The sequence below is a fragment of the Pseudomonas sp. SJZ131 genome, assembly GCF_007828705.1.
In the GTDB taxonomy this organism is placed as follows: Bacteria; Pseudomonadota; Gammaproteobacteria; order Pseudomonadales; family Pseudomonadaceae; genus Aquipseudomonas; species Aquipseudomonas prosekii.
Map to the genome: position 1 here is coordinate 513,664 of NZ_VIVC01000003.1, position 226,768 is coordinate 740,431.

Consider the following 226,768-nt stretch of genomic DNA (forward strand, 5'->3'; position numbering starts at 1 on the left):
CCACATCAGCATCAATAACTTTTTCAAAGACAACTCCCTTGTTTTGACTAGTCCATACCCTTGCGCCCAGCCAGATCAAGGCTGCCCATAAGTAATCTTTTTTATCTCCGGGCTTTCGCCGCGAAGGTCTTTCGCAGTCACGCCGTAGGCTTCCATCAATGCTTCAGATGAGCCTTTAGAGCCCTTCGCGCCAAACGACTGGTAAGAATCGCCATAGGTAAACATCTCCAATTCGCCGGCCGTTGAGTAATAGCCAAACCATTGCTTGCAAACGTCACAACCAGAATGGCCACCAATGGCGACAAGACTGCCCTTTGTCCCTTTGAGGCAGCCCATCGCACTTACAAGAGTGACCACCATCGGTGTGCTTGCGCCGTCCATGGTCAATTGGGAAACCCGCTTAAGTTTGCGCTTTAGCTCCTTGCCGTTGAAAGTGATGGTCTGGTTGGAGCACACCGGGAGCTGGTGTTCTTGATCGTCCTGCACCCTCACCGACCGGCAAGATGAAATCAATGCCACTTCGTCGCCACCGCATTGCAAGACATCGCGTTGGGTGTAGGCATCCGGTGGGGCGGCAAAAACCGCCAGTGTGAACAACGCCGAAACGCTGCCCACGAATAAACGCTGAATCATCGAACAAATCCTCAAGGTACTAAATCGGCAGTCCTTTCATGTTGTAACTCCTGAATAAATTCACTGTTCCCATTGGCATCCTTTCTCCGCAGAAAAATCGATACTCCAGTTGTGAGAAAAGTCGTACTGCCTACCATTCGATTTCTTCGTGTAAGTCATGGAAAGGACTGTTACGCCCTGACTCACCATTTCGTACTCGCCGGACACCTTACCGTCAGACACCTCGGTCCACGTGGTGGTGGCCAGCCAAGGCATATCCGGGCTCACTTCCTCTGCTTGGTGGTCGGTTAAAACCAGAGGAATCGCCACACCGGAGGATGCGTACTTAACAAACCCACCGTGCCATTTGTTCGTTTCGTCGTAGTAAGTCCGAAGCTCGAATTTCACCGGACTCCCCTCACCCCTTTCAAAACAAAGATTCTCCGACACAACTTCGCAGTGAGCCGCCAACGGCAGCACGCTAATGACCAACAGCAGCAATCTCTTCACTTCAAATCCTTTGAAATAACTCCGGCATTCAAATCGAGAAATCCTGCACTTCGTCCAGTCCCCAACACCCATCAAAACTGAACCGGTAAATAACCTGATAACCCGTATCCGGTTTTTGCAGTTTCACCGTCGCCGACGTCTCGCTCTTGTCCACGACCTCTAGCGTCAGCCCTTGCGTCTCACGCGTCTTCGCCTCAGGGATCAGCGGGAATACCAGTTCGCTGCGATCCAGCAACGTACTGACCTGCTTCTGCTCAGGCTCGGCGTCCACTGTGATCTGCTTCTTCATCGGGACACGGGTAAAAGCTTTTTGAATGGCCGGGCTTTCCATGAAGTCGGCTAAAAACGCCTCGAGATTCTTCGACGGACAGGCCAATGCCTGGGGTTCCTCAGCAGGTTCATGCGCCAGGCACGGCTTGGCCGTGTCGACCGTTATGCCCTGAGCAATCAGTTGTTCCGCATTGGTGCGCGAACCTTCCTCTCCCTTGTTTGCCGCCGCCAGGTAACAGGCCAGCGCCCGTTGCGAATCCTGAATGCCCAGCGTGCCCCGCTGAAAGGCACTGCCAAGGTCGTTGAGCGCATAGGGCGCGCCTTGCGCAGCGGACCTTTTCAACGCCGCCAGGGATTTTGCCGGGTCGGCGCAAGGGCGCGGGTCGCCGTACTCGCCTTCGTCGCAATAAAACCCGGACAGCGCGTGGCTGGCCTGGGCGAGCGTTTGGGAACCTTGAATATAAAGTTCGAGGATTTTGCTGTTGTCCAGGCGCGGCTGTCCCGAAAGGCTGACTGACGCGGCCGCATAGGCAGCCTGGTCGTTACCTTGGGCGGCACCGTCCAGGTAACTGTCCAGGGACGAAACATACAATTGCACATCGGCCGGATACCCCGACTCGTTCGTCAGCGCGTCATACAGCGCGCCTCGCTTGAGGGCACGGGCACCCGGCGCAGCGCGCAGTTCCCCTTGTTGCGCGGACAGCACTTTTTCCAGTGACCAGTCTTCGACCCGCACCAATTTCCAGCAGTCGCCGAACTTGAACGTGAAGACCTTCAGCACTTCGCCTTTGCGGTCGCGGACGAATACATAGTTGGGCAGTTGAACCTGCAAGCTCAGCCCGGATTTGGCGATGTAATCCGCAGACAGTTCAACCAACGATCGCGGGCTCAGCATCGGCACTTGGCGTTGCACCACCCGGGGTTTCGACCCGGTGGAAACCACTGACGACTCCATCACCGGCGAAGCGATAAAGGCTGGCTGAGTGTCAGTATTCGCCGTAAACGCGGTGACGAACTCCGCAAAATTGGCGCTGGGGCACTGCACTGCGCCCGACTCCGCCGCGAACACCGCCGACGACATCACCAGCGCCAACCACGCCAGGCATCCACGCTTCACACCCGCCACAAGAGAATTCCTTTTCATCAAAAACTACTTCACCAACGTCAGTTCACCATCGCGATACAGCACCTCACACCCCAGCCACGCCACATCGACCTGAGGCAGCACCGCCGAAGGTTTGCGCAGTTCACGCAACAACGTCGAGCCATGGGATAAGCGCCCGCCCATGCGCGCAATCACCGCCCGCGCGGCTTGATAGTGCGCGTGGCGTCCGGGGTCCAAGGTGTCTTCGAGCAAAATGTCGTCGCCCAGAATCCCCTGCACCTGCCCCGGATAAATCATAAAACCCGTCGCCTGCTCGGTACCTTCGCGACCGTCCTGCCAGAAGCTGCCGGCGCGGCTGCGGATGTCTGGATGCGGCGCGAACCAATGCGCTCGATCCGCCATCGGCATCGCGTGATGCAGGCGAAAAAACACCCGCATCAGGTTGTCGCGGTACCACTCGCGCACTTGCAGGTAGTAGCCACGCAGGCCCGGCAGGCCGGTGGAATGAGCCACCCGGATAAGCCCCGACCATTGCGGGAAGGCCTGCAACGGCAGATCCGTCGGTGCCGGGCGCGGCGTGGCCGGATCGGTTTCCGACGGCAATCGATGCGGGCTGTTTTCCAGGTCGTCATACGCCGTCGGCGGCCGGCCCAGCAGGTCGCCGCCGCTGCTGGCCAATGATGTGGCGATGCACAGATTGCCTTGCACCACGAACACGTAAAACCGGGTGAACCAGTCGGCCAGTTGTTGGCCGTCGGCACCTTGGCCGATGAGTTCGCAGAGCTCCTGATCGAAGCGTTGCAAACCCCTTTCCAACGTCAGCAAATGCCCACGTGCGATGCGTTGCATGCGAAGAAACAACGGCAACGAACGCAGTATTCGCAGCGGCCGCCACGGCAGATGCGGTGTCGCGCCGCCAACCTCACCGGCATAGCTGCTGGCGGAAATGCCCCAGTCGGCCAGTCGCGCCAGAAACAGATCATTGTTGATGTACGAAGCGCCGCCAAACACTGCGGTAAACGGCTCGTTATCCTGCAACACCCGCGAATCCCACCGCGCCATGATCGCCGGAATACTCGCCGCCGCACGGCGCTGGGCGTACTCCACCAGCACGCTTGGTTGCGGCGGCAGAATCTCGGCGATGTTGGCGGCGGTCAGGTGCCGGCGCCAGCCGTAGTCGCTGATAGGCCGGTATTGCAGCAGCCAGAGTTGCTGGCCGTCCCAGGCCCATTCGACGTCGCCGGGCACGTAATGAAACACCCGCAAGACGCCTTGCAGAAAGCGCCATAACGCGTCCGCCGTCAGGCCATGGGAAGGTTTGAATGTTTCGCTGCTCCACGATTCACCGAGACGGGAAATGATCGCGCGCTCGGGGCTGACGTGCCCGTCGGCCAGCGACTCCAGATGACCTTCAACCCACTCCAGTTCTACCGACAGATGCCGAACAAAAGCGATCCCGGACACCTGCGGTGTGATAAACCGCTGCACCACCACTTCCTCAACGCCCGCCGCGCTCAATTCGCTGATGCGCGCAGCGACATTAGGCGCCGGTTCGCGCAGGAACGTGGTGCTCAACCCGGCATTCGCTGCATCGGCCTGATCTTCGCCGTAACTGGAAGAACGCACGGCCCACGTGGCACCCGGTTGGCTGGTGAGAAATGGCGACAACCGTGAGTCATGACAATCGTTGAGCGACAGCGCTGGCGGCACTGCCTGCCCGGCCAACTCGGCGAGGCGTAAACGGCCACCCTTGGTATGCGCAACGAATCCACGCTCGCCCGACTCCAGCCACGCGGCGAATTCGGCCGGCGCGTCGATCCACGGGTAATGACCCCAACCGGTTTTCAGGCTGATGGTCAGGTCTGCGCGGGCCAGAATCGCCGACCACGCGGCGGCTTGTGCAATGCCGAGCACGTTGTCCTGGTCACCCCAAACCAGCTCGACCGGGTCGGTGATCCACTCCAGCAGCGGCAACGCGGTGTCGGCGCGCACCAGGTCCCAGTGCGGCACAAACGCGCGACATCGCGCATAACCGGCGCCCATGCGCTGATACTGCGCGGGCGTCCAGGTCTGGTTGGAGAACTTGCGGGCGAACACAGCGGGTTTATTCGACAGCAACCAATGAATCGTCTTGCGGATCGGCAGCGGCGACATCAGCGCCGGCAGCCGTCGTTGCCACAGAAACGCGCCGACCGGCGCCAGCAACACACTGCGACAAAAATGCCCCGGCTTGCGTTGCAGCGCATGCAGCACCAACAACGCGTTGACCCCGACCGCCATGATCGCGCTGCCCTCAACCGTCATCGCCAGCAAGGCTCGCGCGTAATCGGCGAGGTCTTCGCACGGCGCCTGCGGATTGTCGCCGAAGCCCGGCAACTCAAGCGGCAGTACCTGGTAGCGCTGAAAATGCGGCAGCGCGTCATCCCACCAATCGGCGGCGCTGCCATTGCCGGCCAGCAGGTACATCAGCGGCTTGCTCATGAACAGTCCTCAGGCCAGATCGCGCAGGGCAGCGTCGAGTGTCGGATAACGAAACGTGTAACCGGCCTCGGTCAATCGGCTCGGCACCACACGCTGCCCGTCGAAAAACAACTGGGCCATTTCACCCGCCAACACTCGCACTGGCGCCGCCGGAATGTGAAACCACACCGGGCGTTTCAGGGCTTTACCGACGCGCTCGGCGAACACACCTTGGCTCACCGCATCCGGCGCGACGAGGTTGTAGGTGCCGCTCAAATGGTTGTCATCGAACGACCGTGCAATCACTTGAATCACGTCGTCGCGATGCACCCAACTCATGATCTGCTGGCCATCGCCCATGCGCCCGCCGAAACCCAAACGGAACGGAATCAGCAATGGCAATAACGCGCCGCCCGGGCCAAACACCACGCCCAAGCGCAACACCACCTGACGCACGCCGAACTCGGTTGCCGGTCGCGCGGCGGCTTCCCAGCGCGCGCACAGCTCGGACATGAAGCCGTCGCCCTTGCTCGCCTGTTCATCCAGGCTTTCGCTGGCATCACGCACGCCGTAATAGCCGATGGCCGAGGCCTGAATCCACAACGCCGGTTTGTGTCTGGCGTTTTTCAGCCAGGCCATCAGCGCCTCGGTGGTGTTGACCCGGCTGGCGATCAATTGCGCCTGTCGCTTGGCACTCCAGCGCGGCCCGGCGACCGGCGCGCCCGCGAGGTTGATCACCACGTCGAAGGTTTCGTCGTAGCCGAGTTTGCTCAGCGAACGCACGCACCGCGCGCGACCATCGAACAGGTAAGCCGCTTTCAATGGATCGCGCGCCAACACGCTGACCGTGTGCCCCGCGTCGAGCAATTGATTGACCAGCACTTCGCCGATAAACCCGGTGCCCCCGGTCACCAGCACACGTTTGTAGGCGCCACCGGCAAACGGGTTCGACGGTTTACCCTCGCGCTGCATGCGCCACGCCGCTAAACCGTCGCGAATGCCCGAAGCCGTGACGCCGGCGGCGAACAGCGTCAGCAACCAGCCACGCCAGCCAAAATCAATCGCGCTCAACCCGGTCGGCAGACTCGCCCACTGCGCCAGTTGCACGCCGTACAACGCGAAAAATGCGCCGCCATTCACCGCCAAAACGGTGTGCATGATTCGCTCGATGGCCGGCAGTTTGCGAGTGCGATCCTCAACCACGAAATCCCACAGCGTCAGGCAAATTTCCAGGGCAAACAGCAGCGCGATCACAATCGCCCATGTGCCTTGGAACGCCAGATGCGCCATGCCGAGAAACAGAATCCCGTAGAAACACGAGCGCATCGCGTGGATCGACAACTCCAGCCGCGCACTGTGCCGATACGGCAGCGCGACCGTCAGCTCGTGGTGATAGATGGTATCCAGCGCACCCAGAATGGCCTGCGCAATCAGTAGCGTGACCGCCCAATCGAGAAGTGAAAAATCAGCCATTTGTGGCGGCCCTCAGTGTGAGGTTTGAAGTGGCGGCGCGGCGGTCGTGGCGATATAGCCAGACCAGCGGCGGCAGCAAAGTGAGCAGCGCGAAACTGTCGACCCAAAGGTGTAACCAGAGCTGCGCGGTCAGGGAAATCAGCATGTCCTGCGGCGCCCAAACGACGATGCCGGCGATCAACCAGCCCCATGCGATGGAGGTTTTGAGGCGATTGCCCAAGTGCACGAGCGCGAACATATAGAGGGAATAGCTTTGCAGCGTGGCGCCGAACAGGGCCAGCCACCAGACTTGTTGCTCGCGGGCGGCGCGCGGCGGCAGGTCAGGCCAGAAGCCGTGTTCGATGGTTTGCAGGTAGCCGTCGAGCAGGCCGGAGTCGCCGGCCCAGGTCAGGATGAGGCTGACGAATAAATGCACCAGCGCGGCGGCATATAGCCACGCGACGAGGGCTTGGCGAGGGCGATTTTGGGGGACTGGCATTCCGTGTCCTGAGGTCTTCCTTGAGGGGGGCAAGTCTAAAGGGTTTATCGGTGAATGGCGGTTGTTGATTGGAAATAAATCGGCGATTTATATGACAGGAAACGTCGTGGTGTAGGACCCGATCCGGGTGGTGTTTTTCCGAGGTGACTGCCCGCAAACCTCTCGGAAATTTCCTTCAAGTCGTGGGGCTATGCGTGAACTAGGCGAGGTTGGGTTTCATCGATAACCTTGTTTTCGTCAGCGCAAAATCGGTGACTCGGACGTGCAAGTCCGGACCAGGTGCATGAATGGTATGGCTATTCGTCGAGTGTTTTCCTATCCTCGCGGATCGTTATGGCAGCTGTGCGTCGGAGATCTGCGGATCTGCCGGGTCCTGGTCCGGTCTTGCACACCAACGCACAGCTGCCACCTCTTTCGAAGTGCAAGCGAAACGGTGTCAGTCTCTTAATTCCAGGAGCTACATCTATGTTCAAACCAACACCTAACCCGCCCGAAGACGTATCGATAACCCCTTACGAATCCCTCGATTCGAAGAAGCTCCACGAAGCCGCCGAGCGCGCCCTCGACTACCATCTCGGGCCGAACCCCGACGCGAAAGCCAAACCCAAACCGCGCAAAGGCGCGCTGTTCACCGCCTCCTCCGACCTCAACACCGAAACACTTTTGGCCAATGCATCCGAAGACCTGCTAGCCATCAGCGCCATCGCTGCAGACCTGGCGGACGACGTGGAAGGCACACGCCGCTCGGTAGCGTTGGCGCTGAGTCGATTGGCCGACGGGGTGCAATTGATGGTGGAACGAGCGCTGGATCAAATTGATTCGCCTGATCCAAAGGGTCGGCACGTGGCTACGGCGTAATAAACGTACGAAGGGGACTTAATGTCCCCTTTTACGGTTACTAGCTGCACCGCGAGATTTACAGAAGCGACTGGCCTTTAAAAACAGCGGTAAAACTTGTCCCTTCTATGTGCCCATATCACTTCAACAACGCTTTCAATCCTGCGTAATCATAGCGTGTAAAAGAATTTTCGATACCTTTTGTAGCGACATCCAAGTATTTAGGCGATTTCAAATCATTCACGTTATAGACAGAAAAAATCGTATCGACTACAAACTGGTGCTGAGTGCTGCCTTTCTTGATCGCGACTGATGGCGCCTCAGACAACAAATTACTTTGCGCTTTATAAGTGCGGACCAGATGAATGTCTTTGTATTGCGCTTCATCCACATTCAATGGTATCGCCGGAGTATTGCTCAGAGAGGTAATCGAGATAGTCCCAGTTGCATCTTTCCACGCATCAGAGAATGCATAAATCGACTCTTCATAATCTTCGGTTAGCGGCCTTTCAAGACCGCAAACTGCTTTACTAATTAGAATTCCGTTTCGATCATTACGTATGTTTGTATATACACAATCGATGACTGCGCGGTCTTTTTGTCTACTCAGAGTAAAATAAGCTTCAAACGGAGTCGCGGATGCTAGATTCTCGTAATGCAAGGCTCTGGCGCCATTGAAGTCAACGAGCTCTCGTGTTACCTCGCCCTTATCGCCAATAACCCCGTCAACTGTCTGGCTTCCGCCCGCCCAGCTGATTTTCAGGCTTTGATTTTCCGCACTAACTTCATAAACATCAGCCGATGAGGAGGGGACTTTTTCAGTAGCGGACACAGTAGCCGAAAGGCTTATGAAGAGAAGTGAGAACAAATTTATGCTTATCATTTTATCGAGTCTCTGGCGCTACGGATGTAGCTTTAAAAATAGCTTCAAATTTAGTGGCGTAGCTGGCAATACGTTAGATAAGCGTGCAGATTTATTTTTTCGATAGACATCATCTCGCTCGCAGGTACACCTGTCCCCTTCATTTTCTCGAAGCCCTTGCGCTGAAGCGATTGTTTATTTGGGTGCACCTACTTGGCGAGTGAGCGCTGCATATATTGATTAATGGATCCCAAAGAACTCAGATCCACGGCGGCGTAAAAGAACGGAAACAAATCCGTTCTATTTACGCCCTTTATGACACAATTGAAAAATTATATGGATGTAGAAACACGCTCAAATACTCGCGGCGGAATCTTTGACTTTTTATTCTTAGCTATCATCAGCCTTTTATATTCCGCATATTGTTTTACAGCGTCACTCTTTTCGCCAATCGCCCAGTTAGAGTCCGCCAAATTCAACCAAGCTGCGGCTCTTTTCGGTTGAGCTACCACGACATCATTCAAAAACGGAATAGATTCCAAATATTTATTATTTTCTTGTAGAAAATAGCCATAATCATTTATCGCGGAAATTACTGCGTCGCCCAACTCTTTATCTGACAGCCATGCTTTTTGATAATTTTCGACAAAAGGAGACAGTTCCATAATTGCTTCTTCTTTCTGTCCTTTCTTAAATAAGTACAGAGCATCCGCATGAGCAAGATCGATCATTTCCGCGAATACATGTTTATGTCGCCTGTCTGCAGGCGTTACTTGCTCGTACCGATTAATCAAACTACTGTCTAATGCACATATACCAATATAATCGGCGTCATTTATAGTGATTGAATTATTACTATTTTCAATCTGTAGCCTTTTTCCTTCCGCCTGGTCATTACCATAACTGGTAAGTGCCGTATTGACCGGAATAAACTCCCCTTTAAAACCTCCTTTTACAGCCGTCAGGCTTGCCGCGATTACGCAACTACCTGAAGTAGCTTCGCCAGCGTCGTTCTCACCTGCAACAACAAGTAGCGAAGCACTTCCTTTATGCTCGGTTATTGCCGCACTTCCTGAGGATGAAGCGTACAGTGACAAACTATCTTGAGCTATTGAAACGCCAACAAAGAATAGAGCAAAAGCAAACATGAAGAATTTAGTAGCCGCTTTCATCTTTTAAACGCCCCTGTGCTTTCGTTTTTTCTGAGTCAAATCGATCTGCCACGCCCTGCTGCACGTCAAAGATAAGGGGACAGATTTATTTTTTCGATAGACAGCATCTCGCTTACAGATAAACCTGTCCCCCTTCATTTTCTCGAATCCCCTTGCGCTGAAGCGATTGTTGAATTTGGTGCACCTACATGGGCAGTGAGCGCTGCATATATTGATTACTTGATCCAGAGGACTCAGGGTCCACGGTGACGAAAAAGAACGAAAATAAATCCGTCCTCTTTACGCTCAAACCCGGCCCCCAAACTTGCGGCACCATCCCACAGCGCACCTCACTGCCGCACCTTGATGCGGCCCACATTCCCTCCCCCCCAGCGCCGTTGAGGCTAAACCAGTTGATCGCCGCGGAGGTGTGGTTAAAACCGGTCACTGATATATCGAGCATTATCGAGCCTTTCTTGCAGGCATCCAATGCCAATACCCCACCATTAACAGGCCAACCTTGGCGCAACCGTGACTCATGAACCAGGACATATCATCGGCTCCTCCATATTCATTGGAAAGTTATATGGATAGTCTGGCTCTCCGCGCTTAATGTTGTCAGCGGATACGCGAACTTGATCACATGGAAGAAAATGCACTTTTAAAGATCCTGCGACTTCATACCTCGGAATGTCGACAGTCACTGTGTGGTGAGTATATTTAGCAGCGTGCTTTTTTAACTCTGCACGAAAGGCGTCCGTACCAAGAGGGGGCCGTTTAGTTGATGAGTTTGAATTAGGATCCGCCTCCCACTCAACAATTGCTCTTAATCCAAGAGTCCATACCCTTGGTATAACACCACAACAAACTTCGCTTCCTCCACCTTGATGCGGGCCTATGTTCGGTCCTACAGTGCCATTGACGGTAAATCTATTAATAGCGGCGGAAGTATGGTTATAGCCTGTAACCGACGTAGGGAGCATTTTTGACTCTGCTTGGCAGGCAATTATGGTTAATACGCCCGCTAGCGACAAGACCACTCGTACAAATCGCTTCCTAATTTCTTTTCCGGCCCGGGATAGAACGTTCATATCTGACCAGCGGAATAATCTGACAAATGAAAATGACTTCCCAAAACACCTGCCGACGCATTTACCTATAAGATTCAACATACCTTCGGCCCTCCATGTTCAACGGGTGATTTTTAAATGCCCGGAGAACCGGGTTGATGCTGTCTGAGAATTTAAATATTTGTTAGCGAGATAAAAATTATATTTTTTTCGCCATCAGGTTCACGAACCTCTCTAAATTGCCGAACATGTCGCCGTCTCCTTTATCCGAAAATAAACATTGTCGGGATAATTCGGGTGCTTCGGTGTAAAGCAAGTCGTGGAGACCCTCACCTGATCACAAGCAAGAAAGTGAACTTGAAGCGCGCAAAACTCACTACCGTATTGTGGAATTTCAACAGTCGCTTTGTGGTGAGAGACATTGACTGCGTGCTTCTTATAGTCTTCCTGATCAATTTGCCCATATTTATCACGCTTAACAAATTTATCGGGATTAGGATCTTTATCCCACTCAACGACCGCCCTAAGCCCCGAACTCCATTGAGCAGGGAGCATGCTGCAGCAAACTTGACTCCCTCCACCTTGAAATGCCGAAATATTGTGTCCCCCGGCACCATTCACGGTGAACTTGATGATACTGGCCGAAGTATGATTAAACCCTGTTACAGGTGTTGACACCATTTCGGGTTGCGTATGGCAACCGCTTAATACCAACAGACTCAGGCAAAGCAATCCACCATAACTCCGAGATCCGAAGTCCCTAAAAAGCCCAATTAAAGAACCGGACATGTCGTCGACTCCTTTACATGGAAATAAGCCTTGTCGGGATAGTTCGGATGCCCGGAGGTATGACAAGTCGTGGACACTCTTACTTGATCGCAAGGAAAAAAGTGAACTTGCAAAGCGCAAACTTCTTCAGCGTACTTAGGAATTTCTACAGTAGCTGAGTGATGAGAATAGCCAACGGTGTGGCGAATAGCCGCCTCTTTGACAATTTGGCCGTACTGATCACGCTCTAGGGATTCGTATGGCTTTGGGTCTTTGTTCCATTCGATAAACGCTCTAAGTTCAGAGGTCCATTGAACAGGAAGTACGCCGCAGCAAACTTCACCTCCAGCCTGATTGGGTGGAATGCTAGGACCGCCAGCGCCATTGATACTGAACCGTATAATTTCTGCGGAGGTATGGTTATAACCAGTGACCGATGCGGACACCATTTCAGGATGAGCATGGCACCCACTCACCCCCACTAACGCCACCAACACCCACCCACGGACTAGCCAGGAACGCACCGCCTGCCCTGCAACCCCCGCCACACCACTCATCAAATCAACTCCCTAACCGGCTCATCAATCACAAACGCCGAGTTCTCCACCAACCATTGATCAATAAACGACTCCCGCTCTTCCGGCTCTTTCAGTCCTTTCTGACTCGCCGCCAATTGGCTGCGGTACAGATGACGAATCAGGCTTTCATTGCGGCTCAGACCGTAGCGCTGCGGGATGGCGCAGTGATCGATGCGGTAGGCATGGGCTTCGCTCCATACGAGCAAATTGGCCACTTGTGGGTGGTCGAACATGACGGGGGCGCTGGGTGGGACGCGGGCGTGGCGGATGTAGTTGCCCGGCAGGCTTTGCGGGTGTTGATCGCGGTCGAGCCAGTGCCAGGAAATGACGGCTGCGTGGAAGGCGTTGCTCTGCACAGGCGTGAGGGTTTCGACGACCGGCAGTAACATGCGCGGGTCGTAATAACGCAGCACGCCCTCCGAACGGCCTTGGTTCCATTGCGCTTGGAGGAAGCCGCGTAGATGGTTGGCCAGTGCTTCGAAATCCCAAGGGCTGAACAGAGCGACGACGTGTTTGTTGCAGTCGACGGCGCTGATGAAGGTTTTCAGCCAGGGCCGTTGGGAGGTTTCCACGCGCAGCAGCAACGGGCCGAAATCGGCGATGGCGACTTCCGGGGTGTTTTCGAACAATTTGGCCAGTTTCGGCGCGTCGGTTTGCTCTGCCAGTTCTTGCAGCAAGGGATAGTCGAGGCTGGTGGCGTCGATCAGCAGGTCGAGGTGCTGGTGCTGCAGTTGCTGGGCGTTGACCCATAACTCGTCGAGCCAGTGCGCGTTAGTTTTATGCATGATGTCGTCCCTTATCGTGCGGCCAAAGCCTGAGCATTACGTTTGGCCCGTGCCAGGCATTCCTTGCACACTGGCGGTGGCGGCATCGGCGCGGGGGTATTGCCGAGAGCCTGAGGCGGTACTTTGCCGGCAATGTCAGAATCCGCAGCCCCCGGCAGCACCGGCGGTTTAATCCAGATCCCCGTGCCCGAACCTGCCGACCCGCCCGCATTAATCTTGATCACCGGCCCAACCACCGTAATCCCACCGGCATCCAGCTTGATGAAACTCCCCCCGGCCTTAACCGTGAGCTCCATCCCCGCCTCAATAACAATCTTGTCCCTAGCCTTCAGATGTATCTCTTTCCCGACACTCGTCAGCTGCGCAGTCCCCAACTTCACATGCTGGTTCTGCCCAATCGTCAGGTGATCATCCATCCGCACTTCACTCTTGCGGTCGGCAAGCCGTTACCCTCGCTTGTAAATAGTCGGCGCGGTGTCTTTCGAGGGCGCGTTGGCTGAGGAACTTGCCGCGCGCGCGGTCGATGAAACGGCCCGGGTAGTCGTAGTCTTCCAGGTCGGGCTCAGCGCTTTCGCCGAAAATTCAATTCCTTCTGATCACATCCATACCTCCAGATATTTCACTAAAATAAATCTAATACTTTTACTCGTATTATTTGCTTCTATTAGTGGCGCGCTCAGGAATTTTTTGTTTCTTGCCTGACACCATCATCAAATCGATGTATTTTTTATAGTTATCTGACGCTCTGTTCTTCTCACCCTTCGACCAATATGCATCCGCAATATTTAAGTAAGCAACCACACGATCGGGACTACCGGAGATAACTTTCTCCAGCAACCAAATTGCATCATCATTAAAGCCCGCCTGCTGCCAGTAGTATGCAATATCATTATACGACTGCTGATCAGATTTAGAATAGCCAAAGTTGCTGACATACAGCGCAACAAACTGCTCCTTAGGGAAATTTTGAAACCTAACCTTTTCCTTATAGAGTCTAGCCGTAGCATTCTTAAACTCAGATAAAGACTCATCTTTCAACTTGGCAAAGTCTCGCATTACCAGATTTTTTTTAGCTTCGCAATCCGACGTAGTGCAAACGTCTGCCGCGATCGATTTTTCGACCGAATAGCAATACGGTTGTGTCGCTCCATCAGGGCCAGGAATCTTTTGTAGATTAATTAATACATCTGAGTTCACTTGAGGATTTTTACAATAAGGTACCAATCCAAACGAATCAGGGACGCTGGCTTTGTTTTTTCCTATATCAATAGAGCTAACTATCTTACTGCTCTCAATAGTCTTCACGGGAGAGTTTCCAGCAGTATCGATCAACCAAAATTTATTTTCCTGAGATGTGCAATCACACTCACAGCTCAAGACATATGTTCCTGAACGTATATCCCATTTTGTCTTTGCAACTTCGCCTGAAGCGCGATAATTATTAGTCACAGCAACAGAACACACGTTACTATCCGGATCACAGACCATATTTTTATTATCTGCCAACACCGGAGCCGCGCAAACCAAAAGAAGAAAAGAAAAAATAATATTAAATTTCACACACGTCGCTCTCAAAATTCTTTTTACAGTGGGCATACATCACCCTTCATATCTATATCTCAATACGCATCTGCCAGATTCAGAATCGCGACTAAATGCTTACTCAGATGCTCCTTCGTATCTCTTAGTTTCCGGATTGAACTTCCAAACATGAGGAGTCACTAATGCATCTCCACCTTTCTGCTGAATACTTCCATCCGGATTTCGCTTATAGGAATATATTTTTATATTTTTAAATTTGGCGCCACTGCTCTTATCAGAATCCAGAACTTCAACTTTGGCAAAATAGTCACTACCTACCAATTTAAGGTAACCGTGGCATTGAAGTAAAAAGCTAAAAACTCTGTCTCCGCTAGACCCTGCCCCTGTAGATGCCTCGTAAATAAAGTCATCATTACTGTCTCCGCTGAGGTCGCCGGTATAAACAATTCTCCCATGATCTGTAATAAACTCGGTAGAACTTATCGTAGCAAGAACCTTGGTTTTGCCATCACCCAACTTCCAGTCTGTTATAAAGCTTTTAGAGTCTGTATCAGCATTGCAAAACTCACCTTCAACTGACCATGCAAGGGTCGAAAACAAGCCAATTAAAACGAAAAGATATTTCATACTTTAAGCATGCATAATGAAAGTATCCCGCCCAGGCCTTGTTGCATCCTGCGGGAAGTTAAACCATAGGTAAGCGCGATGCTGATGAAATACGGGGACAGATTTATTTTTCCACGAGGTGATCTGCATAAATAAATCTTTCCACTTTTGTTTAAATAATGTGCAAAACCGACGATGCATAGACACCGTCGACCTTACAATTTATTTCTTAGTTACTCGCCTTAATTCAATGCCTTAACGGCAGGATCTTGATAGCTAGTATCTATCTCAATGCCTGCATCGACTGCCTTTTTTTCACGAGCGTTTCTAATTTTTTGAAATTCCTTGAGACGCGCCGGCAATAGTTCCTTCCAGCGTGCCTTATCTTTAGTCTCGCTAAACGAAGCGACCCAGTACTCACGCTCTGTCGTGAAGTTCAAACTGACCAAGTACGTTCCGCGCTCTTTTGGCAGATCTTCAGAATCATGTCGCCACGCCTGCAACTTCAGGTGATTGCCATCTTTGAAAAAATGCCAATTATAAAAATCGTTTACCTCCAACCATTGCTCAACATCAATTTGATAGTCTGGATCCAACCATGGATGACTTAAAACATAGTCACCTAAAATTTTATTGGGTGTAGCCACTTTGTCATTTTGCGATCCTGAAATCCTAGGATCTGAAGGAGAATAATAATGCTTCCAACCAGCCGCCTTGATTTCCTTCATCAGTTCATACAAAAAAGCCTGATAGGCTTCATGCTTGCTGTTATCAGGCAAACTCTTTATCGACAATTCGATATTTTCTATATCAGGCCCAACATCTTTATCAACTGCAATGGAGACGCTGGCGACTTGATCAAGCTTCAGATCTTTATCTACAACTACTGAAGGGAGAGTTTCGCTATTAAAAGATGCGCTAATCTTGTACCAGCACATATTCACCTGTGCCATACATTCTTCTTCAAACTTCAAAGGGCTATTTGAAATCAGATCTTGGATGTTCTGATGTAGCTGAATTTGAATCAATGATTGATTACCGGCCATCGTTTTACCCCCAATAGTGTCTGCATCGCCGCAAGCAGCCAATAAAAAGAACAGCACAAAAAAACAATATCTCATTGGGTGTTTTTCCAGGTAGAGATGGTTTCGATTTCTTGTTCCATATAGTCCTTCTTGTCGCCCATTAACTTATCGTACTGATCGGCGATTTTTTTAATGAATTCCATTCGATCCGATTCATTGAATAGATCACCCTTTGTCATTTGAACCCTTAACGCCTCAGCCTTTACGTCGCATGCGGAACTGAAAGAAGCTACACGTAGCGGTACCAACGGGGCGCCCTCAAGTGCCGCTTGAGTTGTTAGCACCTTTTGGTCGCAGTGGATTTCTTCACCCTTGGGCCCGGTGACCAGCGCGGTCCGGCTGCCGAGTACGCGCGGTTTCGGGTGTTGCAGGCGGGGCGGTAGAACATTGCCCACGGGGTGGCGAGGAAGCGGTTGCGATAGCCTTGGTGGAAGTCTTCTATAGATCTATGCACACACGCTGAAAACTTAACCGTTATGCCCTTCATACCCTTCAACCCATAAAAGCAGTCGAACCATAAACCTGTTTTAGCCTGAAAGAATTTTTTCTTAGCAATACTAATTTCCTCGTCAGAGTTCCAAAGCATGAAAGGAGACATCATCACACGGACAGCGGTAGAAACAGAAGCTGATGAATGAGCAAAATCCACCCACTCCGCTTCAGACTCTTGATGCATAACATCGTCAACCGCATATCTGTAAATGTACTTACCCTGACTATTAAAACACCCGGAATCACTCAAGCTCTTCTCGAAGAGGACCGGTTCTATAATAAAAGCGTTCTCTTCAGTCCAAACATCTGAGCTTAATTTAACACGCGAAACCATATCACCATAACAAACACCACTTTCAGCTTTAATGTTCAACTGAAATCCGTGAACCTCCGGAATTATAACGCCACATGCTTTCAGAGTTTCTGACCTGACAATCGCTGAATATTCAAAAAAAGTCAGGGCAATGGCCACTAAAAATATATTTTTTTCATTACACAGCTTTTTAAAGAGAACAAATAAATCCATACCCTTTCACTTTTTATTGTTCTAGATAAATCTCGCAAAAAAAGGGCCGACCATTTTTAATGTGGCTGCATAATGCATTCCGCTCGCATTTCACTACTCGCCCCACTACTTACTTATCATCATAGTCAACATGATAAGTTTCTGAGCCTTTGAGCAATAACAGAATACGCTTCCTCAGAGCTTGATGTCCTCTTCGTCGCCACATGTATCCATCATAAACACATGATCACTACCAGCTTCAAAACTCTGGCCTCAGCATATTGTTTAGCTACGGAGGCTATACGCCCTGCCGCATAATACTTCAGTGTTGTATTACTACTGACTGAAGTATCCGTATTATATAACTCAAGAAAACGCTTACAGCCTATTATTGCTTGAGCTCGATCTGCGGCTTTTCCAGAAGTTCCACCCCCCGGATCACTCCACAGTCCCCAAGCGAATGAAAGCTCGGCGTTTTTATATGCCTTACTGTCGATTAAATTATAAACACCCGATCTATTAAGCTTCGCACAACCTTCAATTTTGAAAGTTTTCAGTGCTAGATTAAAATCTGTAGCCGATCCAATAAATAAATCTTCCCCTTTTCCACCGATTAAGCCAAACATCCATCTCCCCCTCATTGTAAAAAATCTATTTTTTGCTAGGCGTAATGGCCTCAAATGAAGCCTTAATATCAGATAACTTAGGATCACTTTTCAGGTTAGACCTAGGTACACATGCAGAAAATTTGACCGTGTTATCTTTCATACCCTTAAGCCCATAGAAACAATCGAACCACAGACCTGTTTTATCCAACGAAAATTTATTTTTAGCAGCAGCAATGTCTTCGTCAGAGTTCCAAAGCATAAAAGGAGACATTATTACCCGAACAGCGGCAGAACCCCATGCTAATGAATGGACAATATCCACTGAGCCCGCCTCAGACTCTTGATGTAATGCATCGTCAACGGCGTAGCTGTATATATACTTACCGCTACTATCAAAACGCCCAGAAACATTTAAACTCTTATCAAAACCAACTGACTCAACAATAAAAACGTTCTCTTCCGTCAGTATATCTGGGTTTAAATTAACGCTCGAAACCAAGTCGCCATAGCAAACCCCATTCTCGGCTCTCACGCTCAACTTAAAGCCGGTAATCTCCGGAATTGTAACTCCGCACATATCCAGAGGCTCTGATTGAGCAAAAGATGAAAGCGCACTAAAAGATAGACCACTGAGCAACATGAACAAAATTTTCATTACAATAACCTCTTATGAAAAGCGCTCGGAGGGGGAGAAATCGACTCTGAAAGAAAATAGTATGCATGTTTAAAAAAGTGCCTGCGCCTAGCAAGGTGAAGAGACGCCCTATTAATCTGACGGGTTAAACTTAGAACTTTTGTGTCTGCCGCGGTTTCTCCCGCTGCTGTACTTAGCTCTGTTCCACTGAGAGCGTCAGCCTCTCGATGTATATTCTTTACTCCCCTTAGCACCCAAGGTCCTGCAGGAGTCTTATCTCTTAAATCTTCTTTTACCCAATAATACCCCGCACTATCACAAGCGTTATCCGCCACATCCGAAACATTCAAATGAGCCGTCCCAGAGACAAAATCCTTGCCTCGGTAGACACCGTATTTCGAATAGAGGTCACGCCCAGTCATTTGAATAACACCTCGTCCAATATATTTTGGGCCGTCCCCGGGACTGCAATTACCAATAGGAGATAAGTTCAGCATCCCTGGTCCCCACTCGGGAACGGCTCTTTGAATGGTAACGTTACACCGCCCCTCATAGCCGCGGGTGAAATAGTCCGTATTCCCATATTCTCGTGTAGTTCTCAGTAGATCAGTTTCAGTCAATACTTGTGAAAACAACGCTGAAATTCTTTCGGAAGTAGAAAAATTATACTTCCTCATCATTTTGTTGAGGCTCAAATGCATCCCCGCAGGACGATATCCCTGCTGTGAACTCACTCCGTCAACTGTGAGCCTTGTTGTGACAGTTTCATTATCTACCTCACCCGGCGCATCTGCTCTGCGTGTAGGTATTATTTGCATCATTTCGTTCAAACTTAGCCAGCCACATTGTCTGAATAGCGCTATAAACTGTTTTGGCGGAAAATGCCAGTGTTCGGCTTCAATCCCCTCTAAGTTAGCCTCCTCCCAGAACGCCAAAGCTTCATAGTGAACTTTTAGGCGTTCATAAACCTCATTCGAAACAATGGGTGTCTCGCCATCTTTTAACCAGTTAAATCTATCGGAAAAGTTATCTTTCTTCCACTCGGTCGGGAACTTACATACCAATCGACTTATCTTCGTATACATTTCAGGCTGACTTAATATCGCCCGACATCTCTCCCGTTCTTCGGAAGTTACTGGTGCGTTTTCAACACTAAGCAAACTCAAAATTGATTTAGATTGGCAGCGACCATCTCCGTTAGTATCATCATCTATCAACATCCATTATTTAAATGGCGGTCGAATAATGCATTCCGTCCCATTTCAGTATTCGCCCAATTATTTACTCATCACCAGATTCAACATGATAAGTTTTTGAGCCTTTAAGCAACAACAGCATACGCTTTCTCAGAGCTTTGATATCCTCTTCGTTGCCACATTTATCTATCATAAACACATGATCACGACCAGCTTCAAATACTGCATTAAAACAGTATGAGTTAGAATAATATATTCCTTCCCACCCAGACCAATTCGTCCCAGAAATATGACTAGCTTTTGATAGCGGCTGCATCCCTGTACCGATTTTTAATCCGTCAGCCTCCTGCACAAAACCGGTGGCCACTGCGTCTGTAAAACTCATAGCTGCGCAGCTCATTTGTATATTTTGTGATCTACCATCTTTATATTTGTACTTAGCAAATGAAATGCCATCATCGGTCTTGAAAAATGAAATTCCAGGAGAGTCCTTCACTTCCATTACACAGCCTTTGCTTTGCACAACCAGAGTTTCACTGGCGTGCACAAAAAAAAGCGAACTTAACAGATACAAAAAAACCAACCTGATCATTTTTTCTGCCTTTTTACAAAGGATGGAATTGGCAATAGATCTTCTTCAGCATTATCACTTTCATACAATAGATTCATTACAATTGACTGAACATTAGTGAACACGTCTCGCCTCGCGGGAAGTCCATTCATTTTTTTTGTTGATGTAGGACTTCCGGCATTTATATGCAGCCCAACCCGGTCTAACGTAGGATTACTAAATCGGCTTTCAGAGCTGAGTTTACCGTTACACTTTTTTGCTTTCCAGTCATAATCATGGCAAACTTCCAATTGCAATTTCTTATTATCGGTGATTGGATCACTTGTTCTATTAGCTCTATTATCCGCCCACCAAAAACCCGCGCTTTCAGCCCGATCGTAAGACTCAACTTCAACTTTATCTCTCCAAACGATATTCTGAGTTTCGTTACTTATCGCTCGCCCTCTATGCTTGAAGTATTTTATATAGGCATCTCGGTGAGTTATCTGAATAATACCCCTTCCATACCAATCACCATATGGTTTATCTTTTCCTGCCCCATCCTCTGCAAACTTTGAAAAATAACCGGACTCTGCCAACCCGTTCGCCACAAACTGACTTACACGTTGCGCCGTAACAATTAAATATTTTCGCATCACTCTATTAAGTGAAATCTTTATAAGCGAAGCCCTTTCAAAAGCATTCGCATATGCAATATTTGATCGAGCCAGTATTTTACTTTTATGATCCTCTTCAATAAAAGAGCGAGGGATACATTGCACCAACTCATTCTCACTTAACCACAGGCACTTACCGAAAGCCGCTACAAATTCCTTAGGCGGGAAATGCCAGTGCTTTGATTCGATCCCTATCAAGCCCGCCTCTTCCCAGAAAGCCATGGACTCTTGGTGAGCCTTCAGTTTTTCGTAATCCCTGCGAGGCATTGGCGGACCCAATTCCGACTCTTGGAGCAACCATCCATAACGAGTTTCAAAATCATTTTTGCCCCATTCGCTTGGAAACTTAAATATGCACCTCTTAAGCTTTTGCTTGGAACTTTCCTTTTCAATAATCTCTTGATTATGCTTCTTTATACGATAACTCTTACTTAAAACATGCTCCCCCTCAAGTTTAGTAGGCGCGTATTTGAAGTCAGGGGACTTTGAGGCTTCGGCGATACCCTTTTGTGGAGGGAATAAAGGATCCTCATCTAGCTTCAACAAAGTACGTAAATACGGCGACTGACAATGACTGTCTTCATCAGTGTCATCGTCAATTAACTTCCACCCTTGCCATTGAGGGAAATCGGCATCACTAAAACAGGTAACAGTGCTACTATTTAAATTAAACCATCCCGTCCCATCAGGAAATGCAATCTGACGCCAATGCGCCGCGTTTTCCGGCACTAGTTTATCAGGGCCCAGAACACGACCAAAACGAAGTAATTCATAGCCTGCACTTGGGCAACCAGCAAAACGAGCCGTTGCTTTTTTATAAAGGTCGTATTCGAAATCTTTTTCTTCTTTTTGCTCGCCGATGCATTCACCATCAAGTGTGTAAGTTCTCAGCACGCATTGCCCTTGGCTATAACTCATGCGTACAAATAGATCTTCCGCCGGACGACGCACACAACTCGTTGCATTATTCGTATCAGTCCACGAACTAGGTCGATCCGCATACCCTATGACCTCTGGAGGCAAATAAAAATACATGTCGCCCCAGCAGCTATCTTTTCTTCCCGGCTTGGTTTGATAAGACAGTTCCCTGTCAGCGCGGCCTATAAGATTTTTAACTTGGCTATCATCCGCGATAATTTCAAAATGAATTTTATTTCTAGCGCCGTAGATTTGCCCAGCCTCACCAATCGCCTCCTTGCGATATATCTGCATGCCCTTCTTCGGCTCTTTCACCGTTACTTTTGAAAGATGCATATAAATCGAGTAGAAAATCACTTTCGAACTTGCACCCTCCCCAATCTCGGTCTCATGCCGAAGAACAATGCAACCATTGTCCGTCCAACCACTGTAATTCAGAGGTGCATTTTCACTCGTATCCACGGGTGATGGCTCGCGGAAGTAGGCCAGCGTGCCATCCGCAATCGCGCGCACTGGCAGCGCACGCCCCTCCTCTGCAGGGGCTTTAAGATGCGTACCACCATGCCAGTTCAAATCAAAGCTAATCGGGAAAAAACCATCACCCGGCTCCCCACACAGCATTGCTCGATTCAAATACGCTTCGTCAGTCTCTCCGGCCATTGGAGCAGGGAGAAATGGAGGGCTAATCAACATAGGTGTGATCCAAATTTAATAAATTCTTCAAATCCATTGAGCGCTGACATTACAGCGATAACAGGTACTTTGTTTTGGGTTTCGGATCTTCTGGTGCGTTCGCTTTTGCCTGATCCATCAAACTCCCCGCCTTATCCGAATCCGCAGCGCCCGGCAGCACCGGCGGTTTAATCCCGATCCCCGTGCCCGAGCCCGCCGACCCGCCCGCATTAATCTTGATCACCGGCCCAACCACCGTAATCCCACCGGCATCCAGCTTGATAAAGCTCCCCCCGGCCTTAACCGTGAGCTCCATCCCCGCCTCAATAACAATCTTGTCCCCAGCCTTCAGATGTATCTCTTTCCCGACACTAGTCAGTTGCGCAGTCCCCAACTTCACATGCTGGTTCTGCCCAATCGTCAGGTGATCATCCATCCGCACTTCACTCTTGCGATCAGCAATGGTGGTGCGATGTTCTTCAGCCTTCAGCTCGGTGTAAGTGTTCTTCTCCACCGTGTCATGCCGCTCATTGCCCACGCGAATCTTCTGATCGTGCTCAATGTTTTCATCCCAATCGCGCTGGGCATGCAGGTAGATCTGTTCCGCGCCTTTTTTGTCTTCGATGCGCAGTTCGTTGTAGCCACCGCCGCCCGGTGAGCTGAGGGTTTTGAACACGGTGCGGGTTTTGTTCGCGGGCAGTTCGTAGGGGACGAGGTTTTCCTTGTGGTACAGGCAACCGGTCACCAGCGGCTGGTCGGGGTCGCCTTCGAGGAAGGTGACGAGCACTTCCATGCCGATGCGCGGGATGGCGATGGCGCCGTAGCGGTCGCCGGCCCAGCTTGATGAAACGCGCATCCAGCAGCTGGTTTTGTCGTCAGCCTGGCCTTCGCGGTCCCAGTGGAATTGCACTTTGACGCGGCCGTATTGGTCGCAGTGGATTTCTTCGCCCTTGGGGCCGGTGACCAGCGCGGTTTGGCTGCCGAGCACGCGCGGTTTCGGGTGTCGCAGCGCCGGGCGGTAGAACACGGCCCACGGGGTGGCGAGGAAGTGGTTGCGATAGCCCTGGTGGAAGTCGTCTTTGTTGGCGGTGGTGTCGCTGGTCACCGACTCTTCGAGCACTTGCGGCTGCTTGCCTTCGTGGAAGATTTCGGTGAGCAGCCACAGGTCGTTCCACTCCTGGCGCGGGTGGTCGGACAGTTCCAGGAAATGGCCGCTGACCAGTCGTGTCTGGTCGCCGTTACCCTCGGCTTGTTGATAGTCGGCGCGGTGTCTTTCGAGGGCGCGTTGGCTGAGGAATTTGCCGCGCGCGCGGTCGATGAAACGGCCCGGGTAGTCGTAGTCTTCCAGGTCCGGCTCGGTACTTTCGCCGTCAGGTTTGTAGGCGGATTCGAGTTGCAGGCGTGGTTTTTCGAAGTCGTAGTCGCGACGGGTGACGCGGCCGGTGCGGGTCTCCAGACGCAGTTTGAAACCTTTGATCACCGGCTCGTCGGCGACCATGCCGCTGCCCTGCACGTACGCGGTGGGCTGGCCGAGTTTCGGGAACACGGTCTGGTCGTCGCCGAACACCAGCAAGTGGCCCTCGGGCGTGTGCTGGAAGTGGTAGTGAATGCCTTCTTCTTCGCACAGGCGCTGGACGAAGTGCAGGTCAGTTTCGTCGTACTGCACGCAGTAGTCGCGGTCGGGGCAGGTTTCGTTGAGCTGGAAGCTGTAGGTATTGCCCTTGATCCCGTGTTCTTCGAGGATCAGCGCGATGATTTTCGGCGCCGACATCTGCTGGTAGATGCGCTGATTGGTGCGGTGATGCAGGTATTGCAGGTGCGGCACCAGGGAGATTTTGTAGCGTGTGAGGCGTTTGCCAGCATCGCCCTGAGCGACGCGGTAGATCTGGCCGTGGATGCCGGAGCCCTGCGGATCGAAGGCCAGAAAAGCCTGCTTGTGCAGGAGTTTTTCGAGGTCCAGATCAGGGTTTTCGCTGACCAGTTCGAGGTCGAAGCGATACGGCTGGCTGATGCCTTCGGTGCCGCTGAACGACAGCACTTGCAGGTTGCCGATGTTGTCGCTTTCAGCGCCCTCGATGGTCAGGCTGAAATGCGTTTCGTTAGCTGGGTTGAACATTGTGTGCTCCCTGTTCGGATGTCATCCGTTACGCCCGAAGTCGCAGACGTTGCAGCAAAGACGAGGTGACGCCCAGGGCGTCGCGTAATTGAGCGGCGGTGATGGTGCGATCAGCCGCGTTGAAGGTCAGCGCTTTTCGCAGGGCTGGCCAACAGTGTTTCGGTAGGTTTCGCGGTGCGTGCAGTTCGCGCTGCAGGTGTTCATCGCGGGCCTGGTTCGAGGGCAAGCGGCGGAACGGGTGTTTGCCGCCGGCCAGTTCGTAGAGCACGCAGGCCACGCCGTAGACATCGGCGCTGGCGGTCAGCGGCTGGCCTTCAAGCAATTCCGGCGCGGCGTAGCCGGGGGTCCAGGCATTAAAACGGTTGCGGCTCAGGTGCGGCAGGCCGGGCAAGATGCCCTCTTCCGCCTGGCCGAGACCGAAGTCGAACAGGCGCACACCTTCTTCGCTGAGCATGACGTTGCTCGGTTTCATGTCACCGTGCAGCACGCCGCGAGCGTGGGCATAGGCCAGCGCGTCGAGCAGCGGCAGCGCGATGTCGCGCAGTTCTTTCCACGGCATGCCCACGGGCCGCTCGCAGAGTAATTTGTCCAGGGTCAGCCCACGCATGAGTTCCATGGTGATGAAGGCGCGCTGGCAGTCGGTGTCGACTTCAAAAGTGTGAAAGCGCAGCACGTGGTCGTGGCGCAAGCGTCGGGTCAGGGCGAACTCGCTGTAAAGCAAGGCACTGGCGTCCGGCGATTCGGCAAATTCTTCGCTGAGGATTTTCAGCGCGATGTAGGGGTCGGGATCGCCGAACTGTTCGCTCAGCAAGTCCCGTGCGCGGTAAACCGCGCCCATGCCACCGGCACCCAGCAGGCGCTCGATGCGATAACGGCCAGCGAGCACGTCGGGCAGTTGGCCGACGCTGGCCCGTGTCGGCGCCAGCGCAGGTTCAGCCTTGTGCGGCGCTCCTTTCAGAGGCTTGGCGAACGCGAAGTACGTGAGGTTGTTGGCCTCTTCTTCGCTCACCAGCAAGTCGTCGATCGGTGGCATGAGTTCAGTCATTTACGGATTACCACGGCAGTCAGGTTGTCCCGCGCCGAGCCACGCAGGGCGCCGTCGAACAGACGCTCCAGCGCAACGTGCGGCGCGGTCAGGCTCAGGGCGTTACCCAAGGCATCGCTGCTGAGCCCTTGGTACAAACCGTCGCTGCACAACAGAAACGTATCGCCGGGATAAACCTCGAGTTCGAGCACGTCCAGGGTCAGCACCTCGGCCGCCCCGACCGCGCGGGTCAAGGCATGCGCCGAAGGATGCGCCTTGGCTTGCTCGACGCTCATGTTTTGCTCGTCGATCAATTGCTGTTGCAGCGAATGGTCCTTGGACAGCTGATACAAACGCTGGCCGCGCCACAGGTAACAACGGCTGTCGCCGGCCCAGATGCACGCCGCGCGACTACCTTCAACCAGCAGCGCCACCACGGTGCTGCCCATGATGCTGTCGTGGCGCCCGGCCGTGACGGTCAACTCCTGGCCCAAGCGGCGGTTCAACCAGTGCAGGCACTGGCGAATGCCTTTGAGCCGTTCATCGAAGTCGTCCTGCGCCGGCAATTCCGCCAGGCTGGCGACGATCAACTGGCTGGCAATGTCGCCACCCTGATGACCGCCCATGCCATCCGCGACCACCCACAGCCCCTGCTGCGGCGAGTCGAGGAAGGCATCTTCGTTGCGCGCCCGAACCTTGCCGGCGTCGGTACGCGCAGCGCTGCGCCAGGGACTGGCAACCTGCATCAGAGCTGCACCGGCATACGGAAGGTGCGCAGCACGCCCATGTCGAACGGGTTCGGCGTGCGTTGGCTCGACAGCAGATAGTTGGCGCGCAAGCCACCGACGTCTGCTTTGAGGACCAGCACATCACGCCCGGTCAGGTACTCGGTCTGCATCAGATCGAACAGACGGAACAGCGACCATGGGCCGGTGTTCTTCTCGATACCAATCGGGCGGCCGGCCATTTTGTCGAGGACCAGGCTAGTGCGCCCGTCTTCAGCATCGGTCGGCCATTTGAAGGCCATCGGCAGGATCGGGCCGTGGCGGTATTCCATGGTTTTGTCGCCAAACTTGAACTCGGAACGGCTGACGGCCGGGTCGAGGGTGTACGGCTCCAGTTTGAATTGCACCTGCGGCTCGGCCGGGTTTTCGGCGAAGAAGCTCTGGCGAATGGTTTGCGCCGCGGCCATCTGGTCGAGGTAAACCTTGGAGACCGGCAGGCTGTGGCCATCGACGCTGCGCATCCGGTAGTTGCCCGGTTCACCGCTGACAAAGGGGCGCATGTAGCTGTCGAAGAAACGATCGACGATGCCCTGAGCCTTGAAGAACTCGCGGAAGTCGTTGATCGCCACGTCGCTGGTGCTGTGGGCGCTGAACGGATAACGCTTGTTGATCGCCTTGCCGTAGAAGCTGTACAGCTCGCTCTGATAACGCTGGTTCAGGTACTGGTAGGAATCGTTGAGCACCAGACGCCAGGTGTCTTCGGCCAACACGTTAAACCAGACGCTGACCGGACGCGGCAGGCGCCCCGAGGCATTACGCAAGTTGCTCAGCGCATCGCGCTGGCCACTCATGCGCGTCTTGGCCATTTCAAACGCGGCTTGCTCCGGCGCACTGGCACGCGCGAGGCTCGACAGTTGCAGTTGCAGGTCGTTGAGCGCTTGCAGTGCCGGGGTCAGATCAGCGGCCGGGCCGTTGTTGTCATCAAGCAAACGGTGCAGCGGTTCGAAGCGACGTTGCAGGGATTTCTTCGAGGTGTCCGGCAGGTTTTTCGCCAGGGCATCGGATGCCTTGTCTGCTGCGGACGCTGCGAGTTTGCCCAGTTTGCCGCCCTTCTCACCGAGTTTTTCAGCCGCTTCGGCGGCTTCATCGGCGCTGTCGGCGATGACCGGGAAACGGGTGTTTTCGCGCACTTCGACCAGCAGTTGCAGGATCGGCGAGTTCGACGAGGTCAGGCCCGCCAGTTGCTCGGCGCCCTCAGCCGCGTCGTTGATCGGCGGCAATGCGACTTGGCCGACGGCTTCGCTCCAGAAGTTGGCGTAGTCGCGGAAATAAAGTTGCTCCAGTTCGACCATCAAACGACGCAAGTCCATGCCGCTGATACCCGAGCCTTCGCCCAGCACCCAGTTGTCGCGCAGGATATCGGTGACCAGCGCAGAACCCTGGACCGAGAAATACTGCTGATAACCCTGTTGCGTGTAGAAGCCCGGAATCACGTAGTCAGTGCCGATAAACAGCGCAGCCTGCGGACCCATGTGTTGGCTCAAACGGTATTCCGGCAGGTTGCGCGCCTGCTCACGGAGCATGCGGTAAACCACGTTTGCCAGCGACTCGCTGCGCAACACCTGACGTGCCTGCGCGACCAGTTGATCGTTGAGCGGATAGATGAACGGCTGTTTGAGCAAGCGCTCGAAGTGCGTGTTCAAACCGTTCTGCACCGCAGTGTTGCCGGCGTAGCGCAGGGACCAGTCGCTAGCGACCCAATCCTTGAGCCAGCCTGCGTCGCGGCGATCTTTCATGTTCAGCATCAGGTACGCGCGCAGGCTATTGAGCAGACGTTCGCGGTCCTGCATGTTGGCGCGGATCTGCCCTTCCAGCAGCGTCGCGACCCGTGGCAACAGTTGCGCTTCGAGCTCCCGCTCGTAGGCCGCTTTCACCACTGGGTTGGCTTCTTCGCCCTGATACAAACCGCCGCGCTCGTGGTAACTCACATCGCCCTTGTTGGGGAAAACCTGAGTCGCCGCGTAGCTGCTGTCGAGGGTTTTGAGCACGGCCATGGAGTCATCACGCGGGCTCAAAGCCGAGCGCGATTGTGTCCAGTTTTGTGCGAGGGTGCGCAGGTTTTCCAGACGCTCGTAGTTGGCCGAAAAACCGCCCGCCCACAGCAGACCGAACAAGCCCAGCGCCGCCAACGCACCGACGTACAACGCCCGTTGGCCCCAATGAATGCGGCTGCGTTCGCGTTTGTCCAGACCGGCCAGATCGGCCTCGGGGAAAATCACGCGGCTGAGCAGATGGTGAATGAAGCGCGAACGGCCACTGCGCAGCGTCGGCAGAACGCCAGCGTTCATCCCCAGATTGGCGCCGATGCCGGCAGTGGTCTGGTCCATTTCTTCGGTCAGGTGCGGTGCGCTGGTCAGGTAAAAACCGCGCAACTGGCTGACGCGCTGGTAGCGGTTGCCGGTGAACGCCATGTCGACAAACAGGCACAGACGCTCGCCGATCTGCCCCAGTTGATGCGGGAAGTCGAGAATGCGGCCACGGCGCTGGGTGTCGCGCTCCTGGTGCATGCGCATGATCACTTGGCTGTTGAGGCGACGCAGCAGCTCTTCGAATTCGGCGCGCAGCACGGCGACGTCGGTGCCGCTCTGTTCCTTGCGGAAACTGGTGCCAAGCACCTGATCGCTTTCTTCGCGGGTCAGTTGGTCGAAGAACTCATCGAAACCGAGCAACTTGTCAGCCTTGCTCAACACCAGATACACCGGCACATCGACGTGCAGTTTCTGATGCACGTCTTGCAGGCGCGCACGCACGCTACGCGCCAGCGTGTCGAGTTCCTGCTCGGTGTTGCTCAGCAGGGTTTCCACCGGAATGGTCACCAGCACGCCGTTCAACGGACGGTTGCGGCGACGCTTGCGCAGCAGGTCGAGCAAAGTGTTCCAGGCGCTGCCATCTACATCGCCATCCCCCTGGGTCAAGTAGCGGCCAGCGGTGTCGATCAGCACGCCGTGATCGGCGAAATACCAGTCGCAATGACGGGTGCCGAGGGTGTCGCGGGTCAGCTTGCGATCGATCTTGTTGATCGGAAACTCAAGGCCCGAGAAGTCCAGCAGGCTGGTCTTGCCGCTGCTCTGTGGACCGATCAGCAAGTACCAGGGCAAATCACTGCGCCAGCGCTCGCTGCGACCGCGATACAGGCTCGAAGTCTTGAGGGTTTTCAGCGCGTCCTTGAAACGCACTTTCAGCTCTTTCTGCTCTTCGTCGATCAACTCTTCACGGCGGATACGATCCTGGCCGTCTTCGCTGTCTTCGATGGCTTTCTTGCGCACACCGGCGCGCCAGCTGACGAAGACCATCGTCAGGCCCCAGATCAGGAACAGCACACTGATGGTCAGCAAACGGGAGGTCGAACCTTCCCAGAACTTGTAGTCATCGACCGCCAGCAGCGGCCCGACGAACCACACCAGCAGCGCGAGGAACAGCACCACCAGCAAGGTCCAGACCCAGGTCTTGCGCAAGAATGCGCCGATTTTCTTGAAAAACTTTTTCATCACACGTCCCTGTTTACGGCTGCGACTGCGGCTGGACCGCGGCCGGATCAAGCTGCTGATAAGGTTGCAGAACGGTTTCGCGTTGCTCGCTCAATACCCAGGCAAAACCCGAATACATCACGGCCAGGCAAACCACGGTGAACAACACCACCATCCACGCCGGCACGATGCGCACCAGGCTGCGGCGCTGATCGTTCAGGCCTTCCCAGTGCGGCGACAATTCGCGTGGCACGTCGCCGCGCAGTTGACGAATCTGCCGATACAAGGCGTCGCGGATGCCTTCGAGTTCGAGCATGCCGCGGGCCTGCACCCGGTACTTGCCTTCGAAGCCCAGGGACAGGCACAGGTACATCAATTCCAGCATCGGCAGGTGCTTGACCGGGTTTTTCGACAGGCGATCCAGCAGTTGGAAAAACTTCTCGCCGCCGAAGGTTTCGTTGTGGAAGCTGCTGAGCAGGCTCATCTGTGACCACTCGCTTTCGTTGCCCCACGGCGTGGTCACGACGGCTTCGTCGACCACGGTGCAGAGCACGTAACGCGCGGCCATCACTTGGCTGCTTTCGGCGCCGTTGTGCAGCGCGCGCACTTCAAACAGTTTCAGCGCTGAAGTCAGTCGCTCGTTCAGCGCGTACATGTCTTCGCGGGTGTCGCTGTGCTTGAGGCGTACCACTTCCGACAACAGATCGGACGCGGCGGCCACCAGCGAATTGAGGCTGATGTTGAACGCTTCGGCCGGGCGCAGGCGCGCGGCGTAAATCATGCGTTCTTCGAGCTGCTCGAAACGCGGTGGCGCAGCGAAGTCAGTCAACGGACTCGAAGCCGGGCCGTGGCCCTGACGGTCGAGCAGGACGGTTTTATCGTCCTGGTTATGGTCCATGTCCTTGATCATGTCGGTCAGTTCCTGATGGCCCAGAATTTCAGTTCAAGCTCGGCAAATTCGCCCGACACGTGGAACGCGAAGCCGCCGGAGCGCTCCAGTTGTGCCAGGTCTTCGGAACTGAGTTCGAGAATGAAATAGGTTTTGTTGGAGTGGAACGCGATCTGCCGCGGGGCCACCGGCAACGGTTTGACCTTGATGCCGGGCAGATGCAGGTTGACCAGTTGGCGGATGCGCTCCACCGGGCCGACCTTGAGGTGCGCCGGCAAGCGGTGACGCAGTTCTTCGGAGTCACAGTTGGCGCTCGCGGCGAGCACGAACGACGCCGAGCCCAACAGTTTGTGATCGTGCAACGGCGAGACGATGATGCCGTACTGACGTGCTTGCAGAACCAGTTCGATGGCGTGCTGTTCGAGCACCATCGACAGCACCTGACGAATCGCTTCCATCAGTTTGCGGAAGCTCGCGCCCTGGTCGCTGTGCTGGTAACGGCTGTCCAGACGCGGACGTTTGCTGTCGCTGGAGAAAGTCGCCAGATCGCCGAGCATGGTCAGCAACGTGCGGTACAACTCTTCCGGGTGAACCTGTTCCAGGCCAAGGTAATGGCGCAGCAGCAGTTCGGTGCGGTTGATCAGTTGCAGCATCATGAAGTCGCCGACTTCGGCGCCGCCGACCTTGCCGTTCGAGCGAATCCGGTCAGCGATGGTGTCGCCTCGGTGCCCGAGCATGCTGATGACTTCTTTCAGGCACGACAGCAGGTAGCTGGAGGAATGCGCCTGAATGTAGGTCGGCACGAAGTCCGGGTCGAGGCTGATCACGCCGTCGGGCGTGGTGTCGAGGACTTCACAGATTTTCAGTTTGACGTAGGCCTGATCGCTCTGTTGCTCGCCGAGCAGCAGTTTGAAGTCCGGGCGGCCGCAGCTGACCTGGCTCGAAGAATCGTCACCCGCGTTGGAGTCGGCGACTTCGGCTTCATAAGCGGTGTAGCGCGCCAGCACGTCGGATTGCTCCAGACGACGGGCCTCGATGTGGTTGCCGGTAACCAGCGGCAATGCCAGATAGATCGGCGTGTTGCCGGTGTTCGGCGGCACGTCCAGCGCCAGCGGCTCGGTGTTGCCGCCGAGTTCGAACAGGCTGCCGTCCGGCAGAATCCCCGAGGCCTGGCTGATCACCAGTTTGCCCATGTTGAGGAACTGCAAGTCGATGTCGAGGTTCAGGAAACCCCAGGTGTAGCTGCCCAGCAACTGCGTGCGGGTCTTCATCTGGTGGTCGTAATAACGATCGTTGTGCTGGAAGTGCTGCGGCCGCAGCAGCATGCCTTCCTGCCAAATGACTTTGTGCGAATTCATGATCAGTCAACCGCCTTGGCGAGCGTTTCATTGGTGTTGCGGATGCCAGCCTGGTCGAGGGTCAGGTCTGCCTCGGTGAGTTCCACCGGGGTGACTTGCACGGTGTAGCGCCACTTGGTGTCGGTCAGGTCGCGATAGGCTGCGAGGATGCCGACGTAGCGGCTGCCCTCCTCCACGCTGAGCTTGAGCTCGACGGTTTCGCCCGGGCGCAATTCCAGTTCTTCGGTGGCGACCATGTCCGGTGCCAGCGATTCCTTGGCGCGTTCGTAGAGGCTGAAGAAGTCAGCGTTTTCGAAGGCCACCGGGTGCTTGAGTTCGAACAGGCGCACGACAATCGGCGACGGCCGACCGTTGAGGTCCGGGTTCAACTGATCACTGGCGGTCAGCTTCAGGTTGACCTTGGTCACGGTCGAATACGGCGACAGCGACGAGCAGCCGGCCAGCAGCACCAGGGCCGCGAATGCCGTCAGCGTCTTGAAAAAAGCGGTCGAGCAGCGAGACATGCGGATCATCCTTGGTGGTCGGTGTGAAGGGTGGAAATCAGGCGAATCTGTTCTTCGTAAGCCTGGGCGAAGTCGCGCGCCAACAGGCGTTCGCTCCAGTCATCGTCCTGGCGCAGGGCCTGGTGATAACGCCCGTAGGCTCTCCAGCGGCTGCCGGAAGTGGCCATCAGCGGCTTGTTGTCGCGCTCGAAACGCAAGGTCAGTTGCTCGGGCGAGAAGTGCTCCAGCGTGCCGCGAACGGCGGCGCGGCTGGCGGTCAGCAGCGCCACCTGGTGGGCTTGCAGGTCGCGGAACGAACGCGAGATCGCTTGCTCGGCCGGCAACTGGCCCGGTTTGTTCGGCTGCAACAGAATGCCCAGCGCTTCGCCGGCATCGACGGCAAATTTCAGCGGATTCTTGTTGTTGCCCTGAACGATGGTCTGCGCCAGACGCAGTTCGTTTTTCAGCTCGCTGCGGGTGCGCAGGCTCTGCTGCAAACCGCCGACGCTTTGCTTGAGCAGGCGCGCGGCGTTCAGTGCCAGGGCTTCGCGGGCGTCGTGGTCGAGGCCTTTGAGATCGACGCCCAACGCGGCGCCGAAGTGCTCCCAGAAACCTTCGCTCTGGCGCTCGACCGGTTTCGGCGCGGGTGCCGGAACCGGTTCGGCCGGGGCTTCGATCAGCTCCGGAACCATCAGGCTTTCCATGTCAATGCGCGCATAGTCGGCGCGTTGTCGGGTGTCTTCGGGCGCCGCGCGTGGCGAGATCAGCTCGTCGATTTCGGAGTAGACGCGCTCTTGCTGGTCGAGCGCATTCAGCGGATCGAGGTCGAGAAAGGCGTCGTCCGGAATGATGCTGCCCGCCGCTTGCGGGCGGCCGACTTCGACGTCGAACATCGCCGGGTCGCGCACCAGACGCGCGCGTATCTCGAAGTCACCCAGCACGTAAACGCTACCGTGCTCGATCTGCATCGCTTCGCCCTTGCGCAGGCGCGCGCCGCTGCCGCTGTCCTGGATCCCGTTGCTGCTGGTATCGGTCAGGTAAAACGTGCCCTCGCGGTAGCTGATCAGCGCGTGGTGGTTGGACAGGTGACGCTTGCGATCCGGAATTATCCAGTCGCAATCGTCGCCTCGGCCAATCACGCCGCCAGCCTGCTTGAAGGTCTTCTGGCACAAATCCGTGGGCACGAACTGCTTGGTGTTCAGCATTTCGAAAACCAGTTCCATGATGATGCTCCTTGCGGTCACTTGCCGCGATTGACCGCCTGCGGATCACCCAATGGGCGATAGGTGTTGTCGTTGAATTTGTAATTGCCGCTACAGCCGCCGAGGCCGCATAGAACGACGAGGGTCAACAGGACGGCTTGCCAGTGACGAACAGGCATCAGAGGGTCTCCAGAGGTAGATAAAGTACAAAGCGCCGACCCTTGCGGATGGCGCTGTTAGAAGCGAATAAGGTGGGTTTCAAGGCTCTGGTCAGGGACTTTGAGCCGGACGCCTGTGGCGAGGGGGCTTGTCGGAATGCCGCACCACCCCGTTGGGTCGCGAAGCGGCCCCAAAACTGGCTGCCGAGCGTCCTCAGGCAAACCGCGTTGACCGGATTGCGACTGCTGCGCAGCCGAACGGGGGCAAGCCCCCTCGCCACAGAGAACCTGCTCACCACAGGAATCGCGCTCACCTGAAGAATTTGTTTTGGGTTAACCATCGAAATCACCCAGGTTGATATTCAGGCGACCGAGGCGGTACAGCAGTGTCCGGCGTGGCAGGCCCAGTTCGCGGGCGGCGAGGGTCTGGTTGCCGTCGTTTTTGCGCAGGCAATCGAGCAGCAGACTGCGCTCGACCTGCTCCAGACGTTCGCGCAAGTTCAGGCCGCTGTTGTCTTCGGGCATGGCTTCCATGCGCAGCGAAAAGTGTTCGGCGAGCAACTCGCCGCCCTCGCACAACAGCACCGCGCGTTCGACCAGCCCTTTGAGTTCGCGCACGTTGCCGGGGAAGTTGTAGCCGGACAGATGATCCAGCGCCGCATCCGACCAGCGCACCGCATCGCGTTGCAGGAACGAGCAGGCCTTGTCGGCGAAGTGCCGGGCCAGGTCGAGGATGTCGCCCTCGCGCTGACGCAATGCCGGCAACTCGATCGGGAACTGCGCGAGGCGGTAATACAAGTCCTCGCGGAACTTGCCTTCGCTGACCAGCACCGCCAGGTCCCGGTGCGTCGCGGCGATGATGCGCACGTCGATCTTGTGCGTGTCGTTGGAGCCCAGCGGCCGAATCTCGCCTTCCTGCAAAACCCGCAACAACTTGGCTTGCAGCGACAACGGCATGTCGCCGATTTCGTCGAGCAACAAGGTCCCGCCATTGGCCGCATCGAACAGCCCGGCGCGGTCGCGGTCGGCGCCGGTGAAGGCGCCTTTGCGGTAGCCGAACAGTTCGCTTTCCAGCAGGTTTTCCGGAAACGCCGCGCAGTTCTGCACGATGAACGCTTGCGAACGACGCGGCCCGCAATCGTGGATCGCCCGCGCGACGACTTCCTTGCCGGTGCCGGTTTCGCCGCGCAGCAGCACGGTGTAAGGGCTGTGCAGGACTTTGCTGATCAGCGAACAGGTCTGGCGCATCGCCGCGCTTTTGCCGATCAAGCCGTAACCGCTGATGCTCGGCACGCTGCGAGTGACCGGCGTCGCCGCACTGGCGGGTTGCCGCAAACGTTGCAGCAATTGCAATTGGCCGAGCACGAACGAACCGAGTTGCCCGAGCGAATCGGCAAAACCCTGCAAATCGATGTGCCGGCGGCTGGCGCACAGCAGCAAGCCTTCAACGGCCTTCTTCTGCTGATTGAACAGCGGCACGCACAGCAGCGATTGCCATGGCGTCGCCTGACTCGGCAAAAACGTGGTTTCGTGCAGGCTGCCGCTCAATTCGCTGAGGCACACCACGCGGTTCTGGCACAGCGCAAATTGCAGCAGTTGCTCACCGTTGTAATCCGCCGGCAGGCTCGCCGATTCGCGCGGTTGCAGCACGCCGTCGAGGCACTCGGCGTTCATTCCAAGGCACGTGTGCGTGGCGTCCAGCAAGTACAACTGGGTCAGCTCGCAACCGCTGAGTTCGGCCAAACCGCACACGAAGTCACCCAGCAGCGCAGCACCGTCCGCCGCGCGCGACAGGCTGGCGAACTGCGCCAGCAAGGCTTCGGCGTAGGCCAGCGGTTGCGGCACTTGAGTGAACATCACACCCACCTCAGGCGAACTCGCAAATCACGCTGGCGTTGCCGTCGAGCGTCGCGTGCACGCGCTTGAGGCTTTCGCCGGTGGCCATCGCATCGAGCAAGCGGTCGGCCACCAGCGGCAGCACGTGCAGGTCGAGCAAATGGTCGATCAGACGCGCACCGCTGTCGCTTTGGGTGCAACGCTCGGCGAGGTGATCGACGAGGTTCTGGCACCAGCTGAATGCCAGTTGACGGCGATTCAGGCGCTCGCCCAGACGACCGAGTTTGATCTCGATCAGCTCGCGCAACACCGGGCCACCGACCGGGAAGTACGGGATCACGCGCATCCGCGCCAGCAACGCCGGTTTGAAGTGTTTGCTGAGCACCGGGCGAATGGTTTCTTCGAGCACTTCGGCGCTTGGCCGTTCGCCGTTTTCGCAGAGTTCGCTGATCAGGTCGCTGCCCAGGTTCGAGGTCATCAGGATCAACGTGTTGCGGAAGTCGATCTCGCGCCCTTCGCCGTCGTTGGCCACGCCTTTGTCGAAGATTTGGTAGAACAGGTTGAGCACGTCCGGGTCGGCTTTTTCGACTTCATCGAGCAGCACCACCGAGTACGGTTTCTGCCGCACTGCCTCGGTGAGCATGCCGCCCTCGCCGTAACCGACATAGCCCGGCGGCGCACCGATCAGGCGCGAGACGGTGTGCTTCTCCTGGAACTCGGACATGTTGATGGTGGTGATGAAACGATCACCGCCGTACAGCAGGTCCGCGAGAGCCAGCGCGGTTTCGGTTTTGCCGACGCCGCTCGGGCCGACCAGCAGGAACACGCCAACCGGCGCATCAGGCTTGTTCAGGCCGGCAGCGGTGGCGCGCATCGAGCGGTCCAGGGCGTGTACGGCTTGCTCCTGACCACGAATGCGCACGCGCAAATCGGTGGCGAAACTGGCGACTTTGGCGTTGTGCTCGCGGGCCAATTGCGCCAACGGCACGCCGGTCCAGGCGCTGATCACTTCGGCGACCAGACGCGGACACACTTCGAAGCTGACCAGACGGTCTTTGAGCTGCAAGTCGGTCAGGGCTTTGTGCGTTTCATTGAGCGCAGCTTCCAGCGACGCGACGCTTTGCGCTTCGTCGACCGGCACTTCGAGGGTTTCGATCACCGTGCCTTCGGCGTCTTCTTCAACCGTGACAGTCGGCTCGACGGCCGCAGCTTCACGCGCCTTTGCCAGTTGCTGGCGCAGGTCGAGCAGGCGCTCGGCGAGTTCTTTCTGTTCGGTCCACAGCGCTTCCAGCGCAACACTTTCGTCTTCGGCGGCAGCCAGGCGATCTTCCAGCGCTTCGAGCGCTTCGAGATCGATCAGCAAACCAGCCTCGGCATCGCGGCGCAGGGCCTGACGCTGACGGCCACCTTCAGCCAGTTCGCCGCGCAGGCGTTCGAGGCTTTCCGGGGCGGCGGCGAGGCTGATGCGCACGCGCGCGCACGCAGTATCGAGGACGTCGACGGCTTTGTCCGGCAGTTGCCGACCGGCGAGGTAGCGCGCGGACAGTTCGGCGGCGGCGACCACTGCGTCATCGCGCAGGTAGATGCCGTGGCTCTTTTCGTAGACCTGGGCCAAGCCGCGAAGGATGGTCACCGCTTCGCTGACGGTCGGTTCGTGCAACTGCACCGGTTGGAAACGCCGGGCCAGCGCCGGGTCTTTTTCGAAGTATTTCTTGTACTCCGCCCAAGTGGTCGCGGCGATGGTGCGCAATTCGCCACGCGCCAGGGCTGGCTTGAGCAAATTGGCCGCATCGGAGCCGCCGGCATTACCGCCAGCGCCGATCAGCGTGTGCGCTTCGTCGATGAAGATGATGATTGGTTTCGGCGAGGCTTTGACTTCGTCGATCACACCTTTGAGGCGACGTTCGAATTCACCTTTGACGCTGGCGCCGGCCTGCAACAGGCCCATGTCCAGCGACAGCAACTCGACACCTTTCAACACCTGCGGCACTTCACCGGCGGCGATGCGCGAGGCCAGACCTTCAACGATCGCAGTTTTACCGACGCCGGCCTCACCGACCACGATCGGGTTGTTTTTGCGCCGACGGGCGAGGATGTCGATCATCTGCCGAATCGCGCCATCGCGGCACAGCACCGGGTCGAGTTTGCCGTCGCGGGCCTGTTGGGTCAGGTTGTGGGTGAAGCGCTCGAGCAGCGATTCGCCCTGTGCGGCCGGTTTGCCATTGGCCGGTTGTTCTTTCTGCGACAGCGCGAATTCTTTCAGGCGCTCGATGTTCAGTTTCGCCAGCAATGCCTGGTAGCGGCTGCCGGCGTAGCGCATCGGGTTGCGCAGCAGCGCAAGGATCAGCGCGGCTTGCTCGACTTGGGTCTGGCCCAGTTCGAGGTTGGCCACCAGCAAGGCGTCTTGCAGCCATTGCACCAGTTCCGGGGCGAACACCGGGTTGCGCGAGGCGCTGTGCTCGACCCGCGATTGCAGGGCGGCGCTGAGTTCGCCGGCGTCGATTTCGGCATCTTGCAACGCGCGTGCGAGCAAGCCTTGCGGGCGCTCCAGCAGGCCCAGCAGCAAGTCTTCGACGAGGATTTTGCTGCCGCCACGGGCGACGCAGCGTTCGGCCGAGCTTTCGAGGTCACGACGGGTTTCGGCGTCCAGCGCCTGAATCAGTTGTTGCAGGTCTACGTTGCTCATTGGTCATCCGTCCTTAATGAATTTTGCTGCCCAGGGTCACCACGCCGTCCGCTTTTTCGCGGCCGAGCCAACTGGTCCATCCCAGGCGACAGGCGTTCTGCTCACCAATGCGCAGTTCGCGGATTTCTTCCTGGCGCAAGACCAGGCGAATGTCGTAATCGAGCGGGTCACGCAGGGTGAACCGCACCAGCGCGCACAGCGGCTGGTAGCCGAAACCGATCGGCAGGAATTCGTGAAAACGCAACCAGTCGAGCTCGCGGATGTGGATGCGGAATTTGCCGCTGCGATCACGCACGTGTTCGCCCAGCACCAGGTCTTCGCCGAGCATGCTGTTGGCACGTCCCAAACGATTGCGCTGCTCGTCGAGAATTTCCACGCGACGCTCGATGCACTGCTCGATGGTCAGTTCGGCGTGCTTGAAGTAGTAACGCAGCACCGCTTCGATCAGCGCCGCCGAGTGCGCGCGCAAGCTGAGCAGGCCGAGGTACGGCAGCAGGCGTTTCCAGTTGAGTTCCTTGGCTTTGCGGATCTCTTCGCCGCCCAGGCCGATCAGCGCAAACAGTTGCGCGGAGAACGGGTCGAGCGCGCCGCTTTCGAAACTGGCGCGATAGCGATACTTGCGCCAGATCGGCAGCATCAGCCGTTGCAGGCGATGGTGGAACAGGTCGAGAAAGTGTCGCGTCGGGTTGCCGTCCTCGCTGTCGCCCAAGGCTTGTTCGCCGTAGAACGCTGGCAGCGGCGAGCCGGAACCGACCAGGCCGATCAGGTTGAAACGCATGCGCGCGCGCAGTTGCCCGTGCTCGGTGAAAAACTCCACGCGATCGACGTCACTGCCGGGGAAACCGAGGCTCGGATTGGCCTGGAATTCCAGCTGATCGTACAGATCGTCCTGGCTCATGTGCGGGTGCGCGTCGCGCAATCGATCGACCACCAGCAGCACGGCCTGAAACAGCGAGTACTCGCGTATTCCTCGGGTCAGTCCGCTTAAAGCAGCGGCTGAAGGCCCATACGTGGTGTCCATTGGTACACCTCTCCCTGTGTGCTTTTTACGCGCAGCTCGTGGTACGAATTGAGACTGGCGTAAAGCGCGAAAAACTCGTTGAGAACTGAAGCGAAAACGAACAGGTCGCCCTCGCCGATATACCCTTCCGGGTCGATGGTCAGCTCGGTGCGCAACCCGCGTACCGGCAACCCTCGGTGCAATCTGTCGACGTGTTGATGCTTGATCGACTTGAGCCCGCCCAGCAGGCGCTTGCTGACTTTTTCAGCGTGTTGGTCGTAATAGCGCGGCAGGTCGTAGGTTTCGAGAATCACCTTCAACGCGTTGACGTCGGCCAGCGACAAATAGTTAAGCGACATGTTGCTGATCAGCTTCCACAGGAAGTCGCGGTTCAGCGGCGGCGCGTAACTCGGCGTGGCCGGGGTGATGTTGCGGAAACTGAGGAACTCCGGCGTCTCTTCGCACGCCTGGCTGATGTCGCCGAGCTTGAGCTTGCGCGGCAGGTTCTGGTTGGTGCACATCAGCTCGATCGACAGGGTTTCGTGCGCTTCGGTGTGGCGGATGCCGAAGCTCAGGTAGGTGTCGAGGCCGTCATGCAGCGACGACGAACGCTGGCGGATGCTGTAGTGCGGGCGGCTGTTGGGCACGTCGAAACTCGGGTCGTGCTCGAACGATTCGAACGGCACGTATTCCTGATAACCGAGGCCGCCAGGCTTCCATCCCGTGACGGTTTCCACGGAGAACACGCCGCAGTTTTCCAAGTCGTATTCGGCCGGCAGCAACAGGTATTCGTCCTGTTTGCCATCGAGGCGAATCGGCAGCGCATCGTGCTTGAACAGGTTGACGATCGGCGTGCAATAGAGCTTCACGTTGTCCAGCGTCGGGCGCAGGCGCTGGATGCCGCTCTTGCGAATATCGAAGCGCAATTCGAGCCCGCGCACTTGCTTGAGCGTGTCTTCCGGCAAGGCGTTGAGCAGGTCCAGACCGTTGACATCGACGAACAGGAATTTGTCCTGGAAGGCGAAATATTCTTGCAGGTAGCGGTAGCCGCGGAAGGTGTTGAGCGGGTACGGAATCAGCGCTTCTTCTTCGGCAAAACCTACCGGTTGCACACGGTCGCCGGGCATCTTGAACGCCATCGGTACACCGTTGACGCCATTGATCGGCTTGCCGGCGCCATCCAGCGGGATCAGTTCGATGCCTTGCAGATTGCGCAGCAGGCTCAAGTACAACATCTGGCTGATGTAGCGCTCGCCGGCGAAGTGCAGGCGCAAACGGCTCAGGTCGAGCTCGCCGAGGTGGCCGTCGGCGCTCATCTGCAGGCGCAGGCTCAACAGCGAACCATCGCCCTTCACCGAGTAATTCAGCGCGGCCAGATCCAGCGGCAAGACTTCGGTCGGGTAGCACGTGCGAAAGCGGCAACGCACGTCATCGATCGGCACGCTTTCAACCGGCGTGTCACGCTCGACCATCAACGCAGGACCCGAACGTTTCAGCGGATCAAACTGCAAAATGCTGAACGCCGGCAGCGGCCGCATGTAATTGGGCCACAGCAGGTGCATCAGCGAATGGCTGAGTTCCGGCAGCTCGTCATCGAGCTTTTGGCGCAGGCGGCCAGTCAGGAACGCAAAGCCTTCCAGCAACCGCTCCACGTCCGGATCCCGCCCGGCCTGACCGAGGAAAGGCGCCAACGCCGGGCTACGCTCGGCGAATCGACGACCTAACTGGCGAAGTGCGGTGAGTTCGCTTTGGTAGTAGTGGTTAAAGGACACGGGTTACCTGCCTGTTTTGTGAGCGAATTGGCCAACTGCTTTCACGAATACGACTTGTCTTGCCACCGAGCGGCATGTATTTCCCGTTTTCATCAGCCACGGCCCTTAAAATCAATAAGCTCGAATTTTTCTTTCGCTGAACCGCCTCTAAAACAGCTCACGGAATACCCACTTATTAAAACTATAAAGCGCGATGGACACTGCAATAGAAACCAGCAGCGCCGAATAGCCTGCTCGCAAACTTTTCTGTTTCAGAGATAAAGTTATGCCTTTGAGAAAGTAATAAAGAGCCACTCCCATCATGGGGATGAAAGATAGGGTGCAAAACAAAAATAGCCATTCATACCAGTCAGAGGGTAAAGAGAATTCTCCCCAACTTAAGTTGTTCGGTTGTTGCGTGCGCGGATGCGTAAAAGACATCAGCAACAAAAGCGCCGATACGATCAGGTAGAAGTATCGAATCACTTAGCGCAACCCCTTCGCATACAGAAGTTTGGCCAACTCTCGGCGTCTGGCTTTTCCCTGGGCGTTGTCGTCTGAATAATAAAAGTGCCCGCCGCCGTTCAGCATTTGCCTGCCCAACTCGACGGAAGCGCTCATCAGCTCTTCGTCTGAAATCCCCGCGTAAATGGGATCGCCTTTGTCCTTGAGATCGAGGATGGTGGTACTGCCGATATTCGGATGGGTGCTGACTGCGTCCCTAAGACTCTTGTTGATTGGGGCGCCGATCAGCACAAGGTGATCGACCTTGATGCCGGCACGGGCATGATAGATGGCACTGCGTGCTGCGATGACCGCCCCCCAGGAGTAACCCACGATATTGAACTGCCCGATTTTCGGAAGTGGCTTGGTTATCTGCAGTGCACTTAAAGGGAACTCTGTAGCTTTTATTTTTCTGACGTCGCGGCTAATTTTCAGTGCCATCAAATCACTGGTCGGTGTACACACAACATCTTTGTAGCTTCTGACTGTAATCCAACCAAACAAGTATTTCTTCTCAATATACTCGTTGCCGTATTCACACTTCTGCAGTTCTCCATACTCGAGAACAACCGGGTCTTTTTCGTCCTGATTGTAAAGCACTACCGAAGATGCATCGCTGAGCATGTCGGCGAAATCATGAACATATTTATCCAAACCAGTTACAAGAGAAGAATAGTTACCGTAAACCGCATTCAAAATGCCAGCCTCTTTGAATGCAGCAACCATGTCATCGTTATAAGCACCCACCATGCCCGCACCGCCAAGGAACACAGTGAGTCCATGCTCCACCGCAACGGGCTTTGGCCCAGGCTCCTTAGTCGGAGTACTTTGCATAGCGGCAACTTTCACAAAGTTTCCGCTAGCGGTAGTTTTGATATCAGCGCCCATTGATCAGTCTCTCGATGCAATGTAGATATCGATCTTCTCGGCCTGCTTGTGACGAGCCACCCGGTGAGTCAGACCCTGCTCATTGGTCACGCCTTCCTCTTGGGTGCCATCCTCCCGCACCAGCATGTAGCGGGAGTTGGCCATAGGCGCTCCGGACTTGTCGGTTAGCATGAACTGTTCGTCAAAGCCCGGTAACACCAACGGCAACGGCGCCACAAACGGCACCGGCGTATGTGAATTCCCGATAATCACCGTCCCGGATCCAGCGGTGACCTTGTTGCCATGCGCACCCACCGAACCCACGGTAGCGGCCGGTTTGCCGTTGATCAAAACGGTGGTCGCAAGGTCGCCGACCAACGCACCACCACACGCCGAGGCATCGCCTTGGCGGGCGGCCGCGAGGCCGTCGAAGAAGACGTCGCCGGAACCGGCGGCGATCGGGTTGGTGCTGTGACCGGGGAGCGGGCAAGCGGTGGGGTCGGTGACGCGTGCTGCGGGTTTACCAGCCATCGGGGTCTCCTTAGTTGACCTTCACTTGACCGCTGCCATCCAGGCGCGCGGCGAAACTGACCTGACGCTTGAAACCGTCAACTTCCAGCAGGCCTTCGATGCTGAAGGACAGGCGCAGTTGATCGTGGTCACGCGGCAGGGAAATGACACGCACATTGCTCAGGCGTGGCTCGTAGGCTTCGATGAAATTCTCGATCGCCAGACGGGCCTGACTCAGGGAGTCGTGCAGGCTCAGACGCATGTCATTGAGATCGGGCAACCCGTAATCGGACAGCGTTTGCACGCTGCCCGCACGGGTGCTGAGCATCTTGGCCAGATGGGCAGCCACGGACGCCATCGCGGAGACCTCGCGGCTCCAGCCGACGCGTTTCTGCGCGTCGCCACCCAGGCGTTCGAACAGGCTGCCGTATCCAGTCATGAGTTAGCTCCGTTTACTCTTTGTCCAGCTTGCCAACCAGCGACAGGGTGAAATCTGCACCCATGTACTTGAAGTGCGGGCGCACGTTCAGGCTGACGCGGTACCAGCCAGGCTCGCCTTCGACATCGCTGACGATGATCTGGGCAGCGCGCAGTGGACGACGGCCACGAACTTCGGCGCTTGGGTTTTCCTGGTCGGCCACGTACTGGCGGATCCACTTGTTGAGTTCCAGCTCGAGGTCGGTACGTTCTTTCCACGAACCGAGTTGCTCGCGCTGCAGCACTTTCAAGTAGTGAGCCAGGCGGTTGACGATCATCATGTACGGCAGTTGGGTGCCGAGCTTGTAGTTCAGTTCTGCAGCCTTGCCTTCTGCGCTGATGCCGAAGTTTTTCGGCTTCTGCACCGAGCTTGCGGAAAAGAACGCCGCGTTGTCGGAGCCTTTGCGCATGGTCAGGGAAATGAAGCCTTCCTCGGCCAGTTCGTATTCACGACGGTCGCTGACCAGGACTTCCGTAGGAATCTTGGTTTCGATTTCGCCCATGCTTTCGAAGTGGTGCAACGGCAGGTCTTCAACCGCGCCACCGCTCTGCGGGCCGATGATGTTCGGGCACCAGCGGAACTTGGCGAAACTGTCGGTCAGCTTGGTGCCGAACGCGTAGGCAGTGTTGCCCCACAGGTAGTGTTCGTGGCTGTTGGCGACGGTTTCTTTGTAGACGAACGATTTGACCGGGTTTTCTTCCGGATCGTACGGGTTGCGCAGCAGGAAACGCGGCACGGTCAGGCCAACGTAACGGGAGTCTTCCGACTCGCGGAAGCTCTGCCATTTGGCGAATTGCGGGCCTTCGAAGTGATCTTTCAGATCCTTCAGGTCCGGCAGACCGGTGAAGCTTTCCAGGCCGAAGAACTTCGGACCGGCCGCCGCAATGAACGGCGCGTGGGACATGCAGGCTACGCTGGACACGTACTGCATCAGTTTCACGTCCGGCGAGCTTGGGGACATGTAGTAGTTAGCGATGATCGCGCCAACTGGCTGACCACCGAACTGACCGTATTCAGCGGTGTAGATGTGCTTGTACAGACCAGCCTGCATCACTTCCGGCGAATCTTCGAAATCGTCCAGCAGGTCTTCTTTCGAGACGTTGAGGATTTCGATCTTGATGTTTTCGCGGAAGTTGGTGCGATCGACCAGCAACTGCAGGCCACGCCACGACGATTCCAGCGACTGGAAATCCGGGTGGTGGAGGATTTCGTCCATCTGGCGGCTGAGCTTGGCATCGATCTCGGCGATCATGCGGTCGACCATGGCCTTCTTGACCGGCTCGCCGTTGTTCTGCGGCTTGAGCAGCTCTTCGATGAACGCCGACACGCCGCGCTTGGCGATGTCGTAGGCTTCGTCGTCCGGCGTCAGGCGGGTTTCGGCGATGATGCTGTCGAGAATGCTGTATTCGCCATTCTCTTTGCTCTTTTGCTGTGCTGCGCTAGTGCTCATTGTGTTGGCTTCCTTGGCTGATAGGGAATCAGGCGTCCTGGGCTGCGGCGTTCAGACCCAGCTCACCCAGTACACGACCGCGGGATTCGTCGTCGGCGAGAACGCCTTCGATAGCTTTGCGGAACGCAGGCGCATTACCCAGCGGGCCTTTGAGGGCCACCAGCGCATCGCGCAGTTCCATCAGTTTTTTCAGCTCAGGCACTTGCTCGACCAGGCTGGCCGGGTTGAAGTCCTTCATCGAGTTGACGCGCAATTGCACGCCCAGCTCTTCCGTGCTGCCTTCTTCCTGAAGACGGTTCGGCACGCTCAACGACAAGCTCAGCTCTTGCTTGGCGAGCACTTCGTCGAAGGTCGTCTTGTCGATGCTGATCGGCTTGCGATCTTCGACTTTGCGTTCGTCCTTGCGGTGGGTGTAGTCACCGATTGCCAGCAGTTTCAGCGGCAGTTCGATCTCTTCATTAGCACCGCCGGTCGCGGGTTTGAAGGTGACGTTGATGCGTTCCTTGGGGGCTACCGAGCCTTCTTTGGCCATGGCTTTTCTCCTTGCGGTTGTGGCCCTGGGGCCTATTCGAGTACCACTTCGAGATCGAGGTGGCACAGCCTGCGATAAATCTCTTCCTTGCGTTCACGTACGGCATGGTTCTGCGGCAGCAACTCGCAGCAGCTATGCAGCAAATGCAGCACTTCCAGCGCAAGATCGGGCTCCCAGGCACTCAGGCCTGAGTCCTGTAATGTTTGGTCGAGGGTTTCGAGTTGGGTCTTGGCCAGTTCGTATTTCTTGGCCATGAAGCACAGCCGCGCGAGGGCGAACTGCCAGAAGAACCGCACGCGCCCGCCGTGAGCGCTTTGCAGGCCTTGCTTGAGGATTTGCACGGCAGCCTTGAGGCCGTCCTTGCGCAGGATCGGCAAGACTTCTTCGAGCGCCACTTCCCAGGCGGGCTGGCTGTCGGCAACTTCGACTTTGCGCGGCGCACTGTTGGTTTGCAGGTGCGGCATGACGTGCGCGGCGACCCAGGCGCGGGTGGCCGGGTCGGCGAACGGCGCGCCGTCATGGAAACGCAATTCGATGATGCCGGGCAGTCGCTGAATCAAAAGCGCGAAGTGGATTTCCACTTCGCGCATAGCCATCTCGGCGTTCAGCCCCTGAAGGCATTCCCAGACCATTCGCTGGCCATCGAACCAGAACGGCGCCTTCGCAAGGCTGGCCTCCAGTTCCACCAACAGGTCTGCGTACTTGGCTTGATCGAAACGATCCTGATAGGCCTTGAGCTTGTCCGCCGGCAAGCCGCGCAACATGGTGATCTGCTCGGCATTGCGTTCGGGCACCGCGTCGATGGGCAACCACAGCAGCGTGCGGTTGAGGCGCAAGGCGCGCAGGTCGGTGGCCTTCTGCTTGAGCCACCAGGCACACAGCGGACGGGCATTTTCCTGCTGCGCGCGCAGGGCTTTATGCGCTTCTTTTTCGTTGTCGATCGGCGCGCCGGGCGTAAACAGCTGCGTCGCGGCCTGCTTGACCTGGGCCACGGCGGCCCCGACCACGCCGGGCTCCGGCTGGTTGTCAGCGGCGCGTTGCACCATGTTTTTCAGGCGGCGGGAGATCGGCAGCAGCAGCGGCGCGTCATCGCCCAAGTGCTCGGTGCACGCAGCGTCGAGGCCTTCGAGGTGTTCCACCATCCGGCGGAACATCGGCAACTGCTCTTTGATCGCAACGTTTTCGGTCAGCACCTGCTCAAGACGCGGCACCAACCAACTGATGGCCGCGGAGCGAGTGCGAGCCTTGATCGGATGGACTTCAGCCCAGTGGTTTTCCGACAGATGGTGCAGCAAACCGAGGCCGGCGAGCAGTCCCTGGAAGGATTCGCGCTGGTACAACGCCCAGGTCAGCCAGGCGCCGACACGCAAATCCTTGGACTGGGTACGCAGCAGGTTTTCACTGTTTTCGCGGATTTTCAGCCAGTCGATCTGCCCGGCTTCGTGCATCGACTGGGCCTTGGCCAGCTCGCTTTCCAACGCCTCGTATTCGCTTGAAAAGCGAACGTCCTCGCCCGCGAAATTCTCTTTGGAAACAGAGGCTTTAGCGAGTTCAAGATAATGGGCGGAAAGTTTGCTTGAGTAGGACATCCATGGCCTTTAGTTAGGATTACGGTCACACGCCAATTGAATGCAACGGCGGCGGACAGTATCAAAGAGCTGCGAGGTCCTCATCCAATTGAGTTCGCGCTCTTTCAAGTGGGCGCATCGTAATCACAATGATGGCCACTAGCAAGCATCCGATCAAACAACAAGACGAACAGTTCTGTGATTCTTGTAGGAGATAACCCTACATGTGTAAGGGAATCCCTCTGATGGCAATCTAATGCCCTGTTTAGGGGGCTTCAGCACTCTTTTGGCAGCTTTCAGAGCAATCACTCCAAATACTCGAAACCTTTGTCCGCTGAGTTCTCCCGGCGGAAACGGATAATGACAAAAATCACCGAAGATAAATGTAGGATCCGTCCTAAAAGTTATCGCGATCTGACTTCAATTTTATGAAGGACCGTCAGCAAACAAAAAAGTGCCATTAAAATAGTGGCATCTTTCGTTTCGTCATTAATCAATTGCGCCTTGAGCGATTTGATATCTCAGATCACGACCAAACTGCAGCCTGTTATTGGCCAGAATCCCTTCTGTTAAAACCGCCGAATTTAATCCCGGAACACTCTGACCGATGTCTAGGACCCCTCCTACATTTTCTTGTTTGTCGAGTTGATAGCGTGGCCTGAAACTCTCGTGATCGCAGACCAAGGACGGTTTGGGCATCGCGCGCTATCTCATTCCTGCTTAAGGACAAGCGTATGTCTCGACCGGCCAATACGGCGCATTTCACCCTCCACATCCCTACTGTCCACAACGATTTCAAGGTGTTGGCATTCGACGGCACGGAAGCCGTCAGCAGTTTGTACGGCATTCACGTCGAGCTGATCAGCGAAAACCACGATTTCGACTTGGAGAGCCTGCTCGGTCAGCCTGCATTTTTGCAGTTCGGCCTTGAAGGCGAAGGCATCCACGGTCGCATCGAAGAGGTCGTGATGGGGGAAACGGGCAAACGCCTGACGCGCTATCACCTGACGCTGGTGCCCGGGCTGCATTATTTGCAATTCAGCCACCACCAGCGGATTTTCCAGAATCTGACGGTGCCGCAAATCATCGCTCAAGTGCTCGAGAGGCACGGCATTCAAACCGATGCGTTTGCCTTCCATGTCAGTGCCGCTGCCCCGCGCGAATACTGCACGCAGTACGCAGAAAATGATTTCGAGTTCATTCAGCGCCTGTGTGCCGAGGACGGTATCGCCTGGCATCACCAGCATTCGCTCGAGGGTCACCTGCTGGTGTTCACCGATGACCAGACCTACTTCCGCAAATTGGGCGCAACCCCCTATCAGCAGGATTGCGGCATGGTCACGGAGCATCCGGTGGTCAGCGGTTTTTCCATGCGCTTCAGCACGCGCACCAGCACCGTGACGCGCCGCGACTACGACATGCAGCGGCCCAGCCTGTTACTGCAGAGCAGCTTCACTGCCGAGTTCAGCCCAGAGCTGGAGGATTATCGCTACCCGCTGAAGCTCGACAATGAAAAACGCGGCAAGCAACTGGCTCGACAAGCCCTCGAGCGGCATCGTTTCGACTACCAAATCGCCGAGGGCCGCAGCGACCAGCCGTGCCTGCGCAGCGGTCACTTTTTCGACCTGACCGGGCACCCGCGCAAAACCTGCAATGACCTGTGGCTGTTATTAAGCGTTACGCACACTGGCCGCCAGCCCCAGGCACTCGAAGAGACGCTGACCGGCGACGTGAAACCTGAGGACGGTTTCACTCAGGGTTATCGCAACAGCTTCAGCGCGATTCCGTGGGACATGTTTTACCGACCACGGATGTGCAGCCGAAAAACCTTGCTGGTGACCCAGACTGCACGCGTCACCGGACCTGCCGGCGAAGAGATCTACTGCGATGAATTCGGCCGCGTCAAAGTCGAATTTCACTGGGACCGCGCCGAGCTCGACAGCGAGCGCAGCAGTTGCTGGCTACGCGTCGTGTCCAATTGGGCGGGGGAAGGTTTCGGCTCAGTGACAATTCCGCGCGTCGGCATGGAAGTCGTGGTCACCTACCTCGAAGGCGATCCCGACCAACCGCTGATTACCGGTTGTGTGGCCAACAAAGTCACGTCCGTGCCATACACCTTGCCCGAGCATAAGAGCAGAACCGTGCTGCGCAGCAACAGCTCGCCGCATACCGGCGGCTACAACGAGCTGTCGATTGAAGACCGCGCCGGGCAGGAGCAAATCTACCTGCGCGCCGAACGCGATCTCGAACAATTGATCCTCCACGACAGCAACACCCGGATTGGCCACGACCGGCGGCACCAGGTCAGTTGCAATAGCCTCAGCCTGATCGAAGGCGACGAGGTGCACACCACGCGAGGCATGCGTGAAACCGTGATCGGCGGCAATGAGTTGCTGAGCATCACCGGCAACAGCAGCACCTCGGCGGGCGGCACGCTGGTGATTCAGGCGGGTGCGCAGGCCAGCCTCAATGCCGCCAATATCGTGATCGATGCAGGCGCGAGCCTGACGTTGATGGCTGGTGGTCATCACTTGCTGATTACCGCCGCCGGGATTTTCAGCAGCGTCGACATCGTGCAGGGCGGATCGCCCGCGGCGGGTCTGCTGCCGTCCGCCGCGATGGCTGGCGCCGCGCAACCCGTCATCGGCACAGTGCGCTCCATCGTCGCCGCCGCCCGCCAGCATGCTGCGGATTTCTGCCCGCTCTGCGAAGCCTGCCTCGATGGGCAATGCAGCATGGGGGCGACCGTATGATCCTTGCTGAACAGTGGTTGCGTGCGCATTCCGATCAGGGTCATTGCCTTTATCTGATGCTGGACTGCGATGGCCAACTCGATGCGCGCGACGCGTTGCTCAAAGGCCTGACAGCCGATCAATACCGTAGCGTCTACATCGGCACAGCGGCCAGTTCGCAGGCAGCCGACGGGCCGTACATTTTTCGACTCGACAGGGCTGATCATCCGATCCTCAAAACGCTGCTCGAAACGCCTGAACTGCATTGGGGTTGGCTCGCGGCCAGCACCGACGATGACATCGCGACTATAAGCCGGCATTGGAGCGCACGGTTGATCAGTGGTGAGCGACCGAATCAGGCGCTCTATCGCTTTCACGATAACCGCGTGCTCGGACGCGCCCTGGCGCATTTGCAACCCGAGCAATATCCAACATATCTCGGCCCGCTGGACAGCGTGTGCTACTGGCACGATGACCAGTGGATGATCACCAACAACCCCGATCCCGGCGCGCAGCCGCTGCCGGCCGAGCCACCGTGGCTGGCCATTCCCACCCCGCAAGCGACCTACGCGAGCGTGCAATTCGATAACGTTCACCGCTATCTGATGGCCGAGCACACGGACGCTTTTGCCAGGATTGCGCAGCACCAGGACGTCAATGCATGGCTGCGCAACCTGCTGGACCTCGCCCATGCCTGGGGCTGGCGCGAACCTGAACACCTGCACTTCTTGCTGATGCAAACGTTGCACGCGCCGGATTTTTCCCTTCCCACGTCCTGGAGCCCTCAGCCTGAGGAAACTCCGACCACTCACTTCGAGCGCCTGTATCAGGAAGCGCGTTACTGGCAGGGAGATGCCGCCTTATGAAAGACATGATTCAACACATGGTCGTCGGCTGTAGTTTGGCTGTCATCGCAGGCTGCTCGGCTATCGAGAAAACCGACAGCTTCACCCTCACCGCCGACCTGCCGCCCAACTTTGCGTACGTTGCCACGGTTTATTACAAACCGGCTGTTGGGCAGACGTGCACTGTGCCGGCAAAGGAAAACAAGGCTGACGTCTTCAACCGCGAGTGGCGTACCGAGTACCAACCCAATTCGCAGATCAAGCTCTACCAGACAGTCAATGGCTGTCTGCTCGCGTTGAGCAGCATAGGGCTGGACATTAATGCGACCTACGGAAAGGACCGAGGGGATTTTGGCGGGGATTTCGGCGCGATTCTCGTGGGTCAGCGGCCTAATGAGCGATACAGAGGAACCTTCAATGCGTCGGGCGAGAGTGAGTTTTTCGGAGAGTGTCAGTGGTTGTTTCGCACAATCGGCCCTAGGCGATATATCACGAAACTTCTCGACTGCCGCAACACCGATGCACAAGACGTTCCGTTCGGCCCCAAACCCCTTGTTACGTACACCTTGGACGAATTGGCGCACAAAACTGTTCGATTGAAGATCAAGTTGGTCGAAGAAGAGAAACCCTCGATCGGTGACACCTGGGTCAAGGTACCTGGCGGCTGGAAGCGATGCATGGGTGAAAACTTCGAAGATGGGTATGCGTTTTGTTACGGCAACCATAAGAACTTCAGCACCTTCCGCATGCCGGATGGCCGCAGCTGCACCATATATCCCGGCTGCACAGAAAACTTAGAGGCAAAGCCATGACCCTTCAAAGAAACTTATATGGAGGGGAGTACGCCGCCTCTATGAAGCGCCCCATTCAAGCCTTGGTACTCAGCGGTTGTTTAGCAGTCATCGCAGGCTGCTCGGCAATCGAGAAAACCGACAGCTTCACCCTTGCCGCCGACCTGCCGCCCAACTTTGCGTACGTTGCCACGGTGCGTTACAAACCGGCTGTTGGGCAGACGTGCACTGTGCCGGCAAAGGAAAACAAGGCTGACGTCTTCAACCGCGAGTGGCGTACCGAGTACCAACCCAATTCGCAGATCAAGCTCTACCAGACAGTCAATGGCTGTCTGCTCGCGTTGAGCAGCATTAGGGTGGACATCAATGCGACCTACGGAAAAGACCGAGGGGATGTTGGGGGGGATTTCGGCGCGATTCTCGTGGGTCAACAGCCTAATGAGCGATACAGAGGCACCTTCAATGCGTCGGGCGAGAGCGAGTTTTTCGGGAGGTGTCAGTGGACGTTCCGCACCGCCGGCGGGTTGCGGCGAATTGTGAAACTTCTCAACTGCCGCAATACCGACGCACAAGACGTTCCATTTGGCCCCAAACCCCTTGTGACATACAACTGGAGTGAACTGGCAGGCAAAACTGTACGTTTGAAGATCAAATTGGCCAAGGAAGAGAAACCCTCAACCGGCGACACTTGGGTAAAGGTACCAGGTGGCTGGAAGCGCTGCATGGGCGACAACTTTGAAGATCGATACGGCTTTTGCTACGGCAACTATAAGGACTTCAGCACCTTTCGCATGCCGGATGGCCGCATCTGCACCATTTATCCCGGCTGCACAGAAAGCACGGAGGTGAAGCCGTGAAGCCAAACTCGATACCAGAGCACGATAAACCGTTCATGGGTGGCGACATCCATGCGTGTCCAAAGCGTGGCCATTCAACCAGTTTTCAATTGGTGGATGAATTCGGGGACGGCAAACCCTATGCCGGGCTGGCCTATGAAGTCGTCGATTACGAAGACACCCTTCACACCGGCAGGCTCAATTCCACCGGCTCCGGCAAGGTAGATAATCACTATCGAGGTGCGCTGATCCTCAAGATCAATCAAGCGTACAAAGGGGGTGAGAAAAGCTATTCGCTCTTGCAAGAGAGAGAGCACTACCCCCTGCCCATCACCGAACTTCAAGTGCGCGCCGAGAAAACCCGATTCTTCGATAAAAGCGGCGCACGCACGCGAAACAGCCATGCAAAAGAACCCACCGATTTCTACTGCCAAGTGGAAGTCAGCGAGCTGGTTGAACAGGTGGCGCATTTACCGCCCTTATCCAAGCGTAACTTCGAGCCCGCCAACCACGTGCTGTTCATGATGCGCCAGCAATCGATATGTGCGAGGGGCGAGTCGGGCACCGACCAGAAAACAGCCAGACGTTTCGGCGTCGGACTCTTGCCCAACCGACACCATGTGCTCGAAGTACGCCCTCTGCGGTCATTACGTCCAGTGCTCTCTACTGCCAACGAGTTCTGCGCGCTGAACCTTTATCAACTGGCGCTGATGTCGACCCTGAGTTACACACCGTTCGGTCAGGATCCTGACGAGCAGCCGGTAACGGCAATGAAGGTCGCTTTTCCTACAAAGCCCACCAGCGGCAACTGGTTCGGCGACGCACTGGCGACCGGAGAGGAAATTTGGCAGGTGGACGCGGGACAAAATACTGAAAAGCCGTTTTATCCGCTGTATGAAGACGTTCCGTATTCCAAACGTCTGGAGATTATTCCGTTCGATCCTGAGTACTACCCGCGAGCGAATGCCCACGGTTTAGGAGATGAGCAGGAAAATCCCGCCAATGTTCACTTTCTCGACGACAGCAAGGAAAAAGGAGGAACCGATACCCAAGCCTTCATCACCCATCACGACGAGCTGATTTTAATCGCCGTCCGCGGCACCAATGATCATCCATGGGACCTGCTGCGTGATATCGACGCGCATCAAGTACCTTTTGCAGAGGGAGTTGGGCAAGCACATCGAGGTTTCTATGAAGCCGCTAAAGTCGTCTATAGGTTCACCACCAAATACCTCGATAAATTCCATTCCAACCAAAAACTCATCATCACCGGCCACAGCCTCGGCGGTGCCATCGCGTTGCTTCTCGCCGAAATGCTCCGCCGCCGACCAGGTTTCTCTTACGACATCCTCCTCTACACCTACGGCGCCCCCCGCGCCGCGGACCAAACCTTCGTCGATGGCGCCAGCGCCCTCACCCACCACCGCATGGTCAACCACAACGACCCGATCCCCAGCGTGCCCGGCACGCAAATGGATACCAAACCGGCAGTGATGGGCGCCGGCCTTGCGGTCGGCTTCGCCAACGCGCCACTCGGCGTTTCGGTGTTCTTCGCGGGGGTAAGCAATTTGAGCGGTGAGGCGTTCGCCCACCACGGCGAGCTGCATCACTTCATGCCCGTGAGGTTCGAGAATGGCGATCAGGCTGCAATCCTCTGGCAGCCGGGCTGCGAGAGCATTAACCAACGCGCTTGTAATGAACTGCTTCAGCAGAAAAACGGTTTACCGAAACATCGGGCTTTTGAACCGAGCGTTTACATACTCAATCACCTGATGGTCGGCGGTTATATCCCCAGCAGTTGGGCAACGCTGCGCCGCTGGCAGGAATCGCACGAATACAAGCGGCCGATCGTCACCAGTCGCGAGTTCAAATGGGTGAGCGACGCCATTCAGAGCATGATCAACCAGTTGGAAAAATCCTCCCGCGAGGCTCGTCCCGATGCTTATCGGCGTGCCCATCAAGGCGCAATTGACGCCATCATCGCGGAAAAGGGCAACCTGCAGGTCACCCGAGATCGTCTGGCGACGCTGCGCAAGGTCGCCAGTAGCGCCGATGTTTACGGGCTCCTGGCAACAAACCCGCAGTTACTCGCCGATACCTTGAATCGCTGGAAGGAAAATCTCGCGAACACCGCCGCCGAACAACTGGCAAGAACTCCGCCCGCCGTCGAGGACAACGAACAGGTCATTGCTGCCCTGACCGGTGGGCACGCAGTCGGTACGCCATTTCATCTGGATATCGATTCGATCATGTGAAGCCGCCGCGCATAAAAAATGGGCCTGCGACTTGGTCGTCAGGCCCATCTTTCAATACGGTTCTCCCCGTGATTCAGGGAGCTCGCCGCAGTTATGGATTTACGCTGTCTTTCAACGATTTGCCGGGCTTGAACGCGACGGTGTTGCTGGCCTTGATTTTGACTGGCTCACCGGTTTGCGGGTTTTTGCCGGTGCGGGCGCCGCGGTGGCGTTGCAGGAAAGTACCGAAGCCTACCAGCGTGACGCTGTCCTTGCGGTGCAGAGCGCCGGTGATTTCTTCGAGAACGGCGTTGAGAACGCGGTTCGCCTGCTCTTTGGTGAGGTCTGCTTTTTCCGCGATTGCAGCGGCGAGTTCTGGTTTACGCATTAGTGAAGCCCCTTTGACGGTTTTTTGTTGTTATGTCCGTGCTGTTCTCGTTGGAACAGCGCCCAAGGCGCCGCAGGTGCTCTACTCTGCGGCAGACGGGAGTGAGGATGGCACGCAGCGAAGAGCCGCGCCAGTCTCGGCGCGACCTTTGTAGGGGCAAAAGCGGGGTGATTCCGACAGAACGACCAGTATTTACGCCAGCAGGGCCGGAAGCTCTTTGTTCAACGCGAGTTTTTCCGTCACCGCCGCGCCTGTCAGGGCGTATCCGAGCAGTTTGCCCGAGGCATCGCGGCACAACGCCTTGATGTCGGCGCCCTGCCCTTCGACGGTCCAGACGCCTTCGGTACCACGCGGTGGCGGCGAAACCACCAACGGGCAAACCGGCGTTTTCACGGTGATCGGCATGGCGCCATAGCTGACGGCGGTCGGGTTTCCGGCCAACGTCTGCGCCAGCGCTCTCGCACAGCTCATGAGGGGCATCACGTACAACAAATTCAGCCCATCGACCTCGGCGCAATCGCCCAAGGCGTAAATATTGGCGTGGGACGTCTTCAAGTGCCGGTCGACCATCACGCCGCGATTGACTTGAACGCCCGCAGCCGCCGCCAGATCGATGCGCGGGCGCAGGCCGATCGCTGACACCACCACATCGCAGGCAATGACCTGGCCGTCGGACAGATGCGCTTCGAGGCCATCGGCCGAACGCTGCAGACGATTGAGCACCGGCCCGAGATGGAAACGCGCGCCGAGGCTTTCCAGGCCCGCCTGCACCGCAGCGGCCGCCGCCGGGTGCAGCAACGTCGGCATCACTTGTTCGCACGGCGCGACCAGTTGTACCTCGTAACCGCCGAGGATCAAATCGTTGGCGAACTCGCAACCAATCAGGCCGGCGCCCAACACCAGGACCCGGCGCTTGCCGACTGCTGCCGCGCGAAAACGTGCGTAATCTTCCAGATCGTTGATCGGGAACACCGCGTCCGCACCATCACCTTCAATCGGCACACGCACGGTTTCCGCGCCCCAGGCAAGGATAAGGTCCCGGTAGATCACCGATTCCTCGCCGATCCACAGGCGTTTGTGGCCGGGGTCGATGCCGCTGATGCGCGTGTGGGTGCGCACTTCGGCTTTCAACTGTTCAGCCATGGCGCCCGGTTCGGACATGCTCAAACCATCGGCGTCCTTGTTTTTGCCGAAACCGGTGGAGAGCATTGGCTTGGAGTAGGAACGCCCGTCATCGGCAGTAATCAGCAGCAGCGGGGTTTCGCCATCGAGTTTGCGAAACTCCCGAGCCAGGTTGTAGCCAGCCAGGCCGGTACCGATGATCACGACAGGTGCGTTCATTCCCAACTCCATTTTTTGTCTTAGTTGATTTCGATCATTTCGAAATCCATCTTGCCGACGCCGCAGTCCGGGCACAGCCAGTCTTCCGGCACGTCTTGCCACAGAGTACCCGGCGCAATGCCGTCATCCGGCCAGCCGTCGGCTTCGTTATAGATCAGGCCGCAGACAATACATTGCCACTTTTTCATTCAGTCATTTCCTCAGGATTCAGGCTTTGGCTGGCGCGAACGGTCGATGGGTGCAGCGTTGCCGTCCGGCTCAGGGCGTTTTGTACTGATCGGACCCGGCAGATGCAAGCGCGTTCGATGCAACAGCCGGCCGGCTCAATCTAAATCGCCGGCCGACATGGTAAGCTCGCCGCCTCATTTGCTGCCAATAATGACTCACTGTGCCGCACTCAAAATCCCCCTGCCCGACCCCGCCCTGGCTCTCGCAAAGCCAGTTGGCGCCCCGCCCCGACGCCGCTGTGCTGGACTGGTTGTTCGATCAAGGTTCGCTAACGCGACGGTTGACCCGTTTGTCGAATGATCGCTTCAGCGTCACGCCGCTGTTCGAAGGCTGGCAAACCCTGCGCGCCGACGAATGCGCGGCGCTGGAACTTGCCGAAGGCAGCGAAGGCTGGGTGCGCGAGGTGTATTTGCGCGGGCATGGCGAGGCCTGGGTGTTCGCCCGCAGCGTCGCCTCGCGCAGCGCGCTGCAGGGCGACGGCTTGCACATGGATGAACTGGGCAGCCGCTCGTTGGGCGAGTTGCTGTTTTGCGACCAGGCGTTTCAGCGTCAGGCCATCGAGGTTTGTCACTATCCTCAGGAATGGCTGCCGCTGGAGGCGCGGACACCCGAGTTGTGGGGCCGCCGCTCGCGTTTCGACCGGGGCGCGCTGAGCGTGCTGGTGGCCGAGATTTTCCTGCCGACCTTGTGGCTCGCCGCGCGCGCACATCCGGAGAATTGCTGATGTACACCCGCCTGCTCAAATCGCTGAATCGCTTCAATCCGCGGGCCTGGGATTTAATTCAGCTGACCCGAATGGACAAGCCGATCGGCATTTATCTGCTGCTGTGGCCGACGCTGTGGGCGCTGTGGATTGCCGGCAAGGGATCGCCGTCGCTGGCCAACATTGTGATTTTTGTCCTCGGCGTGGTGCTGACCCGCGCCGGCGGCTGCGTGATCAATGACTGGGCCGACCGTAAAGTCGACGGCCATGTGAAACGCACCGAGCAGCGGCCATTGGTCAGCGGCAAAATCAGCTCCAGGGAAGCGCTGGTATTTTTTGCCGTGCTGATGGGCGTGAGTTTTCTGCTGGTGTTGTGCACCAATGCGACGACGATCTGGCTGTCGCTGGGCGGTCTGGCGCTGGCGTTCACTTACCCGTTCATGAAGCGTTACACCTACTACCCGCAAGTGGTGCTGGGCGCGGCGTTTTCCTGGGGCATGCCGATGGCGTTCACCGCCGAAACCGGCGACTTGCCGGCCGCCGCGTGGTTGCTGTACATCGCCAATCTGCTGTGGACGGTGGGCTACGACACGTACTACGCGATGACCGATCGCGACGATGATTTGCGCATCGGGGTGAAATCCACGGCAATTCTGTTTGGCGAGGCTGACCGGGTCATCATTCTGACGTTGCAGGGTCTGGCGTTGGGTTGCCTGTTGCTGGCCGGCTCGAAATTCGAGCTCGGTGGCTGGTTCCACCTCGGGTTACTGGCGGCGGCGGGATGTTTCGTCTGGGAATTCTGGTACACCCGCAGCAAGGAACGGATGCGCTGCTTCAAGGCGTTTTTGCACAACCACTGGGCCGGGTTGGCGATTTTTGTCGGGATCGTGCTGGATTACGCGCTGCGTTAAGCCACAAGACATGTGGGAGCGAGCAAGCCCGCTCCTACATGATCAGCCGTTACTTGGCTTTCGCGACTTTCCACGCACCGTCCGCTTTGCCATCGCCGGTCATTTCACCGGCCTTATCCATCTTGAAGGTATATAGCGGCTTGCCTTGGTAAGCCCATTGCATCTTGCCGTCATCGCGTTTGATCACCGTCCAGTCGCCCATCGATTTATCAGCGGCCGAAGCGGCCAATGGCGGCCAGTTTTCCGCGCATTTATCGTTGCAGGCAGACTTGCCCGCCGAGTCCTTGGCATAGGTATAAAGCGTCATCTCGTTGTGATCGGTCAGCATCCCGTTCTTTTCCATCGCCGGATCAGCGGCGAACGCCATCGATGGCAATGCCACGGCGGCGGCGAGCAGCAGGGCTTTGAAAGAAGCAGTCATTTGAGTCATGGAAACCTTCTCTTGTGGTTGTCAGGATTCGGAATTAGAGCTTAGCCCAGGATCCCCACAATCGCCGTCGGACGAAAATACTGTCACACGACTGCAATAATTCCGTTATCTAATGCGGCGCAAGACAGTTAAATGACAAGAGGATTAAGGCATGGTTGGCAGGAGCATTCTGATCGTCGACGACGAAGCGCCCATTCGCGAAATGATCGCCGTTGCGTTGGAAATGGCCGGCTATGACTGCCTCGAGGCCGAGAACTCGCAGCAGGCCCACGCCATCATCGTCGACCGCAAGCCGGACCTGATTCTGCTCGACTGGATGCTGCCCGGCACGTCCGGCATCGAGTTGGCCCGACGCCTCAAGCGCGATGAGCTGACCGGTGATATCCCGATCATCATGCTCACGGCCAAGGGTGAAGAGGACAACAAGATCCAGGGCCTGGAAGTCGGCGCCGACGATTACATCACCAAGCCGTTTTCCCCGCGTGAGCTGGTCGCGCGCCTCAAAGCCGTGCTGCGCCGCGCCGGCCCGACCGATGGCGAAACCCCGATCGAAGTCGGCGGCTTGCTGCTCGACCCGATCAGCCATCGCGTGACCATCGACGGCAAACCTGCCGAGATGGGCCCGACCGAATACCGTCTGCTGCAATTTTTCATGACCCACCAGGAACGCGCCTACACCCGTGGCCAGTTGCTGGACCAGGTCTGGGGCGGCAATGTCTACGTCGAAGAACGCACCGTGGACGTGCACATCCGGCGCCTGCGCAAAGCCCTCGGCGATGCCTATGAAAATCTGGTACAAACCGTGCGCGGCACGGGTTACCGGTTTTCCACCAAAGCATAAAAAAACAGCTGCAAGTGTTGAGCTACAAGCGGCAAGGAACAGCCGAGCCGCTCTGACTTGAAGCTTGCAGCTTGAAACTTGAAGCTGCGTTAAGGACGCCTCGTGAACCAAAACTGGCATGGCACCCTGATTCGCCACATGCTGCTGCTGGTCACCGCTTGCCTGGTGATCGGGCTGATTTCCGGCTATTACGGCTGGAGCCTGGCGGTCGGCATCGGCCTTTACCTGGCCTGGACCCTCAAGCAATTGCTGCGTCTGCACGAATGGCTGCGCCTGCACAAACCCGATGAACCGCCGCCCGACGGCTATGGCTTGTGGGGCGAAGTGTTCGACAGCATCTATCACCTGCAACGCCGCGACCAACGCGTACGTGGCCGCTTGCAAGCGGTGATCGACCGCGTTCAGGAATCCACCGCCGCGCTGAAAGACGCGGTGATCATGCTCGACAGCGATGGCAACCTCGAATGGTGGAACCGCGCCGCCGAAACCCTGCTCGGCCTCAAGACCCCGCAAGACAGTGGCCAACCGGTGACCAACCTGGTGCGCCATCCGCGCTTCAAGGAATATTTCGAGCAAGACACCTACGCCGAGCCATTGGAAATCCCTTCGCCGATCAATGATCGCCTGCGCATTCAGCTGTACATCACCCGCTACGGCAACAACGAACACCTGATGCTGGTGCGCGACGTCACGCGCATTCATCAACTGGAACAGATGCGCAAAGACTTCATCGCCAACGTTTCCCACGAACTGCGCACGCCGCTGACGGTGATCTGCGGTTATCTGGAAACCCTGCTCGACAACGTCGAGGAAGTGAACCCGCGCTGGACCCGCGCCTTGCAGCAGATGCAACAACAGGGCGGGCGCATGCAAACGCTGCTCAACGACTTGCTGCTGCTGGCGAAACTGGAAGCCACGGATTACCCGTCGGACAACCAGCCGGTGCCGATCGACGGCTTGCTGAAATCGATCAAAAGCGACGCGCAGCAATTGTCCGGGCAACGCAATCAGAAGATCACCCTGGAGGCCGACCCGACGATTCTGCTCAAGGGCAGCGAGGCCGAATTGCGCAGCGCGTTCTCCAATCTGGTGTTCAACGCGGTGAAATACACCCCGGCCGAGGGCAGTATCCGCATTCGCTGGTGGGGTGATGATCAAGGCGCGCACTTGAGCGTGCAGGATTCCGGGATCGGCATCGACAGCAAACACCTGCCGCGCCTGACCGAACGTTTCTACCGTGTCGATTCCAGCCGCAACTCCAACACCGGCGGCACCGGGCTGGGCCTGGCGATCGTCAAACACGTGTTGTTGCGCCACCGTGCGCGCATGGAAATCAGCAGCGTGCCCGGCCATGGCAGCACGTTCACCTGCCATTTTGCCCCGGCGCAAGTGGCCAAATCCCAAGCCATCAGCGCCGCCGATTGATACCGGCCAGCACTCGCCACTAGGCAATCGCCAAGTCAGCCGCTACATTGGCGGACTTGTGCCTGCCCTTCAGGCACCGCATTTCCCCTTTTTCGAATACACGGAACCCGCAAAACTCCATCATGGACCCATCCCCTGGCTTGACCCTCGCGACACTCTTCGCCGATTTCGGCATGATTCTTTTTGCTCTGATCCTGGTTTTGCTCAACGGATTTTTCGTTGCGGCGGAATTCGCCATGGTCAAACTGCGCTCGACCCGCGTCGAGGCCATCGCTGAACAGAACGGCTGGCGCGGACACATTCTGCGCACCGTGCACAGTCAGCTCGATGCCTACCTCTCGGCGTGCCAGTTGGGTATTACCCTTGCCTCGCTGGGCCTGGGCTGGGTCGGTGAACCGGCGTTTGCGCATATTCTCGAACCGCTGCTGGAAGCGCTCGGCGTGCAGTCGGCGGAAGTGATCAAAGGTGTGTCGTTCTTCGCCGCGTTCTTCGTCATTTCGTACCTGCACATCGTTGTCGGCGAGTTGGCACCGAAGTCATGGGCGATCCGCAAACCCGAGCTGCTGTCGTTGTGGACGGCGGTGCCGCTGTACCTGTTCTATTGGGCGATGTATCCGGCGATTTACCTGCTCAACGCCAGCGCCAACGCGATTCTGCGGATCGCCGGCCAGGGCGAACCCGGCCCGCACCACGAACACCATTACAGCCGTGAAGAGCTGAAACTGATTCTGCACTCCAGCCGTGGCCAGGACCCGAGCGACCAAGGCATGCGTGTTTTGGCCTCGGCGGTGGAAATGGGCGAGCTGGAAGTGGTCGACTGGGCCAACTCCCGCGAAGACCTGGTGACGCTGGAGTTCAACGCGCCGCTGAAGGAAATCCTCGCGCTGTTCCGTCGCCACAAATTCAGCCGTTATCCGGTGTACGACAGCGAGCGCCAGGAGTTCGTCGGCCTGCTGCACATCAAGGATCTGCTGCTGGAACTGGCGGCGCTGGATCACATTCCGGAGTCGTTCAACCTCGCCGAGCTGACCCGTCCGCTGGAACGCATTTCGCGGCACATGCCGCTGTCGCAACTGCTGGAACAATTCCGCAAGGGCGGCTCGCACTTCGCCGTGGTTGAAGAGGCCGACGGCAACATCATCGGCTACCTGACCATGGAAGACGTGCTGGAAGTGCTGGTCGGCGATATCCAGGACGAGCACCGCAAGGCTGAACGCGGGATCCTCGCGTACCAGCCGGGCAAGTTGCTGGTGCGTGGCGATACGCCGCTGTTCAAGGTTGAGCGTTTGCTCGGCATCGACCTGGACCACATCGAAGCCGAAACCCTCGCCGGGCTGGTCTACGAAACCCTGAAACGGGTGCCGGAAGAAGAGGAAGTGCTGGAAGTCGAAGGTTTGCGGATCATCATCAAAAAGATGAAAGGGCCGAAGATCATTTTGGCCAAGGTGTTGATGCTGGATTAAGTCGGCCCAGGCTTAAACCGCGTCGATCCTTTCGCGGGCAAGCCTCGCTCCTACAGAGAGTGTGAACCTGTAGGAGCGAAGCTTGCCCGCGAAGGCGTCAGACCAGGCGCCACATCACTGCTTGCCCAACGCAAAGTTGGGCAACGCGCCCACCGGTTGATTGAACTGGTACGGAATCGACACCAGCCCCAGCCCGGTATTGCGCTGCACCACAAAGTGCAGGTGCGGGCCGCTGCTGTTGCCGGTATTGCCGGACAACGCCAACGCGCTGCCAACCATCACCCGCTGCCCTTCGCGCACGCTCACCGAGCCTTTCTGCAAATGCAGGTACACGCCCATGGTCCCGTCGTCGTGCAGCACTCGCACGAAATTGCCTGACGGATCATTGCCGCGTCCGGTCTGGCGGTTCTCGGTCTTCACCACCATCCCCGCGCGCGCCGCGATGATCGGCGTGCCTTCGGGCATGGCGATGTCCATGGCGTAACGGTTCTTCGCGCCGAAGTGGCTGTATTGGCCGTTGGCGCCCTGGCTCAAACGAAACGGTCCGCCACGCCACGGGAACGGGTAACGATAGCCCTGAGCGGCGCCTGAAGGGTCGCCCATCGAATATTGGAAGTTCGGGGTATACACCAGCGGTTTGCCGCGCGAAATCGCCGTGAGCAGCGCCAGGCGCGAGTTACTGCGCGCCGGCAACACGCGGCGAATCGGTTTGCCCGGCGCGCCTTTGACGTTGCTCAACCCGGCGAAACTCAGTTCGACTTCCACCGGCGCGTACAGGTCGTTGCGCACGAACACGGCGTCGGCGCCTTTTTGCTTTTTGATGTCGAGGTACACCTGGCGCTCAAGGTGTTCGACCATGCGATCGCGAAAAACGAACACCTGCGAGCCTTTGGTGGGGCGGTCGCTGTAGGAGACCACGCCATTGGCGTCTTTGGACTTGTAGATGGTCATCGCCATCGCCGAAGTGGCAGCGAGCAACAGACCACAGCAAAACAACAGGCGCGCGAGCATGGGCAAGATTCTGTCGAGTAAGGCCTGGTGAGGAGCCTAGCAGGTGCAATGGACCTGGGTAGTCGGCAGATGTTTCAAGATGGGCGCGTCAGCGCGAGGTGTATTGAATTTGATGGCCCCTTCGCGGGCAAGCCTCGCTCCTACAGGGTTTTGGGTTGGCCACACATTTTGTGGCAACACCAATCAACTGTGGGAGTGAGCTTGCTGGCGATGGCGGACTATCAGGCGACGAAGATCACGCGCCGGGGATGAAGTGCTTCTGCGCCGTACCACGGGCGATCAGGCGCGAGATGTAATCGAGCTTCTGCGCGTCCTTGTCGACAAAGCGGAAGGTCAGTTGCAGCCATTCGCTGTCAGGTTTTTGCTCGTGGGCGACGATGGCGTGCAGGTAGCCGTTGAGGCGCGCGGTTTCGGCGTTGTCGCCCTGCTCCAGGTCGAGCACCGCGCTTTCCAGGACTTGCGGCAGGGTGTCGCTGCGTTTTACCACCAGCAGCGCTTCCTTGAGGCTCAAGGCCTTGATCACGCACGGCTGGTTGCCGCTCGACAAGCGCAATTGGCCCTGGCCGCGACCGGCCGGAGTCGCTGAAGCGGCCGGGGCCTTGGGCGGTGCGTTGTTGAGCAAACCACGCGATGCTGCCGCCGCCGGGACCGGGGCTGACGCCGCAGCCACCGGTTTGGCGAATGGATTGACTGGCGCGGCGCCGAGCACTTCGGTCTTGCCACCGGTCAATGCGCTGAGCGAATCGTTGCCGAACGCCGAGTTCATTTTGGTCGGCGCACTGTTCATCAATTTGTCGAGTTTGCCGACTTTGTTCAGCGCCTGTTTGACCTTGGTCAGCAGTTGTTCGTTGGTGAACGGTTTGCTGACGTAACCGGAAACGCCGGCCTGAATCGCCTGGACCACGTTCTCTTTGTCGCCACGGCTGGTGACCATCACGAATGGCATGCTTTTGAGGTTGTCTTGCTCGCGGCACCAGGTCAGCAGTTCGAGGCCGGACATTTCCGGCATTTCCCAGTCGCACAGCACCAGGTCGAACGCTTCGCGCGCCAGAATCGCCTGAGCCTTTTTGCCGTTGACGGCATCTTCGATGCGAATGCCCGGGAAGTAATTACGCAGGCACTTCTTCACCAGGTCACGAATGAACGACGCATCGTCCACGACCAACACACTGACCTTACTCATCCACAACCCCTTTAAAAAATCCTGGCAAGCATACCGCTTTGCTAGTGGCACATCGCCACAAACCTTCAGTCACGCCGGGACTTTTCGTTCGCGGGTGCTGCTTTCGAATTCGGTCCCACAAGCAAAAACGCCCGGCCGAAAGGCCAGGCGTTTTAGTCAGGGCAATCCTACTTATCGTCAGCTTTGCCCGGAACATTAGCGGTTTCGCCACTTGTGCCTTCAACTTCTTCTTTCATGCGCTTGAGGCCAAGGTGACGCACGTCGGTGCCGCGCACCAGGTAAATCACCAGTTCCGAGATATTGCGCGCGTGGTCGCCGATGCGTTCCAGCGAACGCAGCACCCAAATGATGCTCAAGACCCGCGAGATAGAGCGCGGGTCTTCCATCATGTAGGTCGCCAACTCACGCAGCGCGGTCTTGTATTCGCGGTCGATGATCTTGTCGTACTGCGCCACCGACAACGCCAGGTCGGCGTCGAAACGGGCAAACGCGTCCAGCGCATCGCGGACCATGTTGCGCACCTGGTCGCCGATGTGGCGCACCTCAACGTAACCGCGCGGCGCCTCGCCCTCTTCGCACAACTGGATGGCGCGGCGGGCAATCTTGGTCGCTTCGTCGCCGATGCGTTCGAGGTCGATCACCGATTTGGAGATGCTGATGATCAACCGCAAGTCCGACGCTGCCGGCTGACGACGCGCGAGAATGCGCAGGCATTCTTCGTCGATATTGCGTTCCATCTGATTGATCTGATCGTCGATTTCACGCACCTGCTGGGCCAGGCCGGAGTCGGCCTCGATCAGTGCGGTGACGGCGTCGTTGACCTGCTTTTCCACCAGCCCGCCCATCGCCAGGAGGTGGCTGCGCACTTCCTCAAGCTCGGCGTTGAACTGTGCAGAGATGTGATGGGTTAAACCTTCTTTACTGATCATGCGATTGCTCCGCAAAAGCTGTAAGCCGCAAGCTACAAGCTGCAGGCCAATTTGTGTCGTAACGCCGAACCGCTCTGACTTGCCGCTTGAAGCTCGCGGCTCGCAGCTCTACGGCTAGCCGTAGCGCCCGGTAATGTAGTCTTCGGTCTGTTTCTTCGCAGGATTGGTGAACAGCGTATCTGTGTCGCCAAATTCCACCAGTTTGCCCATGTACATGAACGCCGTGTAATCGGACACCCGCGCGGCTTGTTGCATGTTGTGGGTCACGATCACGATGGTGAACTTGGATTTCAGTTCGTAGATCAGCTCTTCGACTTTCAGCGTCGAAATCGGGTCGAGGGCCGAGCACGGTTCGTCGAGCAACAGCACTTCCGGCTCCACGGCGATGGTGCGCGCGATCACCAGACGTTGCTGCTGACCACCGGACAAACCCAGCGCCGATTCATGCAGACGGTCTTTGACTTCGTCCCAGAGCGCCGCGCCTTTCAACGCCCACTCGACGGCTTCGTCGAGCACGCGTTTTTTGTTGATGCCCTGAATGCGCAAGCCATACACGACGTTTTCGTAGATGGTTTTCGGAAACGGGTTGGGCTTCTGGAACACCATGCCGACGCGACGACGCAGCTCCGCGACGTCTTCGCCCTTGCGATAGATGTTGTGGCCGTAGAGGTTGATCGCGCCGTCGACACGGCAGCCGTCGACCAGATCGTTCATGCGGTTGAAGGTGCGCAGCAGCGTGGATTTGCCGCAACCCGACGGGCCGATGAACGCGGTCACGCGCTGTTTCGGGATGTTCATGCTGACGTCGAACAGCGCTTGTTTGTCGCCGTAGTACAGGCTCAGGCCCGGGACTTCGATGGCAACGGTTTCCTGCGCCAGGCTCAGGCTCTGCTTGTCGCGGCCCAGGGCGGACATGTTGATGCCGTGGGTATGTGTTTCGTGCTGCATGGGAGGCTCCCTGTGCTGACAAATTCGGTTCGGTTGCCCACTGGCCTCACAAAAATGGGCCAGCAGTATTGCCGTTCTGTAGGAGCCAGGCTTGCCGGCGAAGGCGTCCTTGAAATCGCCTTCGCCGGCAAGCCTGGCTCCTACAGGGAGTGGCGTAATTAACTATCCAGCGCTTTGTATTTCTCGCGCAGGTGGTTGCGGATGTACACCGCCGACAAGTTCAGCGTGGCGATCACCAGCACCAGCAGCAGCGCCGTGGCGTACACCAGCGGTCGCGCCGCTTCGACGTTCGGGCTCTGGAAGCCGACGTCATAGATGTGGAAGCCCAGGTGCATGATCTTCTGATCCAAATGCAGGTACGGATAGTTGCCATCCAGTGGCAGCGACGGCGCCAGTTTGACCACGCCCACCAGCATCAGCGGCGCCACTTCACCAGCGGCACGCGCCACCGCGAGGATCATCCCGGTCATCATCGCCGGGCTGGCCATCGGCAGGACAATCTTCCACAGCGTTTCAGCCTTGGTCGCGCCGAGGGCCAACGAGCCCTCGCGCACGGTGCGCGGAATCCGCGCCAGGCCTTCTTCCGTCGCCACAATCACCACCGGCACCGCCAGCAGCGCCAGGGTCAGCGAGGCCCAGAGCAGGCCCGGCGTGCCGAAGGTCGGCGCCGGCAAGGCTTCGGGGAAGAACAAACGGTCAACCGAACCACCCAGCACGTACACAAAGAAGCCGAGGCCGAACACGCCGTAGACAATCGCCGGAACGCCCGCCAGGTTGTTCACGGCGATGCGGATCAGCCGCGTCATGGTGTTCTGTTTTGCGTACTCACGCAGGTAAACCGCTGCCAGCACACCGAACGGCGTCACGATCATCGCCATGATCAGCGTCATCATTACGGTGCCGAAGATGGCCGGGAAAATCCCGCCTTCAGTGTTGGCTTCGCGCGGGTCGTCGCTGAGGAATTCCCAGACCTTGCTGAAGTAGAAACCGATCTTGGTCAGCGTGCCCATCGCGTTCGGCTGGTAGGCGTGAACCACCTTGCCGATGTCGATGACGACTTCTTTGCCGTTGGCATCGCGAGCGGTCAGGCTGTCGCGGTTGAACTGGGCGTGCAGGTCCGCCAGGCGCGCTTCGATGTCCTGATAACGCGCGTTCAGTTCAGCGCGTTCGCCGTCCATGTCGGCCTGCGCAGCGGCGTCGAGTTTGCCCGCCAGTTCCAGTTTGCGGCCGTGCAGACGAATGCGTTCGAGGCCGGCGTTGATCGCGCCAATGTCGGATTTCTCCAGGGTCTTGAGCTGCGCCGCAAGCTGGTTGACGCGATCGACGCGCGCCTGCAACTCAGGCCAGGCCGCCTCGCCTTCAGCGATGACCTTGCCGTCCTGTTTGACGTTGACCAGGTAACCGTAGAAGTTGCCCCACTCGCGACGCTCGATGGCCATCAGCTCCGGCGGGGTCTTCTGGTCGGTCAGCCACTCGCCGACGATCCAGGTGAAATCGTTGCCGTTCAAGTCACGGTTGCCGACCTTGATCAGCTCGCGGGTCATGAACTCCGGGCCGACGTCCGGCACCGGCAGACCAGCGCTTTTCAGGCGCTCGCGCGGCACTTCTTCCTTTTGCACCACTTCGCCGACCACCAGGTGATTGGCCTGGCCGGGCACGTCGTAACTGGCGTGAATCAAGTCCGCCGGCCAGAAGTGACCGAGGCCGCGCACGGCAATCACCGCCAGCAGACCAATGGTCATGATGACCGCGATGGACACCGCGCCACCGCTGATCCAGACACCGGGGGCGCCGCTCTTGAACCATCCTTTCAGGGAGTTCTGTTTCACAGACTTCTACCTTTGCTTAAAGCGACGAGTATTTCTTGCGCAGACGCTGACGAATCAGTTCCGCGAGGGTGTTCATGACGAAGGTGAACAACAGCAGCACCAGCGCCGAGAGGAACAGCACGCGGTAGTGGCTGCCGCCGACTTCCGACTCCGGCATTTCCACCGCGACGTTGGCGGCCAGGGTGCGCAGGCCTTCGAACAGGTTCATTTCCATGACCGGGGTGTTGCCGGTGGCCATCAGCACGATCATGGTTTCCCCGACCGCGCGGCCCATGCCGATCATCAGCGCCGAGAAAATCCCCGGGCTAGCGGTGAGGATCACCACGCGCGTCATGGTCTGCCAAGGCGTGGCGCCGAGTGCCAGCGAACCGAGGGTCAAGCCGCGCGGCACGCTGAACACGGCGTCTTCGGCGATGGAGTAGATGTTCGGGATCACCGCGAAACCCATGGCCAGACCGACTACCAGAGCGTTGCGCTGGTCGTAGGTGATGCCCAGATCGTGGGAAATCCACATACGCATGTCGCCGCCGAAGAACCAGGTTTCCATGTACGGGCTCATGTACAGCGAGAGCCAACCGACGAACAGGATCACCGGAATCAGGATTGCGCTTTCCCAGCCGTCCGGCACTTTCAGGCGCATCGACTCAGGCAAGCGACTGAAGATGAAACCGGCGACCAGAATGCCGATCGGCAACAGCATCAGCAGGCTGAAGATGCCCGGCAAATGCCCTTCCACATACGGCGCGAGGAACAGGCCGGCGAAGAAACCGAGGATCACCGTCGGCATCGCTTCCATCAGCTCGATCACCGGTTTGACCTTGCGGCGCAGGCTCGGCGCCATGAAGTAGGCGGTGTAGATGGCGGCGGCGACAGCCAATGGCGCGGCCAGCAGCATCGCGTAGAACGCAGCCTTGAGCGTGCCGAACGTCAACGGCGCAAGGCTCATCTTCGGTTCGAAATCAGTGTTGGCGGCGGTCGACTGCCAGACGTATTTAGGCTCGTCGTAGTTTTCGTACCAGACCTTGCTCCAAAGCGCGCTCCAGGATACTTCCGGGTGGGAATTGTCCAGCAGCAACGGCTGCAGCTTGCCACCCGCCTCGACGATGATGCGGTTGGCGCGCGGCGACATGCCGAAAATGCCTTGGCCGTCGACCACTTGATCGACCAGCAAGGTGCGGTGCGCGGTGCTGTGGAACACGCCGAGCTTGCCCGAGGCATCGAGGGCGACGAAGCCTTTGCGGCGTTCTTCGGCAGTGATTTCAACGATCGGCGTGGTGCCCATCTGGAACGTGCGAATCTGCTTCAGGCGTTGTTCGCCATCCGGGTCGCGGGCCATGAACCATTGGGCCAGACCGCCGTTGGAATCGCCCAGGATCAGCGAAATGCCGCCGACCAACTGGGTCGATGCGGTGATTTGCGCTTCGCCGTTTTCGAGCAGTTTGTAGCGACCGTTGAGGCTCTTGTCGCGCAGGCTGAAGACGTCGGCCTGAGCGCGCCCGTTGATCACGTACAGCCATTGCTGACGCGGGTCGACGAAGATGTTTTTCACCGGCTCGGTCATCTGCGGCAGATCAATGCGTTTCTGCTCGTTGGTGACTTCGCCGGTCATCATGTTTTCTTCGCTGGTCAGCGACAACACGTTGAGCTGCGAACCGGTCGAGCCGACCAGCAACAGCGTGGCGTCGGTGGCATTCAGGCTGACGTGCTCCAACGCCCCGCCCGCCTCGTTCAGCGCCAGTGGGGCTTCGCCGTACGGGTATTCGATGGCCGGCGAGATGGTCTTCTTGCCGTCCGGGTAGCTGACTTTGTAGGTGTGACGGAACACCAGCGCCTGACCGTTGGACAGACCGACCGCCACCAGAGGCTGACCCGGCTGGTCTTCGCCAATGGACGTCACGGTGGTGCCGGCCGGGATCGGCAGGTCGACGCGCCTGAGTTCGGCGCCGCTGTCGATATCAAAGAACAGCGCCTGGCCCTTGTCGGAAACCCGCATGGCGACCTGGTTCTGTTCTTCGAGGGAGATCATCAGCGGCTTGCCGGCGTCTTGCATCCAGGCCGGGGTGATGGCGTCCCTGGCGGTCAGATCGGCACCCTGGAACAGCGGCGCGACGACGTAGCCGAGGAAGAAGAAGATCAGCGTGATGGCGCCAAGCACAGCGAGACCGCCGACGAGGACGTACCAGCGGGTCAGGCGATCCTTGAGCGCGCGGATGCGGCGCTTGCGTTGCAGCTCAGGCGTATTGAAGTCAATGCGCTTGGGTGGACTGGTGGGATTAGTAGTCATGGTGGAATTGGCCAGATCATTCATGCGCACACCCTAGCGATCCTGTATGACAGAAAGATGACAATGCAGTGACGCAACAAATCCGCCGCCAGCGGTGACTGGCAGAGGATCGAAAATTGGGGAGCCGGTATTCACCGGCATTTGCAGGAGCGAAGCTTGTTCGCGAAGGCGTCGGCACATTCAACATCACTGTTGGCTGACCCACCGCTTTCGCGAGCAAGCTTCGCTCCTACACAGGTCCGGGTTTACCCCGGACCTAGGGTTTTACTTCTTTGCGACTTCAGCGCTGCCTTCTTGCAGACCCAGGTCAGCCAGTGCTTTTGCAGCAACTTTGGCCGGCAGCGGGATGTAGCCGTCTTTCACCACAACTTCCTGGCCCTGCTTGGACAGCACCAGTTTCACGAACTCGGCTTCCAGCGGGGCCAGAGGCTTGTTCGGGGCTTTGTTGACGTAGACGTAGAGGAAACGCGACAGCGGGTATTTGCCGTTCAGGGCGTTTTCTTCGGTGTCTTCGATGAACTCGGTGCTGCCTTTCTTGGCCAGTGCCACGGTCTTCACGCTAGCGGTTTTGTAACCGATGCCCGAGTAACCGATGCCGTTCAGCGAGGAGCTGATCGACTGCACGACCGAAGCCGAACCTGGTTGTTCGTTGACGTTCGGCTTGAAGTCGCCTTTGCACAGGGCTTCTTCCTTGAAGTAGCCGTAGGTGCCCGATACCGAGTTACGACCGAACAGCTGAACCGGCTTGTTCGCCAGGTCACCGGTCACACCCAGGTCGCCCCAGGTTTTAATGTCGGCTTTGCCACCGCACAGACGAGTCGAGGCGAAGACCGCGTCCACTTGTTCCATGGTCATGTGCTGGATCGGGTTGTCCTTGTGCACAAACACCGCCAAGGCATCCACGGCAACCGGGATAGCGGTTGGCTTGTAGCCGTACTTGGTTTCAAAGGCCTGCAGCTCGTTGTCCTTCATCTTGCGGCTCATCGGGCCCAGGTTGGCGGTGCCTTCAGTCAACGCAGGTGGCGCGGTGGAGGAACCGGCGGCCTGAATCTGGATGTTTACGTTCGGGTATTCTTTTTTGTAGTTCTCGGCCCACAAGGTCATGAGGTTGGCCAGGGTATCGGAGCCGACACTGGACAGGTTGCCCGACACACCAGTGGTCTTGGTGTAGCTCGGGATAGCAGGGTCAACAGCGGCGAACGCGTTGGCAGTCGCAACGCCAGCAGCGACAAAAGTCATTGCCGCCATCAAACGCTTCAGTTTCATGCCTTACTCCTAGCAGATAGGGTGTGTTAAGTCGGGGCCAAGTATCAGCAGGCCGTGTGAACACTCTATGGCTGAAATATGACAATTGGATGAAAGGCCAGCATTGGAACAACCGCAATAACATGACACGTGAGTTTGGTTGACAAATAATTATTCAAAGCTAGTCTCGTCAACCACGAGAGGAACCCATGATCAACGACCGAATCCGCCGCGCACGCCTGTTGCGCGGCATGTCCCTGGAGGCGCTGGCCCTCCAGCTTGGCGACATCACCAAACAAGGCCTGAGCAAATACGAGAAAGGGTCAAGCACCCCCAACTCGTCTCGCTTGCTGCAAATGGCCAAAGTGTTGGAGGTGAGTCCCGAGTACTTCTTCCGGGCAGAAGCTGTACCGCTGGCGCCATTGGAATTTCGCAAATTGGCGAAAATGCCCAAATATCGCCAGGTTCAGGTCGAAGAGCAGATGCGTGAACACTTGGAGCGTTACATCGCTCTGGAAGAATGCTTTGATCCCGCCGACATCCAGACCCCAGCCACCCCGGCACAGATGCTCCGGGTTACCTCCCTGGAGGAAGCTGAACTCGCCGCCGAAGTGCTGCGCGAGTATTGGGGAATCGGTAGCGATCCAATTGCCAACCTGACCGAGCAACTGGAAGAGCACAGCATCAAAGTCGCAATGCTCACCGGCCCGGCGGATTTCGACGGTGCCTGCGCCGCCACCACTGACGGCAGTCATGTGTTGATCGCCCTGAATGCCGAACGCCCAGGCGAGCGAATACGCTTCACCGCAGCACATGAACTTGGGCATTGGGTCATGCAATTACCCGACGACATGCCCGAACGCGACAAGGAAAATTGCTGCCATCGCTTTGCCGGCGCCTTCCTCTACCCAGCCAAAGGTGTCACCAGTGATTTCGGCAGCCATCCGCGTTCCCGAGTCCATCCTCGCGAATTGTTGATCGCCAAGCGTCAATACGGGATCTCGATGCACGCCGCACTCCGACGCCTCAAAGACCTGAAACTGCTGAGCGACAGCGGCTATAAATCCCTGACCATTCAATTCAGCGCGAACGGATGGCGCCGGGACGAACCTGAGCCATTGCCCTGCAAACCGCCGCAACGCTTCGAATCGTTGGTGTTCTGGGGGCTAGCGGAAGGCTTGATGACCAAATCCCGGGCAGCCGAACTTTTACGCAAACCAGTGAGCGCGCTCGATCCCAACTTCTTGGGCTCACTGGAGAGTGCATGTCCCTGATCTACATCAGCGATACGAATATCTGGATCGATTTCAGAAATGCCGGTCTGCTGGAAATGCTTTTCAGACTGCCCTTCACCTTGTGCTGCACGGATTTTGTGCTGCACGAACTCGAAGATTTCCCCCATGACGAATTGCTCGCCCACGGGCTGATTGTCGAATCCTTCGATAGTGCGGGGGTTGCTCGGTTGTTCAGCCTGAAAACCGAGCACAACAACAGCTCACTTGCCGATGTGTCCTGCTATTTGCTCGCGCAAGAGTCAGGTCGCCCGTTGCTCACCGGTGATGGCAAGCTCAGGCGCCAGGCGCTGCGCGATGGATTGCAAGTGCATGGAGCGCTGTGGCTGCTGGACCTGATGATCGAGCATGCGGTTATTTTTCCATCGCATGCGGCAGATGCGTTGGACAACATGCTCGACCACGGCGCGCGCCTGCCGTCAGGCGAATGTGATGCGAGGCTTGCGCACTGGCGAAAGCCCTAATATCCGCTGAGCCGGCTTACCGCCCCTTCTTCCACAAATAAGCCCCAACCAAGATCCCCACCCCGCAAATGATCGCGACGTAGTAAGCAGGCCCCATCGGGCTTTGCTTGAGCAGCAACGTCACAACCATTGGCGTCAAGCCGCCGAAGATCGCGTAGGCGAGGTTGTAGGAAAACGACAATCCGCTGAAGCGCACCACGGCCGGGAAGGCTTTGACCATGACGTAAGGCACCGCGCCGATGGTGCCGACCAGCAAGCCGGTCAGGGCGTACATCGGGAACAGCCAGTCCGGGTGGTTGAACAGGCTGTGGTAGAAGGTCCACGAACTGATCAGCAACGCGCCGCTGCCGAACACAAACACGCGGCCGGCGCCGAAACGGTCGGCCAGTGCGCCGGACGCCACGCAGCCGAGGCTGAGGAAGACGATGGCCAGGCTGTTGGCCTGCAGCGCGGTAGTTGGCGAGAAATGGTAGACGGTTTGCAGCACGGTCGGGGTCATGAGGATGACGACGATGATCCCGGCCGACAGCAGCCAGGTCAGCAGCATGGAAATCAGGATCGCCCCGCGATGGTCACGCAGCACCGCGCGCAGCGGCACTTCTTCGGCCAGGGCCTTGCGCAGTTGCAGCTCGGCGAATACTGGAGTCTCGTGCAGCCAGCGGCGCAGGTACACGGAGAACAAACCGAACACGCCGCCGAGTAGGAACGGGATCCGCCAGGCGTAATCCGCGACTTCGATGGGCGTGTAAATGCTGTTGATCGCCGTGGCGACCAGCGAACCCAGGAGAATGCCGGCGGTCAGGCCGCAGGTCAGGGTGCCGCAGGCGTAGCCGATGTGTCTCTGCGGCACGTGTTCGGAAACGAATACCCAGGCGCCCGGCACTTCACCGCCAATCGCCGCGCCCTGAATCACCCGCATCAGCAGCAACAGAATCGGCGCCCACATGCCGATCTGCGCATACGTCGGCAGCAGACCCATGATCAGCGTCGGCACGGCCATCATGAAAATGCTCAAGGTGAACATTTTCTTGCGTCCCAGCAGGTCGCCGAAATGCGCCATGACAATGCCGCCCAGCGGCCGCGCCAGGTAGCCGGCGGCGAAGATGCCGAAGGTCTGCATCAGGCGCAGCCACTCGGGCATGTCGGCCGGGAAAAACAGCTTGCCGACCACGGTGGCGAAGAATACGAAGATGATGAAGTCGTAGAACTCCAGCGCGCCGCCGAGTGCGGACAGCGACAAAGTCTTGTAGTCATTGCGGGTCAAGGGACGTGCGGATTGCGTCGGCTGCGCGATGCTCGAGGGCGCTGTGGTCATGGCAAGGGCTTCTCTTATAGTCGGATCTGCAACCCCAACAACGCTGGCGGAGGCTTGGGCAGGTCCGGCACGATAGCAAATTGTTCGAAAAAGCACATAGAGGCGCGTAATTGACGGTCGAAATGAGAACCCGACGGTCGTCTCGGAGTCTACCGATCGATATACTCGCAAGCCTGTAACAGTTTGAAAGGGTTGCTGTGCGAAAACGCCTCCGGGAGTTCACAGGCGATTTCGCAGAGTTTCCCTTTAGGCGCCTTACGAAAAACGTGACGAACGTAGTATGTTCGGGGCTGAATCGTTTTTTCTGAGACGGCTATCACCTTGAAGTATTAATGAAGAGTCACGGGTCAGAGGCACCCCCGGCATGATAGAGCTCGAACAAGAAGATCCAATCCCGCAAGGCGACCTTGCCCTGCAAATCACCGCACTCCCACGCGAAACCAACGGCTTCGGCGATATTTTCGGCGGCTGGCTGGTGGCGCAGATGGATTTGGCCGGTACCGCAATGGCCAGCAAAGTTGCCGGTGGCCGCGTCGCGACTGTGGCGATCGACCGGATGGCATTCCTGGTGCCGGTGGCGGTGGGCGCGCAGCTTTCCTTTTATACCCAGGCGCTGGAAATCGGCCGCAGCTCGATCCAGATGATGGTCGAAGTCTGGAGCGACGATCCGTTGTCCAGCGAATGGCGCAAAGTGACGGAAGCGGTATTTGTGTTTGTCGCCATCGATGGCAGTGGTCGCACACGTTCGGTGCCGTCGCGCGCTCGTTAAACCTGCTGGTTAAACAAGGCGCTGCTTTTGCGGTCCATTGCAGTCATTGATCCTGATTGAGAGTTGCCCCATGAGCACGCCCAACGTTGAAGCCGTGAAACTCGATGAACTGAACTGCTGGCGCATCCGCCACGGGCAGGCCGAATTGCTGGTGGCCCAGCAAGGCGCGCACATCCTCAGTTATCAATTGGCCGGCCAACCGCCGCTGATCTGGCTCAACGACGAGGCCGTGTTCAAGACCGGCAAAAGCATCCGCGCCGGGGTGCCGGTGTGCTGGCCGTGGTTTGGCGTGTTCGCGCGCAATCCGCAAAGTGTGCAGGCGATGCGCGTCGGCAATGATGCGGCGAATGCCCACGGTCTGGTCCGGGCGATGGACTGGCAATTGGGCGGCATCGAAGCCGAGGGCGAGAGCTTGAACGTCGAGTTCATCCTGCCCCGCCCCGAAGGCGGGTTCGCCGAATGGCCGCATCAGGTGGATTTGAAGTTGCGCATTCGTCTGGATGAACAACTGCACATCAGCCTCACCAGCCATAACCGCGGCACTGAAACCGTGTCCATCAGCCAGGCGCTGCACAGCTACTTCGCGGTCAGCGATGTGCGCAATGTGCACGTCGAAGGGCTGGACGGCTTGAGCTACATCGATACCGCCAAGGACTGGACCACGGCCACTCAGAGCGGTGATCTGGCGTTTGTCGGCGAGACGGACCGGATCTATCTGGACGTCCCGCAGCAACTGAGCATTGTCGACCCAACCTGGGAACGGCGCATCGAGCTGACCAGCAGCGGTTCACGCACAGCGGTGATCTGGAACCCGTGGATCGATCGTGCGGCGGCGTTGAGCGACATGGCTGACGACGGCTGGCAGCGCATGCTGTGCATCGAGACCGCGAATGTGATGGATGACGTGGTGGATCTCGCGGCGGGTGCCAGTCATACGTTGGGCGTAAGCATCGGCAGCAAACCCCTGTAAGCAACACCACAAAACCAATGTAGGAGCGAGCCTGCTCGCGATAGCGGTGTAACAGTCAACACAGAGGTTGAATGTTATGGCCTCATCGCGAGCAGGCTCACTCCCACAGTTTTGAATCCCTACAAATCCGCCTCTTCCACCACCCGCACTTTCGCCGCATCCAGCGCATACGCCGCATCAGCCAGGTCATTACTGACCTTCTCGACCTTCAACTTCCCGGTCACCCACAGCGGTGTGTAGATGTCGTCCAGTTTCAAGCCTTGCGGATAACGCACCAGCACCAATTGGTTGGGCGGCGGTGGCGGCACGTGGATGCAGGCGCCGGGGTACGGCACGAGGAAAAACAGCGTGCTGCGGCCCTTGGCGTCGGACTCCAGCGGCACCGGATAACCGCCGATGCGGATGTCCTTGTCGTTCATCGACGCCACGGTTTTGCTCGAATACATCACCGCCGGCAGGCCTTTGCTCTGCTTCAGGCCACCCTTGGCCGTGAAGGTGCCGTCGCTTTCGGGCGAGTCGTGGTCGATTTCGGGCATGGCTTCGAGGGCTTTCTGGTCCGACTTGGGCATCAACTCGAGCCAGTCGGTTTCCGGAAGTTCGCCGGCATGGGCGAGGCCCGAGCCCAGTAAGAGGAAAGTCAGCAGGAGACGGCGCATGGAGGTGCTCGGCAAAGGAAAGGACGAAACAACGCCGGGCATTCTAGCCCTCTCGGCCTGCGCAGCAGAGAGGGCTTGGTCGGCAGATCAGTTCTTTTTGATCAAACCGTAGATCACCAGCAGCACGACCGCACCGACCAGCGCACCGATGAAGCCCGCGCCTTGACCGGCCTGGTAGATGCCCAGTGCCTGGCCGCCATAAGTGGCCGCCAACGAACCGCCGATACCGAGCAAGATGGTCATGATCCAACCCATGCTGTCATCACCCGGTTTCAGGAAGCGCGCCAGCAGGCCGACGATCAAGCCGATAAAGATGGTTCCAATAATTCCCATGGCACTTTTCCTCTGAATGATTTGGATATGCCAAGCCTAGTCAGACTTTGGCATCCTGCAATCAGAGAACCATTGGCAATTAAGGTTCCGCAGCGCCGAAATGAAACTATTCGGCAATCAGCGCTTCAACCTTGAGAATCTGCGCTGCCAGCGTTTCGCGATCCGCGCAACGCAAGTTGGCGTGACCGACCTTGCGCCCGGCCTTGAACGCTTTGCCGTAGTGATGCAGATGGCAATCGTCAATGGCCAGGACCTTCTCGGTGTCCGGCACTTTGCCGATGAAGTTGAGCATCGCGCTCTCACCGACCTTGGCCGTCGAACCCAGCGGCAAACCGGCAACGGCGCGCAGATGGTTTTCAAACTGGCTGCACTCGGCGCCTTCAGTCGTCCAGTGCCCGGAATTGTGCACGCGCGGGGCGATTTCGTTCGCCTTGAGGCCACCGTCGACTTCAAAGAACTCGAACGCCATCACGCCGACGTAATTCAACTGCTTGAGCACACGGCTGGAATAGTCTTGCGCCAGCGCTTGCAACGGGTGATCGGTGCTGGCCACGGACAGCTTGAGGATGCCGCTGTCGTGGGTGTTGTGAACCAGCGGATAGAAGCGCGTTTCGCCATCGCGGGCGCGCACGGCGATCAGCGACACTTCGCCGGTGAACGGCACGAAGCCTTCCAGCAGGCAGGCCACGCTGCCCAACTCGGCGAACGTGTCGACCACATCTTCAGGCTTGCGCAGGACTTTCTGGCCCTTGCCGTCGTAGCCCAGAGTGCGGGTTTTCAGCACGGCGGGCAGACCGATGGACGCGACAGCGGCGTCCAGATCGGCTTGCGATTGAATATCGGCGAACGCCGGGGTGGGAATCCCCAGGTCCTTGAACATGCTCTTCTCGAACCAGCGATCACGGGCGATGCGCAGCGCTTCGGCGCTCGGGTAGACCGGCACGAACTGCGACAGAAACGCCACGGTTTCGGCCGGGACGCTTTCGAACTCGAAGGTCACCAGATCGACTTCATCGGCCAGTTGGCGCAAGTGATCCTGATTGCCGTAATCGGCCCGCAGGTGCTCGCCCAAAGCAGCGGCGCAAGCATCCGGCGCCGGGTCGAGGAAAGCGAAGTTCATGCCGAGCGGAGTGCCCGCCAGCGCCAACATGCGGCCCAATTGGCCGCCACCGATTACACCGATCTTCATCGTCAACAACCTCAGGCGATGCGTGGGTCTGGATTGTCCAGGACGCTGTCTGTCTGTTCAGCACGGAAAGTTTTCAGCACCGCGTGGAACTGCGGGTGCTTGGCGCCGAGGATGCTCGCCGAGAGCAGCGCGGCGTTGATCGCGCCAGCCTTGCCGATGGCCAGGGTGGCAACCGGAATGCCGGCGGGCATTTGCACGATCGAGAGCAACGAATCGACGCCCGAGAGCATCGACGACTGCACCGGAACGCCGAGCACCGGCAGGTGGGTCTTGGCCGCACACATGCCCGGCAAGTGCGCCGCGCCACCGGCACCGGCGATGATCACCTCGATGCCTCGCGCCTCAGCTTCTTCGGCGTACTGGAACAGCAAGTCCGGGGTGCGGTGGGCGGAGACCACTTTCACCTCGTAAGGAATGCCGAGCTTTTCCAGCATGTCGGCGGTGTGGCTAAGGGTGGACCAATCGGACTTGGAGCCCATGATCACGCCAACCAGTGCGCTCATCGTCGTGCCTCTTCTCTCTGGGCGCCCGGGGGCGCGTCAAAAAACAACAAGCCACGCAAAAATGCGTGGCTCGATTGTACGAAAAATGGCCAGTCAAGCCGGCCGAAGGCCGCGCAGTATACCTCAATGAAGCAGATAAACAGCCCCCTGCGCGACCATCTGTCATAAGGCCAAAAGTCGCGGTTTTATTGACTTGAGAGTCAGTCAAATACCCCGCAATCCACCTGCGGGAGCGAGCTTGCTCGCGATATAGTCAGGTCAGTCAACCTTGTTCCTGAATGCAAGCCCGTCATCGCGAGCAGGCTCGCTCCCACAGGGGTCAGTCGGTTTGCTCAGGAACCTTGCGCGGCGCCGCCCTCGAGTTTGCGCCAGAGCAATCGCACGTTGGCCTTGCGCACCAGCGCGCAGCGGTACAAACGAATCTCCAGCGGCACGTGCCATTGCGGGCCGCCGCACACCACCAGCTCACCGCGCGCCAGCTCGGCGCGCACGCTCAGCTGCGGCACCCAGGCGATGCCCAGACCTTCGAGCGCCATGCTTTTCAGGCTGTCGGCCATCGCGGTCTCATAGATAGTGGTAAAGCGCAGCGCGCGTTGGCGCAGCAGCAGATTCACCGAGCGCCCCAGAAACGCTCCGGCGCTGTAGGCCAACAGCGGCACACTGGCGTCGCCCTCCAGATCGAACAACGGCTTGCCGTCGGCATCCGCCGCGCACACCGGCAACATCTCGGTTTGCCCCAAGTGCAGTGACGGGAAAATCTCCGGGTCCATTTGCATCGCCGCGTCCGGGTCGTAGAACGCCAGCATCAAATCGCAACCGCCCTCGCGCAACGCGTGCACCGCATCGCCAACGTTGGTCGCAACCAGCCGCGTGGCAATGTTCAAACCTTCATTACGCAACTGCGCGATCCAGCGCGGAAAGAAGCCCAGTGCCAACGAGTGAGCCGCCGCCACCTGCATGACTTCGCCCTGCCCGCCCTCAAGGTGATGCAGATGACGCAGCACTTCGCCCAACTGTTCAACCACCGTGCGCGCCGTCACCAGAAACAACTGCCCCGCCGCCGTCAGTTCGATCGGCGTGCGCGAGCGGTTGACCAATTGCAGGCCCAGCGCGGCTTCCAGACTGCGGATCCGCCGACTGAACGCAGGCTGGGTGACGAAGCGCCGCTCAGCCGCCTGGGAGAAACTGCGGGTCGCGGCCAAGGCGCTAAAGTCCTCCAGCCATTTGCTTTCCAGATTCATCAGGTCCTCCCGGACACGCACCAAATTAGCTCACACGTTTGCCGCGTACACGGCGTCACATCGGCATTATGCCGAATGTGCATAGGCCAGCGGTTAACAGCATTGGCCCAAAATTGTTCACAAGCCTAGCATTTGCAGCGTTCCGGCACAGACCGGGTCCATATTGAGATGATTTCTATCATGTCCTCCGCTGCATCATTCCGCACAGAAAAAGACCTGCTTGGCGTACTCGAAGTGCCCGCTCAAGCGTATTACGGCATCCAGACCCTGCGAGCGGTGAACAACTTCCGTCTCTCCGGCGTTCCGATTTCGCATTACCCGAAGCTGGTTGTCGGCCTGGCCATGGTCAAACAGGCCGCCGCTGACGCCAACCGCGAGCTGGGTCATCTGAGCGAAGCCAAGCACGCTGCCATCAGCGAAGCCTGTGCACGATTGATCCGCGGCGACTTCCACGAAGAGTTCGTGGTCGACATGATTCAGGGCGGCGCTGGCACGTCGACCAACATGAATGCCAACGAAGTCATCGCCAACATCGCGCTGGAGGCCATGGGCCACCAGAAGGGCGAATACCAATACCTGCACCCGAACAACGACGTGAACATGGCGCAGTCGACCAACGATGCCTACCCGACGGCGATCCGCCTGGGTCTGCTGTTGGGCCACGACGCGCTGCTGGCCAGCCTCGACAGCCTGATTCAGGCATTCGCGGCCAAAGGTCAGGAATTCGCTCACGTCCTGAAAATGGGCCGCACGCAACTGCAAGACGCTGTGCCGATGACCCTCGGCCAGGAATTCCGTGCTTTCGCCACCACACTGGGCGAAGACCTGGCCCGTCTGAAGACGCTGGCCCCGGAACTGCTGACCGAAGTCAACCTGGGCGGCACCGCGATCGGCACCGGCATCAACGCCGACCCGCGTTACCAGCACCTCGCCGTCGAGCGTCTGGCGCTGATCAGCGGTCAACCACTGGTGCCGGCCGCCGACTTGATCGAAGCGACTTCCGACATGGGCGCCTTCGTGCTGTTCTCCGGCATGCTCAAGCGCACTGCGGTCAAGCTGTCGAAAATCTGCAACGACCTGCGCCTGCTGTCCAGCGGCCCACGCACCGGCATCAACGAAATCAACTTGCCGGCGCGTCAGCCAGGTAGTTCGATCATGCCCGGCAAGGTCAACCCGGTGATCCCGGAAGCGGTCAACCAGGTAGCGTTCCAGATCATCGGCAACGACCTGGCCCTGACCATCGCGGCTGAAGGCGGGCAACTGCAACTGAACGTGATGGAGCCGCTGATCGCGTTCAAGATCTTCGACTCGATCCGCCTGCTGCAACGCGCCATGGACATGCTGCGCGAACACTGCATCGTCGGCATCACCGCCAACGAAGAGCGCTGCCGCGAACTGGTCGAGCACTCGATCGGCCTGGTTACCGCGCTGAACCCGTACATCGGCTATGAAAACGCCACCCGCATCGCCCGTATCGCCCTTGAAAGCGGCCGCGGCGTGCTGGAACTGGTGCGCGAAGAAGGCTTGCTCGACGACGAAATGCTCGCCGACATCCTGCGCCCGGAAAACATGATTGCTCCGCGTCTGGTGCCTCTCAAGGCCTGACCAAACGCCGGTTCTTGCCCTTGTCACCAAGGGCACGAGAGCCACGCTCACCAGGTCGAGGGACTAGACACCTCTCACCTTTTGAGGGCTTGGGGATTTATTCCCCAAGCCCTTTTTTTTAACTTTTGAAGGACGTCCACCTCCTGTAGGAGTGAGCCTGCTCGCGATGAACGATCACGCGGTGCAACTGCAAAGGTCGCGGTGACTGCATCGCGAGCAGGCTCACTCCTACAAAAGCCCGGTGCCATAAATGCCAGGTGTTTCAAAGGCTTCGTTTCGTCGCTTGCACCGCTACCGTGCAGACGGACGGCACTCGGATAGGTATAGTGCCGCCCCTCTTCGCGTGAGCGGTCGTCGGTAACGAGGCCCAAACCCATGCGAAACCCGAACTAATAACAAACTCCGCGATATGGAACTCCGGGACGACACATTCGCCTCACCTGTTTTGCCCTGCGCGAACCGGTGTAACGCGATGTTTCTGCCAGTCCAGCATTTGCTTAAACAAAAAACAGCGAGGAATACTCCATGCTCGAAGTCATCAACGGCTTCCTCTCAGAGAAAGTACTGATCGTGCTCATTGTCGGGCTCGGTGGCTACTTCACGATCCGCTCGCGTTTCGTTCAATTGCGCCATTTCTTCCATATGTTCGCGGTGTTTCGCGACAGCCTCAAAAGCAGCGCCGGTCAGCTCAGCTCGTTCCAGGCGCTGATGCTCAGCCTCGCCGGTCGCGTTGGCGCCGGCAACATCGCCGGGGTCGGCATCGCCGTGACCATGGGCGGCCCGGGCGCAGTGTTCTGGATGTGGGTGACCGCGCTGGTCGGCATGTCCAGCAGCTTCTTCGAATGTTCCCTCGGCCAGCTCTACAAGCGCTGCGACTCCGACGGCACCTATCGCGGCGGCCCGTCCTATTACATTCAGCACGGTTTGCAGAAGCGCTGGTTGGGCATGGTCATGGCGTTCCTGCTGCTGGTGACCTTCGGTTTTGCCTTCAACGGCCTGCAATCCCACGCCGTGACCCACTCGCTCAAAGACGCGTTCGAACTTGACCCGATGTACACCGGCGCCGCGCTGGCGGTGTTGCTCGGTCTGGTGTTCATCGGCGGGATCAAGCGCATCGCCAAGGTCGCTGACCTGCTGGTGCCGGTGAAAACCCTGGTGTACATCGGCGTGACCCTCTACGTGATCGTGCTGCAATTCGACCACGTACCGGCGATGCTGATGACCATCGTCAAAAGCGCTTTTGGTCTGGATCAAGCGTTCGGCGGCCTGGTGGGCAGCGCGATCATCATGGGCGTGAAACGCGGCGTGTTCGCCAACGAAGCCGGTCTGGGCAGTGCGCCCAACGTGGCGGCGGTGGCGTCGGTCGAGCACCCGGTGGCGCAAGGCGTGGTTCAGGCGTTCAGCGTGTTCCTCGACACCTTCATCATCTGCACCTGCACCGCGTTGCTGATCCTGCTGTCGGGTTTCTACACGCCGGGCTTCGAGGGCGACGGCATTGCCCTGACCCAGAACTCGCTGGCCGCTGTCGTGGGTGACTGGGGCCGCAGCTTCATTTCCGTGGCGCTGTCGTTGTTTGTGTTCACCTCGATCCTCTACAACTACTACCTCGGCGAGAGCAACCTGCGGTTCCTGATCGGTGAAAACCGCTTGGCGCTGATGGCTTATCGCGCGCTGGTGCTGGTATTGATCTACTGGGGCGCGATCGAAAACCTCGGCACGGTGTTCGCGTTTGCCGACATCACCATGACCATGCTCGCGTTCGTCAACCTGATCGCGTTGTTCCTGCTGTTCAAGATCGCCATGCGCGTGCTGCGTGACTACGACGACCAGCGCGCTGCCGGGATCAAGACGCCGGTGTTCGATTCGAGCAAGTTCCCGGACCTCGACCTCGACTTGCAAGCCTGGCCAGCCAACCCGCCAGCCGCTTCCACCAAGGTTGAAGCCGCGACGCAAGCCAAGCCGCAAGACGTAGCCGCAGCGCAACGCTGATCGGTTAAAGTGCGAAAAACCTTGTAGCAGCGAGCCTGCTCGCGAGCGGTCGTAACCTTCAACTTCACCGTTGACTGAAACGCCGCCATCGCGAGCAGGCTCACTCCTACACCGGACGTCATCGTTCTCGGAGATCTCCATGAATTCCTCGACCTATCCTGCCGCCCAGCACGTCATGGTGCTCTACACCGGCGGCACCATCGGCATGCAGGCCAGCGCTGCCGGTCTGGCCCCAGCCTCCGGTTTCGAAGCGCGGATGCGCGAATACCTGCACAGCCAACCGCAACTCGTGGTGCCGCAGTGGCGCTTTCGCGAGATGAGCCCGCTGATCGACAGCGCCAACATGACGCCCGCCTACTGGCAGCAACTGCGCGAAGCGGTGGTCGATGCGGTGGACGTGCAGGGCTGCGACAGCGTGTTGATCCTGCACGGCACTGACACCCTCGCCTACAGCGCGGCGGCGATGAGTTTCCAATTGCTCGGCCTGCACGCGCGTGTGTGTTTTACCGGCTCGATGTTGCCGGCCGGCGTGACCGACAGCGATGCCTGGGAAAACCTCGGCGGTGCTCTGGTCGCCCTCGGCCAAGGCCTGGCGCCGGGCGTGCACCTGTACTTCCACGGCGAACTGCTGGACCCGACACGCTGCGCGAAAGTGCGCAGTTTCGGCCGCCATCCGTTCAAGCGCCTGGAACGTCAGGGCGGCGGCGTGAAGGCGACTTCATTGCCGACAGAACTGACCTGTAACCAGCCGAAAAACCTCGCGAACGTTGCGGTGCTGCCGCTGTTCCCCGGCATCGGCGCCGACGTGCTGAACGGCCTGCTCGACAGCGGCATTCAGGGTCTGGTGCTGGAATGCTACGGCAGCGGCACCGGGCCGAGCGACAACCCCGAGTTCCTCGCCGCGCTGGTCCGCGCGCGGGACAACGGCGTGGTGGTGGTTGCGGTCACGCAATGCCATGAAGGTGGCGTCGAGCTGGATGTGTACGAGGCTGGCAGTCGCTTGCGCGGCGCTGGCGTGTTGTCCGGTGGCGGCATGACCCGCGAAGCGGCGTTCGGCAAATTGCACGCGCTGCTCGGCTCGGGGCTGGAAAACGCCGAAGTGCGACGCCTGGTCGAACTCGACCTGTGCGGCGAACTGAGCTGACCCCACACCGCCCTTGTCTCACGGCTTGCCCGCGCAGCGTCATCGAAGACGCCAGAAGCTTCGCGGGCAAGCCTCGCTCCTACAGGTGTTATTGAGTGCCTTGATCGTGCCAGCGGGCATATAACTTGCTCCATTCCAGCATCCCAAGGCTGGAAGCCCCCATGCTGCACTCGCACCTCACCACCCTCAACGCGGTTTCCCTGGTGCTCAGCACTTTCCGCGCCGAAGGCTTGTCCAGCGCAGCGTTGCTCGCTGGCAGCGGCATCAGCGCGGCGGATTTGAGCCGGGCGGACACGCGCATAACCACCAATCAAGAGATGCAGGTCTGCGCCAATGCGGTCGCGCTCAAGCGTGATATCGGCCTGGAACTGGGCCGGCGCATGCACGTTTCGTCCTACGGCATGCTTGGTTATGCGCTGCTCACCAGTGCCACCTTCGGTGACGCTTTGCGCTTGGCGATGCGCTATCCGGCGCTGTTGGGAACACTTTTCGAGCTGAGCCTGGAAGACGACGGCGAGCGTGTCTGGTTCGTCGCCGCCGATTATCGGGAGAACCCGGCGCTGGCGGTGTTCAATGCCGAATTCTGTCTGGTGTCGCTGAAAGTCATCTGCGACGACCTGCTCGGCCATCCGCTGCCGCTGCTCGGCGCACGCTTCGAGCACGCGGCGCCGGATTATCAGGCGACCTACGCCGAACACTTCAATTGCCCCCTGAGCTTCGGTGCGCCGGACAACGCCTTTGCCTTCGACCGCGCGTGGCTCGATCAGCCGTTGCCGCTGGCCGATGTCATCACCCATCAAGCCATGGCCGAACGTTGCCGCAAGCAGAACACCGAGTTCACCGGGCGCCAGGCCTGGCTCGGGCGGATCCGCCAGTTGCTCGGCGCGCAATTGAACGCGGCGCCGGGACTTGAGGGGTTGGCGGCGCAGATGAAATGTTCGGCGCGCACTTTGCGCCGGCATCTCAAGGATTTGGGCTGCAGCTATCAGGAGCTGCTCGATGAGCTGCGATTCGAGCGAGCCAAGCAAATGCTCTGCGACGATCAACTGCCGATCTACCAGATCGCCGAGGCGCTGGGCTTCAGCGAAACCGCCAGTTTCCGCCACGCGTTCGTGCGCTGGAGCGGTGTCGCGCCGAGCCAGTTCCGCCCTTAAGCACCACGACGCAGGAATCAAATCCCTGTAGGAGCGAGGCTTGCCCGCGAAGCTTTTAGAGTTCGCGAGGACGCCTTCGCGGGCAAGCCTCGCTCCTAAGGGTTCTGCGTCATTCGGGGGCAGGCGCGCGCCAACAAGGGGCGAATTGCGGTCAGAGGTTTTGGCCATATCGATCCCCTTTTGGCCTCTCCTGCCGTTCTCCCAAACGCCGCGCGAGGCAAGACTGGGTGCAACCGAATCAGCCTGCGGAGAACAACAAAATGCTGACGATTTACTCAGACGATCACCACCTGCACCACGGCCGCTGCGAATTGATGGACGGGCAACTGCTGCCCTGCTTCGAAATGCCCTCGCGCGCCGACCATGTGCTGCAACGGGTCAAGGATCGCCAACTCGGCGCGGTGGAAGCGCCGCAGGACTTCGGCCTCGGGCCGATCCAGCGTGTTCACGACCACGCCTATCTGGAATTCTTCAAAGGTGCCTGGGCGCGCTGGACCGAATACAACACGGACGGCGACTTGCTGCCCTACACCTGGCCGGCGCGCACGCTACGGCGGATCATGCCGACCAGCCTGCACGGGCAGCTCGGTTATTACAGTTTCGACGGCGGCGCGCCGATCACCGCCGGCACCTGGCAAGCGGCGTACAGCGCCGCGCAAGTGGCATTGACCGCGCAAGCGGCGATCCAGCGCGGCGCCCGCAGTGCTTTCGCGTTGTGCCGGCCGCCGGGACACCACGCCGCCAGCGATTTGATGGGCGGTTATTGCTACCTCAACAACGCGGCGATTGCCGCTCAGGCCTTCATCGATCAGGGCCACAAGAAAGTCGCGATCCTCGACGTCGATTACCACCACGGCAACGGCACGCAATCGATTTTCTACGAGCGCAGCGATGTGCTGTTCACCTCGATCCACGGCCACCCGGAAGCCGAATTCCCATTCTTCCTCGGCTACGACGATGAACTGGGCGAAGGCGCCGGCGAAGGCTCCAACTTCAACTACCCTTTGCCCGCCGGCTCAGGCTGGCAGACCTGGAGCGCCGCGCTGGAGCAGGCCTGTCAGGAGATCGAAAAGTACGGTGCCGACATCGTCGTCGTGTCGCTGGGCGTCGACACGTTCAAGGACGATCCGATCTCGCAGTTCAAGCTCGACAGCCCGGATTACCTGGCCATGGGCGCACGCATCGGCAAGCTCGGCAAACCGACGCTGTTTGTCATGGAAGGTGGCTACGCGGTAGAGGAAATCGGCATCAACGCCGTCAACGTTCTCGAAGGTTTTGAAAGCGCCCATTGAGGAAGTAAAACGATGAACAGACTCAAGCGTTTTATCGCTCCAGCGTTCGTCCCCACGATGCTGTGCGCGACGTTGCTCAGTGGCGCCGCCCACGCCGAAGAACGGACGTTGCGCGTCTACAACTGGTTCGACTACATCACACCCAAAGCGCTGGAAGATTTCAAAGCGCAGAACACCCAGACCAAACTGGTTTACGACATCTTCGACACCAACGAAGCGCTCGAAGCCAAGTTGCTCACCGGCAATTCCGGTTACGACGTGGTGGTGCCGTCCAACGTTTTCCTCGCCAAGCAGATTGAAGCCGGGGTGTTCCAGCCGCTGGACCGCAGCAAGTTGCCGAACTGGAACCACCTCGATCCCAAGTTGATGAAGCTGATCGAGGCCAACGACCCCGGCAACAAATTCGCCGTGCCGTACATGTACGGCACCATCCTGATCGGCTTCAACCCGGACAAAGTCAAAGCCGCGCTCGGCGACAACGCGCCGGTGGACAGTTGGGACCTGATCTTCAAGGAAGAAAACATCAGCAAGCTCAAGCAGTGCGGCGTCGCCCTGCTCGACTCGCCGTCGGAGATCCTGCCGCTGGCCCTGCAACACCTGGGGCTGGACCCGAACAGCAAAAAACCGGCGGATTACGCAAAGGCTGAAGCGCTGCTGATGAAGATTCGGCCGTACGTGACGTACTTCCATTCCTCGAAATACATGGCCGACATCGCCAACGGAGACATCTGCGTCGCGGTCGGTTAGCGGCAGTTTCTCCCAGGCCGCCAATCGCGCCAAAGAGGCGAAAAACGGTGTCGTGGTCGACATGCGTCTGCCCAAAGAAGGCGCGCCGATCTGGTTCGACATGCTCGCGATTCCCAAAGGCGCGAAGAACCCGCAAGACGCCTACACCTTCATCAACTACCTGCTGCAACCGCAGGTGATTGCGCCGGTCAGCGATTTTGTCGGTTACCCGAACCCGAACAAGGACGCTACCGAAATGGTCGATCCGGCGATCCGCAACAACCCCAACCTGTACCCGACCGAGTCGGCGATGAGCACGCTCTACACCTTGCAACCGCTGCCGCGTGATGCCGAACGCGCACGCACGCGGGTCTGGACCAAGATCAAATCGGGCACCTGACACAGCCGCCCTGCCTGAGCAAAGACCCGCCGCGCGCGGGTCTTTTTTTTGCCTGCGATAAATAACTACCACCCGCAGCAGCATCGCGTTTCCTACCGTGGGCCACTCCGTAATGCCCCGGTCAACAAGGAACCGACCATGACCTCCCCGCCCGAACACCTCAACAACGCCATGCTGCTGCAGGAAAAAAGTGCGCTGATCTACCAGACCAGCCGCGGCCCCAGCCTGCGGGAAGTCGGCGCAAAACTGTTGCGCGAAGCGCTGCACGAGCTGTACCCGAACCTGCACATCGATCCGGATCGCACCTTGATCGTCACCCCGCACTGGGAGCCGGCGGGTGAATTGCTGAACAGCTTCGAGCCGCTGATCGAAACCATGACCACCACGTTGCTGGCGCAAAGTCGCTCGGCACAAGCGGCCAACTTCATTGAAGGCGAGCACTTCCTGACCCCCGCGCCGCTCACCGAATACCCCGTACAACTGGCGGTCAGCATCGAGGACATCGCCAACCTGCTGAACAACTACGCGCCGCTGCTGTTTATCGAATTCCAGCAGCAGCAACTCGCTTACTGGAACGCGCCAATCAGCGGCAAACCGCGCTGGCATGAACTCAGCGACTCCCTGAGAAAAGCCTTGAACCTGCAACAGATCAAAGGCTGGACCGCCGATGACTGCGAAGTCGCCCGGGCCGTTTCCGCCTACCCCGACAAAACCGAGCGAGCCACGGCCAACACCGCGATCCCCGGCATTCAGGCGTGCCTGATCGACATCGATTACGACGAGCCGGGCAACGTCCGCCACGTCGTGCTCAGCGGCGCGATCGTGCTCAAGGCGACTCATAACAACCGCGATATTCTGCTGCTGCACAGCATCGAGGGCGGCTACGAAACTTTCGAGTCCATGCAAGCGCTGGGCGATTCCCTGCCGACACGCATGGGCATGGAGGACACCGGGCATACCTGGCAATGGCGGCTGTTCGAACCGGATGGCAACGTGTTCGATTACGTCGCGTGGGCGCTGATCGCCGGGCAAATGGAAGCGATCTCTTCGCTGCAATCTTCGGCCGATGCAACCACGCTGCCGTTTTCACCGGCCTCCAGCGGCACCGGGCATTTCAGCGCCGAAGAAAAGGTCCACTTTGACCAACTCGAAGCGGCGATACCCGCGTGGCTGGCCAACGCCTCCGCGTCCGACCTGCAAGCCTACGGCCATTACCTGTCCAATCAGGGCCGACTGCGCAACGCTTCCGGGCTCAACGACATCCAGTTGATCAGCGAATATGCCGAGCAACAGATGCGCAACGCGATCATCGCGGACCGCAGCGCGCATGCCAATGACGCTGCTGCGCTGCCCCTGGAGGAACTGCGCATCGTGGTTGTCAGCAGTCTGAGCGTCGGCGCCTTCACCCTGCCCAACTCGCAGGAAACCCACGTCGAAACCCTCGGCCAGTTCGCCCTGCAGAACAACACGCCGTACAAAGCTGCGCTGAAATTTCTAAACAATCAGGCCTGCCCTGCCTGGCTGACGGTGCCGTACCTGGTGAAAATTGCGCAGCAGGTCGATGTCGGCAAAAACTACCCGGCGCTGCTCAAGGCTCACCTCATCGACGATGACACGCTGGCACTCGATCAGCTGCAACGGTATGTCAGCCTGCTGCCCGACCTGCTCAAACTCAAGGCGCTGGAATGCACGCTGCAAAACGACGGCGGCGTCAACGCGACGGGTTATCGCTACGTCTGTGAGTTGATGGACCGGGCGCAAGGTCACCCGCCGCAGGAGTCGCTGGACATCGTCATCCGCCCATTGAGTTTTGTGCCGCGCCATCGTTTGTTGTCGACGGGCGATACCGTGGCGAACATGTTCATCATCGGCCCACGGCATCCGCACAACAGTCCGTGCCTGCTCTACCGTCCGGCGCTGGAACAACCGCTGCTGCAATTCGCCTCGCTGCAAAACATGATTTACGCTATCCACCAGCCTGGCGAACTGCGCGACTCGGTGCTGGCCTGGCTGCCGACCCCCGCGCTCAGTTTCGAATATTCGCAGTACGTGTTTCCGGTCGGCCTGCCGTCACCGTGGCTGACCACGCAAACCGGAATCGAGATGCTGTTCAACCTCGATTTGAGCGGGCCGATCAGCCTGGGCACCGACGAAATTCGCGAAAACCTGTTACCCACGTTGTTTGCCAGCAACGCCAACACGTTGGTCGAACAAGCGGATCGGCAATCGCTGTCGAACGGCGAGCGGCGCTGGGAACTGCTGCGCGACAGTGGCTGGGCGATTTTCAATATCGCCTCGACTTTTCTCACCGGCCCGGTGGGCACCGCCGCGTGGGTCTGGCAATGCATCGGGCAATTGCAGCAAGGGCTGGAAGCACGCGAACGCGGCGACAGCCTGGTGCAATGGACGTCGCTTGGCGACGTGCTGATGACCATGGGGATGATCCTGATCCACCGCGCCAGTCAGCGCCGCAATCGCATCGAGGTCGAGCGCAGGCCCGGCAAACGCCGCAGCTCGCTGCAGCAAAAATCGGTGCCGCGCTTGCTGGCACCGGCGACTGGCGCGACCACCATGACGTTCGACAGCCACCTGCTGACCGGCCAACTGCCGCTGGAACATGCCACCACCCTGGAAGAAACCGCCTCGGTTCCGCGCCGCGCGCCAGGCCCGCTGGGTACTTATCTGGACACCCTGAAAGTCAACGCGCCGGACCTGAGCAATGCCGACGTGGCCATCCTCAAAAGCGCCCCGCCGCACCTGTACCAGCTCGACGACAAATGTTACGCGAGGGTCGGCACACGCTGGTTCGAGGTGATGACCAATGGCGATGACGAAGTGGAAATCTTCAATCGCAAAAGCCCGATGCGTAATGGGCCGTTGTTGATTCATGACCTGCACGGCAATTGGTACGTCGATACGCGCCTGCGCCTGCGCGGCGGCGGTTTGAAAAGCCGCTTGAAAGCCATCCGCCTGCAAAAAGAGCAGCGCAAGGACGCCTTGCAGGAAAAGATCCAGGCGTTCAAACGTCAGGAAACGGCGATAAAAGATGAAGTGCAGGTATTGCAGGACGCGTTGCTGCTGACGCTCGGCGATGACTACGAAGCGCAAGCCAAGGCGTATACCGACCGCATCGAAAGCGTGATCGACAACTACCGCGAAGCGCTCGCGCAACTCGGCGAGTGGCGACAACTGGGCGGCACGATCGGTTACACCTACGACATGCTGCGCCTGACCACCTTGCTGGAAAAATACCTGTCGCTGTGGTTCACGGTGAAGGGCGATCTGTATTCGACGATCATTGCGCCGATGACCGGCGAAGGCGCGATCAACCCCAATCTGCCCGTGGGCGGCGACTTGCCGAGGATTGGCCGAGCCACCGAGGTGTCGCAGGCAATCATCCAGCGCATCGGCTGGGCGCAGGAAGCTCTGGAAGGTCTGAAAGTGTTGGGCCGCGCCTCCCGCGAAGCGTCGCACACGATCAAAAGCCTGATGCCGCGCTACTCGCAACTGGATTACAAAGCCAACCTGATCGGCATGGCGTACGAGCAATGCGTGCAGGAACAGGCCAGCGAAATGATGCCGCTTGCCCGTGCGGCGGTGGCGGACATCGTGGTCGATGCCTCGCAAGCATGTCACGAACTCAACGATCTGCTGAAACCCGCGCAGGCGCCAACGTCCGCCGCGCAACGCATCGATGTGCTGTCGCAACTGACCGACACTTTCGCCGATGCACTGCAACGGCTCGAAGACTTGCCCGAGCAATACCCTGCCATGACCCATCCTGAAGCAGTGGCGCGTTTGCATGACCAGATCAAGGAGTTCCAGACAATTGCCCAGGCGCAGCTCTCGGCGCTTGTGCCGGAAGATGAGTGGGCCGTCGAGCAGGAAGAAACGCCCGCCGTTGCAGGGCCGTCGCGCCTGCAGGTGAAAGTCACGAAAACCCGCCCGCGCAACTCGTCAACGGCCACCGAGCTGCCGACGCAAACGGCTCATTTCAAGCGTTTGATGCCCAAGAGCGAGCAACCGGCCAAACCGGTTCGAAAGGACATAGAAGTTATTGCCGACGCGCTGGGGCTCAATCTTGAAGTCGAGAGTTTCATTACGCGCACGCGCAAGGACGCCGAACGCGCCAACCGCATCCCCGCCGACATGCAGCATCTGTTCGAGCAGCAAGCGCTCAAATATGAGGATGAAGCCGCAGCCGTCGATATCGCTTCTGCCAACATCCGCAGCGCAACCGGTCAGCCGCCGCCGGTCTCGACGTTGAGTGCCGAACTGCGCAGCGGCGCCGAGCAACTGCGCACCGCCGGGATCAACGTGCGAGCGTCGATGCTGAAAAAACGCAAACCGCGTCAGGAGTATTTCCAGTGGTTGCATCAGAACACTCAAGTCACCGTCGTACGCAACGAACTGGGGCGGATCAAAACCAAAAATCGTAAAGACTATTTTCAGGAATATCGAATACTCGACACCACGCGCAGCGATCAGCCGCTATGGGTCGCGCACTTTCACTACGAGGCAGCCGACAGCCCGGCCAGCCAACCGACCGCGGCGCACCTGAAAGTTGCCGACAGTTATCTGCAAACGCTGGAGCCGGAACTGCGTCAACAACTCGAATTGATTGAACCGATGGATTACGTGCTGCGCCGAATCAACGATCCGCTGACGCGCTCGCTGTTTCTCGACCTCGAACCGATAAAACCGCCCGCAACAAATAGTTGAATCCCGTAGCAGCTCTGCGTCCCGCATTTGTAGCAGCTGCCGAGCCTGCGAGGCTGCGTTCGGCTGCGCAGCAGTCGTAATGCCCCGGCGAGAACTGCGTTCTCGAACGCACCCTCGCGGTGCTCGGGAGCTGCTACAGGGGATCGTTGTTTGGCGGGGTCAGTCGCAACTGAGACGCTGCGTCCCGCGTTTGTAGCAGCTGCCGAGCCTGCGAGGCTGCGTTCGGCTGCGCAGCAGTCGTAAATCCTCAGGCGAGAACTACGTTCTCGAACGCACCCTCGCGGTGCTCGGGAGCTGCTACAGGGGATCAGCGTTTGGCGGGGTCAGTCGCAACTGCGAGGCTGCGTCCCGCATTTGTAGCAGCTGCCGAGCCTGCGAGGCTGCGTCCGGCTGCGCAGCAGTCGTAAATCCCAAGGCGAGAACTGCGTTCTCGAACGCACCCTCGCGGGCTCGGGAGCTGCTACAGGGAATCAGCGTTTGGCGGGGTCAGTCGCAACCCCAGGCACTCCGCAAACGCATGAGCGCCGACTGAATATCGGCCTCCGGCACAGCGGCGAAACCCAGCACCAACCCGGCGCGCTGATCCGCCGGCCGAGTGGAATCGGCCAACCAATAACTGCTCAACGGATTGATCTCGACGCCGACCGCCGCCGCTTGCGCCACCAGTTCGCGCTCGCGAGCGACGCTCTCCACCGCAACCGTCAAATGCAGGCCTGCCGCGACATTGGGGAGGCTGCCGACGCCCGGAATATCCTTCGGCCAACCGGCCAGCAGCGCATTGCGACGACTCAACGCGGCGCGACGCATGCGCCGGATGTGTCGCTGGAAATGCCCGGCGGCAATGAACTCGGCCATCACCGCTTGCGTGCTGACTTCCGAATGCCGCACGTCTACGGCGCGGCGCCGCGAGAACGCATCGACCAGCGCTGGCGGCAACACCAGATAACCGAGGCGCAATGCCGGGAAAGCCACTTTGCCGAACGTGCCGACGTACAACACGCGCCCCTGCCGATCCAGCGCCGCCAAAGGTGCCAGCGGCGCGCCGCTGTAGCGATACTCGCCGTCGTAGTCGTCTTCGACGATCCAGCCTTGCGTGCGCTCGGCCCACGCCAACAATTCCAGACGCCGCGCCAGACTCATGATCACCCCGGTCGGGTATTGATGAGACGGCGTGACATACGCCAAGCGGCAATCGCTGAGCCGTTCCAGCTCAGCGCAATTGATCCCCTCGCCGTCCACCGCCACGCCGTGCAATCGGCCACCGGCCACGGCGAATGCATGACCCGCCGCGCGGTAGCCCGGATTCTCGATCGCCACGCCATCGCCCGGCTCCACTAGCAGCTGTGCACAAAGGCTAATCGCTTGCTGCGCGCCACTGGTGATCACAATTTGCTCAGCCGTGCACTGCATGCCGCGCGAACTGCGCAAATAGGCCGCGATCATCCCGCGCAATCGCTCATCGCCAGCAGGGTCGCCATAACACAACTGCTGTAAATCCGGTTTGCGCCAGAAAGCCGCATTGAGCTTGGCCCACACCTCGAACGGGAACAGATCAAAGGCTGGCACGCCGACCCGAAAAGCCTTCGGCGGACCACTGGGCGGCAGGGCCAAATGGTTGTTTTCGACCCGCTGCAAAGCTGCATTGTGGATAACTTTACTGGATGGAATCACAGGTAAATCCAGCCAATTTGTGGATAAGGCTGTGGGTAAGCCTGTTGATAAGCCTGTGGACAGTTTTGTGGATAGTTTTTTTGCCGGCAGCGCGGTTTGCGGCAATTGTGCGACGTAAGTGCCGTCGCCGACCCGGCCTTCGATAAACCCTTCGGCGTACAACTGGTCGTAGGCGCGGACCACGCTGTTGCGCGAAATCGACAACGCCGCCGCCAGATCGCGAGTGGCCGGCAAACGCGTGCCGCTGGCCAATCGACCGTCAAGCACCCGCGCGCGCAAGGCTTGATAGAGCTGTCGGCTCAGCCCTTGGCGCGGGTCAAGTTCGATGCCGGCCGGGTTGAAGGACAAGGACAACGGTTCGCTGGTCATCGCTGTTCTCGCACTGAATGGACCTATGAAATTGGCCGTTAATGGCTCTTACAACGGACCAATAGCCTGCCTAGGATGGGGCCATTCGCCAAGGGAAATTTCCATGTACAACCCCAGCTCATTCGCCATCGAAGATTTGTCGGAACTGCAGCAGCAGATCCTCGGCACGCGCCTCGCCATGTTGGTCACTCACGGCGAGCAAGGCTTGCAGGCCAGCCATATTCCGTTGCTGCTGGAGCCCGCAGAAGGTGCAAATGGCACGCTCTACGGGCACTTGGCCAAGGCCAATCCGCAGTGGAGGGACCTGCAGAACGGCGCCGAAGCACTGGTGATTTTTGCCGGCGCCGACGCCTACGTCAGCCCCGGTTTCTACCCGAGCAAAGCCGAGCACGGCAAAGTCGTGCCGACCTGGAACTACGTCGCCGTGCACGCTTACGGCAGCGCTGAAGTGTTCACTGACGCCGAGCGCTTGCACACGTTGGTCAGCGCGCTCACCGATCGCCACGAAGCGAATCGCGCTGAACCGTGGAAAGTCGCCGACGCGCCCGCCGACTACATCGACGGCATGCTCCGCGCCATCGTCGGATTTGCGCTGCCCATCGAGCGTCTGCAAGGCAAACGCAAACTCAGCCAGAACCGCGCGGCCGCCGACGTTGCCGGTGTGCGCGAAGGGCTGGCCGCCAGCCCCGACGCGCAGGACCAAATCCTCGCCCAATTGATGCGTTAAGGAATGACCATGAACCTGATCGAAATCCGCCCCGTCACCGCCGCCGACCACGTCGCGTGGTTGCCGTTGTGGCAAGCGTACTTGCAGTTCTACAACACCGAATTGCCCGACGCCGTCAGCCAAAACACCTGGCAGCGCCTGATCGATACCGGCGAGCCAACCCATTCGGCGCTTGCCTGGGCCGATGGCAACGCGGTGGGCATGGTCAATTTCATCTACCATCGCTCGAACTGGAGCATCGAGAATTCCTGTTACTTGCAGGACTTGTTGGTGGCGCCGCAGATGCGTGGCACCGGCGTCGGCCGGCAATTGATCGAATTCGTCTACGCCACGGCCAAGGCTGATGGTTGCTGCAAGGTGCACTGGTTGACCCACGAAACCAACGCGACCGCGATCCAGCTCTACGAGCGCATCGCCGAGCGTCCCGGTTTTATCCAGTTTCGCAAAGCCCTTTAAGGTTTCAGGAGAACAACAAATGACCACTTCACTGGCGGACTGGGAAGGCGCCCCCGCGCCCACGACGCAACTGCTCGAAGGGCGCTTCATTCGCCTGGAAAAACTCGTCCCGGCGCGCCACGCCGACGGCTTGTTCCAGGCGCTGGAAGGCCCGGGCGCCGATCCGAAACTCTGGGATTACTTGCCTTACGGGCCGTTTCCGCAACGCAGCGTGTTCAACGATTGGCTGAATAACCATGCGGCCAGCAGCGACCCGTATTTCTTCGCCGTGATCGACCGTGCCAGCGGCGACGTGCAAGGCTTGCTCAGCCTGATGTCGATCGTCCCGGCGCAGGGCCGCATCGAAATCGGCCACGTGACCTTTGGCGCGCCGATGCAACGTTCACCGAAAAGCACCGAGGCGGTTTATCTGCTCGCCAAGGAAGCGTTTGCCTTGGGTTATCGGCGCCTGGAGTGGAAGTGCAATAACGGCAATGCACGCTCCAAGTACGCGGCCGAGCGTTTGGGTTTCAGCTTCGAGGGCGTGTTCCGCCAGCACATGGTGGTGAAAGGACAGAACCGCGACACCGCGTGGTATTCGATTCTGGACTCGGAATGGCCGGTGATTGGCGCGGCATTCGAGCAGTGGCTTTCGGATGAAAATCAGACGGATTCGGGGCAGGTGAAAACCTTGGCTGAGTGCCGCGGGTAAATCTTTAATGCCTGCAAGGACGCTATCGCGAGCAAGCTCGCTCCCACACTGGATAGCGGGTGATCACAATTTTGTGGTCAACCCAAAACCCTGTGGGAGCGAGCTTGCTCGCGACGGGCTTCACACGAGTTTTTGAGCCAGCACCGCAATATGCTCCGGCCCGATTCCGCAGCAGCCGCCCAAGTGACTTGCACCACGCGTCTGCCAGTCCGCCGCCCACTGCAAGTAACCCGGTGGGTCGAGATCGTCGCGCAACGGGTCCAAACCATCGTTGGCCGTCGCTTCTTTCGGTTGCGGCGGGAAGGCATTGGCGTATGCGCCGATGTGAATCTTGAAGCCCAAACGCTCGAACGTCTCACGTGCGGCATCAATCGCCGCACCGATCACTTCCGGTTGGCTGCAATTGAACAGCAACGTCTCGACGCCCAACTCCGCCGCGACCGCTGCCGCCTCGGCCACCGGTTCGCCGGAGCGCAAACGCGGGACTTCGTCGGTGTCTTCGTCCTTCAAAGTGAATGACAACCAGAACGGCTTGCCGTCCTGCGGCAAACCGGCATGAATCGCCCGCGCCTCGACGATCGAACTCTGGGTTTCCGCCAACCACAGATCAACGTGCGGCGCGAGCGCGAGCAATTCAGTCACCCGCGCCGCATCAAACAAGTCCGGACGATAAGAACCAAACAGCGGCGGCAATGAACCGGCAACACGCACCGCTTTGCCCGACGCTTGCACCGCGCGCCGGGCCAATTCACCGGCCAGGGCCGCCAACGCCTGACCTTCCTCGGCAAAACGCGCTTCGCCGATATGAAACGGCACCACCGCGTAACTGTTGCTGGTGATCACGTTGGCACCGCTTTCGATATAAGCCGCGTGCACCGCTTCAACCGCTTGCGGCGCTTCGCTCAGCGCCAGCGCCGACCACTCGGGCTGTCTGAACGGCGCCCCTCGACGTTGCAGCTCACGACCCATGCCGCCATCCAGAATCACCGTGCTTGCTGCGCTCATATGCTTTTCACTCATATGCTTATGAAAATAACTCACTATCAGAGTCGTTCTTATAACTATTTAATACGCACCATTCGGTTAATAACAACCTCTTTTTTTCAGGGATCGACTGTGAAATTTCAACCGCTATTGGCCTTGGGCCTGACCATTCTGGCCGCCTCCAGCCAGGCTTTCGGCGGCGCCACGCTGGACCGCGTCGAGCAGAACAAAGAGCTGGTCGGCGTGTTGATGGAAAGCTACCCACCGTTTTCATTCCTCAACGAGCAGAACCAGCTCGACGGTTTTGACGTCGATGTGGCCAAAGCCGTGGCTGAGAAACTCGGGGTCAAACTGCGCCTCGAAACGCCGTCCTGGGACGTGATCGCCGCCGGCCGCTGGAGCGGTCGCTACGACATCTGCATCTGCTCGATGACCCCGAGCAAGGCGCGCGCCGAAGTCTTCGATTTCCCGGTCGAGTATTACGCCTCGCCCGCGGTGATCGTGGTCAACGCCAAGGACGAGCGCATCCACAACGCCAAGGACCTGAGCGGAAAAAAAGTCGGCCTCACCAGCGCTTCCAGCTACGAAAGTTACCTGAACAAAAACCTGGTGATCGAAGGCGCCGAAGACACGCAATTGCAGTACCCGTTCGAGGATGTGCAGATCGCGCCGTACGACACCGACAACGTCGCCTTCCAGGATCTGGGCCTCGGCGCCGGGGTGCGCCTCGACGCGATCCTCACCAATCTGGTGACCGCGCAACCACGCCTGAATCAGGACAAGCGCTTCAAACTGGCGGGCGATCCGCTGTACTCCGAGCCCAATTCCGTGGCCATCGAAAAGGGCGACGCACAGTGGGACGGCAAGGTGCGTGAGGTCTTCGCGCAACTGAAACAGGACGGCACGTTGAGCAAGCTGTCGCAAAAATGGATCGGCGCCGACATCAGCAAATGACTTCTTTTCACCAACCTCCAAAACCTCCACAGCCGCCGCAGTTGCCACAAGTACCGCAACCAGTGGCTGAGTCACGTCTGCAACGGGTGTTCGGTTTTCGCACGCGGCTGTACCTGACGTGGGCGGCGATGTTCGGATTGTTCGCCAGTTTCTTCCTGAGCTTCGACCTGAAGTTCTCGATCATTCTCGACAAACTGCCGAACCTCGTCGGCCTGCACCTGGCGCCCAATGGCTTTCTGCAAGGCGCGGCACTGACGCTGTTTCTCTGCGTGAGCTCGATCGTCGCCTCGTCGCTGCTGGGTTTCATCACCGCGCTTGCACGCTTGTCGAAAAGCGCCGTGGCGTTCGGCATCGCCAGTTTCTACGCCTCATTTTTTCGCGGCACGCCGCTGCTGATCCAGATCCTGCTGATCTACCTCGGCCTGCCGCAACTGGGCATCGTCCCGGGCGCCATCGCCGCCGGGATCATCGCGCTGTCACTGAACTACGGCGCCTACCTCAGCGAAATCTTCCGCGCCGGCATCCTCGGCGTCCCCCACGGCCAACGCGAAGCGTCCCTGGCCCTGGGCATGCGCGAAAGCGTGATCTTCTGGCGCGTCACCCTGCCCCAAGCCATGCGCACCATCATCCCGCCGACCACCAACCAATTCATCTCGATGCTCAAAGACTCGTCACTGATCTCGGTGATGGGCGTTTGGGAAGTGATGTTCCTCGCGCAATCCTATGGCCGATCAAGCTACCGCTACATCGAAATGCTCACCACGGCGGCGATCATTTATTGGGTGATGTCGATTGGGCTTGAACTGATCCAGGCGCGGATGGAGCGGCATTATGGGAAGGCGTATTTGGGCCGGGGTTAGCCTTAAATCGGACGCTTAGCTGAAATCGCGCCGCAGCCGCACGACGCCCATCTTCAAGCCAAACGGGCGGAACACGGCATTCAGCGACTTCAGCGTCGGGTTCCCCTCCCCATGCTCAAGATGCACCAGCGTGCGCACCGAAATTTTGCACATCCTCGCGAATTGGGTTTGGTTGAATCCGGTCACTTCAACACGCAAGCGGCGGACTGCTTCGTTTATTGAAAGGGTGTCGTCGGCTACCCCGCTCAGACAACTCTCAATCAGTTGGCCACGAATATCGATCGAAAGAGGCATTTAGGGATCTCGATAGGGGGAGTTCTGTTGGTTTGAGGGAATGCAATATATTGCTGATTCGCGGTCAATAACCTGTTCAAAACTGCAACAGAATGCATATTCAAAGGTTCATCCCTCGGAAAACCTCCTCTACATGCTGCACCCGAGCAATTGCCGACGAGCTTATTCACGCGCAGCGCTCAAGCACCAACGCAGATCGACTGCGCATTTGAAGTTGAGTTTCCAACATTTCGCCAACGGAAGCGTCTGCGATGGTTGTAGGGAAAAGCGTCTGATCAGTGGGTGAAATGCTCAGCAGCCGAAGTCTGCAATGGTTTCGGCTACAGGCGCCGTCGCCATGCCTTTCGAGGCGTCAGGAGTTGGCTGACAGACTCAAAACGGATCGACTTTTACAGTTTGGCCTCACCCCAAAAGAGGCTGAACCCGATGTCCATCAGGCACACTTTTCGACCGCATTGCATGGCGCTGGCGATCTCTATCGCGCTGGGCCATGCCACTTCCGCGCATGCTCAAAACCCCGCTCCTTCGTTGCCACTGCCGGCGGCGCATCTGACGGCGATCGAAACATTTATCAACCGTCCGGAAACATTTAAAACAGAAGTCACAGCTAGAGCCTCTGGCTCTGACGGCATCGCGTTGAAACTGGGCGATGACGACGATCTGGTGATGGTCAGCCGTCGCGGCCGCTTTAACGGAATCGTTGATGGCGGCGGCGGCCTCAATATTTTGCAACTCGATACGCTCAATGGTGGTGCATTGGGAGAGAGCAAGAATTTCAACCAGCTGTTCATCAAACGAGGTTTTTGGACACGAACGGGAGAAAACGATTTCCATGAAGGCGCGATGGTCGCCGACAAGGCATCGTTGACCAACCTGGGACGTATCGGCGGGCAGGTATCGGTCGATAAAGGCGCGACCTTTCGCGGCAAAGGCTCGGTCCACCACTTGCAGGTTGCGGGTCGGCTGGAAGTGAATGCGTTGCACGGAGCGCCGCATGTGCGAGGCAATCTGGAACTGCAAGACACGGCAGAGTTGGCTTATGAGGTGAACGCCGATGGCCAAAGCCAAACTATTCAGGTCGATGGTGATGCTCAACTTGGAAACGCCACGCTGAAGGTTGTCGCCGTGACGGGTGAATATCCATTAAGCAGCGAATACGTAGTGATGACGGCGAGTAAGGTCGACGGCGTGTTCGGCAAGTTGATTAGTGATCTGGCCTTCTTCACACCTGCTGCGACTTACGAAGCAAATAGTGTCGGCCTGACGTTCACCCGCAATGATGTGCCTTTGGAGAACTTCGCTCTGGGGGAGAACGGACGCGCGCTGGGTAACAGTGTCAGTGAGGAGCAAGTTTCCAAGCCTCCTGAGACAACAACAGTGGCGACTAACGAAACGCCTATCCACATGCCTTCTATCCCCGCCCCCGAGACGTCGCTCGTAGCGTCAACGTTACCTCCGATGCCGGAGCCGCTTGAAGTCGATTCGACGCCAAAGCTGGTCATCGAAATGCCGGATCCCGCGTCTGCTGAAGCTTCCGTCTCCGAGACGGACTTATCTGCGCCAATACAGAACGTGGTGGAAGTACCTGAAACTTCCATTGCTCAAGTGATTGTGCCTCCCCCTCCAGAACCAGCAAGCCTCCAGGGATCATCCCCAGCCACCCAACCTGCCGCAGCGCCGGCAAAACCTGACTTGCCAACCAACGCCGCAATCGCCGCCCTGCTCGGTTCCGACAAAGCCACCGCTGCCATTGCCATCGAGCAGTTAGCCGCAGGGATCAATGCCAATCTGGCAAACGCTACTCTGCGCAGTATCGATCCGGTGAACAGCAGCATGCTCTCCGCCATGCGGCAGATGGATCGTGGCAACTTCAATGCGCAAAACTCGGCGCCGAGTCTGGCGGGCGACGATGCGGATGGCAGAGTGTGGTTCCAGGCGCTCGGCAATGGCGGCACGGTGGATCGCGGGCATGTCAGCAGCGCGCTGCAACACTCGACCAAAGGCTTGGTATTAGGCGCCGATTGGGCACTCGACGAGCAATGGAGCCTCGGTGTCATCGGCGCGAAATCGCGCACGCGGCTGGACGGCAGCCGGCTGGACGGCGACCTCGACAGTTGGCACCTCGGCGCCTATGCGCTGCGTCAGAGTGGACCGCTGGCGATACGTCTGGGGGCGAGTCATGGCAAGCATGCGGGCAGCACCAAACGCCAGATCGCTTTTAATGGTTTCAGCGATCGTCCGAAGGGTCGCTACGACGCCAACACTCAACAGGCATTCGCCGAGTTCGGTTACAACCTCGGTAACGGCACGATCAGCGCCGAGCCCTTCGCCAACATCGGTTACCAGCGCTATCACCGCGACAGCTACACCGAAAAGGGTGGCGCGGCAAAGCTGCAAGTTCATGGGCAAACCCGCGACAATTTCAGCGGCACTTTCGGCCTGCGCCTGGCGCAGCTCAATACGCTGGACAACGGTATGCAAGTCACGCCGCGCTTCAGCGCTGGCTGGAAACACACCTACGGCGATGTCGACAGCAAAACCCGGCAAAGACTGGTCACCGGCGGCAAGACTTACACCGTTGAAGGCGCGGCGCTGGACCGTGACAGCCTGATGCTCGATGCCGGACTGGACCTCGCCGTTTCGCCCCGGCATACGCTGGGCGTCGGTTACAACGGTGAAATTGGCAACGACAGCCGCAGCCACGGCGTGATGGGCCAGTGGCGAATGGCGTTCTGATCAACACCTGACACACACCGAACCTGTAGGAGTGAGCCTGCTCGCGATGGCCGCGGGTCAGTCGAAATCGGAGCTGACTGATACAACGCTTTCGCGGGCAAGCCTCGCTCCTACAAGGGATCGTTGTGAGCCCAATATTCAGACAAAAAAAAGGGGAGCACATGCCCCCCCGAGGTTTAAAGCGGTGTATCGCGGCTGTTATCTCAGCCTTCGATCTCGATCAGGATTTCACCCGGATTGACCCGGTCGCCCTTGGCCACATGAATGGCGGTGACCTTGCCGGCGATGGCAGCCTGCACTTCGGTTTCCATTTTCATCGCTTCGGTGATGAGTACTGATTGCCCGGCTTTCACCGAGTCGCCTTCCTTGACCAGCACATCAACGATGTTGCCGGGCATGGCGGTGCTGACGTGGCCCGGAGCAGTGGCTTGCTTGCGTTTGCTGCTGCCGCCGCTGACGAATTCGTTGAGCGGCTCGAACACCACTTCTTCCGGCATGCCGTCGATGGACAGGTAGAAGTGGCGTTTGCCTTCAGCCTTGACGCCGACGCCGGTGATGTCGACGCGGTAGGTTTCACCGTGGACGTCGATGACGAACTCGGTCGGCACGCCTTCGCCGCTGGCCGAGGTGACGCTGCCGGCTTCAGGAATCGGCAGCAGCACTTCCGGTGTCAGGGTCCCGGCGTTGCGTTCTTCGAGGAACTTGCGGCCGATGTCCGGGAACATCGCATAGGTCAGCACGTCCTCTTCGGACTTGGCGACGGCGCCGATTTCGCCACGCAGCTTGGTCATTTCCGGTTTCAGCAGATCCGCCGGGCGCACGTCGATCACGTCTTCGCTACCGATTGCCTGACGACGCAGTTTCTCGTTCACCGTGCCCGGCGCCTTGCCGTAGCCGCCCTGCAAGTAAAGCTTCACTTCGTTGGTGATGGTTTTGTAGCGCTCGCCGGCCAGCACGTTGAAGAACGCCTGAGTGCCGACGATTTGCGAGGTCGGGGTCACCAGCGGCGGGAAGCCGAGGTCTTCGCGAACACGCGGGATTTCGGCGAGCACTTCGGCCATGCGGTTCAGGGCGCCCTGCTCTTTCAACTGGTTGGCCAGGTTGGAAATCATCCCGCCCGGTACCTGGTTGACTTGGACACGGGTGTCGACTGCGGTGAACTCGCTTTCGAACTGGTGATATTTTTTGCGCACGGCGTAGAAATACAGGCCGATCTCTTGCAGCAGTTCGAGGTTCAGGCCGGTGTCGTATTCGCTGCCCTTGAGGGCCGCAACCATCGATTCGGTGCCAGGGTGGCTGGTGCCCGAAGCGAAACTGGAGATCGCGGTGTCGATGTGATCGGCGCCGTTTTCAATGGCTTTGAGTTGGCACATGGTCGCCAGGCCAGCGGTGTCGTGAGAGTGAATGAACACCGGCAACGACTGCTCGGATTTCAGTGCCTTGACCAGTTCGCCAGTGGCGTACGGCGTCAGCAGGCCGGCCATGTCCTTGATCGCCACGGAGTCGCAACCCATGGCTTCCATTTGCTTGGCTTGTGCGACAAACGCGTCAATCGTGTGCACCGGGCTGGTGGTGTAAGCGATGGTGCCTTGGGCATGTTTGCCCGCCGCTTTCACTGCCTCGATCGCCACGCGCAGGTTACGCACGTCGTTCATTGCGTCGAAGATGCGGAACACGTCGATGCCGTTGACCGCAGCTTTGGCCACGAAGGCTTTGACCACATCGTCGCTGTAGTGGCGATAGCCCAGCAGGTTCTGGCCACGCAGAAGCATTTGCAGGCGCGTGTTAGGCAACGCCGCGCGCAGTTGGCGCAGACGCTCCCACGGGTCTTCTTTGAGAAAACGCACACAGGCATCAAACGTCGCGCCGCCCCAGCACTCCAGCGACCAGTAGCCGACTTTGTCGAGCTTGTCGCAGATCGGCAGCATGTCTTCGGTGCGCATGCGAGTGGCGAGCAGCGATTGGTGGGCGTCGCGCAGGATTGTGTCGGTTACATGGATTTTCTTGGACATTTTGTTATTCCTCACAGGCCTGCGTGGGCGGCGATGGCGGCGGCGATGGCCAGGGCCAGCTCTTCGGGTTTGCGCTTGATCGAGTAGTTGGTCAGTTCCGGGTGGGCTTCAACGAAGCTGGTATTGAACTGGCCACTACGGAATTCCGGGTTGCGCAGGATTTCCTGGTAATACGCGGCGGTGGTCTTGACCCCTTGCAGACGCATGTCGTCGAGGGCGCGCAAGCCACGGTCCATCGCCTCTTCCCAGGTCAACGCCCACACCACCAGTTTCAGGCACATGGAGTCGTAGAACGGCGGAATGGTGTAGCCGGTATAGATCGCCGTGTCGGTGCGCACGCCGGGACCGCCGGGTGCGTAATAACGGGTGATCTTGCCGAAGCTCGGCAGGAAGTTGTTCTTCGGGTCTTCGGCGTTGATGCGAAATTGCAGCGCGAAACCGCGATGCTGGATGTCTTCCTGTTTCACCGAAAGCGGCAGGCCGGAGGCGATGCGAATTTGCTCACGGACGATGTCGATGCCGGTGATTTCTTCGGTGATGGTGTGTTCCACCTGCACCCGAGTGTTCATCTCCATGAAGTACACCTCGCCCTCGGCGAGCAGGAACTCCACGGTGCCGGCGTTCTCGTAGCCCACGGCTTTGGCCGCGCGCACCGACAGGTCGCCGATGTAGGCGCGCTGTTCCGGGGTCAGTTGCGGGCTCGGGGCAATCTCGATGAGCTTCTGGTTGCGGCGCTGGATCGAGCAGTCGCGCTCGAACAAGTGCACGACATTGCCAAAGCTGTCGCCGAGGATCTGCGCTTCGATGTGCTTGGGGTTGACGATGCATTTTTCCAGGAACACTTCCGCCGAACCAAATGCCTTGGTCGCTTCGGAAATCACCCGGGGGAAGGCTTGTTCGAGTTCTTCACGGCTGTTGCAGCGACGAATGCCGCGACCGCCACCACCGGAAGTGGCCTTGAGCATCACCGGGTAACCAATGCGATCGCCTTCGGTCAGCGCTTCAGCGATGTCCGCGACGTTGCCTTCGGTGCCGGGAGTGACCGGTACGCCAGCCTTGATCATGCTGCGGCGCGCTTCGGTCTTGTCGCCCATGCGGCGAATCACTTCGGCCGATGGCCCGATAAATTTGATCCCGCGTTCAGCGCAGATGTCCGCGAGTTCGGCGTTTTCCGAGAGGAAACCGTAACCGGGATGCAGCGCATCACAACCGGTTTCCACCGCAAGATTGACCAGCTTGCGCGGGTTCAGATAACCGGCCAACGGGTCGGCACCGATGCTGTGGGCTTCGTCCGCACGTTTTACATGCAAGGCATGACGATCGGCGTCGGAATAGACCGCGACCGAGCGAATGCCCATTTCGGCGCAGGCACGCACGATTCGTACGGCAATCTCACCACGGTTGGCGATCAGGATCTTTGTTATCACTTGGAGTTTCCCTTGAGCCGGTGGTACCCACGACCTGCTAGACCAGGTCGGCGCGTGACTAAATGTTTCAATTCAGTCGCAGGTCCACACTAGCCCTCGCAAGGGATTAACAAAAATGATTAATAATTGGGTCAGCCATAAGTAAAGACTTATAGTTGCCCGATCAGCCGACCGCGAGAGTGTTTATAAAATGCGTAAGTCATTGATGCGTATGACATTGCGTCAATTGCAGATCTTCAATGAAGTCTGTGATTTGCGCTCTTACAGCCGCGCGGCGGATGAAATGTCTCTGACACAACCTGCCGTCAGCCTGCAGATTCGTCAACTTGAGGAGCTGATTGGTCAGCCTTTGTTCGATTACGTCGGCAAAAAGCTCTACATGACCGAAGCGGCTGAAGCGCTTCAGCGCGCCAGTCGGGATATTTTCGGACGCCTGGAAAACCTCGATATGCAGTTGTCGGACATGCAGGGTTCGCTGCAAGGGCAACTGAAACTGGCGGTGGAATCCAGCGCCAAATACTTCGTGCCGCACCTGTTTGCCGCGTTCAAGCGCCAGCATCCCGAGGTGAATCTGCACCTCACCGTGGTCAACCGTGGCCAAGTGATTCGACGGCTGTCGGACAACCGCGATGACTTGGTGATCATGTCGATGGTCCCGCAGGACATGGGCCTGGAATTCCTGCCCTTTTTGAACAACCCGATTGTCGCCGTGGCGCCGCCCGATCATCCGCTGTGCCACATGGGCCCGCTGCGTTTGCAGGATCTGGAACCGTACACGCTGCTGATGCGCGAGCCGGGCTCCGGGACGCGAATGGCCTGCGAAGAGTATTTCAAAGAGAAACGCGTGCACTTCACCCAGACTCAGGAAGTCGCCTCGGCCGAGGCTCAGCGCGAATGCGTGTCGGCGGGTCTGGGCCTGGCGCTGTTGACGCGCCACGCCCTGAACCTTGAGTTGGCGACCGGCGCACTGATCGAGTTGCCGGTCGACGAGCTGCCGCTGTATCGCAGCTGGTGCCTGGTGCAGGCCAAAGCCAAACGCCTGTCACCGGTAGCGCACGCCTTCCTGGCGTTTATCCGCAGCGAGCGGGTGCAAATCAGCGCGTTGGTTGAGCGCTTCGACGGGAGGTTGCCGGTGCTGCCTGCCAGTAGTTGAGTTCGAGCTCGTCAGGGTATTCGCCGATCTCGGCCAGCAGTTGGCGGCGTTCGCAGCGATCTTCGATGGCACGACGAAACTCCATGCGACGCTGGTCTTCCTGCTGACGACGGGTTTTCAGGGCGCTGTTGCGTTCTTCGTAGGGCTGGGCCATTTCGGTTCTCCCAAGGCGATTACGGGAGTTACACGATGAGCGTCGCGGATGACGATTTGGCGGCGGGTTGATTACAGGCAGATGAAAGTTGTTGTTTCCAGAGCCGCCTTCGCGGGCAAGCCTCGCTCCTACAGATATCGCATACCCGTGGGAGCGAGGCTTGCCCGCGAAGAGGTCCTCAAGACAAACAAGGAATCAGTCGTCCAGCGCTTTCACTGATTTAGGCGACAACCGCAAGCTGCGCAGGCTGCGCTTGACGCTCTTGAGGTGGTTGACCAGGCTCGGCCCGCGCGCCATCGCGACGCCCATCGCCAACACGTCGATCACCACCAGATGGGCGATGCGTGAGGTCAGCGGAGTGTAGATTTCAGTGTCTTCGTGCACATCGATCGCCAGATTGACGGTCGACAGCTCGGCCAACGGCGTCTGACTCGGGCACAAGGTGATCAGCGAGGCACCGCTTTCGCGCACCAGATTCGCCGTGATCAGCAAATCCTTGGAGCGGCCGGACTGGGAAATACAGATCGCCACATCGGTCGGCTTCAACGTCACCGCCGACATCGCCTGCATGTGCGGATCGGAATACGCCGCTGCCGTCAGCAGCAACCGGAAGAACTTGTGCTGCGCGTCTGCCGCGACCGCGCCCGAGGCGCCAAAGCCATAAAACTCGACCCGCTGCGCTTGCGACATCAGCGACACCGCGCGCTGCAATTCCACCGGATCGAGCTTCTCGCGAACCTCCATCAGGGTGTGCAACGTGGTGTCGAAGATTTTCAGGCTGTAGTCAGCGACCGAATCGTCTTCATGGATCGCGAACTGCCCGAAACTCGCGCCGGCGGCCAGACTTTGCGCCAGTTTCAGCTTCAGATCCTGAAAACCGGAACAACCGATCGCGCGACAGAAACGCACGATGGTCGGCTCGCTGATGCCGACGCTGTGGGCCAGGTCGGCCATGGAACTGTGCATCACCGCCGCAGGATCAAGCAGCACATGATCGGCGACCTTGAGCTCCGACTTGCGTAACAGGTGGCGGGACTGGGCGATATGTTGCAGCAGATTCAAGGGGCTGGACTCTTTGTTATTGGCAGGCGCCGGGGATGTAGCAAGCTTGTAGTTATACTACATGAATTGGCTTTTTGCCTGCCCAATGCGTAACTCGATGTCCCGATTCCACGCCTCATGCGCTCCATGTAGCACCTTTGGGCCCTTGTAGCAGCTGGCGCAGCCTGCGTCCGGCTGCGCAGCAGTCGTGAATAGGCGTTATGCGGTTTAACAGGAAAATTGGCTATTCAGGTTTCACGACTGCTGCGCAGCCGAACGCAGCCTTCGGCAGCTGCTACAGAGGATCGGCGTCTTTTCGCAGCAGCTCGGCGAGATCAGCTGCCTGCACCGGACGACTGATCAAATAACCCTGCACTTCATCGCAATGTTCAGCCTTCAGGAACACCAACTGCTCCGCACGCTCAACGCCTTCCGCCACGACTTTCAGCGACAAGCCGTGCGCCATCGCAATGATCGCCCTTGTGATCGCCGCGTCCTCGCTGCCCTCGCCGAGTCCACGGATAAACGCCTGATCGATCTTCACGTAATCCACCGGAATGCGCTTGAGGTAGCTCAGCGACGAATAACCCGTACCAAAATCGTCGATCGCCAGTTTCACGCCCAAATCGCGCAACTGTTGGAAAGTCGCGATGATGTGCTCGACGCTGTCCAGCAACTGGCTTTCAGTCAGTTCCAGTTCGAGGAACTGCGGCGCCAGCCCGGTCTCTTCCAGCACCTGACGCACCAGACTGACCAATTTGCCCTGACGCAATTGATGCACCGACAAATTCACCGACACCCGAATCGGCGGCAGCCCCTGACGCTGCCACTCACACGCCTGCCAACAGGCCTGGCGCAACACGAACTCGCCGATCGGGCCAATCAGCCCGGTCTCTTCGGCCAGCCCGATGAATTCATTGGGCGGCACGTGGCCCATGGTCGGATGCTCCCAGCGCACCAAGGCTTCGGCAGCGTTCAAGCGGCCCGTGGCGAGGCACAGCTTCGGTTGATAAAACACCTTGAGCTGCTTTTCTTCGATGGCTTTGCGCAGGTGGTTTTCCAGGTGCAGACGCTCCAGCGTGCTCGCCTGCAGACTCTCGGTGTAGAACTGGAAATTATTCCCGCCCAAGTGTTTGGCGTGCTGCATGGCCATGTTCGACTGGCTGACCAGCGCGGAAATCTCTCGCGCATTGTCCGGCAACATGCTGATGCCCATCGATGCGCTGACCACCAACTCATGCCCGTCGACCGTCACCGGCAAGCGCAGCTTGGCCGACAATCGGGTGGCCACGCGGGCCAGGCTCGACAGGTTGCCGTAGGCGTCGAACAGCACCGCAAACTCATCGCCGGACAGCCGCGCAATGGTGTCGGCCTCGGGCAACGCATTGATCAGGCGTCGGGCCATTTTCTGCAGCAGTTGATCGGCGATTTCATGGCCGAGGCTGTCATTCAGCAATTTGAAACGGTCGAGATTGATGTGCAGCAACGCCAGACTGCGACGACCGCCCTGACGAACGCGCTGATGAGCCTCGCCCAATCGCTCACGGAATAGCGAACGGTTGGCCAGCCCCGTCAATTCGTCGTAATGGGTGAGGAACCGCATGCGTTCTTCGGATTCCCGCCGCGCCGACAGATCGGCGAAGAAGCCGACAATATGGCTGACCTTTCCGCGACTATCGCGCACTGTGTTCAATTGCAGCCATTGCGGATAGAGCTCGCCATTCTTGCGCGTCTCCACCAGTTCGCCCTGCCAACTGCCGTGTTGCTCCAGCGCTTGGTGGATAACGTTGTAGTGGCGGCGGGCGTCGCGGCTGCAGGGCAAATCGACGACGTTGTGACCAAGCATGTCGTCGATGTCGTAACCGGTGACGCGGCTGAACGCCTGGTTGATCGCGATCAGTTTGTAATGCGGATCAAGGATCACGATACCTTCGCTGGCCGCTTCGAACACGGTAGCGGCAAGTTGCCGTTGTTCTTCCAGGCCTTTGCTGGCGCTGATGTCGCGGCGGGTGCCGACCATGCGGATCACCCGCCCGCTGTCACTGCGCTCGACTGCGCGGCCACGGTCCTCAATCCAGACCCAGTGGCCGTCGCCATGGCGCACGCGGTATTCGATCTGGTAATCCTCGCTGCGGCCCTTCAAGTGCTCGACCAGCGCGCGTTTGAGCGCCGGCACGTCGTCGGGGTGCAGGCGTGGGCGCAGGTGGCTGAGCATCGCGGTAACGTATTCCGGCGCGAGGCCGAACAGCTCCTGAATCTGCGTGTGATGGACCTCGTCGGTTTGCAGGTTCCAGTCCCACAAGCCCAGTTCGCTGGCCTTCAACGCCAACGCCAGACGCGCTTCACTTTTGCCCAGGGCCTGAGTCGCCGCGCTGAGTTCCTGGCTGCGTTCGGCCACGCGGTTTTCCAGTTCGACCTGGGCTTCGCGCAGCTCTGCTTCGGCGCTGCGGCGCTGATCGATTTCTCTGGCGAGTTCGTAATTGAGTTGATCGCTCTGCGCCTGTGCCTGCTGCAGATGTTCGATCAACGCCTGATTCTGGAAGCGCCGCAGCAAACCACGATCAATCAGCCGATTGACCTGCCACGCGACCACGCTCAACGCGCCCAGCAGGATCAGCCCGAACCAGCCCCAACCTTGTTGCTGCTCATCGCCGCCCCAAAACATGTAGGCAATCGCCGGCAACAGACAGGGCAAGGTGAACGAGAGGAACGCCGGCAGGCTGACCGCATACGCGACGCTGGCCGAAAGTGCGGCGGCGCCGATCAGGCCGAATACCCAGGCTTGCTGAATAAAGGTGTCGGCGGGGACCAGGGCAATGCCGGCGCCCGCGAGGGTCAGCCCGGTCATGGCCGAGCCGAGCAAAAACATGCGAATCCAGATCGGATGAGCCTGGCGATTGGGAATCGCCGAATCGAAGGCCGCTACTTGAATCACCCGCAGCGCTACCAGCGACAGCAACCAGATCAGCCAGACGCTGACCAGAAAGTAGCGTTGCGGGCTCCACAGCAACCCGGCGCACACCAGACCGTTGATCAGCATGAACAGCGTCGGCAACAGCGAGCCCTGGTACAGCAGGCGCGTACGCTCGACGGCCATTTGCATGGCGTACTGTTTGCGGATAACCCGCGGCTCCACTGAAGGGCCCGCCAGGTCGGAACTGAGGGTCATAGGCAATATTCTTGTTCTTATAAGGAGCGTGGTGAGCCCGAATCGTGCACGGAGCATACACAAGCAGCGCCGTTGACCAAACTGCCCAAAGTCATAAAACAGACAAAAGTATCAGCGCCCATCGGCCGCCAAAAACCGCTCAAGCGAGCCCCGCCGCCGCTTGCAGGCAGTGACCGACCGGTCGTCCTGCATGGATCTTTCATCGGCTAAATCAAAGCGGGGTTTGCCCGGTGTGACGCCGCCCCCTAGAATGCCCCGATGCGCGATGATCTCTCCCTTCTGCTGAACTCCCTCAACGATGCCCAACGTCAGGCCGTAGCTGCCGCCGTGGGTCGTCAGTTGGTCCTGGCCGGTGCTGGTTCCGGTAAAACCCGAGTGCTGGTGCACCGTATCGCCTGGTTGATCCAGGTCGAAAACGCCTCGCCCCACTCCATCCTGTCGGTGACCTTTACCAACAAGGCCGCTGCCGAGATGCGTCATCGCATCGAGCAGCTGATGGGTATCAACCCGGCCGGCATGTGGGTCGGCACCTTCCACGGCCTGGCGCACCGCTTGCTGCGGGCGCACTGGCAGGAAGCCAAGCTGAGCCAGACCTTCCAGATCCTCGACAGCGACGACCAGCAACGTCTGGTCAAACGGGTGATCCGCGAGTTGGGGCTGGACGAGCAACGCTGGCCGGCCCGGCAGGCTCAGTGGTTCATCAACGGGCAGAAAGACGAAGGTCTGCGCCCGCACCACATTCAGGCCAGCGGCGATTTGTTCCTCGCGACCATGCGCAGCATTTATGAAGCCTACGAGGCCGCGTGCCTGCGCGCCGGCGTCATCGACTTCTCCGAACTGCTGCTGCGCGCCCTCGACCTGTGGCGCGATAACCCGGGCCTGCTCGAGCATTATCAGAAACGCTTCCGGCACATTCTGGTGGACGAGTTCCAGGACACCAACGCCGTCCAGTACGCCTGGTTGCGCTTGCTGGCCAAGGGCGGCGACAGCCTGATGGTGGTCGGCGACGACGACCAGTCGATCTACGGCTGGCGCGGGGCGAAAATCGAGAACATCTATCAGTATTCCGATGACTTCCCGGACGCTGAAACCATCCGTCTGGAACAGAATTACCGCTCCACCGCCGGCATCCTCAAGGCTGCCAACGCACTGATCGCCAACAATACCGGGCGCATGGGCAAAGAGCTGTGGACCGATGGCGGCGAAGGCGAGGCGATCAATCTGTACGCCGCGTTCAACGAGCACGACGAAGCACGCTATGTGGTGGAAACCATCGAAAGCGCGCTGAAAACCGGCTTGGCCCGCAGCGATATCGCGATTTTGTACCGCTCCAACGCCCAATCGCGCGTTCTTGAAGAAGCTTTGCTGCGCGAGCGCATTCCGTATCGCATCTATGGCGGCCAGCGCTTCTTCGAACGTGCGGAAATCAAAAACGCCATGGCCTACCTGCGTTTGCTCGAAGGTCGTGGCAACGATGCCGCGCTGGAACGGGTGATCAACGTTCCGGCCCGTGGCATCGGCGAGAAAACTGTCGAAGCGATCCGCGATCACGCCCGCCACAGCGATGTGTCGATGTGGGAAGCCATGCGCCTGCTTGTGGCCAACAAAGGCCTGACCGGGCGTGCGGCTGGCGCGCTTGGCGGGTTCATCGAGCTGATCGAAAACCTCGCCGCCAAGTGCATGGAAATGCCGCTGCACCTGATGACGCAGACCGTCATCGAGCAGTCGGGTCTGATTGCCTATCACGAAGCGGAAAAAGGCGAGAAAGGCCAGGCACGGGTAGAAAACCTTGAGGAACTGGTCAGCGCCGCGCGTGCGTTCGAGAACGCCGAGGACGAGGAAGACTTGACGCCACTGGCGGCGTTCCTCGGGCATGCGTCGCTGGAGGCGGGAGACACTCAGGCCGACGAGCATGAAGACAGCATTCAGTTGATGACTTTGCACAGCGCCAAAGGCCTGGAATTCCCTTACGTGTTCCTCGTCGGCATGGAAGAAGGCCTGTTCCCGCACAAGATGAGCCTGGAAGAGCCCGGCCGTCTCGAAGAGGAACGGCGTCTGGCCTACGTGGGGATTACGCGGGCAATGCAGAATCTGGTGATGACTTACGCTGAAACCCGACGCTTGTACGGCAGCGAAACCTACAACAAGGTGTCGCGTTTCGTACGTGAAGTGCCGAAGGGTCTGATTCAGGAGGTGCGGTTGTCCAACAGCGTCAGCCGTCCGTTCGGCGGTGGTCAGCAGCAGAGCTCGAGCAGCCTGTTCGGCGGCAGCGAGATTCCCGATACCGGTTTCAGCCTCGGCCAAGCGGTGCGCCATTCGGTGTTCGGCGACGGCGTGATCCTCAACTTCGAAGGCGCCGGCGCGCAGGCGCGGGTGCAGGTCAACTTCGCTGAAGGCAGCAAGTGGCTGATGCTTGGTTACGCCAAGCTCGAAGCGATCTAAACCTGGCGAGGCTTTTCTGTGGGAGCGAGCTTGCTCGCGAAAGGGGCGCCGCGGTTTGTCTACGGATAAACCGAGGTGCGGCCATCGCGAGCAAGCTCGCTCGCACAGGGTTCACATTTCCTACAACGCATGTCCGCTTGTCTTACAGACAAAAGTACATCGCCCTCTATCCCGCGGCTTACCTGAACCTCACCTGTCAGGCAAAAGCCCGAAACACTCTGCCGCTAGCCAGTGACACTTCAGCTGTGCAACATGGCACGCGTTCCATCCACAAATGGGAATTCCCTTTATGAAACGTTTTCTTAGCATCGCCATGGCCTTGTGCATTGGTCTGACGATGAGCCTGGACGCCAACGCCAAGCGCTTCGGTGGCGGCAAGAGCTCCGGCGCTGCGCCGTCTCACCAGACCAGCCAAATGGCTCCTTCTTCTGCCGCGGGTGGCGCTGCCGCCACTGCGGGCGCCGCCGGTGCGGCTGGCGCTGCAACCAAGGCCAGCGGTGCTTCGCGCTGGCTCGGCCCTCTGGCCGGCATCGCCGCCGGTGGCCTGTTGGCCTCGATGTTCATGGGCGACGGCTTCCAGGGCATGCAGATCTTCGACATCCTGATCATGGCGCTGATTGCCTTCATGGTCTTCCGCTTCATCGCCGCTCGTCGTCGCAAGCAGCAAGACCAGCTGTCTCCAGCCGGCGCGCCGATGCACCGCGAAGCGTTCGATCAGAAGCCGGCCGGCACCGGTTCGATCTTCGGCGGTTCGGCAGCACCTGCCGCCGCGCGTCCGGTGATCAATGCGCCAGCCTGGTTCAATGAGCAGAACTTCATTGCAGCGGCCCGCAACCATTTCCAGTCCCTGCAACAACACTGGGATGCCAATGAAATGGACAAGATTGCCGAGTTCGTGACCCCGCAGTTGCTGGAGTTCCTCAAGCGCGAACGGGCTGACCTGGGTGACGGCTTCCAGTCCACTTACATTGATAACCTCAATGTGCAGCTGGATGGCGTCGATGATCGCGCCGACAAGACCATTGCCACCCTGACCTTCAGTGGTGTGTCGAAGACTTCACGCTTCGACCAGGGCGAAGTGTTCAGCGAAAGCTGGAACATGGAACGCCTGCAGGGCGAGAACCAGCCATGGCTGGTTGCCGGTATCCGCCAGAACGGCTGAACCGACCCGCGTTAAATGTGTCGCAAGAAAAAGCCCCGGCCTTGGCCGGGGTTTTCTATTTCGCGGTTGCATCTATAGCGAGCTACTGTATAAACCGCCCCAACTAAACCGCGCCATCAAGCAAGAGGATCCCGGACGTGGAAGAAATCATCGAACAACTGCGTGAAGCCAACGAACCAGTACCGGTCCCCTTGGAGTTGCCTGACGAAGATCAGATCGTCGAAATCGAAGAACAATTGTTCATCGACATCCCATTCGTCTTCAGAGAGTTTTTGCTGACCGTCAGCGACGTGGTCTACGGCAGTCTGGAGCCGGTCACTGTCACCGACCCGCAATCCCACACCTACCTGCCAGACGTTGCCGCCAACGCCTGGGACGCCGGTGTCGACCGCAGCATGATCCCGATCTGCCAGGACGGCGACGATTATTACCTGGTCGAAGAAGACGGCACCGTGGTGTTGTGGCAAGCCGAAGAAGAACTGATTGCCGAAGAAACCTGGGAATCGGTCTGGCACTGGGCGCGCGACGTTTGGCTGGAAAGCTGAGCAAATTGCCGCAGCCCTTTGTAGCAACCGCCGAATGTGAAAACCGCCGGATGTAGCAGCTGCCGAAGGCTGCGTCCGGCTGCGAAGCAGCCGCAAACCCCACGCCGATCATCTGCCTGACACACCGGGGCGTCTGATCCGGCGACTGCTGCGCAGCCGAACGCAGGCTGCGCCAGCTGCTACAAAGTCCTGCCAATACCAGATCCATGTAGCAGCTGCCGAAGGCTGCGTCCGGCAGCGAAGCAGCCGCAAATCTCACGCCGATCATCTGCCTGACACACCGTGGCAGCTGATCCGGCGACTGCTGCGCAGCCGAACGCAGGCTGCGCCAGCTGCTACAAAAAGCCCCGTCGCGACCAGATCCATGTAGCAGCTGCCGAAGGCTGCGCCAGCTGCTACAAAAAGCCCCGTCGCGGCCAGATCCATGTAGCAGCTGCCGAGGGCTGCGTCCGGCTGCGAAGCAGTCGCAAACCTCCCGCCGATCATCTGCCTGACACACCGTGGCATTTGATCGGGCGGCTGCGCGGACCTGTTGCGACTAGAGCAAGTCAGTGCCCGGCAGCGTCCTTGTGGTTATCCAGCGTTTCCAGCAACGCCACTTGCATGCGCGTATGCACGCGGATGAACCAGCGCCACAGCAGCGCCGCCACGGCAGCCGTGACCACGGCGATCAGCACCAGCAATTCGTTGGTCGGCAGAATGCTTGCCGACAACGCCGCCAATAGCAGGAAAATCACCAGCAACGAAAGAATCGGGATCACTTCGGCGATCACCCTACGCACTCGGTGCGTGTGCCGACCGGCCATTTCCGGCTTCACGCCCATCTCCGCCAACAACATCGAAAGCGCCTTGAGCTTGCGATAAGCCGCAATCAGAAACGGCAGCGACACCAGCAACGCCCCGCCCCAGATCAGCGCTTTCTGCCAACTCGGCTCACTGATCCATGCTTGCAGATACGCCGACATGCGCTCGGCGAAAAACGCGCCTGAGAAGAAAATCGCAACCACCAGCGCCAGGTTCACCCCGACCTGCAGCAGAATCCGCCGGATCATCGACGCCAGCAGCGCGCCCTCGCCTTGCGGCTGAATGCTGCGCAGCCATTCGCCATACATCCCCAGCACTCGGCTCAGGCGCTGCGGCATGACGGCGGCAAGTTTGATCGACAGCGGATCGGCTGAACGAATCAGATACGGCGTCAGCAGCGTGGTAATCACCGACACCGCCACCGCCACGGGATAGAGGAAGTTGCTGGTGACCTGCAAGGTCATGCCCAGCGCGGCGATGATGAAGGAAAATTCGCCAATCTGCGAAAGACCCATGCCGACCCGCAGTGAGGTACGTCCGTCGTTGCCAGCGATAAAGGCACCGAGCCCGCAGGACAACATCTTGCCGAGCACCACAGCCACGGTGATCACCGCGATCGGCCACGCGTATTGCAGCAGGATCAGCGGATCGAGCATCAGCCCGATGGCGACAAAGAAAATCGCGCTGAACAGGTCGCGAACCGGTTCGATCAAGCGCTCGATTTTCAGCAATTGCCGCGACTCGGCCATGATCGCGCCGATCAGGAATGCGCCGAGGACCATGCTGTATTCGAGTTTGACCACCAGCAGACAGAAGCCGAAACACAGGCCCAACACAGTGATCAGCAACATCTCGTTGCTTTCGAATTTCGCCACATACGCCAGCAGACGCGGCACCAGCAGAATGCCGATGACCAGGGCGACGATCATGAACAATGACAATTTGCCGACCGTGGAGAACACTTCGCCGGAACTGACCGTGCCACTGACCGCGATGCTCGAGAGCAACGCGATGATGCCGATGCCGAGGATGTCTTCGACGATCAGCACACCGAAGATCAACTGCGCGAAGCGCTCGTTTTTCATCTTCAAGTCGTTGAGCGCCTTGACGATGATGGTGGTCGAGGAAATCGCCAGAATCGCCCCGAGGAACAGCGAATCCATGGTGTTCCAGTCGAACCAGCGGCCGATTTCGTAGCCGATCCAGATCATCAGGACGATTTCCAGAAACGCCGCGATGAACGCCGTGGCGCCGACCTTGAACAGTTTGCGCAGGCTGAATTCCAGGCCGAGGCAGAACATCAGGAAGATCACGCCCAGCTCCGCCAGGGTCTTGATCGTTTCTTCGTCGTGGATAAGGCCGAACGGCGGCGTGTGCGGGCCGATGATGAAACCGGCGACGATGTAGCCGAGGACCACCGGTTGTTTGAATCGGTGAAAGAGCACGGTCACTACGCCCGCTACCAACATGATCACTGCCAGATCCTGAATAAAACTGATGGCATGCATGGTATGAGGCTCCTTGAGTGACGTAACTCGACAAAACAGGCTCGGAAAAAGCCTTATCGAGCAGAGTAAAAATCCGCTTTGCGCGTAGGAAAATGCCTTTGGGGTGGGCTTTCGCAGGGTAACACCGCGACTTCCGGCAAAAAGGCGGTGCAATATATGGAAACAGATCGATGCGGCGTGACGGCGATCCCGCGCCCGGCGTCCCGATAACTGAGGTTTGCAAAAACCGGCCAGGCCCCGCAGAGGCGCCGCCCTTTCGAAATTCTGCCTTGACCCGTGAGAACGTTATGGAACCCGGAAACGCCCAGCTGTCGATGACGGTATTGATGACCCCCGACATGGCCAATTTTTCTGGCAATGTGCACGGCGGGACGCTGCTCAAGTACCTCGACGAAGTGGCCTACGCCTGCGCCAGCCGTTATGCCGGCCGCTACGTGGTGACTTTGTCGGTGGACCAGGTGATTTTCCGCGAGCCGATTCACGTCGGCGAACTGGTGACCTTTCTGGCGTCGGTCAATTACACCGGCAACACTTCGATGGAAGTCGGCATCAAAGTCGTGACCGAGAACATCCGCGAGCGCTCGGTGCGCCACACTAATAGTTGCTTCTTCACCATGGTCGCGGTCGATGACCAGCGCAAACCGGCGCCGGTGCCGCCGCTGCAACCGCAGAACAGCGAAGACAAGCGCCGTTTCATCCAGGCCCAGCAACGTCGGCAGATTCGTCAGGAACTGGAAAAGCGTTATCAGGAAATCAAGGGCGACGCCTGAGGTGTTTGATCGTTAAATCGCTTTCGCGGGCAAGCCTCGCTCCTACGGACCCGGGTCGTTCAGGCGAACTCCAACCTGTAGGAGCGAGGCTTGCCCGCGAAGCTTTTAAAGGCTGATCGCAACCGCCTCAAACCGCACCCGCGGATGCGCGATCCGGTCCTGCGCGCGCACCAGTTCCAGCTCGTAACTGGCGCACGCCTGGGTTTCCAGCAGCACTTCATGCACCGCCGCCGCGGTGAACTCGAACGCCGCCACCAGACTATCGCCGAGCAGCACGCGCGCCAGGAACAACCCCGACGTCAGATCACCGACACCGACCGGCTGACGCGGAAACGCCAACAGCGGCCGGCGCAAATGCCAACTGCCCTCAGCCGTCACCAGCAACATCTCGAACACATCCGCCGGTTTGCCGGGATAGTCCAGATGCTTGACCAGCACCGCTTTCGGGCCGCGCGTCAGCAGCGCTCGGGCCATCGCCAGGCAATCGAACAGCGACTGTGGCTTGCGCCCGGAAAAGCTGTCGAGCTCCAACTGATTCGGGCACATGAAGTCCGCCACCGCCGCCGCTTCTTCCAACAGAAAGTCGCTGACCTCGGCCGGCACGCTGCAGCCTTTCTCCGGGTGGCCCATCACCGGGTCGCACAAGTACAAGGCTTTCGGATTGACCGATTTTATCCGCGCCACGCCCGTCAGAATCGCCCGGCCCTGAGCGGCGCTGCCCAGGTAACCGGAAAGCACCGCGTCGCAGTTGCCCAGCTCGCCAATCGCGGCAATGCCTTCAACCAATTCGGGAATCTGCTGCGGCGGCAATATCTCGCCCGCCCATTGCCCGTATTGCGTGTGGTTGGAGAACTGCACGGTGTTGAGCGGCCAGACATTCACCCCGACCCGCTGCATCGGGAAAACCGCGGCGCTGTTGCCGGCGTGGCCGAACACCACGTGGGACTGGATGGCGAGCAGATGGGGCGTGCGTTTCATGCGCTGAGTTCCGTAAAACGATTGAAATTCGAGCCGCGCAGTATGCGACTAAACGCAGCCTGTACGACAGACCGGCGACACAGTTAAGCTGGCGCTATCTTGTTGGAGCACTCTGTCGATGCTGACCCTCGGAAATATCTTCGTGCTGATGCTGCTGGCCACCGGCGGCGCGTGGCTCTGGCACAACCACGGCTTGCGCGAGCGCGCACTGGAGCGGGTCAAGCAGCATTGCGCGAAACTCGAAATCGAGTTGCTCGACGGCAACGTGGCGCTGAAAAAGATCGGTTTTATCAAAGATGCCAACGGTCGTCGACGTCTGGCGCGGGTGTATAACTTCGAATTCACCGTGACCGGCGAAACCCGCCACACCGGGACCATCACCCAATTCGGTGCGCACAGCGCGCAGATTGAACTGGCACCGTACCCGATGCCGTTCGACGACACGCCGCCGGTGGTTGAAGTAGTGAAACCGCGCGGCGAAGTGATCGAAATGAGCCAGTGGCGGCAGGAACACACCAAGTGGCGTCCCTGAAGATGGATGCCTTCACCTGAAACCTGTGGGAGCGAGCTTGCTCTCGAAGCCCCCCTCAAACCTCACGCAAAACCCGACACAACCCCAAACCTTCCTCCAACTCAGCAACATCCTGCGGCTCAGCAAAAATCAGCTCAATCCGCGAATCCTGACGCCATTCGCTCGCCTGCCACACCTTCATTTCCAAGCTACTCAATTCCAAGCTATCCAACTCCAAGCTACCCAACGCATTCGCCGATACCCAACCTTCGCCGCTGTGGATAACCAGCTTCGCCCGCCGCCAGGCAAGGCTTTCCAGCCAGCGCCCAACCCGCGCCGCATCAAATACCTGACTCGGATGCCAGCGCCAACCAATGCTCCAGCCGCCCTCCTGTGCCTGACTCAAGCAAATCGGTGACGCAGGATCAGTCCAGATCGCCGGCAACTGCGCCAAACCCTTGGGCAGCACAAACTTATCCACAGCCGCCACCGCGCGATGTGCCAGCCCCGGCAGTTCGCTCAACGGCAACGCCGCTTGCTGCGTCCAATACACGGGACGCGCCGGCAACTGCTGGATAATCCGCTGCCGATCTTCCTCAGTCAGACCTTCAGACTTGTTCAGCAACAACAAACCCGCGCGGTCCAACGCCTGCTGTTGCGCGGCCGGCAGCGGTTTGCCGGCCGCGAGCGCTTGCGCATCCAGCACCAGCACACACGGTTGCAGCGCCAGCACGCCCAGCCACGGCGCTTCGCTCAACTGACGCAGCAACGTCGCCGGATGCCCCAACCCGGACGGCTCGATAAACAGCCGATCCGGCCGCGCCTTGCGCAGCAATCGCCCGAGGCCGATCTGAAACGGCGCACCATTCACGCAACACAAACAGCCGCCGGCCACTTCGCCCAGTGCGATACCATCGGCGCCCTGGGTCAGTAGCGCGGCGTCGAGACCGATCTGGCCGAACTCGTTGATCAGCACGGCCCAGCGTTCGTGCGCCGGGCGTTGCGCCATCAACTGCTTGATCAGGCTGGTCTTGCCGGCGCCCAATGGCCCGGCGATGACGTGCGTGGGAATGTTCTGCAACATGGTCAAAGTTTTCTGAGGAGGTAAAGGATGCGGTTGATGGGATTGGCGTGGTCAGCATCAGCATTGGAGTTAGCGTTGGCGTTAGGTTTGGCGCTGATGTCCGGCGAGGCGCTGGCGCAGGCGTGTGTGGTGCACAGCACGGCGGAGCGGCTCGACGTCAAAGTCTGTCAGCAGAACCGCAACATCCCGGAAAAACTCTTCGCCGACGGCTTCTGCCAACCGAACTTGCCCGGGCAGAAAGTCGACGTGCGGTACGTCGACCAATGCCCCAGCGGCGCGTTCGGCGTGTGCAGCAACGCGCAAGTCGCCAATATGCCCTACCGCCAGGATATTCACTATTACGGCGTGGCCACCGACGCCGCGTATTTACAACCGTTCTGCGAGGCACAGAGCCAAGGCAACTGGCGCAAACCCTAACTCAGCCAGTCGAGCGTCAGAATCAACCGGCGCTGACCCGGCGCCAGTTGCGGCGAGCGATGAATCAGCCCGAAACCCTCGTTACCGTGCCACTTTTCACCTTTGAGCAACGCCACGTCGCCGCTGTTGATGTGCTGGATCGGCGCCTGCGGCTCGGCGTGCGGACTGCCCAGTTGCCGACGATCAATCGCGCCTTCTTTCAGCCACTCGCTGCCGACGCCCGCATACGTGGTGATCAGCCGAACCGGCACATGATCGACGTGAAATCGCGGGCACATGGCTTGGTCCAACGCGCGCAAACGCAGGCCAACGCGCTTGGCGCCGAGCAAACACGCGAAGGCGCTGACCAGCCACGAAACGTCGGCGATAAAACCTTCGTAGCCTTCAAGGTCGCTGAAACCCGAGGCCAGCCCGCGCAAGTTGGGTTCGGCGTCCTCGCTGGGTATTTCCAGGACCAGCGACTCGGCCAGCGGCTCGTTCAGCGATAACAGCAAACGGGCGAAATCGCCGATGTGCAGCGGTAGTTGGCGCTGCCAAACCGCGAGATTGGCGTCATCGTGAAGGATTTTTGTCAGAACTTTGGGATTGGCTCCGTGATGCTGACGAGGTTTGCGCGGGGACGTTTTGCCCAGCGGGTTGGCCGCCACAGGAGTGAGTGCGAGCATCATGCGGCCTCTTCGTGCCACGGGCCGAATGGGTCGGGCAACATGCGCCAGGCCTCGATGCCCTCGGCCATTTCGTCGTCGGTCAGCAGGCAACCGTCGAGTTCGGCGCTGAGCAGGGCGAAGTCGATGTTCTGCCCGATAAACACCAGTTCCTGGCGGCAGTCACCGCTGCCCGCTGTCCAGTTCTGCATGATCGCGGCAGTGCTTTCCTGATCCTGCGGCCATTGGTTTTTCGGCACAAAACGCCACCAGCGACCGGCGAAACCGTGGCGCATCAAACCGCCGGCCTGCGACCAACTGCCGGCGTCCATGTGCTTGCTCGCCAACCAGAAAAAACCCTTGGAACGCAGGAGTTTGCCGTTGACCCACGGGCGATCGATGAAACTGAAAAAACGCTGCGGGTGAAACGGCCGGCGCGCGCGGTAAGCCGTCGAAGCGATGCCGTATTCGTCGCTTTCCGGCACGTGCTCGCCGCGTAATTCCTGCAGCCAACCCGGTGCCTGCGCGGCTTTTTCGAAGTCGAAACGGCCGGTGTTGAGAATCTTCTCCAGCGCAATTTCGCCCATGACCATGGGAATGATTTCCGCTTGAGCGTTAAGCCGTTCGAGGACCGCCATCAGCTCTTCACGTTCACGGCGGCTGATCAGGTCGATCTTGCTGATCAGGATCACGTCGGCGAATTCGATCTGCTCGATCAGCAGGTCGGTGATCGAGCGCTCGTCTTCCTCGCCCAAGGTTTCGCCACGCGAGGCGAGGCTTTCGGCGGCTTGATAGTCGAGGAGAAAATTCATCCCGTCGACCACGGTGACCATGGTGTCGAGCCGCGCGATGTCGGCGAGGCTCTGCCCGGCCTCGTCGCGGAAGGTGAACGTTTCAGCCACCGGCAACGGTTCGGAAATGCCGGTGGATTCGATCAGCAAGTAATCAAATCGACCGTCCTTCGCCAGTTTGCTCACCTCCTCCAGCAGGTCCTCGCGCAGGGTGCAGCAGATGCAGCCGTTGCTCATTTCCACCAGTTTTTCTTCGGCGCGGTTGAGGCTGACATCGCGTTGCACTTCGCCGCCGTCGATGTTGATTTCGCTCATGTCGTTGACGATCACCGCGACCCGCAGGTTCTCGCGATTACGCAGTACGTAATTGAGCAGCGTACTTTTGCCGGCGCCGAGAAAGCCCGACAGGACGGTCACGGGGAGACGATGGGGCATCAGGTATTCCTCTCAGGTTGGGTCCAACGACGGGTCGAATGCCCGCTCGCGAAAAAAGCCTTGGTTGGTTTTAATGTAATAACATAACATGCAAAACCAAACTTCACGATGGACCTGCTGATGAATGCGCTGACTCTGCCGGATATCGCCACGCAGGCCTCACGCCAAGCCCTGCCACTTGAGTGGGTGGGCATGTGCGGCATTGCCTTGCCGATCCTGATTGACGGCCAACGCTTGAACGCGAGAGCGGATGCCGGCGTCAGTCTTGATGACGGCGAAGCGCGCGGCATTCACATGTCGCGGCTGTATCTGGCCCTGGAAATGCTCGAACGGGAAAACCTCACACCAGCATTACTGCGCCGGGTTTTGCAACATTTCCTCGACAGCCATCAAGGTTTGTCATCCAGCGCTTATCTGAAAATTCACGCTGATTTGCTGGTCAAACGCCCGGCGCTGATCAGTCCGTTAGCGGGCTGGAAAAGCTATCCCCTCAGCATCGATGCACGTTTAGAAAACGATATGTTCCACGTGGAACTAAAAATCGACTTGGCTTATTCCTCGACATGCCCCTGCTCGGCAGCGCTATCCCGGCAACTGATCCAGGCGCAATTCGTCGATGATTTCGCCAACAAATCGCTCAATCACGCTGACGTCCTGACATGGCTGGGCTCCACGAGCGGCATCGTCGCCACCCCGCACAGTCAACGCAGCAGCGCGCAATTGCGCTTACGTTTGCTGGACTGTGTCGAAGACTTGCCGCTGATTGCCGCGATCAACGACGCTGAAGCGGCACTCGGCACTGCTGTGCAAACCGCAGTGAAACGCGCCGACGAACAAGCCTTCGCATTGGCCAATGGGCAGAACCTGATGTTCTGCGAAGACGCCGCGCGCCGTTTGCATCTGGCGCTGAAACGCTCGCCCGGCATCGACGGATTTCACATCCGCGTGGTCCACGCGGAAAGCTTGCACGCCCACGATGCAGTCGCCGAGAGCCACTGCAATTGGCAGCCCGCATGATCCGCTGCCAATCCTTGCGCTGGGGCGCGCCCGGCCAACCGCTGACGCCTGCGGTGGATTTCGCGCTGCCCGCCGGAGGTCTCACTGCTGTGATTGGCGCCAATGGCTCGGGCAAAAGCAGCTTGCTCAAAGTCATTGCCGGTCTGCAAAAACCACTGTCCGGGAAAATTCTGCTGGATGTTCCACGCCAGGGCGGCCTGTCTTTTCTGCCACAGCAGCAACACTTGGATCGGCAGTTTCCGATCAGCCTGCAAGAGTTGGTCGCCGCAGGATTCTGGGGCAGCAAGCAATCAGCGCAAGTGCGCAAGCAGAAACTCGAAAGCGTATTGCACGACTGGTGCCTCAGTGGCTTGGAGCAACGCCCGCTCATGGCGCTGTCCGGCGGCGAGTTGCAGCGCGCCCTGCTCGCCCGTTTAAGTCTCGCCGAAGCACCGTTGCTGTTGCTCGACGAACCCCACGCCGCACTCGATGAACTCGGCCAGGAATTGCTGTGGCAACACATCCACGCCTGGCACGCCGCCGGCCGAACTTTGCTGATCGTGTGCCATGACCTCGCCGCCGTGCGCCAACATATAAGCCAAACCCTGCTGATCAAAAGCAGCGGCTGCACCCTCGGGCTCAGCACTGAACTGATACGCCAACAACCGCAAACGCAGGTGGCCTGATGATCGCCGCCGCACAACTTTGGCAACCGTTTCACGAATTCGTATTCATGCGCCGGGCGTTGCTCGGTGGTCTGGTGCTGGCGTGCAGCACGGCGCCGCTCGGGGTGTTTTTGATCCTGCGGCGCATGAGCCTGATCGGCGACGCGGTCGCTCACGGCATCTTGCCCGGCGCCGCGTTGGGTTTCTGGTTCTTCGGTTTGAGCCTGCCGGCGCTGACACTCGGTGGTCTCGGCGCCGGCCTGAGCATGGCTGGACTGGCCGCATGGATCACCCGCCGCACCGGCCTGCGCGAAGACGCCAGCCTCGCCGCGATCTACCCGATTTCCCTCGCCAGCGGCGTGCTGATCCTCGGCATCGCCGGCAAACGCCTGGACCTGTTACACCTGTTATTCGGCTCGGCATTGGCGGTCGACGGCCCGACGCTCAGCGGCATGTTGTGGGTCTCCGGTTTCAGTCTGATCGCCATGGCGCTGATCTATCGACCGCTGCTGCTGGACACCCTCGACCCACTGTTTCTGCAAACCGTCAGCCGTCTCGGGCCGCTCGCGCACGGCGTATTCCTGACGTTGGTGGTGCTGAATCTGGTGATCGGTTTCCAGGCCATCGGCGCGTTGATGGTGGTCGGTTTAATGATGTTGCCGGCCGCCGCTGCGCGATTCTGGAGCCGTCGATTGCCAGTGCTGATGGCCATCGCCGCGCTGCTCGGCTGCCTCTCGGTGTGGCTCGGTTTGCTGCTGTCGTTCTATTGCTCGCTGCCCAGCGGCCCGGCCATCGTGTTGATGGCGGGCGCGTTGTATCTGTTGTCCGTGGTGTTCGGGCCGGTGCACGGCTTGTTGCGCCGCCCGCCCTTGCTCACATCCCAATGAGGTGTTTCCCGATGCGCGTTGTACTCGTGCTGTTCAGTTTGCTGCTGTCGATGTCGATATCCGCGTTGGCGGCGGCGGCGGAAAAACTCCAGGTCGTCACCAGCTTCAGCATCCTCGCCGACATGACGCAGCAGGTCGGCGGCGAACATATCCAGATCAGCAACATGGTCGGCGCGGACGCCGATGCGCACACTTACGAGCCGACGCCGGACGACGCCAAAGCGCTGCTCAACGCCAAACTGATCATCAAGAACGGCCTCGGTTTCGAGCCATGGCTGGATCGTCTGGTGACCAGCACCGAGACCACCGCGCCGGTGATCAGCGCGAGCCACGGGGTGATTCCGCGCTCGCTGGATGAGGATGGCGAAACCGTGCCCGACCCGCACGCCTGGCACAACCTGGCGAACAGCGAGCTGTACATCGCCAACATCACCAAAGCGCTGATTGCCGCCGACCCGGCAAACCGCGCCGACTACCAACGCAACAGCCAGGCTTACCTGAAACAGATCTACGCCCTGCTCGCCGAGGCCAAAAACAAGCTCGGTTCGCTGCCGCCGGGCAACCGCAAGATTGTCACGTCACACGATGCGTTTGGTTATCTCGGCCAAGCCTACGGCATCGAGTTCATGGCGCCGCAGGGTTTGTCGACCGAGCGCGACCCGTCGGCGGCGGAAGTCGCGGCGTTGATCACGCAGATCCGTCAGGCCAAGGTCAAAGCGCTGTTCATGGAGAACATCAAGGATGCGCGGCTGCTCAAGCAGATTGCCGATGAAAGCGGCGCGAAGATTGGCGGCACGTTGTACTCCGATGCGCTCGCCGCCAGCGGCCCGGCCAGCACCTTCGCCGGGCTGTTCGAATACAACCTCAACACCCTGTACGAGGCGTTGAGTAAACCGTGATCGGACCTGAGTGGGTGGTGTTTTAGAGGACGTCTTCGCGGGCAAGCCTCGCTCCTACGGACGGTAATATCCGTAGGAGCGAGGCTTGCCCGCGAAGCTTTTATGCGCGCGGCTTGACCGTGCCGCAATCCTTGCCCAGCCAGACCGCGCGGCTGTCCAGGCTGCCCTGCTGCTGGATACCCGTGGCGTTGAACGTGCCACTGACCTTGGTGGTGAACTCACGATCACTGAGGAACGTCGCGACGCCGGCACCTTGCGCTTTCGGGCAGCTGAACTTGAATTTCCACTGATTGCCGGTGCGATCAGTGATTTCCTGTTTGCAGCCCGACGCCGGGTCGGTCAGCGGAATGTTGTCCGTCGCCACTTGCTCCTGCGTCAGGCAGGCACGAACGCCCTTGCCGCCAATGTTGATGCCCTGCTTCTCCAACTGCGCGCGCTGCTGCGGCGTCATCTGGCCTTGCAACTGGCCTAGGATCAGTTGCAGGTCCGGCAGGTTCTGGTTATCGACTTTCATGTTGCTCGTGGTCAATTCCCACAGACCCGGCTGCAGCATCTGCGCCTGCGCGGCAACCGGAAGGGACAAACCGAGGGCCATGGCCACACCCAACAGACGAACATTCATCGAGTAACTCCTGATCATTAGTGGCCGTTAGACGTCAGCTCCAGGCTTCGGTTCATGGCCCAATTAAATAGCGACATTCTGCACGGAACATGGTCTTTTACGTATTGAATCTTCAGGAGCAAGGTTGCCTCATGGATTATTTTGGACCGCACGTTTTCGGTTACCTGATCGCCTTGTTGCACACGCTGGGCCTGATTGCCGCCATCCACGCCGTGTTGACCGTGCGCACCGCCCAAGGCTCGATTGCCTGGGCGCTGTCGCTGCTGTTCATTCCCTACCTCACGCTTATCCCTTATCTGGTGTTCGGCCGCAGCACGTTCGACGGCTACATTCAGGCCCGACGTCAGGCCAACGAAGAAATGCGCAAAGCGATTTCCGAGCTGAACTGGCGACCCTGGGTCGAAGAAGCCCTGACCGCCCGCGCGTCCAGTGCCTACGCCTCGCTGAGGGCGATGCCGAAACTGGGGCGCATGCCGTGCCTGGCGAACAACGAAGTGCACCTGTTGATCGACGGCACTGCCACGTTCGAAGCGATCTTCGCCGCCATCAGCAACGCCAAGGAAGCGGTGCTGGTGCAGTTTTTCATCATCCACGACGACCGCCTCGGCCAGCGCCTGCACAACCTGCTGCTGAAAAAGGCCAGTGAAGGCGTGGCGGTTTACTTGCTTTACGACCGCATCGGCAGCCACTCGTTGCCGCACAGTTATGTCCAACCGTTACGAGATGCCGGGGTCGAGGTCAAAGCGTTTGCCACGCGCAGCGGCTGGCTCAATCGCTTCCAGGTGAATTTCCGCAACCACCGCAAGATCGTCGTGGTCGATGGCGTCCTCGGTTTTGTTGGCGGGCATAACGTCGGCGACGAATACCTCGGCGAAAAACCACCGCTGGCACCGTGGCGCGATACCCACGTGCAAGTGCGCGGCCCGGTGGTGGCGTGCATGCAGGAGTCGTTCGCTGAGGACTGGTTCTGGGCCGCACGCACGTTGCCGCCGCTGATCCTGCCGGACGTTTACCCGGACGACGGCGTGCTCTGCCAGTTGCTCGCCAGCGGCCCGGCAGATTCCTACGAAACCTGTTCACTGTTCTTCGTCGAAGCGATTCACGCAGCCACCGAACGTGTGTGGATCACCAGCCCTTATTTCATTCCCGACGAAGCCGTGTTTGCGGCGCTGCGCCTGGCCGTGTTGCGCGGTGTCGATGTGCGGCTGCTGCTGCCGTCGCGTCCGGATCACCGCATCGTTTACGCCGCGTCCAGTCTCTACGCTTTCGAAGCGGTGCGCGCCGGCGTGCGAGTGTTCCGTTACGAACCCGGTTTCATGCATCAGAAAGTGGTGTTGATCGACAGCGAAATCAGCGCCATCGGCAGCGCCAATCTGGACAACCGTTCATTCCGGCTGAATTTCGAAGTGATGCTGCTGACCGTCGACAGCGTGTTCGCGGGCGAAGTCGAGAAGATGCTTAATGATGACTTCGCCCAGTCCCACGAAATCGCCAAGGAAGAAAGCCGGGAAACCCACCGCTTGCAGCAAGTCGGCATGCGGGTCGCCCGGCTTATTTCGCCGATCCTCTAAGGCGTGATCCTCTAAGGCGTGTAGATGTCGTCGCGGGTCCAGGGCAATTCGTGGCTACCGTCCGGATGCGCCTTCACCGCGAGAATCTGGTGCAGGTTGATCCAGCCTTTGGCGAAGGCGTAGGCGCAACCGGCCAGGTACAGCCGCCAGATGCGCAGCGCCTGCTCGGGCACCTCTTTGGCGGCGGTTTCCAGATTGTCTTCGAGGCGTTCGCTCCAGTGATCAAGCGTGCGCGCGTAATGCAGGCGCAGGCTCTCGACGTCGACAATCTCTAATCCGGCTTCGCTGATCTCGGCAGAAATCATCGACAAGTGCGGCAGCTCACCGTTGGGGAACACGTACTTCTCGATGAAATCCCCGGCGCCGCGTCCCACCGGCCGGCCGTCAGTGTGTTTGGCGGTGATGCCGTGGTTCATCACCAGACCGCCCTCCTTCACTGCGCCGAAAAGAATTTTGCAGTACTCGGCGAGGTTGGCATGGCCGACGTGTTCAAACATGCCGACGCTGACCACTTTGTCGAAACGCCCGTCCTGCGGCAAATCGCGATAGTCGAGCAGTTGCAGTTCGACCTGATCTTCCAGCCCTTCCTCTTTGACTCGCTCACGGGCCAAGGCCAATTGCTCCTTGCTCAGGGTAATGCCGAACACTTTCGCGCCACATTCACGCGCCGCGTAACGCGCCAGACCGCCCCAGCCGCAACCGACATCCAGCAGATATTCGCCCGGTTGCAGCCGCAGCTTGCGACACAAGTGGCGGAATTTGGCCTGCTGCGCCTGTTCCAGCGACTCGCTGCCGGTCTCGAAATAGGCGCAGGAGTACGCCATGTCGCTGTCGAGCCACAGTTGGTAAAACGCGTTGGAAAGGTCGTAGTGGTAGGAAATCGCCTTGGCGTCGGTTTCCTTGTCGTGGGCGAGTCGTACCGGCTGACTGTCGGCATCGCCCAATAACGCCTGGCTCCATTCATCGCAGACGCGGATCACGTCGCTGATCGAGCCTTCCAGCTCAAGCTTGCCTTCGACGAACGCAGCGCCTAGCGCATCCAGGCTTGGGTGGGTGAACTGGGTAACCATTTGTGGGTCCTTGACCACAATCGTGACGCTGGGCGTCGGCCCCAGATTAAATTCATGGCCATCCCAGAGTCGCAGGCGAAGCGGTAATTGCAGATTCTGTAAGGCCGGTGGAAGTTGCGCGAGCATGGAGAATCCCCCTTGTTTCAGACGTCTGATCTGAGGGTAGACCAACTTAAGAAAATAGCAGGCTATCGATAAATAGCCGTTTTCTATGACTGTAGGCGCACGGGTGAATGTGCTGGCCCGATCGCGAGCAAGCTTTGCTCCTGCAGGGACTTGGCCTTAGCTACCAAGCGCTCGTCGGATGGCCCTCAAGCAGATGACTTCGAATGTGGAAGACAGTTCTGAAAATTGCCCAACCGCTGATCCGCCAGTCAGCGCGCCGTTCATTACTTATCTTTCAGCTTCAACAATGGCTCTTGAAAACGCAGCAACCGTCCGGCGTTACCCAGCACCAGCAAAGTACTGAAGTTGTGCAGCAACGCGGCGATCATCGCCCCCGCCGCGCCGAGCCAGCCGAATGCGGCAAACGCGACAATCGCCAAGGTCCAGCCGAGGCCGATGATCACGTTGACCTGCAATGTCTGCCGACACTGGCGACTCAAGCGCACGCAGGTGCCGAGTCGGCGCAAGTCGCTGCCGATCAACACGATGTCCGCCGACGCCAGCGCAATGTCCGCACCACCCGCGCCCATCGCAACCCCCACCACGCCGGCCTTCAGTGCCAGTGAATCGTTGATGCCATCGCCGACCACCATCGGCCGAAAGCCGTTGCCGATTTCCGCCATCACCCGATTGAGTTTGTCTTCCGGCAAGGCTTGCGCCTCAACATCGCTGATCCCGACGTCACGCGCCAACGTCTGCGCGACACTTTGCCGGTCACCGGTCAGCAGCAATTGCCGGCCCAGTCCGAGTTCGCGCAATTCCTGCAACGCAAAATGCGCTTCCGGTTTGAGCGTGTCCGCGAGCAATAGCCACGCGAGGAATTCGCCGTTCAGCGCGAGTCCGGCAATCGGACCGTCGTGCTCGGGAATCGCCGAAGTGACGATGCCCAATTGCGCAAACAACTCCGGACGCCCGAGCGCCGCTTCGCCCTGCTCGGTCATTGCAACGACGCCCAAGCCCTGGCGTTCGTGAATGTCCGACAGCGGCAGAAGGTGCTCTGGCGTAGCCAGACTGGCCAACGCGCGACTGACCGGATGGCTGCTCGCCGAACCGAGGCTGGCGGCCAGTTTCAGCACGAGGCTGCGATCCTCCAACGGACTGTCGATTGATTGCAGGCGCAAGGTGCCGAAGGTCAACGTGCCGGTTTTATCCACCACCAGTGAGGTCAGGTCCGCCAGTTCTTCGAGGAACGCCGAGCTGCGAATCAGGATGCCGTGACGCGCCGCGACCGCCACCCCGGCAATCGCCGTGGCCGGCGCCGACAATACCAGCGCGCACGGGCAAGCGGCGACCAACACCGCGAGCATCGCTTGCGCATCGTTGGTGACGAACCACGTCACCGCCGCCCGCAACAGCACCAACACCATGTAGCTGCCGGCGTAACGCTCGAGCAAACGAGTGATCGGCGGCTTGGAACGCTCGGCGCTCTGCATCAGCGCGATGACCTTGCCGAGGGTCGATTCGTTGCCGGTGCGCGTCACTTCAATCCGTAGCAAACCGTCGAGGTTGATCGCGCCGCCAAATACGCTCATGCCGGCCGCCACTTCCAGCGGCACCGACTCGCCGGTAATCGACGCGGTGTCGAGGCTGGCCTGACCGGACAACACGCGGCCATCCGCCGGCACCCGATCGCCGGCGCGCACTTCGACAATATCGCCAGCCTGGAGCGTGCCGTTGTCGACTTCAATGATCGCGCCGTCCGCCTGCACCATGCGCGCGTGGCTGCGGGTGAGTTTGCCCAAAGCGTGGATCGCTTCTTGCGAACCGATGACGCTGCGCTCCTCCAATACGTGGCCGAAGATCATGATGATCGGCAGCAACGCGGCGGTGAGCAGATCGCCAGTAGCCCAGGCGCCGAGCATTGCCAACGCAATCAGTTGATCGGTAATGCCGTGCAAACTTGGGTAGCGCAGGCTGTACCACGCCGAGCGCATCACCGGCACCGCGACCAATAACGAAGCAAAACCGAGCAGCAATTGGCTGACCCCGGTTTGCTCCGGCGACAGCCAACGCCAGATCAGACCGAGCGCGAGCAAGCCAAGTGCGAGCATCGCGAGGGTCAGTTGGCGAGCGGCGCTGCGTTGTTCGGCCGAGGACAACAGGCTTGGTTCGGACGCGATATGCGCGGGGGTGGTCATTGTGTGGCTCCCTGAATGATCAGGCGGGAATCGTCTTTCGGATCGACCGTGGTCACCGAACCGGCCTGGCCGAGGATCTTCGGCATGCGCTCGCGATAGAGGCGCAGGAGCATTTGCGGGTCGGTGCCCTGTTGCTGCGCTTTGCTCAGGCTCAGCACCGTAGCGGTGGCGGCCGAAGCATCGGCCAGTCGTTCACTGGCTTGCGCGTGCGCCACTTGCAACGCGCGGTCGGCTTGCTCGTTGGCGATCTGGGTGGTTTTTTCGGCCTCGGTGCGCGCATTGGCCACGGCTTTGTCGGCCTGTTGACTGGCGGTGAGCACGGCGTTGAAAGCAGCGACTGCCGGGCCGGGCAAGCTCGATTGCACGTCGACGCGGGCGACTTCGATGCCGATGCCCTGCCCCGTCGCCGCCAGTTCGGCCAGTCGCTGATTGATGCTTTGCACCAGATCACCGCGCAGGCGTTCGCGGCGTTCGGCGGCTTTGTTGTCGGCGCCGATCAGCTCAGGTCGGGCGACCAGAATCGTGTCGAGATCGCGTGCGGCAGTCAGCGCCACGGCACTGCGCGTGACTAGCCGATCCAGCGCCGGCAGCACGTGTTCGCCCTGAAGTACGAACGCGTAAGGCTCGGTGACTTTGTAAAAAACCCGCACATCGAGTTGCACGACTCCGGCGTCACCGGTCAGCAAATAACCAGACCCGGCGAGTGCATCGCTGAGCGGCGTGGCAAACGTCGCGACACGATCCGCCTGCAATGCGACATCGCTACGCAGCAGATTTTCGACGCGGCGCTCGATCACCCGATCCGCCGCTGGCAACAAAATCACCTGCTCAAAAGGACTCGGCCACGCCAGCAACAGCCCGGCATTTTGAATGCGATCCAGCGCGCCGAAGTGCAAAACCACCGCGCGATTTTGTGGATCAATCTGCCGCACATTCGAAAACGCCCAGACCAGCGCAGCCAGGATAGTCACCGCGTACAACGCCAAAAAAGCCAAGCGTCCGGCCTGAATCCAAGGGCTGTTTATCTCATGTGTTCCACGTGGAACTAATTTCATGGCTGCGACCCGGACTTGTTGTCGAGGCTCGGCGGCCCGTCCACCAACACGCGAAATGGCGCTGCATCCGTGCGCAAAATCAATTTGGTCCCGGGCGAAACAATCGTGCCCAAGGTGTCGAGCGAACGCAGCAAATTGTAGAGCTGCGGCGATCCGGCATAAGCGCGGCCGTAAATCTGCGCCGCTTCGACCCGGGATTGCGCTTCGATGTCCGCCGCTTTGACCATGGCATCAGCTTGCACCACCCGCGCATCGCGCTCGGCGGCGGAGCGGATTTGCGCGGCTTCGCGTTTGCCGATCGCCGTGCGTTCGGTGGCGATTGTTTCACGCTCGGCGCGCATGCGATCGACCGTGGCGGTGAGCGTCACCGAGGGTAACGTCAGCCGCTCGATGCCGACTTGCAGCACGCGCACTCCATAAGTGGTGAGCAACTGCTGATCGATTTGCTGGCGCAGTTGCGCTTCAAAATCGGCGATGTGCACTTGATTGGCGTCGGTGTTCACCAGGTTGGCCAAGTCAAAACTGCTGGCGGTGGTTTCCAGCGCCGAGCCGACGAAGGTGCGAATCTGCCGCGCCGCTTCATCCGGCTGGTTCTGCACCGCACGCATGAAGCGCTGCACATTGTCCGGATCACCCTGAACCTGCCACGCCACGTAAGCCTGGACGATGATGCGCAAACCGTCGCGCGTGCCGACATCCTGCAAACCGCTGGACGTGGTGCGCAGGCGCAAGTCCACCGGAATCGCCGCTTCGAACGGCGCCGGCCAACGCCAACCGAGTCCCGGTTCCAGCAGCACCCGTGATGGATTGCCGAAACGGGTGATTACCGTGGCCTCGCCGGAACGCACTTGCACCAGGCTCGCCGCCGCAATGGCAAACGCCACCAGCAGCGCCGCCCAAGCCATGCGCCGCCACGGAAATGGCCCGGCCGCTTGCGCATCACCGTGGTGGTGATGGTGATGCCCGTGATGGTGGCCGCCATGGCCATGGCTGTGCCCAGCGTGATCGTCGTGAGGGTGATTATGCGGCTGGCTCAATGGGTGGCTCCTGGCTGAGCGGGGTTACGCGGCGACGCAGGGTCGGCCGGCAGCGTGAAGGTTCGCAGGTCGATGGTCGGCGCATTGCTGCTGCCGCCGAGGCGATGATCGAGGATCAGCAGATTGGCGTTGACCAGGCCTTGGCTCAATTGGCTCAGATACTGTTCGAGCACAAACGCCTGGCCGGCACTGGCGTAGGCCTTGCGCTCGGCGCTGAAACGCAAGTCCGAGGCCTGCGCCGTGGCGTTGATTTCGCGCGCAGTGGCGGTCGCTTGGTCGCGGGCAACGCTGGCCTGCAATTGCGCCTGATTGGTCGCCTGCGCCGCCGCGCCACGCTCACGCGCGATCAAGGCTTGCGCGCCAATCTGCGCCGCTTGCACGGCGTGATAGGCATTGGCTGCGCCGGCCGGTGGGTGAATCGCTTCGACCACGGTCGCGAGAATCTCCACGCCGCTGTCGAGCTTCTGCAAGTCGGCTTGCACCGCGCGGCCAATCTCGTCGCCCAGCCCTATCCGGTCGGCACCGAGCAAACCGTCGAGGGTTCGCGAGGCGAAGTCGTGCACCAGAATCCGGCTCGCGGTGCTGCGAATCAGCGTTGGTACATCGGCGCTGTTGTAGGTCGCGGCCAACGCCGCTTGATCGCTTAGGCCGATGCGGTAGACGAACCGCACGTCCATGTTGACGATTTGAAAGCTCTGCTTGTCGGCGCGGCTGCTGGCGATGACTTGGGATTTGTCGTTGACGTGGCTGGCGTCCCACAAGCGATTGGCAATTGCCGGCGGCGGACCTTCTGCCGGTTCGGCGGTCCTCGGCAACCCTCCTCCGTCGCTGACGCTGGTGGCCAACTCGTGGACCACGCCGTTCTCGACGCGCAACACGCGACCCAGCGGCCACGGCAAACCGGCGTGCAAACCCGGGCCGAAGACTTGCACCGGTTTGCCGAAACGCTCGTAGATGCCGCGCCCCTGCAGCGGGATTTCGTCAATACCGGTCAGCGCCCAACCGACGACAGCCACCACCGCCAGCACCGGCAGGAAAGCGCGGCGCATGTAGGTGAAAGCCCAGATCTGCCGCAGGTCGATGCCGAAGCGGTTGTGCAATTCATGCTGCAACGCCAGCAACGGTTGCGGCGGCCAGCGCAGCAGGTCGGCGATGAAACTGCGCGCGAGCAATGTCGGTTCGACTTGCTCGCGCGGCGGACTGAACAGCGACAGCACGGCGCGCAGCAGCAATTCGGCTGCCACCAACCCCGGCAGCACACCGATCAACACCGCCAGACGAACTGGCCACACTGAGGTCTGGTTGGCGAACAACAGGCACAACGCGCTCAGCACCAGACCGATAATCGCCACGCGCGTGAGCTGCGCCAACGCGTTCGCTTCCGGCCATTCGGCGGCGTTTTGCTGCGCGAACTGGCGTTCCAGCACCAGCAAACCGAAGGCCAGCAGCAACGACAACGACGCGCCGACACTGGCCGCCACACCTAGCGTGGCCGGCGCCAGACTCAGGTTCCAGACTTGCGCGATGCTGTACAACGTCAACAACGCCCAACCGGCCAGCCACAACGTCGGCGCGCCGATCTGCGCGAGCATGCGCACCCAGCGCTGGCTGATGCGGTCGAGCAAGCGTTCATACCAGCCCAGCGGCGCAGGCACTTCTTCGTCAGCAACCACCGGCAGCGCCACCACAGGATTCAATGCCCGCGCGCGCCAGTCGGTCACCCATCCGGCCGCTTGCAAACCGGCAATCAGCACCAGCAAACCGGCACTTTGATTCACCAGCAACGCGCCCCACAGCGACTGCGGCGCAAACAGCGCTACGAAAAACGCCAACACCAGCCCAATCGCTGCGAGCGCACCCAGGGCTATCGCGTACTGACGCAAGCGCCGCTGCTGAAACTGCGCCTGCTGAAAGCGCGGCAACCCCGCCACCTGCGTTTCATCGACATCAAGATCGACTTGCATACCACCCCAGAATTTATTGATTGCCGACGTCACATCTTGTTACTCGTCGTTACCTTATAACGAAGCGAGTGAAATTTCCGTTGTAAATCGCTGCATCTAAGCCGCCCGACCTGTCGCTTGGCTGAAGCCTTGACCGAAACACCGCGAAACGCTCATATTACGCTCGTAATTTTTACCAGCAGCTACGGTTAACCATCCGGTCCCTACTCAGGAGTACAAGCATGAGCACCTATGACGTCGTGATTCTGGGCGGTGGCCCGGGCGGTTATAACGCGGCGATTCGCGCGGGCCAGTTGGGCCTCAAAGCCGCGTGCGTCGAGGGCCGCGCGACGCTCGGCGGCACGTGCCTGAACGTCGGTTGCATGCCGTCCAAAGCCTTGCTGCACTCCTCCGAACTCTACGACGCGGCCATGGGCGCGGAATTCGCCAACCTCGGAATCGAGGTCAAACCGACGCTCAACCTCGCGCAGATGATGAAGCAGAAGGATGAAAGCGTGACCGGCCTGACCAAGGGCATCGAGTTTCTCTTTCGCAAAAACAAAGTCGACTGGATCAAGGGCTGGGGCCATATCGACGGGCCGGGCAAAGTCACGGTTACCGACAGCGCCGGCGGCAAAACCGAACTGAGCGCCAAAGACATCATCATCGCTACCGGCTCCGAGCCCACTCCCCTGCCCGGCGTCGCCATCGATAACCAGCGCATCCTCGACTCCACCGGCGCGCTGTCGTTGAGCGAGGTGCCGAAACACTTGGTGGTGATCGGCGCCGGGGTGATTGGCCTGGAACTGGGCTCGGTCTGGCGGCGCTTGGGCGCGCAGGTGACGGTGGTCGAATACCTCGAGCGGATTTGCCCCGGCGTCGATGCCGAGGCCGGCAAAACCTTGCAGCGTTCGCTGAGTAAGCAAGGCATCAGCTTCAAGTTGAGTTCGAAAGTCACCAGCGCCACCACGTCCGAGAACGGCGTGCAGCTGAGCGTCGAACCGGCTGCCGGCGGCACCGCCGAATTGCTTGAAGCGGATTACGTGCTGGTTGCCATCGGCCGCCGACCTTTCACCGAAGGTCTGGGCCTGGAGAACGTCGGCCTCGCCACCGACAAGCGCGGCATGCTCGCCAACCAGGGCCATCGCACCGAAGCGGCAGGCGTCTGGGTGATTGGCGACGTGACGTCCGGGCCGATGCTCGCGCACAAAGCTGAGGACGAAGCGATGGCGTGCGTCGAGCAGATCGTCGGCAAGGCTGGCGAGGTCAATTACAACCTGATCCCGAACGTGATCTACACCCGACCGGAGCTGGCCAGCGTCGGCAAGACCGAAGAACAGTTGAAGGCTGAGGGCCGCGCGTACAAGGTCGGCAAGTTCCCTTTTACCGCCAACAGCCGGGCGAAGATCAATCATGAAACCGAAGGTTTTGCCAAAGTGCTGGCCGATGAGCGTACGGATGAAATCCTCGGCGTGCATCTGGTCGGCCCGAGCGTCAGCGAAATGATCGGCGAGTATTGCGTGGCCATGGAATTCAGCGCCTCGGCCGAGGACATCGCCCTGACCTGCCACCCGCACCCGACCCGCTCCGAAGCGTTGCGTCAGGCAGCGATGAATGTCGAAGGGATGGCGACGCAAATGTAAATGCCGGCCGGTCGACCGCTATCGCGAGCAGGCTCGCGCCTATGGAAATGCATTTCAATGTGGGAGTGAGCCTGCTCGCGATGGCCGCGCCGCGGTTCTACTGAGGTAAATGCCCCAGCGGCAGCGCGCCTGGGGTTTTCACGGTATGGATCGCAAAGTTGCTGCGGATGTCGCTGACCCCCGGCAACTTGAGCAAGCGTCCGGTGAGAAAACGCTCGTACGCGCGCAAGTCCGGCACCACCACTTGCAGCAGAAAGTCCGATTCCCCCGACACCAGAAACGCCGAAATCACCTCCGGCAACGCCGTCACCGCCTCGCGAAACGCGTCAGCCTGTTCGTCGTTGTGCCGCTCGACTTTGACCCCGACAAACACCGTCAACCCGAGCCCGACTTCATCGCGATCGACATTCGCCTGATAGCCGCGAATCACCCCCGCCTCCTCCAGCATCCGCACCCGACGCAAACACGGCGACGCCGACAAACCGATCTCATCGGCCAATTGCACATTGCTCAGGCGCCCGTCGCGTTGCAGGGCGGCGAGAATCTTGCGGTCGTAGGCATCGAGTTTCATCGCTTGGCAGATCCTGATGGTGAATGAATGGTTGCGTGGCAGGTTATGCCAATCACGCTGAGTTTAGAAGTCAACTACGCAAGCACCTGCCCTGCCTCGCGGCCATAGACTGGCGTGACCAAATCGACAACGAACGGGGTGCGACATGCAGGGACTTTGGCTGTTTTTCATGGCGCTGGCGGTGGTGTTTCTGTTGCCCGGCCCGGACATGATCCTGCTGCTGCAAACCGGCGCACGTCAGGGCCGAGGCGCGGCGCTGGCCACGGCGATTGGTTTGGGCATTGCTCGCGGCTGTCATGTCGCGTTGGCGGCGCTGGGGCTGGCGGCGTTGTTCAAAGCGGCGCCGTGGACGTTTGACGTGGTACGGCTGGCCGGTGCCGCGTACTTGCTGTGGATCGGCATTCAATGTTTGCGCACGACGATGCTGCCGAATCTGAACACTGCCGCGGCGACCCTGGAAAAACCGCGCTGGCGCGAATCGATCCAGCGCGGCTTGCTGACCAACCTGCTCAACCCCAAAGCCTTGCTGTTTTGCTCGGTGTTGCTGCCGCAGTTCATCAATCCCCACGGCGGGCCGGTGCTCGCGCAGTTCGCCCTGCTCGGCGTGGCGCTGGTGGCGGTCGGTTTGCTGTTTGACAGCGCTTACGCACTGGTCGGCGCCGCGCTGGGCCGTTGGCTGCAACGCAGTCCTTCGGCCCAACGGGTGCAGCAATGGCTGTTTGGCAGCCTGTTGATCGGCTTCGCGTTGCGGCTGACCTTTGTGCAACAGGCGTGAGCTTTAGCGGGTTGTGCGCCGACGGCGATTGATCAGCAACAGCGCGCCGGCCACCACAACCACCACCGCGCCGATCTGCACCGGCGTTTTGTACGGGCGCAGCGCTGAACGCACCGAATCCGTGGCTTGAGTCACGTAGCGTTTGCTGGCGTTTTCAAAGTCGGGATACGGGCACTGGTGGCCAAAGTCACCGGCCCAGACCACGTACGGCCCTTCCTTGACGTAACGCTGATACAGCGCGCTCTGATCTTCGAGACTGGAATTCCAGCCCGCCGCGGTGCACAGCACTGCCGCAAACGCCTGGCTGGTGTGCGGCAGATTGTCCGCCGCGCGGTTGGCCAGCGACGTCGCGAGGAAACGATAGTGGTAGCGCTGATCCGGTTTCGCCGCGCTTGCTTGCTGGCGCTGCAATTCATCTTCAGCGACTAGCGGACCGACCTTGAGCTCAGTGCTTTCGAGGCTGTAATTGCCGCCGAATGTCGCGTAATCCGGGGCCATCTCGTAACCGAGGATGTCCATGCCCCACTCGCGCGCCGTCCACGCCGCGTTGAACAGTGCCGCCGCGCGTTTGGTCGGCCACCACGCCGAATCCGCCAATTGCCGCTGCTGCGCGTACAACGTGGCTTTTTTCTGCAGGTCGGGATTGTCGAAATACGCGACCGCTTCATCGAAGCGCTCCTCACGCAACAAGCGCCGTCCGAGCAGATTGCGCAAACTCGCGGCCACCGGCAGCGGCACGTAGTTGTCGCGTTCCTGCTGGGTTCGCGGCGGCGGTGCGGGCACTTGCTTGTCGACGTATTGCTTGAGTTCATCGACGGTCAGCACGCGCTCGGCGACGGTCGCGGCGTCGAGCCAATAGATCGATTGGCTGCGGTAGAGCTGATCGAACGCTTGCAGATAATCGCCGCGTTGCAACGCAAGAATCGCGCTCTCACCCTCGACCCGGCATTTCGGTTCGAGGCTTTCGTAATCCCAGTCCGGGGTCTGCCGCGCGCCCCAGGATTCGTTGTCCGGGAACGCTTGCGCAGCTTTGGCATACGCCGCCGTCGCCGCCGTTTTGTCGCCCTCGCGCAACGCCAGTTTGGCCCGCACCCACCACGCCAGACCGCCGTCACCGGCGTGCTCGACAAACCCTTTGGCGCTGGCGTAATCGCCCTGCTGATAATTCAGCGCGGCGAGGCGATCAGCATTTTCGAGGCTGCCGCGTGTGCTGTTCTGCAGCAGTTTGATCAGCTTCTTTTCGTTCTCCGGTTGCTCACCAAATGACCAGCCGACCCGACTGATCAACGATGCGGTGACCAATTGCTGCACGGTTTTGCCCTGCAGCAACGCGGCGACTTGCGGTTCCGGCATCGCCGCCAGTTCACCGACCAATTGTTTCAGCGAGGAATAGCCCACCGCCGAACCGTGGACGTTTTGCGTGGCGTACAACTCGATGGCGCGGTTCCAGTCGCCGGCGGTCATGACCACGCGCGCTTCTTCGCCGAGGCTGGCGACGCCCAGTTCCAGCGGATCGCTGAAACCGTCGATGCTCAATTGGCGAGTCTGCGCGAATGCCTGTTGCGCCTGCGCCAACAGGTCAGGCGCAGCGCCCGCCGCGTCATGCGCGGCAAACAAGGCGCGGCCCAGCGAGTAAGCGGCCCACGTGCTGCGTAACGCGCGTTGCTCGGCCGGCAGCGCCAGGACTTTGTGGAAATACTCGGCGGCCAACCCGTGGTCGCCGTTGTTGAAGGCGACGGCGCCGGCCAGGTACAGACGTTGCTCGGCAGGCAGACTCGCGCCCTGCTCTTCCACTTGGCGGGCATCGGTCAAAGTGCGCAATTGCTTCACCAGCGCTTGCTGTTCGGCGCTCAAACCGGCCTGTTCAGCCTTGTCGCGCGCCTCGGTGTCGGGCGGTGTTTCTTCGTAGATGAAGTTCGGCGCGGTGTTGGCGGCGCTGACGTTTTTCAGTCCGGCGATGGCGTGGCCGAGGCGGCTGACTTCGAAGGCGAAGTTGCCTTCGGGCAGCTCCGACAGCGACTGGCCACGGTTATCCAGCAAGCGCATCGGGAAGTCCGGCCCGCAGGCCAGCGCGGTGCCCAGCGGCAAACCGAGGCTGAGGCAGAGCAGATGACGCGGCCAGTTACGGGTAAACATGCGAACCTCCTTGATCAATATGTGCGCAGCGTGCCCAACCGATGGCGCGCTGTCCACCGGCCGCGATTCGACCCTCCTGCAGGCGGGTGAAGGTAAGCAGATCCGGGGTCTGTTGCAATGCATAACCGGCCAGCGCGTCGGCGCCGTCGCAGTCTTTCACCGCCAGCGTCAGGCGCTCGGGCCATGGGCTGTCGAGGTTGCCCTTATTGCTGATGGCGATATCGTAGAGGCCGTTTTGTTCGGCGAATTGCAGGCTCAGGCGCGTTTGCAGCGCGTCGCCGCGCGCGACCGCATTCAAGGTGCTCAGGCTCCACGCGCGGCGATCACCGACCAGCGGCAGGCGAAACCAGATCAGCCCGGCGAGATGCTCGGGCGGGTCGTCACGCAATTCGGCGCCGAGCTGGCTCAGTTGCAGCGGATCGGCGAGCAATTCCCGGCGTTTGCCGACGCGCTCGACCGGCACTTCGCTTTCGACCACTGGCGCACCGCTGGCCCCCGGCAACAACGCCACGCCATACGCCGGCAACGCCAGATAAAAAGGTTTGGTGGTGACGCGGCTCCAGGCCTCGGCCCATTGTTTGGCCTGTTTGGCGTCGAACAAGCCGCGACGCGGATCGCTGACCGCATGCACCTGCAACACGCTGCTGTCGACGCTCGCGAGCAACTCGGGCAGTTGCGCGCTGCCGAGCCAGGCCGGCAGCGCGGTGATGCTCAGCGGTAATGCGCTCGGCAGTTCGGCGCGCAATTGCGAGAGGAAGGTTCGATAGTCGGGCAGGCGCGCGTTGCCGGCATCGTGGTCGATTTCGACGCCGCTCACGGTCAAGCCTTGAGTTTGCCAATCGGCGAGCACTTGCTGGATCTGGCCGATGATCTGCTGTTTATCCAGCGACGGCAGCTGGCCATCCAGACGAATCACCGCAATCAGCGGCCGCCCATCCTGCTTGAGCAGCGCCGAATCAATCCGCGCCCGGCGCCAGCCTTCCTGCGGGAAGGCTTGCAGCGCCAACACCCGCAACGTCGAGAAACCCGCGCGACTGTCACGCAACGCGGCTTCGTGGGCCGGGGTCCATTGGCGCTGCCAGACGTAGAGTTGTTGGTCGAGCGGCGGCGCGACGGGTTGCTCACAAGCATTGAGCAACAACGCAGCCGCCAACAGGGCCGAGAGACGAACGAAAAACCGCATGAAATCCCTGATCCCTGAACACAACAGGTCAACAGGGTACACAAAACCCTTGTAGGAGTGAGCCTGCTCGCGAAAGCGCCGTGTCAGGCAACATTCAGGGTGACTGACACCCCCTCTTCGCGAGCAGGCTCACTCCTACAGTTGTGCGGTGTGCGGTGTGCGATGTGCAGTGTTCAGGGTTTGCGGGCGATGATGACTTGGCTTTTCGCCACGACGGCGTCCAGCGCCTGTTTGATCTGGGCGCCGCGCGGTGATTCGAGAATCGCCTTCCAGGTGTCGGCCCAGTGATTGAGCAACGGGTGGTCGGCGTTGCTGAAATCGACTTTGGCTTCCCAGAACAGCAGCATCCACATCGACCAGTAAAAGCCGTATTGGCTATGGCTCAGCACTTCCAGCCCGGCATCGCTGACCATGCCTTTGAACTGCTCTTCGCTGATGATGCGAATGTGGTTGGGCTTCTGAAAATACTCCGGCGCGGCGAGGTCTTTTTGCAGGTCTTCGGAGCTTGGGTGCGGCACGCTCAGCAGGTACAGCGCCCCCGGTTTGCCGACGCGCACCAGCTCACTGAGGAACTGCGCCGGGTCGTCGACGTGCTCGATGACTTCGGTGGACACCACCCGCGTGGCGGTCGCATCGGCAATCGGCAGCGGGTTGCAGTCAGTGACGTGGCATTCGACGTCGCGCGCCGGGGTGTCGCCCAGACGCTGGCGGGTCGCCTCGACTTTGCCCGCGTCGATGTCGGCAATGATGATCTTCGCCCCGCGCATCCCGCAGAAATGCACGTTGCCGCCATCCCCGCAGCCAACGTCGAGCAGCGTGTCTTCGGCGGTCACCGGAAAACCGCTGAACAGCTCGCCGGTGGCCTGATTGAACCAGCCGCTGAGCATCGCATCGTGCAAGCCGAGCATGTACGGATCGACCTTCTCCACCGCCGGCGGCGCTACCGGCGGCTCTACTTGAACCGGGACTGCCGCAGGCGCAGGCGACTGCCCTGTGAGTTTTTTCAAAATGCTCAGCATGAGGTAGCTCCAGAGGATGGGACGGCGGATCGCGGCGTGCTCAGACGTTGCACCAGGGCGGCGCCGCGATTGCGCATAGGCATTTCGACGCAGCGGTAATTGAGTTCGCTGAGCAGCACGATCAGCCCGCCCGCGATGGCAATGGTCAAAATCGGATGCCCGGCCGGGCTCGGCAAACCGGCAGCCTGCAAGCGAAAGATCAACTCGCGCACCAGCAAATACGCCGGAATGTGGATCAGGTAAATCCCGTAGGAACGGCTGCCGACCCACACCATGAGGTTCTTCAGCAGGCTTTTGGGCAGCAAGTAATCTTGGTTGTAAGAGGCGATCCACACCAGCAGCGCGCTGAGCACGGCAATTGCGCCGATCCGGTAGTTAGTGAAAGTGAAGCGATCCGTCGCCATGAAACTCAGCGCCACCGCCAGCACCAGCAGCGCCGAGACGCCGGCCCATGGCCGCCGCAAGAATCTCGGCTCGCAACGCAAGTAACTCGGCTGCGCGCTCCACATCGCCAGAAGAATGCCGAGCGCCAGCGCGTCGGTGCGCACCACCATCAAAATCGGCGTGCGCAGCGTAAATAATTGCACCGCGACCAGCGCCAGCAGCGCCCACACCAGATGCTTGCGGCAAAGCAGAATCAGCAGCGGAAACAACAAGTAGAACTGCTCCTCCAGCGCCAGACTCCAGTAGACAAAACTGCTGCCGTATTCGTAGTTGTAGAAGCTGTCGGCGAAACGGAAATTCGCGTACTGCGCGACGCCGGCCAGCGTCGCTTGCAGGTTCGCGTGCAAGCTGCCGAACGCGCCGGAACGGTTGATCAGCAAACAGGCGAGCAACATCAGCGCCAGCCACAGCCACGCCGACGGCAACAAGCGAAAGGCCCGGCGCAGCCAGAAGTTGCGGGTCTGCTGCCAGTATTCCTGGCGCGTGCTGCAACCGTGCAACGCCGGAATCAAACTGCGCGCAATGACAAAACCGGAGATCGCGAAAAACAGATCGACGCCCCACCACGGTTGCGCCCAGGCGTGAATTTTCTCCAGCGTCGGCACGCTGTCGGTGAACAAACTGCCTTGCAGGTGATGGAACAACACGCCCAACACAGCGATGCCGCGCAGCAGTTCGATGTCCATGATCCGCTTGCCGCTCATGCCCCGGCCCTCGGCGCGGCTGCGGCTGCGGCTGCGGCTGCGGATGCTGGCGCAGCGTCCAGCGGTTTGCGCGCGATGATCACCTGACTTTTCGGCATGAATTGATCGAGCATCTGCTTGATCGCCAAGCCGTTGGGCTGCGCCAGCAAGTCTTGCCAGGTTTTCGCCCAACTCTCCATCAGCGGCGGATACGGCGCCTGAATCCGGTCGCGCACCGCGCCGCTCAAGTCACGCCCGGCCGCGCGTTCGCTGGCCCAGAAGAAGATCATGCCCATGACCCAGAAGAACCCGCTGGCCTGGCGATGTTCGATCACCAGCCCGGCGTCTTCGACCAGCGCCGCAAAGCGTTGCGCGCTGAAAATCTGTACGTGATTGGGCGCCTGAAAATAGCTGGCCGGGGCGATGCCCTGCTGCAACTGTTCGCCCACCAGCGCCGGCACGCTCAGCAGGTACAGCGCGCCGGGGCGGCCCATGCGCACCAGTTCGGCCATGAACGGCTCGGGTTCGGCGATGTGTTCGAGCACTTCCATGCACACCACTTTGCTCGCGCAGCCGTCGGCCAGCGGCAGTGGCAGGCTGTTGCTGACCAAACCGAGATTCTGTCGGGTCGATTGCGCATCGACTTGCCGCGCCAGTTCGCGAACCTTGTCGTGTTCGCTGTCGGTAAAAATCACCGAAGCGCCTTGGCGCACCGCGAACAACGTCGCCACGCCTTCGCCGCAACCGACATCGAGCAAAGTGTCCTCAGCGCTGATCGCGAAACCCTTGAGCAACTCGCCGGTGTCGTTGAGAAACCAGCCATCAAGAATCGCATCATGCAAACCGACATCGCGCGGCGAAACGCTGGCGACCGGCGCGGGCGTTGGCAAAGGCGTTGGCGCCGGCCACAGGCGTGCGAGCAGGCGCCGGATCATGCGTTCGAGGCTTCCAGGTGTTGCGCGAAAAACGCTCGCAGACGTTGCTCGGTGCTGGCCTGACTGCAAAAGCGCTGCAGGCTGCTGACCGCGTGCGCCGACATCCGCGCATAACGCTCGACATCACTTTTCGCCACGTCATAACTGGCGCGATAGGCGCTGCACAGCGAATCCCAATCCGTCACATAACGCAGCGTGCGAAACGCCGCGCGCGGGTCGTGCGGCCACGCCGTGAGTTCATCGGTGGAATTGACGATAAACGCGTTGTCGCTGTCGACGTAATCGGCCATCGCCGTGTTCAGTGGCGCAATCGCCGGTTTGCCGCAGGACATGAATTCCATCAGCGGCAGGCACTGCCCTTCGCCGTAAGAACTGTTGACCACGTAACTGGTGGCCTGCACCAGCGCTTCGTAATCGAGGTCGGCGAGGTAACCGTGGATCAACACGATCCGGCACTGGTATGTCTGGTTTTTGTAGACGTGGTGGAGCATGTCGTTGAGCGCGTTGGCGATGTCATGGTGGGTGAGCTTGAGCACCAGCGTCGCGTCGGGCGTGTCGCGGAACGTGGTGCAAAACGCGCTGATCATGTCCTGCCAGTTTTTGCGCCCGTCGTAAGGGTTGAACACCGAGGTGTAAACCACGCCTTGCAACTGCAACTGGCAATCCTGCGGCGGGCCGTCGAACGTCAGCGGCGTGCCTTCGCGCAAGGCGGGCGGGCCATAAGGGCGCAGGTCGGTGGTGCGGCTGTCGATCAACAAGCCGCACAAATTGAGGCTGACCGGCGCCACCACCGGTTGCTTGCTCAACAGCTCGCCGCGCGCGGCAAACCGGTCCCAGACCGGCGCGGGAATTGCGCAGATCGGGTACTCGGCGCCCATCACTTCGCGCACCGCGTTGACCGTGAACGTCGAATGCGTAATCGCCCGGCCGCACGCTTGCAGGACCACGCGCCAATCGTGACGCGGCTCGCCCTGCCAGCTCTCGGTCGGAATGGTGCTGAATTCCCAGGCGAAGACCGGAATGGTCGGGCAGGCGTAATGAATCGGTGTGCGATGCGGCGGCGAGAACGAGAGGAAAATGCACGGCTCGCCACGGCTCAAACAGTCGAAATACAAGCGATCGACCAGTTCGTCCGGGTCGCTGACTTCCAGCACCTGGCCGATGCGCTCAAGCACCGGGCGAAACTCCTTGAGCACGAAGTAATAGCTGTACTCCGGCCGCCCGAGGTTTTGCTGGATGTTGCTCTTGTTGGTTTCCGAATGAATGATGATCAGCATGCGGTCGTCCCCACAGCGGCGGCCAGCGGCGTGCTTTGATCGGCCGGCGGCAGTGCCAGGAATTGCGCGAGGCGCTGCTGCACCGGGGCAAAACTGCAGTAGTCGCGCATGCGTTGGTTGGCGGCGCTGGCCATCGCTTGATAGTCCTCTGGACGATTTTTCGCCATGGCGTAGCTCTGCTCATACGCGGTTTTCAGCGAGCCCCAGTCCGGGCGATGGCGCAAGGTGCGATAGAGAATGCGCGCGTCTTCCGGCCAGATCGTCGGCTCGTGGCTGGACTTGACGATGAACCCGACGCGTTCGTCGATGTAATCCGCCATCGCCGTGTGGTTCGGCGCGATCACCGGGCGCGCGCAGGACATGAATTCCATCAGCGGCAAACACAGACCTTCGCAACGCGAGGCGTTGACGTAGAAACTCGCCGCGCCGTACAGCCGGGCGAACTCGTCGTCATGCAAGTAACCGTGGAGGATCACCACGCGGCAACTGAACGGCGACAGCTGCGAGAGCAAGGTGATCAGCTCGACGTAATAGGTCGAGAGATCGTTCTGGGTCATTTTCAGCACCAGCGTCGCGTCTTCGGCGTCGCGCAGGCCCCAGCAGAACGCGGTGATCAGGTGATGCCAGTTTTTGCGCCCGTCATCGGGGTTGAACACGCTGACATAGACTACGCCGCTGACGTCGATTTCGACGTGTCGGCTGGTGTCGGGCAGGTTGGCTTGCGGGTGTTCGGCGAGTTCGAGGGTTTCGCTAAGCGTGGTCGGCACTTGCAGGGGTTCGGGCGCAGGTGCGGGTGCGGGCGGCGCGGATCGTAACCGCGCCAGATGGGGGCGAACGGCCTCGGGCACCAGGTCGCGAGCCGCTTCGCGGTACCACAGCAGCGCGTTGTGCTTGAGCGCGCGATAGATTTCACGCAGGTAATGTTTGCTGATGAATGCCCGGCGGCGCAGGGTCAGTGGCGGTGGCGGTGGCGGCGCTTCGGGTTCTGGCGCGGGCGCTTCGAGATTGAGGCCACGGATTTCCAGTTCCTGCTCGGTGAAGATCGGCGCGATCAAGCCATCGGCGGACAAACCCATCGGCCGGCTGTCGAGGATGCAGCCCTTGATCTGCAACTTGCTGCCGGAGTTGATCGGCGTGCTCGGGTATTGCTCGCGCACCTCGGCGAAGCGTTCCCACAGCGGCGTCGGCAGCACCAGCACCGGGAAATCCTGGCCCAGCGTGCGGCGAATCGCCTGCGCGGTGTGGCTGGACAAAGTGATCACCCGGCCATGCCGCGCCAAGGTCTGGCTCCAGTCATGGCGCGGATCGTTGTCCCAGTGTTCGGCGGGGATCGAGTCAAACTCCCAGGCAACCACGCAGACCATCGGGCATTGCAGGTTATTCGGGGTTTTGTGCGGCGGCGTGAAGCACAGGAACAAGCTGTCTTCGCCGGCAGCGAGGTGTTGCTGGTAAAGCGCATCAACCTCTGCGACGCAGGACACCACGTGCACCCGCCCAAGGCTTTCGAGCACTGGGCGATAGGCCTTGAGCACGAAGTAATAACTGTATTCGGGACGCCCGAGACTCTGGCTGATGGAGCTGTCGTTGACGTCCGAGTAAAGAATGAAGTTCATGGCATCCCACGATGAAACCACCGTCCCGGCAGCCCCACTCTATGACGGCGAAGCGGCGGATCGAGGCGGCGTTTGCCGGGGCTCGTCGATCGTCTTCTTGCCCGTCTACGTTCTTGTTTTAATGGTCAGTTTCGCGGGGTCGAAAAAGCCCCCGGCCGAACCCTGGGTAATCGTGACGAGGGGCATTCTAAACACATCCGTTGCGGATTCGTGAACCGCCCAGCGAGAATAAATCAGGCTACGCTGACGAGAACTGACCAGTCACGGTTGGACCTGTTGAAATTGCCGAGCAATTGGCACAGATTGGCTACCAAACAACTACAACAAAACATTTCGCCTGTCTTTCGACCCATGAATCAACGCGGTCCGTAGGACATCCCCATAAAGCCTGTGGGAAATGGACGGAATGTATGACCAAGGGGCTGCTGTTTGAAAAAGCGTCTGTTCGTTACGGGTCTGACGGGATTCGTAGGACAACACATCCAATCGCGATTGCGCATTGAAGGCTCGCCGTGGCAGTTGCTGCCCGTGCCGTCACGCTACGACCTCGGCCAACCGGACAGCCTCGAAGGCCTGTGGCCGCAAATGCCCGACGCGGTCATCCACCTCGCTGGCCAGACCTTCGTCCCCGAAGCGTTTCGCGACCCGGCGCGCACCTTCAATATCAACCTGCTCGGTACTTTGAATCTGCTCCAGGCGCTGAAAACGCGTGGCTTCAAAGGCACGTTCCTGTACGTCAGCTCCGGCGACATCTACGGCCAGGTCAGCGAAGCGCAGTTGCCGATCACCGAACACCAGCCGCCCTGCCCGCGCAATCCTTACGCCGTGAGCAAACTCTCGGCCGAATTCCTCAGCCTGCAATGGGGCTTGAGCGAGGGTTGGCCGGTGCTGGTCGCCCGCCCGTTCAACCACATCGGCACCGGGCAGAAAGACAGCTTCGTGATTGCCAGCGCCGCGCGGCAAATCAGTCGAATCAAACAAGGCCTGCAAGCGCCACAACTGGAGGTCGGCGACATTGATGTCAGCCGCGACTTCCTTGATGTCGGCGATGTGGTCTCGGCCTACCTGGCGTTGCTGGAAAAAGGCACGCCGGGCCAGGTGTACAACATTTGCTCGGGGCGCGAGCAGACGATCCGCAGTCTGATTGAACAGTTGGGGGACCTCGCCCAGGTCGACATGCAATTGATTCAGGATCCGGCGCGCCTTCGCCGCGCGGATCAGCGTCGCGTTTGCGGCAGCCATGCCCGGCTGACCGAAACCACAGGATGGACGCCTGAAATCACCACACAACAATCCCTGCGGGCGATCCTGTCCGACTGGGAGAAGCGAGTGAAAGAACAATGACAAAAAGTGCACTGATCACAGGGATCACCGGCCAGGACGGCGCTTATCTGGCGAAACTGTTGCTCGACAAGGGCTACAAGGTCCATGGCCTCGTGGCCCGGCGCAGCAGCGATTCGCGCTGGCGCCTGCGCGAGATGGGGGTCGAGGGCGACATCGTCTACCTGGACGGCGACATGGCCGATGCCTGCTCGGTGCAGCGCGCGGTGATCAAGTCGGCGCCGGACGAGGTCTACAACCTGGCGGCGCAAAGCTTCGTCGCCGCCTCGTGGGATCAACCGGTGATCACCGGCGTCGTCGATGGCCTCGGCGTTACGCACGTGCTCGAAGCGATCCGCCAGTTCAGCCCGCACACGCGTTTTTATCAGGCCTCGACCAGCGAAATGTTCGGTTTGATCCAGGCTGAGCAGCAGGACGAAAACACCCCGTTCTACCCGCGCAGCCCTTATGGCGTGGCCAAACTCTACGGGCACTGGATCACCGTCAACTACCGCGAAAGCTTCAACCTGCACGCCAGCAGCGGCATCCTGTTCAACCACGAATCACCGCTGCGCGGCATCGAATTCGTCACCCGCAAAGTCACCGACGCCGCCGCGCGGATCAAGCACGGCAAACAGGACGAACTGCGCCTGGGCAACATCGACACCAAGCGCGATTGGGGGTTTGCCGGCGATTACGTCGAAGCCATGTGGCTGATGCTGCAACAGGACAAGGCTGACGACTACGTGGTCGCCACCGGCGTGACCACCACCGTGCGCGAAATGTGCCGGATCGCCTTCGATCACATCGGCCTGAACTACCGCGACTACGTGAAGATCGACCCGGCGTTCTTCCGCCCGGCCGAGGTCGACGTGCTGCTCGGCAACCCGGCCAAGGCCCAGCGTGTACTGGGCTGGAAGCCGAAAACAGACTTGGATACCTTGATCCGCACGATGATGGATGCGGACATGAAACGCGTCGCCAAGGAGTAGGCCATGCTGATTCCTGTGATCCTCTCCGGCGGTGCCGGGACCCGTTTGTGGCCGGTGTCCCGCGAAGGGCATCCGAAGCCGTTCATGACCCTGCCCGACGGCCAGTCGCTGCTGGGTAAAACCTATCGGCGCGCGGCGGGGCTGCTCGACGGTTGGGGCGATATCGTCACGGTGACCAATCGCGAGTATTACTTCCAGAGCAAGGATCACTACCACGACGCGCAAATGGCCCGGCATCGCGGGCATTTCCTGCTTGAGCCGACGGGCCGCAACACCGCCCCGGCCATTGCCGCAGCGGCGCTGTCGCTGCAAGCGTTGCATGGCGACGAAGCGATCATGGTGGTGATGCCGGCCGATCATCTGATCGTCAATGTCGAAGCGCTGCAAAGCGCCGTCGAACACGCCGTGGAACTGGCCCGCGCTGGTTATCTGGTGACCTTCGGGGTCAAGCCGACCGCGCCGGAAACCGGTTTCGGCTACATCGAAACCGGCGCGCCGCTGGACGATAAAGGCGCGGCGACGGTCCAGCGTTTTGTCGAAAAACCTGACTTGCAAACCGCCACGCACTATCTGGAAAGCGGCCACTTCCTGTGGAACTCGGGAATGTTCTGCTTCTCGGTGGCCACCCTGCTCGCCGAGTTGCAAGTGCACGCGCCCGAGCTGCTGGAACAGACCCGCGCCTGCATGGCGGACAGTGCGCCGGTGGAAACCGGCGGCTGCCTGCAACAGGAATTGTCGCCAACGCTGTTTGCCGAAATCACTGACATTTCCATCGACTACGCGCTGATGGAACGCTCGGACAAAGTGGCGGTGGTGCCGGCCGGTTTTGACTGGAGCGATATCGGTTCGTGGAGCGCGCTGGCCGCACTGATCGCGCCGGATGCGCAAAACAACCGCGCCAGCGGCGACGCGGTGTTTGTCGACAGCCACAACAACTTCGTCCAGAGCGAAGGCCGGTTGGTCGCCGCCGTCGGTGTGGACAACCTGATCATCGTCGACACCGCCGACGCCGTGCTGGTGGCCCACGCCGACCGCGCGCAAGACGTGCGCCGGGTGGCCAAACAACTCAAGGCTGACAAACACGAAGCCTACCGTTTGCACCGCACCGTCAGCCGACCGTGGGGCACTTACACCGTGCTCGAAGAAGGCCCGCGCTTCAAAATCAAGCGCATCGTGGTCAAGCCGGGCGGCAAGTTGTCGCTGCAAATGCACCACCACCGCAACGAACACTGGGTGGTCGTCGAAGGCATGGCCAAGGTCACCAACAACGGCACCGGCACGCACCTGGTGGCGAAGAATGAATCGACGTTCATCGCCGCCGGGCACAAACATCGACTGGAAAACCCGGGCGTCATCGACCTGGTGATCATCGAAGTGCAAAGCGGCGAATACCTGGGAGAGGACGACATCGTCCGCTTCGAAGACCAATACGGCAGGACGGTTTGAATGCTGCTTAATCTGTACCGCTCGCTGCGTAATTACCGTGGATTCGTCTTCGGCAGCGTCAAGCGAGAGTTTCAGGCGCGATATCGCAATTCGCTGTTCGGGGCCTTGTGGACCGTGCTCAACCCGCTGTCGATGATCGTCGTGTACACGGTGATCTTTTCCCAGATCATGCGCGCGCGCCTGCCCGGCGTGGACGATGGCCTGGCCTACAGCGTGTACTTGTGCGCCGGCCTGCTGACCTGGGGCCTGTTCGCGGAAATCACCACGCGCAGCCAAAGCATGTTTCTCGAAAACGCCAACCTGCTGAAGAAAATCAGCTTCCCGCGCATCTGTTTGCCGGTGATCGCGCTGCTGAATGCGGGCATCAATTTCGCGATCATCCTCGGGCTGTTCTTCGGTTTCCTGTTGATCAGCGGACGGTTGCCGGGCATGGCGTTGCTGGCGCTGATCCCGTTGCTGCTGCTGCAAATCATCTTTGCCGCCGGGCTGGGAATGATCCTCGGCATCCTCAATGTGTTCTTTCGCGACGTCGGGCAGCTGTTTGGCATCTGCCTGCAATTCTGGTTCTGGCTGACGCCGATCGTTTACCCGATCTCGATCCTGCCGCCAGGCATTCAGCAGGTGATCAGCCTCAATCCGATGACCGCGCTGATGACCAGTTACCAGAACGTCTTCCTCTACAACCAATGGCCGGACTGGCGCTCGTTGATCCCGTTGCTGGTGATCGGCGTGCTGTTCTGCGTCATGGCGCTGCGGCTGTTCCGCCAGCGCGTCGGTGAAATGGTGGACGAACTCTGATGGGACACATACGCGTCAGTGGCCTGGGCAAGGCCTACAAACAATACCCGAACCGCTGGAGCCGCCTGCTCGAATGGCTGGTGCCGTTTTCCGGCACTCACCACCATTTGCACTGGGTGCTGCAAGGCGTCGATTTCGAGATTCAGCCCGGTGAAGCGGTGGGCATTGTCGGCGTCAACGGCGCTGGCAAAAGCACGCTGCTGAAGATGATCACCGGCACCACGCAACCGACTTGCGGGCAGATTCAACTGCAGGGTCGCGTGGCGGCACTGCTCGAATTGGGCATGGGTTTTCACCCGGATTTCACCGGGCGGCAGAACGTGTTCATGGCCGGCCAGTTGCTCGGCATGCAAGTCGAAGAAATCGAAGAATTGATGGCGCAAATCGAGAGCTTTGCGGAAATCGGCGATGCCATCGATCAGCCGGTCCGCACCTACTCCAGCGGCATGCAAATGCGCCTGGCGTTCAGCGTCGCCACCGCGCGGCGCCCGGACATTCTGATCGTTGACGAAGCGCTGTCGGTCGGCGATGCGTATTTCCAGCACAAAAGCTTTGATCGCATCCGCAACTTCCGCAAGGCCGGCACCACGCTGCTGATCGTCTCGCATGATCGCTCGGCGATTCAGTCGATCTGCGACACCGCGATCCTGCTCGAAGGCGGGCGCATGGCGATGCGCGGCAAACCCGAAGAAGTCATGGATTACTACAACGCGATGCTCGCCCAGCGCGAAGGCCAGACCGTGCGCCAGGAGATGCTCGCCAACGGTCAGGTGCAAACCATTTCCGGCACCGGTGAAGCGGGGATTCTCAGCGTGCGTTTGCTCGACGCGCAGGGCCGCTCGGTGGAAGTCGCCGAGGTCGGCCAGCCGATGGTCCTGGAGGTGCAAACCGAGGTCCGTAAAGACATCGAACGGCTGATCCTCGGTTTCATGATCAAGGACCGTTTGGGCCAGGCGATTTACGGCATCAACACACATCGCCTCGACAAAGCCATCACCGACCTGACGGCGGGCGAACGCGTGACCTTCCGGTTTGCTTTCGACATGCGCCTGGGCAAAGGCAATTATTCGATTGCCCTGAGCCTGTCGCGGCTCGACTCGCACCTGGATCGCAACTTCGAATGGCGCGACTACGGCTTGGTGTTTCACGTGATCAACAATCGCCAGGAAGACTTCGTCGGTTGCTCGTGGCTGGAAGCGCAAACCACCATTACCCGTTCCACTGAAAATGCGCTGCTGACAGCGGACCCAGAGGTGTCGCGATGACTCGATTGTTGGTGGAATGCACCTACGTTTTCGAACACCCGAACGCCAACTCGGGGATTCAGCGCGTGGTGCGCAATGTCATCCAGCAGCTGCCGGCGAAGAACGCCCAACGCGAATGCATTCCGGTGGTGATGATCGATGGCGCGCTGTTCGAGGTGAAAAGCCTGGCGCCGTTGAAGACGCCGAAAATCAACCTGACCAGCCTGCGGGTCAAGCTCGAACAGTGGGCCAATCTGTTCTGGTTGCGCCACCGCACGTTGGAACGGCGGCGCCCGTTCAGCGAGTCGAAGTTCGCCCGCCGCGTGCTCTACGTGATGTGCCGACTCGCGGCGTTTGCGTGTCTGAGCCTGCCGATACGCGTGCTCGATCGGCTGCTCAAGGGCAAACCGGTGCCCGAGCGCTGCGTGCCGTTGCAGCATCGCGCCGGCGATCAACTGGTGCTGCTCGACTCGTCGTGGCACGCGAATTTCTTCCCGTTGGCCGAGCAGTTGAAGCGCGACGGCGTCGGCATTGTCTCGGTGATTTACGATTTGATCCCGCTGACCCATCCGCAGTTTTGCGACGCCGGGCTGGTCAAGGTGTTCAACGAATGGTTCGACTGGATCGCCCGTACCGCCGACGGTTATGTGGCGATTTCGACGACGATTCGCGATCAGGTCCGCGATGAGATGCTGCGCCGCGTCGGCCCGCAACAGGTGCAGCAGCGCTGGTTTGATTACTTTTACCTCGGCTCCGAACTGGACTTGAGCGATGCGCGCGCGGAAGTCGATAGCGGTTTGTTGCAGATGTTCCAGACCCCGGAGCCGGTGTTTCTGATGGTCAGCACCATCGAGCCACGGAAAAACCACGCCTACCTGCTCGACGCCTTCGAGCGTGCGTGGGCCAACGGCTCGACGGCGCGCTTGTGCATCGCCGGGAAGATCGGCTGGAAGTGCGACGCGCTGGTCGAACGCATCCGCGAGCATCCCGAGCTGAACCGTCGCTTGTTCATGTTCAACACGCTGTCCGACCGCAGCCTGGAGCACGCTTACTCGCACGCCACGGCGCTGGTGTTTCCGTCCTACGTCGAGGGCTTCGGTTTGCCGCTGGTGGAAGCCATGCAGCGCGGTTTGCCGGCGATGGCCAGCGACATTCCGGTGTTCCGCGAAATCGGCGGCGACTACATGGCGTATTTCGATCTGGCCGAGCCGCAGAGCCTGACCGATCTGGTCACCGACATGGAGCGCAGCGGCGTGTTCCCGGCGGCGCTGGGTCTGGCGCAATGGCGGTGGCTGAGCTGGCGTGAAGCGAGCGCGCAATTGGTCGAGCGCATCGAGCGCAACCTCGACAGTTCCATGCGCGAGCCCGAGCCCGAACTTGAATTTGAACAGCAGCGTCAGCAAGCCGAGAGCCAGCATGCGAATTGCCCTTAACGCGCGGATCCTGCAAGCGCCGCGCACCGGCATCGGCCATTACGTCGCCGAGCTGGTGGGCGCCCTCGCCGCCGAGCCGGACGTCGAACTTTCGTTGTTCCACGGCTGGGGCTGGAGCACGTCATTGCCCGAGGCGGCGCTGCCCGGTTATTCGCGCCTGACGCCGTTACTGCGGCAGATTCCCGGGGCCTATCAGGCTCGGCGCTGGTTGACGCAGAAACGCTTCGATCAGGGCCGCTCGCAGTCGATCGACCTCTATCACGAACCGAGTCTGTGGCCTCTGTCGTTCGACGGCCCGACCGTTATCACCCTGCACGACCTCACGCATCTGCATTACCCGCAAACGCAACCGGCGGCGCGCTTGCGTGAAATCGAGCGGCGGCTGGCTGATGGCGTCGAGCAAGCGCGGCTGATTCTGACCGACTCGCAGTTTATTGCCGACGAAGCGCGCGAGTATTTCGCCCTGCCGGCCGAGCGTTTCATTGTCGCGCCGCTGGGCGTGGCGGCGCGTTTCCATCCGCGCGAGGCGGCCGAGATCGATCCGGTGCTCAAGGCGCACGGTGTCGAGGCGCGCGAGTATTTCCTTTGCGTCGGCACGCTGGAGCCGCGCAAAAACCTGAATTTGGCCCTGCGCGCCCACGCCTTGCTGCCGGAAGCACAGCGCCAGCGTTTCCCTTTATTGATCGTCGGCATGGCCGGTTGGCAACGCGAGCACTTCAGCGAGGAACTGCGCCAGGCGTTGGCCGCCGGCCATGTGTGTTTGCTCGGCTACTTGCCAGACGAGCAGGTCGCGCAATTGCTGGCCGGCGCGCGTGCGCTGATTTTTCCGTCGATTTACGAAGGCTTCGGCCTGCCGGTGCTGGAAGCCATGGCCAGCGGCACGCCGGTGGTGCTGGTGGGCCATTCGGCGATGCCGGAGGTCGCCGGCGAGGCCGGCAATTACATTGATGCGGGTGATCCGCACGGCTTGCGCGAGGCGATGAGCCGGTTGATCGACGATAAAACGCATTGGCAGGCCTGCCGTGAAGCAGGGTTGCAGCAAGCGAAAGCATTTTCCTGGGAGCGTTGCGCGCAGATCACCGCCCGCGCTTACCGCCAGGCTTTGGGAGGTTAGATGCGCGTTCTGCATTTTTACAAAACGTCGATGCCCGATACGGTTGGCGGGATCGAACAGGTGATTTTTCAACTGTGCGAAAGCTGCGCTCAGCAAGGCATCGAAGGTCAGGTGTTGTCCCTGAGCAGCGACCCGACACCGCCCGTAGTGCAAGTCGGCCACCATGAAGTGCATCGGGCCAAACTCGATCTGCAATTCGCTTCCACTGGTTTCTCGCTGAGCGTTTTCAAGAAGTTTCGCGAATTGGCCGCCGAGGCTGACGTGGTCAACTATCACTTCCCCTGGCCGTTCATGGACGTGGTGCACTTCGCCAGCGGCACGCGCAAACCCAGCGTGGTGACGTATCACTCGGACATCATTCGCCAGAAAACCTTGCTCAAACTCTATCGGCCGCTGATGAACCGTTTTCTCGCCAGCGCCGACCGCATCGTCGCTGCTTCACCCAACTATCTGCACACCAGCGACGTGCTGCAAAAGTTTCAGGACAAGACTCGAGTCATCACTTATGGCCTCGACAAGTCAGGTTATCCACAGCCCGACACCGCCCGCATGGCCGATTGGCGGCAGAAGCTTGGGGATAAGTTTTTCCTGTTTGTCGGTGTGATGCGTTATTACAAGGGTTTGCACATCCTGCTCGAGGCGTTGCAAGGCGTGGACTATCCAGTGGTGATCGTCGGCGCCGGCCCGCTGGAAATCGAATTGCACGCGCAGGCCCAGGCGCTGGGTCTGCGCAATATTCACTTCCTCGGCCGGCTCGGCGATGAGGACAAAGTGGCGCTGCTGCAGTTGAGCTACGCCATCGTTTTCCCGTCGCACCTGCGCTCGGAAGCGTTCGGCATTTCGCTGCTCGAAGGCGCGATGTATGGCAAACCGATGATCTCCAGCGAGATCGGCACCGGCACCAGTTACATCAACATCAATAACGAAACCGGGCTGGTGGTGCCGCCGAGCAATCCGCAGGCGTTCCGCGAAGCGATGCGCACGCTGTGGGAAAACCCAGCTCTGGCGGCGCAAATGGGCGCGAAAGCCGAAGCGCGGTATCGGCAACTGTTCACCGCCGAAGAAATGGGCCGCAAATGGTCGGCGCTATATCAGGAACTGCTGGAAGAGAAATCGCTGTCGTATGCCTGATGCGCCCGCCCCTGTAGGAGCTGAGCTTGCTCGCGAAAGCGCTGGAACAGTCAACATCATTGTTGAATGTCAGGCCGCCTTCGCGAGCAAGCTCAGCTCCTACAGGGTTTGGTGTGGTTACCGCCGCGACAGCTGAATTCCGGGTTCAAGCCACGGCTCTCCGCCAGTTCCAGCAAGCTGCCGCCGTCCGGTTGCCAGCGCGCCCGCCCCTGTGGGAGCTGAGCTTGCTCGCGAAAGCGCTGGATCAGTCGACATCATTGTTGAATGTCAGGCCGCCTTCGCGAGCAAGCTCAGCTCCTACAGGGTCTGGTGTGGTTACCGCCGCGACAGCTGAATTCCGGGTTCAAGCCACGGCTCTCCGCCAGTTCCAGCAAACTGCCGCCGTCCGGTTGCCAGCGCGCCCGCCCCTGTGGGAGCTGAGCTTGCTCGCGAAAGCGCTGGAACAGTCAACATCATTGTTGAATGTCAGGCCGCCTTCGCGAGCAAGCTCAGCTCCTACAGGGTCTGGTGTGGTTGCGGGGTTTTGCGTTGATCAAAGATCCAGCACCAACGGCTCCGAACTCTTCGCCGGGATTGCGCAGCAGATCAGCACATGCCCCGCTTCCGGGACTTCGGCCGGGGGCTGTGGATAATTCACCTCGCCGCTGATCAACCGGGTTTTGCAGGTGCCGCACGAGCCGCCGCGACAGCTGAATTCCGGGTTCAAGCCACGGCTCTCTGCCAGTTCCAGCAAACTGCCGCCGTCCGGTTGCCAGCGCGCTTCTTTGGCTGAGCGCTCGAACACCACCGACACCGCAGTCGTCGCTGCGGGTGGTTGCTCGATGACAATCGCGTCCGGGTCCGGGCGACGGCGCAATGTCGAGGGGCCAAAGGTTTCGGCGTGAATGTTCGAATCGCGGATGTCCAACTCGCGCAGACTGTCGTACAAACCCTGGGTAAAACTGCCCGGCCCGCAGAGGACAAAGTCCACCTGGTCGTAGTCCTCGCCTTCAAGCATCGTAAGCAGCAGCGCCGTGTCGATGCGCCCGGTCAGGTCAAAGTCTTCACCCTCGCGCGCGTCCGCTTCCGGTTGGCTGAGCAAACGCAGGACCCGAACCTTGTCCTCGGCACCTTCCAGCAAGCTATCCAGCTCTGTGCGGAACGGTTGATCCGCCAGACTGCGAGAACTCTGGAAAAACCACGTCGGCCGAATACGCCGCGTGCGCCAGCCCTGATAAACCACCTCGCGCAGCATCGACAGCAGCGGCGTGATACCGACACCCGCCGCCAACAACACCAACGGCCGCCGCTCATGTGCCGCCACGGTGAAATGCCCCTGCGGCGCGCGGGCCTCCAGCACATCGCCGACCTTGATCAGCTCATGCAGGTGCGACGACACCAGCCCGTCGCGTTTCACGCTGATACGAAAAAAATCATCCGACGGCGCGCTCGACAAACTGTACGTGCGGATAGGCGTCTGGTCGCCAATCTTGAAGCGCAGCGGCAAATGCTGCCCGGCCTGGAACACCGGCAACCCGGCGCCATCGGCAGGCTCAAAGTAGATCGAGCGAATATTCTGGCTCTCGGCTTCAATCCGCGTCACCCGCAGCGGCCGCCAGGCATCGCCCAACGCTTGAGCCTGCAAGCGCGCGGCAGCCTGTTCCCAAGTCCCGGTCATCAGACTGTTCGGCGACATGCCGTCGAAACGCCAGCGCAGCGCCAACGCCGCCGGCCGGCGCACCAGCCGTTCCACGTCGAATGTCCACAAACGCTCGGCGCCCTGGAACGCCTCGATTTGCGGGCCGTCGAGGATGATTTCGGTGCGGCCACCGAGTTGCAGCACGTCGCCGCTGTTGAAGTCGATAAACAGCAAACCCGCGCGCGGATTGACCAGCAGATTGCCCAGCGTGTTGAAAAAAAGGTTGCCGGAAAAGTCCGGAATGGTCAGGCGATTGCCTTCAATGCGCACAAAACCGGGCTGGCCGCCGCGATGGGAAACGTCCACCGAACGCACGCCATCGACCTCGACATAACTGGCGACAAACAAGGTATCGGCCTGGGTGATCATCGCCCTCGCGGCGTCATCCAGTTGGTCGAGGTGTTCGGCAACACGCGTCGAAGGATCGGCCAGCGGCACCGAACGGAACTGGCGCAATTGAATGTATTGCGGGCAGTTGCCGTACGACTGTTCCACCGCGACCTCGAAGCCCTTCGCGGTGATCGCGCCGACGCGGCCATTCATGCGATTACGCCGACGGGTGTGCAACTCGATGCCGAGCAGACCAATCGCCGCGCCAGCGCTCAATTGCGCGGGGTCATCCGCCGCTGGCAGGCTGGCGAACTGCAAATGGGCGGGATCAGGCGACTGGACAAAACCCGGCGCACCCTCGATGACGCTGGCCCACGGGTGACCGTCGGCATCCACCGCGCCGTAGAGCATGAACGGCAGTTGCTGATAGAACTGACGGTGCTGGTCCGGCATCTCGCTGCGAATCACCCTACGGCCGAGGGTTTCCATTCGCTCGGCAACACCGACCTTCTCCTGCAATTGCCGTTCGCCGGCGTGCCACGGTGAATGTTCCATTACGGCGTCTCCTTGCGCGCCTGGCGCAACGTGAACAGCGTGGAATCAGGCAGTTTTTTGCAGGCCGGCGACGGTGCGCGGCATGCCGACAAAACCCGGCAACGCTTCGATCCGCGCCAGCCAGGCACGCACGTTGGCGTAGTCGTCGAGCGAGACATTGCCTTCCGGCGCGTGGGCGATGTAACTGTAGGTGGCGACGTCGGCGATGGTTGGCTGATTGCCTACCAGGAAGTCGCTGTTGGCCAATTCCTGATCAATGACTTTGAGCAAATCATGCGAACGGCTGATCGCTTCGTCAGCGTCGTACGGCGCACCGAACACGGTAATCAGCCGTGCACGGGCGGGGCCGAAAGCAATCTGCCCGGACGCTACCGACAACCAGCGCTGCACTTTGGCTGCACCTTCGGGTTCGGTCGGCAGCCACTGGCCGTTGCCATATTTTTGCGCCAGATACACCAGGATCGCGGTGGAATCGGCCAGCACCACGCCTTGATCGTCGAGCACCGGCACTTGGCCAAACGGGTTGATCGCGAGGAATTCCGGCTGTTTGTGCGCGCCTTTGGCGAGGTCAACGAGGATCAATTCGGTCGGCAGTTGCAGCAGCGACAACATCAACTCGGCACGGTGCGCGTGGCCGGAGCGGGGAAAGTTGTAGAGCTTGATGGCGTTCATGATCGACTCCGCTGGGTGATGGCGCTGTTCAGGGAATGATCAGCACCGGTGGCGGCCATCATCTGCCTATGGCCAAAACAACAGAATCACCAGCATTCGCAATCGATTATTTCAGTGCGCGCAATAACGCTCTTGTGTAGGAGCGAGGCTTGCCCGCGAAGGCGGTTACGGATTCACCACATTAGGTGGCTGTGAGGAAGCCTTCGCGGGCAAGCCTCGCTCCTACAGGGGGGATTTGGTGTTCAGGGCAAAGTGCGGTGGTCAGGACAATGCGCGGTGTTCACGCAGGGTTTTCACGGCGAAGTCGACAAAACTGCGCACCCGCGCCGACGCTTTTCGCCCGCCCTGGTACACCACGTGAATGGGTTGCGGCGGCAATTCGAAGTCCGCCAGGACGATTTCCAGTTCACCGCTGGCGACTTTGCCCGCCGCTTGATATGACAACACCCGCGTTGGCCCCAACCCGAGGCACGCCGCCGTCACTGCGGCCTGATTGGACGTCACCACCAAACGCGGTTCCGGGCGCACGCTGAGCGGCTGGCCCTGGTCGAGAAACGGCCACGAGCGCAATTGGCCGATCGCCGACGTGGCGACAACCGGGGCGCCGTTCAGCTCTTGCGGATGTTGCGGTCGGCCATGGGTTTGCAGATAACCGGGTGAAGCGCAGATCACCCGGCGCACTTCGCCGACACGGATCGCGTGCTGATTGCTGTCGGGCAATTCGCCGATGCGCACCGCGACGTCGATGCCCTCCTCGACCATGCTCACCACCCGATCAACCAGCACGGCATTGATCGTCACTTCCGGGAATTGATTCAGGTAGCCGACCATCATCGGCGTCACGAACAAATCGCCGAACAACACCGGCGCGGTCACGGTCAGTTGCCCACGCGGTTGCGCGTGGCTGCCTGCGGCGGAATCCTCGGCTTCCTGCACCTCGGCGAGAATTCTCCGACAATCTTCCAGGTAACGCTGGCCCGACTCGCTGAGATGCACGCTGCGCGTGGTGCGCGTCAGCAGCGAGGTGCCGAGGCGTTGCTCCAGCGCCGCCACCGCGCGGGTGACACTGGCCGCCGACATGCCCAAACGCCGTGCCGCTGCGGAAAAGCCCTGATCCTGAGCGACCGCGGCGAACACCTGCATTTCCTGGAAACGGTCCATCGATCAACTCCTGAACACTAAACGGCCCGAGCCCGGCATCGCCCGAGAAGCGCGGTTTGCCGCTGGCAGAAAATGCGCCATGCGGTTTTACTGGCAATCTGATAATTGTGACGTATAACCCTGAACGCTCACGCTTTCAATTGCCCGAGAACCCTCTGCCAATGCCCTCCATTTACCAACTCAAACCGGCGTTCCAGAATCTGCTGCGACCGCTGGTGCAACGTTTGTTCGATAACGGCACCACCGCCAACCAGATCACCGTGCTCGCCGGGGTCATTTCAGTGGTGGTGGGCATTGCAATCGCCGCTTTTGCCGAGCATGCGTGGGTGTTTGCGCTGATCCCGGTGTGGATGATCCTGCGCATGGCGCTGAATGCCATCGACGGCATGCTCGCCCGCGAATTCGGCCAGCAGTCGCGCCTGGGCGCCTACCTTAATGAACTGTGCGATATCGTCGCCGATTGCGCGCTGATCCTGCCGTTTGCGTTGATTGCCGACGTCAGCCTGTTGATTGTGCTGGCCGTCACGCTGCTGGCGCTGTTCAGCGAGTACAGTGGCGTGCTCGGGCCGATGGTCGGCGCGTCGCGACGCTATGACGGGCCGATGGGCAAAAGTGATCGGGCGTTTGTGCTCGGCGTAGTGGCCACCGGCATCGCACTTGGCTGGATCAGCGCGTTGTGGATAAATGTCGTGTTTGCGGTGGTCGCCGTCCTGCTGGCTTACACCTTGGTCAACCGGGTCCGCCAGGGCCTGAAAGAAGTGCAGGTAGACGTACCCTCGGCGTAAGCCCTCATTCGGATCTTCAGCATAAGGAACATGCAATGCGCGAAACCCAGCAGCAGACCTTCATCACCCACGACGGCGTTGAGTTGTTCTATCGGCATTGGCCAGCCACATCCGCCAATCCCGACGAGCCGCGCAAAGCTGTGCTGCTGTTTCATCGCGGCCACGAGCATTCCGGGCGCATTGCGCATTTGGTCGATGAACTCGACCTGCCCGGTTTCGACTTTTTTGCCTGGGATGCGCGCGGCCACGGCCAATCGCCCGGCGCGCGCGGCGATAGCCCGAGTTTCGCCACCAGCGCGCGTGACGTGCAGACTTTCTGCGATCACCTGGGCGCGGCTCATCAGATTGAAGAAGAGAACATCGCAGTGATCGCCCAAAGCGTCGGCGCGGTGATTGTGTCGACCTGGGTTCACGATTACGCGCCGCGCATCCGCTCGCTGGTGCTCGCCTCGCCCGCGTTCAAGGTCAAGCTCTACGTGCCGTTTGCGCGTTCCGGCCTGGCGCTGATGCGCAAGTTTCGCGGCAACTTTTTCGTCAACAGCTACGTGAAAGCCAAATTCCTCAGCCATGACCCGGAACGCGTCGCCTCCTACGACAGCGATCCGCTGATCACCAAGGCGATTTCGGTGAACGTGTTGCTCGGCTTGTACGAAGCCGCCGACCGCGTGGTGGCCGATGCGCAGGCGATTCAGGTGCCGACGCAATTGCTGATTTCCGGCTCGGACTTCGTCGTCCACCGCAAACCGCAGGAACAGTTTTTCGAACGCCTCGGCAGCCTGAAAAAAGAGAAACACATCCTGCCGGGCTTCTTCCACGACACCCTCGGCGAACGTGATCGCGCCGTGGCGGTGGCCAGCGCCAAACGCTTCATCCTGCAAAACTTCGACTACCCGCTGGACCGCGCGTCCTTGCTCGACGCCGACAAGATCGGCCTGACCTGCGCCGAATCCGAATCCCTCGCCGCGCCGCTGCCGCACAACTCGTTGCGCGACCTGTACTGGCGCATGACCCGCGCCAGCATGCGCCTGGGCAGCAAATTGTCGGAAGGCGTGAAACTCGGTTTCGACACCGGTTTCGACTCCGGCAGCACGCTGGATTACGTCTATCGCAACCAGCCGACCGGCAAGGGCGGGCTCGGGCGGATGATCGATCAGAACTACCTGAACTCGATCGGCTGGCGCGGCATTCGCCAACGCAAACTCAACGTCGAAGAACTGCTGCGCCTGACCATGGGCAAACTGCGCGACGAAGGTCGGCCGGTGCGCATCGTCGACATCGCCGCAGGTCACGGGCGCTACATTCTGGAAGCGTTGCAGGGCGTCAGTCCGCTGCCGGAATCGATCCTGCTGCGCGATTACAGCGACATCAACGTGCGCGACGGCGGTGCGCTGATCCGCGACAAAGGCTTGGGCGACATCGCGCAGTTTGTGAAGGGCGACGCCTTCGACCGCGCTGATCTGGCAGCGCTGGAGCCAAAACCGACGTTGGCAGTGGTGTCCGGTTTGTATGAATTGTTCGCCGACAACGCGATGGTCGGCGGTTCGCTGGCAGGTCTTGCCGAAGCCGTGGAACCCGGCGGTTATCTGGTTTACACCGGGCAGCCGTGGCACCCGCAACTGGAACTGATTGCCCGCGCGCTGACCAGCCACCGTCAGGGCCAGGCGTGGGTGATGCGTCGGCGCAGCCAAGCGGAAATGGACCAGTTGGTCGAAGCGGCGGGTTTCCGCAAAATCACGCAACGGGTGGATGAATGGGGGATCTTCACCGTCTCCCTCGCGCAACGGGTGCAATGATGCTCGACGCCCCAAGAGAGCCAGGCTTACTGAAACCGGCGGTGCTCTGGCTGCTGGTGCTGGCGCCGCTGTTTTTCGCCAGTTACGGTTTTGCCACGTGGTACACCACGCAGCGCAGCGACGTCGGCACGTACGTGTTCGAGTGGGAAACGGCCATGCCTTTCTGGGCGTGGACCATCGTGCCCTACTGGACGATTGACCTGCTCTACGGTTTTTCGCTGCTGTTGCCCAACACGCGCCACGAACTCAAACGCCATGCGTTGCGGCTGCTCAGCGCGCAGGTGATCGCGGTCAGTTGCTTCCTGATCTGGCCGCTGCGTTTCACGTTCGAGCGGCCGGAACTCGACGGCGTGTTTGGTTGGCTGTTCGCGGTGCTGGCCGGTTTCGACAAACCGTTCAATCAGGCGCCGTCGCTGCACATCGCGCTGCTGGTGATTCTGTGGGTCATCTATCAACGCCATTCCCAAGGCGTATGGCGCTGGCTGGTGCATGGCTGGTTCGCGCTGATCGGCATTTCGGTGCTGACCACTTATCAACATCACTTTATCGACTTACCCACAGGCGCCCTCGCCGGTTGGCTGTGCGTGTGGCTATGGCCGCTGGAACACCCGAGCCCGCTGCGCAGTGTGCGTCTGGCCAAAGACCCGAAGCGCTGGCGGCTGGCGCTGCGTTATTTGTTCGGCGCGGCGATTTTCGCAATCCCGGCGTTTGGTTTAGGCGGTGGTTGGTTGTGGCTGATCTGGCCGGCGATGGCGTTGTTGCTGGTGGCGCTGAATTACGCGGTGCTCGGCGCCGATGGTTTTCAGAAACGCGCCGACGGCCGGTTGAGCCCTGCCGCGCGCTGGTTGTTCGCGCCCTATACGGCGGCGGCGTGGATCAACTCGCGGCTGTGGACGTACAAACATCCACAGCCCAATGAGGTTGTGGATAACGTTTGGCTCGGCCGTTTGCCCGATGGCGATCAATTGCAGCCCTTCAAAGCGATCGTCGATCTGTGCGCCGAGCTGCCGCTGAATCCACAGGGTCGCGCCTATAAAAGCCTCCCGGTCCTCGACCTGACTGCGCCCAGCGCCGAGCAATGCCTGGCCGCCGCGCAGGCGATCGAACAATTGCGTCAGCAAGGCCCGTTGCTGGTGTGCTGTGCTTTGGGTTATTCGCGCAGCGCCACGGCGGTTGCCGCGTGGTTGTTGCACAGCGGCCGTGCGACCTCGGTTGATGCCGCAGTGGCGATCATCCGGGCCGCCCGACCCCGCGTGGTGTTGCACCCGGCACATCGCCAGGCACTGGAGAACGCGTATGCCAGTTGAGGTCGAATTGCAGGTGGTCGCCAGCCTGCTGCGTCGCGGCCGTTCGCTGGATCAGTTATCCACAGGGCTGACGCTGCTCGGCGTGTTGATCGGTCTGCTGCAATGGCTGCTGGCTACGCCTCTGGCGCTGGGGTTGGTCCTCAGTGTTTGGCTGATCTTTACCGGTTTGTGGCAAAAATACTGGGCGTTTCGGGTCGCCTTCGACGCTGATCTTTTTGTGTTGATGGCGCGCGATGGCCGTGCCGGTGCCGGTGCCGGTGCCGGTGCCGATGCCGATTCCGATGCTCGGGCGTTGGCGCAGCGCACTTCAGCGCTCGATCAAGCTTTGCAAAACCTGGGGCTGCAACCGGCGGATCGCGCCGGTCGACCTTGGCCGGAACGTCAACGCGGCGCGCTGAAACTGCTGCGCAATCAAGCTGTCCTACTCGCCGCGCAGGTGCTGCCCGCCGTGGCGGTGATCCTTGCCAGCCCTTGGCTGTCTTTTGCCGGATAAGGAAATCGTTATGTTCGAACCCGTGGTCGCCACCCTCATCACCTCCATGGCCCGCACCGTCACCGGCGCTCGCAGCCTGTGGATGGGCTGCGCGCCAGAACCGGTGCAGCGAATTTATTTCGCCAACCACAGCAGTCACGGCGACTTCGTGCTGCTGTGGGCCTCGCTGCCACCCGCCCTGCGCAAACTCACGCGCCCGGTGGCCGGCAGCGATTACTGGAACAAAAGTGCGCTGCGCCGCTACATCATCAGCCGCGTGTTCAACGGCGTGCTGATCGACCGCGAGCGCAAAGACCCTGTGGATAACCCTTTGCAGCCAATGCTCGATGCGCTTGAGCAAGGTCACTCGCTGATCATCTTCCCCGAAGGCACACGCAATCTGGAGGACGGTTTGCTGCCGTTCAAAAGCGGCGTGTATCACTTGGCGAAAAGTTACCCACAGGCGCAACTGATCCCGGTGTGGATCGCCAACCTCAATCGCGTCATGCCCAAGGGCCGCGTGCTGCCGCTGCCGCTGCTGTGCACCACCAGTTTCGGCGCGCCGCTGCAATTGGACGCGGACGAGAGCAAAGAGCAATTCCTCACCCGCAGCCGCGAAGCGCTGCTGGCCCTCGCCCCGGAGCATTCCTGACATGGATAGACAAACCCTGATGCTGTTCGGCGGGATCGGCCTGATTCTGGTGCTGGCCTCGGTGATCGGCCTGATTCTCAAACTGCGCACTCGCGGCACACCGAACGCCGTGGTGGAAAACCTCAATGCGCGCATCAACGCCTGGTGGGTGATGGTGGTGGTGATCGGCATCGCCTTCTGGCTCGGCACCGGCGCGGTGATCCTGCTGTTCTACGCCGTTTCGTTTTACGCGTTGCGCGAATTCCTCACGCTCACGCCGACGCGCCGCAGCGATTACCCGGCGCTCGTTGCCGCGTTTTACCTGGCGTTGCCGCTGCAATATTTGCTGATCTATTTCGACTGGTACGGACTGTTTTCGATCTTCATCCCGGTCTACGTGTTCCTGCTGCTGCCAATCCTCGCCTCGCTCGGCGGCGACAGCACGCACTTCCTCGAACGCGCGTCGAAAGTGCAGTGGGGCCTGATGATCGCGGTGTTCTGCGTGTCGTTCGTGCCGGCGCTGCTGACCCTCGACATCGCCGGTTACGAAGGACGCAACCTGCTGCTGATCGCCTATTTGGTGATCGTCGTGCAACTGTCCGACGTGTTGCAGTACGTGTGCGGCAAGTTGTTTGGCAAACACAAAATCGCCCCAAACCTCTCGCCCTCGAAAACCGTCGAAGGCTTCGTCGGCGGCGTGCTCCTGTCCTCATTGATCGGCGCAGCGCTGTGGTGGACCACCCCGTTCAACCCATGGCAGTCGTTCCTGATCGCACTGCTGATCAACCTGCTCGGCTTTGCCGGCGGGATCGTCATGTCGGCGATCAAACGCGATCGCGGCGTCAAGGATTGGGGGCACATGATCGAGGGGCACGGCGGGATGCTGGATCGGCTGGACTCAGTGTGTTTCGCGGCACCGATCTTCTTTCATCTGGTTCGGTATTGGTGGACGTGAGGTAGCTCACGCCTGGATTTCACAGCAAAAAAAACCGCAGCCAACGCTGCGGTTTTTTTTGTCTTGGAATCAGCTGTGAATAACTTATTCCACAGTCACCGACTTGGCCAAGTTACGCGGCTGATCGACATCAGTACCCTTCAACACCGCCACGTAGTACGACAGCAACTGCAACGGGATGGTGTAGAGGATTGGCGACAGGATGTCGTGGATGTGCGGCATCTGCACCACGTGGGTGCCTTCGCCGTTGCTCATGCCAGCCTTTTCGTCAGCGAAGACGATCAGCTCGCCGCCACGGGCGCGGACTTCCTGGAGGTTGGATTTGAGCTTCTCCAGCAGTTCGTTGTTCGGCGCCACGGTGACCACGGGCATGTCGTTGTCGACCAGTGCCAACGGGCCGTGTTTCAGTTCGCCGGCCGGGTAGGCTTCGGCGTGGATGTAGGAGATTTCCTTGAGCTTCAACGCACCTTCCATCGCCACCGGGTATTGCGCGCCACGGCCGAGGAACAGGGTGTGGTTTTTGTCGGCGAACAGTTCGGCGATTTTTTCCACGGTGCTGTCCATCGCCAAGGCTTCGCCGAGACGGGCCGGCAGGCGACGCAGTTCTTCGACCAGGGTCGCTTCCATGCCGGCCGCGAGGGTGCCGCGCACTTGGCCGAGGGACAGGGTCAGCAACAGCAGGCCGACGAGCTGGGTGGTGAAGGCTTTGGTCGAAGCCACGCCGATTTCACGGCCAGCCTGGGTCAGCAGGGTCAGGTCGGATTCACGCACCAGCGAGCTGATGCCGACGTTGCAGATTGCCAGGCTGGCGAGGAAACCCAGTTCCTTGGCGTTGCGCAACGCGGCAAGGGTGTCGGCGGTTTCGCCGGACTGCGAAATGGTGACGAACAGCGAATCAGGTTGCACCACTACTTTGCGGTAGCGGAATTCACTGGCGACTTCGACCTGGCACGGGATGCCGGCCAGTTCTTCGAGCCAGTAACGCGCGACCATCCCGGCGTGGTAGCTGGTGCCGCAGGCAACGATCTGCACATTGCGCACTTTGGCGAACAACTCCGGCGCTTGCGGGCCGAAGGCTTCTACCAAAACTTGTTGCTGGCTCAGGCGACCTTCCAGCGTGCGTTGCACGACCGAAGGTTGCTCGTGGATTTCCTTGAGCATGTAGTGACGGAACTCGCCTTTTTCGGCGGATTCAGCGTTGTCGCCGTACTGCACGGTTTCGCGCTCGACGAGTTTGCCGTCAAGGTCCCAGATCTGCACGCTGTCGCGGCGAATCTCGGCGATGTCGCCTTCTTCCAGGTACATGAAGCGGTCAGTCACCTGACGCAGCGCCAATTGGTCGGAAGCGAGGAAGTTTTCGCCCATGCCCAAGCCAATCACCAGCGGGCTGCCGCTGCGTGCTGCGACCAGACGGTCTGGCTGATCGGCACTGATCACTGCCAAACCGTAAGCGCCGTGCAGTTCTTTGACGGTAGCTTTGAGCGCGGTGGCCAGGTCCGGCAGGTCCTTGAGCTTGTGTGCCAGCAGGTGCGAGATGACTTCGGTGTCGGTGTCGGAGCTGAACGAATAGCCCTGAGATTTCAGCTGTTCGCGCAGCGCTTCGTGGTTTTCGATGATGCCGTTGTGCACCACTGCCAGGTTCTGCCCGGAGAAATGCGGGTGCGCGTTGCGCTCGCACGGCGCGCCGTGGGTGGCCCAACGGGTGTGGGCGATGCCCAGACGACCGACCAGAGGCGTGGCTTCCAGCGCCATATCGAGCTCGCTGACCTTGCCCGGACGGCGCACGCGATCGAGGATCCCGTCGTTGGTGAAGACCGCCACACCGGCGCTGTCATAACCACGGTATTCGAGGCGCTTGAGGCCTTCGACGAGGATGGCGGTGATGTTACGTTCTGCGACTGCGCCGACAATGCCACACATGTTATTTCTCCTGACTGACAGCCGCGAGGATCAAATTGATTCCGCGAGCCTGTATCTGATCCCGTGCCTCTTGCGGCAGGCGATCATCGGTAATAAGGGTATGGACGCTGCTCCAGGGCAGCTCCAGGTTGGGAATCTTGCGGCCGATCTTGTCGGCCTCGACCATCACCACCACTTCGCGGGCGACTTCAGCCATGACGCGGCTCAAACCCAGCAGTTCGTTGAAGGTCGTAGTACCACGGACCAGATCGATGCCATCGGCACCGATAAACAACTGGTCGAAATCGTAAGAGCGTAATACCTGCTCCGCCACCTGCCCCTGAAAGGACTCGGAATGCGGGTCCCACGTGCCGCCGGTCATCAACAGCACCGGCTCGTGCTCCAGATCGCTTAAAGCGCTGGCCACGTTGAGGGAGTTGGTCATCACCACCAGACCGGGTTGTTGCCCCAGTTCCGGGATCATCGCGGCGGTGGTGCTGCCGCTGTCGATGATGATTCGCGCATGCTCGCGAATCCGCGTGACAGCGGCGCGAGCGATGGCTTGTTTGTATTTGGAAATCGGTTGACCGAGATCCGCCACCAATTCCTGTGGCATCGTCACCGCGCCACCGTAACGGCGCAGCAGCAGCCCATGGCTTTCAAGGGCGGCGAGGTCTTTGCGAACCGTCACTTCCGAGGTTTCGAAACGCTTGGCCAACTCGTCGACACTGACTTCGCCCTGCTCATTGAGCAAGGCGAGGATGTTGTGGCGACGTTGAGGTGTGTTGCGCTTGGACATTGGCTACTAAGTTTCGATTCGAAAGATAACGGAAGCAATCAAAACCTATTAGCGAAACTTCGTCAAGCGCCGTTTAAGATTGGCAGACCTGCGGCGATGGGTTGTACTGCACGTCATTGGCTCCCGCTCGCGACCGCGTGCTGCTGGCCCGGATTTCAGCGTTTGAGGTGGATTAAAGCCATGGAAGAGTCCCTGATACTGGTGGATCAGAACGATCAGCAAATCGGCACTGGCCACAAAATGGCAATTCACCGTGAAGGGCTGATGCATCGCGCGTTTTCGCTGTTCATCTTCGACCGCCACGGGCGTTTGCTTCTGCAACAACGCGCGCAGAGCAAATATCACTCGGCCGGGCTGTGGACCAACTCATGCTGCGGCCATCCGCGCCCGGGCGAAACCACCGCGCAAGCGGCGCATCGCCGGCTCGGCGAGGAGATGGGTTTTGATTGTGTGCTGGAGGAAGTCACGACCCTGATCTACAAGGCTGAAGTGCCGGGTGATCTGATCGAGCACGAATTCGATCACATTTACATTGGCCGCTTTGACGGTGAACTGCAGCTCAATCCCGAAGAAGCGGCGCAAGCGCGCTGGATCGAAACCGCGGAATTACTGCGCTGGATCGACGCCGAGCCGCAAGCGTTTACCGTGTGGTTCAAAACCATCCTGCTGGCCCCGGCGTGCGAACTCGAACAGTGGAAAACCCGCGCGCAGGCCGGTTTGCAGATCGATCCGGTGGTTTATCAGGATCAGATCCTCACGCAAGTGTCGCGCACCTTTGCCCTGACCATCCCGCAACTGCCTGCCGAGCTCTACCCCGCCGTCGCCAATGCGTATTTGCTGTGCCGGATCGCCGACACCATCGAAGACGAGCCTGAGCTCAGCGTTCGACAGAAACATCATTACGAAGAAGCTTTTCTCAATGCGTTAGCCGGTGGCGCGGAGGCCCAGCGTTTCAGCGAAGACTTGAGCGAGCAACTCACCGAACAGACGCCGCTGGCCGAACGCGATCTGGTCCGGCACCTGCCTGAGGTGTTGAGCGTTTTCCACAGCCTCAAGCCTTCGCACCGCGCGGCGATTTTCGATTGCGTGAAGGTGATGACCGAAGGCATGAGCGAGTTTCAGGAGAATGCCGGGGTTCAGGGCTTGGCCACTCACCAGCAACTCGACCGTTATTGTTATTGCGTGGCCGGCGTTGTCGGAACGCTGCTGACCGATCTGTTCATCGATTACGACCCGACGCTGTTGCCGCACAAAACCAGGCTGCATCACTTGGCCCTGTCGTTCGGCATGGGTTTGCAATTGGCGAATATCCTCAAGGATCAGGCGGACGACCGTAAACGCGGGATCAGTTGGTTGCCGCAGGACTTGCTGGCCAGGCACGGCGTCGAGTTGTCGCAAGTGCAATCCGCGCCCAATGAATTGCTCTACGCGCAGGCGGTTGATGAGCTGATCGGCACCGCCCACTCGCATTTGCAACGGGCACTGGACTACGCGCTGCTCATCCCTGGCAAGCATGCGGGGATTCGGCGTTTCATGCTGTGGAACATTGGATTGGCGTTATTGACGTTGCGCAACGTCCATAAAAATCCGACCAGACCTGTAAAGGTGTCGCACGCCGGGGTGGCGTGGATTATCGGTTCGACGCGGCTGTTGCAGCGATCAAACGGCGGGGTGCGCGTGCTGTACAAACTTGCTGCACGCGGATTGCCGGTGACGCCGCTGGAAGCCAAGTGGCATGTGCCACTCGACTGTTAGCCAGCTGTTTCTTCGGGGATATCTCGGCGGGGGATAAAGCCTGAGCTGTGGATAACTCAGCTCTTTTTGATTTTCTCCGGACGCTTCCAGCCATCGATGTTGCGCTGACGTGCGCGACCGACCGCCAATTGAGCGTTATCCACATTTTGCGTAATGGTCGAACCGGCCGCCGTGGTTGCGCCACTGGAGATATCCACAGGCGCGACCAGCGAATTGTTGGAGCCGATGAACACGTCTTCGCCCAACACGGTTTTCCACTTGTTCGCGCCATCGTAGTTGCAAGTGATGGTGCCCGCGCCGATGTTGGTGCGCGCGCCGACTTCGGCGTCGCCCAGGTAAGTCAGGTGACCAGCCTTGGCGCCTTCGCCCAGATGGGCGTTTTTCAGTTCGACGAAGTTACCCACATGCGCGCGCGCTTCCAACACGGTGCCCGGACGCAGACGCGCGAACGGACCGGCATCGCTGCCCTCGCCGAGAATCGCGCCTTCAATGTGACTGTTAGCCTTGATCACCACGCCTTTGCGCAGGGTGCTGTCCTTGATCACGCAGTTCGGACCGATGACCACGTCATCTTCGATGACGACTTTGCCTTCGAGGATCACGTTGATGTCGATCAGTACGTCGCGACCGACGCTGACTTCACCGCGCACATCGAAGCGTGCCGGGTCGCGCAGCGTGACGCCTTGCGCCATCAAACGACGGCCGGCGCGCAGCTGGTAGTGACGCTCGAGCTCGGAAAGCTGCTTGCGATCGTTGGCGCCCTGCACTTCCATGGCGTCGTGCGGCTGTTCGGTGGCCACCACCAGACCATCGCTGACAGCCATCGCGATTACGTCAGTCAGGTAATACTCGCCTTGCGCGTTGTTGTTGGAGAGGCGGCTCATCCAGTCGCCCAAACGCTCGAACGGCACGGCCAGAATGCCGGTGTTGCCTTCGGTGATTGCACGCTGGGCGTCGTTGGCGTCTTTCTGCTCGACGATGGCCGTAACCTTGCCGTCGGCGTCACGCACGATGCGCCCGTAACCGGTCGGGTCGTCCAGTTCAACGGTGAGCAGGCCCAGTTGCTGCGGCTCGACTTTTTTCAGCAGGCGTTGCAGGGTTTCCACTTCGATCAGCGGCACATCACCGTAAAGGATCAGCACGGTATCGGACTTGATGAAAGGAACGGCCTGCGCCACGGCATGCCCGGTGCCCAGTTGCTTGTCTTGCAGGACGAAATTCAGATCATCCGCCGCCAGGCGATCGCGTACGGCATCGGCGCCGTGGCCGATCACTACGTGAATGCGCTGTGGGTCGAGCTGCCGGGCGCTGTGGATAACATGGCCAAGCATCGAGTTGCCGGCAATCGGGTGCAGAACCTTGGGCAACGCCGAACGCATGCGAGTGCCTTGGCCGGCAGCGAGGATAACGATTTCTAGAGACATGACTGGCTACCATTTCTGGGTGGTCAGCAACTGCGACCAGGTGATGAGATTCGGAAAAGAAAAAAGGGTAGCCGAGGCTACCCTTTTTAATCAATCGCGCAACAAGTGATGGCCTGTTAGTGGCCGAACTTCTTGCGGATCTGCTGGACGGTGCGCAGCTGAGCTGTCGCCTCGGCCAGACGTGCAGCAGCAGAACCGTAATCGAACTCGGCGCCACGTTCATGCAAGGCTTTCTCGGCAGCCTTGACGGCTTGCTGAGCAGAAGCTTCATCCAGATCAGCAGCACGTTGCACAGTGTCGGCAAGCACTTTGACCATGTTCGGCTGAACCTCGAGGAAACCACCGGAGATGTAATACACCTCCTCTTCCCCGCCTTGCTTGACCAGGCGGATCGGGCCCGGCTTGAGATTGGTGATCAACGGCGCGTGGCCCAGAGCGATACCAAGATCACCCAGTGCACCGTGCGCAATCACCATCTCGACCAGACCGGAGAAGATTTCCCCTTCCGCGCTGACGATATCGCAATGGACTGTCATAGCCATCTGATTGCCTCAACCTAATGTGCGCCCGTTGCCGGGCGCCAGGGTTACAGTTTTTTGGCTTTCTCGATCGCTTCTTCGATGCCGCCGACCATATAGAACGCTTGTTCTGGCAGGTGGTCGTAGTCACCGTTGAGGATGCCTTTGAAGCCTGCAATGGTGTCTTTCAGGGAAACGTATTTACCCGATGCACCGGTGAAGACTTCAGCCACGAAGAACGGCTGCGACAAGAAACGCTGGATCTTACGAGCACGGTTTACCAACTGCTTGTCGGCTTCCGACAGCTCGTCCATACCCAGGATCGCAATGATGTCCTTCAGTTCTTTGTAACGCTGCAGAACGTACTGGACGCCGCGAGCGGTGTCGTAGTGGTCCTGGCCGATCACGTTCGGATCCAGCTGGCGCGAAGTCGAGTCGAGTGGATCGACCGCTGGGTAGATACCCAGGGAAGCGATGTCACGGGACAGAACGACGGTGGCGTCCAAGTGGGCGAAAGTGGTCGCTGGCGACGGGTCAGTCAAGTCATCCGCAGGTACGTATACCGCTTGGATCGAGGTGATCGAACCGTTTTTGGTCGAAGTGATGCGCTCTTGCAGAGTACCCATCTCTTCGGCCAGGGTCGGCTGGTAACCTACTGCGGAAGGCATACGGCCCAGCAGTGCGGATACTTCAGTACCGGCCAGGGTGTAACGATAGATGTTGTCGACGAACAGCAGAACGTCGTTACCTTCGTCACGGAACTTCTCGGCCATGGTCAGGCCGGTCAGTGCTACGCGCAGACGGTTACCCGGCGGCTCGTTCATCTGACCGTAAACCAGTGCCACTTTGTCCAGAACGTTGGAATCCTTCATCTCGTGGTAGAAGTCGTTACCCTCACGAGTACGCTCACCCACACCGGCGAACACGGAATAACCGCTGTGCTCGATGGCGATGTTACGGATCAGTTCCATCATGTTTACGGTTTTGCCTACACCGGCACCACCGAACAGACCAACTTTACCGCCCTTGGCGAACGGGCAAACCAGGTCAATTACCTTGATCCCGGTTTCCAGCAGGTCGTTGCCGCCTGCTTGTTCAGCGAAGGATGGCGCAGGACGGTGAATGCCCCAGCGCTCTTCGGTGTCGATCGGGCCAGCTTCGTCGATCGGGTTACCCAGAACGTCCATGATCCGGCCCAGGGTCGCTTTACCGACCGGTACGGAGATGGCTGCGCCAGAGTCGGTAACTTCCAGACCGCGCTTCAAGCCCTCGGTGGAACCCATCGCAATGGTACGAACCACGCCGTCGCCCAGCTGCTGCTGAACTTCCAGGGTGGTTTCAGCCGCGCTGACAACTTTCAGCGCGTTGTAGATGCTCGGTACGCTGTCGCGTGGAAATTCCACGTCGATAACGGCGCCGATGATTTGAACGATACGTCCGCTACTCATAGCTGGATCCTCTGAATATTTGAACCGTTAAACCGCGGCAGCGCCGCCGACGATTTCCGAGATCTCTTGGGTGATCGCAGCCTGACGCGCCTTGTTGTAGATCAGCTGCAAATCGCTGATCAAATCACCGGCGTTGTCGGTAGCGTTCTTCATCGCGATCATCCGCGCAGCTTGTTCAGCCGCGTTGTTCTCGACCACCGCCTGGTAGACCTGCGACTCCACGTAACGGACCATCAAGCCGTCAAGCAGCTCTTTGGCGTCCGGTTCGTACAGATAATCCCAGTGGTGCTTGAGTTCCTGATCCGGGGTTGCCACCAGTGGAATCAACTGCTCCACGGTTGGCTGTTGCGTCATGGTGTTGATGAACTTGTTGGACACAACGCTCAGACGGTCGATACGACCCTCGAGGTAGGCATCCAGCATCACCTTGACGCTGCCGATCAGGTCATTGATCGACGGTTCTTCACCCAGGTGGCTGATAGCTGCTACGACGTTACCGCCGAAGTTGCGGAAGAAAGCCGCACCCTTGCTACCCACAACACACAGATCGATCTCGACGCCGTTTTCACGGTTTACCGCCATGTCCTTGACCAGGGCCTTGAACAGGTTGGTGTTCAAGCCACCACACAAACCACGGTCACTGCTCACTACCACATAACCGACGCGCTTGATTTCACGCTCGATCATGAAGGGGTGGCGATATTCCGGGTTGGCGTTGGCCAAATGACCAATAACCTGGCGGATGCGCTCCGCGTAAGGACGGCTAGCAGCCATGCGCATTTGTGCCTTGCGCATTTTACTGACCGCCACTTTTTCCATGGCGCTGGTAATCTTTTGCGTGCTTTTGATGCTCGCAATCTTACTGCGAATCTCTTTTGCGCCTGCCATGTAACACCTATCAGGTTAGCAAGCGGGAGCCTTGCGGCTCCCGCTGCGGCTTACCAGGTTTGGGTGGCCTTGAACTTCTCGATACCGGCTTTCATGCCAGCGTCGATTTCGTCATTGAAGTCACCCTTAACGTTGATCTTGGCCATCAAATCGGCGTGATCGCGGTTGAAGAAAGCAATCAGCGCTTGTTCGAAGCTGCCGATCTTGGCGATTTCAATGTCAGTCAGGAACCCACGCTCAGCGGCATACAGCGACAGCGCCATGTCAGCGATCGACATTGGTGCGTATTGCTTCTGCTTCATCAGCTCGGTAACGCGCTGACCATGCTCAAGTTGCTTACGGGTCGCTTCGTCCAGGTCAGAAGCAAACTGGGCGAATGCCGCCAGTTCACGGTACTGAGCCAGAGCGGTACGGATACCACCGGAGAGCTTCTTGATGATCTTGGTCTGAGCGGCACCACCCACACGGGATACCGAAACACCGGCGTTCACTGCAGGACGGATCCCGGAGTTGAACATGGCCGATTCCAGGAAGATCTGACCGTCGGTGATGGAAATCACGTTGGTCGGAACGAACGCGGAAACGTCGCCAGCCTGGGTTTCGATGATCGGCAGTGCGGTCAGGGAACCGGTTTTGCCGGTCACTGCGCCGTTGGTGAACTTCTCTACGTATTCTTCCGAAACGCGGGATGCGCGCTCCAGCAGACGGGAGTGGAGATAGAACACGTCGCCTGGGTAAGCTTCACGGCCTGGTGGACGGCGCAGCAGCAGGGAAATCTGGCGGTAAGCCACTGCTTGCTTGGACAGATCGTCATAAACGATCAGCGCGTCTTCACCGCGGTCGCGGAAGAATTCACCCATGGTGCAACCGGAGTACGGTGCCAGGAATTGCAGTGCTGCAGATTCCGAAGCGCTCGCGGCGACAACGATGGTGTTAGCCAGCGCGCCGTTTTCTTCCAGCTTGCGAACCACGTTGGCGATGGTCGATTGCTTCTGACCGATCGCTACGTAGACGCAGAAAATGCCGCTGTCTTTCTGGTTGATGATCGCGTCGATCGCCAGAGCGGTTTTACCGATCTGACGGTCACCGATGATCAGCTCACGCTGGCCACGGCCGACAGGGATCATGGCATCGACAGCCTTGTAGCCAGTCTGTACAGGCTGGTCTACCGACTTACGCCAGATCACGCCTGGAGCAACTTTCTCGACCGCGTCGGTCTCGGTGTTGCCCAGTGGACCTTTGCCGTCAACAGGGTTACCCAGTGCGTCGACTACGCGACCCAGCAGTTCCTTGCCAACCGGAACTTCGAGGATGCGGCCAGTGCACTTGGCGCTCATGCCTTCAGCCAGAGACTGGTAGGAGCCCAAAACTACGGCACCTACAGAGTCTTGCTCGAGGTTGAGAGCCATACCGAAGACGCCGCCCGGAAACTCGATCATCTCGCCGTACATTACGTCGGCCAGACCGTGAATCCGCACGATACCGTCAGATACGCTGACGACTGTGCCTTCGTTACGGGCTTGGGAGGTCACATCGAGCTTGTCGATGCGGCCCTTGATAATTTCACTTATTTCGGAAGGATTGAGTTGCTGCATTGCTCTGCTGCCCCTTCAAACTCAAGATTTCAATGCTTCGGCAAGGCTCGCGAGTTTGCCGCGAACCGAGCCATCGATAACCAGGTCGCCGGCGCGGATGACAATGCCCCCAATAAGGGATTTGTCTTCCTCGACTTGCAGGCGCACTTCCCGGTTGAGTCGTGCACTGAGAACCTTGGCGAGTTTGTCTTGCTGTTCTTGGTTCAATGCAAAAGCACTGGTCACTTCAACGTCTACCGATTTCTCTTGTTCAGCCTTGTACAGGTCGAACAGAGCGGATATCTCCGGCAAAAGCGGGAGACGGTCGTTTTCGGCAACGACATTGATGAAGTTCTGTGCCTTCACATCAAACTTGTCGCCGCACACGTCAATAAACGTGGCGGCCTTGTCTGCGCTCGTCAGTCGCGGGGCCTTGAGCACGCGCTGCATGGTGTCGTCTTGCGACACTGCTGCAGCCAGGCCGAGCATGGCTGACCAAGAGGCCAGTTGCTGGTGGGCCTGGGCGTGCTCGAAGGCTGCCTTAGCGTAAGGTCGGGCCAACGTGGTCAATTCTGCCATGATCGCCCTCGCTTAAATTTCAGCAGCCAGTTTGTTTACCAGCTCCGCGTGCGCGTTTTGATCGATTGTGGCACCCAGGATCTTCTCTGCGCCGCCGACTGCCAGTGCACCCAATTGGGCACGCAGCGCGTCTTTGACACTGTTCAGTTCCTGTTCGATCTCGGCCTGAGCCTGAACCTTCACACGGTCAGCGTCGATACGGGCTTTTTCAACAGCCTCTTCAACAATCTGGTTACCGCGTTTCTTGGCTTGCTCAATGATTTCGGCTGCCTGAGCTTTCGCTTCGCGCAGTTGCTGACCCGCTTTATCTTGGGCCAGCTCCAGGTCGCGAGCTGCTCGGGCGGCAGCGTCCAGTCCATCCGCGATCTTCTTCTGACGTTCGTGCAAAGCCGCGATGACCGGAGGCCACACGAACTTCATGCAAAACAGTACAAAAATGAAGAACGCAACGGACTGGCCAATCAGGGTTGCATTAATGTTCACGCCAACACCTCGCTCGTTCGTTGCACATCAAACCAATCACTCGAAGGTTCGAGTGATTAGCCAGCGAGTTGACCAACGAATGGGTTCGCGAAGGTGAAGAACAGAGCGATACCAACACCGATCATGGTTACGGCGTCGAGCAGACCGGCAACGATGAACATTTTGACTTGCAGCATTGGAACCATTTCTGGCTGACGCGCTGCGCCTTCCAGGAACTTGCCGCCCAACAGGCCGAAACCAATTGCGGTACCCAGTGCACCCAGGCCGATCAACAGTGCAACAGCGATAGCGGTTAGACCAACTACAGTTTCCATCTTTCCTCCCGACTTTTACGTCGTATGGTTTAGGTTTTTTAGATTTTAAAGCGGTAAAACAAATCGTTTCATAAGCCCAGTTCGGGCACCCACCCGTTTCACCGGGTGGGACATCAGACTAGTCGAGACTGGTCTTAATGGTTCTCTTCGTGCGCCATCGACAGGTAGACGATGGTCAGCATCATGAAGATAAACGCCTGCAGGGTGATGATCAGGATGTGGAACACAGCCCACGCCCACTGCAGAACTACGCCCAGGCCGCTAAGCCAGAGCAGACCGCTGCCGAACATCACAGCAATCAGAATGAAGACCAGTTCGCCGGCGTACATGTTGCCGAACAGACGCAGTGCCAACGAAATCGGCTTGGCGACCAGTGTCACGAACTCCAGCAGGAAGTTCACCGGGATCAGCAGGGCTTGAACGAAGATATTCTTGCTGCCGAAAGGGTGCAGGGTCAGTTCGCCGATGAAGCCGCCGATGCCCTTGACCTTGATGCTGTAGAAAATGATCAACGCGAACACCGACAGGGCCATGCCCAGGGTAGCGTTCGGGTCAGTGGTCGATACGGCACGGAACGGAATGTGCGCATCACCGGTGAACAGGATGGCCAGCTGAGGAATCCAGTCGACCGGTACCAGGTCGACAGCGTTCATCAGGAACACCCAGACGAAGATGGTCAGTGCCAGCGGTGCAATCACCGGGCTACGACCATGGAAGCTGTCTTTCACGCTGCCATCGACGAATTCGACCAATACTTCAACGAAGTTCTGCAAAGCACCCGGTTGACCCGACGTCGCCTTCTTTGCCGCCATGCGGAAAATCAGAACGAAGATCAGACCCAATGCGACCGACCAGCCGAGGGTATCGACGTGGAAAGCCCAGAAGCCCATCTCTTTGGCTTCTGCTGCGGTGTGGGCAAAGCCCCAGCCGCCGGTAGGATGCTGACCGAAGGTCAGGTTCTGCAAGTGGTGCTGGATATAGCCCGAAGCGGTTGTCTCTGCCATGGTTGCCTCAAACGCCCTAAGGTCTCGAAAGTCTTGTTCTCATCAGCAGGGGCGCGAACCAGCTGACCAGTTGGGTCAACACGAAGACGCCGAATACAGCTAACGGCGCCAATGGCTTCACACCTGCAAACGTCAATGCAAAGAGCACTGCCGTCAGAATTAATTTGCCCGCCTCGCCAGCATAAAAAGACCGGACGATGGCTTGAGCTGCTCGGGCGCCGGAAAACCGAAATGCCCTGTGAGCGAAATAAACATTGGGTAACAAGGCTATCAGGCCTCCGCAAAGACCTGAGTACCCGGCAACGACTCCATACCATTGCCAGAGCGCCAGAGCGGCAATGAGCAAAACGATAAATTGAGCCATTAACACCGGAAAAACTGCCAGGCGATGGAACGGCAAGCGGTTTGGCGTGCGGGTTTCCATCACTTTTACTCCCCAATGGTCGGCTGCCAGAATTCAGTAACTTGGCATAATTTGTGCCGACAAAATGCGCGCAGAGTATAGGGGCGCTTCTGCCCCTATTCAACTGTCAGGTAGTGATTTCCGACTGCGCGCTACATGAGGAAATGTTTCAGCGGATGTGTGCAAGCACGCCTTGAAGCTCGTCGAGAGAGTTATAGCCAATCACCAACTGCCCTTTACCCTTCTTTCCATGACGGATCTGCACCGCAGAGCCTAGGCGCTCGGCCAGGCGCTGCTCGAGTCGAGCGATATCCGGATCGGGTTTTGCCGCTTCCACCGGCTCCGGTTTACCACTCAGCCACTGGCGAACCAGTGCCTCGGTTTGGCGCACGGTCAGCCCGCGTGCGACAACGTGTCGCGCCCCTTCAACCTGTTGATTCTCCGGCAAACCGAGCAAAGCACGTGCATGACCCATTTCCAGGTCACCGTGCGAGAGCATGGTTTTGATGACTTCCGGCAATGCGATCAAGCGTAGCAGGTTCGCCACGGTGACCCGGGATTTGCCCACGGCCTCGGCAACTTGCTGCTGAGTCAGCTGGAATTCCTGCTGCAAACGTTGCAGGGCCACGGCTTCTTCGATCGGATTGAGGTCTTCGCGCTGAATGTTCTCGATCAGCGCCATGGCAATCGCGGTTTCATCCGGCACATCGCGCACCATCGCCGGGATGGTTTCCTGGCCAGCCTGCTGGCTCGCGCGCCAGCGCCGTTCACCGGCAATGATTTCGAAACGACCGCTGCCGATCGGACGCACCACAATGGGCTGCATCACGCCTTGGGCCTTGATCGACTGCGCCAGCTCTTCGAGTGCCTGCGGGTCCATGTCGCGACGCGGCTGATACTTGCCACGCTGGATCAGGTCCAGCGGCAAATGCTGCAACTCACGCTGATCGGCCTGCACCGCTTGCTCTTCGAGCGAGCTGACAGTCGGACCACTCAGCAGTGCATCCAGTCCACGTCCGAGACCTCGTTTCTTGACGGCCATGGGGATTCCTTAAGTTGCCTGAGCGGCGGCGGTGCGTGAGTTTTTGCGTTGACGGCGCACCAGCTCGCCGGCCAAGGCCAGGTAAGCGATGGCGCCACGCGATGATTTGTCGTACGCCAGCGCGGGCATGCCATAACTCGGCGCTTCGGCCAGGCGGATGTTGCGCGGAATCACCGTGTCGTAGAGCTGCTCGCCAAAGTGTTCCTTGAGCTGCGCCGAAACGTCGTTCATCAGGCTCAGGCGCGGGTCGTACATGGTCCGCAACAGGCCTTCGACTTTCAGGTTCGGGTTCAGCAGTTCGGCGATACGCTTGATGTTATCCACAAGGTCGCTCAACCCTTCGAGCGCGAAATACTCGCACTGCATCGGGATGATCACCCCATCGGCCGCCACCAGCGCGTTCAACGTCAGCATCGACAGGGACGGTGGGCAGTCGATCAGAATGTAATCGTAGTTCTCGCGGATCGGCGCCAGCGCACTGCGCAGACGACTTTCCTTCATCTGCATCTCCAGCAGCACCACTTCGGCCGCGGTCAGATCGCGGTTCGCCGGCAACAACTGGTAACCACCGTGCTCGGAGTAATGCATGGCCTGAGCCAGATCGCATTCGCCGATCAACAGGTCGTAGACCGAGTTTTCCAAGCCATGTTTATCCACACCGCTACCCATGGTGGCGTTGCCTTGTGGATCAAGATCGATCAACAGCACCCGGCGCTTGGTAGCGACCAGGGAAGCTGCGAGGTTGATGCAGGTGGTGGTCTTGCCCACACCACCCTTCTGGTTCGCTATCGCGAATACCTTAGCCATTCTTGCTTGTGTTCCCAATCATGCCGTGCGGCGCAGTATCAGCAGATGACGTTGGCCTTGGCAACCGGGTACGGCCAAGGCGTGTTCGCTATCGAGGTGGAAATCTGCCGGCAATGCTACCAGCTCATCGGCGGGATGAACGCCCTTCATTGCCAGCCACCGCGTATCGCGGTCGCCGAGATGACGCGTCCAGTTGCTGAAGTTTTCCATGCTGCTGAACGCCCGGGAAATGATCCCGTTGAAAGGCTGTTCTGGCTGGAAAGCTTCAACGCGGCTGTGGATAACTTGCAGGTTATCCAGTTTGAGTTCGAGTTTGACCTGGGTCAGGAAGCGGGTTTTCTTGCCGTTGCTGTCCAGGCACGTGATTTGCGACTCGGGAAACAGGATGGCCAACGGGATACCGGGCATGCCGCCACCGCTACCGACGTCCAGCCACCGACCGTTTTGCACAAAAGCCATCACGCTCAAGCTGTCGAGCAAATGCCGCGAAACCATTTCGTCCGGATCGCGCACGGCGGTCAGGTTGTAGGCCTTGTTCCATTTGATCAACAGGGCCAGATAACCCAGCAGCAACGTGTGCTGGGCCTCGGTCAGCGTGACACCGAGTTGGCGAGCACCTGTGGATAACTCTTCTGCGTGTTGCGAGGTGACCAACGAACTCAAGCGCTTTGCTCCAACTGACGGCCCGCGCCGCGTTTTTTCAAATGAATCATCAACAGCGAAATGGCTGCCGGCGTCACGCCCGGGATACGCGACGCCTGGCCCAGAGTTTCTGGTCGGGTCGCGCCGAGCTTGCTCTGGATCTCTTTGGAGAGACCGGAGATGTTCGTGTAATCGATATCCACAGGCAGTTTGGTGTTTTCACTGGCGCGCAGACGGACGATTTCGTCCTGCTGGCGATCAATGTAACCGGCATATTTGGTCTTGATTTCGACCTGTTCGGCGACCTGTGGATCTTCTGCCCCACCGCCAGTCACGGCGATCAGCCCGGCGTAGTCGATTTCCGGACGGCTCAAGAGGTTGAGCAAGTTGTATTCGTGGGTCAGCGGCGTACCGAATTTCTCGGCAATCGCATCGCCCTGCTCGGTATTCGGCCGCACCCAGGTACTTTTCAGGCGCTGCTCTTCGAGATCGATGCTTTCGCGCTTCTTGCAGAACGCCGCCCAACGCGCGTCATCGACCAGACCCAACTCGCGACCTTTTTCGGTCAAGCGCAGATCAGCGTTGTCTTCGCGCAGGATCAAACGGTATTCCGCCCGGGACGTGAACATCCGGTACGGTTCCTGGGTTCCCAGGGTAATCAGGTCGTCGACCAACACGCCGATGTACGCCTCATCGCGACGCGGACACCAGGCATCTTTGCCCTGAGCACGCAGCGCGGCGTTGGCTCCGGCCAGCAAACCTTGGGCGCCGGCTTCTTCGTAACCGGTGGTGCCGTTGATTTGCCCAGCGAAAAACAGACCGCCGATGACTTTGGTTTCGAGGCTGTATTTCAGGTCACGCGGGTCGAAGTAGTCGTACTCGATGGCGTAACCGGGGCGAACAATGTGCGCGTTTTCCATGCCACGAATCGATTGCACGATCTGCAATTGCACGTCGAACGGCAGGGAAGTGGAAATCCCGTTCGGGTACAGCTCGTGGGTAGTCAAACCTTCCGGTTCGATGAAGACCTGATGGCTTTCCTTGTCGGCAAAGCGATGGATCTTGTCTTCGATCGACGGGCAATAACGCGGGCCAATGCCTTCGATCAGCCCGGCATCGGAATACATCGGCGAACGGTCGAGGTTCGCGGCAATGATGTCGTGGGTCCGGGCGTTGGTGTGGGTAATCCAGCAGCTCACCTGTTTCGGGTGCTGCTCTTTGGAACCCATGAACGACATGACCGGGATCGGCGTGTCGCCCGCTTGCTCGGTCATCACCGAGAAATCCACCGAACGGCCGTCGATACGTGGCGGTGTGCCGGTTTTCAAACGACCGACGCGCAGTGGCAATTCACGCAGACGATGGGCCAGGGCAATCGACGGCGGATCACCGGCACGACCGCCGGAATAGTTCTGCATGCCGATGTGGATAAGTCCACCGAGGAAGGTGCCAGTGGTCAACACCACGGAATCGGCGAAGAAACGCAGACCCATTTGGGTGACAACACCGAGCACTTGTTCCTGTTCAACGATCAGGTCATCAGCGGCTTGTTGAAATATCCACAGGTTCGGCTGGTTTTCCAGGGCTTCGCGGACAGCGGCCTTGTACAGAACCCGGTCGGCTTGAGCACGAGTGGCTCGCACGGCCGGGCCTTTGCGGCTGTTCAACACGCGAAACTGGATACCACCCTTGTCGGTAGCCATGGCCATCGCGCCGCCGAGGGCGTCGATTTCCTTGACCAGGTGGCTTTTGCCGATCCCGCCAATGGCCGGGTTGCAACTCATGGCACCGAGGGTTTCCACGTTGTGCGTCAGCAACAGGGTTTTTGCCCCCATACGTGCTGACGCCAGTGCTGCCTCGGTACCGGCATGACCGCCGCCGATGACGATCACTTCAAAACGGGAAGGGAAATCCACCACGCACCTCGTGCCTGCTTAAGTAGGTAATTCAGGAATAGTTTGAGCCCGGGTTTCTGGACCAGGGCGGCAAGTATAGGGACTTCGCCCTTCCTAAAGAACCCTTTGCACAAAATTTAACCAGCTGTGGAGAACTCACGGTTATAGAAATTAAAAAGAAAGAAATTTATTAAATCTTTGTTTTTATGTTTATTTCTACTGAGCACAATTTCTGTGGATAGATCGCTACACGCCTTTATATTCAATATGTACAGAGATTCAAAACCCTGTGTTCATGTGCCAATGAGTCCGTTGGATAACCGGTATAAGCCTGTGGATGAAACAGGTGGTTATCCACAGAGGGGTTTATCTTCAGTTTTCACGCCCTGTTATCAACTGCCCTTAGAGGCACTTATTCACAGGGCTTAATCCACAGAAAAGTCGCTTTTGATGGAATTCCGCACAGCAAAATTCCAGCCGATGGCTCTGGCAGACCTTCATCGGTTGGAAAAAACAGCGATAAAACAGCCGATACGCGGTGGCCGATGGCTATTGTTAGTAGACGTAACAGAAGCTAATAATAGGCATTATCATTAACAAGCCCTGTTCTCTATGCCCTTAACCTCCCATTCGGCAGCCGTTCAACAGATCTATGAGCAGCACCATTCCTGGTTGTTCGGGTGGCTCAAGGGCAAGTTGCATGACACCTGCGATGCGGCCGATGTCGCGCATGACACCTTTTTGCGCATTCTCGGCTCGCGCAATGCCGTGCAGATCCGCGAACCGCGCGACTATCTGGCCACCATCGCCCGGGGTCTGGTGATTGATCGCTACCGCCGACGGGCGATCGAACTCGCCTATCTGGAAACCCTGGCCGCCCGCCCCGAGGCCACGGCCATCAGCGAAGAAGACAAGGCGTTGATCATCGAAACCCTGGTCGCTGTGGATAAAGCCTTGGCGGGATTGGGCGCGCGGGCGCAGCGGATATTCATGCTGTCGCAGATCGAAGGCCTGACTTATCAACAGATCGCCTGTGAGTTGAAGGTGTCGCTGACCACGGTGAAAAAACACATGATCCGCGCGCTCACCGAATGCTCTTTGATCATGGGGTCTCTTTAATGACCGCCGCGCCTGATCGCAAAGTCTTCGAAGCGGCGGCCAGTTGGTACGTGCAGTTTCAGAGCGAACCGCCCTCGCCCGCGCAGCGCCAGGCCTGGCAGCAGTGGGTCGAGAGCAATCCGGCGCACCTCGCCGCGTGGAATCAGATGGAGCAACTGCAACGGCACTTGGGCGCAATGCCCCGAGACCTGACGCGCCGCGCCTTGTCCCCGACGCAACAACGCCGGCAGGTGCTGAAGCTTTTGCTGATTCTCGCCGGCAGCGGCTATGTCGGTTGGAATGTGCAGAAACACACGGCGTTGGGCAATGTCTGGGCCGACTATTCCACCAATGTCGGCCAGCGACGCAGCATCGAATTGGCCGACGGCAGCCAGATTCACCTCAACACCAACACCGCCATCGATGTGATGTTCGATGGCCAGCAACGCCTGATTCGTTTGCGTTCGGGAGAAATCCTCGTCCGCACGGGCAAGCTCGGCGACTCGCGGGCGTTTTTCGTCGAGACCGAGGAAGGACGGATTCAAGCGTTGGGCACGCGGTTTTCGGTGCATCAGCTGTCCGCCAAAACCCGAGTCGGTGTGCTGGAAGATCGCGTGAGCATTCAGCCCAATGACCAGCAAAGCAGCCCGCGCGTATTGAATGCCGGTGAAGGCGTGGACTTTCGTAGCGACCGCGTCGGTGCGATTCATCCTTACAAATTGTCGGAAGCGGCGTGGATCAACGGCCAATTGATTGTTCTGGACACGCCGCTGGACGAGGTCATCCGCGAGCTTGGGCGCTATCGTTCCGGCGTTCTGCAGTGTGACGAACGTGCGGCGCGGTTGCGGGTTTCCGGGACTTTTCGCCTCGATTCAACAGATGCCGTGCTGGCCAACCTGCAAGCTTCGCTGCCGATCAACGTGCGTTATTTCACGCGTTATTGGGTGTCGATCAGCCAGGCCGTTTGACCCTCCGGAAAATAATTCTGGCGCGGGGTTATCTTTTTCAGTCCTGACACGGCCCTACAGGTAATCGCGATCAACGCGGCTCTTTGCCACCTTCAGGGCTTACCCATCCATGCGACTTCCTACGTTCCGACTGCGCTTTTCCCACCACTGCATTGCCTACAGTTTGTTGATGACCAGCGCTGCCAGTTGCCTGGTGACGACCAGCCCTGCGCTCGCGGCCAGCGTCACGCAACGCTATGCCATCGCGGCCGGTCCGCTGGACAACGCATTGAGCCAGTTCGCGTCGGCAGCCAATGTAATCCTCTCATTCTCGCCGCAGCAAACCGCGCAGTTGCGCAGTCAGGGCCTGGCCGGCAGCTATTCGGTCGAACAGGGTTTCGCCATGTTGCTGCAGAACTCCGGTCTGCAGGCCGTTTCGCAGGCGCCGGGCAGTTACATTCTGCAAGCCGTGCCGGCGTCCGGGCCGTTGGTGCTCGGGGAGACCAACATCAACGGCGTGCAACAGAATGAGATGAATCTGGATTACGCCGCCGACGTTGGCTACAAGGCTTCGAACAGTCGGGTCGGTACGAAAACCAGTACGCCGCTGTCGGAAACGCCGCGTTCGGTGTCAGTCGTTACCGCGCAACGCATGAAAGACCAGAAGTCTCAGACGCTGACAGATGTTTTGGGCTACGTGCCGGGGATCTTCGCGCCACCGTTTGCCGCCGGCGACAGTCTGGCCGGTGATCTGTTTTTCATCCGAGGTTTCAACGCCACCGATTACGGCTACGGCTTATTGCGCGATGGCCTACGCGTGCAGGGCAATCGGTACGACACCAGCACTGAACCTTACGGCCTCGAGCGCGTGGAAATTTTCCGCGGCCCGTCCTCGCTGCTGTACGGCGAAAACGCGCCGGGCGGGCTGGTCAATCTGGTGAGCAAGCGCCCTACCGCAGCGCCTCAGGGTGAAGTGCAACTGAGTTACGGCTCCAACAACCGCCGTCAGTTGGGCGTCGATGTCTCCGGGCCGCTGGACGATGACGGCAACATCCTTGGGCGCATCGTCATGCTTGGCCGCAACGCCGAGACCCAAACGGACCATGTACCGGACGATCGCATTTACATCGCGCCGTCGCTGACCCTGAATTTCGACGACTACAACACCCTGACACTGCTGGCCAACTACCAGAAAGACCACACCAACATGGAACTTGGCCTACCTGCCGCCGGCACTTTGCTGACGAACCCCAACGGCAAGTTATCCAAAGACACCATGCTCGGCGATCCTGACTGGAACACCTTCGAGCGCGAAACCTGGAGCACGGGTTATGAATTTACCCACAGCTTCAACGACGATTGGCAGTTCCGGCAGAACTCGCGTTACATGCAGTCGCGCATTACCCGCCACGAAACCTGGCCGGGCAACCTGAACAACGGCGGTTTCGGCACTCGCCTGAACATGACTGCCTACGATCGCTTCAACAAATCGATGGTCTACTCGCTGGATAACCAGTTGGAAGGCAAATTCGACGTCGGCGGTTTGCAAAACACCGTGTTGTTCGGCGGCAGTTTCGACCGGACTTCGTTTAATCAGGATTGGAACGCCGGGCTGGTCGGGCCGATTGATATCTACAACCCGGTTTACCTGCGCGACCCGACGACGCCAATCGCGGTGCAAAACACTTTGCTCGAGCAACAGATGAAAGGTGTTTATGCACAGGTGCAGAGCAAGTACGACCGTTGGTTGTTCCTGCTCGGTGGCCGTCAGGATTGGGTCGACAGCGATTTCCGCGACAAAGTGGCGCGCGGCAGCAACATCAGTTCCGAGGATAGGAAATTCACCTATCAGGGCGGGGTGATGTACCAGTTCGACAACGGTATGACGCCGTACGTCAGCTATTCGACTGCGTTTGTCCCGGTGCAGCAGATCTCCAATTCCGGCGCGCCGCTGGAGCCGATCACCAGCAGCCAATATGAAGTCGGTTTGAAGTACGAGCCGCCGGGCTGGGACACCGCGTTTACCGCCTCGGTCTACGACCTGCGCAAAAAGGATGACACCTACTTCGACGCGACCACCGCGAGCTATCGCCAAGTCGGCGAGAGCCGCGCCAAAGGGGTGGAGCTGGAACTCAACAGCGACCTGACGCCAAACCTCAACGTGACAGCGGCCTACACCTACACCGACGCGCGGATCACCAAGGATTCGGCGACTTCCCTGGTCAAGGATCACCAAATGACCGGCGTGCCGCGCAATCAGGCCTCGGTCTGGGCCAAGTACCGATTCCTCGAAAGCAGTTTGAAGGGACTGTATGTCGGTGGCGGCGTGCGGTACTTCGACAGCGCGTTTTCCTACACCGCGCCTACTCTCTACGGCAAGCTTGATGCCGGCGACGTGACGTTGGTCGACGCGGCGATTGGCTACCAGATTGACCGCAACTGGACCGTCGACCTGAATGCGAAAAACCTGTTCGACAAGGAATACGTGTCTGGCTGTAACGACGCTGGACGCTGCTACTGGGGAGAAAAACGTACTTTGTTAGGTTCTGTGTCGTACAACTGGTAAAAACAAAACGGGCTGTGGATAAGTTACCCACAGCCCGCTGCATTTATTTACCGATGCAGAAACTGGAAAAGATCCGACCGAGCAAATCATCGGAGCTGAATGCGCCGGTGATTTCGCCCAACGAATGCTGCGCCTGGCGCAAATCCTCCGCCAACAACTCACCAGCACCCGCAAGGGTCAGCTGCGCTCGGCCGTGCTCGAGCGATGCGCTGGCATGGCGCAACGCTTCCAAGTGACGTCGGCGGGCGCTGAAGCTGCTTTCCGAGGTCTGCTCGTAGCCCATGCAGGTCTTCAGGTGCTCGCGCAGCAACTCAAGGCCTTCGCCCGCCGATTTGGCGCTGAGGCTGATGGTGACATGGCCATCGTCGCTGACTTCCAGGGCAATCGCTTCGCCAGTCAGGTCAGCCTTGTTGCGGATCAGCGTGACTTTGGCCGGGTCCGGGCGGGTTTCGAGGAATTCCGGCCACAACGCAAACGGGTCGAGTGCTTCGGGCGCGGTAGCGTCGACCACCAGCAGCACTCGATCTGCTTCGCCGATGGCTTTCAACGCACGCTCGACACCGATTTTTTCAACCTGATCGTCGGTATCGCGCAGGCCAGCGGTGTCGACCACGTGCAGCGGCATGCCATCGATGTGGATATGTTCACGAAGAATGTCGCGAGTCGTGCCGGCAATCTCGGTCACGATCGCTGCTTCTCGACCGGCCAATGCATTGAGCAAACTGGATTTGCCGGCATTCGGCCGCCCGGCGATCACCACGTTCATGCCGTCGCGCAGCAAAGCGCCCTGCCCGGCTTCGCGCAGCACTGTGGATAACTCGTCGCGGACTTTGTCGAGCATGCTCAGCACGTGGCCATCGGCGAGGAAGTCGATTTCTTCTTCCGGGAAGTCGATGGCGGCTTCGACGTAGATGCGCAGGCCGATCAACTGTTCGGTGAGGTTATGCACACGCTGGGAAAACGCGCCTTGCAAGGAACGCAGGGCATTGCGCGCAGCCTGTGCAGAACTTGCCTCGATCAAATCGGCGATTGCCTCGGCCTGGGCGAGGTCGAGTTTGTCGTTAAGGAACGCGCGCTCGCTGAACTCGCCCGGCCGGGCCAAACGGCAACCCAGTTCCAGGCAACGCTTGAGCAGCATGTCGAGGACGATCGGGCCGCCGTGGCCCTGGAGTTCCAGCACGTCTTCGCCGGTAAACGAGTTCGGCCCGGGAAAATACAGGGCGATGCCTTCGTCCAACACTTCGGCGTCTTCACTGAGGAATGGGCCGTAGTGCGCGTATCGCGGTTTCAGGTCGCGGCCGCTGATGGCTTTGGCCGCCGCACTTGCCAGCGGCCCGGAAATACGGACGATGCCCACCCCGCCGCGACCTTGAGCGGTGGCGACGGCAGCGATGGTTTCACGAGGAACGCTCATAAACCGGTATCCAGACAAAAATGACAGATAGCAAAACGCCCCACTAGGGGGCGTTTTGAGTGGTTATCCACAGAGTAAGTTACGCAGCAGCATTCTTGGTAGCGGCTTCGATCTTACGTGTGATGTACCACTGTTGGCTGATGGACAGCACGTTGTTGACCACCCAGTACAGCACCAGACCAGCTGGGAACCACAGGAAGAAGAAGGTGAAGATGATTGGCATCATTTTCATCACTTTCGCCTGCATCGGATCCGGCGGAGTCGGGTTCAAGCGCTGCTGGATAAACATGGTTGCGCCCATGATGATCGGCAGGATGAAGAACGGATCCTTGATCGACAGGTCAGTTATCCACAGCATGAATGGCGCTTGGCGCATTTCCACGCTTTCGAGCAGAACCCAGTACAGCGAAAGGAAAACCGGCATCTGCACGAGGATTGGCAAGCAGCCGCCCAGTGGATTGATCTTCTCTTTCTTGTACAGCTCCATCATGGCTTGCGACATTTTCTGCCGGTCGTCGCCATGTTGCTCTTTCAACGCAGCCAGTTTCGGTGCCACTGCACGCATGCGCGCCATGGATTTGTAGCTGGCGGCGGACAACGGGAAGAACAAGCCTTTGATCAGCATGGTCAGGAAGATGATCGACCAGCCCCAGTTACCGACAATGGCGTGGATGTGTTGCAGCAACCAGAAGATCGGTTGGGCAATGAACCACAGGATGCCGTAGTCGACGGTCAATTCCAGACCTGGGGACAACTCTTTCAGCACAGCCTGGCTTTTCGGACCGGCGTACAGCAAGGCGCTGACTTCACCTTTGGCACCCGGCGCGATGGTTACAGCTGGCGCGGTGTAACCAATGATGTAGTTGCCTTTGCTGTCTTTACGGGTCTGGACGACATTGTTTTCGCCCTTCGCCGGAATCCACGCAGTCACAAAGTAGTGTTGCAACCAGGCAACCCAGCCACCGTTAACGGTTTCTTTCAGCTGAGCCTTGTCCATGTCCTTCATCGACACTTTTTTGTACGGCTCGTTACTTGTCCACAGGGCGGCGCCCAGGTAAGTCGCGGTGCCAGTAGCAGTGCTGGAGGATGGATCGGAGCTGGCGTCACGCTTCAGTTGGGCAAACATTGCACCCGACCAAGGCTTTTCGCTGGTGTTGTCGATCAAGTAGGAAACGGTTACGTCGTACAAGCCGCGTTTCACGGTGAAGCGCTTGATGTAGTTGACGCCGTCGTTGCTGAACTTCAGGTCCACGACCAATTGGTCTTGGCCGTCAGCCAGTTGGTAAAGCTTCTTCTCCGAGGCGTAAACCGGACGACCGGTAGGACTTGCGTCCGGACCATCAGTGCCGATCAAACCGCTTTGGGCCAGATAAGTCCGCTCGTTGCCGTTATCGAACAGCTGGAATGGAATTTCCGGATGATCCTGGCGACGTGGATACAGCGGCAGTGTCAACTGAGCAACATCACCACCTTGTGGATCGATTGCCAGGTTGAGCACATCCGTTTTGATCTGGATGAGGTCTTTACTGACAGCTACCGGAGTTTCGGCAGGTGCAGTACTGGTATCGCTTGCAGCGCGTGGAATGTCGTCACTGACAGAAGCATTATTGCCAGTCGCCGTGTCCGGTAGACCCGGTGCGGTAGTACTGGAAGCAACATTCTGAGTCGGCAGGGCAGCCTGGCCATAGTCCTGGTTCCATTTAAGAACCATAACGTAGGACACGATTGCCAGGGCGACGATCAGGATCGTGCGTTTGATATCCATGATTACTCGGCCATCGAAGAAGAACGGGAGGTAGGGATAGGTGGAACCGGGTCGTAACCACCGGGATTCCACGGATGACAGCGACCTAAACGACGAAAGGCCAGCCAGCCACCGCGCAGAAGGCCATGATTTTCTATGGCTTCATACGCGTAGCAGGAACAACTGGGGTAGAAACGACAGTGACTGGCCATCAAGGGACTAATGGCATAGCGATAAAACTGGATCGGAACGAGTGCCAGTTTACGCATCGGGACTGTCTACCCCTACAGTTTCGGTTTTGACTGCTGGTACTGGCGTGCTGCGTGCCAGACGCTTCCAGAGTTTGCCGAAATGCTGAATCAATTCGGGGTTTTCTACGTCCCCCAAACCTTTGCGCGCGACGATAACAATGTCCCAACCGACCAGTGATTCCTGGTTCAGACGGAACGATTCGCGCATCAGACGTTTGAGGCGATTGCGCTCGACGGAGAGCTTTACGCTCTTTTTCCCGATAACCAGCCCGAGACGGGGGTGATCAAGATCGTTATTGCGCGCAAGGAGCAGGAGATTTTTCCCCGGAACCTTGCCGGTAGGGGAGTCAAAGACTGCCTTGAAATGCCGGGGGGTAAGCAAACGCTTCTCCCGACTGAAGTCCTGACTCACCTCCAGTGCCGGATTATCAAACTGCCAGACGCGCACGACCTTTGGCGCGACGACGCGACAGGACGGCGCGACCGTTTTTGGTTGCCATGCGAGCACGGAAACCGTGGGTACGAGCGCGTTTGATAGTGCTTGGTTGGAAAGTACGTTTCATTGTCGTGTTACCTGGTTCGTCCACAACGGGCCGGAATGGCCCCCGTTTTAAGAGACCGGGGATTCTAGAGAAAGCAAGCCTCTAGGTCAATTTCCAACCAACGTTTCCTTATAAATAGATCTGCAGGGGTTTGCGCGCTCGACACCCTTCGCTAGATATAGAAATAAAGAAGGGAATTATTTAAAGCTTTTCTGTAAAGCTTATAAAAGCTAGGGCGACCATCTTCTGTGGATAACTGCATCCAGCCCTTCTAACCCGCGATGTACAGAGAATGACAAGTACGGTGGAAAACGGTGGTCAGCCTGTGCTGCGCTGTCGGATAAGCTGTGTGTGGAATGGCCAGTTATCCACAGGCCAGTTATCCACCGAGTTTACCCCCCACTTGTCCAGTGCCCTCAGAGGCGGTTATCCACAGAGCTTATGCACATACCGCCGGTCGCCTTTTCAGTGGTTAACGCATTGATAATTCATGGGCTGTGCGCAACCTGCATGTGGATAAGTGGACGGCGCGCCGCTACAATGGCCGCTTGTTTTTGCCTCACCGGCTTTCAACTTAGGGGATATCCGTGTCAGTGGAACTTTGGCAGCAGTGCGTGGAGCTTTTGCGCGATGAGCTGCCTGCCCAACAATTCAACACTTGGATCCGTCCACTACAGGTCGAAGCCGAAGGCGACGAGTTGCGTGTCTACGCACCGAACCGCTTTGTTCTCGACTGGGTCAACGAAAAGTACCTGGGCCGCGTCCTTGAACTGCTCGATGAGCACGGCAACGGCCTCGCGCCTGCGCTGTCCTTATTAATAGGCAGCAAACGCAGCTCGGCACCTCGCGCGGCACCTAATGCTCCGCTGGCGGCCGCGGCTTCGCAGGCACAGTCCGCGCAAGCGCCGGTCAGTGCGCCAGCCCCTGCCCCGGTCGCGACCAACCAGAACAGCCAGACCAAACGTCCCACGCAAAAAATCGCCGACGTCAGTGAAGAGCCGTCCCGCGACAGCTTCGACCCGATGGCCGGTGCCAGTTCGCAACAGGCGCCGATTCGCGCCGAACAGCGCACCGTGCAAGTCGAAGGCGCGCTCAAGCACACCAGCTATCTGAACCGCACGTTCACCTTCGAAAACTTCGTCGAAGGCAAGTCCAACCAGTTGGCCCGTGCGGCAGCCTGGCAAGTGGCGGACAACCCCAAGCATGGTTACAACCCGCTCTTCCTTTATGGCGGCGTTGGTTTGGGTAAAACCCACTTGATGCACGCGGTGGGTAACCACCTATTAAAGAAGAACCCGAATGCCAAGGTCGTGTACCTGCATTCCGAGCGTTTCGTGGCCGACATGGTCAAGGCGCTGCAACTGAACGCAATCAACGAATTCAAACGCTTCTACCGCTCGGTGGATGCGCTGCTGATCGATGACATTCAGTTCTTCGCTCGCAAGGAGCGTTCGCAGGAAGAGTTTTTCCACACCTTCAACGCCCTGCTCGAAGGTGGCCAGCAGGTCATTCTCACCAGTGACCGCTACCCGAAAGAAATCGAGGGCCTTGAAGAGCGCCTGAAATCCCGCTTCGGCTGGGGCCTGACGGTTGCCGTCGAGCCGCCGGAGCTGGAAACCCGCGTGGCGATCCTGATGAAAAAGGCCGATCAGGCCAAAGTCGATCTGCCCCACGATGCGGCGTTCTTTATTGCCCAGCGCATTCGCTCCAACGTCCGTGAGTTGGAAGGCGCGCTGAAACGCGTGATTGCCCACTCGCACTTCATGGGCCGCGACATCACCATCGAGCTGATTCGCGAATCCCTGAAAGACCTGTTGGCGCTGCAAGACAAACTGGTCTCTGTGGATAACATTCAGCGCACCGTCGCCGAGTACTACAAGATCAAGATCTCCGACTTGCTGTCCAAGCGTCGTTCACGCTCGGTCGCCCGTCCGCGTCAGGTTGCAATGGCCCTCTCCAAAGAGTTGACTAACCACAGCCTGCCGGAAATCGGCGATGTGTTTGGCGGCCGCGACCACACGACTGTTTTGCACGCCTGCCGCAAGATCAACGAACTCAAGGAATCCGACGCGGACATCCGCGAGGACTACAAGAACCTGCTGCGAACACTGACCACTTGATGAACTCCAGCGCAGCTTATTAAGGCAAGGGACTAGACCATGCATTTCACCATTCAACGCGAAGCCCTGTTGAAACCCCTGCAACTGGTCGCCGGCGTCGTCGAGCGCCGACAGACCTTGCCGGTGCTTTCCAACGTGCTGCTGGTTGTCGAAGGCCAGCAACTGTCGCTGACCGGTACCGACCTGGAAGTCGAGCTGGTCGGTCGTGTGCAACTCGAAGAGCCGGCTGATCCGGGTTCCATCACCGTGCCTGCGCGCAAGCTGATGGACATCTGCAAAAGCCTGCCGAACGACGCGCTGATCGATATCAAGGTTGATGAGCAGAAGCTCGTGGTGAAGGCCGGCCGTAGCCGCTTCACCCTGTCGACCCTGCCGGCCAATGATTTCCCTACCGTCGAGGAAGGCCCGGGCTCGCTGACCTGCAGCCTGGAGCAAAGCAAACTGCGCCGTTTGATCGAGCGCACCAGCTTCGCCATGGCTCAGCAGGACGTGCGTTATTACCTCAACGGCATGTTGCTGGAAGTCTCCGAAGGCATCATTCGCGCCGTGGCTACCGACGGTCACCGTCTGGCCATGTGCTCGATGAAAGCCGATATCGGTCAGCCGGATCGTCACCAAGTGATCGTGCCGCGCAAGGGTATCCTTGAACTCGCGCGCTTGCTGACCGAACCGGATGGCCAGGTCAGCATCGTTCTGGGTCAGCATCACATCCGCGCAACCACTGGTGAATTCACCTTCACTTCGAAACTGGTCGACGGCAAATTCCCGGATTACGAACGTGTTCTGCCCAAGGGTGGCGACAAGTTGGTGCTCGGTGATCGTCAGGCACTGCGCGAAGCCTTCAGCCGTACCGCGATTCTGTCCAACGAAAAGTACCGCGGCATCCGTCTGCAACTGGCCAATGGTCAGCTGAAGATCCAGGCGAATAACCCGGAACAGGAAGAGGCGGAAGAAGAAGTCGGCGTTGAGTACAACGGCGGCAATCTGGAAATCGGCTTCAACGTGAGCTACTTGCTCGACGTGCTGGGCGTGATGACCACCGAGCAGGTTCGCCTGATCCTGTCCGACTCCAACAGCAGTGCGCTGGTGCAAGAGTCCGACAACGACGACTCGGCTTACGTTGTCATGCCGATGCGCCTGTAATCATGTTCAGCAGAAGCTAGATGTCCTTAAGTCGCGTCTCGGTCACCGCGGTGCGCAATCTGCACCCGGTGACCTTCTCCCCCTCTCCCCGAATCAACATTCTTTACGGCGCCAACGGCAGCGGCAAAACCAGTGTTCTGGAAGCCATACACCTGCTGGGGCTTGCCCGTTCGTTTCGCAGCAGCCGTCTGTTGCCGGTTATTCAATATGAGCAACTGGCGTGCACCGTGTTTGGTCAGGTGGAATTGGCTGCGGGCGGACACAGCGCGTTGGGGATTTCGCGGGACCGCCAAGGTGAGTTCCAGATTCGCATCGACGGCCAGAATGCGCGCAGCGCTGCGCAACTGGCGGAGATCCTGCCACTGCAGTTAATCAACCCCGACAGCTTCCGGCTGTTGGAGGGTGCGCCGAAGATTCGTCGGCAGTTTCTCGACTGGGGTGTGTTCCACGTGGAACCGCGTTTCATGGCCACTTGGCAGCGGTTGCAGAAGGCCCTGCGCCAGAGAAACTCTTGGCTGCGGCATGGTACACTTGACGCCGTTTCGCAAGCGGTTTGGGACAGGGAACTGTGCCAAGCCAGCGCAGAAATTGATGAATACCGCCGCGCTTATATCAAAGCCTTGAAACCAGTCTTTGAACAGACCTTGAGCGAACTGGTTGAGCTTGAGGGTTTGACGCTCAGCTATTACCGAGGTTGGGACAAGGATCGCGAGCTGAGTGCGGTGCTCGCCGGGTCCCTGCAACGGGATCAGCAAATGGGCCACACCCAGGCCGGACCACAACGCGCTGACTTGCGTCTTAGATTGGGCGCACACAACGCCGCGGACATATTGTCCCGGGGTCAGCAGAAGTTGGTGGTCTGCGCATTGCGGATTGCCCAAGGGCACCTGGTCAGCCAGGCCCGACGCGGCCAGTGTATTTATCTGGTGGATGACTTGCCGTCCGAACTCGACGAGCACCACCGCCGCGCGCTTTGCCGCTTGCTGGAAGACTTACGCTGCCAAGTGTTCATCACTTGTGTAGATCACGAATTATTGAGGGAAGGCTGGCAGACGGAAACGCCAGTCGCTCTGTTCCACGTGGAACAGGGCCGTATCACCCAGACCCACGACCATCGGGAGTGAAGGCATTGAGCGAAGAAAATACGTACGACTCAACGAGCATTAAAGTGCTGAAAGGCCTGGATGCCGTACGCAAACGTCCCGGTATGTACATTGGTGACACCGACGATGGCAGCGGTCTGCACCACATGGTGTTCGAAGTGGTCGATAACTCGATCGACGAAGCTCTCGCCGGCCACTGCGACGACATCAGCATCATCATCCACCCGGATGAATCCATCACCGTTCGCGACAACGGTCGTGGCATCCCGGTAGACGTGCACAAAGAAGAAGGCGTCTCGGCGGCCGAGGTCATCATGACCGTGCTGCACGCCGGCGGTAAATTCGACGACAACTCCTACAAAGTTTCTGGCGGCCTGCACGGTGTAGGTGTTTCGGTTGTGAACGCCTTGTCCGAAGAGTTGATCCTGACTGTTCGCCGCAGCGGCAAGATCTGGGAACAGACTTACGTCCACGGTGTTCCGAAAGAGCCGATGAAAATCGTTGGCGAAAGCGAAACGACCGGTACCCAGATTCACTTCAAGCCATCCGACCTGACCTTCAAGAACATCCACTTCAGCTGGGACATCCTGGCCAAGCGGATTCGTGAACTGTCCTTCCTCAACTCCGGTGTCGGCATCGTCCTCAAGGATGAGCGCAGCGGCAAGGAAGAACTGTTCAAGTACGAAGGTGGTCTGCGTGCGTTCGTTGAATACCTGAACACCAACAAGACTCCGGTCAACCAGGTGTTCCACTTCAACATCCAGCGTGAAGACGGCATCGGCGTGGAAATCGCCCTGCAGTGGAACGACAGCTTCAACGAGAACCTGTTGTGCTTCACCAACAACATTCCTCAGCGCGATGGCGGTACTCACCTGGTGGGTTTCCGTTCCGCACTGACGCGTAACCTCAACACCTACATCGAAGCGGAAGGTCTGGCGAAGAAGCATAAAGTCGCCACTACCGGTGACGATGCGCGGGAAGGCCTGACCGCAATTATCTCGGTGAAAGTGCCGGATCCGAAGTTCAGCTCCCAGACTAAAGACAAGCTGGTTTCTTCCGAAGTGAAGACCGCGGTCGAACAGGAAATGGGCAAGTACTTCTCGGACTTTCTGCTGGAAAACCCGAACGAAGCCAAACTGGTCGTCGGCAAGATGATCGACGCCGCGCGCGCTCGTGAAGCGGCACGCAAGGCTCGTGAGATGACTCGTCGCAAAGGCGCGCTGGATATCGCCGGCCTGCCGGGCAAACTGGCTGACTGCCAGGAAAAGGACCCTGCCCTTTCCGAACTGTACCTGGTGGAAGGTGACTCTGCTGGCGGCTCCGCCAAGCAGGGACGCAACCGTCGCACCCAGGCGATCCTGCCGCTCAAAGGCAAGATCCTCAACGTCGAGAAAGCACGTTTCGACAAGATGATCTCTTCGCAGGAAGTGGGCACCTTGATCACCGCGCTGGGCTGTGGCATTGGCCGCGACGAGTACAACATCGACAAGCTGCGTTATCACAACATCATCATCATGACCGACGCTGACGTCGACGGTTCGCACATCCGCACCCTGCTGCTGACCTTCTTCTTCCGTCAGTTGCCGGAGCTGATCGAGCGCGGCTACATCTATATCGCCCAGCCGCCGCTGTACAAGGTCAAGAAAGGCAAGCAAGAGCAATACATCAAAGACGACGACGCCATGGAAGAGTACATGACGCAGTCGGCCCTGGAAGATGCGAGCCTGCACTTGAACGAAGACGCCCCGGGCATTTCCGGCGAAGCGCTCGAGCGTCTGGTGAATGACTTCCGTCTGGTCATGAAGACCCTCAAGCGTCTGTCGCGCCTGTACCCACAGGAACTGACCGAGCACTTCATCTACCTGCCTGCGGTCAGCATGGAGCAACTGTCTGATCACGCCGCCATGCAAGACTGGATGGCCCGTTTTGAGACTCGCCTGCGTACCGGCGAGAAGTCCGGTCTGGTTTACAAAGCCAGCCTGCGTGAAGACCGTGAACGTAACGTCTGGCTGCCGGAGGTCGAACTGATCTCCCACGGTCTGTCGAACTACATCACTTTCAACCGCGACTTCTTCGGCAGCAACGATTACAAAACCGTGGTTTCGCTCGGCGCTCAACTGAGCACCCTGCTCGACGACGGCGCGTACATCCAGCGCGGCGAACGCAAGAAGCCAGTCACCGAGTTCAAGGAAGCGCTCGAATGGCTGATGGCTGAAAGCACCAAGCGTCACACCATTCAGCGCTACAAAGGTCTGGGCGAAATGAACCCGGATCAACTCTGGGAAACCACTATGGACCCAGCTCAGCGCCGCATGCTCAAAGTGACCATCGAAGACGCCATTGGCGCGGACCAGATCTTCAACACCCTGATGGGTGATGCGGTCGAACCCCGCCGTGACTTCATCGAGAGCAATGCGTTGGCGGTTTCCAACCTGGACTTCTGATTCAGTACAGGTACAGCCAATCAGTTGATCATTTCCAAAAATGGATGATCGACGAATTCAGATAGTAAAAAGGCCAATTCATTGAATTGGCCTTTTTTTTTGTTTTGAGCCCAACTTCGATTCTTGCGATGGCATGCAGACGTGCCCCCCATGTTCCACGTGGAACCAACCGACGTGTGAAGCACCGTATAGTTGAGTCGTGTTTTATTCCTTTCGTCGGCTCCGCACCGCGCAGTCAGCAGGTAACGTCCTGATTGCCCGGATCACGTGAATATATGACGCCGCGCGCCGTCATTTTTGCTCTTTCGATATGTCGTCAGTGAAGGCACAATGCGGATCCTTTTTTGGCCGGCCTTGCCGGGGGCCTCGAAATGATCAAAACGCCGTACTACCTCATCGACAAACAAAAACTGCTGACCAACATGCAGAAGATCGCTTACGTGCGCGAACAGTCCGGGGCCAAGGCCCTGCTGGCGCTCAAGTGCTTCGCTACGTGGTCGGTGTTCGACTTGATGCAGCAATACATGGACGGCACCACCTCGTCCTCGCTGTATGAGCTCAAGCTCGGTCGCCAGAAATTCGAAGGCGAGACCCATGCCTACAGCGTGGCCTGGGCCGACGACGAAATCGAGGAGATGCTCGATAACAGCGACAAGATCATCTTCAACTCCATCAGCCAGCTGCAACGCTTTGCCGAGCGTTCAGAAGGCAAAGTCCGCGGCCTGCGGGTCAACCCGCAAGTGAGCAGCTCTGATTATTTGCTGGCCGACCCGGCGCGCCCGTTCAGCCGCCTGGGCGAATGGGACCCGGTAAAGATCGAAGGCGTTATCGATCAGATCTCCGGTTTCATGTTCCACAACAACTGCGAGAACGGTGACTTCGGCCTGTTCGACCAAATGCTCTGCACCATCGAGGAACGCTTCGGTGAACTGCTGCACAAGGTCAATTGGGTCAGTCTGGGCGGCGGTATTCACTTCACCGGTGAGGACTACGCGCTCGACGCATTCTGCGCGCGGCTCAAGGCCTTCTCGCAAAAGTACGGCGTTCAGGTTTACCTGGAACCGGGCGAAGCGGCGATCACCAACAGCGCTTCGCTGGAAGTAACGGTGCTCGATACCCTCTATAACGGCAAGCATCTGGCGGTGGTGGACAGTTCCATTGAAGCCCATCTGCTTGATCTGCTGATTTATCGCCTCAACGCCAAACTGGCGCCAAGCGAGGGTGATCACACCTACATGGTGTGCGGCAAGTCGTGCCTGGCGGGGGACATCTTTGGTGAATACCAATTTGACCGTCCGCTGGCCATCGGCGATCGACTGTCGTTCATCGACACGGCGGGTTACACCATGGTCAAGAAGAACTGGTTTAACGGCCTGAAAATGCCATCCATCGTAGTGAAACAACTCGACGGTACAGTCGAAGTGGTTCGCGAATTTGGTTTCCAAGACTACCTGTCCAGTCTTTCGTAAAACGGACAAAAAGAGAGAAATAAAGCAATTGAAAAAGAACGTTCTTATCATTGGTGCAGGAGGTGTCGCTAAGGTGGTGGCCCACAAGTGCGCGCAGCACAACGACGAACTCGGTCGTATTGCTATCGCGTCGCGCAACATCTCCAAGTGCCAGGCCATCATCGACAGCGTCAAGGCCAAGGGTAGCCTCAAGGTTCCCGCCGACATCTCTGCCTTTTCGCTCAATGCACTGGATGTTGACGCCACCAAGGCGCTGATCCGCGAAACCGAATCGCAGATCGTGATCAACGTCGGTTCCGCTTTCCTCAATATGTCGGTGCTGCGTGCGTGCATCGATACTGGCGTGGCCTATCTGGACACCGCCATCCACGAAGAGCCGGGCAAGGTCTGCGAGACCCCGCCGTGGTACGGCAACTACGAGTGGAAGCACTTGGATGAATGCAAACAGAAGAACATTACAGCCATCCTCGGCGTCGGTTTCGACCCAGGCGTGGTTAACGCGTACGCCGCGCTAGCGAAACAAAAGCATTTCGACCGCATTGATTCGATCGACATTCTCGACGTCAATGCCGGCTCCCACGGCAAGTATTTCGCGACCAATTTCGACCCGGAAATCAATTTTCGCGAATTCACCGGACAAGTCTGGAGCTGGCAGAACAGCCAGTGGACCAGCAACACCATGTTCGAAGTCAAACGCACCGACGACCTGCCGGTTGTAGGCTCGCAGAACCTGTACCTGACCGGCCACGACGAAGTGCACTCGCTGTCGAAGAATCTCGACGTGCCCAACGTGCGTTTCTGGATGAGCTTCGGCGAGCACTACATCAATGTGTTCACGGTGCTCAGGAACCTCGGTCTGCTCTCGGAGCAACCGGTCAAGACCGCCGAAGGCCTGGAAGTAGTGCCGCTGAAATTGGTCAAAGCCGTGCTGCCTGATCCGGGCTCGCTGGCGTCTGGCTACACCGGCAAGACCTGCATCGGCGATCTGGTCAAAGGCACCAAGGATGGTCAACCGCGCGAGGTGTTCATCTACAACGTCGCCGACCACGAGCAGGCCTACGCCGAAACCGACAGCCAAGGCATTTCCTATACCGCTGGCGTACCGCCCGTGGCCGCAGCGCTGCTGGTCGCGCGCGGCGAGTGGGACGTGCAACGCATGGTCAATGTCGAAGAGTTGCCGGCGGAACCGTTCCTCAACGCACTGGATGTAATGGGTCTGCCGACCCGCATCAAAGACGAGAATGGGGACCGCCCCTGGAACCGCAACGCTTAAGGCTCGCAGCATCAAGCCGAGCTTGATCGCTTGCTAAAAAAACGCCGCTCACTGAGCGGCGTTTTTGTTTGCACGAAATCTCGGGGGATAGATCGGCCCGCGCTGCATAGCCTGACCCACTACACCCCCACACTCTCCAATCGATACCCGTAGCCATAAATCGTCAACAGCTGCCAACCGCGATCAGCCGTCAGACCCAGCTTATTGCGCAGTCGGTAAATGTGCGTATCCAGCGGCCGCGAGGAGACCATTTCTTCATGGCTCCAAAACCGTCCATAGAGATATTCGCGCGACAGCGGCCGACCGAGGTTGGTGAACAGACACCGCGCCAGTCGATATTCCCGTTCGGTCATGCCGATTGGCGTACCCGCGCGGGTGACCGTTTGTTCCGCGTCGTCGAACACCAGGTCGTTAAAGTTGAGCACTTCGCCGGTGTTGGCGCGTTGTTGGCTGTGTCGGCGCAGGACGGCGGCGACCCGGGCCTTCAGTTCGTTGGGGCGGAAAGGTTTGCTGACGTAGTCGTCGGCGCCGGCATTCAGCGCCTGGACGATGTCGCTTTCGGCGTCGCGGCTGGTGAGCATGATCGCGGCGGGCGGCGCGTCCATGTGTTCGCGGGTCCAGCGCAGGAGCGCGAGGCCGCTGAGGTCGGGCAGTTGCCAGTCGAGGATCAGCAGGTCGAAAGTTTCCCGACGCAGTTGCCGCAGCAGGTCTTCGGCGCGCTCGAAACTGTGCAGCGACCAGGCTTGCTCGCCCGGCTCGGCCATTTGCCGCAGCGTCTGCTCCACCCGGCGTAATTCAGCGGGTTCATCGTCCAGTATCGCGACACGCATGTGCGGTAATTCCTTGATGGCCGGTTGGCAAATGAACGATAGCGACTCGGCGCAATGCGCGAAAGTATTCGACCCTCCGTTGGTCGTTCGTCCGCTATGATTCTGCAATTGAAATCTTCCAATCTGACCAGTGACTTATGCCGCTAATTCCCCCTCCCCTGCACTATCAGTCATTTTTATGACCAATCAACGCCGCCACGAAAGTCGCGAGCCGACTCAGGTCCAGCGCTTGTTTCGGCAATTGGTGCGTGAATGGCTATGGATCAGCCTGATTCTGCTGCCGCTGACGGCCTTGTATTCATTGAGCGCGCAGTCGGGCAAACACGAAGCCTTGGGCGCGCTGTTGTCAGTCACTCTGGTCGCTTGCGTGCTCGGCTTGCTGTTGCTGCGACCGCGTCTGGCGTTGTGGATAACCTTGGGCGGCATGGGCTGCACCTTGTTGGTCAGTGCTTTTTCGGCTGAGCAACGTTGGTGGTGGTCGCCCACCGCGAGTCTGCTCGGGATGCTCTTCGGTTACTTGATCTGGAACTGGCGGCGCCTCAGCGTGGTGCTGACCTATTTCGGCTGGGAGCTGGCGCGGCTGGATAACGAACCCAAGGTCTTTCCGGAACGTCGTCGCGCGCAGTTTCCCACAGGCGATCGCTTGCAGGGCCAAGTCATGGCGCTCGAACAAGCCATGAGCCGAACCCGCGATACCCGGCGCTTCATCGCCGATGGCCTGGAGTATCTGCCGGTGGCCACGCTGATCAGCGACCCCCAAGGCCGGATCCTGCTCGGCAACCGCAACGCGCGGGACTTGTTCGGCGGCGATCTGGTCGGTGATCAGGTGCTGGAGCGGCTGACGCAACTCGGTCATCCCGAGTTGCTCAATGGTTCGCGGCCCGCGTTGGCGAACCTGGCGACAGTCGAGTTCAGAGACATTCAGGGCCGCAGCTTGCGTCTGGAGCGCGCGGCACTATTGCCCGTTGATGGCGAAACGCCGATCGGCTGGCTGCTGAGCCTGACCGACCTGAGCGTCGAGCGCGATGCCGAAGAGCAACGCGGCGTGCTGCTGCGCTTTCTCTCCCACGACCTGCGCGCACCCCATTCGGCGATCCTCGCCCTGCTCGACGTGCACCGTCAGCAGATGGGTGGAAACACGCCGTTGTTCGAGCAGATTGAACGCCAAGTGCGTCGGGCGCTCGATCTCACGGACGGCTTCGTGCAATTGGCCAGGGCCGAGTCTGAGGCTTATCAGTTCGTGCCCAGCCTGTTTGCGATGGTGGTGCTGGATGTCTTCGATCAAGCGCTGAGCATCGCGCAGCTGAAAAGCATCGAGCTCGTCCATGATTTGCAGGACGAGGCGCAGGAAAGTCTGATCATGGCCGATCAGGGGCTGCTGACCCGCGCATTGTTCAACCTGGTGGAAAACGCGATCAAGTACAGCGCCAGCGGCACGCTGATCCGTTTGCAGGTTCGCTGCGTTGATGGCTGGTTGATTTGTGAGCTGATCGATCAGGGCAAAGGCATCGGTGCCGAAGAGCTGCCCGAGTTGTTCAGCCAATATCGACGCTTCTCGTCCGCCCAGGGCATTGATGGCATTGGCCTGGGATTGTCGATGGTCAAAGCGGTGGTCGATCGCCACGGCGGGCGCATCGAGTGTGCCAGCGAGGTTGGCAAAGGCACGCGTTTCAGTCTGTATTTCCCGCTGGTCGAGGAGTAAATCGCGGGCATAAAAAAACCGGCTATATCAGCCGGTTTTTTTACGTCCGAAAAAAACTTATGCACCTTTTCCGGCGTTTTATGAGCTTAGGAAATATGTATATAAATCATAAGCCTAAAGGCAGAAATGGCTGTTTTCGGAAGAAACGGTACACAGGTTATCCACAGAATCTCAGACAGCCACTTGATCGTTTTCAACCGGGGTTTGTGGCGCCGGTGGCAGCGAGCCCATGTCGCGCTGCATTTGTTCGTTCCAGGCCTGAACCCGGTCGTTCAGCGCAGCCACGGCGCGCGGCCCCGTGCCCTCGGCGTACATCGGTTCGCCGATGATCACGGTGATCACACCCTGCTTCTTTGCCCAACCGGTTTTCGGCCAAAACTTGCCGGCATTGTGTGCAATCGGCAGCACCGGAAGCGCCGCGTTGACCGCCAAAGCGCTGCCACCGCGCGAGAACTTGCCGACAGTGCCGTACGGTACGCGCGTGCCTTCCGGAAAGATCAGCACCCAAACGCCGTCCTTGAGCAATTCGTCGCCCTTCTTCGCCACATGCTTGAGCGCGGCTTTCGGGTTATCGCGGTCGATGGCGATCGGTCGCAGCATCGCCATGGCCCAGCCGAAAAACGGCACAAACAGCAAAGAACGCTTGAGCACTTGGCTCAGCGGTTCGAAATAGGCCGAGAGGAAAAACGTTTCCCAGGTGCTCTGGTGGTTCGACTGAATCACGCAGGGGCGCTCAGGCACATTCTCCGCGCCTTTGATTTCGTAGCTGATGCCGAGAAAAACCTTGCTCAGCCACAGTGCGCAGCGGCACCAGTAGACGTTGATAAAACGATAACGCGCCTTGAACGGCAGAAACGGCGCGATAAAAAAGCTCAGGCTGCACCAGAGCAAAGAGCTGGTGCCCAGCAACAGATAAAAGAGGAAAGTTCTGATGGCCTGCAGTATCGACATGGTGACGTTTACCGTGCGGGCTCTGCCCGTCTATATAAAGCGCAATCCCGATCAATCCTTGGTCAGGAATCTCGAAACGCTCTAATTGTGGATAAGTTCTGCGGCAATCGCCGCCAGATCGTCAAAAATCAAGGTGCCTACCGGCAGGGTCTTGCCCTGAGTCTTTTCGCCTTTTCCGGTTTTAACTAAAACTGGCTGAGAATCGACGGCTTTGGCGGCTTCCAGGTCACCGAGAGAATCGCCGACGAACCATAAGTTTGTCAGCGACACGTTGTAATGAGCGGCGATGGTTTTCAACATCCCCGGTTTTGGCTTGCGGCAATCGCAGCCATCGTCCGGCCCGTGCGGGCAATAGACGATCAGCCCGACCTCGCCGCCCTGCTCCGCCACCAGCGAACGCAAGCGCTGGTGCATGGCGTCCAGAGTGGCGATGTCGTAATAGCCGCGAGCGATGCCCGACTGGTTGGTAGCGATGGCTACCGTCCAGCCGGCCTTGCTCAACTGCGCGATGGCTTCGATCGAGCCGGGTAGCGGAATCCACTCCTGCACCGACTTGATGTAAGCGTCGGAGTCGTAATTGATCACCCCGTCCCGATCGAGAATCAGCAGTTTCAAACCGTCTTACCCCAGCAGCGAAATGTCGGCGACGCCGAGGAACAGCCCACGCAGACGCGACAGCAAGGCATAACGGTTGGCCCGCACGTTGGCGTCGTCGGCGTTGACCATTACCGCTTCGAAGAACGCGTCGACCGGCTCGCGCAAGGCTGCCAGGCGTGCCAGCGATTCGCTGTACTGACGCGCCGCCGCCATTGGCTGGACAGCCTGGTCAGCCTGCTGGATCGCCGAATACAGCGAGAACTCGTTGGCGTTGTCGAAGTACTTGGCTTCGACCACCGCCGGCACCGCGCCTTCGAACTTGCTCAGCAGGTTCGAAACGCGCTTGTTCACCGCCGCCAACGCTGCCGCTTCCGGCAATTGACGGAAGGCTTGCACCGCTTGCACACGCTGATCGAAGTCCAACGCTGAACCCGGCTTCAAAGCACGCACCGACAGATAGGTCGCGACATCGACGCCTTCGTCTTCGTAACGCGCACGCAGACGGTCGAAGATGAATTCCAGCACCGAATCGTTGAGGCCAGCCGCTTTGATCTTGCCGCCGAACGCCGACACCGCAAATGCGACCGCGTCGTTGAGGTCGAGCTCAAGCTTCTTCTCGATCAGAATGCGCAGTACGCCGAGGGCTGCACGGCGCAAGGCATACGGGTCTTTGCTGCCGGTTGGCAACATGCCGATACCGAAGATCCCGACCAGCGTGTCGAGTTTGTCAGCGATGGCCACGGCCGCACCGGTCAGCGTGGTCGGCAGTTCAGCGCCAGCGCCGCGCGGCATGTACTGCTCATTCAGCGCCAGCGCGACTTCTTCCGGCTCGCCGTCATTCAGCGCGTAGTAGTAACCGGCGACACCTTGCATCTCCGGGAACTCGCCGACCATTTCGGTCGACAGGTCGCATTTCGACAGCAGGCCGGCGCGCGAGGCCCAGGCTGCGTTGCCGCCAATGCGCTGAGCGATGAACGCGGCGAGTTTGGAAACGCGTTCGGCTTTGTCGTAGACGCTGCCGAGTTTTTCCTGGAACACCACGTTCTGCAGGCGCAGGTTGAAGTCTTCGAGTTTCTGCTTCTTGTCTTGCTTGAAGAAGAACTCGGCGTCGGTCAGGCGTGGGCGCACCACTTTCTCGTTACCGGCGATGATCTGCTGCGGGTCTTTGCTTTCGATGTTGGCCACGGTAATGAAACGTGGCAGCAACTTGCCGTCGGCATCCAGCAGGCAGAAATATTTCTGGTTGTCCTGCATGGTGGTGATCAGCGCTTCTTGCGGCACGTCGAGGAAGCGTTCCTCGAACGAGCACACCAGCGGCACCGGCCATTCAACCAGCGCGGTCACTTCGTCGAGCAAGGCTGGCGGCACGATGGCCGTACCTTCCTGCATTGTCGCCAGTTCTTCGGTGCGTTTGCTGATCAGTGCGCGACGCTCGTTGGCATCGGCCAGCACGTAAGCACCACGCAGGTCGGCCAGGTAGTTGGCCGGCGCGCTGATGCGCACGCTTTGCGGGTGATGGAAGCGGTGACCACGGGAATCGCGGCCGGACTTCTGCGCGAGGATCGTGCAATCGATGACCTGGTCACCGAGCAACATCACCAGCCATTGGGTCGGACGGACGAATTCTTCTTTGCGCGCACCCCAGCGCATGCGCTTGGGGATCGGCAGGTCGTTCAGCGAATCTTCAACGATGGTCGGCAGCAGGCTCGCGGTCGGTTTGCCGGCGATGCTCTGGCTGTAACGCAGTTTCGGACCGCTCTGATCGATTTCGCTCAGGTCGACGCCGCACTTCTTGGCGAAACCCAGGGCAGCCTGGGTCGGGTTGCCGTCGGCATCGAACGCAGCCTGACGCGGCGGGCCGTCGAGGTTGATGCTGCGATCCGGTTGCTGGGTGGCCAGCGCGGTGATCAGCACAGCCAGACGACGTGGCGCGGCGTACACGGTTTTGGCTTCGTAGCTCAGGCCAGCGGCTTGCAGGCCTTTGTCGATACCGGCGAGGAACGCGTCGGCCAGGGTGTTCAGGGCTTTAGGCGGCAGTTCTTCGGTGCCCAATTCAACCAGGAAATCCAGAGCACTCATTGTGCAGCCTCCAGCTTAGCCAACACTTCATCACGCAGATCCGGGGTCGCCATCGGGAAGCCCAACTTGGCGCGCGCCAGCAGGTAGGCTTGCGCAACGGAACGCGCCAGAGTGCGCACGCGCAGAATGTATTGCTGACGCGCAGTCACCGAGATTGCCCGGCGCGCATCCAGCAGGTTGAAGGTGTGGGACGCCTTCAAGACCATTTCGTAGCTCGGCAACGGCAGCGGCTGGTCGAGTTCGATCAGGCGCTTGGCTTCGCTTTCGTAGAAATCGAACAGCTCGAACAGCTTCTCGACGTTGGCGTGTTCGAAGTTGTAAGTCGATTGCTCGACTTCGTTCTGGTGGAACACGTCGCCGTAGGTGACTTTGCCCATCGGGCCGTCAGCCCAGACCAGGTCATAGACCGAATCCACGCCTTGCAGATACATCGCCAGACGTTCCAGACCGTAGGTGATCTCGCCGGTCACCGGGTAGCACTCGATGCCGCCCGCTTGCTGGAAGTAAGTGAATTGCGTCACTTCCATGCCGTTGAGCCAGACTTCCCAGCCCAGACCCCAGGCGCCCAGTGTCGGCGATTCCCAATTGTCTTCGACGAAGCGGATGTCGTGGACCAATGGGTCCAGGCCAACGTGCTTGAGAGAGCCCAGGTACAGTTCCTGAAAGTTGTCCGGGTTCGGTTTCAGGACGACCTGAAACTGGTAGTAGTGCTGCAGACGGTTCGGGTTTTCGCCGTAGCGGCCGTCAGTCGGGCGACGACTGGGCTGCACATAAGCGGCGTTCCAGGTTTCCGGGCCGATGGCGCGCAGAAACGTGGCTGTGTGGAAAGTGCCGGCGCCTACTTCCATATCGTAGGGCTGAAGTACCACGCAACCTTGCTCGGCCCAGTATTGCTGGAGCGCGAGGATCAAGTCTTGGAAGGTACGCACGGCTGGCGTAGGCTGGCTCACGAAATTCACCTGTTTCTTGGGCTGCGATTTAAAGAGCGGGAGTATACCCGATTCGTTGCTGCGCACGCCCCCTGGAGCCTTATGCCACGCTGCTTTTGGTGTTCCGAAGATCCGCTGTACATGGCATATCACGATCAAGAGTGGGGCACGCCGCTACGCGATGCGCAGGGATTGTTCGAGTTGCTTTTGCTCGAAGGGTTCCAGGCCGGCCTCTCATGGATCACCGTGTTGCGCAAACGCGAGCGCTACCGCGAGGTGCTGTTCGGCTTCGATGTCCAGCGCGTGGCGCAGATGAGCGATGCCGAAATCGATGAATTGATGCTCGACCCCGGGATCATCCGCAACCGCCTCAAACTCAACGCCGCCCGCCGTAATGCCCAGGCCTGGCTGGCGCTGGAGGATCCGGTTGCGTTTCTCTGGTCCTTCGTCGATGGCAAGCCTGTGATCAATCATTTCAAGGATCGCAGCGAAGTGCCGGCCGTTACGCCGACTGCCGTGGAAATGAGCAAAGGCCTGAAAAAGGCCGGTTTCACCTTCGTCGGCCCGACCATTTGCTATGCGCTGATGCAGGCCTCGGGCATGGTCATGGACCACACCCAGGATTGCGATCGCTACGCGACGCTGGCGAACGGCGGTTAGAATGGCCGCCTTCGGACACCGCACAAGATCAGGAGTGACCTGTGGATAAGTTTAAAGGCGCCTTGCTGGTAGGCGCTCTGCGGCTGTTTGCCCTGCTCCCGTGGCGAGCCGTGCAGGCAGTCGGCGCAGCCATTGGCTGGATGATGTGGAAAACCCCTAACCGTTCCCGCGACGTGGTGCGGATCAACCTGGCCAAGTGCTTCCCGGACATGGACCTGGCCGAGCGCGAACGCCTCGTCGGCCAGAGTCTGAAAGACATCGGCAAGTCCCTCACCGAAAGCGCCTGCGCGTGGATCTGGCCGGCTCAGCGTTCGATTGATCTGGTGCGCGAAGTCGAAGGCCTCGATGTGTTGAAAGAGGCCTTGGCGTCCGGCAAAGGCGTGGTTGGAATCACCAGCCACCTCGGCAACTGGGAAGTGTTGAACCACTTCTATTGCAGCCAGTGCAAACCGATCATTTTCTATCGTCCACCGAAGTTGAAAGCGGTCGACGATCTGCTGCGCAAGCAGCGCGTGCAGTTGGGCAACCGCGTCGCGGCCTCGACCAAGGAAGGCATCCTCAGTGTCATCAAGGAAGTGCGCAAGGGTGGTGCAGTGGGCATTCCCGCTGACCCGGAACCGGCCGAATCCGCCGGGATCTTCGTGCCGTTCTTCGCCACGCAAGCGCTGACCAGCAAGTTTGTGCCGAACATGCTCGCGGGCGGCAAAGCGGTCGGGGTATTCCTGCATGCGCTGCGTTTGCCTGACGGCTCTGGTTACAAAGTGATTCTCGAAGCGGCGCCGGAAGCCATGTACAGCACGGATACCGAGACCTCCTGCGCGGCGATGAGCCAAGTGGTCGAGCGTTATGTGCGGGCTTATCCGAGCCAGTACATGTGGAGCATGAAACGTTTCAAGAAACGTCCACCGGGCGAAGAACGCTGGTATTGAAGAACTTGGCACACTCTGTGGATAACCCAAACCTGTAGGAACGAGGCTTGCCCGCGAAGGCGTCCTTGAAAACGCCAAAAGCTTCGCGGGCAAGCCTCGCTCCTACACAGGTCGGGTTATCCACAATTGTTCACGCAAGGGCGCAGAAGATGTCCGAACACCGCAAGTCATTCCGCATCAAGATCAGCCACGAGAGTTTCGGCGAGTGTCTGGGACAGACCCGCAATCTCTCGACCACTGGCGTGTACGTGCAGCATCCGCGCCTGTCGGCATTGCCCACCGGCGCTGTGGTTTATGGGCAGGTGCAGGATTTACCCACAGGCGCGCCGCGAGTGCGCATGGAAGTGGTGCTGGTGGATGCCGAAGGGATTGGCCTGCGCTATCTCTGATCAGCGCGCCTGACGGTCGAGTTTTTTCAGGAAAACCGTCATTTCCTTTTCCGCTTGTTTGTCGCCGTGCGCGCGGGCGGCTTCCACGCCCTGCTCCCAGGCCTGCCGCGCGGCGGCGTGATCGGCGAGTGCCAAGTGCGCCTTGCCCAGCAACTTCCACGCCGCCGAATATTTCGCATCGAAATCGACGCAACGCTGGAAATGCTCGGCAGCCTTGGCGTTCTCTCCCAAATCCAGATAACCCTTGCCGAGGCCGAAGCGCAGCAAGGAGTTATCCACACCCTTGGCGAGCATTTTTTCCAGTGATTCGAGCATGGTTGGCACCTTCAGGTTATGTGGAAAGGTTGAGATTGCCTTCGCGGGCAAGCCTCGCTCCTACAGGTTATGAGTCGCATCATGTGTGTACGACTCGACCTGTAGGAGCGAGGCTTGCCCGCGAAGAGGCCTTCGAATCAGAAAAAGCTCAACCCCACATGGAACAGCTTCTCCACATCGCGAATATGCTTTTTGTCCACGAGGAACAGAATCACATGGTCGCCCGCCGCAATCACCGTGTCGTCGTGGGCGATGATCACGTGTTCATCGCGAATAATCGCGCCAATCGTGGTCCCCGGCGGCAAGCCGATATTGCCGATGGCTTTGCCAATCACTTTGCTCGACTTCGCATCGCCATGGGCAATCGCCTCGATGGCTTCCGCCGCGCCGCGCCGCAGTGAATGCACGCTGACGATATCGCCACGGCGCACGTGCGCCAGCAACGTACCGATGGTCGCCAGTTGCGGGCTGATGGCGATATCGATGTCGCCGCCCTGGATCAAATCGACGTAAGCCGGGTTGTTGATGATCGTCATCACCTTCTTCGCGCCCAGACGTTTAGCCAGCAGCGACGACATGATGTTGGCTTCGTCATCGTTGGTCAGCGCGAGGAACAGGTCGGCGTCGGCGATGTTCTCTTCCAGCAGCAAATCGCGGTCCGAAGCGCTGCCCTGCAGGACCACGGTGCTGTCGAGGTGGTCCGAGAGATGGCGGCAGCGCGCCGGGTTCATCTCGATGATTTTCACCTGATAACGGCTTTCGATGGCCTCGGCCAAGCGTTCGCCAATCTGCCCGCCGCCGGCAATCACGATGCGTTTGTAAGTTTCATCGAGGCGGCGCATTTCGCTCATGACCGCCCGAATATTGGCCTTGGCGGCGATGAAAAACACCTCGTCGTCGGCCTCGATCACCGTATCGCCCTGCGGCAGGATCGGCCGATCGCGGCGAAAAATCGCCGCGACGCGGGTTTCGACATTCGGCATGTGCTCGCGTAATTGCCGCAGTTGCTGACCGACCAGCGGCCCGCCGTAATAGGCTTTTACCGCGACCAATTGCGCCTTGCCTTCGGCGAAGTCGATGACCTGCAACGCGCCGGGATGCTCGATCAGGCGCTTGATGTAATTGGTCACGACTTGTTCCGGGCTGATCAGCACATCGACCGGAATTGCTTCGTTACTGAATAGACCGCCGCGCGTCAGGTACGCCGCTTCGCGCACTCGCGCGATTTTGGTCGGGGTGTGGAACAAGGTGTGGGCGACCTGGCAGGCGACCATGTTGGTTTCGTCGCTGTTGGTCACCGCGACCAGCATGTCGGCGTCGTCGGCACCGGCCTGACGCAGCACTGTCGGGAACGACGCGCGGCCCTGCACGGTGCGAATGTCAAGACGGTCGCCGAGGTCGCGCAGGCGTTCGGCATCGGTGTCGACCACCGTGATGTCGTTGGCTTCGCTGGCCAAATGTTCCGCCAGCGAACCGCCGACCTGCCCTGCGCCAAGGATGATGATTTTCATCCGGTCACTCCCTTGAAAATCCGGTTAACCGCGCGCGGCGGCAATCTTGATCAGTTTGGCGTAGTAGAACCCGTCGTGCCCGCCCTGCTGGGCCAGCAATTGGCGACCATGCGTTTGCTTGAGCCCGGCCGTGGTAGCGAGGTCCAGCTCCCGCGCGCCCGGCGTGCGGGCGAGGAAGGCCTCGATGACTTCGGTGTTTTCGGTCGGCAGCGTCGAGCACGTCGCGTAAAGCAGAATCCCGCCAACCTCCAAAGTTATCCACATGGCGTCGAGCAATTCGCCTTGCAGCACCGCGAGCGCGGCGATGTCATCGGGCTGGCGTGTCAGCTTGATGTCCGGGTGACGACGGATTACGCCAGTTGCCGAGCATGGCGCGTCCAGCAGAATTCGCTGGAACGGCTTGCCGTCCCACCAAGCGGCGGTGTCGCGGCCATCGGCGGCGATCAATTCGGCGCTCAGGCCCAGGCGCGCGAGGTTTTCGCGCACGCGCACCAGGCGTTTCGCTTCCAGGTCCACCGCCACCACGCCGGCCAGTGCGGGCTCGGCTTCGAGTATGTGGCACGTCTTGCCGCCGGGCGCGCAGCAGGCGTCGAGCACGCGTTGGCCCGGCGCGAGGTCGAGCAAATCAGCGGCCAGTTGCGCGGCTTCGTCCTGCACGCTGATCCAGCCTTCAGCGAAGCCCGGCAGGCTGCGCACGTCGGCGGCGACGTCGAGAATGATGCCGTCGCGGCTGTAGACGCACGGGTTGGCGGCGATGCCGGCATCGCTGAGCAACGCGAGGTACGCGTCACGGCTCTGATGGCGACGGTTGACCCGCAGAATCATCGGCGGATGCGCGTTGTTTGCGGCGCAAATGGCTTCCCACTGCTCTGACCAGAACGCTTTCAGGGATTTTTGCAGCCAGCGCGGATGCGCGGTGCGCACCACCGGATCGTGTTCCAGCTCGGCCAGCAGCGCTTCGCTTTCGCGTTGCGCGCGACGCAGCACGGCGTTGAGCAAGGCCTTGGCCCAAGGCTTTTTCAGCTTGTCGGCGCAACCCACGGTTTCGCCAATCGCGGCGTGCGCCGGGACGCGGGTGTAAAGCAACTGATAGAGCCCGACCAGCAACAACGCCTCGACATCGGCGTCCGCTGCTTTGAACGGTTTCTGCAGCAACTTGGTCGCCAGCGCCGAGAGACGTGGCTGCCAGCGCGCGGTGCCGAATGCCAAGTCTTGAGTAAAGCCGCGATCGCGGTCTTCAACCTTGTCCATCTGCGTCGGCAACGAGCTGTTGAGTGAGGCTTTGCCGTTGAGCACAGCGGCGAGTGCCTTGGCGGCGGCCAGACGCGGATTCATTGCGCGTCCACCGCTTGGCCGAGCACGGTGCCGACAGCGAATTTCTCGCGGCGGCTGTTGAACAAGTCGCTGAAGTTCAGTGGCTTGCCGCCGGGCAATTGCAGACGGGTGAGACACAGCGCCTGTTCACCGCACGCGACGATCAAACCGTCCTTGCTGGCGCTGAGGATTTCCCCCGGATTGCCCTGCCCTTCGGCGAGTTTCGCGGCCAGCACTTTCAGTGCTTCGCCGTTCAATGTGCTGTGGGTGATCGGCCATGGATTGAAGGCGCGGACCAGACGTTCCAGCTCAACCGCCGGACGGCTCCAGTCGATGCGCGCTTCATCCTTGTTCAATTTGTGTGCATAGGTCGCGAGGCTGTCGTCCTGCACTTCGCCTTCCAGCGTTCCGACAGCGAGGCCGGCAATCGCTTGCAGCACCGCTGGCGGACCGATTTCGGCCAAGCGGTCGTGCAGGCTGCCGCCGGTGTCTTCGCCGGTGATCGGCGTGCTGACTTTGAGCAGCATCGGCCCGGTGTCGAGGCCCAGTTCCATGCGCATCACGGTCACGCCGCTTTCGCTGTCGCCCGCTTCGACGGCGCGCTGGATCGGCGCCGCACCGCGCCAGCGTGGCAGCAAGGATGCGTGGCTGTTGATGCAACCGAGGCGCGGAATGTCCAACACCACTTGCGGCAGGATCAAGCCATACGCGACCACCACCAGCAAATCCGGCTTCAGCGCGGCCAGTTCAGCCTGGGCGTCGGCGTTGCGCAGGGTCGGCGGCTGCAACACCGGGATGTTGTTTTCCAGAGCCAGTTGCTTGACCGGGCTCGGCATCAGTTTTTGCCCACGGCCCGCCGGACGGTCCGGTTGGGTGTAGACCGCGACGATCTCGTAAGGGCTGGCGAGCAGGGCCTTGAGGTGTTCGGCGGCGAATTCCGGGGTGCCGGCAAAGACGATGCGCAGTGGCTCAGTCATGGAAGCTCTCGATTACAAAGCAGTCTGAAAAGAAAAAGGCTTGCCGCAGCAAGCCTTTGAAAGGAGGGCATCAAGCGTTCTGGCGATGGAGCTTTTCCAGTTTTTTCTTGATTCGGTCGCGCTTGAGGTTGGACAGGTAATCGACGAACAACTTGCCGTTAAGGTGGTCGCATTCGTGCTGGATGCACACCGCGAGCAGGCCTTCGGCGATCAGTTCATACGGCTTGCCGTCGCGGTCCAGGGCCTTGATTTTGACCTTCTGCGGGCGATCGACGTTTTCGTAGAAGCCTGGCACCGAGAGGCAGCCTTCCTGGTATTGCTCCATCTCGTCGGTCAGGGTTTCGAACTCGGGGTTGATGAACACCCGAGGCTCGCTACGGTCTTCGGAAAGGTCCATCACGACGATACGTTTGTGCACGTTGACCTGGGTCGCGGCGAGGCCGATGCCTGGCGCTTCATACATTGTTTCAAACATGTCATCGACCAACTGACGCACTTCGTCGTCCACTACGGCCACCGGTTTGGCGATAGTGCGCAGGCGCGAGTCGGGAAATTCGAGGATGTCTAAAATGGCCATAAGCTTAATTGCTGCACATGTGAGGTAAAGTCGGGTCGATGGCCTGGCGGGTCCGAGGATGCAGGCTACCGTTGTAAAACGTAGCTCCTTTCTCTGTGAAGAGCGAGGAGCGAGCCACGGGGGCTCTGGCGTTTTACGCGAACGCACATAATAAAGGGATTCACCGCATGAGGAAATCACTACTCGCCTTGCTCCTTCTGGCCTCGGCTGGTTTGGCGCACGGGCAAGTGCAACTCAGGGAAGGTTTTCCGCAGCAATACACAGTGGTACAGGGCGACACACTTTGGGACATCTCCGGCAAATTCCTTCGTGAACCGTGGAAATGGCCCGAACTCTGGCAGGTCAATCCTCAGATCCAGAACCCCAATCTGATCTATCCCGGCGACTTGCTGACCCTGACTTATGTCGACGGTCAGCCGCGCCTGATGCTCAATCGCGGCGCGTCGCGCGGCACCATCAAGCTCTCGCCGCGTGTGCGCAGCAGCCCGGTGGCCGATGCGATCCCGAGCATTCCACTGCAATCGATCAACAGTTTTCTGCTGAGCAACCGCATCGTCGACAAGGTCGAGGACTTCGACACCGCGCCTTACATCGTCGCCGGCGACGCCGAACGCGTGCTCAGCGGCACCGGCGACCGGATTTTCGCGCGCGGGCATTTCGACCCGAACCAGCCGGTTTACGGGATCTTCCGCCAGGGCAAGGTCTACACCGATCCGCAGACCAAGGAATTTCTCGGGATCAACGCCGACGACATTGGCGGCGGCGAAATTGTCGCGACCGAAGGTGATGTCGCGACGCTGGCGCTGCAACGCACCACCCAGGAAGTGCGCCTCGGCGACCGTTTGTTCAGCGGCGAAGAACGCGCGATCAATTCAACGTTCATGCCCAGCGCGCCGAAATCGCCGGTCGACGGCTTGATCATCGATGTGCCGCGCGGCGTCACGCAGATTGGCGCGATGGACGTGGTCACGCTGAACAAGGGCCAACGCGACGGTTTGGCCGAAGGCAATGTGCTGGTGGTGATGAAAACCGGCGAAACCGTGCGTGATCGCGTGACCGGTCAGCCGCTGAAAATTACCGACGAACGTGCAGGTCTGCTGATGGTTTTCCGCACTTACGACAAGCTCAGTTATGGCTTGGTACTGACCGCTTCGCGCTCGCTGGCGGTGATGGACAAGGTGCGAAATCCTTAGCTGGCTTCACAAGTTACCAACAGAGTTATCCACAGCTTGTTCCTGTTTCGACGGGACTTATAACGATCAAGGATGATCCATGACTATCGCGGTTGCTGCACCGGTTTCGCCTGCGGAACTGGAAGCTCGTTTACGCCTGCACCGCTTGCCCGATCTGGGCCCGGTGCGTTTCAAGAAATTGCTCGAAGCCTTCGGCTCGGCCTCCAAAGCCATCAGCGCGCCGGCCAGTGCCTGGCGTTCGCTGGGCTTGCCGGCAAGCTGCGCCGAGGCGCGGCGCACGGAGGATATTCGCGACGGCGCCTGTCACGCATTGGCCTGGCTAGAGCGTCCGGGCCAGCATTTGCTGATGTGGGACCAACCGGACTACCCGGCGCTGCTCGCGGAAATCAGCGATGCGCCGCCGCTGCTGTTTGTCGCTGGCGACCCCGGCATCCTCGATAAACCGCAACTGGCGATGGTCGGCAGCCGCCGTGCATCGAGACCGGGAATGGACACGGCGGCGGCGTTTTCACGAAGTCTGGCCGGCGCCGGTTTTGTCATCACCAGCGGCTTGGCGCTCGGCATCGACGCCGCCGCGCACCAGGGCGCTTTGGACGTTGGCGGGCAAACGGTAGGGGTGCTTGGCACGGGTCTTGAAAAGTTTTATCCACAGCGCAATCGCCGCCTCGCCGACGCGATGATTGCCAGCGGTAGCGCGGTGCTTTCCGAATTCCCTTTGGACGCCGGGCCGACTGCGAGCAACTTCCCCCGGCGCAACCGGATCATCAGCGGTTTGTCGCTCGGCGTGCTGGTGGTCGAGGCCAGCGTCGCCAGTGGTTCGCTGATTACCGCGCGGCTGGCGGCGGAACAGGGGCGCGAGGTTTATGCGATTCCTGGCTCGATTCATCACCCCGGCGCCAAGGGTTGCCATCAACTGATCCGCGACGGCGCGATGTTGGTGGAAACCATCGAGCACATCCTCGAAGCCTTGCGTGGCTGGCAGCAATTGCCGCTGGCGATCAACGCTGCGCCGGCGACCCACCCGCTGCTCATGCTGCTGCACGCGGCGCCGCACACCAGTGAAGCGCTGGCGCACAGCAGCGGTTGGGCGCTGCCGAAAGTGCTGGTGGCGCTGACCGAGCTGGAAATGGCTGGCCGTGCGGTGTGCGAAAGCGGTCGCTGGTTTGCGCGGGTGAGCTAGGTTTTATAAGGAGAATCGGTAAACTGCGCAGAGCCTTATTCCGGAGAGTTTTTCATGGTCAACAGTTGGCGTGTGCAGCAAGCCGCGCAAGCAATTCGCGCAGGAGCGGTAATCGCCTACCCGACCGAAGCCGTCTGGGGTCTGGGTTGCGACCCGTGGGATGAAGAAGCGGTGGCGCGTTTGTTGATGATCAAGGGGCGGGCGGTGGATAAGGGCCTGATTCTGGTGGCCGACAACATTCGCCAGTTCGACTTCCTCTTCGAAGACTTTCCCGAGCTGTGGATGGACCGCATGGCCAGCACTTGGCCGGGGCCGAACACGTGGCTGGTGCCGCACCAGAATCAGTTGCCGCAGTGGATCACCGGGGTGCACGAAACCGTGGCGCTGCGCGTCAGCGATCATCCGCTGGTGCGCGATTTGTGCGCATTGGTCGGGCCGCTGGTGTCGACATCCGCCAACCCGCAGGGCCGCCCGGCCGCGCGCACGCGGATTCGCGTCGAGCAGTATTTCCGTGGGCAGATTGATGGGGTGTTGGGCGGCAATCTCGGTGGGCGCAAGAACCCGAGCGTGATCCGCGATCTGGCGACCGGGAATGTGGTACGCCCGGGCTGAGAGCGCATTGGGCCCATCGCGAGCAAGCTCGCTCCCACAGGAGATTTGTGATCAACACATAATCCATGTGGGAGCGAGCTTGCTCGCGATGGCGTCCGTCAAGGCAACAAAACCGTCGAACCCGTCGTGCGCCGCGCCGACAATTCGCTCTGCGCCTTCGCCGCATCGGCCAGCGCATACTTCTGGCTGATGTCGACTTTCAGCTTGCCGCTGCTGATCATCTCGAACAGCTCATCGGCCATGCGCTGCAGGTTTTCGGCGTTGTTCGCATAAGTCGCCAAGGTCGGCCGGGTCACGTACAGCGAACCCTTCGCCGCGAGAATTCCCAGATTGACCCCGTCCACCGCGCCCGACGCATTACCAAAACTCACCACCAGACCGCGCTGCTGCACGCTGTCCAGCGACGTCAGCCAAGTGTCCTTGCCGACGCCGTCGTAGACCACCGGGACTTTTTTCCCGTCGGTCAATTCCAGCACCCGTTGTGCGACGTTTTCGTGGCTGTAATCAATCGTTTCCCACGCGCCGTTGGCCTTGGCCAGCGCGGCTTTCTCGGCTGAACTGACCGTGCCGATCAGCTTCACGCCCAACGCCTTGGCCCACTGGCACGCGAGGGAGCCGACGCCGCCCGCCGCCGCGTGGAACAAAATGGTTTCGCCGCCCTTGAGTTCATAGGTCTGGCGCAACAGGTACTGCACGGTGAGGCCCTTGAGCATCACCCCGGCGGCTTGTTCGAAGCTGATGGCGTCCGGTAACGCCACCAGGTTGGCTTCCGGCAACACGTGGATTTCACTGTAGGCGCCCAACGGACCGCTGCCGTAAGCGACGCGATCGCCGACCTTGAAGCGGGTCACTTCGCTGCCCACCGCTTCGACAATCCCCGCGCCTTCGGAGCCCAGGCCCGACGGCAAGGCTGGCAGCGGATAGAGGCCGCTGCGGTAATAAGTGTCGATGAAGTTAAGACCGATGGCCTTGTTGGCGACGCGCACTTGCTGCGGGCCGGGCTCGGCGGGTTGGTAATCGACATACTCGAGCACTTCGGGGCCGCCATGGGCGCGGATCTGGATACGCTTAGCCATTTGCCTTCTCCATTCGTCGTCGTTGTGAAGCTGCCTATCGGACTCCTTAGCTTGATCTTCGTCAACTGCGGCGTGCCCGCGTGCAATGTTATGCTACGCGCCCATTTGCGCCGGCCCCCGCTCCGATGGAGCGCCGCGTAGTTTTGCCCGATTCAAGGTGATGACATGACGACCCGCACCGACGCCGTAAAAGCCTACCTGCTGGACCTGCAAGATCGCATTTGCGCCGCTCTGGAAACCGAGGACGGCGGCACGCGTTTCGTCGAAGACGCCTGGGCCCGCCCCGCCGGCGGTGGCGGTCGGACGCGCGTGATCGAAAACGGCACGGTGATCGAAAAGGGCGGCGTCAACTTTTCCCACGTCTTTGGCAGCGGTCTCCCACCGTCCGCCAGCGCCCATCGGCCGGAACTGGCCGGGCGCGGCTTCGAAGCCCTCGGCGTGTCGCTGGTGATTCACCCGCACAACCCGCATGTGCCGACGTCCCACGCCAACGTGCGCTTTTTCATCGCCGAAAAAGAAGGTGAAGAGGCCGTGTGGTGGTTCGGCGGCGGCTTCGACCTGACGCCGTATTACGGCAATGAAGAAGACTGCATCCACTGGCACCGCATCGCCGAACAGGCCTGCGCGCCTTTTGGTGCCGACGTCTACCCGCGCTACAAAGCCTGGTGCGACAGTTATTTCCACATCAAGCATCGCCACGAACCGCGCGGCATCGGCGGGCTGTTTTTCGACGATTTGAACGAGTGGGATTTCGACACCAGTTTCGCGTTCATGCGCGCCATCGGCGATGCGTTCATCGACGCTTATCTGCCGATCGTGCAGCGGCGCAAGCATGCTGCGTTCACCGCGCAGCAGCGTGAATTCCAGGAATTTCGCCGTGGCCGTTACGTCGAATTCAACCTGGTTTACGACCGGGGCACGCTGTTCGGTTTGCAATCGGGCGGGCGCACCGAGTCGATCCTCATGTCGCTGCCGCCGCAAGTGCGCTGGGGCTACGACTGGAAAGCCGAGCCGGGCAGCGAAGAAGCGCGGCTGACCGAGTACTTCCTGCAAGATCGCGATTGGCTGGCTGAGGCCTGAACGAGGAAATCTGATGGATCGTTATGTTGTTTTCGGTAACCCGATTGGCCACAGCAAATCGCCGATGATCCATCGTCTGTTCGCCGAGCAGACCGGCGAACAATTGGACTACAGCACCTCACTGGCGCCGCTCGACGACTTTTCCGACTTCGCCAAGGCATTTTTCGTCGAAGGTCGCGGCGCCAACGTCACCGTGCCGTTCAAGGAAGACGCTTTTCGTTTGGCCGACAGCCTGACTGCCCGTGCGCAACGGGCCGGCGCGGTGAACACGTTGAGCAAACTCGCAGACGGCACGCTGCTCGGCGATAACACCGACGGCGCCGGGCTGGTGCGTGATCTGACGGTGAACGCCGGGTTCAGCCTCACCGGCAAACGCATTCTCGTGCTCGGTGCCGGCGGCGCGGTGCGCGGGGCGTTGGAACCGTTGCTGGCGGAACAACCGGCGTCGCTGATCATCGCCAATCGCACGGTGGAAAAAGCCGAATTGCTCGCGCAATTGTTTGCCGATCTGGGGCCGGTTTCTGCAAGTGGGTTTGACTGGTTGCAGGAGCCGGTGGACCTGATTATCAACGCGACGTCGGCCAGCCTGTCAGGCGATGTACCGCCGATTGCCGGAAGTCTGGTCGAGCCGGGTCGGACGGTGTGCTACGACATGATGTACGGCAAAGAGCCGACGTCGTTCTGCTGCTGGGCCCGGGAACAAGGCGCGGCAGTGGCGATGGACGGTTTGGGCATGCTCGCCGAACAAGCGGCGGAAGCGTTCTTCCTGTGGCGCGGCGTACGCCCCGACACCGCGCCGGTGCTGGCCGAATTGCGCCGACAGCTGGCCGCATAACCCTGCCCTTGTAGGAGCGAGGCTTGCCCGCGAAGAGGCCGTGTCATTCGATAGAGATGTCGGCTGAAATATCGCCTTCGCGGGCAAGCCTCGCTCCTACAAGGAGTGGTGGTAATTCAATCTTCGAATCGGATCGGGCATTTCTCCGCGCCTTCCAACTTGCGCAGTTCCTCCACCACCGGCGGTCGCGCCCCGCGCAGGGTCAGGCTGCGATTCTGTTTGAGCAGCCGCCGCGCTTCCTGGTGCAGCATCTCCACACCCGAATAGTCGATGAAGTTGATCTGCTGCGCCTCGATCACTACGCGCGCGCCGTGCATCCGCTGCAAACGCACTTGCAGGTAATGGCTGGCGCCAAAAAATATCGAACCGCCGACACGCAAAATGTCTTCATCGCCATCGCGCCAATGTTGCACGCGCGGCTGCGAGGTGCGTTTGAGATAGAAAAACAGCGACGCCAGCACCCCGGCGTAAATCGCCGTTTGCAATTCCAGCAGCAACGTCGCGACACAAGTCAGCGCCATCACCACAAATTCGGCGCGGCTGACCCGCAGCAAGGCGCGGATGCCGCGATGGTCGACCAATCCCCAGGCGATCAACAGAATGCTCCCGGCCATCGCCGGAATCGGAATGTGCGCGATCAAACCCGCGCCGAAAATCGCAAACAACGCCACCCACAGCGCCGAAAACACCCCGGCCAGCGGCGAGCAGGCGCCTGCCTCGTAGCTCAGACCCGAACGCGTGAACGAACCGGCGGACAGCGAACCGGAAAAGAACGCCCCGACAATGTTTGATAAACCCTGGGCGCGGACTTCCTGATTGGCGTCGAGCAATTGCTGCGAACGCGCCGACAGCGAGCGGGCAATCGACAGGCTCGTCACCAAACCGAGCATGCCCACCGCGACCGCGCTCGGCAGCAGACGCAGGATCAATTCCAGGTCCAGCGGCACCGCGCTGAAGGGCGGCAAACGCCCGACAAATGCGCTGACCAGATGCACGTGGCCAAACATCGACGGCCACAGCCACACCAGCAAACCGCTGAGCACTAGCGTCATCAGCAATGTCGGCCAGCGCGGCAGGAGCATTTTCAGCACGATGCCGACGACAACCGTGGCGATCCCCAACACCAACGAGGGTTTATCCACAGCCCCGAGGTGGGTGATCAGGGTCATCAGGCTGTTGAGCGCCGTGGCTTCGTTCGGCAGGTCGAGACCGAGCAGATTCGGCATCTGCCCGATGGCAATCACCACGGCGGCGCCGAGGGTGAAACCGAGCACCACCGAATGCGATACGAAATTCACCAGCGCGCCGAAACGCAGCAAACCCAGCAACCACTGGAAAATACCGGCCAGCAGTGTCAGCAAAAGGATCAGCGTGATGTAGTCCTGCGACGCGGGCACGGCCAGAGGACTGACGCTGGCGTAGAGGACGATGGAGATCGCCGCTGTAGGACCGCAGATCAGGTGCCACGACGAGCCCCACAAACAAGCGATCAATACCGGAATGATCGCCGCGTACAAACCGTATTCCGGTGGCAACCCGGCGATCAGGGCGTAGGCGATGGATTGTGGCAACGCGAGAATCGCGCCACTGAGGCCGACGATTGCGTCGCGGCCAACGCTGGCGCGTGTCTGGCGCGGCAGCCAGCTGAGAAAAGGAAAGAGTGAATGGCGGCTGGGGAATGCCATGGGTCCTCTCGGGTGGGAGTTTGCGCAAAGGGTAGCAGGGTGAGAGGGGTGTCAGTTGGACCGCCCCCTCACCCTAACCCTCTCCCCAGAGGGGCGAGGGGACTGACCGTGTTGTTCTCTGGAGCTACATCGACCTGAAAGCCTGAGTCGAACTCAGGATTCGAAAGGCGCAGCCGTATAGATCTGAATGTCCGAGCCGAACTCAGGATTTGAAAAGCATGAGAATCGGCTCCCTTTCCCCTCTTTCCAGAGGGACGAGGAGACTGACCGTGTTGTTCTCTGGAGCTACATCGACCTGAAAGCCTGAGTCGAACTCAGGATTCGAAAGGCGCAGCCGTATAGATCTGAATGTCCGAGT

Annotated in this window: 196 protein-coding genes and 4 pseudogenes (1 of these 200 cut by a window edge); 75 read left to right on the top strand and 125 right to left on the bottom strand. The window is 59.3% G+C overall.

Going from position 1 to position 226,768, the window contains the following annotated elements:
• From FBY12_RS16600 to FBY12_RS16630, 7 genes are all read right to left on the bottom strand, one after another.
• Positions 1 to 27, bottom strand: partial view of a hypothetical protein gene (locus FBY12_RS16600; RefSeq protein WP_231987149.1) — the 5' portion only. 396 nt of this gene lie to the left of the window's left edge; the window shows 27 of its 423 coding nt (coding positions 1-27); the start codon lies at positions 25 to 27; its stop codon lies off the left edge, out of view.
• A gap of 48 nt (positions 28 to 75) precedes the next feature.
• The gene (locus tag FBY12_RS16605) at positions 76 to 633 is read right to left on the bottom strand and encodes a hypothetical protein (protein WP_145254048.1); all 558 of its coding nucleotides are present in this window, start codon (positions 631 to 633) and stop codon (positions 76 to 78) included.
• A gap of 60 nt (positions 634 to 693) precedes the next feature.
• Complete coding sequence (locus FBY12_RS16610) at positions 694 to 1,122, bottom strand: hypothetical protein (protein ID WP_178111769.1); 429 nt, start codon at positions 1,120 to 1,122, stop codon at positions 694 to 696.
• Between the two features lie 28 nt (positions 1,123 to 1,150).
• Positions 1,151 to 2,293: a sel1 repeat family protein gene (locus tag FBY12_RS16615; RefSeq protein ID WP_145254054.1), complete on the bottom strand. Its 1,143-nt coding sequence runs from the start codon at positions 2,291 to 2,293 to the stop codon at positions 1,151 to 1,153.
• A gap of 249 nt (positions 2,294 to 2,542) precedes the next feature.
• Positions 2,543 to 4,978: an alpha/beta fold hydrolase gene (locus FBY12_RS16620; RefSeq protein WP_145254057.1), complete on the bottom strand. Its 2,436-nt coding sequence runs from the start codon at positions 4,976 to 4,978 to the stop codon at positions 2,543 to 2,545.
• A gap of 9 nt (positions 4,979 to 4,987) precedes the next feature.
• On the bottom strand, positions 4,988 to 6,430 hold the full coding sequence (locus FBY12_RS16625; RefSeq protein WP_145254060.1) for a TIGR01777 family oxidoreductase: 1,443 nt from the start codon (positions 6,428 to 6,430) through the stop codon (positions 4,988 to 4,990).
• Positions 6,423 to 6,908, bottom strand: a complete 486-nt coding sequence (locus FBY12_RS16630) for a cell division protein (protein WP_145254063.1) — start codon at positions 6,906 to 6,908, stop codon at positions 6,423 to 6,425. The genes FBY12_RS16625 and FBY12_RS16630 overlap by 8 nt, the downstream gene beginning before the upstream one ends.
• 465 nt (positions 6,909 to 7,373) lie before the next feature.
• Here FBY12_RS16630 and FBY12_RS16635 point away from each other — a divergent pair, with 465 nt between their 5' ends.
• Positions 7,374 to 7,766, top strand: a complete 393-nt coding sequence (locus FBY12_RS16635; RefSeq protein WP_145254065.1) for a DUF6124 family protein — start codon at positions 7,374 to 7,376, stop codon at positions 7,764 to 7,766.
• Positions 7,767 to 7,884: 118 nt separating this feature from the next.
• On the opposite strand, the gene FBY12_RS16640 is transcribed toward FBY12_RS16635, so the two are convergent.
• From FBY12_RS16640 to tssA, 38 genes and pseudogenes are all read right to left on the bottom strand, one after another.
• Positions 7,885 to 8,613: a hypothetical protein gene (locus FBY12_RS16640; RefSeq protein ID WP_145254068.1), complete on the bottom strand. Its 729-nt coding sequence runs from the start codon at positions 8,611 to 8,613 to the stop codon at positions 7,885 to 7,887.
• A 326-nt stretch (positions 8,614 to 8,939) separates the two neighbouring features.
• On the bottom strand, positions 8,940 to 9,779 hold the full coding sequence (locus FBY12_RS16645; RefSeq protein WP_145254071.1) for a M48 family metallopeptidase: 840 nt from the start codon (positions 9,777 to 9,779) through the stop codon (positions 8,940 to 8,942).
• Between the two features lie 184 nt (positions 9,780 to 9,963).
• A complete protein-coding gene (locus FBY12_RS16650) occupies positions 9,964 to 10,221 on the bottom strand; it encodes a DUF3304 domain-containing protein (RefSeq protein ID WP_145254554.1) in 258 nt (85 codons plus the stop codon).
• Between the two features lie 73 nt (positions 10,222 to 10,294).
• Complete coding sequence (locus tag FBY12_RS16655; protein ID WP_306092826.1) at positions 10,295 to 10,930, bottom strand: DUF3304 domain-containing protein; 636 nt, start codon at positions 10,928 to 10,930, stop codon at positions 10,295 to 10,297.
• Between the two features lie 132 nt (positions 10,931 to 11,062).
• On the bottom strand, positions 11,063 to 11,617 hold the full coding sequence (locus FBY12_RS16660; RefSeq protein ID WP_145254074.1) for a DUF3304 domain-containing protein: 555 nt from the start codon (positions 11,615 to 11,617) through the stop codon (positions 11,063 to 11,065).
• Positions 11,602 to 12,153 (bottom strand): DUF3304 domain-containing protein, encoded by a 552-nt coding sequence (locus FBY12_RS16665; protein ID WP_145254078.1) that lies wholly within the window; start codon positions 12,151 to 12,153, stop codon positions 11,602 to 11,604. Before FBY12_RS16665 ends, FBY12_RS16660 begins: the two co-directional genes overlap by 16 nt.
• Positions 12,153 to 12,959, bottom strand: coding sequence for a DUF4123 domain-containing protein (locus FBY12_RS16670; RefSeq protein WP_145254080.1), 807 nt, complete (start codon positions 12,957 to 12,959; stop codon positions 12,153 to 12,155). The genes FBY12_RS16665 and FBY12_RS16670 overlap by 1 nt, the downstream gene beginning before the upstream one ends.
• Positions 12,960 to 12,970: 11 nt before the next feature.
• A pseudogene (locus tag FBY12_RS16675) lies at positions 12,971 to 13,402 on the bottom strand (type VI secretion system tip protein VgrG); the annotation flags it as partial.
• A pseudogene (locus FBY12_RS27915) lies at positions 13,392 to 13,523 on the bottom strand (hypothetical protein); the annotation flags it as partial. The pseudogenes FBY12_RS16675 and FBY12_RS27915, both read right to left, overlap by 11 nt.
• 87 nt (positions 13,524 to 13,610) lie before the next feature.
• A complete protein-coding gene (locus tag FBY12_RS16680) occupies positions 13,611 to 14,519 on the bottom strand; it encodes a tetratricopeptide repeat protein (protein WP_145254086.1) in 909 nt (302 codons plus the stop codon).
• 99 nt (positions 14,520 to 14,618) lie between these two features.
• Positions 14,619 to 15,128, bottom strand: coding sequence for a hypothetical protein (locus FBY12_RS16685; RefSeq protein ID WP_145254089.1), 510 nt, complete (start codon positions 15,126 to 15,128; stop codon positions 14,619 to 14,621).
• 221 nt (positions 15,129 to 15,349) lie between these two features.
• Positions 15,350 to 16,210, bottom strand: coding sequence for a hypothetical protein (locus FBY12_RS16690; protein ID WP_256663327.1), 861 nt, complete (start codon positions 16,208 to 16,210; stop codon positions 15,350 to 15,352).
• Positions 16,211 to 16,224: 14 nt separating this feature from the next.
• Positions 16,225 to 16,637 (bottom strand): annotated as a pseudogene (locus FBY12_RS28160) (DUF2515 family protein); the annotation flags it as partial.
• A gap of 785 nt (positions 16,638 to 17,422) precedes the next feature.
• Entirely contained in the window at positions 17,423 to 17,815 is a 393-nt protein-coding gene (locus tag FBY12_RS16700) for a hypothetical protein (RefSeq protein WP_256663328.1), read from the bottom strand.
• A gap of 25 nt (positions 17,816 to 17,840) precedes the next feature.
• The gene (locus FBY12_RS16705; protein ID WP_145254095.1) at positions 17,841 to 18,452 is read right to left on the bottom strand and encodes a hypothetical protein; all 612 of its coding nucleotides are present in this window, start codon (positions 18,450 to 18,452) and stop codon (positions 17,841 to 17,843) included.
• Complete coding sequence (locus FBY12_RS16710; RefSeq protein WP_145254097.1) at positions 18,452 to 19,651, bottom strand: hypothetical protein; 1,200 nt, start codon at positions 19,649 to 19,651, stop codon at positions 18,452 to 18,454. Before FBY12_RS16710 ends, FBY12_RS16705 begins: the two co-directional genes overlap by 1 nt.
• Positions 19,652 to 19,712: 61 nt before the next feature.
• The gene (locus FBY12_RS16715) at positions 19,713 to 20,219 is read right to left on the bottom strand and encodes a hypothetical protein (RefSeq protein ID WP_145254100.1); all 507 of its coding nucleotides are present in this window, start codon (positions 20,217 to 20,219) and stop codon (positions 19,713 to 19,715) included.
• Positions 20,216 to 22,465, bottom strand: a complete 2,250-nt coding sequence (locus tag FBY12_RS16720) for a M23 family metallopeptidase (RefSeq protein ID WP_145254103.1) — start codon at positions 22,463 to 22,465, stop codon at positions 20,216 to 20,218. Before FBY12_RS16720 ends, FBY12_RS16715 begins: the two co-directional genes overlap by 4 nt.
• A gap of 49 nt (positions 22,466 to 22,514) precedes the next feature.
• Positions 22,515 to 24,560, bottom strand: a complete 2,046-nt coding sequence (tssI, locus tag FBY12_RS16725; protein ID WP_145254108.1) for a type VI secretion system tip protein TssI/VgrG — start codon at positions 24,558 to 24,560, stop codon at positions 22,515 to 22,517.
• A gap of 28 nt (positions 24,561 to 24,588) precedes the next feature.
• A complete protein-coding gene (locus FBY12_RS16730; RefSeq protein WP_178111770.1) occupies positions 24,589 to 25,605 on the bottom strand; it encodes a serine/threonine-protein kinase in 1,017 nt (338 codons plus the stop codon).
• Entirely contained in the window at positions 25,602 to 26,330 is a 729-nt protein-coding gene (locus FBY12_RS16735) for a PP2C family serine/threonine-protein phosphatase (protein ID WP_092276077.1), read from the bottom strand. Before FBY12_RS16735 ends, FBY12_RS16730 begins: the two co-directional genes overlap by 4 nt.
• Positions 26,330 to 29,857 carry a type VI secretion system membrane subunit TssM gene (gene tssM, locus FBY12_RS16740; protein WP_145254111.1) on the bottom strand — a complete coding sequence of 1,176 codons (3,528 nt, stop codon included), beginning with the start codon at positions 29,855 to 29,857 and terminating at the stop codon, positions 26,330 to 26,332. The genes FBY12_RS16735 and tssM overlap by 1 nt, the downstream gene beginning before the upstream one ends.
• A 13-nt stretch (positions 29,858 to 29,870) precedes the next feature.
• The gene (gene icmH / locus FBY12_RS16745) at positions 29,871 to 30,746 is read right to left on the bottom strand and encodes a type IVB secretion system protein IcmH/DotU (RefSeq protein ID WP_145254114.1); all 876 of its coding nucleotides are present in this window, start codon (positions 30,744 to 30,746) and stop codon (positions 29,871 to 29,873) included.
• A 5-nt stretch (positions 30,747 to 30,751) separates the two neighbouring features.
• Positions 30,752 to 32,083 (bottom strand): type VI secretion system baseplate subunit TssK, encoded by a 1,332-nt coding sequence (gene tssK, locus FBY12_RS16750; protein WP_092276068.1) that lies wholly within the window; start codon positions 32,081 to 32,083, stop codon positions 30,752 to 30,754.
• A gap of 2 nt (positions 32,084 to 32,085) precedes the next feature.
• Positions 32,086 to 32,586 (bottom strand): type VI secretion system lipoprotein TssJ, encoded by a 501-nt coding sequence (gene tssJ, locus FBY12_RS16755; protein ID WP_092276065.1) that lies wholly within the window; start codon positions 32,584 to 32,586, stop codon positions 32,086 to 32,088.
• Between the two features lie 5 nt (positions 32,587 to 32,591).
• Complete coding sequence (gene tagH, locus FBY12_RS16760) at positions 32,592 to 33,788, bottom strand: type VI secretion system-associated FHA domain protein TagH (protein WP_092276063.1); 1,197 nt, start codon at positions 33,786 to 33,788, stop codon at positions 32,592 to 32,594.
• 17 nt (positions 33,789 to 33,805) lie between these two features.
• Complete coding sequence (locus tag FBY12_RS16765; RefSeq protein WP_092276060.1) at positions 33,806 to 33,946, bottom strand: type VI secretion protein; 141 nt, start codon at positions 33,944 to 33,946, stop codon at positions 33,806 to 33,808.
• A gap of 312 nt (positions 33,947 to 34,258) precedes the next feature.
• Positions 34,259 to 35,782 (bottom strand): sigma-54-dependent Fis family transcriptional regulator, encoded by a 1,524-nt coding sequence (locus FBY12_RS16770; protein WP_145254117.1) that lies wholly within the window; start codon positions 35,780 to 35,782, stop codon positions 34,259 to 34,261.
• A 10-nt stretch (positions 35,783 to 35,792) separates the two neighbouring features.
• Complete coding sequence (gene tssH, locus FBY12_RS16775; protein ID WP_145254119.1) at positions 35,793 to 38,447, bottom strand: type VI secretion system ATPase TssH; 2,655 nt, start codon at positions 38,445 to 38,447, stop codon at positions 35,793 to 35,795.
• A gap of 13 nt (positions 38,448 to 38,460) precedes the next feature.
• Positions 38,461 to 39,468: a type VI secretion system baseplate subunit TssG gene (gene tssG, locus FBY12_RS16780; RefSeq protein WP_101208411.1), complete on the bottom strand. Its 1,008-nt coding sequence runs from the start codon at positions 39,466 to 39,468 to the stop codon at positions 38,461 to 38,463.
• Positions 39,432 to 41,219, bottom strand: coding sequence for a type VI secretion system baseplate subunit TssF (gene tssF, locus FBY12_RS16785; protein ID WP_092276045.1), 1,788 nt, complete (start codon positions 41,217 to 41,219; stop codon positions 39,432 to 39,434). Before tssF ends, tssG begins: the two co-directional genes overlap by 37 nt.
• 147 nt (positions 41,220 to 41,366) lie before the next feature.
• Positions 41,367 to 41,684, bottom strand: coding sequence for a hypothetical protein (locus tag FBY12_RS16790; RefSeq protein ID WP_145254122.1), 318 nt, complete (start codon positions 41,682 to 41,684; stop codon positions 41,367 to 41,369).
• Entirely contained in the window at positions 41,685 to 42,590 is a 906-nt protein-coding gene (locus FBY12_RS16795; RefSeq protein WP_121732354.1) for a hypothetical protein, read from the bottom strand. It lies immediately after the preceding gene.
• A gap of 3 nt (positions 42,591 to 42,593) precedes the next feature.
• Positions 42,594 to 43,100 carry a PAAR domain-containing protein gene (locus FBY12_RS16800; RefSeq protein ID WP_121732355.1) on the bottom strand — a complete coding sequence of 169 codons (507 nt, stop codon included), beginning with the start codon at positions 43,098 to 43,100 and terminating at the stop codon, positions 42,594 to 42,596.
• A gap of 10 nt (positions 43,101 to 43,110) precedes the next feature.
• Positions 43,111 to 43,518: a type VI secretion system baseplate subunit TssE gene (gene tssE, locus FBY12_RS16805; protein ID WP_092276026.1), complete on the bottom strand. Its 408-nt coding sequence runs from the start codon at positions 43,516 to 43,518 to the stop codon at positions 43,111 to 43,113.
• A 13-nt stretch (positions 43,519 to 43,531) separates the two neighbouring features.
• Entirely contained in the window at positions 43,532 to 45,007 is a 1,476-nt protein-coding gene (gene tssC, locus FBY12_RS16810; protein WP_092276023.1) for a type VI secretion system contractile sheath large subunit, read from the bottom strand.
• A gap of 28 nt (positions 45,008 to 45,035) precedes the next feature.
• A complete protein-coding gene (gene tssB / locus FBY12_RS16815) occupies positions 45,036 to 45,539 on the bottom strand; it encodes a type VI secretion system contractile sheath small subunit (RefSeq protein ID WP_092276020.1) in 504 nt (167 codons plus the stop codon).
• Positions 45,540 to 45,571: 32 nt separating this feature from the next.
• Positions 45,572 to 47,128: a type VI secretion system protein TssA gene (gene tssA / locus FBY12_RS16820; protein WP_121732356.1), complete on the bottom strand. Its 1,557-nt coding sequence runs from the start codon at positions 47,126 to 47,128 to the stop codon at positions 45,572 to 45,574.
• 713 nt (positions 47,129 to 47,841) lie between these two features.
• Between tssA and tssI (FBY12_RS16825) the strand changes: the two genes are divergently transcribed.
• From tssI (FBY12_RS16825) to FBY12_RS16845, 5 genes are read left to right on the top strand one after another with little or no spacing between them, the layout of a single operon-like run.
• Positions 47,842 to 49,860 (top strand): type VI secretion system tip protein VgrG, encoded by a 2,019-nt coding sequence (gene tssI, locus FBY12_RS16825; RefSeq protein WP_145254125.1) that lies wholly within the window; start codon positions 47,842 to 47,844, stop codon positions 49,858 to 49,860.
• Positions 49,857 to 50,705, top strand: a complete 849-nt coding sequence (locus FBY12_RS16830) for a DUF4123 domain-containing protein (protein ID WP_145254128.1) — start codon at positions 49,857 to 49,859, stop codon at positions 50,703 to 50,705. The genes tssI (FBY12_RS16825) and FBY12_RS16830 overlap by 4 nt, the downstream gene beginning before the upstream one ends.
• Positions 50,702 to 51,496: a hypothetical protein gene (locus FBY12_RS16835; protein WP_145254131.1), complete on the top strand. Its 795-nt coding sequence runs from the start codon at positions 50,702 to 50,704 to the stop codon at positions 51,494 to 51,496. Before FBY12_RS16830 ends, FBY12_RS16835 begins: the two co-directional genes overlap by 4 nt.
• A 41-nt stretch (positions 51,497 to 51,537) precedes the next feature.
• A complete protein-coding gene (locus FBY12_RS16840) occupies positions 51,538 to 52,332 on the top strand; it encodes a hypothetical protein (protein ID WP_145254134.1) in 795 nt (264 codons plus the stop codon).
• Entirely contained in the window at positions 52,329 to 54,566 is a 2,238-nt protein-coding gene (locus FBY12_RS16845) for a lipase family protein (RefSeq protein WP_306092827.1), read from the top strand. Before FBY12_RS16840 ends, FBY12_RS16845 begins: the two co-directional genes overlap by 4 nt.
• A gap of 91 nt (positions 54,567 to 54,657) precedes the next feature.
• Here the strand turns inward: FBY12_RS16845 and FBY12_RS16850 are convergent, their stop codons facing one another.
• The 3 genes from FBY12_RS16850 to FBY12_RS16860 all read right to left on the bottom strand — a co-directional run bounded on the left by FBY12_RS16850 (position 54,658) and on the right by FBY12_RS16860 (position 56,462).
• Positions 54,658 to 54,933: an HU family DNA-binding protein gene (locus FBY12_RS16850; RefSeq protein ID WP_003213368.1), complete on the bottom strand. Its 276-nt coding sequence runs from the start codon at positions 54,931 to 54,933 to the stop codon at positions 54,658 to 54,660.
• 192 nt (positions 54,934 to 55,125) lie between these two features.
• Entirely contained in the window at positions 55,126 to 56,274 is a 1,149-nt protein-coding gene (locus tag FBY12_RS16855; protein ID WP_101208420.1) for an NAD(P)/FAD-dependent oxidoreductase, read from the bottom strand.
• A 20-nt stretch (positions 56,275 to 56,294) separates the two neighbouring features.
• A complete protein-coding gene (locus tag FBY12_RS16860) occupies positions 56,295 to 56,462 on the bottom strand; it encodes a rubredoxin (RefSeq protein WP_003437744.1) in 168 nt (55 codons plus the stop codon).
• Between the two features lie 200 nt (positions 56,463 to 56,662).
• Here FBY12_RS16860 and FBY12_RS16865 point away from each other — a divergent pair, with 200 nt between their 5' ends.
• Entirely contained in the window at positions 56,663 to 57,226 is a 564-nt protein-coding gene (locus FBY12_RS16865; protein WP_145254137.1) for a chorismate lyase, read from the top strand.
• Positions 57,226 to 58,116: a 4-hydroxybenzoate octaprenyltransferase gene (ubiA, locus tag FBY12_RS16870; RefSeq protein WP_145254140.1), complete on the top strand. Its 891-nt coding sequence runs from the start codon at positions 57,226 to 57,228 to the stop codon at positions 58,114 to 58,116. The genes FBY12_RS16865 and ubiA overlap by 1 nt, the downstream gene beginning before the upstream one ends.
• A gap of 49 nt (positions 58,117 to 58,165) precedes the next feature.
• Here the strand turns inward: ubiA and FBY12_RS16875 are convergent, their stop codons facing one another.
• Positions 58,166 to 58,546, bottom strand: coding sequence for a hypothetical protein (locus FBY12_RS16875; protein ID WP_121757146.1), 381 nt, complete (start codon positions 58,544 to 58,546; stop codon positions 58,166 to 58,168).
• Positions 58,547 to 58,697: 151 nt separating this feature from the next.
• Here FBY12_RS16875 and phoB point away from each other — a divergent pair, with 151 nt between their 5' ends.
• The 3 genes from phoB (at position 58,698) to FBY12_RS16890 (ending at position 62,275) form a co-directional block, all read left to right on the top strand.
• Positions 58,698 to 59,387, top strand: coding sequence for a phosphate regulon transcriptional regulator PhoB (phoB, locus tag FBY12_RS16880; RefSeq protein WP_008150066.1), 690 nt, complete (start codon positions 58,698 to 58,700; stop codon positions 59,385 to 59,387).
• A 138-nt stretch (positions 59,388 to 59,525) separates the two neighbouring features.
• The gene (gene phoR, locus FBY12_RS16885; RefSeq protein ID WP_256663335.1) at positions 59,526 to 60,812 is read left to right on the top strand and encodes a phosphate regulon sensor histidine kinase PhoR; all 1,287 of its coding nucleotides are present in this window, start codon (positions 59,526 to 59,528) and stop codon (positions 60,810 to 60,812) included.
• 122 nt (positions 60,813 to 60,934) lie between these two features.
• Entirely contained in the window at positions 60,935 to 62,275 is a 1,341-nt protein-coding gene (locus FBY12_RS16890; protein ID WP_092275986.1) for a hemolysin family protein, read from the top strand.
• Positions 62,276 to 62,389: 114 nt separating this feature from the next.
• On the opposite strand, the gene FBY12_RS16895 is transcribed toward FBY12_RS16890, so the two are convergent.
• The 7 genes from FBY12_RS16895 to FBY12_RS16925 form a co-directional block, all read right to left on the bottom strand.
• Positions 62,390 to 63,286: a peptidoglycan DD-metalloendopeptidase family protein gene (locus FBY12_RS16895; protein WP_145254146.1), complete on the bottom strand. Its 897-nt coding sequence runs from the start codon at positions 63,284 to 63,286 to the stop codon at positions 62,390 to 62,392.
• A 235-nt stretch (positions 63,287 to 63,521) separates the two neighbouring features.
• Positions 63,522 to 64,469 carry a response regulator gene (locus tag FBY12_RS16900; RefSeq protein WP_121732365.1) on the bottom strand — a complete coding sequence of 316 codons (948 nt, stop codon included), beginning with the start codon at positions 64,467 to 64,469 and terminating at the stop codon, positions 63,522 to 63,524.
• Between the two features lie 167 nt (positions 64,470 to 64,636).
• Positions 64,637 to 65,398, bottom strand: coding sequence for a phosphate signaling complex protein PhoU (phoU, locus tag FBY12_RS16905; protein WP_008150055.1), 762 nt, complete (start codon positions 65,396 to 65,398; stop codon positions 64,637 to 64,639).
• A gap of 114 nt (positions 65,399 to 65,512) precedes the next feature.
• Complete coding sequence (pstB, locus tag FBY12_RS16910) at positions 65,513 to 66,346, bottom strand: phosphate ABC transporter ATP-binding protein PstB (protein ID WP_145254149.1); 834 nt, start codon at positions 66,344 to 66,346, stop codon at positions 65,513 to 65,515.
• A 158-nt stretch (positions 66,347 to 66,504) separates the two neighbouring features.
• Positions 66,505 to 68,175, bottom strand: coding sequence for a phosphate ABC transporter permease PstA (pstA, locus tag FBY12_RS16915; RefSeq protein WP_101208116.1), 1,671 nt, complete (start codon positions 68,173 to 68,175; stop codon positions 66,505 to 66,507).
• A gap of 16 nt (positions 68,176 to 68,191) precedes the next feature.
• Positions 68,192 to 70,483 (bottom strand): ABC transporter permease subunit, encoded by a 2,292-nt coding sequence (locus tag FBY12_RS16920; protein WP_145254152.1) that lies wholly within the window; start codon positions 70,481 to 70,483, stop codon positions 68,192 to 68,194.
• A 240-nt stretch (positions 70,484 to 70,723) separates the two neighbouring features.
• The gene (locus FBY12_RS16925; RefSeq protein WP_121732367.1) at positions 70,724 to 71,725 is read right to left on the bottom strand and encodes a phosphate ABC transporter substrate-binding protein PstS; all 1,002 of its coding nucleotides are present in this window, start codon (positions 71,723 to 71,725) and stop codon (positions 70,724 to 70,726) included.
• A 188-nt stretch (positions 71,726 to 71,913) separates the two neighbouring features.
• On the opposite strand from FBY12_RS16925, the gene FBY12_RS16930 reads away from it, so the two are divergent.
• Positions 71,914 to 72,978 carry a helix-turn-helix domain-containing protein gene (locus FBY12_RS16930; protein WP_145254155.1) on the top strand — a complete coding sequence of 355 codons (1,065 nt, stop codon included), beginning with the start codon at positions 71,914 to 71,916 and terminating at the stop codon, positions 72,976 to 72,978.
• A complete protein-coding gene (locus FBY12_RS16935; RefSeq protein ID WP_145254159.1) occupies positions 72,969 to 73,460 on the top strand; it encodes a type II toxin-antitoxin system VapC family toxin in 492 nt (163 codons plus the stop codon). The genes FBY12_RS16930 and FBY12_RS16935 overlap by 10 nt, the downstream gene beginning before the upstream one ends.
• A gap of 16 nt (positions 73,461 to 73,476) precedes the next feature.
• Here the strand turns inward: FBY12_RS16935 and FBY12_RS16940 are convergent, their stop codons facing one another.
• Positions 73,477 to 74,775 carry an MFS transporter gene (locus tag FBY12_RS16940; protein WP_121732368.1) on the bottom strand — a complete coding sequence of 433 codons (1,299 nt, stop codon included), beginning with the start codon at positions 74,773 to 74,775 and terminating at the stop codon, positions 73,477 to 73,479.
• Between the two features lie 364 nt (positions 74,776 to 75,139).
• Between FBY12_RS16940 and FBY12_RS16945 the strand changes: the two genes are divergently transcribed.
• On the top strand, positions 75,140 to 75,544 hold the full coding sequence (locus FBY12_RS16945; RefSeq protein WP_003176975.1) for an acyl-CoA thioesterase: 405 nt from the start codon (positions 75,140 to 75,142) through the stop codon (positions 75,542 to 75,544).
• A 70-nt stretch (positions 75,545 to 75,614) separates the two neighbouring features.
• Positions 75,615 to 76,514: a D-hexose-6-phosphate mutarotase gene (locus tag FBY12_RS16950; RefSeq protein ID WP_145254162.1), complete on the top strand. Its 900-nt coding sequence runs from the start codon at positions 75,615 to 75,617 to the stop codon at positions 76,512 to 76,514.
• A 119-nt stretch (positions 76,515 to 76,633) separates the two neighbouring features.
• Here the strand turns inward: FBY12_RS16950 and FBY12_RS16955 are convergent, their stop codons facing one another.
• The 5 genes from FBY12_RS16955 to FBY12_RS16975 form a co-directional block, all read right to left on the bottom strand.
• On the bottom strand, positions 76,634 to 77,170 hold the full coding sequence (locus FBY12_RS16955; protein WP_101208119.1) for a DUF3299 domain-containing protein: 537 nt from the start codon (positions 77,168 to 77,170) through the stop codon (positions 76,634 to 76,636).
• Positions 77,171 to 77,257: 87 nt separating this feature from the next.
• The gene (locus FBY12_RS16960) at positions 77,258 to 77,503 is read right to left on the bottom strand and encodes a GlsB/YeaQ/YmgE family stress response membrane protein (RefSeq protein ID WP_008030708.1); all 246 of its coding nucleotides are present in this window, start codon (positions 77,501 to 77,503) and stop codon (positions 77,258 to 77,260) included.
• A 106-nt stretch (positions 77,504 to 77,609) separates the two neighbouring features.
• Complete coding sequence (locus FBY12_RS16965) at positions 77,610 to 78,692, bottom strand: 5-(carboxyamino)imidazole ribonucleotide synthase (RefSeq protein WP_145254165.1); 1,083 nt, start codon at positions 78,690 to 78,692, stop codon at positions 77,610 to 77,612.
• Between the two features lie 11 nt (positions 78,693 to 78,703).
• On the bottom strand, positions 78,704 to 79,195 hold the full coding sequence (purE, locus tag FBY12_RS16970; protein ID WP_019694319.1) for a 5-(carboxyamino)imidazole ribonucleotide mutase: 492 nt from the start codon (positions 79,193 to 79,195) through the stop codon (positions 78,704 to 78,706).
• A gap of 332 nt (positions 79,196 to 79,527) precedes the next feature.
• On the bottom strand, positions 79,528 to 80,436 hold the full coding sequence (locus FBY12_RS16975; RefSeq protein ID WP_092275949.1) for a LysR substrate-binding domain-containing protein: 909 nt from the start codon (positions 80,434 to 80,436) through the stop codon (positions 79,528 to 79,530).
• Positions 80,437 to 80,616: 180 nt separating this feature from the next.
• On the opposite strand from FBY12_RS16975, the gene aspA reads away from it, so the two are divergent.
• The 7 genes and pseudogenes from aspA (at position 80,617) to FBY12_RS17010 (ending at position 93,468) form a co-directional block, all read left to right on the top strand.
• A complete protein-coding gene (gene aspA, locus FBY12_RS16980) occupies positions 80,617 to 82,041 on the top strand; it encodes an aspartate ammonia-lyase (protein ID WP_008150027.1) in 1,425 nt (474 codons plus the stop codon).
• 525 nt (positions 82,042 to 82,566) lie between these two features.
• Positions 82,567 to 84,030 carry a sodium:alanine symporter family protein gene (locus FBY12_RS16985; RefSeq protein WP_145254168.1) on the top strand — a complete coding sequence of 488 codons (1,464 nt, stop codon included), beginning with the start codon at positions 82,567 to 82,569 and terminating at the stop codon, positions 84,028 to 84,030.
• Between the two features lie 139 nt (positions 84,031 to 84,169).
• Positions 84,170 to 85,174, top strand: a complete 1,005-nt coding sequence (locus FBY12_RS16990; RefSeq protein WP_145254171.1) for an asparaginase — start codon at positions 84,170 to 84,172, stop codon at positions 85,172 to 85,174.
• Positions 85,175 to 85,335: 161 nt separating this feature from the next.
• Positions 85,336 to 86,328 carry an AraC family transcriptional regulator gene (locus FBY12_RS16995; protein ID WP_145254174.1) on the top strand — a complete coding sequence of 331 codons (993 nt, stop codon included), beginning with the start codon at positions 85,336 to 85,338 and terminating at the stop codon, positions 86,326 to 86,328.
• A gap of 260 nt (positions 86,329 to 86,588) precedes the next feature.
• Positions 86,589 to 87,620, top strand: coding sequence for a histone deacetylase family protein (locus FBY12_RS17000; protein WP_145254177.1), 1,032 nt, complete (start codon positions 86,589 to 86,591; stop codon positions 87,618 to 87,620).
• A gap of 12 nt (positions 87,621 to 87,632) precedes the next feature.
• Positions 87,633 to 88,746 (top strand): annotated as a pseudogene (locus tag FBY12_RS17005) (polyamine ABC transporter substrate-binding protein).
• A gap of 138 nt (positions 88,747 to 88,884) precedes the next feature.
• A complete protein-coding gene (locus tag FBY12_RS17010) occupies positions 88,885 to 93,468 on the top strand; it encodes a dermonecrotic toxin domain-containing protein (protein WP_145254180.1) in 4,584 nt (1,527 codons plus the stop codon).
• Between the two features lie 486 nt (positions 93,469 to 93,954).
• Here FBY12_RS17010 and FBY12_RS17015 read toward each other — a convergent pair whose 3' ends face one another.
• Positions 93,955 to 95,508 carry a PLP-dependent aminotransferase family protein gene (locus tag FBY12_RS17015; protein WP_145254183.1) on the bottom strand — a complete coding sequence of 518 codons (1,554 nt, stop codon included), beginning with the start codon at positions 95,506 to 95,508 and terminating at the stop codon, positions 93,955 to 93,957.
• Between the two features lie 103 nt (positions 95,509 to 95,611).
• Here FBY12_RS17015 and FBY12_RS17020 point away from each other — a divergent pair, with 103 nt between their 5' ends.
• Genes FBY12_RS17020 through FBY12_RS17030 form a run of 3 tightly spaced genes read left to right on the top strand, consistent with a single transcriptional unit; the run spans position 95,612 to position 97,382 of the window.
• A complete protein-coding gene (locus tag FBY12_RS17020; RefSeq protein WP_145254186.1) occupies positions 95,612 to 96,235 on the top strand; it encodes an FMN-binding negative transcriptional regulator in 624 nt (207 codons plus the stop codon).
• Positions 96,236 to 96,244: 9 nt separating this feature from the next.
• The gene (locus FBY12_RS17025) at positions 96,245 to 96,691 is read left to right on the top strand and encodes a GNAT family N-acetyltransferase (protein WP_145254189.1); all 447 of its coding nucleotides are present in this window, start codon (positions 96,245 to 96,247) and stop codon (positions 96,689 to 96,691) included.
• A 19-nt stretch (positions 96,692 to 96,710) separates the two neighbouring features.
• The gene (locus tag FBY12_RS17030) at positions 96,711 to 97,382 is read left to right on the top strand and encodes a GNAT family N-acetyltransferase (protein WP_145254192.1); all 672 of its coding nucleotides are present in this window, start codon (positions 96,711 to 96,713) and stop codon (positions 97,380 to 97,382) included.
• A 120-nt stretch (positions 97,383 to 97,502) separates the two neighbouring features.
• On the opposite strand, the gene FBY12_RS17035 is transcribed toward FBY12_RS17030, so the two are convergent.
• A complete protein-coding gene (locus FBY12_RS17035) occupies positions 97,503 to 98,387 on the bottom strand; it encodes a homocysteine S-methyltransferase family protein (RefSeq protein WP_145254195.1) in 885 nt (294 codons plus the stop codon).
• A 111-nt stretch (positions 98,388 to 98,498) separates the two neighbouring features.
• Between FBY12_RS17035 and FBY12_RS17040 the strand changes: the two genes are divergently transcribed.
• Both FBY12_RS17040 and FBY12_RS17045 read left to right on the top strand, forming a co-directional pair.
• Entirely contained in the window at positions 98,499 to 99,320 is an 822-nt protein-coding gene (locus FBY12_RS17040) for an ABC transporter substrate-binding protein (RefSeq protein WP_145254198.1), read from the top strand.
• Positions 99,317 to 100,180 (top strand): amino acid ABC transporter permease, encoded by an 864-nt coding sequence (locus tag FBY12_RS17045; protein WP_145254200.1) that lies wholly within the window; start codon positions 99,317 to 99,319, stop codon positions 100,178 to 100,180. Before FBY12_RS17040 ends, FBY12_RS17045 begins: the two co-directional genes overlap by 4 nt.
• A 15-nt stretch (positions 100,181 to 100,195) precedes the next feature.
• On the opposite strand, the gene FBY12_RS17050 is transcribed toward FBY12_RS17045, so the two are convergent.
• A complete protein-coding gene (locus tag FBY12_RS17050; protein ID WP_145254202.1) occupies positions 100,196 to 100,474 on the bottom strand; it encodes a helix-turn-helix domain-containing protein in 279 nt (92 codons plus the stop codon).
• 459 nt (positions 100,475 to 100,933) lie between these two features.
• On the opposite strand from FBY12_RS17050, the gene FBY12_RS17055 reads away from it, so the two are divergent.
• Positions 100,934 to 103,210, top strand: a complete 2,277-nt coding sequence (locus tag FBY12_RS17055; RefSeq protein ID WP_256663329.1) for an autotransporter domain-containing protein — start codon at positions 100,934 to 100,936, stop codon at positions 103,208 to 103,210.
• Positions 103,211 to 103,413: 203 nt separating this feature from the next.
• Here FBY12_RS17055 and oadA read toward each other — a convergent pair whose 3' ends face one another.
• Both oadA and FBY12_RS17065 read right to left on the bottom strand, forming a co-directional pair.
• Positions 103,414 to 105,222 carry a sodium-extruding oxaloacetate decarboxylase subunit alpha gene (oadA, locus tag FBY12_RS17060; RefSeq protein WP_121732386.1) on the bottom strand — a complete coding sequence of 603 codons (1,809 nt, stop codon included), beginning with the start codon at positions 105,220 to 105,222 and terminating at the stop codon, positions 103,414 to 103,416.
• An 11-nt stretch (positions 105,223 to 105,233) separates the two neighbouring features.
• Complete coding sequence (locus FBY12_RS17065; RefSeq protein WP_092275904.1) at positions 105,234 to 106,649, bottom strand: acetyl-CoA carboxylase biotin carboxylase subunit; 1,416 nt, start codon at positions 106,647 to 106,649, stop codon at positions 105,234 to 105,236.
• Between the two features lie 190 nt (positions 106,650 to 106,839).
• On the opposite strand from FBY12_RS17065, the gene FBY12_RS17070 reads away from it, so the two are divergent.
• Positions 106,840 to 107,802, top strand: coding sequence for a LysR family transcriptional regulator (locus FBY12_RS17070; protein ID WP_145254207.1), 963 nt, complete (start codon positions 106,840 to 106,842; stop codon positions 107,800 to 107,802).
• On the opposite strand, the gene FBY12_RS17075 is transcribed toward FBY12_RS17070, so the two are convergent.
• The 3 genes from FBY12_RS17075 to FBY12_RS17085 all read right to left on the bottom strand — a co-directional run bounded on the left by FBY12_RS17075 (position 107,744) and on the right by FBY12_RS17085 (position 112,166).
• Positions 107,744 to 107,956, bottom strand: coding sequence for a PA3496 family putative envelope integrity protein (locus FBY12_RS17075; protein ID WP_145254208.1), 213 nt, complete (start codon positions 107,954 to 107,956; stop codon positions 107,744 to 107,746). The genes FBY12_RS17070 and FBY12_RS17075 overlap by 59 nt on opposite strands.
• 195 nt (positions 107,957 to 108,151) lie before the next feature.
• Positions 108,152 to 109,018 (bottom strand): transcriptional regulator HexR, encoded by an 867-nt coding sequence (gene hexR, locus FBY12_RS17080; RefSeq protein WP_008027445.1) that lies wholly within the window; start codon positions 109,016 to 109,018, stop codon positions 108,152 to 108,154.
• A 274-nt stretch (positions 109,019 to 109,292) separates the two neighbouring features.
• Positions 109,293 to 112,166 carry an EAL domain-containing protein gene (locus FBY12_RS17085; RefSeq protein WP_145254210.1) on the bottom strand — a complete coding sequence of 958 codons (2,874 nt, stop codon included), beginning with the start codon at positions 112,164 to 112,166 and terminating at the stop codon, positions 109,293 to 109,295.
• Positions 112,167 to 112,424: 258 nt separating this feature from the next.
• Between FBY12_RS17085 and uvrD the strand changes: the two genes are divergently transcribed.
• From uvrD to FBY12_RS17105, 3 genes are all read left to right on the top strand, one after another.
• On the top strand, positions 112,425 to 114,608 hold the full coding sequence (uvrD, locus tag FBY12_RS17090) for a DNA helicase II (protein ID WP_092275892.1): 2,184 nt from the start codon (positions 112,425 to 112,427) through the stop codon (positions 114,606 to 114,608).
• A 289-nt stretch (positions 114,609 to 114,897) separates the two neighbouring features.
• Positions 114,898 to 115,770, top strand: a complete 873-nt coding sequence (locus FBY12_RS17100; RefSeq protein WP_109502391.1) for a Tim44 domain-containing protein — start codon at positions 114,898 to 114,900, stop codon at positions 115,768 to 115,770.
• A gap of 137 nt (positions 115,771 to 115,907) precedes the next feature.
• Positions 115,908 to 116,315 (top strand): SMI1/KNR4 family protein, encoded by a 408-nt coding sequence (locus FBY12_RS17105; protein ID WP_007943369.1) that lies wholly within the window; start codon positions 115,908 to 115,910, stop codon positions 116,313 to 116,315.
• Positions 116,316 to 116,863: 548 nt separating this feature from the next.
• Here the strand turns inward: FBY12_RS17105 and FBY12_RS17110 are convergent.
• Entirely contained in the window at positions 116,864 to 118,627 is a 1,764-nt protein-coding gene (locus FBY12_RS17110) for a cation:proton antiporter (protein ID WP_145254216.1), read from the bottom strand.
• Between the two features lie 287 nt (positions 118,628 to 118,914).
• On the opposite strand from FBY12_RS17110, the gene FBY12_RS17115 reads away from it, so the two are divergent.
• Positions 118,915 to 119,397, top strand: coding sequence for an acyl-CoA thioesterase (locus tag FBY12_RS17115; protein WP_092275880.1), 483 nt, complete (start codon positions 118,915 to 118,917; stop codon positions 119,395 to 119,397).
• Positions 119,398 to 119,502: 105 nt separating this feature from the next.
• Here FBY12_RS17115 and pdxY read toward each other — a convergent pair whose 3' ends face one another.
• Positions 119,503 to 120,375 (bottom strand): pyridoxal kinase PdxY, encoded by an 873-nt coding sequence (gene pdxY, locus FBY12_RS17120; RefSeq protein ID WP_101206859.1) that lies wholly within the window; start codon positions 120,373 to 120,375, stop codon positions 119,503 to 119,505.
• Between the two features lie 118 nt (positions 120,376 to 120,493).
• Here pdxY and FBY12_RS17125 point away from each other — a divergent pair, with 118 nt between their 5' ends.
• Positions 120,494 to 120,907 (top strand): DUF3301 domain-containing protein, encoded by a 414-nt coding sequence (locus tag FBY12_RS17125; protein ID WP_092275874.1) that lies wholly within the window; start codon positions 120,494 to 120,496, stop codon positions 120,905 to 120,907.
• A 55-nt stretch (positions 120,908 to 120,962) separates the two neighbouring features.
• On the opposite strand, the gene FBY12_RS17130 is transcribed toward FBY12_RS17125, so the two are convergent.
• Positions 120,963 to 121,970: a GTP-binding protein gene (locus FBY12_RS17130; protein WP_145254219.1), complete on the bottom strand. Its 1,008-nt coding sequence runs from the start codon at positions 121,968 to 121,970 to the stop codon at positions 120,963 to 120,965.
• A 27-nt stretch (positions 121,971 to 121,997) separates the two neighbouring features.
• On the opposite strand from FBY12_RS17130, the gene FBY12_RS17135 reads away from it, so the two are divergent.
• Positions 121,998 to 122,387: an NADH:ubiquinone oxidoreductase gene (locus FBY12_RS17135; protein WP_371927455.1), complete on the top strand. Its 390-nt coding sequence runs from the start codon at positions 121,998 to 122,000 to the stop codon at positions 122,385 to 122,387.
• On the opposite strand, the gene FBY12_RS17140 is transcribed toward FBY12_RS17135, so the two are convergent.
• Together FBY12_RS17140 and zigA are read right to left on the bottom strand one after the other, a co-directional pair.
• Positions 122,384 to 123,055 carry a DUF1826 domain-containing protein gene (locus FBY12_RS17140; RefSeq protein WP_371927456.1) on the bottom strand — a complete coding sequence of 224 codons (672 nt, stop codon included), beginning with the start codon at positions 123,053 to 123,055 and terminating at the stop codon, positions 122,384 to 122,386. The genes FBY12_RS17135 and FBY12_RS17140 overlap by 4 nt on opposite strands.
• Entirely contained in the window at positions 123,052 to 124,257 is a 1,206-nt protein-coding gene (zigA, locus tag FBY12_RS17145) for a zinc metallochaperone GTPase ZigA (RefSeq protein ID WP_145254222.1), read from the bottom strand. Before zigA ends, FBY12_RS17140 begins: the two co-directional genes overlap by 4 nt.
• A gap of 120 nt (positions 124,258 to 124,377) precedes the next feature.
• Here zigA and folE2 point away from each other — a divergent pair, with 120 nt between their 5' ends.
• The 4 genes from folE2 to FBY12_RS17165 are packed head-to-tail and all read left to right on the top strand — an operon-like array spanning position 124,378 to position 127,704.
• Entirely contained in the window at positions 124,378 to 125,274 is an 897-nt protein-coding gene (gene folE2 / locus FBY12_RS17150; protein WP_145254225.1) for a GTP cyclohydrolase FolE2, read from the top strand.
• A complete protein-coding gene (locus FBY12_RS17155) occupies positions 125,271 to 125,939 on the top strand; it encodes a metal ABC transporter ATP-binding protein (protein ID WP_145254228.1) in 669 nt (222 codons plus the stop codon). Before folE2 ends, FBY12_RS17155 begins: the two co-directional genes overlap by 4 nt.
• Complete coding sequence (locus FBY12_RS17160; RefSeq protein WP_145254232.1) at positions 125,939 to 126,805, top strand: metal ABC transporter permease; 867 nt, start codon at positions 125,939 to 125,941, stop codon at positions 126,803 to 126,805. Before FBY12_RS17155 ends, FBY12_RS17160 begins: the two co-directional genes overlap by 1 nt.
• An 11-nt stretch (positions 126,806 to 126,816) precedes the next feature.
• Positions 126,817 to 127,704: a metal ABC transporter substrate-binding protein gene (locus tag FBY12_RS17165; RefSeq protein WP_145254235.1), complete on the top strand. Its 888-nt coding sequence runs from the start codon at positions 126,817 to 126,819 to the stop codon at positions 127,702 to 127,704.
• A gap of 100 nt (positions 127,705 to 127,804) precedes the next feature.
• Here FBY12_RS17165 and FBY12_RS17170 read toward each other — a convergent pair whose 3' ends face one another.
• Positions 127,805 to 128,326, bottom strand: coding sequence for a DUF3617 domain-containing protein (locus tag FBY12_RS17170; protein ID WP_092275854.1), 522 nt, complete (start codon positions 128,324 to 128,326; stop codon positions 127,805 to 127,807).
• A gap of 131 nt (positions 128,327 to 128,457) precedes the next feature.
• On the opposite strand from FBY12_RS17170, the gene cls reads away from it, so the two are divergent.
• Complete coding sequence (gene cls, locus FBY12_RS17175; RefSeq protein ID WP_145254238.1) at positions 128,458 to 129,897, top strand: cardiolipin synthase; 1,440 nt, start codon at positions 128,458 to 128,460, stop codon at positions 129,895 to 129,897.
• Between the two features lie 11 nt (positions 129,898 to 129,908).
• Here cls and cfaB read toward each other — a convergent pair whose 3' ends face one another.
• From cfaB to FBY12_RS17200, 5 genes are all read right to left on the bottom strand, one after another.
• Positions 129,909 to 131,093 carry a C17 cyclopropane fatty acid synthase CfaB gene (gene cfaB, locus FBY12_RS17180; RefSeq protein ID WP_145254241.1) on the bottom strand — a complete coding sequence of 395 codons (1,185 nt, stop codon included), beginning with the start codon at positions 131,091 to 131,093 and terminating at the stop codon, positions 129,909 to 129,911.
• A 263-nt stretch (positions 131,094 to 131,356) separates the two neighbouring features.
• Positions 131,357 to 133,270, bottom strand: a complete 1,914-nt coding sequence (locus tag FBY12_RS17185) for a cation-translocating P-type ATPase (RefSeq protein WP_145254244.1) — start codon at positions 133,268 to 133,270, stop codon at positions 131,357 to 131,359.
• Positions 133,267 to 134,325, bottom strand: coding sequence for a protease modulator HflK (gene hflK / locus FBY12_RS17190; RefSeq protein WP_145254246.1), 1,059 nt, complete (start codon positions 134,323 to 134,325; stop codon positions 133,267 to 133,269). The genes FBY12_RS17185 and hflK overlap by 4 nt, the downstream gene beginning before the upstream one ends.
• Positions 134,322 to 135,362, bottom strand: a complete 1,041-nt coding sequence (hflC, locus tag FBY12_RS17195; RefSeq protein ID WP_145254249.1) for a protease modulator HflC — start codon at positions 135,360 to 135,362, stop codon at positions 134,322 to 134,324. The genes hflK and hflC overlap by 4 nt, the downstream gene beginning before the upstream one ends.
• Positions 135,359 to 137,326, bottom strand: coding sequence for an SPFH domain-containing protein (locus tag FBY12_RS17200; RefSeq protein WP_145254252.1), 1,968 nt, complete (start codon positions 137,324 to 137,326; stop codon positions 135,359 to 135,361). The genes hflC and FBY12_RS17200 overlap by 4 nt, the downstream gene beginning before the upstream one ends.
• A gap of 221 nt (positions 137,327 to 137,547) precedes the next feature.
• Here FBY12_RS17200 and lpdA point away from each other — a divergent pair, with 221 nt between their 5' ends.
• Positions 137,548 to 138,948 (top strand): dihydrolipoyl dehydrogenase, encoded by a 1,401-nt coding sequence (gene lpdA / locus FBY12_RS17205; RefSeq protein ID WP_145254255.1) that lies wholly within the window; start codon positions 137,548 to 137,550, stop codon positions 138,946 to 138,948.
• Between the two features lie 97 nt (positions 138,949 to 139,045).
• Here lpdA and FBY12_RS17210 read toward each other — a convergent pair whose 3' ends face one another.
• Positions 139,046 to 139,519, bottom strand: a complete 474-nt coding sequence (locus tag FBY12_RS17210; RefSeq protein WP_121732404.1) for an Lrp/AsnC family transcriptional regulator — start codon at positions 139,517 to 139,519, stop codon at positions 139,046 to 139,048.
• 145 nt (positions 139,520 to 139,664) lie between these two features.
• On the opposite strand from FBY12_RS17210, the gene FBY12_RS17215 reads away from it, so the two are divergent.
• Complete coding sequence (locus FBY12_RS17215) at positions 139,665 to 140,294, top strand: LysE family translocator (protein WP_121732405.1); 630 nt, start codon at positions 139,665 to 139,667, stop codon at positions 140,292 to 140,294.
• 3 nt (positions 140,295 to 140,297) lie between these two features.
• On the opposite strand, the gene FBY12_RS17220 is transcribed toward FBY12_RS17215, so the two are convergent.
• The 7 genes from FBY12_RS17220 to FBY12_RS17250 form a co-directional block, all read right to left on the bottom strand.
• Positions 140,298 to 142,430: a hypothetical protein gene (locus FBY12_RS17220; protein ID WP_145254258.1), complete on the bottom strand. Its 2,133-nt coding sequence runs from the start codon at positions 142,428 to 142,430 to the stop codon at positions 140,298 to 140,300.
• Positions 142,417 to 143,613: a DUF3142 domain-containing protein gene (locus FBY12_RS17225; protein ID WP_145254261.1), complete on the bottom strand. Its 1,197-nt coding sequence runs from the start codon at positions 143,611 to 143,613 to the stop codon at positions 142,417 to 142,419. Before FBY12_RS17225 ends, FBY12_RS17220 begins: the two co-directional genes overlap by 14 nt.
• 173 nt (positions 143,614 to 143,786) lie before the next feature.
• Complete coding sequence (locus tag FBY12_RS17230; RefSeq protein ID WP_145254264.1) at positions 143,787 to 144,632, bottom strand: class I SAM-dependent methyltransferase; 846 nt, start codon at positions 144,630 to 144,632, stop codon at positions 143,787 to 143,789.
• A complete protein-coding gene (locus tag FBY12_RS17235) occupies positions 144,626 to 145,780 on the bottom strand; it encodes an acyltransferase (RefSeq protein ID WP_145254267.1) in 1,155 nt (384 codons plus the stop codon). The genes FBY12_RS17230 and FBY12_RS17235 overlap by 7 nt, the downstream gene beginning before the upstream one ends.
• Complete coding sequence (locus tag FBY12_RS17240; RefSeq protein WP_145254270.1) at positions 145,777 to 146,694, bottom strand: bifunctional 2-polyprenyl-6-hydroxyphenol methylase/3-demethylubiquinol 3-O-methyltransferase UbiG; 918 nt, start codon at positions 146,692 to 146,694, stop codon at positions 145,777 to 145,779. Before FBY12_RS17240 ends, FBY12_RS17235 begins: the two co-directional genes overlap by 4 nt.
• Complete coding sequence (locus FBY12_RS17245; RefSeq protein WP_145254273.1) at positions 146,691 to 147,971, bottom strand: glycosyltransferase; 1,281 nt, start codon at positions 147,969 to 147,971, stop codon at positions 146,691 to 146,693. The genes FBY12_RS17240 and FBY12_RS17245 overlap by 4 nt, the downstream gene beginning before the upstream one ends.
• The gene (locus FBY12_RS17250) at positions 147,965 to 149,584 is read right to left on the bottom strand and encodes a glycosyltransferase (protein ID WP_145254276.1); all 1,620 of its coding nucleotides are present in this window, start codon (positions 149,582 to 149,584) and stop codon (positions 147,965 to 147,967) included. The genes FBY12_RS17245 and FBY12_RS17250 overlap by 7 nt, the downstream gene beginning before the upstream one ends.
• 429 nt (positions 149,585 to 150,013) lie before the next feature.
• Here FBY12_RS17250 and FBY12_RS17255 point away from each other — a divergent pair, with 429 nt between their 5' ends.
• From FBY12_RS17255 to FBY12_RS17290, 8 genes are read left to right on the top strand one after another with little or no spacing between them, the layout of a single operon-like run.
• Positions 150,014 to 150,928, top strand: coding sequence for a GDP-mannose 4,6-dehydratase (locus FBY12_RS17255; protein ID WP_145254279.1), 915 nt, complete (start codon positions 150,014 to 150,016; stop codon positions 150,926 to 150,928).
• On the top strand, positions 150,925 to 151,896 hold the full coding sequence (gene gmd, locus FBY12_RS17260; RefSeq protein ID WP_109521383.1) for a GDP-mannose 4,6-dehydratase: 972 nt from the start codon (positions 150,925 to 150,927) through the stop codon (positions 151,894 to 151,896). The genes FBY12_RS17255 and gmd overlap by 4 nt, the downstream gene beginning before the upstream one ends.
• A 3-nt stretch (positions 151,897 to 151,899) precedes the next feature.
• On the top strand, positions 151,900 to 153,342 hold the full coding sequence (locus FBY12_RS17265; RefSeq protein ID WP_145254282.1) for a mannose-1-phosphate guanylyltransferase/mannose-6-phosphate isomerase: 1,443 nt from the start codon (positions 151,900 to 151,902) through the stop codon (positions 153,340 to 153,342).
• The gene (locus FBY12_RS17270) at positions 153,343 to 154,140 is read left to right on the top strand and encodes an ABC transporter permease (RefSeq protein WP_092275794.1); all 798 of its coding nucleotides are present in this window, start codon (positions 153,343 to 153,345) and stop codon (positions 154,138 to 154,140) included. It abuts the gene before it with no gap.
• On the top strand, positions 154,140 to 155,405 hold the full coding sequence (locus FBY12_RS17275; protein WP_145254285.1) for an ABC transporter ATP-binding protein: 1,266 nt from the start codon (positions 154,140 to 154,142) through the stop codon (positions 155,403 to 155,405). The genes FBY12_RS17270 and FBY12_RS17275 overlap by 1 nt, the downstream gene beginning before the upstream one ends.
• On the top strand, positions 155,402 to 156,817 hold the full coding sequence (locus tag FBY12_RS17280) for a glycosyltransferase family 1 protein (RefSeq protein ID WP_145254288.1): 1,416 nt from the start codon (positions 155,402 to 155,404) through the stop codon (positions 156,815 to 156,817). The genes FBY12_RS17275 and FBY12_RS17280 overlap by 4 nt, the downstream gene beginning before the upstream one ends.
• Positions 156,801 to 157,931: a glycosyltransferase family 1 protein gene (locus FBY12_RS17285; RefSeq protein WP_145254290.1), complete on the top strand. Its 1,131-nt coding sequence runs from the start codon at positions 156,801 to 156,803 to the stop codon at positions 157,929 to 157,931. The genes FBY12_RS17280 and FBY12_RS17285 overlap by 17 nt, the downstream gene beginning before the upstream one ends.
• On the top strand, positions 157,932 to 159,062 hold the full coding sequence (locus tag FBY12_RS17290; RefSeq protein ID WP_145254293.1) for a glycosyltransferase family 4 protein: 1,131 nt from the start codon (positions 157,932 to 157,934) through the stop codon (positions 159,060 to 159,062).
• A 532-nt stretch (positions 159,063 to 159,594) separates the two neighbouring features.
• On the opposite strand, the gene FBY12_RS17300 is transcribed toward FBY12_RS17290, so the two are convergent.
• The 3 genes from FBY12_RS17300 to FBY12_RS17310 form a co-directional block, all read right to left on the bottom strand.
• A complete protein-coding gene (locus tag FBY12_RS17300) occupies positions 159,595 to 161,625 on the bottom strand; it encodes a pyridoxamine 5'-phosphate oxidase family protein (RefSeq protein WP_145254300.1) in 2,031 nt (676 codons plus the stop codon).
• 45 nt (positions 161,626 to 161,670) lie between these two features.
• A complete protein-coding gene (locus FBY12_RS17305; protein WP_145254303.1) occupies positions 161,671 to 162,297 on the bottom strand; it encodes a glutathione S-transferase family protein in 627 nt (208 codons plus the stop codon).
• 261 nt (positions 162,298 to 162,558) lie between these two features.
• A complete protein-coding gene (locus FBY12_RS17310) occupies positions 162,559 to 163,458 on the bottom strand; it encodes a LysR family transcriptional regulator (protein WP_121732620.1) in 900 nt (299 codons plus the stop codon).
• A 161-nt stretch (positions 163,459 to 163,619) separates the two neighbouring features.
• Here FBY12_RS17310 and FBY12_RS17315 point away from each other — a divergent pair, with 161 nt between their 5' ends.
• The 6 genes from FBY12_RS17315 to FBY12_RS17340 are packed head-to-tail and all read left to right on the top strand — an operon-like array spanning position 163,620 to position 169,401.
• Positions 163,620 to 164,243, top strand: coding sequence for a CDP-alcohol phosphatidyltransferase family protein (locus FBY12_RS17315; protein ID WP_121732619.1), 624 nt, complete (start codon positions 163,620 to 163,622; stop codon positions 164,241 to 164,243).
• A 35-nt stretch (positions 164,244 to 164,278) separates the two neighbouring features.
• The gene (locus FBY12_RS17320; protein ID WP_121732618.1) at positions 164,279 to 166,036 is read left to right on the top strand and encodes a bifunctional alpha/beta hydrolase/class I SAM-dependent methyltransferase; all 1,758 of its coding nucleotides are present in this window, start codon (positions 164,279 to 164,281) and stop codon (positions 166,034 to 166,036) included.
• The gene (locus FBY12_RS17325) at positions 166,033 to 167,343 is read left to right on the top strand and encodes a phosphatase PAP2/dual specificity phosphatase family protein (protein ID WP_145254306.1); all 1,311 of its coding nucleotides are present in this window, start codon (positions 166,033 to 166,035) and stop codon (positions 167,341 to 167,343) included. Before FBY12_RS17320 ends, FBY12_RS17325 begins: the two co-directional genes overlap by 4 nt.
• On the top strand, positions 167,333 to 167,836 hold the full coding sequence (locus FBY12_RS17330) for a hypothetical protein (RefSeq protein ID WP_145254309.1): 504 nt from the start codon (positions 167,333 to 167,335) through the stop codon (positions 167,834 to 167,836). The genes FBY12_RS17325 and FBY12_RS17330 overlap by 11 nt, the downstream gene beginning before the upstream one ends.
• A gap of 10 nt (positions 167,837 to 167,846) precedes the next feature.
• A complete protein-coding gene (locus FBY12_RS17335; RefSeq protein WP_092275758.1) occupies positions 167,847 to 168,467 on the top strand; it encodes a 1-acyl-sn-glycerol-3-phosphate acyltransferase in 621 nt (206 codons plus the stop codon).
• Between the two features lies 1 nt (position 168,468).
• A complete protein-coding gene (locus tag FBY12_RS17340; protein ID WP_092275755.1) occupies positions 168,469 to 169,401 on the top strand; it encodes a phosphatidate cytidylyltransferase in 933 nt (310 codons plus the stop codon).
• A gap of 84 nt (positions 169,402 to 169,485) precedes the next feature.
• Here the strand turns inward: FBY12_RS17340 and glmS are convergent, their stop codons facing one another.
• Positions 169,486 to 171,321 carry a glutamine--fructose-6-phosphate transaminase (isomerizing) gene (gene glmS / locus FBY12_RS17345; protein WP_145254312.1) on the bottom strand — a complete coding sequence of 612 codons (1,836 nt, stop codon included), beginning with the start codon at positions 171,319 to 171,321 and terminating at the stop codon, positions 169,486 to 169,488.
• Position 171,322: 1 nt separating this feature from the next.
• Positions 171,323 to 172,099, bottom strand: a complete 777-nt coding sequence (locus FBY12_RS17350) for a DeoR/GlpR family DNA-binding transcription regulator (protein ID WP_092275748.1) — start codon at positions 172,097 to 172,099, stop codon at positions 171,323 to 171,325.
• Positions 172,100 to 172,279: 180 nt separating this feature from the next.
• On the opposite strand from FBY12_RS17350, the gene idi reads away from it, so the two are divergent.
• On the top strand, positions 172,280 to 173,854 hold the full coding sequence (idi, locus tag FBY12_RS27680; protein ID WP_178111771.1) for an isopentenyl-diphosphate Delta-isomerase: 1,575 nt from the start codon (positions 172,280 to 172,282) through the stop codon (positions 173,852 to 173,854).
• A 56-nt stretch (positions 173,855 to 173,910) separates the two neighbouring features.
• On the opposite strand, the gene glmU is transcribed toward idi, so the two are convergent.
• From glmU to mnmG, 14 genes are all read right to left on the bottom strand, one after another.
• A complete protein-coding gene (gene glmU, locus FBY12_RS17360) occupies positions 173,911 to 175,278 on the bottom strand; it encodes a bifunctional UDP-N-acetylglucosamine diphosphorylase/glucosamine-1-phosphate N-acetyltransferase GlmU (RefSeq protein WP_101207262.1) in 1,368 nt (455 codons plus the stop codon).
• A gap of 116 nt (positions 175,279 to 175,394) precedes the next feature.
• Positions 175,395 to 175,820, bottom strand: coding sequence for a F0F1 ATP synthase subunit epsilon (locus FBY12_RS17365; RefSeq protein ID WP_121732612.1), 426 nt, complete (start codon positions 175,818 to 175,820; stop codon positions 175,395 to 175,397).
• Positions 175,821 to 175,864: 44 nt separating this feature from the next.
• Positions 175,865 to 177,244: a F0F1 ATP synthase subunit beta gene (atpD, locus tag FBY12_RS17370; protein ID WP_092275736.1), complete on the bottom strand. Its 1,380-nt coding sequence runs from the start codon at positions 177,242 to 177,244 to the stop codon at positions 175,865 to 175,867.
• A 27-nt stretch (positions 177,245 to 177,271) separates the two neighbouring features.
• Positions 177,272 to 178,132, bottom strand: a complete 861-nt coding sequence (atpG, locus tag FBY12_RS17375; RefSeq protein ID WP_121732611.1) for a F0F1 ATP synthase subunit gamma — start codon at positions 178,130 to 178,132, stop codon at positions 177,272 to 177,274.
• A 50-nt stretch (positions 178,133 to 178,182) separates the two neighbouring features.
• On the bottom strand, positions 178,183 to 179,727 hold the full coding sequence (atpA, locus tag FBY12_RS17380; RefSeq protein WP_121732610.1) for a F0F1 ATP synthase subunit alpha: 1,545 nt from the start codon (positions 179,725 to 179,727) through the stop codon (positions 178,183 to 178,185).
• Between the two features lie 21 nt (positions 179,728 to 179,748).
• A complete protein-coding gene (locus FBY12_RS17385; RefSeq protein WP_077430983.1) occupies positions 179,749 to 180,285 on the bottom strand; it encodes a F0F1 ATP synthase subunit delta in 537 nt (178 codons plus the stop codon).
• A 12-nt stretch (positions 180,286 to 180,297) separates the two neighbouring features.
• Complete coding sequence (locus FBY12_RS17390; protein WP_008027535.1) at positions 180,298 to 180,768, bottom strand: F0F1 ATP synthase subunit B; 471 nt, start codon at positions 180,766 to 180,768, stop codon at positions 180,298 to 180,300.
• Between the two features lie 56 nt (positions 180,769 to 180,824).
• Entirely contained in the window at positions 180,825 to 181,082 is a 258-nt protein-coding gene (gene atpE / locus FBY12_RS17395) for a F0F1 ATP synthase subunit C (protein WP_002555987.1), read from the bottom strand.
• Positions 181,083 to 181,216: 134 nt separating this feature from the next.
• Complete coding sequence (gene atpB / locus FBY12_RS17400; RefSeq protein ID WP_121732609.1) at positions 181,217 to 182,086, bottom strand: F0F1 ATP synthase subunit A; 870 nt, start codon at positions 182,084 to 182,086, stop codon at positions 181,217 to 181,219.
• 16 nt (positions 182,087 to 182,102) lie between these two features.
• Positions 182,103 to 182,510, bottom strand: a complete 408-nt coding sequence (locus FBY12_RS17405; RefSeq protein ID WP_054048155.1) for a F0F1 ATP synthase subunit I — start codon at positions 182,508 to 182,510, stop codon at positions 182,103 to 182,105.
• A 148-nt stretch (positions 182,511 to 182,658) separates the two neighbouring features.
• Entirely contained in the window at positions 182,659 to 183,531 is an 873-nt protein-coding gene (locus FBY12_RS17410) for a ParB/RepB/Spo0J family partition protein (RefSeq protein ID WP_092275722.1), read from the bottom strand.
• A gap of 9 nt (positions 183,532 to 183,540) precedes the next feature.
• Complete coding sequence (locus FBY12_RS17415) at positions 183,541 to 184,338, bottom strand: ParA family protein (RefSeq protein ID WP_092275719.1); 798 nt, start codon at positions 184,336 to 184,338, stop codon at positions 183,541 to 183,543.
• A gap of 18 nt (positions 184,339 to 184,356) precedes the next feature.
• Positions 184,357 to 185,001: a 16S rRNA (guanine(527)-N(7))-methyltransferase RsmG gene (gene rsmG, locus FBY12_RS17420; RefSeq protein ID WP_145254315.1), complete on the bottom strand. Its 645-nt coding sequence runs from the start codon at positions 184,999 to 185,001 to the stop codon at positions 184,357 to 184,359.
• Positions 184,998 to 186,896 (bottom strand): tRNA uridine-5-carboxymethylaminomethyl(34) synthesis enzyme MnmG, encoded by a 1,899-nt coding sequence (gene mnmG / locus FBY12_RS17425; RefSeq protein ID WP_145254318.1) that lies wholly within the window; start codon positions 186,894 to 186,896, stop codon positions 184,998 to 185,000. Before mnmG ends, rsmG begins: the two co-directional genes overlap by 4 nt.
• Before the next feature lie 591 nt (positions 186,897 to 187,487).
• On the opposite strand from mnmG, the gene FBY12_RS17430 reads away from it, so the two are divergent.
• The 3 genes from FBY12_RS17430 (at position 187,488) to FBY12_RS17440 (ending at position 191,486) form a co-directional block, all read left to right on the top strand.
• Positions 187,488 to 187,994 carry a sigma-70 family RNA polymerase sigma factor gene (locus tag FBY12_RS17430; protein ID WP_145254321.1) on the top strand — a complete coding sequence of 169 codons (507 nt, stop codon included), beginning with the start codon at positions 187,488 to 187,490 and terminating at the stop codon, positions 187,992 to 187,994.
• On the top strand, positions 187,994 to 188,941 hold the full coding sequence (locus tag FBY12_RS17435) for a FecR domain-containing protein (protein WP_145254324.1): 948 nt from the start codon (positions 187,994 to 187,996) through the stop codon (positions 188,939 to 188,941). The genes FBY12_RS17430 and FBY12_RS17435 overlap by 1 nt, the downstream gene beginning before the upstream one ends.
• Positions 188,942 to 189,050: 109 nt before the next feature.
• Positions 189,051 to 191,486: a TonB-dependent siderophore receptor gene (locus FBY12_RS17440; RefSeq protein WP_145254326.1), complete on the top strand. Its 2,436-nt coding sequence runs from the start codon at positions 189,051 to 189,053 to the stop codon at positions 191,484 to 191,486.
• A 43-nt stretch (positions 191,487 to 191,529) separates the two neighbouring features.
• Here the strand turns inward: FBY12_RS17440 and mnmE are convergent, their stop codons facing one another.
• The 5 genes from mnmE to rpmH all read right to left on the bottom strand — a co-directional run bounded on the left by mnmE (position 191,530) and on the right by rpmH (position 195,458).
• The gene (gene mnmE, locus FBY12_RS17445) at positions 191,530 to 192,900 is read right to left on the bottom strand and encodes a tRNA uridine-5-carboxymethylaminomethyl(34) synthesis GTPase MnmE (protein WP_145254330.1); all 1,371 of its coding nucleotides are present in this window, start codon (positions 192,898 to 192,900) and stop codon (positions 191,530 to 191,532) included.
• 79 nt (positions 192,901 to 192,979) lie between these two features.
• Positions 192,980 to 194,665: a membrane protein insertase YidC gene (yidC, locus tag FBY12_RS17450; protein WP_145254333.1), complete on the bottom strand. Its 1,686-nt coding sequence runs from the start codon at positions 194,663 to 194,665 to the stop codon at positions 192,980 to 192,982.
• Between the two features lie 2 nt (positions 194,666 to 194,667).
• Positions 194,668 to 194,913, bottom strand: a complete 246-nt coding sequence (yidD, locus tag FBY12_RS17455; protein WP_080761984.1) for a membrane protein insertion efficiency factor YidD — start codon at positions 194,911 to 194,913, stop codon at positions 194,668 to 194,670.
• Positions 194,906 to 195,307, bottom strand: a complete 402-nt coding sequence (gene rnpA / locus FBY12_RS17460; RefSeq protein WP_197675593.1) for a ribonuclease P protein component — start codon at positions 195,305 to 195,307, stop codon at positions 194,906 to 194,908. The genes yidD and rnpA overlap by 8 nt, the downstream gene beginning before the upstream one ends.
• A 16-nt stretch (positions 195,308 to 195,323) precedes the next feature.
• Entirely contained in the window at positions 195,324 to 195,458 is a 135-nt protein-coding gene (rpmH, locus tag FBY12_RS27735; protein ID WP_003213577.1) for a 50S ribosomal protein L34, read from the bottom strand.
• Positions 195,459 to 196,024: 566 nt separating this feature from the next.
• On the opposite strand from rpmH, the gene dnaA reads away from it, so the two are divergent.
• The 6 genes from dnaA to FBY12_RS17495 all read left to right on the top strand — a co-directional run bounded on the left by dnaA (position 196,025) and on the right by FBY12_RS17495 (position 204,989).
• Positions 196,025 to 197,557: a chromosomal replication initiator protein DnaA gene (gene dnaA, locus FBY12_RS17470; RefSeq protein ID WP_145254336.1), complete on the top strand. Its 1,533-nt coding sequence runs from the start codon at positions 196,025 to 196,027 to the stop codon at positions 197,555 to 197,557.
• 39 nt (positions 197,558 to 197,596) lie between these two features.
• On the top strand, positions 197,597 to 198,700 hold the full coding sequence (dnaN, locus tag FBY12_RS17475) for a DNA polymerase III subunit beta (RefSeq protein WP_101207253.1): 1,104 nt from the start codon (positions 197,597 to 197,599) through the stop codon (positions 198,698 to 198,700).
• A 20-nt stretch (positions 198,701 to 198,720) separates the two neighbouring features.
• Positions 198,721 to 199,824, top strand: a complete 1,104-nt coding sequence (gene recF / locus FBY12_RS17480) for a DNA replication/repair protein RecF (protein ID WP_121732601.1) — start codon at positions 198,721 to 198,723, stop codon at positions 199,822 to 199,824.
• A gap of 5 nt (positions 199,825 to 199,829) precedes the next feature.
• Positions 199,830 to 202,247: a DNA topoisomerase (ATP-hydrolyzing) subunit B gene (gyrB, locus tag FBY12_RS17485; protein WP_121732600.1), complete on the top strand. Its 2,418-nt coding sequence runs from the start codon at positions 199,830 to 199,832 to the stop codon at positions 202,245 to 202,247.
• A 371-nt stretch (positions 202,248 to 202,618) separates the two neighbouring features.
• The gene (locus FBY12_RS17490; protein WP_121732639.1) at positions 202,619 to 203,716 is read left to right on the top strand and encodes a carboxynorspermidine decarboxylase; all 1,098 of its coding nucleotides are present in this window, start codon (positions 202,619 to 202,621) and stop codon (positions 203,714 to 203,716) included.
• A gap of 28 nt (positions 203,717 to 203,744) precedes the next feature.
• A complete protein-coding gene (locus FBY12_RS17495) occupies positions 203,745 to 204,989 on the top strand; it encodes a saccharopine dehydrogenase family protein (RefSeq protein ID WP_145254339.1) in 1,245 nt (414 codons plus the stop codon).
• Positions 204,990 to 205,108: 119 nt separating this feature from the next.
• Here the strand turns inward: FBY12_RS17495 and FBY12_RS17500 are convergent, their stop codons facing one another.
• Complete coding sequence (locus FBY12_RS17500; RefSeq protein WP_121732598.1) at positions 205,109 to 205,819, bottom strand: response regulator transcription factor; 711 nt, start codon at positions 205,817 to 205,819, stop codon at positions 205,109 to 205,111.
• 178 nt (positions 205,820 to 205,997) lie between these two features.
• Between FBY12_RS17500 and FBY12_RS17505 the strand changes: the two genes are divergently transcribed.
• Entirely contained in the window at positions 205,998 to 207,521 is a 1,524-nt protein-coding gene (locus tag FBY12_RS17505) for a PAS domain-containing sensor histidine kinase (protein WP_145254341.1), read from the top strand.
• A gap of 171 nt (positions 207,522 to 207,692) precedes the next feature.
• Here FBY12_RS17505 and FBY12_RS17510 read toward each other — a convergent pair whose 3' ends face one another.
• From FBY12_RS17510 to glyQ, 4 genes are all read right to left on the bottom strand, one after another.
• On the bottom strand, positions 207,693 to 208,472 hold the full coding sequence (locus FBY12_RS17510) for a 1-acyl-sn-glycerol-3-phosphate acyltransferase (RefSeq protein ID WP_145254344.1): 780 nt from the start codon (positions 208,470 to 208,472) through the stop codon (positions 207,693 to 207,695).
• Positions 208,473 to 208,553: 81 nt separating this feature from the next.
• A complete protein-coding gene (gene gmhB / locus FBY12_RS17515; protein ID WP_145254347.1) occupies positions 208,554 to 209,087 on the bottom strand; it encodes a D-glycero-beta-D-manno-heptose 1,7-bisphosphate 7-phosphatase in 534 nt (177 codons plus the stop codon).
• Positions 209,088 to 209,093: 6 nt separating this feature from the next.
• Positions 209,094 to 211,148, bottom strand: coding sequence for a glycine--tRNA ligase subunit beta (gene glyS / locus FBY12_RS17520; protein ID WP_145254350.1), 2,055 nt, complete (start codon positions 211,146 to 211,148; stop codon positions 209,094 to 209,096).
• Positions 211,145 to 212,098, bottom strand: a complete 954-nt coding sequence (glyQ, locus tag FBY12_RS17525; RefSeq protein ID WP_008155694.1) for a glycine--tRNA ligase subunit alpha — start codon at positions 212,096 to 212,098, stop codon at positions 211,145 to 211,147. Before glyQ ends, glyS begins: the two co-directional genes overlap by 4 nt.
• An 81-nt stretch (positions 212,099 to 212,179) precedes the next feature.
• On the opposite strand from glyQ, the gene tag reads away from it, so the two are divergent.
• From tag to FBY12_RS17540, 3 genes are all read left to right on the top strand, one after another.
• Positions 212,180 to 212,737 carry a DNA-3-methyladenine glycosylase I gene (tag, locus tag FBY12_RS17530; RefSeq protein WP_145254353.1) on the top strand — a complete coding sequence of 186 codons (558 nt, stop codon included), beginning with the start codon at positions 212,180 to 212,182 and terminating at the stop codon, positions 212,735 to 212,737.
• Positions 212,738 to 212,778: 41 nt separating this feature from the next.
• A complete protein-coding gene (locus FBY12_RS17535) occupies positions 212,779 to 213,666 on the top strand; it encodes a lysophospholipid acyltransferase (RefSeq protein ID WP_145254356.1) in 888 nt (295 codons plus the stop codon).
• Between the two features lie 149 nt (positions 213,667 to 213,815).
• Positions 213,816 to 214,055 carry a pilus assembly protein PilZ gene (locus FBY12_RS17540; RefSeq protein WP_092275662.1) on the top strand — a complete coding sequence of 80 codons (240 nt, stop codon included), beginning with the start codon at positions 213,816 to 213,818 and terminating at the stop codon, positions 214,053 to 214,055.
• Here FBY12_RS17540 and FBY12_RS17545 read toward each other — a convergent pair whose 3' ends face one another.
• The 5 genes from FBY12_RS17545 to def all read right to left on the bottom strand — a co-directional run bounded on the left by FBY12_RS17545 (position 214,056) and on the right by def (position 218,749).
• A complete protein-coding gene (locus FBY12_RS17545) occupies positions 214,056 to 214,370 on the bottom strand; it encodes a hypothetical protein (RefSeq protein ID WP_121732594.1) in 315 nt (104 codons plus the stop codon). It lies immediately after the preceding gene.
• Positions 214,371 to 214,507: 137 nt separating this feature from the next.
• Positions 214,508 to 215,881 (bottom strand): Trk system potassium transporter TrkA, encoded by a 1,374-nt coding sequence (trkA, locus tag FBY12_RS17550; RefSeq protein ID WP_121757142.1) that lies wholly within the window; start codon positions 215,879 to 215,881, stop codon positions 214,508 to 214,510.
• A gap of 24 nt (positions 215,882 to 215,905) precedes the next feature.
• The gene (rsmB, locus tag FBY12_RS17555) at positions 215,906 to 217,216 is read right to left on the bottom strand and encodes a 16S rRNA (cytosine(967)-C(5))-methyltransferase RsmB (RefSeq protein ID WP_145254359.1); all 1,311 of its coding nucleotides are present in this window, start codon (positions 217,214 to 217,216) and stop codon (positions 215,906 to 215,908) included.
• Positions 217,213 to 218,172 (bottom strand): methionyl-tRNA formyltransferase, encoded by a 960-nt coding sequence (gene fmt / locus FBY12_RS17560; RefSeq protein WP_145254361.1) that lies wholly within the window; start codon positions 218,170 to 218,172, stop codon positions 217,213 to 217,215. Before fmt ends, rsmB begins: the two co-directional genes overlap by 4 nt.
• A 70-nt stretch (positions 218,173 to 218,242) precedes the next feature.
• Positions 218,243 to 218,749: a peptide deformylase gene (def, locus tag FBY12_RS17565; RefSeq protein WP_092275647.1), complete on the bottom strand. Its 507-nt coding sequence runs from the start codon at positions 218,747 to 218,749 to the stop codon at positions 218,243 to 218,245.
• Between the two features lie 167 nt (positions 218,750 to 218,916).
• Between def and FBY12_RS17570 the strand changes: the two genes are divergently transcribed.
• The 3 genes from FBY12_RS17570 (at position 218,917) to FBY12_RS17580 (ending at position 221,734) form a co-directional block, all read left to right on the top strand.
• The gene (locus FBY12_RS17570) at positions 218,917 to 219,942 is read left to right on the top strand and encodes a LysM peptidoglycan-binding domain-containing protein (protein WP_145254364.1); all 1,026 of its coding nucleotides are present in this window, start codon (positions 218,917 to 218,919) and stop codon (positions 219,940 to 219,942) included.
• Between the two features lie 79 nt (positions 219,943 to 220,021).
• Positions 220,022 to 221,122: a DNA-processing protein DprA gene (dprA, locus tag FBY12_RS17575; RefSeq protein ID WP_145254367.1), complete on the top strand. Its 1,101-nt coding sequence runs from the start codon at positions 220,022 to 220,024 to the stop codon at positions 221,120 to 221,122.
• A 54-nt stretch (positions 221,123 to 221,176) separates the two neighbouring features.
• On the top strand, positions 221,177 to 221,734 hold the full coding sequence (locus tag FBY12_RS17580; protein WP_092275638.1) for an L-threonylcarbamoyladenylate synthase: 558 nt from the start codon (positions 221,177 to 221,179) through the stop codon (positions 221,732 to 221,734).
• 98 nt (positions 221,735 to 221,832) lie between these two features.
• Here the strand turns inward: FBY12_RS17580 and FBY12_RS17585 are convergent, their stop codons facing one another.
• Positions 221,833 to 222,810 carry an NADPH:quinone reductase gene (locus tag FBY12_RS17585; protein WP_145254370.1) on the bottom strand — a complete coding sequence of 326 codons (978 nt, stop codon included), beginning with the start codon at positions 222,808 to 222,810 and terminating at the stop codon, positions 221,833 to 221,835.
• A gap of 165 nt (positions 222,811 to 222,975) precedes the next feature.
• Between FBY12_RS17585 and hemF the strand changes: the two genes are divergently transcribed.
• Both hemF and aroE read left to right on the top strand, forming a co-directional pair.
• Complete coding sequence (gene hemF, locus FBY12_RS17590) at positions 222,976 to 223,890, top strand: oxygen-dependent coproporphyrinogen oxidase (protein WP_092275632.1); 915 nt, start codon at positions 222,976 to 222,978, stop codon at positions 223,888 to 223,890.
• Positions 223,891 to 223,903: 13 nt separating this feature from the next.
• Complete coding sequence (gene aroE, locus FBY12_RS17595; protein WP_145254372.1) at positions 223,904 to 224,725, top strand: shikimate dehydrogenase; 822 nt, start codon at positions 223,904 to 223,906, stop codon at positions 224,723 to 224,725.
• A 116-nt stretch (positions 224,726 to 224,841) separates the two neighbouring features.
• On the opposite strand, the gene FBY12_RS17600 is transcribed toward aroE, so the two are convergent.
• Positions 224,842 to 226,410 carry a SulP family inorganic anion transporter gene (locus tag FBY12_RS17600; protein WP_121732586.1) on the bottom strand — a complete coding sequence of 523 codons (1,569 nt, stop codon included), beginning with the start codon at positions 226,408 to 226,410 and terminating at the stop codon, positions 224,842 to 224,844.
• Between the last annotated feature and the right edge of the window lie 358 nt (positions 226,411 to 226,768).

Coding starts and splice junctions, on each gene's coding strand:
- rpmH (WP_003213577.1), bottom strand. CDS start 195,458: ATGAAACGTACTTTCCAACCAAGCACTATCAAACGCGCTCGTACCCAC.
- FBY12_RS17025 (WP_145254189.1), top strand. CDS start 96,245: ATGAACCTGATCGAAATCCGCCCCGTCACCGCCGCCGACCACGTCGCG.
- FBY12_RS17240 (WP_145254270.1), bottom strand. CDS start 146,694: ATGATCCGGCGCCTGCTCGCACGCCTGTGGCCGGCGCCAACGCCTTTG.
- trkA (WP_121757142.1), bottom strand. CDS start 215,881: ATGAAAATCATCATCCTTGGCGCAGGGCAGGTCGGCGGTTCGCTGGCG.
- FBY12_RS16835 (WP_145254131.1), top strand. CDS start 50,702: ATGAAAGACATGATTCAACACATGGTCGTCGGCTGTAGTTTGGCTGTC.
- gmd (WP_109521383.1), top strand. CDS start 150,925: ATGACAAAAAGTGCACTGATCACAGGGATCACCGGCCAGGACGGCGCT.
- FBY12_RS17140 (WP_371927456.1), bottom strand. CDS start 123,055: ATGATGCTCGCACTCACTCCTGTGGCGGCCAACCCGCTGGGCAAAACG.
- FBY12_RS16605 (WP_145254048.1), bottom strand. CDS start 633: ATGATTCAGCGTTTATTCGTGGGCAGCGTTTCGGCGTTGTTCACACTG.
- recF (WP_121732601.1), top strand. CDS start 198,721: ATGTCCTTAAGTCGCGTCTCGGTCACCGCGGTGCGCAATCTGCACCCG.
- FBY12_RS17115 (WP_092275880.1), top strand. CDS start 118,915: ATGGAACCCGGAAACGCCCAGCTGTCGATGACGGTATTGATGACCCCC.
- hflK (WP_145254246.1), bottom strand. CDS start 134,325: ATGAAATTAGTTCCACGTGGAACACATGAGATAAACAGCCCTTGGATT.
- mnmE (WP_145254330.1), bottom strand. CDS start 192,900: ATGAGCGTTCCTCGTGAAACCATCGCTGCCGTCGCCACCGCTCAAGGT.
- yidC (WP_145254333.1), bottom strand. CDS start 194,665: ATGGATATCAAACGCACGATCCTGATCGTCGCCCTGGCAATCGTGTCC.
- dnaN (WP_101207253.1), top strand. CDS start 197,597: ATGCATTTCACCATTCAACGCGAAGCCCTGTTGAAACCCCTGCAACTG.
- cfaB (WP_145254241.1), bottom strand. CDS start 131,093: ATGCTCGCGCAACTTCCACCGGCCTTACAGAATCTGCAATTACCGCTT.
- FBY12_RS17315 (WP_121732619.1), top strand. CDS start 163,620: ATGCCCTCCATTTACCAACTCAAACCGGCGTTCCAGAATCTGCTGCGA.
- FBY12_RS17160 (WP_145254232.1), top strand. CDS start 125,939: ATGATCGCCGCCGCACAACTTTGGCAACCGTTTCACGAATTCGTATTC.
- FBY12_RS16895 (WP_145254146.1), bottom strand. CDS start 63,286: ATGCTCGCGCGCCTGTTGTTTTGCTGTGGTCTGTTGCTCGCTGCCACT.
- pdxY (WP_101206859.1), bottom strand. CDS start 120,375: ATGAAACGCACGCCCCATCTGCTCGCCATCCAGTCCCACGTGGTGTTC.
- FBY12_RS16685 (WP_145254089.1), bottom strand. CDS start 15,128: ATGAAATATCTTTTCGTTTTAATTGGCTTGTTTTCGACCCTTGCATGG.
- FBY12_RS17310 (WP_121732620.1), bottom strand. CDS start 163,458: ATGGACCGTTTCCAGGAAATGCAGGTGTTCGCCGCGGTCGCTCAGGAT.
- FBY12_RS16990 (WP_145254171.1), top strand. CDS start 84,170: ATGAATTCCTCGACCTATCCTGCCGCCCAGCACGTCATGGTGCTCTAC.
- rsmB (WP_145254359.1), bottom strand. CDS start 217,216: ATGAATCCGCGTCTGGCCGCCGCCAAGGCACTCGCCGCTGTGCTCAAC.
- FBY12_RS17000 (WP_145254177.1), top strand. CDS start 86,589: ATGCTGACGATTTACTCAGACGATCACCACCTGCACCACGGCCGCTGC.
- FBY12_RS16840 (WP_145254134.1), top strand. CDS start 51,538: ATGAAGCGCCCCATTCAAGCCTTGGTACTCAGCGGTTGTTTAGCAGTC.
- FBY12_RS16860 (WP_003437744.1), bottom strand. CDS start 56,462: ATGAAAAAGTGGCAATGTATTGTCTGCGGCCTGATCTATAACGAAGCC.
- FBY12_RS16700 (WP_256663328.1), bottom strand. CDS start 17,815: ATGTTTGGCTTAATCGGTGGAAAAGGGGAAGATTTATTTATTGGATCG.
- tagH (WP_092276063.1), bottom strand. CDS start 33,788: ATGGAACTGGTTTTCGAAATGCTGAACACCAAGCAGTTCGTGCCCACG.
- FBY12_RS17540 (WP_092275662.1), top strand. CDS start 213,816: ATGTCCGAACACCGCAAGTCATTCCGCATCAAGATCAGCCACGAGAGT.
- FBY12_RS16715 (WP_145254100.1), bottom strand. CDS start 20,219: ATGATCAGGTTGGTTTTTTTGTATCTGTTAAGTTCGCTTTTTTTTGTG.
- pstB (WP_145254149.1), bottom strand. CDS start 66,346: ATGCAGCACGAAACACATACCCACGGCATCAACATGTCCGCCCTGGGC.
- FBY12_RS16930 (WP_145254155.1), top strand. CDS start 71,914: ATGATCAACGACCGAATCCGCCGCGCACGCCTGTTGCGCGGCATGTCC.
- purE (WP_019694319.1), bottom strand. CDS start 79,195: ATGAGCGCACTGGTTGGCGTGATCATGGGCTCCAAGTCCGATTGGTCC.
- FBY12_RS16620 (WP_145254057.1), bottom strand. CDS start 4,978: ATGAGCAAGCCGCTGATGTACCTGCTGGCCGGCAATGGCAGCGCCGCC.
- tssH (WP_145254119.1), bottom strand. CDS start 38,447: ATGAGCAACGTAGACCTGCAACAACTGATTCAGGCGCTGGACGCCGAA.
- FBY12_RS17365 (WP_121732612.1), bottom strand. CDS start 175,820: ATGGCTATGACAGTCCATTGCGATATCGTCAGCGCGGAAGGGGAAATC.
- FBY12_RS16720 (WP_145254103.1), bottom strand. CDS start 22,465: ATGTTGATTAGCCCTCCATTTCTCCCTGCTCCAATGGCCGGAGAGACT.
- tssA (WP_121732356.1), bottom strand. CDS start 47,128: ATGTCCTACTCAAGCAAACTTTCCGCCCATTATCTTGAACTCGCTAAA.
- tssI (WP_145254125.1), top strand. CDS start 47,842: ATGTCTCGACCGGCCAATACGGCGCATTTCACCCTCCACATCCCTACT.
- idi (WP_178111771.1), top strand. CDS start 172,280: ATGGAAGAGTCCCTGATACTGGTGGATCAGAACGATCAGCAAATCGGC.
- FBY12_RS17045 (WP_145254200.1), top strand. CDS start 99,317: ATGACTTCTTTTCACCAACCTCCAAAACCTCCACAGCCGCCGCAGTTG.
- tssK (WP_092276068.1), bottom strand. CDS start 32,083: ATGAATTCGCACAAAGTCATTTGGCAGGAAGGCATGCTGCTGCGGCCG.
- FBY12_RS17285 (WP_145254290.1), top strand. CDS start 156,801: ATGCGAATTGCCCTTAACGCGCGGATCCTGCAAGCGCCGCGCACCGGC.
- FBY12_RS16705 (WP_145254095.1), bottom strand. CDS start 18,452: ATGAAAATTTTGTTCATGTTGCTCAGTGGTCTATCTTTTAGTGCGCTT.
- FBY12_RS16730 (WP_178111770.1), bottom strand. CDS start 25,605: ATGACTGAACTCATGCCACCGATCGACGACTTGCTGGTGAGCGAAGAA.
- FBY12_RS17430 (WP_145254321.1), top strand. CDS start 187,488: ATGCCCTTAACCTCCCATTCGGCAGCCGTTCAACAGATCTATGAGCAG.
- FBY12_RS17280 (WP_145254288.1), top strand. CDS start 155,402: ATGACTCGATTGTTGGTGGAATGCACCTACGTTTTCGAACACCCGAAC.
- FBY12_RS17600 (WP_121732586.1), bottom strand. CDS start 226,410: ATGGCATTCCCCAGCCGCCATTCACTCTTTCCTTTTCTCAGCTGGCTG.
- FBY12_RS16890 (WP_092275986.1), top strand. CDS start 60,935: ATGGACCCATCCCCTGGCTTGACCCTCGCGACACTCTTCGCCGATTTC.
- FBY12_RS17405 (WP_054048155.1), bottom strand. CDS start 182,510: ATGGAAACCCGCACGCCAAACCGCTTGCCGTTCCATCGCCTGGCAGTT.
- tssB (WP_092276020.1), bottom strand. CDS start 45,539: ATGGCCAAAGAAGGCTCGGTAGCCCCCAAGGAACGCATCAACGTCACC.
- FBY12_RS17225 (WP_145254261.1), bottom strand. CDS start 143,613: ATGCGGTTTTTCGTTCGTCTCTCGGCCCTGTTGGCGGCTGCGTTGTTG.
- tssC (WP_092276023.1), bottom strand. CDS start 45,007: ATGAGCACTAGCGCAGCACAGCAAAAGAGCAAAGAGAATGGCGAATAC.
- FBY12_RS17200 (WP_145254252.1), bottom strand. CDS start 137,326: ATGCAAGTCGATCTTGATGTCGATGAAACGCAGGTGGCGGGGTTGCCG.
- FBY12_RS16940 (WP_121732368.1), bottom strand. CDS start 74,775: ATGACCACAGCGCCCTCGAGCATCGCGCAGCCGACGCAATCCGCACGT.
- tssJ (WP_092276065.1), bottom strand. CDS start 32,586: ATGTCTCGCTGCTCGACCGCTTTTTTCAAGACGCTGACGGCATTCGCG.
- FBY12_RS16965 (WP_145254165.1), bottom strand. CDS start 78,692: ATGAAGATCGGTGTAATCGGTGGCGGCCAATTGGGCCGCATGTTGGCG.
- FBY12_RS16935 (WP_145254159.1), top strand. CDS start 72,969: ATGTCCCTGATCTACATCAGCGATACGAATATCTGGATCGATTTCAGA.
- ubiA (WP_145254140.1), top strand. CDS start 57,226: ATGTACACCCGCCTGCTCAAATCGCTGAATCGCTTCAATCCGCGGGCC.
- FBY12_RS17300 (WP_145254300.1), bottom strand. CDS start 161,625: ATGGAACATTCACCGTGGCACGCCGGCGAACGGCAATTGCAGGAGAAG.
- atpE (WP_002555987.1), bottom strand. CDS start 181,082: ATGGAAACTGTAGTTGGTCTAACCGCTATCGCTGTTGCACTGTTGATC.
- FBY12_RS17125 (WP_092275874.1), top strand. CDS start 120,494: ATGCTGACCCTCGGAAATATCTTCGTGCTGATGCTGCTGGCCACCGGC.
- zigA (WP_145254222.1), bottom strand. CDS start 124,257: ATGCCCCATCGTCTCCCCGTGACCGTCCTGTCGGGCTTTCTCGGCGCC.
- FBY12_RS16960 (WP_008030708.1), bottom strand. CDS start 77,503: ATGGGAATTATTGGAACCATCTTTATCGGCTTGATCGTCGGCCTGCTG.
- FBY12_RS16660 (WP_145254074.1), bottom strand. CDS start 11,617: ATGTCCGGTTCTTTAATTGGGCTTTTTAGGGACTTCGGATCTCGGAGT.
- FBY12_RS17165 (WP_145254235.1), top strand. CDS start 126,817: ATGCGCGTTGTACTCGTGCTGTTCAGTTTGCTGCTGTCGATGTCGATA.
- FBY12_RS16655 (WP_306092826.1), bottom strand. CDS start 10,930: ATGTTGAATCTTATAGGTAAATGCGTCGGCAGGTGTTTTGGGAAGTCA.
- FBY12_RS17350 (WP_092275748.1), bottom strand. CDS start 172,099: ATGTCCAAGCGCAACACACCTCAACGTCGCCACAACATCCTCGCCTTG.
- FBY12_RS16950 (WP_145254162.1), top strand. CDS start 75,615: ATGAGCACGCCCAACGTTGAAGCCGTGAAACTCGATGAACTGAACTGC.
- FBY12_RS17135 (WP_371927455.1), top strand. CDS start 121,998: ATGCGGTTGATGGGATTGGCGTGGTCAGCATCAGCATTGGAGTTAGCG.
- FBY12_RS16630 (WP_145254063.1), bottom strand. CDS start 6,908: ATGCCAGTCCCCCAAAATCGCCCTCGCCAAGCCCTCGTCGCGTGGCTA.
- aspA (WP_008150027.1), top strand. CDS start 80,617: ATGTCCTCCGCTGCATCATTCCGCACAGAAAAAGACCTGCTTGGCGTA.
- FBY12_RS16830 (WP_145254128.1), top strand. CDS start 49,857: ATGATCCTTGCTGAACAGTGGTTGCGTGCGCATTCCGATCAGGGTCAT.
- FBY12_RS16765 (WP_092276060.1), bottom strand. CDS start 33,946: ATGCCTGTTCGTCACTGGCAAGCCGTCCTGTTGACCCTCGTCGTTCTA.
- FBY12_RS17155 (WP_145254228.1), top strand. CDS start 125,271: ATGATCCGCTGCCAATCCTTGCGCTGGGGCGCGCCCGGCCAACCGCTG.
- uvrD (WP_092275892.1), top strand. CDS start 112,425: ATGCGCGATGATCTCTCCCTTCTGCTGAACTCCCTCAACGATGCCCAA.
- phoU (WP_008150055.1), bottom strand. CDS start 65,398: ATGATCAGTAAAGAAGGTTTAACCCATCACATCTCTGCACAGTTCAAC.
- tssE (WP_092276026.1), bottom strand. CDS start 43,518: ATGACTGGATACGGCAGCCTGTTCGAACGCCTGGGTGGCGACGCGCAG.
- FBY12_RS17245 (WP_145254273.1), bottom strand. CDS start 147,971: ATGCTGATCATCATTCATTCGGAAACCAACAAGAGCAACATCCAGCAA.
- FBY12_RS17110 (WP_145254216.1), bottom strand. CDS start 118,627: ATGCATGCCATCAGTTTTATTCAGGATCTGGCAGTGATCATGTTGGTA.
- FBY12_RS17270 (WP_092275794.1), top strand. CDS start 153,343: ATGCTGCTTAATCTGTACCGCTCGCTGCGTAATTACCGTGGATTCGTC.
- FBY12_RS17580 (WP_092275638.1), top strand. CDS start 221,177: ATGGTCAACAGTTGGCGTGTGCAGCAAGCCGCGCAAGCAATTCGCGCA.
- FBY12_RS16945 (WP_003176975.1), top strand. CDS start 75,140: ATGATAGAGCTCGAACAAGAAGATCCAATCCCGCAAGGCGACCTTGCC.
- phoB (WP_008150066.1), top strand. CDS start 58,698: ATGGTTGGCAGGAGCATTCTGATCGTCGACGACGAAGCGCCCATTCGC.
- glmS (WP_145254312.1), bottom strand. CDS start 171,321: ATGTGTGGCATTGTCGGCGCAGTCGCAGAACGTAACATCACCGCCATC.
- FBY12_RS17440 (WP_145254326.1), top strand. CDS start 189,051: ATGCGACTTCCTACGTTCCGACTGCGCTTTTCCCACCACTGCATTGCC.
- FBY12_RS17250 (WP_145254276.1), bottom strand. CDS start 149,584: ATGAACTTCATTCTTTACTCGGACGTCAACGACAGCTCCATCAGCCAG.
- FBY12_RS16850 (WP_003213368.1), bottom strand. CDS start 54,933: ATGCGTAAACCAGAACTCGCCGCTGCAATCGCGGAAAAAGCAGACCTC.
- cls (WP_145254238.1), top strand. CDS start 128,458: ATGGATTATTTTGGACCGCACGTTTTCGGTTACCTGATCGCCTTGTTG.
- hemF (WP_092275632.1), top strand. CDS start 222,976: ATGACGACCCGCACCGACGCCGTAAAAGCCTACCTGCTGGACCTGCAA.
- tssI (WP_145254108.1), bottom strand. CDS start 24,560: ATGTTCAACCCAGCTAACGAAACGCATTTCAGCCTGACCATCGAGGGC.
- FBY12_RS17070 (WP_145254207.1), top strand. CDS start 106,840: ATGCGTAAGTCATTGATGCGTATGACATTGCGTCAATTGCAGATCTTC.
- FBY12_RS16770 (WP_145254117.1), bottom strand. CDS start 35,782: ATGTTCACTCAAGTGCCGCAACCGCTGGCCTACGCCGAAGCCTTGCTG.
- atpA (WP_121732610.1), bottom strand. CDS start 179,727: ATGCAGCAACTCAATCCTTCCGAAATAAGTGAAATTATCAAGGGCCGC.
- oadA (WP_121732386.1), bottom strand. CDS start 105,222: ATGTCCAAGAAAATCCATGTAACCGACACAATCCTGCGCGACGCCCAC.
- FBY12_RS17210 (WP_121732404.1), bottom strand. CDS start 139,519: ATGAAACTCGATGCCTACGACCGCAAGATTCTCGCCGCCCTGCAACGC.
- FBY12_RS16635 (WP_145254065.1), top strand. CDS start 7,374: ATGTTCAAACCAACACCTAACCCGCCCGAAGACGTATCGATAACCCCT.
- FBY12_RS17335 (WP_092275758.1), top strand. CDS start 167,847: ATGTTCGAACCCGTGGTCGCCACCCTCATCACCTCCATGGCCCGCACC.
- tag (WP_145254353.1), top strand. CDS start 212,180: ATGCCACGCTGCTTTTGGTGTTCCGAAGATCCGCTGTACATGGCATAT.
- glyS (WP_145254350.1), bottom strand. CDS start 211,148: ATGAGTGCTCTGGATTTCCTGGTTGAATTGGGCACCGAAGAACTGCCG.
- FBY12_RS17305 (WP_145254303.1), bottom strand. CDS start 162,297: ATGAACGCCATCAAGCTCTACAACTTTCCCCGCTCCGGCCACGCGCAC.
- FBY12_RS16995 (WP_145254174.1), top strand. CDS start 85,336: ATGCTGCACTCGCACCTCACCACCCTCAACGCGGTTTCCCTGGTGCTC.
- FBY12_RS17075 (WP_145254208.1), bottom strand. CDS start 107,956: ATGGCCCAGCCCTACGAAGAACGCAACAGCGCCCTGAAAACCCGTCGT.
- FBY12_RS17385 (WP_077430983.1), bottom strand. CDS start 180,285: ATGGCAGAATTGACCACGTTGGCCCGACCTTACGCTAAGGCAGCCTTC.
- FBY12_RS17100 (WP_109502391.1), top strand. CDS start 114,898: ATGAAACGTTTTCTTAGCATCGCCATGGCCTTGTGCATTGGTCTGACG.
- icmH (WP_145254114.1), bottom strand. CDS start 30,746: ATGATCAAGGACATGGACCATAACCAGGACGATAAAACCGTCCTGCTC.
- fmt (WP_145254361.1), bottom strand. CDS start 218,172: ATGACTGAGCCACTGCGCATCGTCTTTGCCGGCACCCCGGAATTCGCC.
- FBY12_RS16925 (WP_121732367.1), bottom strand. CDS start 71,725: ATGAAACTGAAGCGTTTGATGGCGGCAATGACTTTTGTCGCTGCTGGC.
- FBY12_RS17435 (WP_145254324.1), top strand. CDS start 187,994: ATGACCGCCGCGCCTGATCGCAAAGTCTTCGAAGCGGCGGCCAGTTGG.
- FBY12_RS17215 (WP_121732405.1), top strand. CDS start 139,665: ATGCAGGGACTTTGGCTGTTTTTCATGGCGCTGGCGGTGGTGTTTCTG.
- folE2 (WP_145254225.1), top strand. CDS start 124,378: ATGAATGCGCTGACTCTGCCGGATATCGCCACGCAGGCCTCACGCCAA.
- FBY12_RS17275 (WP_145254285.1), top strand. CDS start 154,140: ATGGGACACATACGCGTCAGTGGCCTGGGCAAGGCCTACAAACAATAC.
- FBY12_RS17055 (WP_256663329.1), top strand. CDS start 100,934: ATGGCGCTGGCGATCTCTATCGCGCTGGGCCATGCCACTTCCGCGCAT.
- FBY12_RS16665 (WP_145254078.1), bottom strand. CDS start 12,153: ATGAGTGGTGTGGCGGGGGTTGCAGGGCAGGCGGTGCGTTCCTGGCTA.
- FBY12_RS16710 (WP_145254097.1), bottom strand. CDS start 19,651: ATGTTGATAGATGATGATACTAACGGAGATGGTCGCTGCCAATCTAAA.
- lpdA (WP_145254255.1), top strand. CDS start 137,548: ATGAGCACCTATGACGTCGTGATTCTGGGCGGTGGCCCGGGCGGTTAT.
- def (WP_092275647.1), bottom strand. CDS start 218,749: ATGGCCATTTTAGACATCCTCGAATTTCCCGACTCGCGCCTGCGCACT.
- FBY12_RS16875 (WP_121757146.1), bottom strand. CDS start 58,546: ATGACTCAAATGACTGCTTCTTTCAAAGCCCTGCTGCTCGCCGCCGCC.
- FBY12_RS17010 (WP_145254180.1), top strand. CDS start 88,885: ATGACCTCCCCGCCCGAACACCTCAACAACGCCATGCTGCTGCAGGAA.
- FBY12_RS16855 (WP_101208420.1), bottom strand. CDS start 56,274: ATGAACGCACCTGTCGTGATCATCGGTACCGGCCTGGCTGGCTACAAC.
- dprA (WP_145254367.1), top strand. CDS start 220,022: ATGACTATCGCGGTTGCTGCACCGGTTTCGCCTGCGGAACTGGAAGCT.
- FBY12_RS16900 (WP_121732365.1), bottom strand. CDS start 64,469: ATGAGTAAGGTCAGTGTGTTGGTCGTGGACGATGCGTCGTTCATTCGT.
- FBY12_RS16920 (WP_145254152.1), bottom strand. CDS start 70,483: ATGAATGATCTGGCCAATTCCACCATGACTACTAATCCCACCAGTCCA.
- FBY12_RS17170 (WP_092275854.1), bottom strand. CDS start 128,326: ATGAATGTTCGTCTGTTGGGTGTGGCCATGGCCCTCGGTTTGTCCCTT.
- FBY12_RS17320 (WP_121732618.1), top strand. CDS start 164,279: ATGCGCGAAACCCAGCAGCAGACCTTCATCACCCACGACGGCGTTGAG.
- FBY12_RS17130 (WP_145254219.1), bottom strand. CDS start 121,970: ATGTTGCAGAACATTCCCACGCACGTCATCGCCGGGCCATTGGGCGCC.
- FBY12_RS16625 (WP_145254060.1), bottom strand. CDS start 6,430: ATGGCTGATTTTTCACTTCTCGATTGGGCGGTCACGCTACTGATTGCG.
- FBY12_RS17220 (WP_145254258.1), bottom strand. CDS start 142,430: ATGTTTACCCGTAACTGGCCGCGTCATCTGCTCTGCCTCAGCCTCGGT.
- FBY12_RS17490 (WP_121732639.1), top strand. CDS start 202,619: ATGATCAAAACGCCGTACTACCTCATCGACAAACAAAAACTGCTGACC.
- FBY12_RS16670 (WP_145254080.1), bottom strand. CDS start 12,959: ATGCATAAAACTAACGCGCACTGGCTCGACGAGTTATGGGTCAACGCC.
- FBY12_RS17500 (WP_121732598.1), bottom strand. CDS start 205,819: ATGCGTGTCGCGATACTGGACGATGAACCCGCTGAATTACGCCGGGTG.
- glmU (WP_101207262.1), bottom strand. CDS start 175,278: ATGTCTCTAGAAATCGTTATCCTCGCTGCCGGCCAAGGCACTCGCATG.
- FBY12_RS17265 (WP_145254282.1), top strand. CDS start 151,900: ATGCTGATTCCTGTGATCCTCTCCGGCGGTGCCGGGACCCGTTTGTGG.
- atpG (WP_121732611.1), bottom strand. CDS start 178,132: ATGGCAGGCGCAAAAGAGATTCGCAGTAAGATTGCGAGCATCAAAAGC.
- FBY12_RS17015 (WP_145254183.1), bottom strand. CDS start 95,508: ATGACCAGCGAACCGTTGTCCTTGTCCTTCAACCCGGCCGGCATCGAA.
- atpB (WP_121732609.1), bottom strand. CDS start 182,086: ATGGCAGAGACAACCGCTTCGGGCTATATCCAGCACCACTTGCAGAAC.
- FBY12_RS17230 (WP_145254264.1), bottom strand. CDS start 144,632: ATGCTGAGCATTTTGAAAAAACTCACAGGGCAGTCGCCTGCGCCTGCG.
- FBY12_RS17030 (WP_145254192.1), top strand. CDS start 96,711: ATGACCACTTCACTGGCGGACTGGGAAGGCGCCCCCGCGCCCACGACG.
- yidD (WP_080761984.1), bottom strand. CDS start 194,913: ATGCGTAAACTGGCACTCGTTCCGATCCAGTTTTATCGCTATGCCATT.
- FBY12_RS17325 (WP_145254306.1), top strand. CDS start 166,033: ATGATGCTCGACGCCCCAAGAGAGCCAGGCTTACTGAAACCGGCGGTG.
- FBY12_RS17415 (WP_092275719.1), bottom strand. CDS start 184,338: ATGGCTAAGGTATTCGCGATAGCGAACCAGAAGGGTGGTGTGGGCAAG.
- FBY12_RS17570 (WP_145254364.1), top strand. CDS start 218,917: ATGAGGAAATCACTACTCGCCTTGCTCCTTCTGGCCTCGGCTGGTTTG.
- FBY12_RS16985 (WP_145254168.1), top strand. CDS start 82,567: ATGCTCGAAGTCATCAACGGCTTCCTCTCAGAGAAAGTACTGATCGTG.
- FBY12_RS17585 (WP_145254370.1), bottom strand. CDS start 222,810: ATGGCTAAGCGTATCCAGATCCGCGCCCATGGCGGCCCCGAAGTGCTC.
- FBY12_RS17545 (WP_121732594.1), bottom strand. CDS start 214,370: ATGCTCGAATCACTGGAAAAAATGCTCGCCAAGGGTGTGGATAACTCC.
- FBY12_RS17290 (WP_145254293.1), top strand. CDS start 157,932: ATGCGCGTTCTGCATTTTTACAAAACGTCGATGCCCGATACGGTTGGC.
- aroE (WP_145254372.1), top strand. CDS start 223,904: ATGGATCGTTATGTTGTTTTCGGTAACCCGATTGGCCACAGCAAATCG.
- FBY12_RS16800 (WP_121732355.1), bottom strand. CDS start 43,100: ATGGCTGGTAAACCCGCAGCACGCGTCACCGACCCCACCGCTTGCCCG.
- FBY12_RS16795 (WP_121732354.1), bottom strand. CDS start 42,590: ATGGGCGCTGATATCAAAACTACCGCTAGCGGAAACTTTGTGAAAGTT.
- FBY12_RS17510 (WP_145254344.1), bottom strand. CDS start 208,472: ATGTCGATACTGCAGGCCATCAGAACTTTCCTCTTTTATCTGTTGCTG.
- FBY12_RS17340 (WP_092275755.1), top strand. CDS start 168,469: ATGGATAGACAAACCCTGATGCTGTTCGGCGGGATCGGCCTGATTCTG.
- tssG (WP_101208411.1), bottom strand. CDS start 39,468: ATGGACACCACGTATGGGCCTTCAGCCGCTGCTTTAAGCGGACTGACC.
- FBY12_RS17235 (WP_145254267.1), bottom strand. CDS start 145,780: ATGAGCGGCAAGCGGATCATGGACATCGAACTGCTGCGCGGCATCGCT.
- FBY12_RS16650 (WP_145254554.1), bottom strand. CDS start 10,221: ATGCTCGATATATCAGTGACCGGTTTTAACCACACCTCCGCGGCGATC.
- phoR (WP_256663335.1), top strand. CDS start 59,526: ATGCTGCTGCTGGTCACCGCTTGCCTGGTGATCGGGCTGATTTCCGGC.
- FBY12_RS17330 (WP_145254309.1), top strand. CDS start 167,333: ATGCCAGTTGAGGTCGAATTGCAGGTGGTCGCCAGCCTGCTGCGTCGC.
- FBY12_RS17410 (WP_092275722.1), bottom strand. CDS start 183,531: ATGGCCGTCAAGAAACGAGGTCTCGGACGTGGACTGGATGCACTGCTG.
- FBY12_RS17085 (WP_145254210.1), bottom strand. CDS start 112,166: ATGACCCTCAGTTCCGACCTGGCGGGCCCTTCAGTGGAGCCGCGGGTT.
- FBY12_RS17035 (WP_145254195.1), bottom strand. CDS start 98,387: ATGAGCGCAGCAAGCACGGTGATTCTGGATGGCGGCATGGGTCGTGAG.
- FBY12_RS17505 (WP_145254341.1), top strand. CDS start 205,998: ATGACCAATCAACGCCGCCACGAAAGTCGCGAGCCGACTCAGGTCCAG.
- tssM (WP_145254111.1), bottom strand. CDS start 29,857: ATGAAAAAGTTTTTCAAGAAAATCGGCGCATTCTTGCGCAAGACCTGG.
- FBY12_RS16735 (WP_092276077.1), bottom strand. CDS start 26,330: ATGCAGGTTGCCAGTCCCTGGCGCAGCGCTGCGCGTACCGACGCCGGC.
- FBY12_RS17185 (WP_145254244.1), bottom strand. CDS start 133,270: ATGACCACCCCCGCGCATATCGCGTCCGAACCAAGCCTGTTGTCCTCG.
- FBY12_RS16975 (WP_092275949.1), bottom strand. CDS start 80,436: ATGAATCTGGAAAGCAAATGGCTGGAGGACTTTAGCGCCTTGGCCGCG.
- FBY12_RS16955 (WP_101208119.1), bottom strand. CDS start 77,170: ATGCGCCGTCTCCTGCTGACTTTCCTCTTACTGGGCTCGGGCCTCGCC.
- FBY12_RS17020 (WP_145254186.1), top strand. CDS start 95,612: ATGTACAACCCCAGCTCATTCGCCATCGAAGATTTGTCGGAACTGCAG.
- FBY12_RS16645 (WP_145254071.1), bottom strand. CDS start 9,779: ATGAAAGCGGCTACTAAATTCTTCATGTTTGCTTTTGCTCTATTCTTT.
- FBY12_RS17050 (WP_145254202.1), bottom strand. CDS start 100,474: ATGCCTCTTTCGATCGATATTCGTGGCCAACTGATTGAGAGTTGTCTG.
- atpD (WP_092275736.1), bottom strand. CDS start 177,244: ATGAGTAGCGGACGTATCGTTCAAATCATCGGCGCCGTTATCGACGTG.